The organism is Flavobacterium panacagri (genome assembly GCF_030378165.1).
Classification (GTDB): Bacteria; Bacteroidota; Bacteroidia; order Flavobacteriales; family Flavobacteriaceae; genus Flavobacterium; species Flavobacterium panacagri.
The window spans coordinates 288,358-519,043 of the sequence record NZ_CP119766.1; the positions used below are offsets into that span (position 1 = coordinate 288,358).

At 32.5% G+C, this 230,686-nt stretch carries 223 protein-coding genes, 3 tRNA genes and 1 pseudogene (2 of these 227 running past the window's edge); 65 read left to right on the forward strand and 162 right to left on the reverse strand.

Features of this window, described 5'->3' with window-relative positions:
• Positions 1 to 407 carry the 3' portion of a hypothetical protein gene (locus P2W65_RS01350; RefSeq protein WP_289662942.1) on the forward strand. Its footprint begins 421 nt before the window's first position, so 407 of the gene's 828 nt are visible here — the last part of the coding sequence; its start codon lies beyond the left edge, outside the window; the stop codon is at positions 405 to 407.
• A 135-nt stretch (positions 408 to 542) separates the two neighbouring features.
• Positions 543 to 1,277: a DUF4369 domain-containing protein gene (locus P2W65_RS01355; RefSeq protein ID WP_289662944.1), complete on the forward strand. Its 735-nt coding sequence runs from the start codon at positions 543 to 545 to the stop codon at positions 1,275 to 1,277.
• 79 nt (positions 1,278 to 1,356) lie between these two features.
• On the opposite strand, the gene P2W65_RS01360 is transcribed toward P2W65_RS01355, so the two are convergent.
• From P2W65_RS01360 to idi, 8 genes are all read right to left on the reverse strand, one after another.
• Positions 1,357 to 1,815, reverse strand: coding sequence for a DUF5362 family protein (locus tag P2W65_RS01360; protein WP_289662946.1), 459 nt, complete (start codon positions 1,813 to 1,815; stop codon positions 1,357 to 1,359).
• Positions 1,816 to 1,964: 149 nt separating this feature from the next.
• A tRNA-Thr gene (locus P2W65_RS01365) sits at positions 1,965 to 2,038 on the reverse strand.
• Positions 2,039 to 2,147: 109 nt separating this feature from the next.
• Positions 2,148 to 2,221, reverse strand: a tRNA-Thr gene (locus tag P2W65_RS01370).
• A gap of 76 nt (positions 2,222 to 2,297) precedes the next feature.
• The gene (locus P2W65_RS01375) at positions 2,298 to 2,564 is read right to left on the reverse strand and encodes a hypothetical protein (RefSeq protein WP_091496454.1); all 267 of its coding nucleotides are present in this window, start codon (positions 2,562 to 2,564) and stop codon (positions 2,298 to 2,300) included.
• 58 nt (positions 2,565 to 2,622) lie between these two features.
• Positions 2,623 to 3,591, reverse strand: a complete 969-nt coding sequence (locus tag P2W65_RS01380) for a type I phosphomannose isomerase catalytic subunit (RefSeq protein ID WP_289662949.1) — start codon at positions 3,589 to 3,591, stop codon at positions 2,623 to 2,625.
• A gap of 44 nt (positions 3,592 to 3,635) precedes the next feature.
• Positions 3,636 to 4,094 (reverse strand): peroxiredoxin, encoded by a 459-nt coding sequence (locus P2W65_RS01385; protein WP_179007856.1) that lies wholly within the window; start codon positions 4,092 to 4,094, stop codon positions 3,636 to 3,638.
• Between the two features lie 3 nt (positions 4,095 to 4,097).
• On the reverse strand, positions 4,098 to 4,508 hold the full coding sequence (locus tag P2W65_RS01390) for a 6-carboxytetrahydropterin synthase (protein WP_289662952.1): 411 nt from the start codon (positions 4,506 to 4,508) through the stop codon (positions 4,098 to 4,100).
• 22 nt (positions 4,509 to 4,530) lie between these two features.
• Positions 4,531 to 5,058, reverse strand: coding sequence for an isopentenyl-diphosphate Delta-isomerase (gene idi / locus P2W65_RS01395; RefSeq protein WP_091496463.1), 528 nt, complete (start codon positions 5,056 to 5,058; stop codon positions 4,531 to 4,533).
• 323 nt (positions 5,059 to 5,381) lie between these two features.
• Here idi and msrB point away from each other — a divergent pair, with 323 nt between their 5' ends.
• Positions 5,382 to 5,933, forward strand: coding sequence for a peptide-methionine (R)-S-oxide reductase MsrB (gene msrB, locus P2W65_RS01400; RefSeq protein ID WP_289662956.1), 552 nt, complete (start codon positions 5,382 to 5,384; stop codon positions 5,931 to 5,933).
• Positions 5,934 to 5,941: 8 nt separating this feature from the next.
• Positions 5,942 to 6,550, forward strand: coding sequence for a peptide-methionine (S)-S-oxide reductase MsrA (gene msrA, locus P2W65_RS01405; RefSeq protein WP_289662957.1), 609 nt, complete (start codon positions 5,942 to 5,944; stop codon positions 6,548 to 6,550).
• A 99-nt stretch (positions 6,551 to 6,649) separates the two neighbouring features.
• On the opposite strand, the gene P2W65_RS01410 is transcribed toward msrA, so the two are convergent.
• A complete protein-coding gene (locus tag P2W65_RS01410; protein ID WP_289662958.1) occupies positions 6,650 to 7,087 on the reverse strand; it encodes an META domain-containing protein in 438 nt (145 codons plus the stop codon).
• 357 nt (positions 7,088 to 7,444) lie between these two features.
• Between P2W65_RS01410 and P2W65_RS01415 the strand changes: the two genes are divergently transcribed.
• From P2W65_RS01415 to P2W65_RS01455, 9 genes are all read left to right on the forward strand, one after another.
• On the forward strand, positions 7,445 to 8,047 hold the full coding sequence (locus P2W65_RS01415) for a TetR/AcrR family transcriptional regulator (RefSeq protein WP_179007844.1): 603 nt from the start codon (positions 7,445 to 7,447) through the stop codon (positions 8,045 to 8,047).
• 113 nt (positions 8,048 to 8,160) lie between these two features.
• Entirely contained in the window at positions 8,161 to 9,420 is a 1,260-nt protein-coding gene (locus P2W65_RS01420; RefSeq protein ID WP_289662960.1) for a TolC family protein, read from the forward strand.
• A 6-nt stretch (positions 9,421 to 9,426) separates the two neighbouring features.
• Complete coding sequence (locus P2W65_RS01425) at positions 9,427 to 10,314, forward strand: HlyD family secretion protein (RefSeq protein ID WP_289662962.1); 888 nt, start codon at positions 9,427 to 9,429, stop codon at positions 10,312 to 10,314.
• A 3-nt stretch (positions 10,315 to 10,317) separates the two neighbouring features.
• The gene (locus P2W65_RS01430) at positions 10,318 to 11,226 is read left to right on the forward strand and encodes an ABC transporter ATP-binding protein (protein WP_289662963.1); all 909 of its coding nucleotides are present in this window, start codon (positions 10,318 to 10,320) and stop codon (positions 11,224 to 11,226) included.
• Positions 11,226 to 11,966 (forward strand): ABC transporter ATP-binding protein, encoded by a 741-nt coding sequence (locus P2W65_RS01435; RefSeq protein ID WP_289662965.1) that lies wholly within the window; start codon positions 11,226 to 11,228, stop codon positions 11,964 to 11,966. Before P2W65_RS01430 ends, P2W65_RS01435 begins: the two co-directional genes overlap by 1 nt.
• Before the next feature lie 9 nt (positions 11,967 to 11,975).
• Positions 11,976 to 13,082, forward strand: a complete 1,107-nt coding sequence (locus P2W65_RS01440; protein WP_289662966.1) for an ABC transporter permease — start codon at positions 11,976 to 11,978, stop codon at positions 13,080 to 13,082.
• On the forward strand, positions 13,079 to 14,197 hold the full coding sequence (locus P2W65_RS01445) for an ABC transporter permease (protein ID WP_289662967.1): 1,119 nt from the start codon (positions 13,079 to 13,081) through the stop codon (positions 14,195 to 14,197). Before P2W65_RS01440 ends, P2W65_RS01445 begins: the two co-directional genes overlap by 4 nt.
• A 77-nt stretch (positions 14,198 to 14,274) precedes the next feature.
• Positions 14,275 to 15,678: an aminopeptidase P N-terminal domain-containing protein gene (locus P2W65_RS01450; protein ID WP_289662969.1), complete on the forward strand. Its 1,404-nt coding sequence runs from the start codon at positions 14,275 to 14,277 to the stop codon at positions 15,676 to 15,678.
• Between the two features lie 136 nt (positions 15,679 to 15,814).
• Complete coding sequence (locus P2W65_RS01455) at positions 15,815 to 16,774, forward strand: quinone oxidoreductase family protein (protein WP_289662971.1); 960 nt, start codon at positions 15,815 to 15,817, stop codon at positions 16,772 to 16,774.
• Positions 16,775 to 16,888: 114 nt separating this feature from the next.
• On the opposite strand, the gene P2W65_RS01460 is transcribed toward P2W65_RS01455, so the two are convergent.
• The 3 genes from P2W65_RS01460 to P2W65_RS01470 form a co-directional block, all read right to left on the reverse strand.
• Complete coding sequence (locus tag P2W65_RS01460) at positions 16,889 to 17,977, reverse strand: DUF6630 family protein (RefSeq protein WP_289662973.1); 1,089 nt, start codon at positions 17,975 to 17,977, stop codon at positions 16,889 to 16,891.
• Positions 17,978 to 17,984: 7 nt separating this feature from the next.
• A complete protein-coding gene (locus P2W65_RS01465; RefSeq protein ID WP_289662975.1) occupies positions 17,985 to 18,686 on the reverse strand; it encodes an SMI1/KNR4 family protein in 702 nt (233 codons plus the stop codon).
• Positions 18,687 to 18,762: 76 nt separating this feature from the next.
• The gene (locus tag P2W65_RS01470; RefSeq protein ID WP_289662976.1) at positions 18,763 to 20,322 is read right to left on the reverse strand and encodes an NAD(P)/FAD-dependent oxidoreductase; all 1,560 of its coding nucleotides are present in this window, start codon (positions 20,320 to 20,322) and stop codon (positions 18,763 to 18,765) included.
• A 409-nt stretch (positions 20,323 to 20,731) separates the two neighbouring features.
• Between P2W65_RS01470 and P2W65_RS01475 the strand changes: the two genes are divergently transcribed.
• Entirely contained in the window at positions 20,732 to 20,974 is a 243-nt protein-coding gene (locus P2W65_RS01475; RefSeq protein ID WP_289662977.1) for a hypothetical protein, read from the forward strand.
• Positions 20,975 to 21,095: 121 nt separating this feature from the next.
• On the opposite strand, the gene recQ is transcribed toward P2W65_RS01475, so the two are convergent.
• Complete coding sequence (recQ, locus tag P2W65_RS01480) at positions 21,096 to 23,291, reverse strand: DNA helicase RecQ (protein ID WP_289662979.1); 2,196 nt, start codon at positions 23,289 to 23,291, stop codon at positions 21,096 to 21,098.
• Positions 23,292 to 23,377: 86 nt separating this feature from the next.
• Here recQ and P2W65_RS01485 point away from each other — a divergent pair, with 86 nt between their 5' ends.
• From P2W65_RS01485 to lptB, 4 genes are all read left to right on the forward strand, one after another.
• Positions 23,378 to 24,343, forward strand: a complete 966-nt coding sequence (locus P2W65_RS01485; protein WP_289662980.1) for a KpsF/GutQ family sugar-phosphate isomerase — start codon at positions 23,378 to 23,380, stop codon at positions 24,341 to 24,343.
• Positions 24,343 to 25,158: a twin-arginine translocase subunit TatC gene (gene tatC / locus P2W65_RS01490; protein ID WP_289662981.1), complete on the forward strand. Its 816-nt coding sequence runs from the start codon at positions 24,343 to 24,345 to the stop codon at positions 25,156 to 25,158. The genes P2W65_RS01485 and tatC overlap by 1 nt, the downstream gene beginning before the upstream one ends.
• Entirely contained in the window at positions 25,151 to 25,501 is a 351-nt protein-coding gene (locus P2W65_RS01495; RefSeq protein WP_144217757.1) for a carboxymuconolactone decarboxylase family protein, read from the forward strand. The genes tatC and P2W65_RS01495 overlap by 8 nt, the downstream gene beginning before the upstream one ends.
• 90 nt (positions 25,502 to 25,591) lie before the next feature.
• Positions 25,592 to 26,332 carry an LPS export ABC transporter ATP-binding protein gene (gene lptB / locus P2W65_RS01500; protein ID WP_177212107.1) on the forward strand — a complete coding sequence of 247 codons (741 nt, stop codon included), beginning with the start codon at positions 25,592 to 25,594 and terminating at the stop codon, positions 26,330 to 26,332.
• A gap of 161 nt (positions 26,333 to 26,493) precedes the next feature.
• Here lptB and P2W65_RS01505 read toward each other — a convergent pair whose 3' ends face one another.
• Positions 26,494 to 27,348, reverse strand: a complete 855-nt coding sequence (locus P2W65_RS01505; protein ID WP_289662983.1) for a glycoside hydrolase family 25 protein — start codon at positions 27,346 to 27,348, stop codon at positions 26,494 to 26,496.
• 10 nt (positions 27,349 to 27,358) lie between these two features.
• A complete protein-coding gene (locus tag P2W65_RS01510) occupies positions 27,359 to 28,075 on the reverse strand; it encodes a CDP-alcohol phosphatidyltransferase family protein (RefSeq protein WP_289662985.1) in 717 nt (238 codons plus the stop codon).
• 191 nt (positions 28,076 to 28,266) lie between these two features.
• On the opposite strand from P2W65_RS01510, the gene P2W65_RS01515 reads away from it, so the two are divergent.
• Positions 28,267 to 29,334: a putative type IX sorting system protein PorV2 gene (locus P2W65_RS01515; protein ID WP_289662986.1), complete on the forward strand. Its 1,068-nt coding sequence runs from the start codon at positions 28,267 to 28,269 to the stop codon at positions 29,332 to 29,334.
• Positions 29,335 to 29,369: 35 nt separating this feature from the next.
• Complete coding sequence (locus tag P2W65_RS01520; protein WP_289662987.1) at positions 29,370 to 30,506, forward strand: lipoprotein N-acyltransferase Lnb domain-containing protein; 1,137 nt, start codon at positions 29,370 to 29,372, stop codon at positions 30,504 to 30,506.
• Here P2W65_RS01520 and P2W65_RS01525 read toward each other — a convergent pair whose 3' ends face one another.
• From P2W65_RS01525 to P2W65_RS01920, 80 genes are all read right to left on the reverse strand, one after another.
• A complete protein-coding gene (locus tag P2W65_RS01525) occupies positions 30,507 to 31,901 on the reverse strand; it encodes a sugar transferase (protein WP_289662988.1) in 1,395 nt (464 codons plus the stop codon).
• A gap of 62 nt (positions 31,902 to 31,963) precedes the next feature.
• Positions 31,964 to 33,307, reverse strand: a complete 1,344-nt coding sequence (locus P2W65_RS01530) for an O-antigen ligase family protein (protein WP_289662989.1) — start codon at positions 33,305 to 33,307, stop codon at positions 31,964 to 31,966.
• A gap of 13 nt (positions 33,308 to 33,320) precedes the next feature.
• A complete protein-coding gene (locus P2W65_RS01535; RefSeq protein ID WP_289662990.1) occupies positions 33,321 to 34,409 on the reverse strand; it encodes a glycosyltransferase in 1,089 nt (362 codons plus the stop codon).
• Positions 34,406 to 35,527 carry a glycosyltransferase gene (locus tag P2W65_RS01540; protein WP_289662991.1) on the reverse strand — a complete coding sequence of 374 codons (1,122 nt, stop codon included), beginning with the start codon at positions 35,525 to 35,527 and terminating at the stop codon, positions 34,406 to 34,408. The genes P2W65_RS01535 and P2W65_RS01540 overlap by 4 nt, the downstream gene beginning before the upstream one ends.
• A 90-nt stretch (positions 35,528 to 35,617) precedes the next feature.
• Positions 35,618 to 36,547: a class I SAM-dependent methyltransferase gene (locus P2W65_RS01545; protein ID WP_289662992.1), complete on the reverse strand. Its 930-nt coding sequence runs from the start codon at positions 36,545 to 36,547 to the stop codon at positions 35,618 to 35,620.
• Positions 36,548 to 36,554: 7 nt separating this feature from the next.
• Positions 36,555 to 37,541 carry a glycosyltransferase family 2 protein gene (locus P2W65_RS01550; protein ID WP_289662993.1) on the reverse strand — a complete coding sequence of 329 codons (987 nt, stop codon included), beginning with the start codon at positions 37,539 to 37,541 and terminating at the stop codon, positions 36,555 to 36,557.
• Positions 37,538 to 38,461, reverse strand: a complete 924-nt coding sequence (locus P2W65_RS01555) for an exostosin domain-containing protein (protein ID WP_289662994.1) — start codon at positions 38,459 to 38,461, stop codon at positions 37,538 to 37,540. Before P2W65_RS01555 ends, P2W65_RS01550 begins: the two co-directional genes overlap by 4 nt.
• A gap of 129 nt (positions 38,462 to 38,590) precedes the next feature.
• Entirely contained in the window at positions 38,591 to 40,108 is a 1,518-nt protein-coding gene (locus tag P2W65_RS01560) for a glycosyltransferase family 2 protein (RefSeq protein ID WP_289662995.1), read from the reverse strand.
• Complete coding sequence (locus P2W65_RS01565; RefSeq protein WP_289662996.1) at positions 40,108 to 41,268, reverse strand: glycosyltransferase family 4 protein; 1,161 nt, start codon at positions 41,266 to 41,268, stop codon at positions 40,108 to 40,110. The genes P2W65_RS01560 and P2W65_RS01565 overlap by 1 nt, the downstream gene beginning before the upstream one ends.
• A gap of 4 nt (positions 41,269 to 41,272) precedes the next feature.
• Entirely contained in the window at positions 41,273 to 42,154 is an 882-nt protein-coding gene (locus P2W65_RS01570; protein ID WP_289662997.1) for a hypothetical protein, read from the reverse strand.
• Positions 42,154 to 43,587, reverse strand: a complete 1,434-nt coding sequence (locus tag P2W65_RS01575; protein WP_289662998.1) for an MBOAT family O-acyltransferase — start codon at positions 43,585 to 43,587, stop codon at positions 42,154 to 42,156. Before P2W65_RS01575 ends, P2W65_RS01570 begins: the two co-directional genes overlap by 1 nt.
• Positions 43,588 to 43,589: 2 nt before the next feature.
• Positions 43,590 to 44,987: a glycosyltransferase family protein gene (locus P2W65_RS01580; RefSeq protein WP_289662999.1), complete on the reverse strand. Its 1,398-nt coding sequence runs from the start codon at positions 44,985 to 44,987 to the stop codon at positions 43,590 to 43,592.
• 33 nt (positions 44,988 to 45,020) lie between these two features.
• Complete coding sequence (locus tag P2W65_RS01585; RefSeq protein ID WP_289663000.1) at positions 45,021 to 45,896, reverse strand: N-acetylneuraminate synthase family protein; 876 nt, start codon at positions 45,894 to 45,896, stop codon at positions 45,021 to 45,023.
• Positions 45,883 to 47,049 carry an acylneuraminate cytidylyltransferase gene (locus tag P2W65_RS01590; RefSeq protein WP_289663001.1) on the reverse strand — a complete coding sequence of 389 codons (1,167 nt, stop codon included), beginning with the start codon at positions 47,047 to 47,049 and terminating at the stop codon, positions 45,883 to 45,885. Before P2W65_RS01590 ends, P2W65_RS01585 begins: the two co-directional genes overlap by 14 nt.
• A gap of 10 nt (positions 47,050 to 47,059) precedes the next feature.
• Positions 47,060 to 47,968: a hypothetical protein gene (locus P2W65_RS01595; RefSeq protein WP_289663002.1), complete on the reverse strand. Its 909-nt coding sequence runs from the start codon at positions 47,966 to 47,968 to the stop codon at positions 47,060 to 47,062.
• Between the two features lies 1 nt (position 47,969).
• Positions 47,970 to 49,406: an MBOAT family O-acyltransferase gene (locus P2W65_RS01600; RefSeq protein WP_289663003.1), complete on the reverse strand. Its 1,437-nt coding sequence runs from the start codon at positions 49,404 to 49,406 to the stop codon at positions 47,970 to 47,972.
• 35 nt (positions 49,407 to 49,441) lie between these two features.
• Positions 49,442 to 50,323 (reverse strand): glycosyltransferase family 2 protein, encoded by an 882-nt coding sequence (locus P2W65_RS01605; protein ID WP_289663004.1) that lies wholly within the window; start codon positions 50,321 to 50,323, stop codon positions 49,442 to 49,444.
• Between the two features lie 3 nt (positions 50,324 to 50,326).
• Positions 50,327 to 51,475 (reverse strand): glycosyltransferase family 4 protein, encoded by a 1,149-nt coding sequence (locus tag P2W65_RS01610; protein ID WP_289663005.1) that lies wholly within the window; start codon positions 51,473 to 51,475, stop codon positions 50,327 to 50,329.
• Positions 51,476 to 51,550: 75 nt separating this feature from the next.
• The gene (locus tag P2W65_RS01615; RefSeq protein WP_289663006.1) at positions 51,551 to 52,468 is read right to left on the reverse strand and encodes a glycosyltransferase; all 918 of its coding nucleotides are present in this window, start codon (positions 52,466 to 52,468) and stop codon (positions 51,551 to 51,553) included.
• Between the two features lie 4 nt (positions 52,469 to 52,472).
• Positions 52,473 to 53,306 (reverse strand): glycosyltransferase family 2 protein, encoded by an 834-nt coding sequence (locus tag P2W65_RS01620; protein WP_289663007.1) that lies wholly within the window; start codon positions 53,304 to 53,306, stop codon positions 52,473 to 52,475.
• A gap of 9 nt (positions 53,307 to 53,315) precedes the next feature.
• Complete coding sequence (locus P2W65_RS01625) at positions 53,316 to 54,350, reverse strand: acyltransferase family protein (RefSeq protein WP_289663008.1); 1,035 nt, start codon at positions 54,348 to 54,350, stop codon at positions 53,316 to 53,318.
• Positions 54,351 to 54,381: 31 nt separating this feature from the next.
• Positions 54,382 to 55,161 (reverse strand): glycosyltransferase family 2 protein, encoded by a 780-nt coding sequence (locus P2W65_RS01630; protein ID WP_289663009.1) that lies wholly within the window; start codon positions 55,159 to 55,161, stop codon positions 54,382 to 54,384.
• A 7-nt stretch (positions 55,162 to 55,168) separates the two neighbouring features.
• The gene (locus P2W65_RS01635; RefSeq protein WP_289663010.1) at positions 55,169 to 56,020 is read right to left on the reverse strand and encodes a glycosyltransferase family 2 protein; all 852 of its coding nucleotides are present in this window, start codon (positions 56,018 to 56,020) and stop codon (positions 55,169 to 55,171) included.
• Positions 56,017 to 56,862, reverse strand: a complete 846-nt coding sequence (locus P2W65_RS01640; RefSeq protein ID WP_289663011.1) for a glycosyltransferase family A protein — start codon at positions 56,860 to 56,862, stop codon at positions 56,017 to 56,019. Before P2W65_RS01640 ends, P2W65_RS01635 begins: the two co-directional genes overlap by 4 nt.
• The gene (locus P2W65_RS01645; protein ID WP_289663012.1) at positions 56,852 to 57,829 is read right to left on the reverse strand and encodes a glycosyltransferase family 2 protein; all 978 of its coding nucleotides are present in this window, start codon (positions 57,827 to 57,829) and stop codon (positions 56,852 to 56,854) included. Before P2W65_RS01645 ends, P2W65_RS01640 begins: the two co-directional genes overlap by 11 nt.
• A 3-nt stretch (positions 57,830 to 57,832) precedes the next feature.
• Positions 57,833 to 58,735 (reverse strand): glycosyltransferase, encoded by a 903-nt coding sequence (locus tag P2W65_RS01650; RefSeq protein ID WP_434783353.1) that lies wholly within the window; start codon positions 58,733 to 58,735, stop codon positions 57,833 to 57,835.
• A 50-nt stretch (positions 58,736 to 58,785) separates the two neighbouring features.
• Positions 58,786 to 59,607 carry a glycosyltransferase family 2 protein gene (locus P2W65_RS01655; RefSeq protein WP_289663014.1) on the reverse strand — a complete coding sequence of 274 codons (822 nt, stop codon included), beginning with the start codon at positions 59,605 to 59,607 and terminating at the stop codon, positions 58,786 to 58,788.
• A 12-nt stretch (positions 59,608 to 59,619) separates the two neighbouring features.
• Positions 59,620 to 60,438 carry an FkbM family methyltransferase gene (locus P2W65_RS01660; protein WP_289663015.1) on the reverse strand — a complete coding sequence of 273 codons (819 nt, stop codon included), beginning with the start codon at positions 60,436 to 60,438 and terminating at the stop codon, positions 59,620 to 59,622.
• Positions 60,439 to 60,456: 18 nt separating this feature from the next.
• A complete protein-coding gene (locus P2W65_RS01665) occupies positions 60,457 to 61,176 on the reverse strand; it encodes a class I SAM-dependent methyltransferase (protein ID WP_289663016.1) in 720 nt (239 codons plus the stop codon).
• Positions 61,161 to 62,420 carry an ABC transporter ATP-binding protein gene (locus P2W65_RS01670; protein ID WP_289663017.1) on the reverse strand — a complete coding sequence of 420 codons (1,260 nt, stop codon included), beginning with the start codon at positions 62,418 to 62,420 and terminating at the stop codon, positions 61,161 to 61,163. Before P2W65_RS01670 ends, P2W65_RS01665 begins: the two co-directional genes overlap by 16 nt.
• Positions 62,421 to 63,287: an ABC transporter permease gene (locus P2W65_RS01675; RefSeq protein ID WP_289663018.1), complete on the reverse strand. Its 867-nt coding sequence runs from the start codon at positions 63,285 to 63,287 to the stop codon at positions 62,421 to 62,423. It abuts the gene before it with no gap.
• Between the two features lie 140 nt (positions 63,288 to 63,427).
• Positions 63,428 to 65,068, reverse strand: coding sequence for a polysaccharide biosynthesis protein (locus tag P2W65_RS01680; protein ID WP_434783354.1), 1,641 nt, complete (start codon positions 65,066 to 65,068; stop codon positions 63,428 to 63,430).
• A 408-nt stretch (positions 65,069 to 65,476) separates the two neighbouring features.
• Positions 65,477 to 66,361, reverse strand: a complete 885-nt coding sequence (gene rfbA / locus P2W65_RS01685; RefSeq protein ID WP_289663020.1) for a glucose-1-phosphate thymidylyltransferase RfbA — start codon at positions 66,359 to 66,361, stop codon at positions 65,477 to 65,479.
• A 50-nt stretch (positions 66,362 to 66,411) separates the two neighbouring features.
• Entirely contained in the window at positions 66,412 to 67,257 is an 846-nt protein-coding gene (gene rfbD, locus P2W65_RS01690) for a dTDP-4-dehydrorhamnose reductase (protein ID WP_289663021.1), read from the reverse strand.
• The gene (gene rfbC, locus P2W65_RS01695; RefSeq protein WP_289663022.1) at positions 67,257 to 67,805 is read right to left on the reverse strand and encodes a dTDP-4-dehydrorhamnose 3,5-epimerase; all 549 of its coding nucleotides are present in this window, start codon (positions 67,803 to 67,805) and stop codon (positions 67,257 to 67,259) included. Before rfbC ends, rfbD begins: the two co-directional genes overlap by 1 nt.
• 19 nt (positions 67,806 to 67,824) lie before the next feature.
• Positions 67,825 to 68,964 carry a DegT/DnrJ/EryC1/StrS family aminotransferase gene (locus P2W65_RS01700; RefSeq protein WP_289663023.1) on the reverse strand — a complete coding sequence of 380 codons (1,140 nt, stop codon included), beginning with the start codon at positions 68,962 to 68,964 and terminating at the stop codon, positions 67,825 to 67,827.
• 20 nt (positions 68,965 to 68,984) lie between these two features.
• Positions 68,985 to 69,911 carry an MraY family glycosyltransferase gene (locus P2W65_RS01705; protein ID WP_289663024.1) on the reverse strand — a complete coding sequence of 309 codons (927 nt, stop codon included), beginning with the start codon at positions 69,909 to 69,911 and terminating at the stop codon, positions 68,985 to 68,987.
• Positions 69,912 to 69,949: 38 nt separating this feature from the next.
• Positions 69,950 to 70,849: an NAD-dependent epimerase/dehydratase family protein gene (locus tag P2W65_RS01710; protein WP_289663025.1), complete on the reverse strand. Its 900-nt coding sequence runs from the start codon at positions 70,847 to 70,849 to the stop codon at positions 69,950 to 69,952.
• The gene (locus tag P2W65_RS01715; RefSeq protein WP_289663026.1) at positions 70,849 to 72,054 is read right to left on the reverse strand and encodes a glycosyltransferase family 4 protein; all 1,206 of its coding nucleotides are present in this window, start codon (positions 72,052 to 72,054) and stop codon (positions 70,849 to 70,851) included. Before P2W65_RS01715 ends, P2W65_RS01710 begins: the two co-directional genes overlap by 1 nt.
• 1 nt (position 72,055) lies before the next feature.
• On the reverse strand, positions 72,056 to 73,195 hold the full coding sequence (gene wecB, locus P2W65_RS01720) for a non-hydrolyzing UDP-N-acetylglucosamine 2-epimerase (RefSeq protein WP_289663027.1): 1,140 nt from the start codon (positions 73,193 to 73,195) through the stop codon (positions 72,056 to 72,058).
• Between the two features lie 24 nt (positions 73,196 to 73,219).
• Complete coding sequence (locus tag P2W65_RS01725) at positions 73,220 to 74,338, reverse strand: polysaccharide biosynthesis C-terminal domain-containing protein (RefSeq protein ID WP_289663028.1); 1,119 nt, start codon at positions 74,336 to 74,338, stop codon at positions 73,220 to 73,222.
• Between the two features lie 8 nt (positions 74,339 to 74,346).
• The gene (locus P2W65_RS01730; protein WP_289663029.1) at positions 74,347 to 74,763 is read right to left on the reverse strand and encodes a WxcM-like domain-containing protein; all 417 of its coding nucleotides are present in this window, start codon (positions 74,761 to 74,763) and stop codon (positions 74,347 to 74,349) included.
• Between the two features lie 7 nt (positions 74,764 to 74,770).
• Positions 74,771 to 75,805 carry a polysaccharide biosynthesis protein gene (locus P2W65_RS01735; RefSeq protein WP_289663030.1) on the reverse strand — a complete coding sequence of 345 codons (1,035 nt, stop codon included), beginning with the start codon at positions 75,803 to 75,805 and terminating at the stop codon, positions 74,771 to 74,773.
• A complete protein-coding gene (locus P2W65_RS01740) occupies positions 75,805 to 76,575 on the reverse strand; it encodes an AglZ/HisF2 family acetamidino modification protein (protein WP_289663031.1) in 771 nt (256 codons plus the stop codon). Before P2W65_RS01740 ends, P2W65_RS01735 begins: the two co-directional genes overlap by 1 nt.
• Positions 76,576 to 76,578: 3 nt before the next feature.
• The gene (gene hisH, locus P2W65_RS01745; protein WP_289663032.1) at positions 76,579 to 77,193 is read right to left on the reverse strand and encodes an imidazole glycerol phosphate synthase subunit HisH; all 615 of its coding nucleotides are present in this window, start codon (positions 77,191 to 77,193) and stop codon (positions 76,579 to 76,581) included.
• Entirely contained in the window at positions 77,190 to 78,323 is a 1,134-nt protein-coding gene (locus P2W65_RS01750; protein ID WP_289663034.1) for an N-acetyl sugar amidotransferase, read from the reverse strand. The genes hisH and P2W65_RS01750 overlap by 4 nt, the downstream gene beginning before the upstream one ends.
• 67 nt (positions 78,324 to 78,390) lie before the next feature.
• A complete protein-coding gene (locus tag P2W65_RS01755) occupies positions 78,391 to 79,638 on the reverse strand; it encodes an O-antigen polymerase (protein WP_289663035.1) in 1,248 nt (415 codons plus the stop codon).
• Positions 79,639 to 79,661: 23 nt separating this feature from the next.
• Complete coding sequence (locus P2W65_RS01760; protein WP_289663036.1) at positions 79,662 to 80,828, reverse strand: hypothetical protein; 1,167 nt, start codon at positions 80,826 to 80,828, stop codon at positions 79,662 to 79,664.
• Complete coding sequence (locus P2W65_RS01765; RefSeq protein WP_289663038.1) at positions 80,825 to 82,273, reverse strand: lipopolysaccharide biosynthesis protein; 1,449 nt, start codon at positions 82,271 to 82,273, stop codon at positions 80,825 to 80,827. Before P2W65_RS01765 ends, P2W65_RS01760 begins: the two co-directional genes overlap by 4 nt.
• Positions 82,263 to 83,213, reverse strand: a complete 951-nt coding sequence (locus P2W65_RS01770; protein WP_434783355.1) for a TIGR00180 family glycosyltransferase — start codon at positions 83,211 to 83,213, stop codon at positions 82,263 to 82,265. The genes P2W65_RS01765 and P2W65_RS01770 overlap by 11 nt, the downstream gene beginning before the upstream one ends.
• Positions 83,214 to 83,232: 19 nt before the next feature.
• Positions 83,233 to 84,537: a lipopolysaccharide biosynthesis protein RfbH gene (gene rfbH / locus P2W65_RS01775; RefSeq protein WP_289663041.1), complete on the reverse strand. Its 1,305-nt coding sequence runs from the start codon at positions 84,535 to 84,537 to the stop codon at positions 83,233 to 83,235.
• 38 nt (positions 84,538 to 84,575) lie between these two features.
• On the reverse strand, positions 84,576 to 85,937 hold the full coding sequence (locus tag P2W65_RS01780; RefSeq protein ID WP_289663043.1) for a protoporphyrinogen/coproporphyrinogen oxidase: 1,362 nt from the start codon (positions 85,935 to 85,937) through the stop codon (positions 84,576 to 84,578).
• A gap of 1 nt (position 85,938) precedes the next feature.
• Positions 85,939 to 86,811: an NAD-dependent epimerase/dehydratase family protein gene (locus tag P2W65_RS01785; RefSeq protein ID WP_289663044.1), complete on the reverse strand. Its 873-nt coding sequence runs from the start codon at positions 86,809 to 86,811 to the stop codon at positions 85,939 to 85,941.
• Complete coding sequence (locus tag P2W65_RS01790; protein WP_434783356.1) at positions 86,811 to 87,347, reverse strand: dTDP-4-dehydrorhamnose 3,5-epimerase family protein; 537 nt, start codon at positions 87,345 to 87,347, stop codon at positions 86,811 to 86,813. The genes P2W65_RS01785 and P2W65_RS01790 overlap by 1 nt, the downstream gene beginning before the upstream one ends.
• 5 nt (positions 87,348 to 87,352) lie before the next feature.
• On the reverse strand, positions 87,353 to 88,447 hold the full coding sequence (rfbG, locus tag P2W65_RS01795; protein ID WP_289663048.1) for a CDP-glucose 4,6-dehydratase: 1,095 nt from the start codon (positions 88,445 to 88,447) through the stop codon (positions 87,353 to 87,355).
• Positions 88,432 to 89,208, reverse strand: a complete 777-nt coding sequence (gene rfbF / locus P2W65_RS01800) for a glucose-1-phosphate cytidylyltransferase (protein WP_289663049.1) — start codon at positions 89,206 to 89,208, stop codon at positions 88,432 to 88,434. The genes rfbG and rfbF overlap by 16 nt, the downstream gene beginning before the upstream one ends.
• 24 nt (positions 89,209 to 89,232) lie before the next feature.
• Entirely contained in the window at positions 89,233 to 90,264 is a 1,032-nt protein-coding gene (locus tag P2W65_RS01805; RefSeq protein WP_289663051.1) for a flavin reductase family protein, read from the reverse strand.
• 40 nt (positions 90,265 to 90,304) lie between these two features.
• Positions 90,305 to 91,252, reverse strand: coding sequence for a Gfo/Idh/MocA family oxidoreductase (locus tag P2W65_RS01810; RefSeq protein ID WP_289663053.1), 948 nt, complete (start codon positions 91,250 to 91,252; stop codon positions 90,305 to 90,307).
• Positions 91,252 to 92,235, reverse strand: coding sequence for a Gfo/Idh/MocA family oxidoreductase (locus P2W65_RS01815; protein ID WP_289663055.1), 984 nt, complete (start codon positions 92,233 to 92,235; stop codon positions 91,252 to 91,254). Before P2W65_RS01815 ends, P2W65_RS01810 begins: the two co-directional genes overlap by 1 nt.
• Positions 92,220 to 92,963 (reverse strand): oxidoreductase, encoded by a 744-nt coding sequence (locus P2W65_RS01820; protein ID WP_289663057.1) that lies wholly within the window; start codon positions 92,961 to 92,963, stop codon positions 92,220 to 92,222. Before P2W65_RS01820 ends, P2W65_RS01815 begins: the two co-directional genes overlap by 16 nt.
• A complete protein-coding gene (locus tag P2W65_RS01825) occupies positions 92,953 to 93,882 on the reverse strand; it encodes a Gfo/Idh/MocA family protein (RefSeq protein ID WP_289663058.1) in 930 nt (309 codons plus the stop codon). The genes P2W65_RS01820 and P2W65_RS01825 overlap by 11 nt, the downstream gene beginning before the upstream one ends.
• Positions 93,879 to 94,601: an acylneuraminate cytidylyltransferase family protein gene (locus P2W65_RS01830; RefSeq protein WP_289663060.1), complete on the reverse strand. Its 723-nt coding sequence runs from the start codon at positions 94,599 to 94,601 to the stop codon at positions 93,879 to 93,881. The genes P2W65_RS01825 and P2W65_RS01830 overlap by 4 nt, the downstream gene beginning before the upstream one ends.
• A 1-nt stretch (position 94,602) precedes the next feature.
• A complete protein-coding gene (locus tag P2W65_RS01835; RefSeq protein ID WP_289663062.1) occupies positions 94,603 to 95,649 on the reverse strand; it encodes a nucleotidyltransferase family protein in 1,047 nt (348 codons plus the stop codon).
• Positions 95,646 to 96,749: a UDP-N-acetylglucosamine 2-epimerase gene (neuC, locus tag P2W65_RS01840; protein WP_289663064.1), complete on the reverse strand. Its 1,104-nt coding sequence runs from the start codon at positions 96,747 to 96,749 to the stop codon at positions 95,646 to 95,648. The genes P2W65_RS01835 and neuC overlap by 4 nt, the downstream gene beginning before the upstream one ends.
• Complete coding sequence (gene neuB / locus P2W65_RS01845) at positions 96,746 to 97,768, reverse strand: N-acetylneuraminate synthase (protein ID WP_289663065.1); 1,023 nt, start codon at positions 97,766 to 97,768, stop codon at positions 96,746 to 96,748. Before neuB ends, neuC begins: the two co-directional genes overlap by 4 nt.
• Before the next feature lie 2 nt (positions 97,769 to 97,770).
• Positions 97,771 to 98,394, reverse strand: a complete 624-nt coding sequence (locus P2W65_RS01850) for an acetyltransferase (RefSeq protein WP_289663067.1) — start codon at positions 98,392 to 98,394, stop codon at positions 97,771 to 97,773.
• Positions 98,384 to 99,529 (reverse strand): LegC family aminotransferase, encoded by a 1,146-nt coding sequence (locus tag P2W65_RS01855; RefSeq protein WP_289663069.1) that lies wholly within the window; start codon positions 99,527 to 99,529, stop codon positions 98,384 to 98,386. Before P2W65_RS01855 ends, P2W65_RS01850 begins: the two co-directional genes overlap by 11 nt.
• 2 nt (positions 99,530 to 99,531) lie before the next feature.
• On the reverse strand, positions 99,532 to 100,719 hold the full coding sequence (locus tag P2W65_RS01860) for a UDP-N-acetylglucosamine 4,6-dehydratase (protein ID WP_289663070.1): 1,188 nt from the start codon (positions 100,717 to 100,719) through the stop codon (positions 99,532 to 99,534).
• Positions 100,720 to 100,744: 25 nt separating this feature from the next.
• A complete protein-coding gene (locus P2W65_RS01865; RefSeq protein ID WP_289663071.1) occupies positions 100,745 to 101,821 on the reverse strand; it encodes a GumC domain-containing protein in 1,077 nt (358 codons plus the stop codon).
• A gap of 5 nt (positions 101,822 to 101,826) precedes the next feature.
• Positions 101,827 to 104,271, reverse strand: coding sequence for an SLBB domain-containing protein (locus tag P2W65_RS01870; protein ID WP_289663072.1), 2,445 nt, complete (start codon positions 104,269 to 104,271; stop codon positions 101,827 to 101,829).
• 43 nt (positions 104,272 to 104,314) lie between these two features.
• Positions 104,315 to 105,361, reverse strand: coding sequence for a dTDP-glucose 4,6-dehydratase (gene rfbB / locus P2W65_RS01875; RefSeq protein ID WP_289663073.1), 1,047 nt, complete (start codon positions 105,359 to 105,361; stop codon positions 104,315 to 104,317).
• A gap of 13 nt (positions 105,362 to 105,374) precedes the next feature.
• Positions 105,375 to 106,382: a mannose-1-phosphate guanylyltransferase gene (locus P2W65_RS01880; protein ID WP_289663074.1), complete on the reverse strand. Its 1,008-nt coding sequence runs from the start codon at positions 106,380 to 106,382 to the stop codon at positions 105,375 to 105,377.
• Positions 106,383 to 106,415: 33 nt separating this feature from the next.
• Positions 106,416 to 107,705 carry a nucleotide sugar dehydrogenase gene (locus tag P2W65_RS01885; protein WP_289663076.1) on the reverse strand — a complete coding sequence of 430 codons (1,290 nt, stop codon included), beginning with the start codon at positions 107,703 to 107,705 and terminating at the stop codon, positions 106,416 to 106,418.
• Positions 107,706 to 107,986: 281 nt separating this feature from the next.
• Complete coding sequence (locus P2W65_RS01890) at positions 107,987 to 108,451, reverse strand: UpxY family transcription antiterminator (protein ID WP_289663077.1); 465 nt, start codon at positions 108,449 to 108,451, stop codon at positions 107,987 to 107,989.
• A 79-nt stretch (positions 108,452 to 108,530) separates the two neighbouring features.
• Positions 108,531 to 109,922 carry a UDP-glucose 6-dehydrogenase gene (locus tag P2W65_RS01895; RefSeq protein ID WP_289663078.1) on the reverse strand — a complete coding sequence of 464 codons (1,392 nt, stop codon included), beginning with the start codon at positions 109,920 to 109,922 and terminating at the stop codon, positions 108,531 to 108,533.
• Between the two features lie 26 nt (positions 109,923 to 109,948).
• Positions 109,949 to 110,932, reverse strand: coding sequence for an SDR family oxidoreductase (locus P2W65_RS01900; RefSeq protein ID WP_289663079.1), 984 nt, complete (start codon positions 110,930 to 110,932; stop codon positions 109,949 to 109,951).
• Between the two features lie 10 nt (positions 110,933 to 110,942).
• On the reverse strand, positions 110,943 to 113,390 hold the full coding sequence (locus P2W65_RS01905; RefSeq protein WP_289663080.1) for a polysaccharide biosynthesis tyrosine autokinase: 2,448 nt from the start codon (positions 113,388 to 113,390) through the stop codon (positions 110,943 to 110,945).
• Positions 113,391 to 113,407: 17 nt separating this feature from the next.
• Positions 113,408 to 114,199: a polysaccharide biosynthesis/export family protein gene (locus P2W65_RS01910; protein WP_289663081.1), complete on the reverse strand. Its 792-nt coding sequence runs from the start codon at positions 114,197 to 114,199 to the stop codon at positions 113,408 to 113,410.
• Positions 114,200 to 114,270: 71 nt separating this feature from the next.
• Entirely contained in the window at positions 114,271 to 114,891 is a 621-nt protein-coding gene (recR, locus tag P2W65_RS01915) for a recombination mediator RecR (protein ID WP_179002266.1), read from the reverse strand.
• A gap of 139 nt (positions 114,892 to 115,030) precedes the next feature.
• Complete coding sequence (locus tag P2W65_RS01920) at positions 115,031 to 115,396, reverse strand: CoA-binding protein (protein ID WP_179002216.1); 366 nt, start codon at positions 115,394 to 115,396, stop codon at positions 115,031 to 115,033.
• A 157-nt stretch (positions 115,397 to 115,553) separates the two neighbouring features.
• Between P2W65_RS01920 and P2W65_RS01925 the strand changes: the two genes are divergently transcribed.
• Entirely contained in the window at positions 115,554 to 116,180 is a 627-nt protein-coding gene (locus tag P2W65_RS01925; RefSeq protein WP_179002214.1) for a MarC family NAAT transporter, read from the forward strand.
• Positions 116,181 to 116,257: 77 nt separating this feature from the next.
• Here the strand turns inward: P2W65_RS01925 and ctlX are convergent, their stop codons facing one another.
• The 37 genes from ctlX to rpsL all read right to left on the reverse strand — a co-directional run bounded on the left by ctlX (position 116,258) and on the right by rpsL (position 139,808).
• Positions 116,258 to 117,193 carry a citrulline utilization hydrolase CtlX gene (gene ctlX / locus P2W65_RS01930; protein ID WP_289663082.1) on the reverse strand — a complete coding sequence of 312 codons (936 nt, stop codon included), beginning with the start codon at positions 117,191 to 117,193 and terminating at the stop codon, positions 116,258 to 116,260.
• A 26-nt stretch (positions 117,194 to 117,219) separates the two neighbouring features.
• A complete protein-coding gene (locus tag P2W65_RS01935) occupies positions 117,220 to 118,134 on the reverse strand; it encodes a dimethylarginine dimethylaminohydrolase family protein (protein ID WP_179002210.1) in 915 nt (304 codons plus the stop codon).
• Between the two features lie 62 nt (positions 118,135 to 118,196).
• Positions 118,197 to 119,474, reverse strand: coding sequence for a citrate synthase (locus P2W65_RS01940; protein ID WP_179002208.1), 1,278 nt, complete (start codon positions 119,472 to 119,474; stop codon positions 118,197 to 118,199).
• Positions 119,475 to 119,627: 153 nt separating this feature from the next.
• Positions 119,628 to 120,920, reverse strand: a complete 1,293-nt coding sequence (gene eno / locus P2W65_RS01945; protein ID WP_179002206.1) for a phosphopyruvate hydratase — start codon at positions 120,918 to 120,920, stop codon at positions 119,628 to 119,630.
• Positions 120,921 to 121,031: 111 nt separating this feature from the next.
• Complete coding sequence (carA, locus tag P2W65_RS01950) at positions 121,032 to 122,141, reverse strand: glutamine-hydrolyzing carbamoyl-phosphate synthase small subunit (RefSeq protein WP_289663083.1); 1,110 nt, start codon at positions 122,139 to 122,141, stop codon at positions 121,032 to 121,034.
• 248 nt (positions 122,142 to 122,389) lie between these two features.
• Complete coding sequence (gene rplQ / locus P2W65_RS01955; RefSeq protein WP_289663085.1) at positions 122,390 to 122,881, reverse strand: 50S ribosomal protein L17; 492 nt, start codon at positions 122,879 to 122,881, stop codon at positions 122,390 to 122,392.
• Between the two features lie 62 nt (positions 122,882 to 122,943).
• On the reverse strand, positions 122,944 to 123,936 hold the full coding sequence (locus tag P2W65_RS01960; protein ID WP_008464329.1) for a DNA-directed RNA polymerase subunit alpha: 993 nt from the start codon (positions 123,934 to 123,936) through the stop codon (positions 122,944 to 122,946).
• Between the two features lie 21 nt (positions 123,937 to 123,957).
• The gene (gene rpsD, locus P2W65_RS01965) at positions 123,958 to 124,563 is read right to left on the reverse strand and encodes a 30S ribosomal protein S4 (RefSeq protein WP_008464326.1); all 606 of its coding nucleotides are present in this window, start codon (positions 124,561 to 124,563) and stop codon (positions 123,958 to 123,960) included.
• Positions 124,564 to 124,654: 91 nt separating this feature from the next.
• Positions 124,655 to 125,038 (reverse strand): 30S ribosomal protein S11, encoded by a 384-nt coding sequence (gene rpsK, locus P2W65_RS01970; RefSeq protein ID WP_026727866.1) that lies wholly within the window; start codon positions 125,036 to 125,038, stop codon positions 124,655 to 124,657.
• Between the two features lie 8 nt (positions 125,039 to 125,046).
• Complete coding sequence (gene rpsM / locus P2W65_RS01975; RefSeq protein ID WP_008464322.1) at positions 125,047 to 125,421, reverse strand: 30S ribosomal protein S13; 375 nt, start codon at positions 125,419 to 125,421, stop codon at positions 125,047 to 125,049.
• A 2-nt stretch (positions 125,422 to 125,423) separates the two neighbouring features.
• A complete protein-coding gene (gene ykgO / locus P2W65_RS01980) occupies positions 125,424 to 125,540 on the reverse strand; it encodes a type B 50S ribosomal protein L36 (protein ID WP_002987490.1) in 117 nt (38 codons plus the stop codon).
• A gap of 12 nt (positions 125,541 to 125,552) precedes the next feature.
• On the reverse strand, positions 125,553 to 125,768 hold the full coding sequence (infA, locus tag P2W65_RS01985; RefSeq protein ID WP_007136545.1) for a translation initiation factor IF-1: 216 nt from the start codon (positions 125,766 to 125,768) through the stop codon (positions 125,553 to 125,555).
• Positions 125,769 to 125,775: 7 nt separating this feature from the next.
• Positions 125,776 to 127,122 carry a preprotein translocase subunit SecY gene (gene secY / locus P2W65_RS01990; protein ID WP_007803669.1) on the reverse strand — a complete coding sequence of 449 codons (1,347 nt, stop codon included), beginning with the start codon at positions 127,120 to 127,122 and terminating at the stop codon, positions 125,776 to 125,778.
• 13 nt (positions 127,123 to 127,135) lie between these two features.
• Positions 127,136 to 127,588, reverse strand: a complete 453-nt coding sequence (gene rplO, locus P2W65_RS01995) for a 50S ribosomal protein L15 (RefSeq protein WP_179002200.1) — start codon at positions 127,586 to 127,588, stop codon at positions 127,136 to 127,138.
• A gap of 11 nt (positions 127,589 to 127,599) precedes the next feature.
• Positions 127,600 to 127,782 (reverse strand): 50S ribosomal protein L30, encoded by a 183-nt coding sequence (gene rpmD, locus P2W65_RS02000; protein ID WP_008464315.1) that lies wholly within the window; start codon positions 127,780 to 127,782, stop codon positions 127,600 to 127,602.
• A gap of 10 nt (positions 127,783 to 127,792) precedes the next feature.
• Positions 127,793 to 128,317, reverse strand: a complete 525-nt coding sequence (gene rpsE / locus P2W65_RS02005) for a 30S ribosomal protein S5 (protein WP_085949269.1) — start codon at positions 128,315 to 128,317, stop codon at positions 127,793 to 127,795.
• Between the two features lie 3 nt (positions 128,318 to 128,320).
• On the reverse strand, positions 128,321 to 128,671 hold the full coding sequence (gene rplR / locus P2W65_RS02010; RefSeq protein ID WP_035650451.1) for a 50S ribosomal protein L18: 351 nt from the start codon (positions 128,669 to 128,671) through the stop codon (positions 128,321 to 128,323).
• Positions 128,672 to 128,682: 11 nt separating this feature from the next.
• Entirely contained in the window at positions 128,683 to 129,225 is a 543-nt protein-coding gene (gene rplF / locus P2W65_RS02015) for a 50S ribosomal protein L6 (RefSeq protein ID WP_179002198.1), read from the reverse strand.
• Positions 129,226 to 129,243: 18 nt separating this feature from the next.
• A complete protein-coding gene (gene rpsH / locus P2W65_RS02020; protein WP_008464306.1) occupies positions 129,244 to 129,642 on the reverse strand; it encodes a 30S ribosomal protein S8 in 399 nt (132 codons plus the stop codon).
• 104 nt (positions 129,643 to 129,746) lie between these two features.
• The gene (rpsN, locus tag P2W65_RS02025) at positions 129,747 to 130,016 is read right to left on the reverse strand and encodes a 30S ribosomal protein S14 (protein ID WP_031456037.1); all 270 of its coding nucleotides are present in this window, start codon (positions 130,014 to 130,016) and stop codon (positions 129,747 to 129,749) included.
• Between the two features lie 3 nt (positions 130,017 to 130,019).
• Positions 130,020 to 130,571 carry a 50S ribosomal protein L5 gene (gene rplE / locus P2W65_RS02030; protein ID WP_289663184.1) on the reverse strand — a complete coding sequence of 184 codons (552 nt, stop codon included), beginning with the start codon at positions 130,569 to 130,571 and terminating at the stop codon, positions 130,020 to 130,022.
• Between the two features lie 2 nt (positions 130,572 to 130,573).
• Positions 130,574 to 130,888, reverse strand: coding sequence for a 50S ribosomal protein L24 (rplX, locus tag P2W65_RS02035; protein ID WP_026727873.1), 315 nt, complete (start codon positions 130,886 to 130,888; stop codon positions 130,574 to 130,576).
• Positions 130,889 to 130,899: 11 nt separating this feature from the next.
• On the reverse strand, positions 130,900 to 131,268 hold the full coding sequence (gene rplN / locus P2W65_RS02040) for a 50S ribosomal protein L14 (RefSeq protein ID WP_007803649.1): 369 nt from the start codon (positions 131,266 to 131,268) through the stop codon (positions 130,900 to 130,902).
• Between the two features lie 2 nt (positions 131,269 to 131,270).
• Positions 131,271 to 131,531 carry a 30S ribosomal protein S17 gene (gene rpsQ / locus P2W65_RS02045; RefSeq protein ID WP_012022485.1) on the reverse strand — a complete coding sequence of 87 codons (261 nt, stop codon included), beginning with the start codon at positions 131,529 to 131,531 and terminating at the stop codon, positions 131,271 to 131,273.
• Positions 131,532 to 131,548: 17 nt separating this feature from the next.
• Entirely contained in the window at positions 131,549 to 131,740 is a 192-nt protein-coding gene (gene rpmC / locus P2W65_RS02050) for a 50S ribosomal protein L29 (protein WP_008464297.1), read from the reverse strand.
• 12 nt (positions 131,741 to 131,752) lie between these two features.
• On the reverse strand, positions 131,753 to 132,178 hold the full coding sequence (gene rplP / locus P2W65_RS02055; RefSeq protein ID WP_008464295.1) for a 50S ribosomal protein L16: 426 nt from the start codon (positions 132,176 to 132,178) through the stop codon (positions 131,753 to 131,755).
• Positions 132,179 to 132,197: 19 nt separating this feature from the next.
• Positions 132,198 to 132,956, reverse strand: coding sequence for a 30S ribosomal protein S3 (gene rpsC, locus P2W65_RS02060; RefSeq protein WP_008464292.1), 759 nt, complete (start codon positions 132,954 to 132,956; stop codon positions 132,198 to 132,200).
• A gap of 5 nt (positions 132,957 to 132,961) precedes the next feature.
• Positions 132,962 to 133,375 carry a 50S ribosomal protein L22 gene (rplV, locus tag P2W65_RS02065; RefSeq protein WP_007803631.1) on the reverse strand — a complete coding sequence of 138 codons (414 nt, stop codon included), beginning with the start codon at positions 133,373 to 133,375 and terminating at the stop codon, positions 132,962 to 132,964.
• A gap of 6 nt (positions 133,376 to 133,381) precedes the next feature.
• Positions 133,382 to 133,660: a 30S ribosomal protein S19 gene (gene rpsS, locus P2W65_RS02070; protein WP_008464288.1), complete on the reverse strand. Its 279-nt coding sequence runs from the start codon at positions 133,658 to 133,660 to the stop codon at positions 133,382 to 133,384.
• Between the two features lie 6 nt (positions 133,661 to 133,666).
• Positions 133,667 to 134,491, reverse strand: coding sequence for a 50S ribosomal protein L2 (gene rplB / locus P2W65_RS02075; RefSeq protein WP_008464287.1), 825 nt, complete (start codon positions 134,489 to 134,491; stop codon positions 133,667 to 133,669).
• 9 nt (positions 134,492 to 134,500) lie between these two features.
• A complete protein-coding gene (rplW, locus tag P2W65_RS02080; protein ID WP_091496652.1) occupies positions 134,501 to 134,791 on the reverse strand; it encodes a 50S ribosomal protein L23 in 291 nt (96 codons plus the stop codon).
• A gap of 7 nt (positions 134,792 to 134,798) precedes the next feature.
• Positions 134,799 to 135,428, reverse strand: a complete 630-nt coding sequence (gene rplD, locus P2W65_RS02085) for a 50S ribosomal protein L4 (protein WP_132989111.1) — start codon at positions 135,426 to 135,428, stop codon at positions 134,799 to 134,801.
• Positions 135,428 to 136,045, reverse strand: coding sequence for a 50S ribosomal protein L3 (rplC, locus tag P2W65_RS02090; RefSeq protein ID WP_091496656.1), 618 nt, complete (start codon positions 136,043 to 136,045; stop codon positions 135,428 to 135,430). Before rplC ends, rplD begins: the two co-directional genes overlap by 1 nt.
• Positions 136,046 to 136,440: 395 nt before the next feature.
• Positions 136,441 to 136,746 carry a 30S ribosomal protein S10 gene (rpsJ, locus tag P2W65_RS02095; protein ID WP_007803605.1) on the reverse strand — a complete coding sequence of 102 codons (306 nt, stop codon included), beginning with the start codon at positions 136,744 to 136,746 and terminating at the stop codon, positions 136,441 to 136,443.
• Between the two features lie 10 nt (positions 136,747 to 136,756).
• Positions 136,757 to 138,913: an elongation factor G gene (gene fusA / locus P2W65_RS02100; protein ID WP_163407836.1), complete on the reverse strand. Its 2,157-nt coding sequence runs from the start codon at positions 138,911 to 138,913 to the stop codon at positions 136,757 to 136,759.
• 10 nt (positions 138,914 to 138,923) lie between these two features.
• A complete protein-coding gene (gene rpsG, locus P2W65_RS02105) occupies positions 138,924 to 139,400 on the reverse strand; it encodes a 30S ribosomal protein S7 (protein WP_026727879.1) in 477 nt (158 codons plus the stop codon).
• Positions 139,401 to 139,424: 24 nt separating this feature from the next.
• On the reverse strand, positions 139,425 to 139,808 hold the full coding sequence (rpsL, locus tag P2W65_RS02110; protein ID WP_007136570.1) for a 30S ribosomal protein S12: 384 nt from the start codon (positions 139,806 to 139,808) through the stop codon (positions 139,425 to 139,427).
• 182 nt (positions 139,809 to 139,990) lie between these two features.
• On the opposite strand from rpsL, the gene P2W65_RS02115 reads away from it, so the two are divergent.
• From P2W65_RS02115 to P2W65_RS02145, 7 genes are all read left to right on the forward strand, one after another.
• Positions 139,991 to 141,691, forward strand: coding sequence for a BamA/TamA family outer membrane protein (locus tag P2W65_RS02115; RefSeq protein WP_289663220.1), 1,701 nt, complete (start codon positions 139,991 to 139,993; stop codon positions 141,689 to 141,691).
• A gap of 85 nt (positions 141,692 to 141,776) precedes the next feature.
• Positions 141,777 to 144,989 (forward strand): SusC/RagA family TonB-linked outer membrane protein, encoded by a 3,213-nt coding sequence (locus P2W65_RS02120; protein ID WP_289663222.1) that lies wholly within the window; start codon positions 141,777 to 141,779, stop codon positions 144,987 to 144,989.
• 12 nt (positions 144,990 to 145,001) lie between these two features.
• Positions 145,002 to 146,510, forward strand: a complete 1,509-nt coding sequence (locus tag P2W65_RS02125) for a SusD/RagB family nutrient-binding outer membrane lipoprotein (protein WP_289663224.1) — start codon at positions 145,002 to 145,004, stop codon at positions 146,508 to 146,510.
• A 238-nt stretch (positions 146,511 to 146,748) separates the two neighbouring features.
• A complete protein-coding gene (locus P2W65_RS02130) occupies positions 146,749 to 149,937 on the forward strand; it encodes a SusC/RagA family TonB-linked outer membrane protein (RefSeq protein ID WP_289663225.1) in 3,189 nt (1,062 codons plus the stop codon).
• A gap of 4 nt (positions 149,938 to 149,941) precedes the next feature.
• A complete protein-coding gene (locus P2W65_RS02135; RefSeq protein ID WP_289663227.1) occupies positions 149,942 to 151,387 on the forward strand; it encodes a RagB/SusD family nutrient uptake outer membrane protein in 1,446 nt (481 codons plus the stop codon).
• Between the two features lie 92 nt (positions 151,388 to 151,479).
• The gene (gene rlmB / locus P2W65_RS02140) at positions 151,480 to 152,214 is read left to right on the forward strand and encodes a 23S rRNA (guanosine(2251)-2'-O)-methyltransferase RlmB (protein ID WP_184165609.1); all 735 of its coding nucleotides are present in this window, start codon (positions 151,480 to 151,482) and stop codon (positions 152,212 to 152,214) included.
• A gap of 48 nt (positions 152,215 to 152,262) precedes the next feature.
• On the forward strand, positions 152,263 to 153,066 hold the full coding sequence (locus P2W65_RS02145) for a DUF2490 domain-containing protein (RefSeq protein ID WP_289663231.1): 804 nt from the start codon (positions 152,263 to 152,265) through the stop codon (positions 153,064 to 153,066).
• Position 153,067: 1 nt separating this feature from the next.
• Here P2W65_RS02145 and P2W65_RS02150 read toward each other — a convergent pair whose 3' ends face one another.
• Complete coding sequence (locus P2W65_RS02150) at positions 153,068 to 153,574, reverse strand: hypothetical protein (RefSeq protein ID WP_289663234.1); 507 nt, start codon at positions 153,572 to 153,574, stop codon at positions 153,068 to 153,070.
• Between the two features lie 63 nt (positions 153,575 to 153,637).
• Complete coding sequence (locus P2W65_RS02155; RefSeq protein WP_289663236.1) at positions 153,638 to 154,399, reverse strand: rhomboid family intramembrane serine protease; 762 nt, start codon at positions 154,397 to 154,399, stop codon at positions 153,638 to 153,640.
• 176 nt (positions 154,400 to 154,575) lie between these two features.
• On the opposite strand from P2W65_RS02155, the gene P2W65_RS02160 reads away from it, so the two are divergent.
• Entirely contained in the window at positions 154,576 to 155,853 is a 1,278-nt protein-coding gene (locus P2W65_RS02160) for a replication-associated recombination protein A (RefSeq protein ID WP_289663238.1), read from the forward strand.
• 14 nt (positions 155,854 to 155,867) lie between these two features.
• On the opposite strand, the gene P2W65_RS02165 is transcribed toward P2W65_RS02160, so the two are convergent.
• The 5 genes from P2W65_RS02165 to P2W65_RS02185 form a co-directional block, all read right to left on the reverse strand.
• Positions 155,868 to 156,641, reverse strand: coding sequence for a hypothetical protein (locus P2W65_RS02165; RefSeq protein WP_289666149.1), 774 nt, complete (start codon positions 156,639 to 156,641; stop codon positions 155,868 to 155,870).
• Between the two features lie 2 nt (positions 156,642 to 156,643).
• Positions 156,644 to 157,330, reverse strand: a complete 687-nt coding sequence (locus P2W65_RS02170) for a YjjG family noncanonical pyrimidine nucleotidase (protein ID WP_289663240.1) — start codon at positions 157,328 to 157,330, stop codon at positions 156,644 to 156,646.
• A 3-nt stretch (positions 157,331 to 157,333) separates the two neighbouring features.
• Complete coding sequence (gene radC, locus P2W65_RS02175) at positions 157,334 to 158,023, reverse strand: RadC family protein (RefSeq protein ID WP_289663242.1); 690 nt, start codon at positions 158,021 to 158,023, stop codon at positions 157,334 to 157,336.
• 202 nt (positions 158,024 to 158,225) lie between these two features.
• Entirely contained in the window at positions 158,226 to 159,581 is a 1,356-nt protein-coding gene (locus P2W65_RS02180) for a UDP-N-acetylmuramate--L-alanine ligase (protein ID WP_289663244.1), read from the reverse strand.
• A 14-nt stretch (positions 159,582 to 159,595) separates the two neighbouring features.
• Entirely contained in the window at positions 159,596 to 160,282 is a 687-nt protein-coding gene (locus P2W65_RS02185) for a tetratricopeptide repeat protein (RefSeq protein WP_289663246.1), read from the reverse strand.
• Between the two features lie 141 nt (positions 160,283 to 160,423).
• On the opposite strand from P2W65_RS02185, the gene P2W65_RS02190 reads away from it, so the two are divergent.
• Both P2W65_RS02190 and P2W65_RS02195 read left to right on the forward strand, forming a co-directional pair.
• Positions 160,424 to 166,918: an alpha-2-macroglobulin family protein gene (locus P2W65_RS02190; RefSeq protein WP_289663248.1), complete on the forward strand. Its 6,495-nt coding sequence runs from the start codon at positions 160,424 to 160,426 to the stop codon at positions 166,916 to 166,918.
• Between the two features lie 261 nt (positions 166,919 to 167,179).
• Positions 167,180 to 173,524, forward strand: coding sequence for an alpha-2-macroglobulin family protein (locus P2W65_RS02195; protein ID WP_289663250.1), 6,345 nt, complete (start codon positions 167,180 to 167,182; stop codon positions 173,522 to 173,524).
• A 78-nt stretch (positions 173,525 to 173,602) separates the two neighbouring features.
• On the opposite strand, the gene P2W65_RS02200 is transcribed toward P2W65_RS02195, so the two are convergent.
• The 5 genes from P2W65_RS02200 to hpt form a co-directional block, all read right to left on the reverse strand.
• Positions 173,603 to 175,747 carry a S46 family peptidase gene (locus P2W65_RS02200; RefSeq protein ID WP_289663252.1) on the reverse strand — a complete coding sequence of 715 codons (2,145 nt, stop codon included), beginning with the start codon at positions 175,745 to 175,747 and terminating at the stop codon, positions 173,603 to 173,605.
• Between the two features lie 239 nt (positions 175,748 to 175,986).
• Complete coding sequence (obgE, locus tag P2W65_RS02205; protein ID WP_289663253.1) at positions 175,987 to 176,988, reverse strand: GTPase ObgE; 1,002 nt, start codon at positions 176,986 to 176,988, stop codon at positions 175,987 to 175,989.
• A 146-nt stretch (positions 176,989 to 177,134) separates the two neighbouring features.
• On the reverse strand, positions 177,135 to 178,409 hold the full coding sequence (locus P2W65_RS02210; RefSeq protein ID WP_179002157.1) for a hemolysin family protein: 1,275 nt from the start codon (positions 178,407 to 178,409) through the stop codon (positions 177,135 to 177,137).
• A 201-nt stretch (positions 178,410 to 178,610) separates the two neighbouring features.
• Complete coding sequence (locus P2W65_RS02215; RefSeq protein ID WP_109190676.1) at positions 178,611 to 179,183, reverse strand: adenylate kinase; 573 nt, start codon at positions 179,181 to 179,183, stop codon at positions 178,611 to 178,613.
• Positions 179,184 to 179,249: 66 nt separating this feature from the next.
• Complete coding sequence (hpt, locus tag P2W65_RS02220; protein ID WP_244165420.1) at positions 179,250 to 179,780, reverse strand: hypoxanthine phosphoribosyltransferase; 531 nt, start codon at positions 179,778 to 179,780, stop codon at positions 179,250 to 179,252.
• 186 nt (positions 179,781 to 179,966) lie between these two features.
• Here hpt and P2W65_RS02225 point away from each other — a divergent pair, with 186 nt between their 5' ends.
• The 9 genes and pseudogenes from P2W65_RS02225 to P2W65_RS02265 all read left to right on the forward strand — a co-directional run bounded on the left by P2W65_RS02225 (position 179,967) and on the right by P2W65_RS02265 (position 189,927).
• A complete protein-coding gene (locus P2W65_RS02225; RefSeq protein ID WP_289663258.1) occupies positions 179,967 to 181,247 on the forward strand; it encodes a PQQ-dependent sugar dehydrogenase in 1,281 nt (426 codons plus the stop codon).
• Between the two features lie 305 nt (positions 181,248 to 181,552).
• Positions 181,553 to 183,643 carry a TonB-dependent receptor gene (locus P2W65_RS02230; RefSeq protein WP_289663261.1) on the forward strand — a complete coding sequence of 697 codons (2,091 nt, stop codon included), beginning with the start codon at positions 181,553 to 181,555 and terminating at the stop codon, positions 183,641 to 183,643.
• A 24-nt stretch (positions 183,644 to 183,667) separates the two neighbouring features.
• Complete coding sequence (locus P2W65_RS02235) at positions 183,668 to 184,219, forward strand: HEAT-like fold family protein (RefSeq protein ID WP_289663263.1); 552 nt, start codon at positions 183,668 to 183,670, stop codon at positions 184,217 to 184,219.
• 151 nt (positions 184,220 to 184,370) lie between these two features.
• The gene (locus P2W65_RS02240; RefSeq protein ID WP_289663265.1) at positions 184,371 to 185,522 is read left to right on the forward strand and encodes a 5-(carboxyamino)imidazole ribonucleotide synthase; all 1,152 of its coding nucleotides are present in this window, start codon (positions 184,371 to 184,373) and stop codon (positions 185,520 to 185,522) included.
• A gap of 354 nt (positions 185,523 to 185,876) precedes the next feature.
• Complete coding sequence (gene purE, locus P2W65_RS02245) at positions 185,877 to 186,362, forward strand: 5-(carboxyamino)imidazole ribonucleotide mutase (RefSeq protein WP_289663267.1); 486 nt, start codon at positions 185,877 to 185,879, stop codon at positions 186,360 to 186,362.
• Positions 186,363 to 186,463: 101 nt separating this feature from the next.
• The gene (locus P2W65_RS02250; RefSeq protein ID WP_289663269.1) at positions 186,464 to 188,491 is read left to right on the forward strand and encodes a M3 family metallopeptidase; all 2,028 of its coding nucleotides are present in this window, start codon (positions 186,464 to 186,466) and stop codon (positions 188,489 to 188,491) included.
• A 30-nt stretch (positions 188,492 to 188,521) separates the two neighbouring features.
• Positions 188,522 to 189,107 (forward strand): annotated as a pseudogene (locus P2W65_RS02255) (ATPase).
• Complete coding sequence (locus P2W65_RS02260; RefSeq protein ID WP_289663271.1) at positions 189,094 to 189,255, forward strand: DUF8506 family protein; 162 nt, start codon at positions 189,094 to 189,096, stop codon at positions 189,253 to 189,255. Before P2W65_RS02255 ends, P2W65_RS02260 begins: the two are co-directional and overlap by 14 nt.
• Before the next feature lie 12 nt (positions 189,256 to 189,267).
• Complete coding sequence (locus P2W65_RS02265) at positions 189,268 to 189,927, forward strand: SanA/YdcF family protein (RefSeq protein WP_289663273.1); 660 nt, start codon at positions 189,268 to 189,270, stop codon at positions 189,925 to 189,927.
• A gap of 32 nt (positions 189,928 to 189,959) precedes the next feature.
• On the opposite strand, the gene P2W65_RS02270 is transcribed toward P2W65_RS02265, so the two are convergent.
• The 5 genes from P2W65_RS02270 to P2W65_RS02290 form a co-directional block, all read right to left on the reverse strand.
• The gene (locus P2W65_RS02270) at positions 189,960 to 190,310 is read right to left on the reverse strand and encodes a type II toxin-antitoxin system HicB family antitoxin (protein WP_289663275.1); all 351 of its coding nucleotides are present in this window, start codon (positions 190,308 to 190,310) and stop codon (positions 189,960 to 189,962) included.
• 1 nt (position 190,311) lies between these two features.
• On the reverse strand, positions 190,312 to 190,545 hold the full coding sequence (locus P2W65_RS02275) for a type II toxin-antitoxin system HicA family toxin (protein ID WP_289663277.1): 234 nt from the start codon (positions 190,543 to 190,545) through the stop codon (positions 190,312 to 190,314).
• A gap of 212 nt (positions 190,546 to 190,757) precedes the next feature.
• The gene (locus P2W65_RS02280; protein ID WP_289663279.1) at positions 190,758 to 192,020 is read right to left on the reverse strand and encodes a cation:proton antiporter; all 1,263 of its coding nucleotides are present in this window, start codon (positions 192,018 to 192,020) and stop codon (positions 190,758 to 190,760) included.
• 178 nt (positions 192,021 to 192,198) lie between these two features.
• Positions 192,199 to 193,674 carry a hypothetical protein gene (locus P2W65_RS02285; RefSeq protein WP_289663281.1) on the reverse strand — a complete coding sequence of 492 codons (1,476 nt, stop codon included), beginning with the start codon at positions 193,672 to 193,674 and terminating at the stop codon, positions 192,199 to 192,201.
• A 149-nt stretch (positions 193,675 to 193,823) separates the two neighbouring features.
• Complete coding sequence (locus tag P2W65_RS02290; protein WP_289663283.1) at positions 193,824 to 194,237, reverse strand: DUF1842 domain-containing protein; 414 nt, start codon at positions 194,235 to 194,237, stop codon at positions 193,824 to 193,826.
• Between the two features lie 336 nt (positions 194,238 to 194,573).
• Here P2W65_RS02290 and P2W65_RS02295 point away from each other — a divergent pair, with 336 nt between their 5' ends.
• From P2W65_RS02295 to P2W65_RS02330, 8 genes are all read left to right on the forward strand, one after another.
• The gene (locus P2W65_RS02295; protein WP_289663285.1) at positions 194,574 to 195,077 is read left to right on the forward strand and encodes a GbsR/MarR family transcriptional regulator; all 504 of its coding nucleotides are present in this window, start codon (positions 194,574 to 194,576) and stop codon (positions 195,075 to 195,077) included.
• A gap of 68 nt (positions 195,078 to 195,145) precedes the next feature.
• Complete coding sequence (locus P2W65_RS02300; protein WP_289663287.1) at positions 195,146 to 195,499, forward strand: hypothetical protein; 354 nt, start codon at positions 195,146 to 195,148, stop codon at positions 195,497 to 195,499.
• Positions 195,496 to 196,233 (forward strand): YqjF family protein, encoded by a 738-nt coding sequence (locus P2W65_RS02305; protein WP_289663289.1) that lies wholly within the window; start codon positions 195,496 to 195,498, stop codon positions 196,231 to 196,233. The genes P2W65_RS02300 and P2W65_RS02305 overlap by 4 nt, the downstream gene beginning before the upstream one ends.
• 386 nt (positions 196,234 to 196,619) lie before the next feature.
• The gene (locus tag P2W65_RS02310) at positions 196,620 to 197,006 is read left to right on the forward strand and encodes a hypothetical protein (protein ID WP_289663291.1); all 387 of its coding nucleotides are present in this window, start codon (positions 196,620 to 196,622) and stop codon (positions 197,004 to 197,006) included.
• Positions 197,007 to 197,017: 11 nt separating this feature from the next.
• Positions 197,018 to 197,836 (forward strand): thiol-disulfide oxidoreductase DCC family protein, encoded by an 819-nt coding sequence (locus tag P2W65_RS02315; RefSeq protein ID WP_289663293.1) that lies wholly within the window; start codon positions 197,018 to 197,020, stop codon positions 197,834 to 197,836.
• Between the two features lie 102 nt (positions 197,837 to 197,938).
• Positions 197,939 to 198,847, forward strand: coding sequence for a TIGR01777 family oxidoreductase (locus tag P2W65_RS02320; protein ID WP_289663295.1), 909 nt, complete (start codon positions 197,939 to 197,941; stop codon positions 198,845 to 198,847).
• A gap of 140 nt (positions 198,848 to 198,987) precedes the next feature.
• Positions 198,988 to 199,443, forward strand: a complete 456-nt coding sequence (locus tag P2W65_RS02325) for an SRPBCC family protein (RefSeq protein ID WP_289663297.1) — start codon at positions 198,988 to 198,990, stop codon at positions 199,441 to 199,443.
• A 67-nt stretch (positions 199,444 to 199,510) separates the two neighbouring features.
• Positions 199,511 to 199,906: a DUF1090 family protein gene (locus P2W65_RS02330; RefSeq protein ID WP_289663299.1), complete on the forward strand. Its 396-nt coding sequence runs from the start codon at positions 199,511 to 199,513 to the stop codon at positions 199,904 to 199,906.
• Positions 199,907 to 200,265: 359 nt separating this feature from the next.
• On the opposite strand, the gene P2W65_RS02335 is transcribed toward P2W65_RS02330, so the two are convergent.
• Positions 200,266 to 201,078, reverse strand: coding sequence for a UbiA prenyltransferase family protein (locus P2W65_RS02335; RefSeq protein WP_289663301.1), 813 nt, complete (start codon positions 201,076 to 201,078; stop codon positions 200,266 to 200,268).
• A 223-nt stretch (positions 201,079 to 201,301) separates the two neighbouring features.
• On the opposite strand from P2W65_RS02335, the gene gcvP reads away from it, so the two are divergent.
• The 6 genes from gcvP to P2W65_RS02365 all read left to right on the forward strand — a co-directional run bounded on the left by gcvP (position 201,302) and on the right by P2W65_RS02365 (position 209,114).
• Complete coding sequence (gcvP, locus tag P2W65_RS02340; protein ID WP_289663303.1) at positions 201,302 to 204,151, forward strand: aminomethyl-transferring glycine dehydrogenase; 2,850 nt, start codon at positions 201,302 to 201,304, stop codon at positions 204,149 to 204,151.
• Positions 204,152 to 204,702: 551 nt separating this feature from the next.
• Entirely contained in the window at positions 204,703 to 205,761 is a 1,059-nt protein-coding gene (locus P2W65_RS02345; protein ID WP_184165703.1) for a 3-oxoacyl-ACP synthase III family protein, read from the forward strand.
• A gap of 300 nt (positions 205,762 to 206,061) precedes the next feature.
• Complete coding sequence (locus P2W65_RS02350; RefSeq protein ID WP_289666150.1) at positions 206,062 to 206,586, forward strand: methyltransferase; 525 nt, start codon at positions 206,062 to 206,064, stop codon at positions 206,584 to 206,586.
• 89 nt (positions 206,587 to 206,675) lie between these two features.
• A complete protein-coding gene (locus P2W65_RS02355) occupies positions 206,676 to 207,524 on the forward strand; it encodes a glycosyltransferase family 2 protein (protein WP_289663306.1) in 849 nt (282 codons plus the stop codon).
• 79 nt (positions 207,525 to 207,603) lie between these two features.
• Positions 207,604 to 208,350 (forward strand): MlaE family ABC transporter permease, encoded by a 747-nt coding sequence (locus tag P2W65_RS02360; RefSeq protein WP_289663308.1) that lies wholly within the window; start codon positions 207,604 to 207,606, stop codon positions 208,348 to 208,350.
• Positions 208,350 to 209,114 (forward strand): ABC transporter ATP-binding protein, encoded by a 765-nt coding sequence (locus P2W65_RS02365; RefSeq protein WP_289663310.1) that lies wholly within the window; start codon positions 208,350 to 208,352, stop codon positions 209,112 to 209,114. The genes P2W65_RS02360 and P2W65_RS02365 overlap by 1 nt, the downstream gene beginning before the upstream one ends.
• A 75-nt stretch (positions 209,115 to 209,189) precedes the next feature.
• On the opposite strand, the gene P2W65_RS02370 is transcribed toward P2W65_RS02365, so the two are convergent.
• The 4 genes from P2W65_RS02370 to P2W65_RS02385 all read right to left on the reverse strand — a co-directional run bounded on the left by P2W65_RS02370 (position 209,190) and on the right by P2W65_RS02385 (position 212,810).
• On the reverse strand, positions 209,190 to 209,786 hold the full coding sequence (locus P2W65_RS02370) for a SprT-like domain-containing protein (RefSeq protein ID WP_289663312.1): 597 nt from the start codon (positions 209,784 to 209,786) through the stop codon (positions 209,190 to 209,192).
• A 60-nt stretch (positions 209,787 to 209,846) separates the two neighbouring features.
• A complete protein-coding gene (locus P2W65_RS02375; RefSeq protein ID WP_289663314.1) occupies positions 209,847 to 210,524 on the reverse strand; it encodes an SDR family NAD(P)-dependent oxidoreductase in 678 nt (225 codons plus the stop codon).
• Between the two features lie 35 nt (positions 210,525 to 210,559).
• Positions 210,560 to 211,531, reverse strand: a complete 972-nt coding sequence (locus P2W65_RS02380) for a M28 family peptidase (protein ID WP_289663316.1) — start codon at positions 211,529 to 211,531, stop codon at positions 210,560 to 210,562.
• Between the two features lie 136 nt (positions 211,532 to 211,667).
• Positions 211,668 to 212,810 (reverse strand): acyl-CoA dehydrogenase, encoded by a 1,143-nt coding sequence (locus P2W65_RS02385; RefSeq protein WP_289663318.1) that lies wholly within the window; start codon positions 212,808 to 212,810, stop codon positions 211,668 to 211,670.
• 492 nt (positions 212,811 to 213,302) lie between these two features.
• Here P2W65_RS02385 and P2W65_RS02390 point away from each other — a divergent pair, with 492 nt between their 5' ends.
• From P2W65_RS02390 to P2W65_RS25400, 4 genes are all read left to right on the forward strand, one after another.
• The gene (locus P2W65_RS02390) at positions 213,303 to 213,878 is read left to right on the forward strand and encodes a chalcone isomerase family protein (RefSeq protein WP_289663319.1); all 576 of its coding nucleotides are present in this window, start codon (positions 213,303 to 213,305) and stop codon (positions 213,876 to 213,878) included.
• 142 nt (positions 213,879 to 214,020) lie between these two features.
• The gene (locus P2W65_RS02395; protein WP_289663322.1) at positions 214,021 to 215,247 is read left to right on the forward strand and encodes a Glu/Leu/Phe/Val dehydrogenase dimerization domain-containing protein; all 1,227 of its coding nucleotides are present in this window, start codon (positions 214,021 to 214,023) and stop codon (positions 215,245 to 215,247) included.
• Between the two features lie 755 nt (positions 215,248 to 216,002).
• Positions 216,003 to 216,911, forward strand: coding sequence for an energy transducer TonB (locus P2W65_RS02400; RefSeq protein ID WP_289663324.1), 909 nt, complete (start codon positions 216,003 to 216,005; stop codon positions 216,909 to 216,911).
• A 30-nt stretch (positions 216,912 to 216,941) separates the two neighbouring features.
• On the forward strand, positions 216,942 to 217,385 hold the full coding sequence (locus P2W65_RS25400; RefSeq protein ID WP_353511551.1) for a hypothetical protein: 444 nt from the start codon (positions 216,942 to 216,944) through the stop codon (positions 217,383 to 217,385).
• A gap of 396 nt (positions 217,386 to 217,781) precedes the next feature.
• Here the strand turns inward: P2W65_RS25400 and P2W65_RS02410 are convergent, their stop codons facing one another.
• Together P2W65_RS02410 and P2W65_RS02415 are read right to left on the reverse strand one after the other, a co-directional pair.
• On the reverse strand, positions 217,782 to 218,177 hold the full coding sequence (locus P2W65_RS02410; protein WP_091496748.1) for an ExbD/TolR family protein: 396 nt from the start codon (positions 218,175 to 218,177) through the stop codon (positions 217,782 to 217,784).
• A gap of 3 nt (positions 218,178 to 218,180) precedes the next feature.
• Positions 218,181 to 218,873, reverse strand: a complete 693-nt coding sequence (locus P2W65_RS02415) for a MotA/TolQ/ExbB proton channel family protein (protein WP_289663327.1) — start codon at positions 218,871 to 218,873, stop codon at positions 218,181 to 218,183.
• Between the two features lie 131 nt (positions 218,874 to 219,004).
• Between P2W65_RS02415 and P2W65_RS02420 the strand changes: the two genes are divergently transcribed.
• The 3 genes from P2W65_RS02420 to P2W65_RS02430 all read left to right on the forward strand — a co-directional run bounded on the left by P2W65_RS02420 (position 219,005) and on the right by P2W65_RS02430 (position 220,984).
• Positions 219,005 to 220,231, forward strand: a complete 1,227-nt coding sequence (locus P2W65_RS02420) for a bifunctional folylpolyglutamate synthase/dihydrofolate synthase (RefSeq protein ID WP_289663329.1) — start codon at positions 219,005 to 219,007, stop codon at positions 220,229 to 220,231.
• Between the two features lie 178 nt (positions 220,232 to 220,409).
• A tRNA-Val gene (locus P2W65_RS02425) sits at positions 220,410 to 220,487 on the forward strand.
• Positions 220,488 to 220,561: 74 nt separating this feature from the next.
• Complete coding sequence (locus P2W65_RS02430; protein WP_289663331.1) at positions 220,562 to 220,984, forward strand: NUDIX domain-containing protein; 423 nt, start codon at positions 220,562 to 220,564, stop codon at positions 220,982 to 220,984.
• Between the two features lie 57 nt (positions 220,985 to 221,041).
• Here the strand turns inward: P2W65_RS02430 and P2W65_RS02435 are convergent, their stop codons facing one another.
• A complete protein-coding gene (locus tag P2W65_RS02435; RefSeq protein ID WP_289663333.1) occupies positions 221,042 to 221,806 on the reverse strand; it encodes a hypothetical protein in 765 nt (254 codons plus the stop codon).
• A 264-nt stretch (positions 221,807 to 222,070) separates the two neighbouring features.
• Here P2W65_RS02435 and P2W65_RS02440 point away from each other — a divergent pair, with 264 nt between their 5' ends.
• A complete protein-coding gene (locus P2W65_RS02440) occupies positions 222,071 to 222,466 on the forward strand; it encodes a helix-turn-helix domain-containing protein (RefSeq protein WP_289663335.1) in 396 nt (131 codons plus the stop codon).
• 49 nt (positions 222,467 to 222,515) lie between these two features.
• Here the strand turns inward: P2W65_RS02440 and P2W65_RS02445 are convergent, their stop codons facing one another.
• The 3 genes from P2W65_RS02445 to P2W65_RS02455 all read right to left on the reverse strand — a co-directional run bounded on the left by P2W65_RS02445 (position 222,516) and on the right by P2W65_RS02455 (position 226,745).
• Complete coding sequence (locus tag P2W65_RS02445) at positions 222,516 to 223,223, reverse strand: DUF6090 family protein (protein ID WP_289663337.1); 708 nt, start codon at positions 223,221 to 223,223, stop codon at positions 222,516 to 222,518.
• Positions 223,224 to 223,440: 217 nt separating this feature from the next.
• Positions 223,441 to 223,800 (reverse strand): MerR family transcriptional regulator, encoded by a 360-nt coding sequence (locus P2W65_RS02450; protein ID WP_289663339.1) that lies wholly within the window; start codon positions 223,798 to 223,800, stop codon positions 223,441 to 223,443.
• 182 nt (positions 223,801 to 223,982) lie between these two features.
• Positions 223,983 to 226,745 carry a DEAD/DEAH box helicase family protein gene (locus tag P2W65_RS02455; RefSeq protein WP_289663342.1) on the reverse strand — a complete coding sequence of 921 codons (2,763 nt, stop codon included), beginning with the start codon at positions 226,743 to 226,745 and terminating at the stop codon, positions 223,983 to 223,985.
• A 329-nt stretch (positions 226,746 to 227,074) separates the two neighbouring features.
• Here P2W65_RS02455 and P2W65_RS02460 point away from each other — a divergent pair, with 329 nt between their 5' ends.
• Positions 227,075 to 227,434: a VOC family protein gene (locus P2W65_RS02460; RefSeq protein WP_289663344.1), complete on the forward strand. Its 360-nt coding sequence runs from the start codon at positions 227,075 to 227,077 to the stop codon at positions 227,432 to 227,434.
• 102 nt (positions 227,435 to 227,536) lie between these two features.
• The gene (locus tag P2W65_RS02465; protein ID WP_289663346.1) at positions 227,537 to 227,998 is read left to right on the forward strand and encodes a MarR family winged helix-turn-helix transcriptional regulator; all 462 of its coding nucleotides are present in this window, start codon (positions 227,537 to 227,539) and stop codon (positions 227,996 to 227,998) included.
• Between the two features lie 136 nt (positions 227,999 to 228,134).
• Here the strand turns inward: P2W65_RS02465 and P2W65_RS02470 are convergent, their stop codons facing one another.
• Entirely contained in the window at positions 228,135 to 229,193 is a 1,059-nt protein-coding gene (locus tag P2W65_RS02470) for a hypothetical protein (protein ID WP_289663347.1), read from the reverse strand.
• Positions 229,194 to 229,502: 309 nt separating this feature from the next.
• On the opposite strand from P2W65_RS02470, the gene P2W65_RS02475 reads away from it, so the two are divergent.
• Entirely contained in the window at positions 229,503 to 230,627 is a 1,125-nt protein-coding gene (locus P2W65_RS02475; protein WP_289663349.1) for a DUF4932 domain-containing protein, read from the forward strand.
• A 58-nt stretch (positions 230,628 to 230,685) separates the two neighbouring features.
• On the opposite strand, the gene P2W65_RS02480 is transcribed toward P2W65_RS02475, so the two are convergent.
• Position 230,686, reverse strand: a protein-coding gene (locus P2W65_RS02480; protein WP_289658758.1) for an IS3 family transposase; it runs 1,267 nt beyond the window's last position. Within the gene, position 230,686 belongs to an annotated coding region that runs on past the window's edge; the region does not span the whole gene.

The following is a 230,686-nucleotide window of genomic DNA, read 5'->3' on the forward strand; positions in this document are numbered from 1 at the left end:
AAGGTACTATTGAACACACAAACACTACTACCGTAACAACAGTACCACAATGGACACGAAAAGTAACAAACGGAAAACTAACGGACTTACAAGGTGGCGTTTATACTAATTCTGGAACTTATACAACAAAACAAACTGCTGGAATTGATACTCCTTACGTATTGTCCGATGATATTTACGAAGTAACCGAAGGCACACACACGGTAACAACATCAAACGGCACAACCCTTACTCTGACAGTTAAAGAACCTCTGATAAAAAAATACTCTTGTACTTTTATCTCTAAAGGTCAGTTAAAAATTCAAGGAGGTATTTTAAACGGCGTAGTGGATTACGGAAACAATGACTGCGACGCCCTTTACACTTATACTCATGAAAACGGTGCTTCATTCAATTTATCAATGTAAAACCTTTTCACACTATATTTTAAAATCCCAATTTAGAAATAGATTGGGATTTATTTTTTTTATAAAAATAAAACTTGCAGCACTTTACATTTAAACTATTTTCTTTATTTTGCACCCAAATCTAATAAACCACCAATGAAAAAAACATTAATTGCTTTTGTTACGCTTGCCCTGCTGGCATCATGCAGCAAAAAAGAAACTACTGGTAATGTACATATTACTGGAAACGTTAAAGGATTAAAAAAAGGAACGTTATATATCCAGAAAATTGTCGACACTGCACTGGTTGCAATTGACAGTATTAAAATAGATGGAAATTCGGCCTTTGAAAGCAATATCACATTAGATTCTCCACAAGTATTATATTTATTCTTAGACCGTGGTGTTACGAATTCGTTAGACAATAACATCTTGTTTTTCGCAGAACCAGGAAATATCAACATCGATACTAATTTAGACCATTACATTTCTGATGCTAAAATTACTGGTTCAAAAAACCAAGAATTATATGAGCAATATGCAAAAATAAACAGCCGTTTTAATGATGAAAATCTTTCTTTGGTAGAACCACGTTTTAGAGCGTTAAAAAGACAAGATCAAAAGGCAGTAGACAGTATTACTAAATTGCAAGAATCTAACATCAAAAGAAGATACTTATATGCAACAAATTTTGCTCTAAACAACAAAGACCATGAAGTTGCTCCCTATATTGCGTTAGCAGAGATCTATGATATTAATTTAAAGTTTTTAGACACAATTCAGAAATCAATGACTCCGAAAGTAGCTCAGTCTTTCTATGGAAAGAAATTAACGAAATATGTTAATGACCTAAAAAAAGAAGAACAAACACAAACACCAAAAGCAGAATAATTCTTTTTTAAGAACTCTATAAAAAAATGCCCTGAAAATTTCAGGGCATTTTTTATTTATAATTATCGCTTTTAATCGACTATCTTGCCATTAAGCCTCCAAGAACTGCAAAGGCAAAGAAAAGCGCGTAAATCGCCAATAAAACCACCATAAGAATTCCAATAAACTTATAATGCGATTTTAAATAACCAAACGAAGATGTTAAAGCTTCTGAATCATTATCTCTAAAAGCTTTTTTCGCGTTTGAACTGAATTTAAACAAATAATAAACGGGAAAAAAGTAAAAAGCTGCCATTAAAAAATAAACAGCCCCCATTGCCGCCCCAAAAGAACCTCCATAAGCTCCCATTCCTGGCATCGTACTTCCCATTGCTGAAAAAATGGCACCTGCAAAAACTGCAATAATAAGTAAAAGTCCGATTCCGATAAAACCAAGAATAGACAAAAAATAAGCCCACTTAGCTGTTTCTTTAATAAAATCTTTTGCTGTGATATCCAGCTGTAATTCAAATTTCTCAAATACAGAAGTTTCTTCCATTAGTCATAGAGTTTATAGGTTATCTAACAAACATAGGAAAAATATTCTTAAATTAAAATCCAAATTAAAAAAATCCAAACTCCAACCCGAAACCTAAAACTTGAGTTTTGCGCAAAAAAAAACCACTCACTAAGTGAATGGTTTTTTTGAGCCGATAGAGGGACTCGAACCCACGACCTGCTGATTACAAATCAGCTGCTCTAGCCAGCTGAGCTACATCGGCCTATTTTGCGAGTGCAAAGATAAAAATGTTTTTTAATATTCCAAAAAAAATTTCACACTGCCCTCTATAATTAAAAAAACCATCACATTTCTGTGATGGTTTCCGTTTGAGCCGATAGAGGGACTCGAACCCACGACCTGCTGATTACAAATCAGCTGCTCTAGCCAGCTGAGCTACATCGGCCTCATTACGGGTGCAAATATAAAGCGGTTTTTCAATTTCCCAAAATAATTTTGCACTTTTTTACACTTTTTTTTGCTTATAGTGCGTTGATTTTTTCAACCAATTGATTAGCAGTTTGTTCTAATTCAATATTGATTTGCTTGAAATGTGCTTTTTTATTTTCAACGTTCTTTGCGTTCACTTTTGTAATCAAAGTATCGAATGCAGCAATAGCTTCATCGATCAAAGCATTCGTTTCTGGAGTTGGATTTCCTGTTGTTGACATCTCGAACAAGTAAACTGCCTCAATAATATCTCCTAATACGAAGTTGATGTCTTTCTTTAAATTTTTAACGTTTGCCATTTTTATTTATAATTTTAATTTGCGTTTGCAAAAGTACATATTATCTTTAAAATATGTGTTAAGAAATGTAAATTTCTAAAATTGAAGCATTTCCAGTCAAACTAAATGCATTAATCGCAGCTGGAACCAAAACGGTATCTCCTTTTTTATACGAATTTTTAAATCCGTTAGATTCAATTTCAAAATTACCTTCAATACACATATACACTGTAAAAGTTTCTCCAGTTTTAGAAACTTCCAATTTATTTTCTAATGGAAGGAAATTAGTTGTAAAATAAGGGCAATCTACGACTGTATTTGAAGTATTGACTTTAGATTCGTATTTCTTCTGTGTATCAACTTTATTATAGTTTATAGCATCAAGTGCTAAATCTACGTGTAACTCTCTTTTATTTCCCTGAGCATCTACACGGTCAAAATCGTATAATCTATACGTAATATCAGAAGTCTGCTGAATTTCGGCAACAACCAAACCAGCTCCAATTGCATGGACTGTTCCTGTTTCTAAAAAGAACACATCTCCAGATTTTGCTTTCACATCATCTAAGATCGAAACCAAAGTATTATCATTTAAGTGTTTTAAATATTCTTCTTTGCTTGAATCTTCTTTAAAACCAACAATAATTCTTGCATCTGCATCTGCCTGCATTACGTACCACATTTCAGTTTTACCAAATGAATTGTGACGTTCTTTTGCTAATTTATCGTTTGGGTGAACTTGAATCGAAAGATCTTCTCTAGCATCAAGATATTTGAAAAGTAATGGAAACTGTTTCCCAAAACGCTCATAAACTTTAGTTCCTAAAACGGCGTCTGGAGCTTCATCAATAAGATCCATTAAAGATTTTCCTTTTAGAACTCCGTTTGCTACCACACTTACATCTCCTTCTACAGTAGATAATTCCCAGCTTTCGCCAGTAATTTTAGAAACGATTGGTTTGTTCAGAATTGTTTTTAGTTTTTCTCCTCCCCAGATTCTTTCTTTCAAAATCGGTTCAAATTGCAAAGGGTATAAATTTTGACTCATGTTTTAGGCTAATATATTTGTTTAATTAATTATGTTGTGGTCTTTTATAATACTAATTCTTTGACAGTTTCTAAAGCTTTCGGTATATGTTTAGCAGCATTTACACTATCAAATATCGAAATCACCAAGCCGTTCTTATCAATAATATAAGTAACACGGCCAGGAAGAAGTCCAAATAAATTATTTCGGACACCGAAAAGCTTTCTTAATTTTTTATCTTGATCTGAAAGCAAAATAAAAGGCAATTGATGTTTAGCTGCAAATTTGTGATGTGACTTTACACTATCACTGCTAATCCCGATTACCTCAGCACCCAAATCTTTGAAATCTTCATATTGATCCCGAAAACTGCAGGCTTCTGTTGTACAGCCAGGCGTATTATCTTTTGGGTAAAAATAAATTACCAATGGTTTTCTTCCTAAAACACTTTGGCTTTCGAAAGTTTCTCCATTATTGTCTTTTGCAGTAAAATTCGGAACTATATCTCCTATTTTTAATGACATTTTTTATTCTCCTTTATAAGTTACAAAATTGCGGTCAGTTTCATTCAGCACCACTTCTAAATCAAAATCAGGCTGAATTCTTTTTCTAATTTTATTCCATATCACAACAGCAATATTTTCTGCGGTTGGATTCAAATCTAAAAACTCTGGGACATCCAGATTTAGATTTTTGTGATCAAACGGAATTTCAACTTCTTCTCGTATAATATCCGCTAATACTTTCACATCTAAAACAAAACCAGTTTCCGGATCAATCTTTCCTGTAACACTTACTGTTAAACCATAATTATGACCATGGAAATTAGGATTGTTGCATTTTCCAAAAACAGCATCATTTTTTTCAAATGACCAATCTTTTCTGTGTAGTCGATGTGCAGCATTAAAATGTGCTTTTCTTGATATGGTTACTCTCATTTAGGCTTTTGGTTCGTTTGGGTTAAAGTTTATGATCTTCTAAATAATGATAAAATTCATCAAAAATAATTTTAAACCAAACCGTATATATTTCGGGCTGTTTTTCTATATCTGCTTTTACATCTTCAATCTTCATCCATTTCCAATCTTCGACTTCTTCGGTATTGATATTTGGATCTTCGTTGTAATATCCAATCATTACATGATCTAGTTCATGTTCTGTCAACCCATTGTCAAAAGGTGCTTTATAAATAAAATGAAACAGCTCTTTTAAATCTGTTTTAAATCCCATTTCTTCAAACAACCTTCTGCTTCCTGCTTCGATGTTGGTTTCGCCTTCACGCTGATGACTGCAGCAAGTGTTTGTCCACAGCAAAGGAGAATGATATTTTTGATGTGCACGCTGCTGCAGCATGATTTCATTTTGCTCATTTAAAACAAAAACTGAAAATGCACGGTGCAAAAGCGCTTTTTCATGTGCTTCTAATTTTGGCATTAAGCCAATCTGCTCATCATTTTGATTAACTAATATTACGTTTTCTTCTGTCATAAGTCTTCTTAAGCAAACAAAAATACGAAAAAAGAAATGGCTTAAAAATCCTAATTATAATTGTAAAAAATCCAATTCTTGACTCATTTTCTATTTTTCTGATTTACAACATTATAAATCACATTAAAAATTAAAAGCTATTAAAATTAAGACATAAAAACTACATTCACTTTATTTACGTAACTAATAAAAAGTTAAAACACACTTAAAAAAATCTCAATTATTTTAAACTCAGTATTTCGAGGTAAATCTCAGCGTATCTTTGATTGGTAAATTCAAAATCCTAAAGAATACTGATTGAACACAAAATCCACTATTTGTTTATGAAATCTAAAACTCAATTTCTCAGTCTTTGTTTTTTAATACCGCTTTTCATTTTGCAGGCGTGCGGACAAAACAATAAAAAATACAGTAAACCGACTTCTATGAAAAATGTCATCGAAAAACCAGGAAATCCTTATTACTCCAATACAGATACTACAAAACTAAAGGTGACGGATGCCGAATGGAAAAAAGTACTACCAGAAGATGTTTATGCTGTAATGCGTGAAGCCGACACCGAAAGACCTTTTACAGGAAAATATTGGAATACAGATGAAAAAGGAACTTACTATTGTGCTTCGTGCGGCAACAAACTTTTTAGATCTACCGCAAAGTTCTCAAGCAGTTGTGGCTGGCCAAGTTTTTTTGAGCAGGACAACAAAAAAAGCATTGTTTTTAAAGAAGATAATTCAATTGGAATGGAGAGAATTGAAACACTTTGCGGTCGTTGTGGTGGACATTTAGGCCATATTTTTGACGACGGCCCTGAACCAACAGGAAAACGCTATTGCATGAATTCCATTGCCCTTGATTTTATTCCTGATTCTAAATAAACCTATTTATGAAAAATATACTTTTAATATGTTTCCTGGCGCTATCGCTAAAGGGAATTTCACAGAATAAAAAAGCTTCCAATCTAGAAACCATTACGCTTGGCGGAGGATGTTATTGGTGTGTTGAAGCAGTTTATGAAAATCTGGATGGTGTAAAATCGGTTGTTTCTGGATTTTCTGGAGGAAATGTTGCCAATCCTACTTACGAAGAAGTCTGTACAGGCGAGACGGGACACGCTGAAGTAGTTCAGATTACGTATGATAAAACAGTAACTGATATTAATGAAATTTTCAAAGTCTTTTTTACCGTTCATGATCCAACGACTTTAAACCGTCAGGGAGCAGATGTAGGAACACAGTACCGTTCTGTAATTTTCTACAGAAATGCTGAACAGAAAAAAGCAGCTGAAAGCATTATAGCCGATTTGAATAAAGCCAAAGTTTACAAAAGTCCCATTGTAACGAAAGTAGAACCTTTTAAAGTTTTCTACAAAGCCGAAGATTATCATCAGAACTATTATGCAAACAACAAAAATCAGCCATATTGTAAAATGGTGATCCAGCCAAAACTGGAAAAATTTGAAAAGGTTTTTAACAATAAACTTAAAAAGCATTAAATGTCAAAAAAGGGAAATGAAATCAAATTCATTTCCCTTTTTTTATCATTTTGAACTTTGTCAAAGTTTAAAACTTTGACAAAGTTGCATCAACCTAAATTATTGTTTTGCTACTTTTTTGAATCGCATTACTGGAATATCTCCATTAATCAAATTCAGTTTTCCATCTTTATCGATAGAATAACTGGTAACTTGTTTTATCTGTTTCAAAAACTCTTGCTCTCCTCCGCCTTCACAAAACATCATAGTTGTTGGCCCAGCTTCTCCAAAACTTAAAGATTTTCCTTTTAGAGTATATGGCGCACTGTAACCATTACATCCGTTATTACCATAAACCCTTGTTTCTTTTTGATCAAAAGTAAGCTGTGGTTTTTTATTTGGATACAATCCATCAAAAGCAATTCTAGGCCCAGAAATATATTCTAATTGCCAAGTTGTATCAAATAGATTTCCTGCATTTGAAGCTTCTTTTGATGCATTACATGAAGCAAAAAATAAAGTCAAAACCGAAACGACTGCGAGTGTGTATTTTTTCATTTTTTTTGTTTTTGAAGATTAATATTGCGTTCTCAATATTCGTGCCCGATTGATTTAACGGGTTCAATTTTCTTAATTCAAATATCTTAATGGTATATTTTTTTGCCAATCTAATTTACGGTTTTTATTTTAGATTATTATTAATCAAAACTTTACAAAAGAAATAAAAATTGTTCCTCTTGAAATAATTTTTTTGACAAGGATTTAGATTGCGGAGCTACTTGTGAGGATCCTTCGTTTCTCAGAATGACAAGATTGTGGCTACGGCATCGTTAGTTTCTATTTTTAATCAAATGATTAAAATATTTGTTTAACCTGAAAATAATTTTATAACTTTGTCACGGAATTTAATTCAAGATGGCTAAAAAGAAAATAGACGCTAGTACAGAGGAAAAAATAATTGAAGCGGCCCGTAAAGTTTTTACAGAAAAAGGGTACGCTGCAACCCGTACGCGCGATATTGCCGAAGAAGCTGGTTTAAATCTGGCTTTATTAAATTATTATTTCAGAAGTAAAGAAAAACTTTTCAGTCTGGTTATGGCTGAAAAAATCGGGCAATTGTTTGGCGTGATTGCTCCAATTGTCAATGATGACAAAACTTCTCTGCAGGAAAAAATAGAACTTATTGTTCCTGCCTATTTAAATGTTTTATTACAAAATCCGGGACTTCCACTTTTTGTTTTAAGCGAAATACGAAATAACCCAGAACATTTCAGTAATAGAGTTCAAGCCGGTAAAATATTAACGCAATCAATTTTGGTCAAACAACTTTTAGAGAAACAGCCTAATGTTAATCCGCTTCAATTTATATTAAACTTACTTGGAATGTGTATTTTCCCGTTTGTGACCAAACCTGTTTTTGAAGCTTCAGGATTGTTAAACAATGCTTCTTTTAACCAATTAATCGAAGAAAGAAAAACATTAATTGTAAAATGGGTCAACCTAATGCTCGATAATTAATTTTTTTTGGTGTAAATTTAATCAAATGATTAAAACAAAATAATAAACATAAAAATCTATATATGAACATTCTATATGAATAAATATCAAAAAACAAATAAAAAAAATTGAACATGAAAAGATTACTAATACTTTTTCTCATTTTATCAGCAGCAGGGTATTCGCAGCAAAGCGAAAAACTCTTAACGCTTGATAATTGTTATCAACTGGCAGAAGAAAATTATCCTTTATCCAAGAAAAGAGAGCTTATCGCCAAAAGCAATGAATTTACAATTGAAAATATTGCAAAAGGATATTATCCAAAGTTTGATATACTGGCGCAGGCAACTTATCAATCTGATGTTACCAAACTTCCCGTAAGCATTCCGGGAACTTCTATGCCGATATTAAATAATGACCAGTATAAAGCTTACGGCGAACTGAACCAGATTATTTATGATGGTGGCAATATCAAACAGCAAAAAGAAGTTGTCAATTCTCAAACTAAAGTACAGCAACAACAGCTTCAGGTAGATTTATATGCTGTTAAACAAAGAGTGACAGATATTTATTTCGGAATTTTAATTTACAACGAACAATTACGCCAAAATGAGCTGCTGAAAAACGATATTTTAATTGGAATAAAAACTGTTGAAGCACAGCTTAAAAACGGAACAGCTTACAGAAGCAGTCTGGATTTACTAAAAGCAGAATACTTAAAAGCCGATCAGCAAGCTATAAGTATTAGAAGTTATCGAAAAGGATATCTTGATATGCTCGGCCTTTTTATAAATCAGGAATTAAATACTGAAACAAAATTAGAAACGCCACAAACCAGTATCTCTCGATTAGATATTAATCGTCCGGAATTGGCTCTTTTCAATTTTAGAAATGAAAGTTTTGAACTCAACAAAGAAACTATCGATGCCGGAAACAGACCCAAACTTAACTTTTTTGTACAAGGCGGTATTGCCAATCCTGCACTCAATTTTTTAAAAGAAGGTTTTGAATGGTACTACATTGGCGGACTTCGTTTAAATTGGTCTTTGACGGGCTTATATACTTCTAAAAAACAGAAAGAAATCATTGACATTAACAAATTAGAAGTTGATGCCGATAAGGAAACTTTTCTTTTCAATACCAATCAATCTTTAAAACAACAAAATGCTGAAATCACTAAACTTCAGGAATATTTAATTTCTGACGGACAGATTGTTGATTTAAGAAGTAATGTTAAAAAAGCAGGTTTAGCTCAATTAGAAAACGGCGTTATCAATCCTGACGATTATCTCAAGTTTGTTAATGATGAAAACGAAGCCAAACAAAATAAAATCATTCACGAAACTGAATTGCTTCTGGCGCAATACAGACAAAAATTAATAACCGGAAACTAACACAAAATGAAAAAGATACTTTACATAGCAATTACCTCAATTCTAATTTCATGTTCCAGCAACAAAAATGATTTTGATGCCACAGGAACTTTTGAAGCCGTTGAAACCATTATTCCAGCTGAGGCTTCCGGAATTATTAAAGAATTAAACGTAGAAGAAGGAAATAATCTAAAAGAAGGACAAGTTGTAGGTTATATTGATACTATCCAACTGAAATTGAAAAAAGAACAGCTTCTGGCACAAATAAAAGCAACTCTAAGTCGAAAACCAGATGCTAAAACACAACTCGACGTTTATCGCGAAGAATTGAAACAAGCCAAAATAGATCAGCAGCGTATGCAAAATTTGGTTAAAGCAGATGCTGCAACGAGAAAACAATTGGATGATGCCAATTCTAAAGTTTCGGTTATTCAGAAACAAATCACCGCTTTACAAACTTCTTTAAATATCAGCACAACAGGAATTGACGATGAAACACAAACTTTAAAGGTGCAGATAAGCCAGATTGACGATCAATTGGCAAAATCTAAGATTGTTAATAAAGTGAATGGAACGGTTTTAACCAAATATGCTGAAACTGGCGAAATGGCAACGAATGGAAAACCGCTTTACAAAATTGCAGATTTGTCTTCTATCATCTTGCGTGTTTATGTAACAGGAGATCAGCTTCCGCAGATTAAAACCAATCAGAAAGTAAAAGTTTTTACTGATGCTGCTAAAGATACTTACAAAGAACATGAAGGCATCATAGAATGGATTAGTGATAAAGCTGAATTTACTCCAAAAACAATTCAGACAAAAGAAGAGCGTGCCAATTTGGTTTATGCAGTAAAGATCAGAGTCAAAAACGACGGTTACTTAAAAATCGGAATGTACGGCGAAATAAAATTCTAAGTCATGGAATCTGTAATTGTAAAAAATATCACGAAAGTTTACGGCAAAGAAAAAAAGACAGCGGTCGATAACGTTTCTTTTTCGGTAAACAAAGGTGAACTTTTTGGACTCATTGGGCCTGACGGCGCGGGCAAAACCAGTATTTTCAGAATCCTGACTACGGTTTTACTGCCCGATAACGGCGAAGCTTCTATTGACGGATTGGATGTAGTAAAAAATTATAAGGAAATCAGAAGTACCATTGGCTACATGCCGGGAAAATTTTCTTTGTATCAGGATCTAACTATCGAAGAAAACCTCAACTTTTTTGCCACTTTGTTTGGAACCACCATTCAGGAAAATTACGATTTGATTAAAGATATTTATATTCAGATTGAACCATTTAAAGACCGAAGAGCAGGAAAACTTTCGGGCGGAATGAAACAAAAACTGGCATTGTGCTGTGCTTTAATTCATAAACCGAATGTATTATTTCTGGACGAACCCACAACCGGAGTTGATCCGGTTTCCAGAAAAGAATTCTGGGAAATGCTGAAACGCCTTAAGAAACAAAATATTACGATTATAGTTTCGACACCTTACATGGACGAAGCTAATCTCTGCGATAGAATTGCACTTATTCAGGGCGGTAAAATATTACAAATGGATACGCCTCAAAATATTATAAAAAGTTATCCTGATTCTTTATTTGCTGTTAAAGCCAACAACATGCATAAACTATTGCCTTTTTTAACGGAATATCCCGAACGAAAAGGAAGTTATGCTTTTGGTGAATATGCTCATTTTTCATTCAACGGAAATCCAGATGTTGCTGCCTTAGAAAAATACTTAAAAGAAAAAGGATTGGAAAACATCGAAATTAAAAATGCAGACGTAACAATAGAAGACAGTTTTATAAAACTATTGAGTTGATGGAAAACAAAGTAATTATTTGCAAAGGATTAACAAAGCGTTTTGGAGATTTTATCGCCGTTGACAATATTACGTTTGATGTTCAAAAAGGAGAAATATTTGGATTTCTAGGAGCGAATGGTGCGGGAAAAACCACTGCCATGCGAATGCTTTGCGGTTTGTCTAAACCAACTTCGGGCGAGGCTAATATTGCAGGTTTTGATGTTTATAAAGAAACGGAGAAAATTAAAAAGAATATTGGTTATATGAGTCAGAAATTCTCCTTGTATGATGATTTAACCGTTTTGGAAAACATTAATTTTTTCGCTGGAATTTATGGTTTATCAGATGCTGAAATTAAATCGAACAGTCAATCCTTAATAGAAAGTCTAGGAATGCAGGATCTGGCGGATAAACGTGTGGGCTCACTTCCTTTGGGATGGAAACAAAAACTGGCATTTTCGACGGCCATTATTCATAAACCTGAAATTGTATTCTTAGACGAACCAACGGGCGGAGTTGATCCGCTTACACGAAGACAATTTTGGGATTTAATTTATGAAGCTTCCGGCAACGGAATTACCATTTTTGTGACCACACACTATATGGACGAAGCCGAATATTGCGACCGTGTTTCGATTATGGTCGATGGCAGAGTCGAAGCTTTAGAAAGTCCTTCAAACCTAAAAAAACAATTTAATGTCGGCAGTATGGATGAGGTGTTTTATCATCTTGCCCGAGAAGCAAAACGCGGCGAATAACAAACGAATATGAAACAGTTTTTTACCTTCATCAATAAAGAATTTCTGCATGTACTGCGGGACAGAAAGACACTACTTATACTTTTCGGAATGCCGGTGGTTCAAATTTTAATTTTTGGTTTTGCGCTTACCAATGAAGTAAAGAACTCCAAAATTGTAGTGGTTGATTACGCCAAAGATGTGGCTTCAAAAGAAATCATCAATAAAATTGAAGCCAGCAGATACTTTGAAATCGATCATGTTTTATCCGGAACAAACGAGCTTGAAAAAGCATTTGAAACCGGAAAAATAAAAATGGCTGTTATTTTTCCTGAAAACTTCAACAGCAATCTTTTACATCAAAACAAAGCTCAGATTCAAATAATTGCCGACGCTTCAGATCCAAATCAGGCGACAACCCTGACCAATTATGCGTCCTCTATTATTGCCGATTATCAATCCGAAATGAATCAGCTTAATTTGGCTCCTTATCGCATTCAGTCACAAATCAAGATGCTTTATAATCCGCAATTAAAAGGCGCTCCGAATTTTGTTCCTGGTGTTATGGCACTGATTTTAATGCTGATCTGCGTAATGATGACAGCGATCTCTATTGTAAAAGAAAAAGAAATGGGAACTATGGAAATTCTCTTGGTTTCTCCGTTTAAACCTATTTTGGTTATTCTTTCTAAAGCGGTTCCTTATCTTATCTTGTCTACCATAAATGTAGCTTCCATCTTATTATTAAGCTTCTTTGTTTTAGAACTTCCGATAAAAGGAAATCTGATTTTACTTTTTTCAGAAAGTATTTTATTTATCATAACTTGTTTAACACTTGGCATTTTCATTTCAGTCAAAACCGATTCCATGCAGACTGCGATGTTACTTTCTCTTATGGGAATGCTCCTTCCTACTTTATTGTTCAGCGGTTTTATGTTTCCCGTTGAAAATATGCCGATTCCGCTGCAGATTTTTTCCAACATTGTTCCTGCAAAATGGTATTACATTATTGTAAAAAGAATTATGATTGAAGGTCTTGGTTTTGCTGCGGTTTGGAAAGAAACTTTAATTCTTATCGGAACTACCATTTTTTTACTATTCATAAGCCTCAAAAGCTTTAAAATCCGAATGTCATGAGAATATTACGTTTTTTACTAATCAAAGAATTCAAACAGATCTTTCGTAATCGGGCTATTTTGGCCATCATTTTAGCTATGCCGGTTATCCAGCTTATTATTTTACCGTTGGCGGCTAATTATGAAGTTAAAAATATCAATCTGGCGGTTATAGACAACGATCATTCCGACTATTCTAGAGATTTAATTACTAAAGTTACTTCATCGGGATATTTCAGACTTACAGGATATTCGCAATCCTATCGTAAAGCACTGCATTCGGTTGAAGAAGATAAGGCTGATATTATACTGGAGATTCCTAAAAACTTTGAAAAAGAATTACTGACCGAAAACCAGCAGCAGCTTTTTATCACCATAAATGCTGTAAACGGTACAAAAGCAGGACTTGGAGGCGGTTACATTTCTTCGATAATTCAGGAATACAACAATCAAATTCGGATAAAAAATATTGTTCCGGATAAATTCAATCCAATGCCTGTTATTGAGATTACCTCATCAAACTGGTATAATCCCAATTTAAATTATCAGCTTTATATGGTACCAGGTGTTTTGGCAATGTTGGTAACACTTGTCGGCGGATTTCTTTCGGCATTAAATATCGTAAAAGAAAAAGAAGGCGGAACAATCGAACAGATTAATGTTTCTCCCATAAAAAAATATCATTTTATATTAGGGAAATTAATTCCGTTTTGGATTTTAGGAAATGTAGTTTTTGGTTTAGGCTTGATTGTTTCGTGGATTTTTTACGGTATTGTTCCTCTCGGAAGCATCTTGCTTTTATATGGATTTGTTGTACTATATCTTTTAGCCATTTTGGGCTTTGGTCTTTTGGTTTCCACTTTTTGTGAGACACAGCAACAAGCCATGCTGATTATGTTTTTCTTTATTATGATTTTTGTTTTAATGGGTGGCCTTTTTACTTCGATAGACAGCATGCCGGAATGGGCTAAAACGGTTTCCAGATTTAATCCTGTAAGTTATTTTATCGATGTCATACGAATGGTTATTATTAAAGGAAGTACTTTTCAGGATATAAAACCTCACATGCTTATTATTATCTGTTTTGCAATTGTTCTAAATTTTGCTGCAGTTCTAAATTATAGAAAAACATCTTAATCGTTTTGCTTCACTTTTTTTGTAATTTGCATAGATTTAAAAATCAAAAATCATCAACCAAAAATCAAAAAAAAAAAATGAAGCAATTTCTATTATTGTTTGTCTTTATTATTAGCTTTTCCGGAATTCATTCACAGGAAAATTTGCCAACAGATTTCCTTTCAAAAGAATTTCACAAAGGCCGCCGTGAAGCTTTTAGAAATTTAATGCCCGCCAATTCGGCTGCCGTAGTTTTTTCTTATCCCGAAAGAGTATTTTCAAAAGACATTAATTATACGTATCACGCAAATCCTGATCTATATTACTTAACTGGTTACAAAGAACCAGATGCCGTTTTATTGCTTTTTAAAGAACCGCAAGGGGATGAAAAATATACTGAAGTTCTTTTTGTGAGAGAAAGAAATGCTGCGCAGGAAACCTGGACAGGTAGACGTTTAGGTGTTGAAGGTGCAAAATCTAAATTAGGTTTTACCACTGTTTATAACGGAAAAGATTTTAATACTTTCGTCATTGACTTCAAAAAAATTGATAAAATTATCTACGATAAAATTCCAACAGACCTCGGGAAAAATAAAACAGGTTTTGATCTTTTTGGCTTAATTGAATCGTTCAAATCTAAAGCTTCCATTAAAACTGATGATGAAGCGCCTGTATTGCTTTTCAATACAATCACTAATTCTTTAAGAGAAATAAAGACTCCTGAAGAAATAGACTTAATGCGAAAATCGGTTAAACTTTCCTGCATTGCACATAATGAAGTAATGAAAGCGGTTGGGCCAGACATGAGCGAAAACGAAGCAGACGGAATCCACAGATACATTCACAGACATTATGGAGCCGAAGATGAAGGTTATCCACCGATTGTTGGCGCTGGAGCAAATGGTTGTATTTTACACTATGGAGAAAACAATGCAACCAAAATGGACAATCAATTACTATTGATGGATGTTGGTTCTGAATACCACGGTTATTCTGCCGATGTGACTCGAACAGTTCCTGCAAACGGAAAATTCACTGAAGAACAAAAAGCAATCTATCAATTGGTTTATGAAGCTCAGGAAGAGGTTTTTAAAATTTGCAAAGTCGGAACTCCTTTTCAGGATTTAAATAAAAAAGCAAGAGAAGTGATTACAACCGGATTAATCAAATTAGGAATTATTACAGATCCAAAAGACGTTAAAATTTATTATCCGCACAGCTGTTCGCACTTTCTTGGTTTAGATGTTCACGATAAAGGAAATTATATGAGCACCTTAAAAGAAAACATGATTTTTACTGTTGAACCAGGAATTTATATTCCAGCCAATAGCAAATGTGATAAGAAATGGTGGAACATCGGTGTTCGAATAGAAGATGATATTTTAATCACCAAAAATTCATACGAAAACCTTTCGGTAGAATCACCAAGAAAATGGCAGGATGTCGAAGCTTTGGCTAAACAGAAAAGTACTTTTAATGGAATGAAGTTTCCTAAAATCTAGTTTTTTATAGCCACGAATTCACGAATTATTTTTTCTCAATATTTATTATATGATAATTCGTGAATTCGTGGCTATAAAAACTTTTCAATCTGAAAATGAATTTTCCCGTACTTTGTATTCTTAAACAAATTAAAAAATGAAAGCACTAACCTTCTCTACTTTTGGAGATTCAGATGTTTTAGAATATATAGAAATTCCAAATCCGCAATTGAAAAACGACGAGATTCTGGTCGAAATGAAAGCCATTGGATTAAACTTTGCAGATGTTTACCGTCGAAAAGGAAATTATCACTTAAAAGGAAATCCACCTTTTATTGCCGGTTACGAAGGTGCCGGAATTGTGGTCGATGCGAACAATCATTCGGAATATAAAATTGGTGATCGTGTGGCTTTCGCCGATGTTCCTTTTGCTAATGCAGAATTGGTTGCCGTTAATGTAAATCATGTTTTGCCTTTACCCGAAAGTATTTCGTTTGAAACTGCTTCTTCGGTTTTATTACAAGGTTTGACCGCTCATTATTTAGCTACTGACAGTCACAAAACAGTAAACGGAGAAACTGTTTTAATTCATGCTATTGCCGGCGGAGTTGGACAGATTCTAACGCAAATCAGCAAGCTTTTAGGCGCAACTGTTATCGGTTTAACCTCATCTGCTGATAAAGCTAAAATCGGATTTGAACAAGGCGCGGATTATGTTTTTCTTTATAATGAGGATTGGAAAGCTGAGGTTTTCAAAATTACTCCAAAAGGCGTTGACGCTGTCTATGACAGTATTGGAAGTACGTTAATGGAAAGTTTCGAAGTAACCAAAGAATGCGGACAAGTCGTTTTCTTCGGAATGGCGGGCGGAGATCCTGCACCAGTCGATCCAAGAATGTTAATGGATGGTTCCAAAACTTTAACAGGAGGCGATTTATGGAGTTATTTAAATTCTAAAGAAGAAAGAATCAAAAGAGCGACTCAGTTATTCCATTGGATTACGGAAGGAAAAATCAAACTTTCAGAACCCACTTCTTTCAAATTATCCAAAGGAAAATTGGCACATGATTTTCTGGAAAGTAGAAAAAGCACAGGGAAAATAATTTTGATACCCTAAATTTTTCTGCCACTAATTCACGAATTTTATTTTTAAAATCTATGTGCAAAGTTTTTAAATAAATTCGTGAATTGCTTCGCCAGTTCGCTATCGCTCGGGTCGTGGCTATTTCTCTTAAAGCTGGTTAATTTCAATCTTTGTCAATTCAGACAATTCTAAAATTCTTTCCACTTCATCTTTATTGGCTATAAAAAACAGATAATTATCACCAAAAGTCTCATAAGTCAATAGTTCCCGATTGGATTTTGCTAACTCTGATTGAATGTATGGGAACAAATCGTGGCTGTAGGTTTCCTCGGGATAATCGAATTTGAAATCTTCGCCAAGCATTTCAGAAATAAAATATTCGGCATCTTCAGGATCAAACTTCCAGTCGCTGTTCCAGGCATCAATGCTTTCAAAAAAAGCAAAGTGTTGTTCTGTACTTTCGTAATCTTCTTTGGTATCATCATTGAAATTTTCAAAAAGATTTTCAGCATATTCATTAAGTGCCTCTTCTTCAATAGTACCTCTCGAAACTAGATTAACAAACTCTTTAAAATCTTCGATAGTTGCATTTTCATTAAATAACACACTTTCAGAAGAAGGAAGTTCTACCGTTTTGGAAATTTCAAGATTTAGATATTCACAGATTCCCTGTAAAACCAATTTAAAATCTTTGATGCCAATTTCCTGAGTTTCGTTTTTAGGCGCGTTAAAATCAAGAAATTCAGAGTCTAATAAACCTTTTGTATAATCTAAAAAATGACTGCTGGAATATAAAATCCTAATATCGTTTATTTCTAAACTATTGGTACAGCAAAAGAAAATCATGAAGTTATTGATAACACGCTTAAAGTGTTTCTTCATTTCCTGACTCGGCTGAGAATAAAACTGAATATGAATAAAATCATACTCTAATCCTTCCTGAATCATTTCCTCCGTTAAAGTTCCAATATTCAGTTTTTTATAAAGTTCATTTAAAACCTCATAAGCATTATTAAATCCCGCTTTTTTAACTTCTGCTCTTCCCTCTTCATGATCTAATGAATACGGAATAGAATATAAATTAACAAAAACGGAATCCGGAATTCTTTTCACCTTAAATTCTAAACTATTCGACTCATTATATAAATAATCATAAATCGGATTTATAACATCAAAAGAAATGATGGATTGCGGATCGTTATTTCTATTAAATAAATTGGAAAAGAAATTTTTCATGAAAGGTTTATTCGTTCGAATATTTAAAACTTTTATTCATTTTATCAAAAGGAATCACTTCATTAACGATGGATTCTAATTCATGATCCGTTAATAAACCTCTTGCCGTTTCCACTATTTTGGGAGAAACATTAATTTCATAATCGATAATTTCGCGTTTTAAAATAGATTCTAAAATCTCGTTCTGACGCTCTGTTAAATATTTTTTATGAGATTTAAAAACCGATTCTAAGTCACTTCTAAATTCTTCGTCACTCAGTTCATTATACAAATCCTGTTGTGACATATCGATCAATAAAACTTTAAAAATAAAATCCTGAAGGTTTTTAGCTAGATAATTGACTTCATTAGAATCGTGCCATACAAAAACAATTGGTACATCTCCATTTTCTTCTTCGTTAAGAAAAAAGCAGTAATGATCTCCGCCACCACTTTTTGCAAACGGAATAAATTTAAATTCAGGATTGATATTTCGATAATCTTCCGGAGCTCTCAGTTCCTCTATTTCCTCAGCAACCGATTTTAAATTGAGAGATTCAAAATCGTAAGAATGCAAAAGTAAAGGCGGATTATCTTTTAAAGTTGGATAAACTTCTGTAAACCAATTTGGGCCGTATTCTCCAACATCCAGCATACCATCGGCATCTAGTTGTTTGTATAGAAGCGGATATTCGAATCCGTATTTTGTTTCAATGTCTTTTATAGTCATCTTTGGGGGCAATTTCTATTAGAATCAAACCACTAAGATAACAATCTTTTTACTACATGAAAAATCCTGAGGTCAATTATTTCAAGGACTCCGCAATCATCAAGGCACATTTTTCGCCATCAATGGCCGCAGAAATGATTCCACCGGCATAACCAGCACCTTCTCCGCAAGGATATAATCCTTTGATTTGCAAATGCTCGTAAGTCATAGGATCACGCGGAATTCTGACTGGCGATGAGGTTCTGCTTTCCGGTGCATGTAAAATTGCTTCATTGGTTAAATACCCTTTCATTGATTTACCAAAATCCTGAAATCCCTGACGCATAATCTGAGTTAAGAACCCCGGGAAAACCTGTCCCAATTCTACTGAAGTAGTTCCCGGAACATAAGAGGTTTTTGGAATATCTGCCGAAACTTTGCTTTTTGTAAAATCGATCATTCGTTGTGCTGGAACTTTTTGAGTTTCCCCAGCCAAATGCCATGCTTTTTGTTCGATACTTTTTTGAAATTCCATTCCAGCCAAAGCGCCAAATTTTGCAAAAGGTTTAAAATCTTCCAATTTCAATTCGACTACAATTCCAGAATTTGCTGTAGATTGATCCCGTTTAGATGGCGACCAGCCGTTTGTAACAACCTCACCCGGACTTGTAGCACAAGGTGCAATTACACCACCCGGACACATACAGAACGAATACATACCACGTCCGTTTACCTGCTTTACAATTGAGTAAGGCGCAGGAGGTAAATGTTCTCCACGGAAATCACAGCTGTATTGAATACTGTCAATAAGTTCTTGCGCATGTTCTGCACGAACGCCTAAAGCAAAAGGTTTTGCTTCTATTAAAATTTTCTTTTTATCTAATAATTCAAAAATATCACGCGCCGAATGTCCTGTTGCTAAAATCAATTTATTAGCATGAATCTTATCTCCATTCTGCGTTACAATTCCTTCGACTTCATTATTTTTTATCAGAATATCATCAACACGGGTTTCAAACAAAACCTGTCCGCCAAATTCTCTAATTTTTTCACGGATATCTTCGATAATTTTAGGTAATTTATTTGTTCCAATATGCGGATGGGCTTCAACCAAAATATCTTCTGAAGCACCAAAAGCAACCAAAAGCTCTAAAATTCTGGTTACATCGCCTCGCTTTTTAGAACGAGTGTATAATTTACCGTCAGAATACGTTCCTGCTCCACCTTCTCCAAAACAATAATTCGAATCTTCATTAACGATATGTTCTCTATTTATTGCTTTTAAATCGCGTCGACGTCCGCGAACGTCTTTTCCTCTTTCGAGTACAATTGGCTTTAAGCCTAATTCAACCAATTGCAATGCTGCAAAAAGTCCGGCTGGACCAGCACCAACCACAATTACTTCCTGCGCATTTGAAACGTCTTTATATATTGGAAGCTCAATTTTCGTTTCCTGAAAAGGTTCACCCTTCAAATAAATAACCACTTTCAAGTTGATTTTAATCGCTTTCTGACGTGCATCAATTGAGCGTTTTAAAATAGAAACATGCTGAATTTCTTGAACAGAAACTTTAATCTGCTTAGACAAATGGTCTTTTAGCAATGATTCATTTGCAGCAATTTCGGGTGTAACTTGAAGTAAAAGTTCTTTAGGCATTGTTTTGTATTTATTCTATTAGCTTTTCTTTCTATGAAAAGAAGATGCAAAAGTACTATTTTGAACTGACTTTATGTAATTAACCGCAAAGTACGCTAAGATTTAATTTTCCTTTACGCATAGAAAATACAAAGTTCGCAAAGCTACATCGACACAAAGCTTTGCGGACTTTGTGTTTTTCGAAAACCGTACTAAAAAAAACTTAGCGCATTTTGTGGTTAATTATGCAGCAAATTTCTTCTTCCTAAAATCTTTACTTTTTATTTTCAGCCACAGATTATTTTTGGATTAAAAAGATTCTCTTATGATTAGTTAGACGCACTGCAGTGCGTCTCTACAGCAAAAATCTTAGAACCTTTAAGAAAGACTTTGTACCTTTGCTACTTTGAACCTTTGCACCTATAAAATAATGTCCAGAAAAATAAAACTAATTTGGGATTTTCGCGGACCCGCTTCAGCTAAAACTGCTGAACACCATGAAATTCATTTGAAAGAATATATTGTAATCGAAAAACTACCTTTAAATATCACAGGTTTTTCAATCGTAAACGATATGCATGCAACCGCTTTTATGGTGGTTACAGATGAAAACATGATTCAAGTAAGAGATGCTTTGAAACCACATCGAGGAGAGGTTTATAGTGATCAGTAATCAGTTTTTTAGTGTTCAGAAAGTACTAAAATCCTGATTACTGAATACTTTTATAAATTATTCCATCAATCAGTATTAGCATTTACTGAACACTAAAAAACTGACCACTGAATACTTTCTTTTAATTCGCTACTTCGCTAATAAACTTAATACGCATTAAACGTAATTCATCAATATCATAATCACCATCAAATTCTTTTAGTGCGTCTTCGATTTTATCCGATTCTGATTCCATGAAGTAATCGTGAATTTCTTCCTGCTGATCATCATCAAGCATATCATCAATCCAATATTTGATATTCAATTTGGTTCCAGAATATACGATTTGCTCCATTTCTTTAATTAAAGCATCCATAGTAAGACCTTTTGCAGAAGCAATGTCGTTCAATGGTAATTTTCGGTCGATATTCTGAATGATATATAATTTATTGGCAGAATTGACTCCTGTAGATTTTACAACTAAATCGTCTGGGCGAATAATATCATTATCCTCAACATAACGAGCAATTAAAGCCACGAATTCACTTCCGTATTTTTTAGCTTTTCCTTCACCAACACCGTGAATATTGTATAATTCCTGTATGGTTATTGGATATTTTAAAGCCATATCTTCAAGAGAAGGGTCCTGGAAAACTACAAATGGAGGAACTCCCAATTTTTTGGCGACTTTTTTACGAAGCTCGCGAAGCATTCCCGTAAGAACTTCATCGGCTGTACCGGAAGATTTACCTCCAGTCACAATAGTTTCATCGTCAGCTTCAGTATATTCATGATCTTCAGACATCATAAACGAAACCGGGTTTTTGATAAAATCTAAACCTTCCTGAGTAATTTTAATCACTCCATATGTTTCAATGTCTTTTGACAATAGTCCCGTTACCAAAACCTGTCTCAACAACGCCATCCAGTATTTTTCATCATGATCTGAACCTGAACCAAAATAAGGCTGTGTATCGGTTTTGTGTGCTTTAATAACCGCATTTATACGGCCAATTAAAGTAAATACAATTTCTTTTGATTTGTAAATGTGTTTGGTGTCGCGAACAATTTCGAGTAATTTAACCACTTGTTCTTTGGCTTCAACTTTACTTTTAGGATTGCGAACATTATCATCCATATCTGCTCCTTCTCCTGTTTCGCTGTCAAATTCTTCTCCGAAATAATGAAGAAGGAATTTTCTGCGTGACATTGAAGTTTCGGCGTAAGCCACCACTTCCTGCAAAAGAGCAAAACCAATTTCCTGCTCCGCAACTGGTTTTCCGGACATGAATTTCTCCAGCTTTTCTACATCTTTATAAGAGTAATAAGCTAAACAATGTCCTTCTCCTCCATCACGGCCGGCACGACCGGTTTCCTGATAGTAACTCTCTAACGATTTAGGAATATCATGATGAATTACAAAACGAACGTCCGGTTTATCAATTCCCATTCCGAAAGCGATTGTTGCTACAACGACATCTACATCTTCCATCAAAAACATATCCTGATGTTTGGCGCGGGTTTTAGCATCCAATCCTGCGTGATAAGGAACAGCGCTGATTCCGTTTACTTGTAAAACTTCGGCAATCGATTCTACTTTTTTACGGCTTAAGCAGTAAATAATTCCGGATTTACCTTTATGCTGTTTGATAAATCGAATAATATCCGATTCAATATTTTTAGTTTTTGTACGAACTTCATAATACAAGTTCGGTCTGTTGAATGATGCTTTAAAAGTGTTGGCATCAGACATGTCAAGGTTTTTCAGGATATCTTCCTGAACTTTTGGAGTCGCAGTTGCAGTTAAACCAATAATTGGCACTTTCCCCAATTGCTTAATAATATGTCTTAGATTTCTGTATTCCGGCCTAAAATCATGACCCCATTCTGAAATACAGTGGGCTTCATCGATTGCAACAAAAGAAATAGGCACACTTTGCAGGAAAGAGACATATTCTTCTTTAGTTAAAGATTCAGGGGCTACATACAAAAGCTTAGTTAATCCAGAAGTAATATCTTTTTTAACCTGAGCAATTTCTGTTTTGGTAAGAGATGAATTTAATACGTGTGCAATTCCATTTTCAGACGAAAGACTTCGAATGGCATCAACCTGGTTTTTCATCAAGGCAATCAGAGGAGAAACAACAATTGCCGTTCCGTCCTGAATTAAAGCGGGTAATTGATAACAAAGAGACTTTCCACCGCCGGTTGGCATAATTACGAAAGTATTCGTTTTACCTAAAATACTCGTAATGACTTGCTCCTGCAAGCCTTTAAATTGGCTAAAGCCGAAATACTTCTTTAATTCTTTATGTATTTCAATTTCGTTTGAATTCATTCTCTATATTAACTGTATTTTGTATAAATTTGCAACACATAAAGATACAACTTTCTTTTATACATACAAATTTTAAATATTCTGATTTGATCTCAAAAGAAAATATATTGGCGATAGCTAAAAAAACAATACTCTCTGAAAGTGAAGCAATTACAAAACTAATTGATTTTCTGGACGAAAATTTCTACGAAGCAGTTCAGCGTATCTATGAAACCAAAGGCCGTCTAATCGTTACCGGAATCGGAAAAAGTGCCATCATTGCTCAAAAAATGGTTGCTACTTTTAACTCTACAGGAACACCATCAATGTTTCTGCATGCCGCAGAGGCCATTCATGGTGATTTGGGAATGATTCAAAACGAAGACATTATTATATGTATTTCTAAAAGCGGCAACAGTCCTGAAATTAAGGTTTTAGTCCCGTTATTAAAACGATTTGGAAATACCCTGATCGCTATTACAGGAAATACCACTTCATTTCTGGCAAAAGGTTCTGATTTCGTTTTAAATACAACTGTTAATACCGAAGCCTGCCCTATCAATTTAGCTCCAACAAACAGCACAACAGCACAGCTTGTTATGGGTGATGCATTGGCAGTTTGCTTAATGGAAATGCGAGATTTTAAACCTGAAGATTTTGCGATTTATCATCCTGGAGGTGCTTTAGGAAAAAAACTTTTGCTTCGTGTAAAAGATATGATCGAGCATTCCTTAAAACCAGCTGTTACTCCGGATACTTCAATCAAAAAAGCAATTTTCGAAATTTCTGAAAAAAGATTGGGAGTTACCGCAGTTATAGAAGACAATAAAATTGTTGGAATTATTACTGATGGAGACATCCGAAGAATGCTAAACGACGTAGATACTATAGCAGATTTAACAGCAAAAGATATTATGTCTAAAAATCCCAAAATAGTTTCGTCTGAAACTATGGCTGTGGATGCTTTAAACATTTTAGAAGACTTTTCGATTACACAATTAATCGTTGCGGATAATGGAGAATACAAAGGCGTATTACATTTACATGACATTTTAAAAGAAGGAATAGTATAATGGCAAAGAAAAATCTTGGCGAAATGTCATTTTTGGATCATCTTGAAGAACTAAGATGGTTATTGGTTAGAAGCACAATTGCAACAATTATTATGGCAATTGTCACATATTTTATCAGTGATTATTTATTTGATCAAATTATTTTAGGCCCAATCAGACCAACGTTTTTTACTTACGTTTGGTTTTGTGATTTATCGCATTCATTGGGATTTGCAGACAGCATTTGTATTACGGAACTGAATTTTATTATTCAGAATACCGAAATGGAAGGTCAGGTTAATATCTTCGTATGGATGTGTATTCTAGCAGGTTTTATCCTAAGTTTTCCTTATATTTTATGGGAAATCTGGAAATTTATCAGTCCCGCTCTTTATGAGAAAGAAAGAAAAAATGCGAAATTATTCATTTTCGTTTCTTCTTTACTTTTCTTTTTAGGAGTATTGTTTGGCTATTTTGTCGTAATTCCAATGTCTGTAAACTTCGTAGCGACTTTCTCTGTGAGTGATGTTGTAAAAAACCAGTTTACACTTGAGTCTTACATGGGAATGGTAAAAACGAGCGTTCTTGGAAGTGCTATATTTTTTGAACTTCCAATCGCTATTTATTTCTTAACGAAATTAGGATTAGTAACTCCTGAATTCTTAAGAAAGTACTGGAAGTACGCTGTTGTACTTATTTTAATTATTGCTGCAATTGTTACTCCTCCAGACGTTGTGAGTCAAACTATTGTTGCAATTCCGATGCTAATCATATACGAATTAAGTATATGGATTTCGAAAGTTGTTTATAAAAATAAAATGAAAGAAAATGTCTGATATCATTCAAGAATTTAACGACTATCGTTCCAAAATGAACGAAAAACTGCTTGCTGACAACAATAAAATTGTAAAGAGAATTTTTAATCTTGACACTAATGCTTATGCAGAAGGCGCTCTTGATGTAAAAACAAAAGAACTTCTTGGGTTAGTTGCATCAACAGTTTTAAGATGCGACGACTGTGTAAAATACCATTTGGAAACGAGTTATAAAGAAGGCGTTTCTAAAGAAGAAATGATGGAAGCGATGGGAATTGCAACTCTTGTTGGAGGAACAATCGTAATTCCGCATTTAAGAAGAGCTTACGAATTTTGGGAAGCCCTTGAAGAAGCTGGAAAATAAATAATTGTTAATACGTTTAACTGTTGAATCGTTTATTTGTTAATTTGCAACGAATAAACGATTTATCGATTAAACGATTAAACTTTAAAAATGAAATTAAGAGCCGATAATTTAATCAAAACTTATAAAGGACGTAGTGTTGTAAAAGGAATTTCTGTTGAGGTAAATCAAGGAGAAATCGTGGGGCTTTTGGGACCAAATGGAGCTGGAAAAACAACGTCTTTCTACATGATTGTGGGATTGGTAAAACCAAATCAAGGGAATATTTTTCTTGATGATTTGAATATTACCGATTATCCTATGTACAAACGTGCACAGCAAGGAATTGGTTATTTAGCACAGGAAGCTTCTGTTTTTAGAAAATTAAGTATTGAAGATAATATCTTGAGCGTTTTACAATTGACAAAACTTTCTAAAGAAGCTCAAATCGCTAAAATGGAAAGTTTAATTGAAGAATTCAGTTTAGAACATATTCGTACCAACCGAGGCGATTTACTTTCGGGAGGTGAGCGTCGTCGTACCGAAATTGCCCGTGCATTGGCAACCGATCCAAAATTTATTTTATTGGATGAACCTTTCGCCGGAGTTGACCCGGTTGCGGTTGAAGATATTCAAAGAATTGTTGCGCAGTTAAAAAATAAAAATATCGGAATCTTAATTACCGATCACAACGTACAGGAGACTTTAGCCATTACTGATAAAACATATCTAATGTTTGAAGGAGGAATTCTAAAAGCAGGAATCCCAGAAGAATTAGTAGAAGACGAAATGGTTCGTAGAGTGTATCTGGGACAAAACTTCGAACTTCGTAAAAAGAAACTTGAGTTTTAGTATTCAGTGGTCAGTTTTTAAGTGATCAGTTATTTGAAAGTAATTTTTAGTGGTCAGTTTTTTAGTCATCAGTTTGAAGCTGAATACTAAAAAACTGATTTTTTTTGACATAAACTGATTACTTAAAATCTGAATACTGAACACTTTTTTAGGACTGAACACTATTCTACAGTAATAAAATGCAATTGTTCTAAGTCGCCGTTGTAAATATTCACATCAACACGATGTTTGATTCCAGGCAAAGAAGCTTTTTCTGTGAATTGCCAGAACAACCAGTCATCTTCAATTTTTTCCCTATAGAAATTATAGTTGGCTATCCAGAATAAATAATCTCCGAATTCTTCTTTTAAGAAATCAGCATAATATCTTTCTCCCGAATAAATAATTGGACGAACCTGATAATATTTTTCTACTTTATTCAGCCAACGTTTCAATCCTTTTTTCAAACTGTCTAAGGGTTGATTTTTTGGCAATTTTTCGATATCTAAAACAGGAGGAAGATCTCCTTTTTGTAATTTTACTGTTTTAATAAAAAGATCGGCCTGTTCGATAGAATTTTCATTTGGACGATAATAATGATAAGCGCCGCGCATAATTTTATTCTCTTTTGCACCTTCCCAATTTCTTTTGAATTGTCTATCAACACGATCATTCCCAGCAGTCGCACGAATGAATACAAATTGAACAGGATATTTTTCATCTAGAATTTCGACTTCTTCCCAATCTACTTTTCCTTGAAATTCAGAAACATCGATTCCGATTACTTTTCCTTTGTGATTTTCGAGAACACGAATGTTTCGCACATCCGAAAGATGTTTATCTACGGAATCTTCATCTAAAACTTTTTCAGATTTAAATCCGAGATAATACGCTAATCCTTTACGATAGTGGTAAACGATTCCAATAAATAGAAGTGAAAATAATATTAGTAAAAGCCCTCTGAAAAGCCTGCTAAGAAAAGATCTTCCTGCTGGTTTTCGGGGATATGTTTTACGATAAGACGTTTTTCTTGCCATTACAACAGAACTACTTTTTCAAAAACAAATTATTGATAATAGACAATAAAACGTAGAAAATAATAATCAACGGAATTGCAATATACTGAAGCAAAATAACCATCAATATAGAAATAATCAAAAACACGATTTGAAGAACATTATCCTTCAAAGTAAACTTTTTTATTTTTAAAGCAAATAACGGAATTTCGGCATTCATAACATAAGCGCTGCACAACGTAATAACAAGCAAAACCCAAAAATTGCTTAAAACTTCAAACATAATTAGAGAATTTGAAAATTCTATAACCAAAGGAAGACTTAAAACAAATAAAGCATTTGCAGGAGTTGGCAAACCAATAAACGAATCAGTTTGGCGGGTATCGATATTAAAGTTGGCTAATCTATAGCAAGCTCCCAAAGTAATAATAAATCCTAAAAACGGAATGTATACTGATCCAACTACATCATGAGGATTAGCGCTTTTTAAAAACAAACTATACATCACATATCCTGGAACTACTCCACTTGTAACCATATCAGCCAAAGAGTCCAACTGCAAACCAAGCGGACTAGAAACTTTGAATAATCTGGCAAAAAAACCATCAAAAAAATCAAAAAAGATTCCTAAACAAACCATATAAAAAGCCATTAAGAAATCGCCTTGAGAAACATAAACAATGGCTACGCAACCGCAGAAAAGATTAATTAAGGTAATTAGATTTGGAATGTGCTTTTTGATATTCATAGTTTGAAATTTTGATAATGGCAGAGAACAAATTTAGCATAATAACTCGATGCAAAACGAGTTTTTTTAATAGTTTTTTATTTCTGTTTGTTAGTTTCAGAATATTTGAAGAAACGAACTGAATAGCTGAGTAAAATATTATATTTTTGATAAAAATTTAAAACCTATACAGGTACATAAAAACAAGACTTTTGAAAAGACTTTTAGCATTTCTATTATTTTGGAGTTTTACTTCGCAATACGCTCAAACTGTTCGAAAATATTCGAATGAGTTTATGAATATTGGTGTAGATGCGGCCGCTCTCGGAATGTCGAGTGCCGTAACTTCTTTTACAAATGATGTAAATGCTGTTTACTGGAATCCTGCAGGTTTAACGCATCTTGAAGATCATCAGATTGCATTGATGCATGCCAGTTATTTTGCCAATATAGCACAGTATGATTATATTGGTTATGCAAGTCCAATTGATGACAGAAGCGCCTGGGGAATTTCGATGATTCGTTTTGGTGTCGATGACATTATGGATACAACACAATTAATCGATAGTCAGGGAAATATTGATTACAACCGAATCCGTTTATTTTCTACTGCCGATTATGGTTTTACTTTTTCTTATGCCAGAAAACTTCCAGTTGATGGATTTCAATATGGAGTAAACGCAAAAGTAATTCGAAGAGTGATTGGAAAATTTGCCAATTCATGGGGATTTGGATTTGATGTTGGACTTCAATTCGAAAGAAATGATTGGAAATTCGGATTGATGCTTCGCGATATTACAACAACTTATAATGTTTGGAATATCGACGAAGAAGAATATGCAAAAATAGCCAATGCTATTCCGGGCGAGAACAACGAATTACCAGAAAGCACTGAAATTACTTTACCAAAAGCGCAATTGGGAGTTTCAAAAAGATTTGATTTTCATAACGAATGCAGTCTTTTGACTTCTGCAAACCTCAACATGAGATTTGAACAAACCAATGATATTATTTCATCAAAAGTAGTAAGTATAGACCCAGCTCTAGGGTTTGAATTTGGCTATACCGATTTAGTTTTCGTGAGAGCTGGTGCAGGAAATTTCCAAAACGTAACGCAATTGGATAATACTGAAAAAATTAATTTCCAGCCCAATATTGGTCTTGGATTTAAATATAAAGGAATTCAGATTGATTATGCTTTGACCGACTTAGGGAATCAAAGTACAGCCTTATATTCTAATATTTTTTCGATCAAAGTAGATTTAGGAATCTTTAGATAATTACAAAACCATAAAATCTTTTAAAAATTTCAAACATGAAAACTGTTCTGTTCAAAAAAATACTTTTTATTTTATTCTTCTTAGCTAGTTTTATTGGTTTCAGCCAAAGTTTGCCTTTATCTAAAGATGCTAAAATTAGTGTCCTAACCTGCGGCCTTGGAAATGAAAGCTACTCTTTATTTGGACATACTGGTATTCGAGTTTCGGATCCTGGAAATAATTTTGACGTGGTTTATAATTATGGAACTTTCGATTTTAGAACACCGAATTTCGTAATGAAGTTTGCAAAAGGCGATTTACAGTATTTTGCCACAGTACATTCTTTTGCCGATTTTTTAAATGAATATACTTATGAGAAAAGAAGCATTTTCGAACAAGAATTATTAATTTCTCCAGAATTAAAACAAAAACTTTTTGATAAACTAAATGCAGTTTTAGCTTCTGACGAACGTTATTACACTTATAAGTTTATTGACAAAAACTGTACTTCAATGGTTGTTGATGTGATCAATAAATCTATTGGTCAAGAAATAATTACTAAAAAAGGAGATACAGACAAAACCTACCGCTCTATTCTTTTTCCTTACTTTGACGGACATTTTTACGATCAATTAGGAACCAGTATCATTTTCGGAACAAAAGTAGATCAAATGGGAACCCGAATTTTTCTTCCCTTTGAATTAAAGAATAGTTTAGAGAAAACTACATTTAATAATCAGCCTTTTGTTGGTAAGTCTAAAACCTTGTTAGAATTTACGAAGGAAACTCCAAAATCTTTTTGGAATAACATTTATACTTATCTTTTTATTCTCGGCTTTGTGGTGTTAGCAAGAAATAAAACAGTTGATAAAATCTATCTTTTGATTTTATCTCTCATTGGAATATTCTTTGTTGCAATGGGATTTTATTCTTTTCACCAAGAACTGGCGATGAATTATAATGTATTGCTTTTCAGTCCGTTTTTATTGCTTTTAGTTTTATTTTCAATATTCAAAAACAAACTATGGACGTATAGATTTTCGCTGATCAACTTTGTGCTTTTAGTAATTTACTTTCTATTTTTAATTAATAAAGCCCATTTCTTTATCACTTTACCGTTAATCATTACAAGCGGTGTTGTTTTGGTTAGAACCGGAATCCGTAATAAAAGACCAATCCCGATTATCATTTAATTACTGACCTCGATAAAATAAAACTGTAGTAATTGTTTTGAATGTAATACTTAAATCTAGAAAAACACTTCTGTGTTTGATGTAATATAAGTCATATTGCAGTTTGATCAAACTTTCATCAATCGATTCTCCGTAGGAATAATTCACTTGTGCCCAACCTGTAAGCCCAGGTTTAACAACATGTCGTGTTTCATAGAAAGGCATTATTGCCGCAATTTCTTCCACAAAGAAAGGTCTTTCTGGTCTTGGCCCAATTACCGCCATATCACCTTTTAAAACATTTATAAATTGAGGTAGTTCGTCAATTCTTGATTTTCTCATGAACTTACCAAAAGGAGTTACTCTTTTATCATCATGAGTTGCAAAAACGGCTCCGTTGGTTTCAGAATTTGCAGTCATGGTTCTAAACTTATAAATCTTAAAAACAACTCCGTTTTTCCCTACTCTTTCTTGAGTGTAAAAAAGACTTCCTTTGTTTGCAAAAAAGTTACAGACTGCAATTACTGGAATAAAGATGCCACAAAACAAAAGCCCGATAAAAGAAAAGAAAAACTCCATTATACGAATCAATAATAAGTACAATCTATTGTTGTTGCTTCGACTAAATGGGAAAAAACGATAAAAATCTCTTCCAATGTAATGTACTGGAATTCGCTGTGTTTTACTTTCGTATACTTGAGTGTATTCACGGATTACATTTCCATTTTCCAATAAATTAAGCAATTGCTGGTACAAATCGGCTGTGATACCATCTGTCTTTTGTGAAGCAATAATAATCTCTGAAACATTGTTTTTAGTTACAAATGCTTCTAGATTTTCCTTTTTTACTTCTTTTACGTAATGAAAGTCAAAATCTTCTACAGAATCTGTATCCGAATTCACAAACCCAATTATTTTATAATGCGGATCGACATTTTCAAGTCCCATAACTAATTCTTCTACTTCGCTTTGGTCACATATTAAAACGACATTTTGTGCAAAGCGATGAGAAGCCAAGAAATAAACATAAAATAATCGCCAGAGCAGTAATGAACTTAAAACAGCAAAATAGAAAATAACAATAACCAATCGCTGTTTAGGAAGTTCCGGCGATAAAAGCGGCGTAAATAAATAGACTGTGACGGAAGTGATTGAAGTTAGAATAACACTTCGTAAAATCTGAAAGTGATTACTGGCGGTCTGAAGATTATACATTTCGAAAATGGTTCCGAATATAAAAACATAACCTATCAATAAAAATGACTTTATGTATTTACCATCTTCTAAATCGTAGTAATGATAGTCAAAAATTATACTGAGCAAAAACAAGGCACTCAATATAAATGCGGCATCAAAAAGAGAAAGCAGAACTTTTCTTTCTGAAATTTCGAAATGCATTTTTCTTTTTAAAAACATTTTTTGAAGTTTGTTAGGGGCTTAAACTTGAGGCAAATGTATTATAAAAAAAATAAACTAATCTATAATTTTTCTGCTTGATCTGGGATTTTAACCTGTACAGAAAGTAATGCTAAGGCATAGACAAAAGCGGGAGCTGCTGTTCTCATTGCGGCATGATTAATTGTTAATAGCCAAAACATAAAAAAAGAGAAAAAATATAAATGTTGTTTATTCTTTATATAAAGAATAAATGGCACCGCACAAAGAACTAGAAATCCAAACAGACCAAATAATCCATGTTCTGCAAGCAATCTAGTGATTTCATTATGTGAGGCAACTTCTTCTCCTAATTCTTCCAATCTCTTCGACTTACTAAGTCCGGCTCCGACACCAAAAACAGTATTATCTTGGAAAAGCTTTATTTCTGCATCCATAATTTGTTCCCTTCCGCCTAAACGATCTTTTTTTTCACGTCCGATAGCATCTTTATTGGCATAACGTTTATCGATAAGACCTTTCGTTTGAAGCGAACTATAGGTCCAAATACCAAGACTTAAAAGCCCCGTCAAAACAAACACTATATTCAACTTTATTTTCCCTTTAGCATTAGAAAAATAATATAACAAAAGTAAAAGACATACAATCATAACAGCACCAGTGATTATACCACCTCTAGAAAACGTTACAATTCCTCTATAGCTTATAAAAGCAAGTAATCCCGCATTTAGTATTAACTCCAATTTAGATTTTGAATACAAAACAAGTTGAGTAAAAAAGATGAACATTCCAAAACCTAATATAGTAGAAACCTGATTAGGCCCAAAACCTCCAGATGTTGCATAATTTGACTGTGTACCTGTGATAACATCTTTGATGCTTGGCGTATATAAAAACAAGTATACCGTGGTAGAAATTATAGGAAGTCCTATTGTAATTAAAATATTCTGGAGTGTTTCAAATTCAATTTTTCTGTCAAACATATAGATCGCACAAATTGCTAAACAAAATGGGCCAGATAAATTAAAAAATAATACTTTTTTTACATCAATGTCAATTTCAGCTACACTTGCAGTAATCAAGATCCCGGGAACTAAAAGCATTAAAAAAAACAGATAAATTAAGGCACTTTTTGAGAAATTGCTATAGACCATACCACATAGCATGAAAAACATGACAGAAAACTTTACATACTCATTATTTAAATTTCCTCCCGTCATTCGCAAAAAAACTTCTATTCCAACTAAATAGGCACTTACAAATAATACCTCATTGTTTTTATTTTTAGTTCGGTAAACAATCGAAAAACCTACTGCTAAAACTAACAAGCCATAGATTTTGGATAAAAAGGGAATTATGTAGATAATTAATGCCAGCAATGCATGAAAAACGATCAATGCCACATAACTAAGTTTTTTGTTTTTCATTTATAAAGAATATTTAGTCGATAAAAGTACTCAAAGAATTTAACCATGCATTATATTCTCTAAGAATTGATTGTTTACCGAAATTCTGTTCAACAAAAAAATTCAATTTTCTGCCCATTGCTCTTCTTGTTTCTTCTTCTTCAATCAAAATCTGAATAGAATTTACAAACTGATTTAAATTATTCGAATCAATTACAAAACCTTCCTGTTCTGAAGTAATAATTTTTGAAATCTCTCCCACATTTGTTGCAACAACAGGAAGTCCGGCTAATCCATATTCTAGAACAGCTAAAGGAAGTCCTTCTGATAAAGAAGTCAAAACAGCAATTTCGGACTGTTTTAATAAATCTCTACTGTTGTTTACTGCTCCATAAAAAAATACGATTTCAGAAAGCTTTAGCTCTTTAACTCTTTCTAGAAGATTTGAACTATACCTATCATGAAAATCCTTACCAACTAAGTGAAAAGTCCAATCTGGAAATTTCTGATGTATTACTGCCGCTCCATTTATCAATAATTCGTGATTTTTTTGAGGCCTCAGATTTGCAACACAAATTATTCTTTTATTATCTTCCCCTTTAAGTATTATCTTATTTGAAGCAGCACCAGATGCAGTTATAAAATTTGGAAAGCAAACTACATTGGGGCAATTTAAATAGACAAAAGCCCAGCTTTTTAAATCTTCATTTACTGCAATAATTCCTAAAAACAAATAAGATGCAAGTTTTAATGCTATATTTTTCCTGGAAGCTAAATCCTGTGAAATTCCATAATGATCATGCCAGACAATTTTAATTCTTGGCATCGTAATCTTTGCTAAAACCGCAATAAAAAATGATGAACTATGCGCTTGAATTATTTGAACCCGATTCTTTTTTAGATAATTTCTTAATCTAAAAATAGCTTTTAGATCGATAACCGTCTTTTTTTTCAAGAATAAGTACGATACATTTTGATTGACTTGATCTAAAAGTAATCCTTCATTTCTAGTCGCTACTAATCCCGAAAATTGATTTTTTTCAGCAAGTGAATTAGCATAATTGACCGCCATTCGTTCTGCACCGCCAACTTCCAATGAATCTATAATTTGTACAACTCTCATTTAATAAGCAATTTGGTAATTTCCCTTTCAAAAACATCAGTTGTATAATTTTGTGACCATGTTAATGCCTGCTGGCTTTTATAAAAAAAAGTGTTTTTATTTACGATCATATCTTCGATCTGCTCTATATCTTTCTCTAAATTCATTTCGAGTAAAATTCCTCGTTTACCATAATCTAACATAAAGGGAACACATGAAACATTTGTAGAAATAGGAATACAGCCCCAAAACATTCCTTCCGCAACGGCTTTCGGCCATCCTTCGCTTTTTGAAGGTAAAATTACGAAATGACTTTCTTTATAAGCTCTTTTTAAAGTTTCTTTATCCCGATTTCCTTTTAAAGAAATATGATTTTCTATTTTATTTAGCTGTATATACTTTTCTAGAGCACTTCTTTCTGCTCCTTCTCCATACAAATCTAATGTCGCATTGTATTCATTTTTTAGTAATCTCTCAACTAATTTAATGGCATACATTGGATTTTTACCCGTCACTAAACTTCCAACAAAAACAAATTTAATTCCGTCTGCAAAATCATCTTTCTCTATATTTTCTTTTTCAGATTCAGAATAAGTAGCTGTAAAAAAAGGTCTTATATTTTTTGATTGATTTTCCCAATCTCCATACACTAAAACCTGCATGTTTTTGGTTAATAAAGTATTACTCAAAATCCATTTTTGCAATTTGTAAGTCCAAGGCTGCGAGCTCAAAGGATCCCAATTGCCAGCATATTTTGCTGTTTTAGTTTTTTTAGGAAAAAGAACCTGAACAAAGCACCCAATCAATCCTGCATTTCCTGGGCATCTCAAATGAATATGATCTGCACTTTTCATTGCCCAAAAAATTTTCCAAAAAACCAGGGGTAACTTAAACAGTGAAATTAAAGTATTGGATAAGTTTATAAAATTAAAACTCGGAATCCGTTTGAAACTAATATCCTGAACCTTATAATAATCATCAATCTCTGCTGCCTTTTTTTGGGAAGATAAAGGAGCAACAAGAGTTAGTTTATCAATATACTTAACCCAAATATTCATTTCTCTAACATAAGGCGCATATCCAAAATATTTTTCTTCATTTTTTATATGCTCTACGTGGGTTATTATTGTAAACTTCATTGATTCGAATCTTTTATAATCGCAACTAGTATTATTTCACAATGTTAATCAGCTAAAATTAGTCTGTATAATTGTAAAAGCAGTGCGATGCTATTTTTTTAAATTATAAAACTCCTGCAACATATCTTTTGAATTTCTTTTGGTATTATCTTTTCTAAAAGTAAAAGCGTACCCTTTTGGCATAGAAACATTTCTTCTGTTTGGCAAACCTTCTAATTTATCTAAATATTTAAGCCATCCAAACATAATCCTCGTTAAGAACAGCCAAGAACTTCTAATTAGTTTTTTTGAGCTTAAGTTTACAAAATAATTTGACATTGTAACAGCAAGATTAGCGGCATTGCCTTCTGTTATTTCTGCTTTTACTACAGCACATTCAGGAAACAAGCTTCTCATTCCTGTAAAAGTAAATCTAAAAAAATCATACGGCTCAGCATGATATGGAAAACTTTGAGGAGCCTCTATTTGAAGTACACCACCAACTTTAACAATTCTTTGAAGTTCGGCGCAAAACTTCCAAGGATTAATAGTATGCTCAATAACTTGTGCCGCTAAAACGGCATCAAAAGAGTTATCGGTAAAAGGAATAAAATGGCCGTCAAAAATAAAATCAGGATTAAACTGATTATGAACATCTGAAGTAATCACTTGGCAATCTGGAAAGATACTTTTATAATAATTTATTTTCTCGCCAGCACCCAATATTAGTATTCTACCGCCTGCTGGAATTAATTTCCTAAATACTTCATATCTCTTATCTAAATTAAAATCTTTGCAAAGGGACGGAAGTAATCTCCTTCTAACGTAGTTCTTAATGTTAGAAGTATCTAAATGAGATCTATCTTGTGTCGTAACCTTAGAATTAACAATATCATCTTGATTAAAGATTGATTCTGCACCAAATAATACAGGAGTTCCGTTGTGAATTGGGAGTTTAGAGCTATCCTCAAAAATATAAAAATCACTGGTGATCTCTTTTAGTTTGAAATGAGAATCTGGATGTACTATAATTTCTAACATTTGTATTTTATTTTTTTATTAAAACCTGAAACCATCCCATCATTCTTCCTATCGTTTCAGTAAAAGCCTGATTTCTTTTTGTTGTGGTAACTATATTGGTAGACCTTAGAAATATCAAAAGTAAGGTTATTGAATGCCATTTTAGTCGATCTTTCAACGTTGGTTTGGGATTTCTTACATGCCAGACATACCAGCCATTTAACACAACCATTTTCCCATATTTATATTGATTAGGTCTACCCGAAGGTTCATGAAAGTGCTTCAATTTTGCAGAAGTATTAATAAACAATGACCCCGACTTAGATACTCTTAATGTAAAATCTGCATCCTCATACAATCCATAACCTTCAAAATAATTTGAAAAAGCAAAATTTTCAAAGACTGACTTCCTAAAAGATGAAACGCCTCCCATTAATATTTCAGCTGGATATATTTTATCGCTGGGTGGTAAAAATGCAACACTTCTGGCGTGAGAGAATGAAGGAGAGTAACCTGGAGGACAATCACTGTCTAAATTAAGTTTTTTTCTAAGTACAAAACGACTTCCTTCATTTCGTTTCCAGCCATCATAATAAAACTCTTTACTATTTGCCTTATAATTTTCTGATACTTTTTCCCATTTAACCTCATTTGTGATATAACCGCCTACACCTAAAGCTTCTGGAAACAAAGAATAGGTATTTAAAAGGTTTTCAAAATATGCAGATTCCAAAACAGTATCATCGTCTAAAAAACATACAATCTCACTAGACGGATCAACTTTTGAAATTCCAAAATTTCGTTGTTTAGTAAGTCCACGATTTTCTTCTGAAATCAAAAAATAGTTCAAATTTTGAAAATTATTTTCTTCTAGAATAGTTTTAGTTTTAGTATCCAAAGATCCATCTACAATTATTATTTCACTCGGATACAAAATTTGATCCCGAACCGATATTAATAATTTCAACAATGGTTCAGGACGCATATAGGTACAAACAATTAAAGAGAATTTCATTTATTTCTTAAATATTCGTTACTTATCTGAATAAAATAATCAATCCTATTTAATTTTTCTAAAACCAATTTTCTATTCTTTTTTTGTATTTCTTTCAATTCTTCTTGGGTCTTTGATTCATGAAAATAGATTAAATCCTCAATTATAGAATTTTCTGAAACTATTAAGCAATGCTGTTTCCAGTCAATTATATTTTCCAAAGGTAACTTTACATCTGTATCAACTAAAACTGGAATTCTCCCCATTATTAAAGCTTCATAAAAACGAACAGAGAAATTCCCATTTCCTCTCAAGCAAAAAACATATAAATTGTTTTGAATATTATTAAAAAACTCTAATGTGGTATCTTCTTTAGAACCTGCATTTTTGCCTTGAGCTCTGTATTTTTTTCTAAAAATAAAATTACTTTCAATTTTACTCTCATTTACTATTTTTTGTAAAAGCTTAAATCTTTTCCAGCCTGAAGGATAAAACGGATGGTAGTCTTCAGGGCTTTTCTTCAGTATATTGATCAAATTCCTTTTAGCATATAAAACAAATTCCTTGCAAATTTTCAAGAAGGATCCGTTTGCATTTCCAACAAAACCAATATTGGGCTGTTCCTTTTTTGGCAATAAAAAAAAGTCGTTTTTTAGTACTTCTTTATAAGGATCATTAATAAATGAAGGTATAATATTCGTTGAAGTATTAAGTTTTGATTTAAAACCTCCGAGGCGAAATGTTGTAACATTAAATATTTCTGAACTAAATCCGAAATCACCTGCCGCGTATATCCAAATGGGAAGATCATATTTTGACACCATCGCAATCCAATCATTGAAAAAATTAATTTTATCATTTTTCAGGAAAGAAATAATATCAACTGGAAAAATTGCAACATCAGCCTCTGAAATTGCATCTGTAAAACAAAAATTTGCCATTGCTTTTTCATTCGGTAAATAAACCAAATCAAAAAGCAGGGGAAAAACTTTCCTCCTGTTCTCTGGAATTAAAAACTGATGTTGGGTATATATTTTCAGCATTATAAGAATTAGTTCTTATATATTTTTTTACTTTTCTAATGTCTTAGACCATTTTACACTTAACTTCCAGCTCGTATTAAATTTTGAAACATCAAAAATATTAAGTTTATTAAGTTTAAAAAATAAAACTGTTTTGTATCCCAATAACTGCTGTTTCGTTGAGTACTTTGATTTAACGTACATTATATTCGGAGAAGGTTTAGGAGATTCCCCTTTTTGTTCCCAAGGAAATACAAATTTATTTCTAAATCCTCCCATTGGCGCTTTGAGATGCAGAATACTTAAATCTGGAAAATAGATTATATCGACACCTAAATTTCGAAGTTGCAAACCAAAATCGGTGTCTTCGCCATAACCAAATTCTAGCGCTTTATTAAAAGAAACAACGTTTAAAAAATCTGATTTTAGAAAACTATTTCCAGAACCAAAAATTCCAGATTGATGAATTATACTGAATTTTAAGATTTCTTTTTTTTGAAGATAAGACGTTGTCACGCAATTCACTCCATATAATGATGCTTTTTCTAAAACTTTCTCAATCAAATCTGAATCAAATCGATTATCGTCGTCATTCAAAAATACCCACTCGCTTTCGACTTCTGCCAAAGCCAAATTCCTTGCATTACAGGCACCGGCTTGTCTTGTAAAAGTATGCTTTATAGTAAATGGCCAGCTCTCCATGTTTAAATAATCAAGTTCTGATTCACTGTCTTGACTTGGGTTTTGCTCTATAATTATAACATTTTTGGGCAAGTGGCTTTGCTGTGATAAATCTTTTAATACATCGTACAAAAATTGTTTTCTCCCAATCGTTGGAATGATAACATCTATAGTACTTTTATCAACGGTTTTGTTTATTGATTGAACTTGAATTGTATCGGATAAATTTTTATCCAGCTTTCGCCTAAAATAAAAAATACTCACAAAAAGAGATCCTATCGATATTCTCCTTTCGTATAAAAACAAATTCAGAAACAATAAAAATATCCAACGCATCTTATAATGCTGCTTAACAAAACGAAATAAAAGAAATGAATTCGAAGCATTAATTGGAATTATTTCTAAAAGATTATTTAACAGCTTAGGCTCAGAATAACAAAACACCCCATTCGGCATGGCCAATTTTGCGAAAGAAAGCAGAAAGTAATCAAAATTTCGATCTTTTTTAATCTCTTCTTTTAAGACGTTTAGAATAGAAGCGTGAATACCTCCTACAGCACTGCTCATCTGCCATGTTGGATAACTAACTTTTTTGTTAATTTTCAAAAATGGAGAATCCTCAACATAACCAATTGCATCTGATAAAAAAGATCTTTCTCCTGGATTATAAGATGCCATAATTTTGTTATGGTGGAAAACCTCATCAAAACGCTTACTATTTAAATTAGATTTTAGTTTTGTATGACACCAAACAATCAAACTATCTCGATGATCAGCTGCTATTTCAAATAACGTCTCAGCAATATTGTTTTGCGGGATAGATTTACTTTCTCCGTTATAATCAATCTCGACTACTTTATTATTTTCATGATAAACAATAATCATTATTGGCTTTTGTTTGGATTGATTATTTTCTTATAAAATTCAATATTCTCGTGCACCAAAGTATTAATATCAAATTTAGCTTCTACTCTAGTTCTAGCTTTTTTTCCTATTTCTTGGCAAAGTAAATCACTTTGTAATAACTGAATAATTCTATTAGAAAAATCATCATGATTTGAAGGATGAACCAAAAAACCACTTTCTTGATCTACAATTAGTTCCTGTGCCCAGCCTATATTACTATTCACTACTGCTTTTTGCATGGCCATAGATTCTATTGTTACCATTCCTAAAGTCTCTGCGAAAGTAGGAAACACACAAATATTTGCTTTTCTTATGTACTTTTGTACTTCTTCGTATGGAATTTTCCCCAAATAATCTACCTGTTTCAAGTCTTGTTGATTAAACAAATCTTTCATCAACTCCCATGTTGAATTTGAGTTTGTTTTAATATCAAAAGAATCTACTCCAATTAAAACTAATTTTGCATCAGGAACCTCAATACGAACTTTATTAAAAATTTCTGGCAGCGCTAAGACTCCTTTTTTTCTAATGATTGTACCAATGTATAAAATGAGATTTTTTTCAAATTCTTTAGGATTATCATTTTCAAAATTTGAGAGACTTAATCCATAATGAATCGTTGCAATCTCTTTATGTTCTATTTTAAATAGTTTTTTTGAAACTTCTCCTGCGAAACTTGTTGGGGCAATAAAAGCCTTTGCTCCTTTGGTCGCTAATTTTTCAAACCAAAAATTTTTAATTTTCTGTTTTCTATTTTCTAAGTGACAAAAATAAGTGTCACTTCCATGAAAACGAATCACAAGCGGAATTTTAAATTTCATAAAGGCTGTAATTCCTGTCCAATCTGGTGCTTCAATAAGATCAATTCCTTTTTTTTTGATAATCGAATTACAATATTGCTCTATGTGTTTTCGATGGAAAAACCAGCCAAAAAATTTATACTTTTTATTTTTAATTAAATGAATCTCAAGATTACTTTCTTTAATAATTTCGTGATTCTTCTGCCCATAAACAAATACCGTCACTTGGATATCTGCTTTAACAAGAGACTCCACTAAATTTTTTATGCTAGTACCTAAACCACCAGAATTTGTAGTCTTGGCATGAGGAAACTCTGGTGTCAAAAAAGCAATATGCATAAAATTATTTATTAAAGAAATCTTTTAAAATTTTAGCTGTAAACAGCTTTGCCCCTTCATCTGTCATGTGTCCGCAAGACGAAAAATATTTGTTTTCTACAACTGTATTTTCGTAATTATGAATTTCTGGATATGCTTTTTTTACTTTATCAAAATAATTCATCCCTACAACATTTTCGCACATTGGGGTCATAACAGCAATAAAATTAATGTTATTCTTCTTGCATATATCTTTAATCTCCTCATAATATTTATTATAAGCCAGCGGATTCAAATTGACAATATTATTTTTCATATTACCATTTTTATGTTTCTGCAGCGGATAATATCCTAAATTGTCTAGTGCATTTGTTTTTTCATTTGCAGTTATCTTATAGATTTCCCGAAAACCAATCTTAGAATCAAACTTTACGTATCTGTAAAAAGGTATATAATACAATTCGTTAAAATACTTTTCTGTCGAAAAATGCTCTTTGATAACTTTGGAACAATGAATAAAAGGTAAAAATTTTGCTGCAACGCCTTCCGATTCTTGATCATTCGAAAGATTCAAATCGGCTTCCAGAATAACATTTTTGATTTCGTATTTTCTTTCTATCATTAATTTCAGCATTAACGAAGCTTCAAATAAATGTCCGCCACTCATACCGTAATTAAAAGTTTTTAAACCTTTGTCTTCAAACATCTGCGCAACAAAATGATTATTTGCCCTAGAAGAACCTAAAATTACAACATCGTATTTTTCAGCTTTAGAATTTACAACATTTTCAATTTTTCCACGATTTCGAGACTGCATGAACACATAAGTGTAAAAGCCGTCTAACAGAACCGCAATCAAAATTATTACTAGAAAAATTTTAATTATATAGAGTAAAAACTTTTTCATTAAAATTGGAAATAAATAAATTCTTTATAATCCGAGTATGTTCCAAAAGCAATAATTGCCAGAATTGCTAAAGCCATTTTTAACAAACTTCTCTTCCCTGAAATTGGTTCAACTTTAGTTCGGTTATTCCATTCAACCCAAACAAATAGTCCAATCATTAACAGTAATTCATAATTATATCTTTCGTTGTCTAAGTATTGAGAAACAAATTCTCTGTTTGTAACTATTCTTTTTAAGTATAAAACAGCATCTGTAATTGTTCTTGCCCTAAAAAACACCCAGGCGACACAAGTCAATGAAAAAGTTACTAGAATACTAAATAGTACTTTTAGAGAATCTAAATTCCATTTTAAGACAATGGAGTCCATATTATTTCTATTGCTATTTGAAAGTAATAACGGAAGGAAATAAACTGCATTTATAAATCCCCAAACAATATAAGTCCAATTAGCTCCATGCCAAAAACCGCTTACAATAAAAATGATAAACGTATTTCTAATTTTCATCCAAAGTCCGCCTTTACTTCCACCCAACGGAATGTAAAGATAATCACGAAACCAAGAAGAAAGTGAAATATGCCAGCGGCGCCAAAACTCTGCAATATCTCTTGAGAAATACGGATAATTGAAATTTCTCAATAAATCCAAACCAAATAATTTTGAAACCCCAAGTGCAATATCTGAATATCCTGAAAAGTCTCCATAAATCTGAAAAGCAAAATAAACAGCTCCCAAAATCAATGAAAAGGAATTCATAGAAGGATAATGATCAAAAATTGCATTTCCATACACCGCACAAGTATCTGCAATGACCACTTTTTTAACTAATCCCCAAACTATTTGACAAACACCATCTTTTGCTTTTTCAAGATCAAATTCTCTTTTAACTTTTATTTCTGGCAATAGATGCGTTGCTCTTTCAATAGGACCAGCCACAAGAAGCGGAAAATAGCTCACAAACAAAGAATAATCGACAAAGTTATATTCTGCTTTTATTCTTTTGTAATAGATGTCTATAACATATGATAAACCGTGGAAAGTGTAGAATGAAATTCCGACCGGCAGAATTACATTTAATAAAATCGGGCTCGTTTTAAATCCAATAGAGGTAAACATTTCTGCAAATGAAGCTGCAAAGAAATTGTAATATTTAAAGATTCCCAAAAATCCTAAATTGACTATAATACTCAGCCAAAACCAGAATTTCCGGCTTTTGTCTGAATTGCTTTTCTCAATCTGAATTCCTGTGAAATAATCTAAGAATGTAGAGAATACCAATAAAAACAGAAATCTCCAATCCCAGCAGGAATAGAAATAATAACTCGCAACAATTAACAAAGCATTTTGCGTGCTTTTAGTTTTATTGAAAACGAACCAATACAGAAAAAAAACGATTGGCAGAAAAACTGCAAATGTTAAGGAATTAAAAAACATTTTTACTTAATTAAACATTTACCAATTGTATCCCAAATTGTTAAAGAAGCTTGTGTTGGATTTTTCCCAGCAACAATTTCATACCATTTTTTTCCATCTGGCACATTCGTTAGTTTTTGATCTAAGATTTGCTTTAACTGATTTTCTAAATCATTTTTATTTGTACAAAAAACGGCTGCTTGCTGGCTCGGCATACTTCTAAAATGAACATATTTATAGTTTTGTCCAATGTCTCTTATCCCTTTTTTTAATTGAGGCTGTTCGTAATTGAAATAAATACAAGGTTTGTCGTGAGCTACAAAATCAAAAACGGTCGATGAACAAACATTTGTTACTAATTCTGAGTGCGCACAAACGTTATGTAATAAACCTAAATCTTCCTTTGTTGGTAAAATTTCATTCCAGTTTTTACCAGCAGGTTTCCATAAAGGGTCAAGTACAGCAATAACATCTTTATAAGACTCCAAAACTGTGCTGTATCTTGTTGTCGTGTCTACTGGACATTTACGATAAATAATACCTAAATTCTCTCCTTTTGAATTTAAACTACGTACGGCTTTTGCTAAATCCTCCAAATAGTACTGATCGAGTGGTGACGTTGTTTCGTCATCGCCAGAAAAACAAATATATCTTTTAGAAACGTCTAGATTATTTTCATTAAAAAAAGCCTCTCTGCTCTTCGATAGGTTAATGTCATAATGAGGTTCAAATTGAGGAGTACCTGTCACAAAAACCTGAGACTCTTTTACGAAAGGATAATATTTTAATACTTCTTCTTTCATTAAATCGCTCCATACAAAGTAATAATCAGCTTCGACAACCTGCATTGCCTTAGGAACATTATCCCAAGAATATACAAAAGCTACTACTGGAATTTTAAGATCTTTGGCTGCCAGTAATGCGCTTATAGACTGCGTTGCCCTTTGAGTGGTACAAAAAACCAGATCCGGTTTATGTTCCTGCAATTGTTCTTTGCAATAGTGATACTTAGAAGTCGAACGCTCTAGGGCATTGATGCGTTTTCTAATCCTCAGAATTCCATTTTCTGAAGAATTTAAAACAATTAATGTTCTAATAAATAAAGTACGTAATATATTTTTCAAACCATTGTAACTAAAAGGAAATTTATAGGTTTCATAAACCTTGTCATCGAATTTCTTTTGAGAAACATTAAGTTCGATATGTTTTCTAATTCTAGAATAAAGAGGCGTTAAAGGATGTGTTTTATGGTTTTCGATTTTAACCTCATCAAATCCTAACTGCTCTTTTAGAGAAAAAACAGTATTATTCCAATACGTGATTTGATACCCTTTGTCTTCTCCTATTTCTTTAAATTTTGTAAAAGCAAAATTTCGAAGCCCAACGCCATCAGGAAAAAAGATAAATATTTTTTTTTTCATTTCAACAGAAAAACAATAATTTGAATTACTTCTTTATACTTTTTTATTTTTCAATTTATCTCTTTGAATTTGCTCAATTGGCAAAATATCAGTTGATTTAAATGTTAATGCTTGATAAACTGCATTTAAATCACGAGTCAGTTTTCGCAATCCCATAGGTTCTAAAGATGCTGCGTGATCTGTCCCTTTCCAGGTTCTATCTAAAGTATAATGTCTTTCAATAATATTTGCTCCTAAAGTATAAGCGGCAATATCTACAGCAATACCTAAATGATGTCCTGAAAAACCAATATGTTTTACTTTGGCTTCATATTTTTCTCTTAAAATATTAATATCTAAAAGACATACATCTTCAAAAGGAACTGGATATCCAGACGTACAGTTATATAAAACCAAATCTTTGTTTCTTCCTTTTTCAGTAAAAAATTCAACTAAAGTATCGGTCTCGTTTTTAGTGGTCATTCCGGTAGAAATATGGATTTCTCCTGGGTAATTATCACTTAACCAGCCCAGCATTTCAAAATTATTATTACAGGCTGACGGAATTTTAATAAAATCAGGATTTAAAGAAGCTATTTCTTTTGCTGATGTTGTATCCCAAACAGATGTTGAATAGGTTATTCCTATTTCATCACAATATGCTTTTAACTCTTTATGCTCTTCTACATCAAATTCTAAGAATTCTCTATGCGCTCCGTAGGTTTCGCCATAAGAATTAGAAAAATTGGGATGTGGTGCATTGTATTGTTCTTCTGTTAGAAGTTCTTTATTATTACGTTTTTGGAATTTAACAGCATCTGCGTTTCCAAAGATTTTAGCTATTTTAATTAACTCTTTGGCAATTTCCATTTCGCCTTTATGGTTGCATCCAATTTCTGCAATCACATAAGGTTTTTTAAATTCCTTCATAACGTTTGTTGTACTTTATTAAAATTTCACAAGTTTCTCTTATTGCGCCAGCTCCAGAGTTATGGGTCAATACATAATCTGCATTTGTTTTTACAATATCTGTTGCATCAGCTGGTGTAAATGACCATCCAACACTGCAAATATTAGCTAAATCATTGACGTCATCGCCCACATAGGAAACGGCGCCAAAACTACTATTTCTCTCTGAAAGAAAATGTGTTAAAAAGGAAAATTTATCTTTTATGCCTAAAAAAGTGTGTTTTATTTGTAACTTCTTCATTCTCTGCCCAACTAACTCAGAATTTTCTGAGGTCATTACCACAACTTCGACATTATTTTGTCTTAAGATTTCTAATCCCATTCCGTCACGCATATCAAATTTTTTCGCCATTTCGCCATTTGCGTCATAATAAACGCATCCATCTGTAAAAACACCATCGACATCTAAAACCAAATAATCAATTCTTTGATGCACTTTCTGTTTCTTCTGGCGATCGGCCAAAAGCTTTTCTATAATATCCCAATCAGATAAACTATCAATTTCCACTAGAGATTCTTCTTCCATTTTTACTAAACCAATAGAACCACTCACTCTATTTTTAGAATTTAAGAAAGCTTCTTTTGTAGTAACGTAAACGGCTCCGTTTTCAATTAATAATCCCTCAAAATCCTGACGCCTTGGTCTTTTAAAAACATCATAATTTTGCGGAGTTCCATCTGAATTCCATATAAAACGATGTGTGTTTACAACCGTTAAAGCAGCATCTTTTTTATTGATGAGAATTTCGTTTAATGCTGCATTAATATCTGCAGCCTTTGTCATTGGCGAAGTAGCCTGAAGCAAACACAATAAATCAAAGTTATTTTTCAATATGCCTGCGAATTCTAACATAGCACTTTCGGTTGATGCCGTATCAGAAGCATTTTCATCATTGCGCAAAAGAGTTTTTACTTTTGAAGTCCAAGAATATTCTTTTTTAATATAATCTATAATGTCCTGATCATCTGTAAAAACATAAACCTCATCTAATTCTGAGAAAACAGCTTCGGTTAAAACCCATGAAAAAAGAGGTCGGCCTAGCATTTTCTTTTTATTTTTCCCCAGAATTCCCTTAGAATTCTTACGAAGCGGGATTATAGCTGTTTTTATCATATTAGATTCTTTAATTTTTACCCAAATTTATAAATTTACTCAATTCGTTGCTAAATAGCTTTGCCCCTTCTATATTCAAATGAGACTCATCATGAAAATATTCTATTTTTTTGTACCTTAAATCGGTCGTATCATAGACATACAATAGATTTTCTGGCAATGAAATTGATTTAATCCGATTTGCCAAAACTGAATTATAAACTCTAAAATTGGGCGCAAAACAATACATCAGCTTTATGTTTTTTTCTTTACAAATCTTTTGAAACTCTAAAAAAGCTTCCCGTTTGTCTTTAAGTTCTTTTTCAATTGGATATCGTTCTTGTTTTTTCTCAAACTTAAAATTATTCTTGCCCGCTTCTACAGCAAAAGGCATTGATCCGCAAGGCAAAATAGGACTTTCTATTGGCATTTTCTTCTTTGTAAAAGTAAAACTGCTTCTATTTATTCTTCCTAAATATAAAAATCTTAAAAGTTCACTCTTATCATTTTGCCTAATAAGCTCATCATTTATATAATTATACTTTTCTAAAGGATATAAACGATCAAACCTATATTCTAATGATTTTACATCTAAAAATTCATAAGGATTATCTATAGAGAGTATAATAATTTTTGGCGCGTTATTATATCGCAATAATGTTTTGAGCAAAAATAATTGAAACTGAATATTGGAACCCGCATAAGAAATATTGTATGCTGTTTTTCCAGTTTCTTTTTCAATTTGTCCAGCTATAATATTATAAGCTCCCCTAGAAGATCCCATAATAATGACTTCTTTATTTATTTTTCCGTTTAACAAAAGTTCTAACCTATTGTCTGCCTCTAATTTAGGAGCGTTATACAACAAGACATAAAATAGTTTGTCTATGATGAAGAAGATTAAACAAAATAATGCAACTCTTAGTAAAAATCTTTTCATATTAAAACTGGAAATAAATAAACTCCTGCTCTTTGGCACCAAAAATAAAAATAGCTATTAATAAAACGATATACATCGTCCATCTAAAAGAGCTACTGTATTGAAAAGCTAATTTTTCAAGTGCGTATTTATTTCTTCTTCCTAACCATTCTATAATTATAAAAAATACAATCAGTATTATTAAATAAGTAGGACGCACACTTGGCAGCGAAAAAAGAGATTTAGAAAAGATCCCCGAAATAAATTGAAAGGCATGATGCAAATTATTTGCCCTGAAAAATATCCATGCAAAAACAGTTAATCCAAATGTTGTCAACATTAACACAAATTCCTTGAAAGAAGGCAAAATAGAGTTGGAAGCAACAATTTCAATATGATCCCTATTTCTATTAAAAAGCAATAACGGCAAAAAATAAATTGCATTTAGTAATCCCCAAACAAGAAAAGTCCAATTTGCTCCATGCCAAAATCCGCTGACTAGAAAAACTATAAATGTGTTTCGAACCTGAATCCATTTTTTACCCTTACTGCCACCTAGCGGAATATATAGATAGTCTTTAAACCAAGAAGATAAAGAAATGTGCCAGCGGCGCCAAAACTCGGCAATATCTCTTGAAAAATAGGGAAATGAAAAATTCTGAAGCAGTTCGATTCCAAATAATCTTGCAGTTCCTAATGCTATATCTGAATATCCGGAAAAATCACCATAAATCTGAAAGGCGAAAAAGACAGCCCCAATGAATAAAGTGCTTCCAGAATGTTCTGCCGAATTATTAAAAATTAAGTTTGCCTGAATAGCACAATTGTCTGCAATTACAATTTTTTTAAATAATCCCCAAAGTATTTGTCGTAAACCGTCAACAGCTTGTTGATAGTTGAAATTTCTCTTCTTTTTTATTTGAGGAAGTAAGTGTGTTGCCCTTTCTATTGGGCCAGCAACCAACAACGGAAAAAAGGAAACAAAAACGGCATAATCGACAAAGTTTTTTTCTGCTTTAACTCTGTTTTTATAAATATCAATTACATAAGACAAGCCATGAAAAGTATAAAAGGAAATTCCTATTGGCAATATTACTTTTAAAGACCATGTGTTAATTTGAAAACCAAAAATGGAAATTAAATCTTTGAATGATTCTGCAAAAAAATTAAAATATTTAAAAAGCGCCAAAAAACCTAGATTAGCCGTAATACTAAGCCAAAACCAAAACTTTTTGTGAAAATCATTACCGCTCTTTTCTATCTGAAGTCCAGAAAAATAATCTAATAAAGTTGAAAAAAGAAGTAAAAACAAAAAACGCCAATCCCAGCAAGAGTAAAAAAAATAGCTGGAAGCTAATAAGAGTATGTTTTGAAGCCTTAAACTTTTATTGGTAACAAACCAATACAATATAAAAACCAAAGGCAGAAATAAGGCAAAATTAAACGAATTAAAGAGCATTTATAAATTGTTGTTTTTTTTAAATCCTATAAAAATTAATACTTTAATCCTTTTAATTCTATTATCTTTTGTAATGTTTCATTTGAAACAGGTTTTCTAAATTTTAAAACACTTGAAGTGTTTTTCATAGCCTCAAAAATAGATTTAAAAAATAAAACAAAGCATTTTTTATCTGTCAATGCATATTTTTTAAAATTATGAAAAAGCAATTTCATGATCTTAAAAGTTGGTTTAGGATAATAAACCAAATAATAATAAATAGTGTTTTTCAGCTGTTTTTCGAATCTAAAGTAATTTCTGCCTTGAGCCAATCGTTGTTTTTTGTCTATTCTGTGGTTAACGATAATAGCACTATTATACAAAATATCATATCCCAAATCAAGAACCTCGATTGCTAAACAAGGTTCTTCGCCATAAATATCAATCCATGTAGGAAATCCTCTTGTTTCGTTATAAACCTCTTTTTTTACAGCAAAACCACAACCTATAAAATCTGTTGTTTTATATTTCAAAGATTTAGAATCTCTGTGTTGAAATGCTTCTTCGTCTGTTGTAAACAATCCTTTTATTTCTTGAAAAGCAATGATTCCAGAATTCGGGTTATTTGAGAATGTATTGGTTACTTGGTTTATAAAATCATCACTTATTGGATGTGCATCGTCATCAAGTCCAATAAAAATAGTCCCTTTTGCTTTCTTATAGAGAATAGTTCTTGCTGGTGAAGCTCCAATGCTTTTCTCTATAAAGGTCCATTGAACCCAATTGTATTTTGGTATTATTTTTTGAGTATCTGAACAGCCGTCAATTAAAATTAAAATTTCATGTTTCGATAAATCTAATATATTGAATATTTTATTTAATGCTAATTCGAGTTCTTTCACTCTATTCTTGGTAACAATTAGAATTGATATATCCATTATTTATTGTCTGTAAACGGTCTGATATAGTTGGACGATTTCCTTTTGTAAATGCATTCTATTGAAATTTCTATCTACATAAGCCGTATTATAATCCTGTGCAGAGGCTCTTAATTCGAAATTATCAATTGCCATTTTTATCCATTTAGAAATTTCGACACTATCAAATGGATTGTCAATTAGATACCCATTCTGACCATGAGTAATAACCTCTTCCGAAACCTTACCTGGATTGGACTGAATAGGAAAAGCTCCCATTGCCATTGCTTCTACTCCACTTGTAGGTAATCCATCAGAAATACTATTGGCAATATGCAAAATACTTTTGCCCATAATTTGCAGTAAATCTGAATTTGCAATAAACTGTCCTCTAATAAATATTTTTACGTTTAGAGAAGAAAAAAAGATCGAATTTTCTATATATTCTTTTAATTTTTGATCTGTACTATAAATAATGAATTCAAAGTTTTTAAGTTCATCAAATGATAAAAGTTCTATTGCTTCAATAACTTCAATAGCTTTCCCTACACCATCTTCGTATCCTTTGATAATTATAGTCTTTCTATCTTCAATTTTTTGAATGTCATTTTCTTTTATATCCAGCCCTCCATTACCAATGTAAACTCCAAGAAAATTATTCTTGAAACCATTTTGCTTTGCTATCTCATAATCCCTATGACAATCTGTAATTAAAAAATCGGCTCTCTGTAAAAAAGATTCAAACTGTTCTTGCAGTATTCCAATTTCTTTATAGAAATAGATATCACTTCCCCATGAAGAATACATAAATTTTTGGTTTGGATACTTATTCATAATTTCAAGAATAGGTAATCCGCCCAATTTCATTTCAAAACAATGTACAACATCTGGTTTTATATCAAGAAGTAATTTCTCGAAAACAGACTCTAGTTTTCTTTCGTTATATTTTGATATCCATTTACTTAATTCTGGAAATTTCTTTTTAAGAGTATGCCGAAACGGAAAATCATATCTTAACTTCCAGCCTTTAATTTGGTTTACCCAGCTAATTCTTGAAACTTTTTCTCCTCCATCTTTAATATCAAACCAATAAACATCATATCCGGAATCTTTCAATTGGTTGACCCACTGGAAAAAATGATGATTTGGTATTGCAACCATTAGTATTTTCATATGTAGAAATATTCTCTTATTTTAACTTTTGAATCTTAAAAACTTCAAATTGTTATAATGCTTTTGGATATCTAACTATTTCAAACTTTTATAAATGGAGTATAAATAAAGCTTTGTATCTGGATAATTTAAACCTGCATATTTTAAGTTGCTTAAAAATTGAGCAAAACCTTTACTATATTTATGTTCTCTATTATAATTTAAAGTCAAAGCTTTTTTTAGTGCAATTATGGCTTTAAATACAACTTCTCTTCTTGAAGCGAAACTTTCATCTGCATAAATATCATTCAAAATATTTAAATTAATCTGTACCAAATTACTATTAACTCTTCTCATTTCCGAAGAAATTCCTGCATCAATTCTATATACTGCTGTTGTATCATTTAAAAAATGAATTTTCCCACCATCTTTAATTGTCCATAAATAAGTTGGCCAATCTCCAAAAGGATATTTCAAAAGCCATTTGGGAATTTCATTATGATCGTTTTGATTATTTTTGAATAATACAGAAACAGATGAAATGTAATTCATAAAAATCAAATCATCAAAACTTGTATCTACTTTATCTGTTATAGAAATCCATTTCTTCATGGTGCCGTCATTGCGAAGCAGCTGAAGGGAAGTATAAACAATTGAAAAATCAGGATTATTTTCTAAAAAATCAACCTGTTTTTGAAGTTTGTATTCGTCAGTCCAATAATCGTCACCATCACAAATCGCTATATACTTTCCATCACATTCTTTGATCGTACGTATATAATTTTTTATTAGACCTATATTACTTTCTAATGCAGGTAGAAGTTTTATTTTATCACCATATTCTACAGCATAACTTTCGCAAATAGCTCGAGTAGAATCTTTACTACAATCTTCGCCTATTACCAATTGATATTTGAAATTGGTTTTCTGAGCTAAAATACTGTCCAGCGTTTGACTTATAAATTTTTCTTGGTTATAAGTCAGGATGAAGATGCTAACTTTACATTCACTCATTTTTTTATTTTCTTTTTTGGAAAAGCTTTGCTCTTATCGATTTCAACGTTTTATGAATCCTAAATACAGTTGAATTCTCAATATTTCTTATTTTTTTTTGAAGCATTATAGCACTTCTAGCGGCCAATATTGGATTTCCAAAATAATTATTATAGATCTCTCTGTTTAGATCAAATATCATATTTAGCACAAGATTATGTTTTTCCTTATCCTTGTATGCGTCACTTAATGAAACTTCTGTATGTTTACGATAATAAAAAAGGATTTCAGGAATTTTATGGACTTTGCCATTTGGGCTTAAAAGCCTGATCCATAAATCCCAATCTTCTAATCCAGATTTTAATGTTTCATTGTATTGTCCCGCTTCAATAAAATCTTGTTTCTTAAATAATGAACTAATAAATATCATATTATCAATTAAAATTTCTGGAAAAGAATAAGGAGAAAGGATCCACTCCCCTTGCTTTGCTCCAAAATATGATGCTCTACAATAAACTAATTTTATTGTTTCATCCAACTCGAAAACATTCAGTGCTTTTTCTAAATAGCTTACTTCTATAATGTCGTCTGAATCGAGGGGTAAAATATAAATACCAGAAGATTTTGAAATACCAAAATTTCTCGCGCTAGACGCCCCTCCATTTTCTTTCGAATAATATAAAAATCTACTATCTAAATCACACCATTTCTTTGCTATTTCCTCCGTTTCATCTTGACTTCCATCATTCACTATTATACATTCCCAATTCGTATAAGTTTGATCAATCACCGATTGCAAAGATTCGCTCAAATAATTAGCACGATTAAAGCAAGGAACTATGATTGAAATTAGAGCCATTTTTTAGTATTAATTTATTTTATTGAAACTTATTGTTTTATAATGTAATGCCTTTTTTTCAATAAAATGCCATGATAAAAAACCAAGAGCTATAGAAATAACAACTGATGTAATCATTAGCATACAAGTATCCATTTTGAAAAAATACATTAAAACTTGCTGTACTGGAAAGCTATATATATAAATTCCATAAGATGAATCTCCAGCTTTACCAAAATCACGCAAAAATGTGATGGGTACAAAACCAATTAACAATACAATAACCGGTAGTAAAATATGTTTAACTGAATCATAATAGCTAAAACGAAGGGCGATAAATATAAAAAGAAGTGCTATTACTAAAATTATTTTTTTGTTCTTGATTTTTTCAAAATTTAAAACAGCAAGTAAACTTCCTGCGATAAAAAAGGTTCCGAGATTTAGAACATGTATTCCTTGAAAACCTAAAACTGATGATCCTGCAAATCTCACTAAATAAAAATTATAAAGAACTAGAAATAAAATATAGGATATACAAAGTATAACAACTTTTGTCTTTTTATTTTTAATAAAAAATAAAAATGCCAGAACTATATACAGTGTAAACTCATACCTTATAGTCCATAAAGAACCATTTATGGCATGATAGGGATTTGTATCAAATATTCCTTTAATACCAGACTGAAATTTATACAAAATAAGATTATATGGAATATAAGTATATACTTCTCTATTTAACAAAAAGGGAATAGATCCATTATAAACAAACGGAGCCAATACTACTGAAAAAAGCAACACAAAAAATAATGCAGGAAAAAGTCGCAAAAATCTTTTTCTAAAGTACTCTTTTAGACTTTGACTTCTTTCTAAGCTCTGAAAAATAAAGAACCCACTGATGATAAAAAAACCATTCAAACCAATTTGAGCCATAACAAGCTGACCGTTAGAAACTTGAAAAATCCATTGTTTTGTTTCATGACTTCCCGATAATGGATAAGCGTGTGAGAGCACTACTAAAAGAGCAAATAAAAACCGTAAAAAATCAAAATTATTATTCTTAATCATATCGGATTTAAGTAAATTCTGGGGAGTTAACTTAGAACTTTTTAGGTTTGTTTGTAACAAATTTGATTAAATAAAAAAACTGACGAATTATGTAGTAAAAATCTATTGCGAAATTTTTTATCAAATTATAAATGCCACCCAGTAACCCTTTTAATGCTTTTCTAAATGTAATGTCTTGATGCCATAGTTGATAGTTACCAACAACATCATTCTTAAATCTGAAGAAAAGCTGTTCTTTTGTCCTTTTTATATCATAACAAAATATAGCAGGAACAAAATCAATTTCATAACCCTCTTTAAGAACTCTTACTGTCCATTCTTTGTCTTCAAAAGTAGCCACATCTTCTTTGAAAGGATGTTGCTCCCAAACTGACTTTCTAAAGGCTGATCCAGAGAATATGAGACCCGATTTATTTGGGTCAACTGAAGCTGGTATTTGATTTATGTAATTTTTATAATCATTGGGATTATGAAGGCATCGCAAGCCTGCTAAATTAGGGGTTTGCTCAAATTTTTTCTGAATGAGCTCAAAAAAGTCATGGCTTACAGGATAAGAGTGTGCACTAAAAATAACTATAATTGGGTATTGAGCTTCTCTCGCACATAAATTAGCACTACCTCCGAAACTAAAATCTTTAATAGTAACAAAACGAGCACCATATTTTATTGCAACTTCACAGCTATTATCTGAAGATTCATTATCAATCACAATAATTTCTCCAATATCATGAAGATATCTTTGCGTCAGATTCTTTAATGCAAAATCAAGAGCATCAGATTGGTTCTTTGTTCTAATAACAACTGAAATCATCTTAAATTTACTTTTTGCCCCATAATTTTTGAACTATCCTGTAAGGTTTGCAAATTATTTTTGCAATTTTATATTCTAATGAATTTTTGATTCGTTTTTGATTCTTTCTAATTGCATCTTGTTCGTAAAAAAGAACTGTCATACAATTTTCAAAATCGGCAATATAACATTCTTGATGTTTTTTAAAAATATATTCTTTAACTTTTATAGCATGATTTGATATTGTGTCTACAAGCATAGACTTTTTTGATTTCCGATAATAAAATAAGAACTCCTCAATAATTTTATATTTCAGACCTTTTTTTGTTATTGCAATCCAAAATTCCCAATCTTCAAAACCTTTCTTCATGCTTTCATCATATCCGCCAACTTCTTCCCAATATTCCTTTCGATATAAAGAAGTCGCTACTAATTGATTTACATACAACAAATCAACACAACTATTTCCTTTAGGTTTCAACTCATAAACTATATTTTGTTTTTCTTTAATGAAAAACCTGCTGTAAGAGGAAACAATCGCTATAGATTCATTTTGTTCTATTTCAAAAACAGTTTTCTTAAGGTAATCTTGATGCAGAATATCATCAGCGTCTAAGGGTAAAATATAACTGCCTTTTGAATTTTTGATACCAAAATTTCGGGCACTGCTTAGACCTCCATTTTGTTTTTCTAAGTATTTAAATCGTGAATCTTTATTGATCCATTGCTGAGCAATTTCAGACACATTATCGGGACTTCCATCATTTACTATAAGACATTCCCAAGCTGAATAGTTTTGATCTAAAACAGACTGTAACGAATCCTTCAAAAAATGAGCTTGTTTATAACAGGGAACAATTATAGAAACTAACGAACTCATTTTTTTCTCTTTTGTTTAAAAAATCTTATTGGAGACAAAATTAAATTTCCAATCCTAAAATCGATAGATCTTTTAATTTTATTTTCATTAGCTCTAAAAATTGAGTTTTTTCTCAACAATTCGAGAGCAAAAAAGTCAAAATGTTCTTGATATAACTCTTTATGTTTTAAAAAAATATATTTTCTTAAATCAAAATCATATCTTTTTAAGGCATGCTGATCTCTTGAATTACTTTTTACTCTATAAATAAATAATGGTTCCTCTAGAATTTTCATTTCAAAATTTTGTTTCAAAATTGCAATCCAAAATTCCCAATCTTCATAACCATTTGTCATTTCTTCATCATATCCTGAAACCATCTCCCAGCATTTTTTCCTGAACATCGAACTCGCGATTCCATTATTCATCAAAATAAAATTAGTTATAGTTCCTCCAGAAGGTTTTTTAATTTCTTTTTCTAGTGTTTTATTTTTTAATATTTTGACCCAACATCCAACAGCCGCAATTCTATCATTATTATTTAATACTTCAAGTGCTTTTTCAATAAAAGTAGGTTCAAAATAATCATCGGCATCCAGATTCAAAATATAATCTGTTTGAGCTAAGTTTATTGCATTATTTCGAGCTTTACAAACACCTTGATTTTCCTGATAAATAATGCTTACATTATCATGGCTTATTTTTTCTAGAACTTTTTTTGTTTCTTCGTCTGAACCATCATCTACAATTATAATTTTATCTGCTTTTATCGTTTGATTCAAAATAGAATGAAGAGCTTCCATAATATAGAGCCCATCATTATAACAAGGAATAACTACAGTTACATTGCTGTTAAGATTCATTTTCGAGAGTAATTTTTCGGCTTTTATACAAAAATGAGAAAAGTTCTTTTCTTCGTCGAACTAATGGAAAATATTTGATTGTTAAAATAGAAAAAAGAAATTTTGGATTTGAGAAAGTCATCTTTGCCCAATAAAAAGTGTCTTCTATTATTGAATTATTTTGCTTAAATTTTAATAACCAAATCCATTTGAATAAATCATCAACAATAGCAAATTCTACATTATTATGACTACACCAAATTGCTAGAGTTCGAAACATTTTAATGGTGTACTCGCTATATAGATCTTGCTGATCAAAAACATTACTATCATGTACACCTCTAATGGCTAATGGCTTATCAATAATTCCAGTTTCCAAACGACATTTTATGGCCATCTTCCAAAAAATATCTGTGTCTTCTGCCACTACCAAATCAGTATTAAATAAACCAGTAAGGTCAAAAACACTTTTTTTAACAGTTAGCCCATTAATATGGAAATGACCTGATTTACCATAAAGTAAAGTCTTAAAAAGAAATTCAGGTTTTACTTTTTCGGTAACAGTATAAATTTGGTGTTTTTCTAATTCGTAGGCAGTAGCTTCTCTATAAAAATGGAACCCTACAGCATTGTAAACTCCATCACAATTGCTATCAAGCCCAAACATTTTTTTATCATTTAGAAAACGATTTTCCAAATAGTAATCATCAGCATCTAAAAAAGCAATAAAGTTTCCTGTTGCTTTTTGGATTCCTAAATTTCTGCTTGCAGATCGTCCTTGATTTGACTGCCCCGTATGATGATATAATTTTACAATAGGATATTCTTTCTCTAGCTTTTGTAAAATTTGGAGTGATGCATCCGTACTTCCGTCATTTACAACTACAATTTCGCTAACCTCTTTCTGTAACAATATGGAGAGGATTGCTTTTTCTATAAATTGTTCACAATTGTATACAGGAATAATAACAGATAAAGAAAAATTCATTTTTTAATGATTTAATTTAGCTCGATAAACTCGACGAATAAATTTGGCGCAAGAATAAAACAAACCACTTCGCAATAATTTTGAAATTATTAAAATACAGGTACTAAAATTAAGCTGCTTTGTTTTTTTTGCAATTACACCAAACTCAAGCAAAAATATTCTTTTTTGATTTGAATTACATTTCAACAAATGATTCTTTACCAGTCTTTGATAAAATAGATATTCCGATTTTTCTTTTTCTTCTAAATTATCTTCTCTTCCAGAGATATTACTGGCAGACATTCTAAAATATACGATCGAGTTATTTATAGAATAAATAGGTTTATTATTTGAAAAGTCTAACCAAGCCATATCATCAGAATACCAAGCAAGAGGATAGTCCTTAAACCTAAACGTTTCGTAACTTTTCTTTGTAAAAATATATTCGGACAATGAACTTCTGCTTAGCCATTGATATTTTCTAAAAAATGAATCTGTAGGTTTTTCCCAAACAGGATTAATAAAAATCTCTGAGACTGTATTTAACTCTTGATTTATAATTTTTGAAGCATATCTAATAACCTCTGACTTTTCATTAAATAATTCATATTGTTCATAAAATGATGCAACAACATTTTCTCCCAATACATCATCATCGCCCAAAATCATAAGCCATTTTTCGCTATTTGAAAGTGCTATACATCGATCCCATTGTTTTACTAAAGACTTTTTTCCAAAATTTTCGTCAAAACGGTGGTATACTAAATTAAAATGATCTTGGTATTTCTCAATTAAATTTAGTGGACATTCAGAACTTGCGTCATTACCAATATAAGCTTTAAATCTTTTATCCGTCTGATTCTTCAAAGACTGCAGTGTTTCTTCGAAGAAAGTTAATTTATAATACGGAATAATTATGGCAAGCATTTATTACAATCTTTCTGATAAGTTTACTTTAATTCTTGTGCAAAAAAATCTTATTTATGTCTCTTTCGATTAAAAATTCTAAATCCAAAAAAAGTATCCATAAATATGTCAATAACAAACTTTTTACTAGTTAATCTTCTTAATTCTTTTGCTCTCGCCGAAACAATTTTAGCATAGTGATCATAATACAATTTACTATGTTTTTTTACTATATAATCGCGATTCAAAAAAAACATATCGCTAGTAAATGAATGAATCATTGATTTATTTGAAACAAAATATTTAAAAGTAACTGCATGCAAATTAAAAAAAACTGCCCCATAGTTACTTATAGAAATCCAAAATTCCCAATCTTCATGACCCTGATGAGGCATTTCTTCATCATAACCTCCGGCTTTTTCCCACAATACTTTTTTAAAAATAGCGCATGCATCAATATAATTATCAGCTAACATTTTTTGTATGTCAAAATCGTCTATTTTCCACAAACCTTGCTTTTCTCCAAAATATTCTGCGTAGCCATGAACAACATCTACAGTTTCATTATTTTTAAAAACCTCTAAAGCCTTTTTACAAAAATATTTATCTACCAAGTTGTCTGAATCTAATGGAAGTATAAAAGTCCCAGCGGCTCTTTCGATTCCGTAGTTTCTTGCTTTGCCTAAACCCTCATTTTTTTTGAAAAAATATTTAAATCGTTGATCTTTTTCTATCCATTTTTTCGCAATCTGCTCTGTTGAATCCGTTGATCCATCATTAACAATTATGGCCTCCCACTCATCAAAAATCTGATTCAAAACAGATTCTAAAGTAGCCTCTAAAGTGGCTTCAGAATTATAACAAGGGATAATTAAACTAATTTTTGGAACCATTTAAAGTTCTATTTATTTGATGTATTTTTTATTTATTCCAATCGTTGTTTCTCCAGATTCTATTAATAGAAAATTCTTTTCATACAATATTTTATAAATCTCCTCTCTTATATTAAATTCATCGTGGATCTCGATGGCAATAACTTTTGTAATATTTAAAAAGCTTAAATCTATAGAATCTTGAAATATAAATCTTTCAGCTCCTTCAATATCGATCTTCAGAAGTGTAACCTCATTCAAAGAATACTCCTTTATAATCTCATTAATAGTGATACCTGAGATAGTTCCTTTTGTATTTTCTTTTGTAGTGATAGCCCAATCTCTACCATCTCTAAAATTATTTTCAATAGAAAAACAAACATTTTCAGAACCCGAAAGTGCTTTTTCCAAAAGAACTAATTCTGTGTCTGAATTTAAAAAAGCTGTATTTTTTTCTAAAATTTTAAAATTATCTTTAGATGGTTCAATACAAAATATTTTATCAAATGATAATATTTCATTTAAATAAACCGTTGCAAACCCTACGTTTGCTCCAGCATCAATCAGAACGCTTTCTTTTGAATTGAGTTCAATATTTAGTTTTAAAATTGAAGAAACTGTTTTGTATTCTTCCGAAACAAAGATTTGATTAAAAACAGAATAATCGCTATGCATATGATCTCGACAAAAAAGCTCTCTTCCATTTTGTAAATGTAAAGCATAAAGCTGATTGACTTTCTCAAAATTGTTAATTACAATATTTGATCTCAGTACATTTGTAAAAAAATCGCTACCAGAAAGTCTTACAGGAAATACTTTCCTATATATTTTTTTTAATTTTCTAAGTTTCATAAATAATAATACAATATTTTATTTTCGAGCAATGACAACATAATTGATCGTATTAATATTATTATAGTCCGTATTATCTAAATAGCTGAAAAATCTATTTATTAGGTTTACTCCTTTAAAAAATTTAAAAACTTTAAAAAAGAATCTAACACTTCTTTTTCGTCCAGTGTGATCATTTGTAATATTCATAAGAAGATATTGTCCAGCAACTGACCACATTCCTCCATTCTCCTTTAAATCTATTAACTCAAAACCTGATTTCTCTAAAATTAATTTAAAACCATGTTTCGAAAATCTAAAGAAATCGTATGGTTCTTCATGAAGTTGCCAGTTAAAAGGTCCTGATAAAATAAAATAACCGCCAGGTTTTAATATTCTAAAAGCTTCGTCAACTAATCCTTGATAATTTCCAACATGTTCAATTGTCTGCGTAGAAATAATCGTATCAAATGAATTATCATCCAACGGTATAGCATCTGCCGAACATATAACATCAACTTTATTTAAGTTTGATTGAACAATATCACAGCCAACATATTTACTAACTACTTTCGAAATTTTTTTCTCGTATGGCTTATTTCCACATCCTATATCTAGAAGATTTCCTTTTGCATATTTTTCTATTGACTCAAATAAATCATAATGATAAGATTTGTAATGTAAATAATACAAATTATCTTTACTTACATCAATAGAACTTAATCTTTGGACATTTATTTCCCTTAAACTTGTATCCATTTTCCTTTATCGATAAATTGACAAACATTTTTTTGCCATCCCCATTCCGGTTCTTTAAAACCAATCATTTCAACTTCAAAAAAACAGCAGTCGAACTCTTGAAACTTATGTTTTGTCTGTGTTTCTGCTAGATGAACTCTAATGTTATAATTTCCTTTATAAAGAAGTAATTCATCATATTCGAATGAAAGGTAATTTTTACCCTTTTTTCTGCAAATTTCATTCTCTAAATCAAATATATATTCAAATAATACCGGAACTTGGAAATTGTTTAATATTTGAAAAGAAAGTGACATATTATTGGTATTTTCCTGAGGCATTGTCACTTCAAAATTAATTCCAAATTTTTTTCTATTTCCTTGTAATGTGCCTCCTTCAGACGTGATGATTTCTACTTTAGTGACTGATGGTAAATTTAATAATGGTTCTTGCAAAAAAATTTTCTTATTTCTTTCAATAGAAGTATATAAAGAAATTGCTTTATTCGTTTCTTCAATTGCAAATATTTTACCTTTATCTAACACAATTGTTCTTGATGCTAATGTACTGATTGCACTTAGATCATGACTCACAAACAAAACAGTTCTTCCTTCACCTTTAGAAATATCCTGCATTTTTCCAATTGCCTTTTTCTGAAATTCAGCATCACCAACTGCCAACACCTCATCAACAACCAAAATTTCTGGTTCTAAAAATGCGGCAACTGCAAAGGCTAAACGAACAGTCATCCCAGAACTATATCTTTTTACTGGAGTATCAATATAACGTTCGCAACCGGAAAACTCGATAATTTCATCCAGCTTTGAAGCAATTTCTTTTTTGGTCATTCCTAAAATGGCGCCGTTAAGGAAAATATTTTCTCTTCCAGTCATTTCGCCATTAAATCCTGTACCTACTTCTAATAATGAAGCAATACGCCCTCGGGATTTAATACTACCTGTAGTGGGAGCAGTAACCTTTGAGAGTATTTTTAAAAGTGTAGATTTTCCAGCTCCATTTTTACCAATGATACCCAAAACTTCTCCTCGTTCTACTTCAAAATTAATATCCTGCAAAGCCCATACATAATCTGAAGTTCCTTTTGTAGAACGATCGTTAGCTTCTCCAATTCTTAAATAAGGATCTTCTTTTCCTTGAATTTTATGCCACCATCTATTTAAATCATGGCTTAAAGTTCCTGTTCCTACCTGTCCTAAACGATATTGTTTCGAGATGTTTTCGGCTTTTAATATAATATCTTTCATCTATACAGTATCAATAAAGCTTTTTTCTGTTCTATTAAAGATCAGCAAACCTGTAAAAAAAACAACCAAGGTAATAACAATGGTATAAACCAAACCAAGTATTGAAATATTTCCAATATTTAAAAGCATGTAACGAGAAGTTTCTATAATGTAGGCCAACGGATTATATTCAACAATCCAGCCTAATTGTGGTAATTTTTGTTTTATTAATTCCATTGGATACATTACTGCTGATACATACATTAATAATTGTATTCCAAAACCAACCAAATTATTTAAATCACGATATTTTGTAACCATAGACGAAATTATCATTCCTAACCCTAGTCCTAAAATTCCCATAAATGATATTAATACCGGAAAAAACAACACAGACGTATTTAAACTTAAATCTGCTCCTCGTAGAAAATACAGTATATAAAAGAAAACAAAAATAAAGAATTGGATTCCAAACTTAATCAGGTTTGAAATTACTATAGATAAAGGAGTTATAATTCTTGGAAAATAAACCTTACCAAAAATAGACGCATTAGACTTAAAAGTATCTGAAGTTCCAGTCAAACAGGAAGTGAAATAGTTCCAAACCATAATACCTCCCAAATTAAATAAAAACGGCGGAATTGTTCCTGTCTTTATTCCCGCTACATTATTAAATATTATGGTAAAAGTTATTGATGTAAATAATGGCTGTATTAAATACCAAAGCGGCCCCAAAACAGTTTGTTTATAAACTGTAATAATATCCCTTTTCACAAAAAGCATCAATAAATCTCGATACTGCCAAATTTCCTTAAAATTAAGAGAAAAGAATTTATTTTTAGGTGTTATTTCAAACAACCAATCGTTTGTATTATTAGAATCCTCCATTATATAAAATTGGAAAAAAATGATTGCCTAAACTCTAAATTTAACAAGATTTTTAACATTTTAGGAATTGTTTAAAAATGCCAAAAGGTGTTTCTAAAACACCTTTTGATTATATTTTGAATATATTTATTAAATAGTAATTATTTATCTAAGACTTCAAAAGTCGAGTTCATACTCTTAAACTCTGGAACAATTTTTTTCATCTTAGCTACAATATCATCATTCTCATAAAAATCTGCAATTCCTATGAGTTCATCCACTTCAATATGCAGATTCTCATATTCATCCTGAATTTCCTGCGCAATCATGATTTTATTATGATAAGTTGGAAGCGTTTTAGAAGTATCATTTAATAACTCTTCATATAACTTTTCCCCAGGTCTTAATCCAACAATCTTAATTTTAATTTCTTTATCTGGAATAAAACCAGCCAGTTTAATCATCTTTTTAGCCAAATCAATAATTTTAACTGGTTTCCCCATATCAAAAATATAGATTTCGCCTCCATTACCCATTGCACCAGCTTCTAATACCAACTGACAAGCTTCTGGAATTGTCATAAAATAACGAATAATATCTTGGTGTGTTATTGTTACCGGTCCACCTTCTGCAATTTGCTTTGTAAACAATGGTACAACAGAACCATTTGAGCCGAGAACGTTTCCAAATCGAGTCGTGATAAATTTTGTACCTCCTTCAACATTTTCTCTTTGATTTTTTAAATATAAAGACTGTACATATTTCTCCGCAATACGTTTACTTGCTCCCATTACATTACTAGGGTTAACAGCCTTATCCGTAGAAACCATTACAAATTTCTTGACACGATATTTACAAGCTAAATCTGCTAAGTTTTTAGTTCCTTTAATATTAGTTTGAATTGCCTGAGCTGGATTCTCTTCCATCAATGGAACGTGTTTATATGCAGCGGCATGAAAAACAACATGAGGATTATAATTTTTGAAGACTTTCTCTAACGCTTTTTTACTCCTTACATCTGCAATTACAGCTACTATTTTAGTACTAAAATTCATTGCTTGAGTTTCTAAACACAAGTTATGCAATGGTGTCTCAGCATGATCTAAAACAATAACATTTTTAGGATTAAAGTTTAAAACCTGTCTAACAATTTCACTTCCAATAGATCCTGCAGCTCCAGTAATTAAGATCGTTTTATCTTTTAACTGCTTCGAAATGGATTTACTATCTAGAACTATAGGTTTTCTTTCTAATAAATCTTCAATCTGAATATTCTTAACTTTTTGAGAAATTTCTTTTTGATTTTCCCAATCTGAGATTAATGGAACTGTATAAACTCTGTAGTTGAACTCTAAGCATTGATCAACAATAATTAATTGTTCATCCTTACTTAAACTTTTATCGGCAATGATAACCCCTTCAGCAGCAACTGATCTCATTAGAGCTGGAAGCTTCTTTCTTAGAATTAAAATTGGAAGATCCAGCATACGTTTAGACGCATTCTGGTTGTTCTTATCTACAAATCCTACAATTTTAAATCGAGAAGGTGTTTCGAATTTTAAAGCATTTGCTACAGAAATTGCATTTGCATCTGTACCATAAATAACCGTTCTAACCAATTTTGTTGTGGCTTTTTCAGAGAAATACATTTCAAAAGTCTGTTTAACTATCACACGATATAAAAACAGTCCGCAAAATGATAAAACCAGATTAATGAAAAGTGCAGTGTTTAGAAACGCTTTATGTCCTGTGTACAATTCGAAGACCAAATTTATAAACAAGAAGAAAACTAAAACTGACATTTGGGAAAAAAGAAGTTTTATTGCATCTATATAGGATGAATGTCTAATAATTCCCGAATAAGTCCTAAAAAGCCAAAAGAAAAATATATTTACAAGAATCAGACTTCCAACAAAATAAAAATCGTGAGAAGTTATGATATATCCTATCGCAGTTCCGTCAAAGAGCAAGTATGTAAAGGAGAATGAAAAAAACAAAACCATTACATCAATTGCAATAATAATCCACCTTGGCAAATAGCTCAAGTTATTAATATTTGCCCTAAGATTTCTTAGCGAAAAAGTCCTGTATAACAATGAGGTTATACTATTTGGTTTGTCTGTACTCAATTGAGGTTTGGTTTAAGTCTGTAAAATAGTTTCTACAAAAATACAAAATAAAGGTTTTAAATAATTACTTAGCGCAGCAAATTAAATTTTAACACCTTTTTTCTTTTGTTTTAAAAACTCTAATAAATAGGTTCCGTAACCTGATTTCAATAAGGGTTGTGCAAGTTCTTCTAATTGTGCGTCATTAATAAAGCCTTGTCTCCAAGCAATTTCTTCAACGCAGCCCACTTTTAATCCTTGTCGTTCTTCTAAAACCTGAACAAACTGTCCAGCCTGCATCAAACTATTAAAAGTACCAGTATCTAACCAAGCGGTACCTCTACCTAAAATTCCTACTTTAAGTTTAGCATTTTCAAGATAAATCTTATTTATATCGGTAATTTCATATTCACCTCGAGCGCTTGGCTTTATACTTTTAGCGATTTCTACAACGGAATTATCATAAAAATACAATCCTGGAACCGCATAATTTGATTTAGGTTCTAATGGTTTTTCTTCAATCGAAATTGCTTTCTTTTCTCCATCGAACTCAACCACTCCGTATCTTTCTGGATCGGAAACATGGTAAGCAAAAACTACCCCTCCATCTGGATCTGCATTATCTTTTAAAAGTTGTTGCATATTTGTGCCGAAGAAAATATTATCGCCAAGGACTAGAGCTACTTTATCCTTACCAATAAATTGTTCTCCAATAACAAAAGCTTGAGCTAATCCGTTTGGATTTGGCTGCTCAGCATAACTAAACTTACACCCGATTGTACTTCCATCTCCCAAAAGCTTTTTAAAATGAGGCAAATCATGAGGAGTAGAAATAATTAAAATCTCGTTTATTCCAGCCATCATCAATGTTGATAATGGATAATAAATCATTGGCTTATCATAAACTGGCATTAACTGCTTACTCACCGCTAGTGTCAATGGATGCAATCTTGTACCTGAACCTCCTGCTAATATAATACCTTTCATAAATCTTAATTTTTGATCATGGATTATTCAAAAATTCTAATCATAGTTTTTTAAATAAACATCATTTTTAAACTTTTCTTATAATCGGGTACGTCTAAATTATAAGTTTTTTTAATTTTATTCTTATTCAATATTGAAAAACTAGGCCTTTTCGCTGGAGTTGGATATAAAGAAGATGGAATTCCTTCAACTTTACATTTGTAATTCCCAAAATCTTTGATATTTAGAGCGAATTCGTACCAACTAATTTCACCCTCATTCGAATAATTGTAAATCCCTGGCGTCCATTTTTGAGATTCAACTATATCAATCATTGCTTGAGCTAAATCTGTTGCATAAGTTGGTGATCCAATTTGATCATTTACAACATTAATTTCCTCTCTCTCCTGCATTAATCGCTGCATTGTTTTCACAAAGTTATTTCCAAATTTACTGTAAACCCACGAAGTTCTAATAATAATTGACTCAGGATTCTCTTTCAAACAAGAGATTTCCCCAGCTAGTTTACTTTCTCCATAAATATTTATAGGACAAGTTTCTGCATTTTCATCTAAAGCTATTGAAGAGGTGCCATCAAAAACGTAATCTGTAGAAACATGAATTAATTTGACACAATTTTTTTCAACATATTTTGCAATAGATTCTACTGCTAGATGGTTTATCGTAAATGCTAAATCTCTTTCCGATTCCGCTTTATCTACAGCAGTATACGCACCGCAATTAAGAATAATATCTGGTTTAATTGTATTTAACTGTGATTGAAGTAATTCTAAATTATCTAATGTAATTTTTGTTCGATCAGCAAAAATCCATTCGTAATTTGAATATAAAGGCGCTAAAACTGATAGTTCAGACCCTAATTGTCCTGTTGCTCCAGTTACAAGAATTTTTTTCATTAAAACAAACTATTACAATTTTCTATAAAAGGAAGTATTTGATCTTTTTCCGATACAATTGCATCGTCTAGATTCATTCCCCAATCTATATTTAATGAAGGATCATCATATTTGATTCCTCCTTCAGAAGCTTTATTGTAAAATTGATCACATTTGTACATTACTGAAGCTGTTTCGCTAATAACCGAAAAACCATGTGCAAATCCTTGTGGAACTAACAACTGCTTTTTATTCTCTGCAGACAACAAAACACTAAATGCTTTACCATAAGTAGGAGAATCTTTTCTTAAATCTACCGCGACATCAATAATCTCACCTTCTAAAACACGAACTAATTTTGTCTGTGCGAAAGGAGGATTTTGGTAATGTAAACCTCTTAAAGTGCCTTTTTTTGAAAATGATTGATTGTCTTGAACAAATTCGATATTAATTCCTAAACCTTCAAATTTAGTTTTGCTATATGATTCAAAAAAATAACCTCTTTCGTCACCAAAAACGCTTGGTTCTACAACAACTAGATCTTTTATATAAGTCTCTTCAATTTTCATATTATATAATAATCGTATTTCATGTTTTAAAAAAAACAGTAATAACTTCTTTAATTCTCTTCTTATCTTCTATTGATAAATTTGATCCTGATGGCAAACATAACCCCTTTTTAAATAAATTCTCAGCTACAGTACTTCCATAATAAGGATACTTTTCAAAAATTGGCTGTAAATGCATTGGTTTCCAAAGCGGACGACTTTCAATATTTTTTGTTTCCAGCGTTAACCTTAAACTCTCCTTATTTTTATGCGGATCCTCAGTGTTTATCAAAATAGTGTTCAACCAATAACTAGAAAAAGAATGTTTGTTTAAAACTTCAAAAAGCTCTACAACATTTATGTCTTTAAAAATCTCTTTATAAAAATTATGATTTTCTGTTCTTTTTATAACGTTTTCATCAAGAATTTTCATCTGGCCAAGACCAACTCCCGCACAAATATTGCTCATTCTATAGTTGTATCCTATAGCGCTATGTTGGTAATGTACTTCGTTATCTTTTGACTGGGTCGAATAAAAAATTGCTCTTTCTTTGTACTCTTTAGAATTAGAAATCAATGCTCCGCCACTAGAAGTTGTAATTATTTTGTTTCCGTTAAATGACAAAACTCCTAAGCTGCCAAAAGTACCACATTTTTTCCCTTTATAAGTACTGCCTAAAGCTTCGGCACTATCTTCTACAATTGGGATTTGATATCGATCTGCTATAGAATGAATTTCATCAACCTTGTAAGGATTCCCATATAGATGAACTGCTATAATTGCTTTTGGTTTCTTACCTTTTTTAAGTCTATCTTTTATAGCAATTTCAAGAGTATTTGGACAAATATTCCATGTTTCAGACTCGCTATCAACAAAAATTGGAGTTGCTCCCTGATATAGAATTGGATTTGCAGATGCAGAAAATGTCATTGTTTGACAGATAACCTCATCGCCCTTTTTAACACCTAATAAAATTAGTGCTAAATGAATTGCAGATGTTCCAGAATTTAATGCTGTGACAAATAAATTTTCTCCTAAATAGTTTTGGAGTTTACTTTCGAAATTATCAACATTTGGCCCTCCAGAAGTTATCCAATTATCTTCTAAAGCTTTTGAAATATATTCTTTTTCAAAACCACTTTGTACACCTAAAGACAAATAAATTCTAGAATTATCCATTTAATAACCAATAATCTGCATTATGCATTTGCTCTTAAATTCTTTTTGTTTAACAAATAAAATTTTGAAGAATAAATACAAAGCAAAGGCAGAATTACAATTAAGAATATAATTGCATCTTGAACTTGTTGATAAAGAATAATAACTAAAAAAGAAATAATTGCTTGTGCTAATGCATAAAAAAGAGCTACTAATCTATGTTGTATTTTATATTCATTACTTAGTACCTGATATAAATGCAATCGATGTGCTTCAAAAATATTCTGTCTCAAATAAAGTCTGTGTAAAATTGTACAAACTGCATCAACGCCATATACGGCCAAAAGCAATAGCCAAATTACAGATTCTGTTGCAAGAATCAATTTTAAAACTAAATAAATTATCCAAAAAGCTATGGCGATACTTCCAACATCACCAGCAAAACATTTTGCCTTTTTCCTATAATTAAAAAAAAGAAAAATTACACTTGCAAGCATTGCATATTTTATAAAAGTTCCATCAATAAAAAGTTGGATTTTTGTATTTATATATAACAATGATCCCATGACAACCAATGTATAAAGTCCTGTAATTCCATTGATACCATCCATGAAATTATAAGCATTTATTAATCCAATAGCAACGACATACACAATTACAATTCCCCAAATTGGCATTATATTGAATAAATTCATATCATAAAAAATCAAAGTTATAGAAAGAAAATGAATTGAGATTCGGATTTTATTTGACAAACTCTGAATATCATCCCAAAAGCTTACTAAGCTTACTAAAGTTATACCGGTAAAGAAAAAATAATTATTTTGGACATGCTGAACGAAATAAAGCAAAGCCGAAAACCAAAAAATGATTCCACCTCCTCTTAATGTTATTTCCGTATGTGAGCTCCTTAAATTTGGTTTATCAATAATATTAAACCGATCTGCCACTTTAAAATAAAGTAACATAATAATCATTAAAACAATTCCTAAGATTGTATATTCCATTATTTATTTATAAAACTTTTTATTGTTCGTTCCAATCCATATTGTGCAGTATGTGGGAGCTTTTCAATTTCTAAGGCGGTTTTTATTTTTTTATTTGAGACTTCGTAATTTTCAGTCAATTTTTGGATTGTTTCAGAATTTAGCGGAAATCTAATAATATCTCCAATTTTAGCAATAGTACTAATGATTGATTTAGGAACTGCAATCGAACGACTTTTTCTCTTTAAAGCTAGTGATATAATTTGTACTAATTCGTTTGTAGATAAAACTTCATCATCTGCACAATTATATACCCCTGAAACAACCATTTTATTTTCAATCAAATTCTTAATCAAAAAGCAAAGATTCTCAATACTTAAAAATGACCGTTTATTTTGAAATGCCGCCAATGGCCAAGGCAATCCTTTTGCAACTAACTGATATAATAAGTTAAGATTTCCTTTATTTTCTGGGCCATGAATCATACAGGGTCTTAAAATATAAACTCTTTTCCCTTCAGGCAATTTTCTCCCTAATACATATTCTTCCGCTTGCTGTTTAGCTATACCATAGTGCGTCTTAGGATTTGGAACAGTATCTTCCGTTAAAATTCCATCAACTTTATCTGCTACCGCCTTAACAGTGCTCATAAAAATAAATACAGTTGCCTTGGATTTTAAGAAACTATCAAATATTTGCTTAGTTAGCTCAAAATTGGCCTCATAATAATCGTTTGGTCTTGAAACTTTTTTCAAATCATGAGCTTTCCCTGCAAGATGTATAATGGCATCTGCATTGATCTCAATTTTTTGATTTGGTATGTAACGAACACTTAATGATTCAATTTCATACGAACTAAGATATTTTTTTAGATTCGTTCCTACAAATCCTGTCAATCCAGTTACTATAATTTTATGCATTAGCTCTTTAATATAAGTTCTAAATTATTGATACATTTTGTCATTGTAAAGTTCTCTTCAAAATATTTAAATCCATTTTGACCAAGTATACTTCGTTGTTCTTCACTCAACTCATACATCTTTACAATTTCTTTTGCCAATCCTTCATAATTTCCAGCATTTGTTGAAAATCCACAATTAGCTTCGTCAATTAATTCAGCCCCTTCGCCATTTAGAATACCTAAAATTGGTTTCTCGGTACATAAATAAGCCTGTAGTTTTGCCGGCACTGTTAGATTAAATATTAATTCATCCTTAAGAGAAACTAATAATACGTCTGATTTGGTAAAAAAAGTCTTCATTGCTTCTATGGGAAATCTTCCTAGAAAATGTACTGTTTTACTTAAATCATTTACAATAACAAAATCTTCAAGTTCCTGTTTACTTCTTCCATCACCAACAAAGACAAAATGAATATCTAATTTTTCTTTAAGAATTAAAGCCGCTTTTACAATAGAATTTACATCTTGCGCTACTCCAATATTTCCAGCAAAAAGAATCTTAAAGCCTTTAGGCAGTTCAGGAATTGGATAATTAGAATCTCCTTTTAAAATAGAATCTTCAGCCCAGTTTGGAAAATAAATAAGTTTTTCTTCATAATTTCCCTTTGTCAAAATCGATTCTTTAAACCCTTTAGAGCTAATTAAAATCTTATCTGAATTATTGTAGATGTACTTTACCATTCCTGTAAAAAAGGATAATATCGTTTTATTTTTGACTCCTCCTGCTGAAGTAAGGCTTTCTGGCCACAAATCCAAAACCCAAAAATACAATGGGATTTTTTGAATCTTTTTTATAACGATAGCTGGAAAACCTTGAGTTATTGGAGAAGGCTCGTGCACAAAAACTACATCAAATTTATCTCGAAAAGTTAGAAATAAAGCTCTAATTGAAGCAAAAAATGCCCAGCTGAAATAATTCAAAAAAAGTCTCACTCCTCCACCCTTTCCTCTAGGAATTAATAAAGCTCTAACAACTTTTACTCCATTAATAGTCTCGCTTCTCTTTTTAAAAAAGCCATAACCAGTATAAATTTTTCCTTCAGGATAATTTGGTAAGCCAGTTAAAACAGTAACATCATGGCCTCTTTTAACTAATTCAAAAGCAATATCATTACTTTTAAAATTTTCCGGAAAAAAATATTGAGTAACTAATAGTATTTTCATTCTATAATTCTCTCCAAACCACACGTTTTACATAATCTGTGTAACTCAAAATAATACGAACCATTTTTTCTGAAACATTTGGCATTGAATAATCAGCTACTGGCCTAAAGTTTCTTTCTTCTCCTATTTTTTGATATTGAAGTTGCACTAAGCCTTGCAAAATTCTTTCTGGACTTAAGCCTACCATCATAACTGAAGTTTCTTCCATTGCTTCAGGTCTTTCGTGAGCATCCCTAATATTAAGAGCTCTAAAGTTTAGTACCGAAGATTCTTCCGAAATTGTTCCCGAATCAGATAAAACAGCAAAAGATCTCATTTGCAAAGCATTGTAATCATTAAATCCTAGAGGTTTTAAGAATTGTACATTTTTATGCATCTGAATGTTTTTCTTTTCGATCATATTTCTTGTTCGAGGGTGTGTACTCACAATAATAGGATAATTATATTTTTCAGCTATAAGATTCAAACTCTCCATTAATCCACTGAAATTTGTTTCGCTATTGATATTTTCTTCTCGATGTGATGATACCACAAAAAACTTACCTTCTTCCAGTTCTAATCGATCTAAAACATCAGAAGATTTTATAGATGGCAAATAGTGATTTAAAACCTCGAACATAGGAGAGCCAGTTTTTATAATTCTATCAGCAGGCAGACCTTCTCTTAATAGATATTCTCTTGCAATATCACTGTAGGTCAAATTAATATCAGAAGTGTGGTCAACAATTTTTCTGTTTGTCTCTTCTGGAACGCGTTGATCAAAACAACGATTTCCTGCTTCCATATGAAAAATAGGAATATGTCGTTTTTTTGCTGGTATAGCACACAAACAACTATTAGTATCTCCTAAAACTAAGAAAGCATCAGGCTTTTCTGATCCTAATAAAGGGTCTATTTTAATCAATATCTGCCCTACTGTCTCTGTTGCTGTAGCACCTGCAGCATTTAGGAAAAAATCTGGTTTACGAATTCCTAAATCATCAAAAAATATTTGATTTAATTCATAATCGTAATTTTGTCCTGTGTGCACAATAACATGTTCTATTGCATCGGAATTATCTAAAGCTGCCATTACCCTGGAAAGACGTATAATTTCAGGTCTTGTACCAACAACAGTCATTACTTTTAATTGTGATTTCATTATATCTAAGAAATTATTATTTTTTTAAACGTTTTCAAAATAGGTGTCTGGATCATTTGGGTCATAAAATTCATTTATCCAAAAATTAGTGTATAGAACTTCCTCTCCAACATTTTTAATATTGTGTGTGTACCATATTGGCATATCCACATAAGCTGGTTCATTTCCATCAAGATAAAAATCTAAAACTTCATCTGTACCAATACGCCTCAACTGAATTAAGGCTTTTCCTTTAATTACAGCAAAACGTTCAATCTTTCTTGTATGATAATGATTCCCACGTGTGATTCCAGGAACAGTTGTTGAAAATGAAACTTGCCCACCAACTCCTAATCGAATAATTTCTACAAATGATCCCCTTGGATCTGTATGTTCGACGAATTTTACTGGATAATGTTTTTTTATATCCATATAGCACCGAAATGTATTGAATAAATTCAGTTCAAATGTAGTTTCAATACTTGGGATGATGCCTTTGTCCTGATATTCCAATTTAAATTTTTCTAGCAAAGCTAAAAGTTGAGAAACCTTAGATTCTGAAGTATATGGTATCAGAATTTCAGATTTTCCTTTTTTACTTCTAATTTCAGAAATAATGGCATTTACTAATTCTCCAACATATATCAATTTCAAATCACCATCAACGTCAATAACAGGTTTTTCATCATGCGATAACTTATGACAAAAAGTGGCTACGACCGAATTGTAATTTGGATGACCAAAAGGCCCGAAAACATTAGGAATAATCATCCCTGTAAATTTACCTTCAGAATTGCCAGCCCAATTAATCATTAATTCTCTTCCTTCTTTCTTGGACTTTCCGTATAGATTGTCTCTCTCTTCCTGCGTTGATGAGGAAAATAAAACATGTGCTTTACTGCTAGTCTTATTTAAGGAATTGACTAATCTTTTAACCAGGCCTAAATTAGTATCGTAAATTACTTGTGGGTCATTATGACGATTCATAGCTGCCAAATGTACAATCACGTCACATTGTGAAACGAAATCATCTAATTTGGTTTCATCTTCAAAATATTCTTTTTTGAAATCAACTCTTACAAACTCATTGGGAAAGAGCCCAATTGTATTATATAAATGTGTCCCAACAAAGCCTGCTTGGCCTGTAATACCTATTTTTAACATTCTTGTTTTTATATTTTAAAATAATCAATATCATATCGATATTCATCTTGAATTTCACCCAATAAGTAATCTGCCATTACAAGTAATTTAGAATTAAATTCTAAAGATTGAATACTGCTTACATATCCTTTAGGAACATGAAGTACATTTAATTTTTCAGAATCAATTAAATATGTAAAATTTTCTAAATCTAGAGATGGAGTTTCCCAGTTGTCAATTTTAATTAGCTGAATTTTAAATTTCCCACTAACAACAGAAAACCATCTTTGCTCTATCTGATGGCCTTGCCAACCTCTAATAAACTCTGGGCTTTCATTTTCTATAATATAAATCCTTTTGACCATAGAGGCATCAAATTCATTATTATATAATAATGTTCCTCTTTGATCAGAATGACTATTTCCGTTAATTAATTTTGGTTCCATTTTTTATTTATCCTGGCATTTGAGCAACATCTTCTCCGAAAACTTCTTTTCTGATTAATGGTAAAGTTGACAGCAGTTTCTTCATCCCATCAACTCCTTGTTGTTCAGTATTATGCGAATGGTAATCTTCAATTAAAGAAACATCTTCTTCCCCTTCAGAAAAATATTGTGCATAATTTAGATCACGATTATCCGCTGGAATACGATAAAAATCTCCCATATCTTCGGCTTTTACCATCTCTTCACGAGTACATAAAGTTTCATACAATTTTTCGCCGTGACGTGTTCCAATAATTTTTACCTCATTATCCGCATTACAGAGCTCCTTTAATGCTTGAGCTAGATCTCCAATGGTTCCTGCTGGTGCTTTATTTACGAATAAATCTCCTGGATTACCATTTTCAAAAGCAAATAAAACTAATTCTACAGCTTCATCTAACGACATTAAAAAACGTGTCATATTAGGATCTGTAATAGTTATTGGATTATTCTCTTTTATTTGTTTTAAAAATAGAGGAATTACTGATCCTCGTGAGGCCATAACATTTCCATATCTTGTTAAACAAACTGTAGTGTCAGTTAAGTTTCTAGACGCGGCAACTGCTACTTTTTCCATTAATGCTTTTGAAATTCCCATAGCGTTAATTGGATAGGCTGCTTTATCTGTACTTAGACAAATTACTTTTTTAACTTTATTGGTTCCAGCTGCATCAATAACATTTTGTGTGCCTAAAACATTAGTTTTAGTTGCTTCTAATGGAAAAAACTCACATGAAGGTACTTGTTTTAAAGCAGCAGCATGAAACACATAATCAACACCTCTCATTGCACGCTCAACGCTATTATAATCTCTTACATCTCCTATGTAAAACTTCAATTTATCATTTTTTAGTTGATTACGCATATCGTCTTGCTTTTTCTCATCACGAGAAAAAATTCTAATTTCTTTGAAATGATCAGTATGTAAAAAACGATTTAAAACCGCATGTCCAAAAGAACCGGTACCACCTGTAATCAGAAGTGTTCTATTTTGTATTTTCATTACTTATTTATTTTGAAAATCTTATTTTTTTCTATTTGAGTAGGGTAATTAATTAAAACAGCTTTGTATGGACCTTTAAATACAAATAAACTTCCAGCTGCGACACCAATCACACCATGTTTATCAATAACTTTTTCAATATCTTCCAATGAACCAGCTCCTCCTAAAACTGTCATTGGCACAGTAATTTTCTCTCTGATTTTTGAAATTAGCTCCATATCATATCCTTTCATGACACCATCTTTATCAATCGAATTGATAACAATTTCTCCCGCTCCTAACTTTTGGGCTTCTTCGGCAAATTTAAACGGATTAATTCCTGTTGCTTTTTTTCCGTTATGGGTGTACACTTCATAACCTCCAAGTAATTTTTTCTTAACATCTAAAACTACAATGACACTTTGGGCTCCTACACGATCTGAAATTTCAGTAATTAAATTTGGATTTTGCAAAACAGCTGAACTTAATGCGATTTTTTCGATACCCAGACTAAAAATTTTTTGAGCTTGCTCGACAGTTTTTACACCTCCTCCATAACACAAGGGCATCATAGACTGACTTGCTAATCTTTCTATGAGGCTGTAATTAGGTTCTTTTCCAAGTACTGTTGCATCAATATCAAATACAGCTAATTCATCAACTGCTTTTTCATTAAAGATTTTAACTGCATTAATAGGATCACCAACATATTTTGGATTCTTAAAGTTTACTGTTTTTACTAATCCATTTTCATGAACTAATAAACTAGGAATTATTCTTGGTCTCAGCATTGTTTAGAGTTTTGCAAAATTATGTAATAAGGTTTCACCATAATGATGACTTTTCTCTGGATGAAATTGAATTCCATAAATATTTTCGTGATTGGCAGCACATGCAAACTGGCCACCATAATCTGATGTCGCTAAAATATCAGCTGGATTATTACACTCAAAATAATAGGAATGTAAAAAATAAAATAAGGCATCTTTCTCTAAACCAGTAAATAAAGTGTTGAATATTGCAGGATTTACGTCATTCCATCCCATATGCGGCAATCTGGTTACTTGCTTGATCTTTGTTTCATCAAATTTTTTCACAGATGCATCAATCCACTTTAATCCTTCTGAGTTTCCTTCCTCGCTTGAATTAGCCATCATTTGCATTCCAACACAAATACCTATAACAGGTACTTTTTTAATCAATACCAATTCATCTAGTTTTTCACGCATGCCCGATTTTATAAGCTCCGACATAGCATGATCAAAATGTCCAACACCTGGAAGAATTATTTTTTTTGCATCTTCTAAATCAGCTGCAGATTTAGCAATTTTGGTTGGCACATTAACTCTTTTATAAACATTTACAAAAGCATTAATGTTACCCACACCATAATCAATAATTGTTATCATCTAAATAATCTTTTTTCAAGTCCTAATTTTTGCATCATTTTCGCACCAAAACCTATTATTTTAATTTTATTCTTATAATCATGAAAAGTCTTATTTTCTCCTTCAAAAATTTCTTTTAATTGTTGAACACTCAAATCCAATTTATCTGCAACATATTCAAATTCCTTTTCTAAAAAATCTTCACTTAATTCAGGCCTAGAAACTCTATCTATAGCTTCTTCTCTTGTCATTTGTCCAGTAAGAATTAAACTTGAAAAATGAGCTCGCCTTTTTTGATAACCAAATTTACGTGGCAACCAATAATCTTCATAGAAACGAGTAAATCTTGATTCATGATGTTTATGTTGAAAGGGTTCCCAACCAAATTTTTCAATCAATAGCTTTTCTGCATCGGCTTTAATATATGGAACCAAATTCAAAGGTTTAAAAACCTTCATACCGAGAATATAACGATAATATAGTTTATAGCTTAAAATATCAACTAAAGGAAAAGTTCTAAGTGGTCGTTTTCCAAATTTTGAATGAATATCTTTAACCAGCATAGTGTCAATTCCTGGAAACCCACCCCATTCTTCAGGTTCTCTACAACATTCTGTTGAGAAATTCCCTCCAGTCAAAACATATTTAATTTTATTCTTTTTAGCAAATTTATATAATCCTGAAAAAAAAGCATAGTCTTGTGGTAAATCCTGATCAGCTATTTGGGACTTAAGAAATGCTACTTGAAGATCTTTCATTTCTTCCCAATTAATCACTTCTGTATATAAATCTAATCCAAGACCATTACATAATTTTTCAATGTTACCAACCGCCTTATCAGTATTCCACCCAGCATCGACATGAAAAAGTAATGGTCGCAATCCCATAACTTCTTTTGCTACATAAGCCACATAAGAGCTGTCAAGCCCTCCGCTTAATCCAATTATGCAATCAAAATCTTTTCCTTTTCCTTCTTTTTTAATTTTATCTGCAATTTGCATTAATTCAGCATATCCTTTTTCGTCTGTATGCCAATTAGGCAAAATAGTTTCTATATAATTTGTATAATAGTCACTTTCTCCTTTTTCATTAAAAACAATATGAGGATCAGTGGTATCCATTATTGTTTGAGAACAAATTTTATAATTCATATACTTATCTTTTTTAATGATTGTAATTAATATTTTTTACTTTTTGATGATAAAAAACAGACTTTTGTTATCTAAATAAACTTTTAATTGAAAATGTAAATCTACACAATCCTAATAATATTAGAGGAAAAAGTAGAATTGCATAACCAGTATAAAAAATTGAAACAGTTGGAATAAATAACAACAGAATTAAAAAAAACATTGATTTTAATGGTATTACTGCTCTATTCTTTAGTTTTATTTTTGTTGCAAGAAAATAAGAAAAACTAATTAAAAATGTCAAAATATATCCAAAATTAAAAACAAGTGGAGCTGTATATCCATTAAAAGCACCACCATCATAATCATAGGCTTTATCTATTAGTTCTTGTGATTCTTTAACATCCCAATTAACTAACTTAAAAAAATTTAAAATTTGATAAATATCCCTAAAAAACTGTTCCCCTCCTAAACTTTTATCAGGTGTAAATCTTTCCAATTGATACAATCCATTTGAATAACTTTGGGAAGCATAATCAAACAAACTATAAACAATAGGATCTTTCACAATAGAATTTTCAGGAATACGATCCCCATAATAATCCATGGCTGAAAATCTAATATATGTTATAGATAAAAATAGAACAACTATGCAAACAGATGAATACCTTATAAATTTTAAAACTTTAAACTGAATAAAATTTGGAAGTGTTTTTTTTATTAAAAAAAAATAAATGATGAATATAAGTGTATAAGTAAATATTTGTGCTCTTGAATAAAATGCAAAACCAGACAAAAGTGACGAACTTGAAAATAAAAATGCATAAAAAGCTTCTTTTTTCTCTAAATTCCCTAGATGATAATAAAATATTGGAATAGCTAGATAACCTGCATTCTGTGTTGTATATGCATATCTAAAAACATTTGCAAAATAAGGTATTTGATCATACAAATTTAAATAAGCAGACTCCGCCTTAAATGCAGCGATATCAGGCAAATAAATCAAAACTAAGATTAAAATCAATAGATTAAGAAATAAATTAAGAAACAAAAACCTATAAAGAATTTTTTTAAAATAAGCAAAAAAATTAACATTTATATTTTCAACTATTAAAATGTTTGCATAACTCCAGGGTTTTATTATTAAACCAATATTTAGACAAATAAAACATGTATTAAAAATAGTTTTATATGATTTATACTCAAAAGTCCTGCCTACTAAAAATTGCATAAAAAAAGTAAAAAAAGTAAGCAAAACTAAAATTGTATATGTTGCATTGTCTTTTCTTACGAAAAGCAGTAAAAATAAAATAAGAAGAATAAAGAAAACAACCATATAAAATTAAAATTTCTAAGATCCTAAGATTTTTGTTTATTATTGAGTAAAATCATTGCTTTTTTAAACGATGGATCTTCAAAAATTGCTTCAACATTAGAAAAATCCGATAATTTAAACGTAAATGTTCCAGCTGATTTGTAATCAAACTCTAGAAAAGAACCATGACTTATAAATAAACTTGAATTAGGAAAATGAAAAGCATCAGTCCATTCTTCGTCAGCAAAACTAAGCAAAACTTTAAGTTTTTCCCGATTATAGACGTGTTTAGGATGCCTTTTCACTATTAATTTCGCATCAAACTTATTTTTAAAAATTTGAGCGAATTTAATTTCAGAATCAATGAATGGTGAAGAAGAAGCCAGAAAACAAGAGGCTCTTACATTTTTATCAGAAAATATTAAAGCTGTATTTCGCAAAAGTATACTATGACTGTTCACTTTATAATAAATCTCAAAAGATTTCAAAAATTGAATATCTCTTAGCAATAACTTGTCAATTTTGCCGAATCTTGATGGAAATTTTACTGAATCATCTATGTATCCGTGTTGAACAATTACAAAATTTAAACATCCTAAATTAGAGATGATAAAAGCAAAACGTTGATAATGATCTTCTGTTAAAACTACAACTTCAGGATTATCCGTTATATAAACAGAAAGCAAATATAATTTTAATAAATCCTTATAATTTAATAAAAAAACAAATAGATAATCAGAATTTATTATTGCATACCTAGTGAAACCTATTAAGAAAAAAAAATAATTAATTAAGCGATTTTTTTTTACTAAAAAAATTAAATTATAAATACTGGCATTAACAAAATCATTTTGAGACAAATTAAGTTGACTAATCGCATCACTCATTATATCTCTGTAAGATTTAGAGGTTATAATTAAGTTTTTTTTACTTTTAGGTAAGGTAAAAACTCTAATTAAGCAAAAACCAAAAAATAAAACACCAATTACAAATTGTAATAAAACTACAAAAAAACACAGAGCATATATAAATGCAAAGTAGAAAAAACCAGGCCTTAAAAAAATTGAAGAAAATTGGAGAACTTTAAAAGGAACAAACCCTTTGGGTTTAGAAAGTTTTTCAGCTATATGATTTTCTAATGCAATCTCATTTTTGAAACCATTATAAATTAACTTATATATTCCTAAATGATTTTTTTGATATTGACTCATTTTTTTTGATTTATATTGGCTTTAATTTTGGATAATAGTAATAGAATAGAGTTTCTTTCAGTCCAAAAAAGAATAATTGAAAGAAAAACAACTAATAGTCCTTTAATAATTAGTCCCAATAAAAAAGCATCGAAATGAAATATAAAATATAAGAATATATAAAAAGGAAGAACTGCTAATAAAGGCATTAACAAGGATTTCCATGATGTTGAATGAAGTTTCACAAAATAGGCATTAATAAACCATGCTAAAATAGTCATAATAATATATGACAATACAAAAGAGATTGCAGCACCAATTTCTCCAAATGATTTTATCAATAAAACATTCAGCAATACATTACTAATACCACTAACAAGAATTGTTATACTCATGTATTGAGTTTTTTTTGTATATCCAAAATTTCTTATATACGCAAATGATAATTGCGAGAAAATATACCCAACTGTAAATATTGGAACCAAATATAATGACTCTGAAAATTCTTTTTTTGCCAGTAATAATCCAATTTCTTTGCCAAAACATGCAACACCAAAAGCAACTAATATTGTCAATTTAAAAATTTTTATAAAATCTTTATCTAACTGGTTATAGTTTTTAGAATTCATGTACTCAAAATAATATGGATTCCAAGCCTGATGCGTCACGCCAATGATTATATTCACAATACTACCAATTGTTAATGCTAAACTGTAAAAACCAGCATGACTTATATTTTGAGAACTGCCTATTGCAATTTTCCCAAATTGTTCAATTATTACACCACTAAGTGCATAAGGAATTAAAGGTACAGAGTAGGTAAAAATATATTTTATGTAAGAAACATCAAAAGACCACTTAAAAAAAGGTTTTATAAGACGAATCCAAAAAAACACAATAAATAGTCCAGCAAGAATTTGACCTAAAATTTGACCATAGAATTTATCTTTTTTAAATAAATAAATTAATGCAATTGAAAATACAAATCCCAAAAATACCTTCACAACAGAAGATATAGCTACTTCTCTACTTTTTTTTAAAGGGCCATATATTTGTTCAAAAGTTAATCCAATGATATTTATACCTGAAATTGGTATAATTAAATAAACAACTTCTTTACGAAGCCCTACCAGATTTCCGAATTCTTCAGCAAATAAAAATAATATAAAAGCATTTATGAAAAAAAAAACTAACGATAATGTAGCCGAAGTACCTACGAATCTTTTAAAATCAAGTTCGTTTTTTTGATCAAAATAATATCTACTAACCGATCGATCTGCACTAAGAGCCATTAAACTTGCCATAATACTAACCAACCCTATGAAAATACTAACAATACCATAGTCTTCAGTATTAAGCAACCTAGTATAAATAGGAATTGAAATAAAAGCTAAAGCACCTGTAGCCAAACTAGAAATCAGATAATTCCCACCATGCTTTAAAAATCCTACAAAATTATTTGACATTGTTTAAATTACAATTGTTTAAAATATCAGTTATTGGGTTTAAATTTTTAACCTGAGATTGATTTAAATTTACCTGACGGCCTTTAGTATTTTTAAAAAAATTAAAAAGAATTTCCTTTATATTTTTAGGGATAATCTTAGAAATCCAAAATTTAAAAAATCCATTTAATTTAATATGAGAATGCAAATAATTTGCCATAACCTTTTCAGCATAACCATTAAATGTGATTTTGTCTAGTAAACTTTGAAACTTTTCGTAGTCTCCTTGAATTTGAGCAATTTTCATACTCTTAATTGGAACATGCTTATTACCCCAGTGCTCTTTACTACTTACCTCACGCACACCCCAAATTTCATCCATAAATTTTATACCACCACCATAACAAGCATACGCCCCAACAATTAATTCAATATAATTATCATTATAAAATTTAGCATCATTTATAATTTTAAATGCATTTAAAACTAACTCTTTGTCATACATTGCCCAAAGAATTTGATAATAATTAGAAAAAAACAAATCAACATTTTTTTCAGGGTTTCCATTTATACTATTAGGGAGTTCCTGATACAATGGGTAATAATTTCCGTCAAAATGATCTTCGAATGAAATATATTTGCCTACAATTGTTTTGTAATTTCGATCTCCTGTAAGAACAGATAAACCTTTATATAGTGAATCTATTACTATAAAATCATCATCTGCACAAAGTGCAGTAAAATCTGTTTTGATTCCAGATAAAGCAAATAATATTTTGCTAGCAAAATTTTTACCTGGTAAATGCAAATAATTGATATTTGGGTGTAGTTCTCCCTCATACTTCTCCAAAGATGAGTCGCAATAAACAACCTCAGCATCCAAATTTTTAAAATATTCCATGGAACGCTTTAAGTAATGATGCCTATTATGTGTTGGTATTATTAAAGTAAAATTATTCATTTAATATAAATCCAATTTATTATGAATTAATATAATCTCTAATAACCTGAGCTATATAATCATAATGACTTTCATTTAAGCCTGGCCATACACCTAACCAGAAGGACTGGTTCATAATAATGTCTGTATTACTCAAATCCCCAACAACTTTATGCTCAATATTCGCATATGCTGGCTGTCTCAACAAATTACCACCAAATAATAAACGTGTTCCAATTTTCTTTTCTTCAAGATGCTGAACCAGCATATGCCTATCCGCTGCATCTCCTTCTCTTAGTGTAAGTAAAAAGCCAAACCACGAAGGATCAGAATTTGGAGTAGGTTCAGGTAATATAAAGACCTCTTCGAATTCTTTCATTCTCTCATAAAGCGCTGCATAATTTTCTCTTCTGCGCTGAACAAACTGATCAATCATTTTAATCTGCGATACACCAAAAGCGGCCTGCATATCAGTCACTTTTAAATTAAAACCTATATGAGAATAAGTATATTTATGATCGTATCCAAAAGGTAAAGTCCCTAGTTGCTGGTCAAAACGACAGCCACATGTATTATCTTTTCCAGGTTCACAATAACAATCCCTGCCCCAGTCTCTGAAACTCTCTGCTAATTTTGACAATACCGGATTATTTATTAATACAGCACCACCTTCTCCCATGGTAATATGGTGCGCAGGATAAAATGAAAAAGTAGCAATATCTCCAAAAGTCCCCGTCTTTTTACCATTATAGGTAGCACCAAGTGAATCACAATCATCTTCAACTACCCATAAGTTATATTTTCGTGCCACACGCATGACCTCGTCTAAATCAAAAGGATTACCTAAAGAATGGGCAATCATTATTGCTTTAGTTTTTGGACTTACAGCAGCTTCTATCATATCTGTCTTCACATTATGTGTCGCAATATCAACATCTATAAATACAGGAATTGCTCCAAACTGTATAATTGGATTAACCGTAGTAGGGAAACCAGCTGCAACAGTAATTACCTCATCACCTGGTTTTATTGCACGAGCTCCTAATTTTGGAGATGTTAATGCGTAAAAAGCAACTAAATTCGCAGATGACCCTGAATTAACTAATAATGATCTATGTGCTCCAAAATATTTTGCAAAATCTTCTTCAAATTGATTAGCAAAACGACCAGCTGTTAACCATCCATCCATTGCAGCATCAACACCATTTAAAATATCTTCAGCACTTATAATTTTTCCAGTTACAGGAATATAGTCAACTCCAGGTTTTATCTCTTTTCCTATATTCTTTCCAATAAAAGGTAATAATTGTTTTTTAAGTGTATCATCAATATTTTTATATTCCATCTTTATACTTTTTAGTTATGTTCTTATTTTTTTATGTTTTAATTTATATTCTCAGCTATATACTTTCCTCTTAGAATGCAGTCATCTGTCCAATAATATTTCCATTGTCCAAATCTGCCTGCTAAAATTATTTCCCCTAATTTATTACTATCTTTTGTTACTTCTTTTTTAGCCCAATCAGTTGCAGGAGCCAAATCATCATTTTCTCTTACTAATCCAAAACCCGCTAGATAATCAAGAATTGTATTTAATGCTTTTTGTCTTTTATGATCAAACACAACATTAGCATATTTAATATAGTTAGTGTTAACTTCTTCTATACAGTTCTCATTTTTAATAAGCCTCATTTCTACAAGTTCTTCTCCTACTTTATTAATAATTTGTTCTATACTTTCTTCTTGTTCTTTATATTTTGAAAAATAAACTTCGACCTGAATTCCGCACTTGCCTTCAACTCCGTTATTAGGTGATAATAATTCTGTAAAATTGATTCTAGTCGAATATTTGTCATCATCATAAACATATAACCAATGTGAATCAATTGTTGCAGGATGATTAATTACAAAATTTAACAATAAAAGTTCAGAGCAAACCAAATCTTTAGCTGCATTTTGTATTTTATCGCTTGTATCAAGAAATTTTACAAATTCTGGCAGAGGCAGTGTATTAATAAGTTTTGCATACTTTTGCTCCGTACCATCCGTAAAATAAATGGTTTTTGACTCCAGATTTATTCTATTAACACATTTGTTAAATTGGACATTCATATCCCTTCTCAAAAGATTGGTATAACTATTATATCCACCTTTTTTTGGGTAACGAACACTCGTAATATAATGCGTTGATTTATCAAGGGGACCTTCAAATCCCTTTTTAACTGTTTCAACATCTGGAAAAAACACTCTTTCACCTACCCAATCTGTAGACAGATATTTTGGATCTAATGTCCAGTATTTTTTTGTATATGATTTTACAAATTTATTTGAAAACTCATCTCCAAATGCTAATTTAATCCATTCGTCATAATTAGCTGGCTGGTCATAGTTATTGTTTTTTTTTCTAGTTTCCAAAAAATCAGAAAGACAATTAGATCTTACGGGTTCTGGAACAGCGTATAAATTGGATTGTGCGGGGTGTGCAATCCAGTGCCCTTTATAATAATTAGTTGGAAAAACAGGATATTCTAAAAACTCACCTTCTACACTTAGAGCCAACAAGTCTTTTACATATTGATGTTTGGTAAAAGAAACATGAGGTCCTTCATCCCAAGTAAAACCATTTATTTGATGGGAATAAATATGTCCCCCTGCATAACTGTTTTTTTCAACCACAAGACAGTTGTGTTTCAAATGATAAGAAGAACTAATACCAGCTAAGCCAGCACCTAAAATCACTACCATACTACTTTTTCTCTTTATATTTTAATTGCAAGCCCTCTTCAATAGAAATTTTAGGCTGCCAACTGAGTTTTTCTTTTAATTTACCAATAGGTGCGCATGCATGAATAGTGTCTCTAGCTCTAGGAGGATAAGCTCCCCAATCTGCATTAATTTTTTTTCCAGTTATTTGCTCAATTTTCGACGCTACTTCTCTCAAATTATAAGGTTTTCCAGTGCCTAAATATAATTCTTCATTATCTGTGAGCATAAAATTATTGCTCAAATGAACAAAGAAATTAACAACATCATTAATATGAATAAAATCTAAATACTGAAATCCGTTAGACATTTTTACTGGTTCTTTAGCATCAATAGCATCAAATAAAATATCCATTATTTTTTTTTGACTATCAATTCCACCATAAATAGAAAACGGAGTTACATTAACTATTTTAAATTTATTGATTTCAGAATAATATTTAAGTATTGGTCTGAATGCAGATTTGGTAGCAGAATATAAATAAGTTGGGTTTAATACTCCATCATTAAAATGAAATTCCGAAAAGCTTCCAACATTTATAAAACATTTTAATTGCACACTTTTTAGCGAATTCAACAACTTTGTTCCAAAAGTAATGTTTGACGCTATTAGTTTTTCAATATCTTCAGTTTCGGCTCTAGAAGTAAGATAAGATGCTAAATGAATCACCACATCAGGCTTTGCAGAAACAATGTTATCTTCCAAACTAGAATCATCTTTTATAATAATAACTCCATTTGGAAAATCCGAAATACTTCTAGTAATTACAAATAAATTATGATTTGTTTGTTCTATAAGTGCAGAAATTAAATTTTTGCCAACATATCCAGTTCCTCCTGTTATAAGTATATTCATTAGAAATATTTTTTATTTAGGTTAAAATCTTCAAATGATTTATCACGTAAAGAAACTACAGGATCAGAAATAGGTAAATTAAACTCAAAAGAATTCCATTTTATCCCTCCTTCACTATCCTTATTTTGTACAGTTGTTGTATGATATTCAACAATTGTATCGTTTTCTAAAGACAAAAAACCATGTGCAAAACCCTTTCCTATATACAATCCTTTTCTATTTGTATCAGAAAGCTCAACCGTAAAATATTTACCGTAAGTATTAGAGGTAGATCTTATATCAAGAACTACATCCAATATTGCCCCTTTAGCAACGTAAACCAATTTTTCATGATCATTCGGACTAAACTGAAAGTGCATTCCTCTAAAAACATTTTTATGTGAAATAGAGTAAAAGCTTTCGGCGAAATTCCATTCTAAATTATTTTTTATAAAAGTATCTTTATGTATTGTTTTAACAAATTCGCCTCTTTCATCTTTAAATGAATTGTAATTCATTATATACAAATTATTAAAATTCGTAGCTTCAATATTCATAATATTTATTGTAAAAAAGATTTTATCTGTAATTCTGTAAACTCCTTAATTTTGTTTCCTTCGAAATACTCTCTATACCAATCCATGGTTAAACTAACTGCCTGCTTAGCATTCATTTTAGGATACCATTCTAATTCAACAATAGCCTTACTAATATCTAACTTCAACAGTCCTGCTTCATGAGGTTGCCCCTCTACTTGTTCTACTATATATTCACCTCTACCCCAACTACCAATTGTTAATTTTAACATTTCTTCAACCGCTAAAGCGTCTGATAATTGTGGTCCGAAATTATATGCTACACTAAATTTTGTCGGGTCGGAATACAAATTTTCTCCCAAGATCAAATATCCTATTACTGGTTCTAAAACATGCTGCCAAGGCCTAACTGATTGGGGGTTTCTAATTACTACAGGCTTTTCGGCAGCAAATGCCTTTGCGATGTCTGGAATTAAGCGATCCTTAGACCAATCTCCCCCACCAATAACATTTCCTGCCCTTGCTACAGCAATACCTTTTAAATGTTTATCATAATTTTTTATATTAAAAAATGAATTACGATAAGAATCAATCACCAGTTCTGCGCAAGCTTTACTAGCACTATAAGGATCATATCCTCCTAATCTGTCATTTTCTCGGTAAGGATAAATCCATTCATTATTATGATAGACTTTATCGGTAGTAATTAAAACCACGCTGCATGGTTTTTCAAGTAAATTAACTGCATCTAAAACGTTAGCTGTTCCTACAACATTAACTTCAAAAGTTTCTGCAGGAATTTCGTAAGATAACCGTACTAAAGGCTGAGCTGCTAAATGAAAAACAAAATCAGGCTGAAAAGAGACCAGTTCTTTCTCTAATCGTTTTTTATCCCTCAAATCTGCAATAATAGAGTCACAGATTGTTTCTCCATCAATTAAATAAAACAAATCGTCCTTTGTTTGTGGAACCAGCGCATACCCTTTTACTTCTGCACCTAAAAGCGTTAAGGTTTTTAACATCCAAGAACCTTTAAAACCTGTATGTCCAGTTAAAAAAACTTTTTTTCCCTGATATGTTTTTTTTAAACTATCAAATAACGATTCTACCATGTCTTCCATCTTGCATTATCAGAACTCCACATCGCTTCTAGTTCAATTCTATCTCTTAAAGCATCCATACATTTCCAAAAACCATTATGTTTATATGCAGCAAGTTGCTCATCTTTTGCAATTGCCCCTAGTGGTTCTTTTTCCCATTGTACATCTTCTACATCATCTTCTAGATATCTAAATATTCCAGGTTCTAACACAAAAAAACCACCATTTATCCACATTCCATCCCCTGCTGGTTTTTCTACAAAACTTTCAACTTCTCCTGCTGCGTTTATTTCTAAATTTCCAAATCTCCCTGGGACTTGTACACTAGTTAAAGTAGCTAATCTACCGTGGGACTTATGAAAATCTAAAAGTGCAGATAAATCAACATCAGAGACTCCATCTCCATAAGTCAACATAAAGGTTTCTCCTTTCACATATTTTTCAATACGTTTTAATCTTCCTGCTGTATTGGTATGTAATCCCGTATCAATTAAAGTAACTTTGAATGATTCCGTTTCAGAAAAATGCACATTAATATTATTATTTGCTAATTCAATAGTAACATCTGAATTATGCAAATAATAATTATAAAAATATTCTTTTATGTATGTCGCTTTATATCCTAAGCAAATAACAAATTCATTATGACCATGTTTCTCAAACATTTTTAATATATGCCATAAAATAGGCTTGCCACCTATTTCAACCATTGGTTTTGGTCTTGCTTCTGTTTCTTCCATAAGGCGAGTACCAAACCCTCCTGCAAAAATGACTACTTTCATGTTTTATAGTATTATTTTTTATATTTAAATCTCAACTGAAACATTATCTGTTAAAGGGTAACTACAACACAACAAATACTCCTCTTTTCTTAAATCATTTCTTTCTTTTGAAAGTCCAATCATTCTTAGTTCTCCCGTCATTAATGTGCACTTACAAGTATTACAACTCCCTGTTTGACATGAATATGGTAATTCCAATCCAAGATCCAGCGCTGCTTCTAAAATACTTTTTCCCTTTCCAACATTAACAAAAGTATTGACACCTTGATAGCAGACATCTACAGTGTGATCTTTTATATCTTCAAAATCTTTTGGGTTTTTAACCAATTCAAAATCTTCTGAAAAAATATTATCTTCAGGGCATTTCAAAACACTTAAAGTTTCTTTAATAGTATCTTTTAGGCCATTAGGGCCACAAATGTAATGCTTCGTTGTTTTTAAATCAATATTTTCAAGTAAATCATAAACAAATTCTCTACTAATCCTACCACTCTTCACTAAATGATGATTTTGATCCTCCTTATATTGAGAATGCAAATACCAGACCTGTAAATTTTTTGGATATTTATTAATCATTTCTTCTATTAACTCCGAGAATATTGTTGATTCAAAATTTTTATTTCCATAGATAAGATTCACTTTTAATTTTGATTCTGAAATCAAAATTTCCTTTATAATAGAAATTAATGGTGTTATTCCACTTCCAGTCCCCCAAAAGTAAATCTCATTACAATTTTCATCTTGTTCATAAACAAAATCTCCCATAGGCTCCATTACTTCTATAATATCATCAATTTGAATAAAATCATGGATGTAGTTAGAGAATACCCCTCCCGGAACGCGTTTAATAGTTATTTCCAAATTAGAATTACACGAAGGAGCTGAAGAAAAAGAATAGGGTCTTGAATATTTTCTGCCATTAATTCTAGCAGATAGTGTAAGGTATTGACCTGCTTGATATTTTATTTTCTTGAGCCCAGGCTGCTTGAAACAAAGAGTAATTGTATCACTTGTTTCTTTATTTATATTGCAAACCTTTAAACTATATTTTTTCATTTACTGATAATCTGATAGTGGGAAAAATTAATTCAAAAAACTATGAAATTATTTTTGAATATACTTCTTTAGAAATGGATATATGCTCTTTTATGTTTAATAATTTTGTTTCATCATTATCTAAAAAGGCTTTTAATTGATTTTTAAGGCCTGGCTTAAATTGTAAGTCCGCAGAATTATCAAATTCATGTTCAATAACAGTTACTGTACCTTTTTTTTGTACACTGAGGCCTTCCATAGGTTTCAAATAAATTCTACGTTTTTCTGTCAGTAATTCAATAGCCCATCTTCCAGCACTTTCCCAATTGGACAAATAACTGAACAAGACTCCTTTTTCTGTAATTCCTGCCCCTGTAAAATTAGTTTTTGCATGCCATTTTACAGTTCCAGCTTTAGAATAGGTCTGCCATTGTTGTGGCTTTCCTGCAAAATGAAAAGCAAGGTCTACTACATGTGTAGAGTTTGCAAAAAACCAGTTTTCTTTAACACCTGGTGCCTTTGTTAATGGTTCTATTACATGTGACCATTCAGTAAATTCAAAATGGATTGTTTGTAAACCACCATCTTCTTCAATCATTTTTTTAGCTTCAATAACCGAAGCATAAAATCTACGATTGTAGGCGACAAAAACTTTTTCAGAGTAGGGTAATAATTTTTCTTTATTTTCAATTAATTCTTCGATACTTATTGCCGCTGGTTTTTCTATCAAAACTCTTTCAGCTCCCGCTTCCAAAACTGAAATTAAAGAATTCATTAAAACTTCTGTCCCTGTGGCAATAATAATATAAGTATTATCAGTTAACGTATGGTTTTCTAAATACTTTTGTAAACCTCCGACAAAAGGCTGTATGTCTGTCTCTGTTTTAAATTTTTCTGCTGATTCCTGACCTCTACCAATCACTTGAAAAGAAAAATCCTGTGCGGTTAATACTTTTGCATAATCTAATGCCATTGGTCCAGTTCCTACTAGTAAAATGTTCTTTTTCATTATGTAATTGGTAAAACTTTAGTCTGTAATCCTGCAATTTTATTATACTTTTCTAACATTGCCTTAATAAATAACTCATGGGTATGTCTCGCTTCAGCAAAAGAAGGCAATGAACAAAATCCAACTTCAAATAATTCTCTCACTATGATAGAGGTTAATTCACTTTGATATTGTATTCTAAAATCACGGTTAAACAATTTAAATGAATTATTTAGTTCTAATGAATAAACTTGTGGTGTTCCTCCCTCTTGTATAAAGAATCGTTGTTCATTATTACAAATTGTTACTGTTATCGGACTAATATCAGCTTTGAATGATGTGATGCTAAAAGGTGATTTATCTTCTAAGTATCCTGTTAAAGTGCCCGTGAATTCTACAAATCCTTCTCTAGGACTTTTAATAATTTCATCCTCCACGGTACTAACACTAATCTCTCTAATTTTTTTTCCAGAAATATAAACTAAAAGGTCTAAAAAATGTAAAGCATTACAACCTAATCCCCAATTTCCTCCAACTATATTATATATATTTAATCCATTTGTTTGAATGCTTTCTTTTAATTCATTGTAAGACTGAAACATTCTACGAGGATGGTTTACATAGGTAATTGTATTATATTGATCCAATAATAAACTAATTCTCTGATAAGCATCTAAATCTTGAAAAAGAACTTTCTCTAATATTAAAAATTTGACTTTATGTTTTTCTAATAATTTATTGATAATTTGCTCTCGTACATTAGCACTTGTTGCAACAATTACCAAATCAAAATATTGAGGTAAATCTGACCACAATTTTGTATAAATCAATCTATGTATATGATTGATTTCTTTTTCTCTTTCTTGAGCTACTTTAAGTGAACTTTCAGAGGGATCTAATACATAAATTTCAAGTTGCTCTAAATATTTAACTAGTCCCTGTAAATGTCTGCTTCCTAATTGACCAGCACCAATTATTAAACATTTTTTTATATTGCTGTCCATCCTCCGTCTATTATTAAATTTTGTCCTGTAATATATTGTGAATCATCAGATAATAAAAACGCAATCGTTGGCGCAATATCTTCTGGTGTACCCAGTCTACGCATTGGAACTTTTTTACAATAATTATTTACAAAAATTTCATTCTGATTATCAAATATCCCTCCTGGAGATACAGTATTCACTCTTACTTGTTGTGGCCCAAAATAGGATGCTACATATCTTGTAAAATTAACAAGTGCTCCCTTTATTGCCGAATATGCAGCTGGCATTGTCATTGTTGTTCCTTCATAAACATTGAAATCTGCACCAACTACACCATAAATTGAAGCCATATTAATTATACTTCCATTTTTTTGACTAGCCATTTGTGAAGCAACTTTCTGGGTTAAATAGAAATAACTATTTAATTGCCAATCAACGTTTTGTTTCCAAGATTCCAAAACAATATCTTCAAATTTATTTCCCCAATCTTTTGTTCTTGGGTAGGCATTATTAACAAGTCCGTCAATTCTTGTATATTTTTTCAATACAATTTCTAAAGCACTATCAATTGAACTGCTATCAGTAATATCACAATAAACGTTAGACAAATCTTCATTTGTTTGATGGTTAATTTCAAAATTGATACAAAAAGCACCTTCAGAAATTAATCTGTTGATAATTGCTCTTCCCAAAAGCCCATTTCCACCTGTAATTATAATAATTTTATTTTCTAATCTATTCTTCATCTTTTAGAACAATTTTTAATATTTCTATGGATTCCTTAAGAGAGTTCATCGGTTTGCTCTTTTTTATCAAACAATTGATAAAATAATCCAATTGAAAACTATAGGTGTTTTTGACTTCAAAATTTGAAGCCTCAAAAACTATTTCATTATCGTCATTTATTATTTTATTATTTATTAGATCAACTTCTAAAATTTGATCATTAAATAAAACTTCAATGCTTCTTTTTGATTTTTTTCTATAATAATTTAATATTATATTGGCTGTAAACTTATTATACTCTAATGTATAATTTGCATAATCGATTGCATCAATATTTAAAGTCGAAACATTTCTTAAAGTTGAAATACTTTTAATCGGCGTTCCAAATAACCAATTTACATAATCAAGTTCATGAAATAAATCTAAATGAACACCGCCTCCCATTGATGCATTTGCACTGTATACTTTTCTAAAATCTACGTTAGGACGCCAATCTGGTAAATATGAGCCACAATATACATTCACTTCGTTAACTTGTAAATTCTCCTCACTTAATTTGTTTTTCAAATATTTTATACAAGGATGAAATCTTAAATTGCAAGCCACATAGGTCACAAGTTGTTTACTTTCAATTAATTCAATTAACTTATCAACACTTTTTAAAGTATGTACTGCTGGTTTCTCAATAAACAAAGGGATATTTAATCTTGCTAATTTTTCAATAAATTCAAAATGTAGGTTAGTGGGATTTGAAATAATAGCAAAATCAAAAGAAATTTCTAAATTTTCGAGATTATAAACATTTTCAATTCCTTCTTCAATCTCTGAATTTAAATTTGACCTTAATGCATAAATATTAAGATCTTTTATGTTCAAATTTTGTAAAGCACTAATATGTTTTCTAGCAATTGAACCTAAACCTATAATTAGTATTCTCATAATTCAAAATCAAGTTTCTTATTTTGAAGTAGATATTCCATAAATAAAAAATCAACGGGATGATCTAAGTCAAAACATACATGATTCATTTCGTAAATTAGCGATCTGTCTGTAATTGCACTTTTTATTCCTGTATCAAAAAAAGATCTTCTATACCAATAAAATGATGCATTTAGCTCGTAGACTTTGGGTGCAGATTGACGAGTCATAACAGTTCCATCCAGATTAGTTTTGACTAATGAATAAAATCCATCAACATTCTTTTCAACCATATTAAAATAAGGGCTTCTTGCTGCTGGGTTAACCGAAAATAGATTTAATGCTTTAGGATTTTCAAGCATGATATTTAACGCTTTTTCGATATCCTCTACAGTTCGCAAAGGTGAAGTCACATCAAGGTCTAAAATAAAATCATATTTATCATCTGCTATAGATTCTTCGTAAAGTAACAAATCTCTAATTGTATCTATTTTACCTGCAGTATCTGTTGCCAAATAATCTGGTCGTGAATAATTAGTCTTCAAATCAAATAGTTCTGCTTTTTCTTTTATAGCATCGTCATCTGTTGATAAAGCTACTTTTACGTCAAATTTCTCTTTTATTTTTTTTGTTAAATCAATTGAATATCCTATCAATGACTTACCGTTAATATCTTTTATATTTTTGCCTGGTATCCCTTTAGAACCACCTCTAGCACAAATAGTTATTAATATTTTCATTTTAAAATTTTATATTATGAATATCTATATGAGCCTTTTCGAAATCCTCATGTTTTCCAACATCTAACCAATAACCTGAAAAAGGAAATGAAATAACTTTTAGATTTTTACTAATTAACTCTTCCATCAAATCTGTTGCATTAAAAAATGTTTCTTTGGGAATGAAATCTAACATTTTCCTTTTAATTAAATATATTCCACCATTTGAATAGTAGGTATAAGTCGGTTTTTCTTTAAAGCTTTTCACCTCGCCTTTATTTGTTTCTAAAACTGCATATGGAACATTAACTTGATACGGAATGGTTAAAACAGCTAAATCGGCATCTCTTCTGATAAATTCAAGAAAAAATTGTTCATAATCTATATTGGTTAACAAGTCTGAATTTGTTACAAGAATATAATCATGCTCAAAGTTTTTAATTTGAGAGACCGCTCCAATAGTTCCTAAAGGTTCATTTTCCCAGACATATTCAATTTTTACATTTTTCTTCTCACCTTTTCCAAAATGTTGCTCAATTTGTTCACCTAAATATTTTACTGAAACCCAAAAATCATCGATTCCAAACAAAGCTAATCGATCCAGATTATGTTCCATTATAGGTTTATCACCAACTTTTAAAAGAGGTTTGGGAACGGTGTCTGTTAATGGTTGCAGTCTTTGTCCACGCCCTCCAGCCATAATAACGGCATCAATTGGCAAATATGATCTGATTTTTCTAAAATTAATGACATTGACAACTTTGCGATCTTCATCAACAACTGGTACGATTCTAAAATCACCTTCACGATATTCTATAACTTTTTCAAGATTATTTTCTCCCTTGACAATATATCTTGGATTATCCTGAATAATCTCATCAACGTTACATTCTATTGTAAATCCTTTAAGCAAACCTCGTCTAACATCTCCATCTGTTAGTGCTCCAATTAATTTGTCTTCATTATCAACTACAAAAAGTATTGCATCTTGTGACAATTCATTGAACTTTAGTAAAGCTTGTTTAATTTTGCTTCCTGAAAGAATTAAATGGTCTCTATAAATTCTCATAAGAATTGTTTAATGATTTTAATTATATTATCTGCTGCATCCAATTTAAAATAAATATTCTCGCCCTTATAAATATTAGAATTAATCGCTTTACTTACAGCAGAAACGATCTCTTTTTCTTCAAATTCACAATTTATAATATTTTTACTTTGTGCTCTTCCCTTTTGTCTATCGCCAACATTAACAACATATTTTTCAAATGATGCAGCTTCCAAAATTCCGCTGGAAGTATTTCCTAACAATATTGAAGCATAATGCATTGCTGAAAAGTAGTTTACTTTTCCAAAATTTTCAATTAGCAAAATTCTATCAGGAATCTCTAATTTTAATTTTTCAATAGCTTCTCTGTAAATCGATCCCTGAGTATCTGCATTTGGCATCGTAATAATGATAAATCTATATTCTGAAATCTTTTTCAAAGCATTTTTCATCTCATTAGCAAACTGAAAATTATCTTGTGAAGACATTGTTTCAGGATGAAAAGTTACTAGAATAAACTCTTCTTCTGGTATTCCAAATTTCTCAAAAAAAGTTTGTTTTTCTAATGGCGTAAAACTTTTAATATCGTTTAAACTCAAAGATCCTGTTGTGAAAATGTTTTTTGAAGAATCAATAAGATTTGAAACTTTTTCGGTAAAAATATCAGTAGCTGTAAAATGAAGAGTTGAAGCCAAAGTAATTTGATGACGATAAATATTATCAATTGCTCCTAATGTTGTTTCTCCTCCATGCAAGTGCGCAAATTTAACTCCAAAAGGAATTCCCGCTTGAACAGCAGCACTCATTTCAAAACGATCACCTAAGCAAAAAACTAAATCATATTTATGACTCTGCCAAAACTGTGCAAACTTCAAAACAGTTAAACCATAAGAGGAAGCAATAGATTCTTCACTGTCGTTTGAAATTAAGGATGATATTGTATGAATGCAATTATAATTGTCCTTTTCTATATCTTTTAATGTGTAACCATGACTTCTGGATAAATGTGTTCCGAAAGCAATAATTTCCAACTCAAAAAACTCATCTTTTTTAATTTTATCAAGTAGAGGAAGATATATTCCGTAATCAGCACGTGAACTTGTTAAAACACCTATTTTCATTTAATATCGGAAAATAAAAGTTTGTCAAATTCCGTTTTATCTGTAATCAGTTTTTTTCCAATAATTTTTTCCCATTCCATTGGAGAAATTCCATCCCCTGGTCGCAATGGGATAAGATCATCATCAGTTATGATATGTCCTTTTACTAAATTCTTATTTAAATGAATACTTTTTCTTGCAATAGCGATATTTTTTGTTTCACTTTCACTTGGTACTTTTTCACCATCTCCACTCGTAGCCAATTCAATATTACGAATTGCCTCCACCATTTGCTTTAATTCATGTGGTTCTAAAGAAGCAACATGGTCTGGTCCTGGTAAAGTTTTATCTAGGGTAAAGTGTTTTTCTATAATTTTCGCTCCTAGAGCAACTGCAGCCACAGGTACCTCGATCCCTAGAGTATGATCTGAATAACCTATTGGAGTTTGAAATTTTTCTTTAATAGAAAGCATCGCTTTAAGATTGACATCCTTCATTGGAGTTGGATATTCAGTATTACAGTGTAAAATTGAAATCATTTCTTTAGACAGTCCAAATTTAACAAGTACCTCCAAGGCCTTTTCGATATCTTCTTCAGAACACATTCCTGTAGACATAATAACTGGCTTTTTACATAAAGCTACAGCTTTTAGGTAAGGGTAATTGGTTATTTCTCCGCTTGGTATTTTAAAAAATGCAAGACCTAAATCATTTAAATATTTCACTCCCTCAACATCAAATGCTGTCGAAAAAAAGTTAATATTTCTTTCTGAGCAATAAGACATTAATTCTAAATGATTTTCGTGGCTTAATTCTAGATTTTTTAGCATTGCATACTGCGAGTCATCACCATCATTAATGTTTACACTTTGATAGGTCGCTTTTTTTGCAGATTTGCTTACCAAATTGTCCGCCTTAAAAGTCTGAAATTTTACATAATCAACTCCAGCTTCAACAGCAGCATCAATTAGTTTCTTTGCTATTTCGATATTACCATTGTGATTTACTCCAGCTTCAGCTATAATAATTACTTTACTCATTCTTAAATTATTCTTCCAGGATTACCAATAACTTTTTTTCCATCGGGAATATCTGTAATAATTACAGTTCCTGCGCCAATTATGACATCTTTTCCAATATATACACCTTGCTTTACAACAGAATTTGCACCAACAAAACTTCTTTCGCCAATTGTAACATTTCCAGCTAAAACTGCACCTGGAGCAATATGAACTGCATCGTGTATAGTACACTCATGTTCAATTATACATCCTGTATTTAGAATTACATTTTTACCAATTTTGGCAAGAGAGTTAACAACTACATTTTTATTAATAAAGGTACCTGACCCTATTGAAACGTTTCTAGAAATAATCGCAGTCTTATCGATAATTGTTTTAACTATTTTCCCTCTTTCTTCAATTAAACTTGATATACTTTGTCTCAACTTATTATCACCTATACCAAGTACAAAAGGAATTTCTCTCATCCATCCAATGAAATTCGTTTCTTTTTCGAATCCTAAATAAACTAAGTTATAAGGATTCAATTTTGCCTCTTCTTTATCTGAATATCCTGCAATGTTTAAACCGCTATCCAATATAATATCTGCAACAACATACCCATGTCCAGAATATCCAACTAGAATAATTTCGTTATCTGACACTACTCGGTATATTTACAATTCTTTCTTCTAAAAACTGCGCGTTAACTTGCTCATCTCTATAACAATTACTGTACATTGGCAAACGATACATTAACTGCCAAATAGGCCTTGTCATTACTTTATTGTCATTTGTTTCCTTCAAAAACAAATCACGCTCTGTCTTATTAGCTAGTTCCACACACATTAACCAATAGTTAGCTTTTGTATCTGGAGTTTCGGTTCTAAATTTCACACCATTACTTGAAAAAAAAGATTCATACTCTTTGGCCAATTTTCTCTTATTCATTAGGAAAACACTCAATTGTTCTAATTGTGCACATGCAAGAGCAGCATTTAGATTTGGCATTCTAAAGTTATATCCCATTTCATCATGAACATATTCATATGGATGTGGAATTTTTGCTGTAGTAGTCAAATATTTCCCTTTTTCTCCTAATTTCTGATCATTTGTAACAATTGCACCACCACCTCCACATGTCACTATTTTATTTCCATTGAATGAAAATGCACCAAGTTTTCCAAAACTACCTGTTGATTTTCCTTTATATTCTGAACCTAATGACTCTGCGGCGTCTTCAATAACTGGAATTTTCCATTTATCGCAAACTTCAATTAATTCATCAAGGTGCACAGGAAATCCAAAAGTATGCATTGGTAAACAAGCACTTATTCTCTTTCCCGTTTTTTTATTGTAACAACCATCTTCTCGTAAATCTCCAAATTCCTCTAAAAAAATTGCAACGGCCTTTGGAGACAATCCCATAGTATCTAAATCAACATCTAAAAAAACAGGAGTCGCATTTAGGTAACTTATTGCGTTAGCAGTAGCAACAAAAGTTAAAGCTTGTGTTAAAACTTCATCCCCAAGTTTTACACCAATTAAACGCAAAGCGACCTGAATAGCAGCTGTACCGTTTACAACAGCAACTGCTTTTTTAGTATTGGTAATGCTTTGCATCATTACTTCAAACTGGTCTACATAAGCTCCAACAGAAGAAACAAAAGTAGAATCTATCGTTTCTATTAAATACTTCTTTTCATTACCTCCAAAATGAGGAACATGGAGAGGTATAAAACTTTCTGTTTTATATTGCTCCTTTATAAAAGAAATGGCAGAGTTAATTACATTATTCATAATTACATTTTAGCATCTAAATACTTACCCGTTTCTTTATGCCCGAAATTTGGAATCATTGTGTGAAATAAATCAACAATTTGTTCTTTATTCCATGTTTTTTTGAATTTCATTTCAGTTATTTTGTTCGAAAAAATCTCTAATTTATTTTGCTCGAAATCAGCATTATTTTTTATAACACCTAAATTATCAAACCGTTGCATGTCAAGCGTTTCGTTTTCAGTAAAAAACTCTTCAAAATCTTTTTCGCCTGTAGTATCACTAGCAGTAAAAAGACATGGCCATTTTTTCTTCTTTATTAGCTCTTCAGCTTTATCCCTAGCTTCTTCTTCAGAATTACAAGGATAAGCTTCATAACCCAACTCAGCTAAATATTTAACTGCAATATCTGCAAATGTAATTAAATGCAAATTTTCACTTAATTTAGGAAAAAAAATATCTCGGTTTTCTCCAAAAATACAAGACATTAAGCAAAGCTCTCCGGATTCCTTTGGTGTAACAAAATATCTTTTTATATCATGTGGAGCTACAATAGGTTGCTTTTTAATGATTCTCTGATTAAAACCATGCAGTAAAGATCCATCTGAAAAAGCAACATTCGCAAATCGAGCTGTCGAAATTTTAATTTGCTCACTTTTACGCATTAAATACATTTCCATAATTCTTTTTGATGCTCCCATCATATTAACTGGATTAGCAGCTTTATCTGTAGACACACAAAAATATTTTTTTGTCCCATTTTCTATTGATTGCTGCAATGTTTTTTCTGTGTTAAAAACATTAACATCAATCATTCGCATTAAAGTAAAAGGATCTTTTTCACTTCTAACATGTTTTAGTGCAGATAAATTTAAAACATAGTCATATTTTCCATCAGATTTAATAAAAGCATCGTATTCAATTGATCCAATATCTAATGCAAATGTTTGAAAATCCCCATCAATATAACCATAAGAACTTCTTAAATCACGAACAAGCTCTACCATGTTATTTTCGCTGATATCGACAACATGCAATTTAGAAGGATTTCTTTTGAATATTTCTTTTGTTACTGCTTGGCCTATTGAACCAGCTCCTCCAATCACCAAAAAAGAAGATTCATTAACTATTTCTTTTAATTTTAATTCATAAGTCAAAATATCATTTTCAAATATTTCTTCTTTTCTTCCAATTAATTTTAAAATATTCATCTAAATTTATATTTTTTTAAACAATTTATCTAATCAAATCAGTAAATACTCTTCTAAAAACAAAGAATAAAATAACTATAAAACTTCCTAGAAATCCTCCCATTAACAATCCTTTCGTTTTTTCAAATTTTTCTTTTGGTAATGGTAAAATTGGTTTGTCTATTATTTGAATCAAAGGCGTATCTTTACGTAAAGTAACTTTTGCTAATTCACTTTGTTTCACTAATTCAGTAAGTATTGCTGTATTGGCCTGAACATCTACTTGTCGTCTAGCAGATGGAGTCCGTCTAACATTTAACGCAGGATTTAGATTAAATGTATTATCATTAGCAATTGCTACACCTGTAATTGCACCATTAAGTTCATTTCGAATAGAATCAACTTGTCTATCTAGAATAGACATATTAATTCTTGCTTTTTTACTCTTAGTTTCTATATAAAACTCACCAACTTCCTTCGCTAAAGTTTCGCAAAAATATTTTGCAAATAATTCATTTTTAGAAGAAACATTAATATAAATAATAGATACTTTTTTATCTCTCTGTCCAACTGAAAAACCTTCTTTTAATAAATCATTATAGAGCACTCCTAAAATACTATCCTGCAAACGAGTAAAACTTTTACGATTAGAATTTGGTAAAAATTGAATCTTAGATAATTTGAGATCTTTCTTCCAATTTTCCCTCCATCGATTAGTCTGAATATACATCTCAGCTAAAGAGATTTCTTTTCCATCTACATTTACATTAGACAGTAATGTTTTTTCAACCATAGATCTTGATTTAAAAAACTCAGTCAAATTTGATCCTGAAAAAACACCTCCTCCTCCGCTTCCTCCTAAATCCAATCCGAATGAACTTGCTAACCCCAATGCTCCACCAAGTCCACCGCCTGCTTTATCATCCTCTAAGGCAAAAGATAAACTAGCAGTATAAATTGGCTTTTTTAGAAACGAATAAAGTAATCCAATGGAGGAACCCATAATCCCTGCTAAAAGTATTATTTTCCATTGTAAACGTATATAAGAATACCAATCTTTTCCTTTTTGCAGTAATTCTTTAAACGTAATTTCTTCGTTTTCAACAATTGATTTATTATCCATTAATATTATTTAAATGCGGTTACAATTAATAAAGCTAAACTAGATATAACACTCCCAATACCAACCCATTCTCCTGCTGTCATTTTCTTTTTCTCTGGCTTTTCAGGCACAACAATTTGTGAATCAGGCTCTACTTTAGGATAAGATTTAAAAAACAAAAATGAAGTTGTTACATCAGCTTTCCCATTTGGATAAATTATATAAGCCTTTCTCTTCCATCCCTTATTATCAACACCACCGACTGCATTTATGTAATATTTAAAGCCTTTACCATTTCGATATGGTATTTCAGATGTTAATAAAACATTTCCTGTAACCTTAACTCCTTCATTATAAACTGCTACCTCGATTTCATCTCCAGGAAATAATGTAACATTTGAAAAGTGATTTTTATCTTTAACAATTTTTTCCCAATTTACTGGAATTGTCGCAAATTTTAAATCCTCCTTCAATTTTTTAGCTAACTTTCCTTTTAAAGTATCATTTTTTGAAATATTTAAATCAATTCTTTCTAATGTTTCAATTTGTTCCTCTTTAATAGGTCTTTTAATCTTCATCCCATCCAAATTAGCAATGGAAGTTAAGCCACCTGCTCTCATTACTACATTGTAAACCGTCTCTTTTTTGTTTGCTAGGACATATTTTCCTGGATATCCCACAGCACCACTTACAGTTACCATTTGTGGTTTTTCATAAACTGCCATTCGTCGAATATTTATTACATCAAAAGGTTTTAGTAAAAAGTTTTTAATTTGCTCATTGTTATCCACAGTAATTTCTAGTTCAATCAATTCAATTCTTTTTGGATCTGCATCATCTATAGCATCAGATTTAATCATTCTTGCGATTTCTACTCTTTTTGATGCTGAACCTGTTAAACCTCCTACCTGAACAACTAAATCATTTAATGTAAGATTTTCAAAATAATCATATTCTCCAGGATTTTTTACTTCTCCATCAATAGTTACTTTATATTCTTCTCTAAAATCTAGAATTGAATAAACTGTTACTATATCCTCTCTTTTTAATTCTATATCAGCATTTAAATCACCAGACAAGGCTGCACCTAAGTCTACATTAACAATTTCAGTAGTCAAATCAGTTTTCAACCTAATGATTCTTGCTCTTTTACTATAGGCATCCTCTTTTAAACCTTCTGCTCTAGTAATAAGATCAGAAATTCTCATTCCTTCTGTGAAAGAATAATAATCTGGTCTAAAAACTGCTCCCTCAATTTTAATACGATTTTCAAAACGGTTTAAAATTTTGGTAACCCTAAAGACATCTCCTGATTGTGGCTGATAAGAATTATATTCACTTTCGTTTATATCATGAACTTTGAATTCTTTTCCTGTTTTTTGTATAACATTTACAGAAGCTGTATAGGCAAATTCATTAAATCCAGAAGCAAAATTTAACAAATCAGAGAATTTTTCTCCCTTTTTCATTTCAAAAACACCTGGGCGTTTTACTTCACCTTCAACAGTAACTCTTTGAGTATAAGCCGGAATTCGAATCACGTCATTTTCTTTTAAACTAACATTATCAGATTGATCTCCTTTTACTAAAAAACGATAAATATCAATATTTCTATAAACTTTATTATTTCTTATTAACTCAATATTTCTGTAACTTCCATTTTTTCCTGGACCACCTGCTAAATGTAAAGCATTATAGACTGTAGCCAAAGAAGAGATGGAATAATTACCAGGCTGTTTACCTCCAACTATTGTAATTTTAATTGTTCTTATCTGGCTCAAACTTACGCTAACCTGAGACTGTCCAGAACGAACTGTGCTATAAACTCTTGCAATAGCTGCTTTTATTTTTTGAGATGCAGCCTCTATTGACATTCCTGATACAGCTATTTGGCCTACATAATCTATTGTAACTTTCCCTTCAACACTAACAGGTATACTTGCATTATATTCTTGAACTCCATATACACTCACTTGTAACTCATCTCCAGGTCCCAAAATATAATTCATTGGAGTCGCTATTTTCAAATCTGGCTCAAAGTTTAACGCTGGGTTATCAAATAATTCAGAGCCAAAAATTAAAGCATTTACAGAGTCTTTAATCTTTTCATTTTTAATCTTTTCCTGCTTTCTCCCAAATTCTGACTCAGCATCCGTCTTCTTTACTTTAGTTTCCTTTATGTCTTTTTCTTTACTTTCTTTAGAATTCTTCTTTTCATAATCAGCTAATTTTACCTTTAGCTTATTAAATTCATTTTGATTCATTCCCTTTGAAATAGCCATAGGTTCAACCTGATCAATAGTTGTGTTGTTACTTTTTAATTGCGCACTGATTTTAGCTAAATCATCATCAGACAAATAATCTACATTTATCGTACTTAAATCCTTGGACTTAAGAATGTCTTGCGCAGTTGAGTTAAAAGAAATTAATAAAGTTAAAAATAGCGTAAGAACGTATATTTTTTTTTTCATGTTAATTTAAATTTAATCTTAAGGAAAGTATAAATAAATACTTTTATGAATATTGTTTTTTATAATAATCTTTATAAGAGCCTGAAGTTACATTTTTCAGCCACTCTCCGTTATTAAGATACCAATTGATTGTTTTTTCTAAGCCTTCTTCAAAAGTCACTGAAGGTTTCCAACCTAGTTCCTTGTTAATTTTAGAAGCATCAATTGCATAGCGCAAATCATGACCAGGTCTATCTTTTACATAAGTAATCAAATTTTGAGAAGTCCCAGTTACTCTTCCTAATTTTTGATCCATAATTTGACATAGTAATTTTACTAAATCTATATTTTTCCACTCATTAAATCCTCCGATATTATACGTTTCGTGATTTTTTCCTTCATGAAAAACAAGATCTATTGCAATGGCATGATCTTCTACAAATAGCCAGTCACGAGTATAATTACCATCTCCATAAACTGGAAGTGGCTTATTATTTATGATATTATTTATAAAAAGTGGAATCAATTTTTCAGGAAAATGATAAGAACCATAATTATTTGAACAGTTTGTCAAAACATATGGTAATCCATAAGTTTCTCCATATGCTCTAACAAAGTGATCAGAACTTGCCTTTGAAGCTGAATAAGGAGAATTTGGAGCATAAGGTGTCGTTTCAGTAAATAATCCTTCTGCTCCTAAAGAACCATAAACTTCATCTGTACTAATATGATAAAATCTTTTTCCTTCAAAACTTCCTTTCCAATGATTTTTTGCAGCGTTTAACAAATTCATTGTACCAATAACATTTGTTTTTACAAATGCTAAAGGATCTTCAATTGAACGATCAACGTGTGATTCTGCAGCTAGATGTAGAACTCCATCAAAATTATGAAGCCTAAAAAGTTCGTTAATGAAACTTTCATCCACAATATTACCTTTTACAAAAGTATAATTAGATTTATCCTCAATATCTTTTATATTCTCCAAATTGCCTGCGTAAGTCAAAGCATCTAAATTAAAGATTTGATATTCTGGATATTTACTTACAAAACGTCTTACTACATGTGAACCAATAAAACCAGCACCACCAGTTATAAGAATTTTTTTCATTTTTTAAATTTCTTTAATTTAATAAATCAGAGTTTTGTCTTTCTAATTCGTTATATATATCTTTCACATCTTGTGAACTTTCTTTTTGCAATATCAGATTTGCATCATTAGTATGAACAAATATGGTATTTTTCAATCCTAAAAAGGTGGTATGATTTTCACACCCTATGACCATATTTCCGTTTGTATCTGTTGGGTGTCCTTTTGAAACAAGATATTCATATACTGATTCGAAAGAACCTAAATCTGACCATGAAAAAGAAGCTGGGACTACTTTAATTTTCTTACTTCTTTCCATAACAGCATAATCAATACTAATTGAAGGAATTTCTAAAGATGAATTTAAATCTAAAAATCCTTTTTGAGAAGATTCCCAAACGGATCTTGATTTTTCATAAACATCAGGTTGAAATTGTCTTAATTCTTCTAAAAGCACACCAGCTTTAAAACAAAACATACCACTATTCCATAAAAAATTACCTCTTGCTATAAATTCTTTTGCTGTAGTTTCATTAGGTTTTTCTCGAAAAGAAAGTACTTTGTCTCCTTTTGATTCAATATAACCGTAACCTGTTTCAGGCTTAGTAGGTATGATCCCAAAAGTAACTATATAACCTTCTTTTGCTTTTGAAATTGCCTCTTGAATTGCTTTATTGTAATCTTCTTCCTTGTCAATAATATGATCTGAAGGAGTTACTATTAAAATATCATCTGGATTAGATGCAAACGCTGCAAAGGCAATTGCTGCTGCGGTATTTCTGGGAGTCGCTTCTACAATATTCAAGTAAGAGGTTTTAGTCTTATCCATAACTTTTCCACTCAAATGATGATTATCAACATTTCCTACTACCATTACTTTATCAGCTAAATGACTATTTCTTTCTACTGTCATTTCGAATAAAGATTTCCCTTCAAATATTTCTAAATATTGTTTTGGCTGGCTTTTACGAGAAAGAGGCCATAATCTGCTGCCTACCCCACCTGTTAAAATAACATGTATAATTGAACTATTCTTTTCCATATTGTTTTTAAATTTAAAAAGAGTCTTAAGGTGCTACAGTCGATTATCAGCTACAGTTCCCAAAACCCCTTTTACATCATATAATAAACTATTTGATTTTTGCAAAGCAGCAAAATCTAACTCTAAAAATTCCGCATGGGAAACTCCTAAAACTATCGCATCAAATTTATTATTTGGAATAGAGTCTAATGTTATTAAATTATATTCTTTTATTACATCATGTGCATTTGCAAGTGGATCAAATATGGTAACTAAAATTCCATATTCTTTCAATGCTTTTACGACATCAACAATCTTTGTATTTCTAACATCAGGGCAGTTTTCTTTAAAAGTAATCCCTAACATTAACAACTCAGCACCATTTACAGAAATTCCTTTTTTTATCATTAGCTTCACGATCTGCGAAGCCACATATTCTCCCATGCTGTCATTTAAACGTCTTCCTGCTAAAATAATTTCAGGATGATATCCAAACTCTTGTGCTCGTTGTGCTAAATAATAAGGATCCACACCAATACAATGTCCGCCAACAAGACCTGGTTTAAATGGTAAAAAATTCCATTTTGTTGAAGCTGCTGCTAAGACTTCTTGCGTATCAATATTCATCAAATTGAATATTTTAGCCAATTCATTTACAAAAGCAATATTGATATCACGCTGAGAATTCTCAATAACTTTCGCCGCTTCAGCAACTTTAATGGTTGGTGCTAAATGCGTTCCTGCAGTAATGACTGATTTGTATAGCTCATCTACTTTTACTCCAATTTCTGGAGTAGAGCCAGAGGTAACTTTTAATATTTTTTCAACAGTATGTTCTTTGTCGCCTGGATTTATTCTTTCTGGAGAATATCCTGCAAAGAAATCTTCATTAAATTTTAAACCTGAAACTCGTTCTAGAACCGGTACACATTGTTCTTCTGTCACACCTGGATATACCGTTGATTCATAAACGACAATATCTCCTTTTTTTAAAACCTTTCCTACTGTCTCACTTGACTTATATAAAGGAGTTAAATCTGGTCTGTTGTTTCTGTCAACAGGAGTTGGAACAGTAACAATATAATAATTACATTCTTCAATATCTTGTAAAGATGTAGTACAGTATAAACCTTTCTCTTGATTAGGATTTTTTACTAAAACTTTTTGCAAAACATCGTCTTCAACTTCTAAAGTTGTATCTGTTCCAGATTTTAAAGAATTTACTCTTGATTCGTTGATATCAAAGCCAACAACTGAATATTTTGTTGCAAATAATCGCGCTAAAGGTAAACCAACATAGCCTAAGCCTATAACTGCAATTTTTACTTTACTTTTTAATTCCATTTTTCAAATTTATTTAGGTCATTAAAACTCACGGCTTCGCCGTTCCGAGTCCCATTATCTGGTCTCAGCTACCTAAATTAATCATTTTCGGCAAATATAGTATAATAACTCTAGTTATTCAATACGGTTTCCCGTAATCCTTAAAAACAAATTGTTAATAAAAAAGCACTCAATCACAATACCTTACTAATCAGGATGTACATAAATACTTTATAAAAAAAACAGAAGAAAAAAATCTAAAAAAGATCTTCTCTTCTGTTAACTTTTATTGGATAACGCGGTTATTTATATTTTATTTTTAAAATACAGCCTAAAGTTTCTAAAACTAATATATAATAATTATTAGAGACTTCTTGTACAATCGCACTTTGATTACTAAATGCTCCCGACTCTAATTTAATTTTATCTCCAACTTGAATGGCCGAAACAGATACATCACTTATATTGGGTGCTTTAAGACTCGTTTTTATAATTTCTATTTCTTCATCTTTTACAATAGCTGGTTTTCCCAACCAAAATAAATACCTGACAACTCCTGCAACTTGAAAAACCGAATTTCTTTCCGAATCTGCTAATTGAACAAAAACATACGAATTAAAAAGTGGCACTTCTATCTTTTTTTTTCGATCTGACCACTGTTTAATCTGGGTTATCAAAGGACAATAACACTCAATCCCCACTTGTTTGAGTTTATCTGCAACTTTTTTTTCCCATTTGGGTTTTGTATAAACTACATACCAGTTCATTTTTCTATTTATAACGAAGTAAAACTTACTACTACTTCAAGTTCATTTTCAAAACATTTCACTTCAACGCATAATTGGTTTAAGAACCTATACCGTTGTAGACAAATCCAATTTTTTCTAATTGTTTGGCATTTAAAATATTTCTTCCATCAAAAACAAAAGCCGGTTTGTGCATTGAGTCATAAATTTTCTGCCAATCATAAGTTGTAAACTCATCCCATTCTGTCAAAACTGCTACCGCATGAGCTCCTTTACATGCTTCATAAGCACTTTCGAACACATTTAAAGATTTATTATTTTCCTCATCGTTTCTTGTTTCGAGATAGTTCAAATCGGCAATCATTTTAACTCTTGAAACTTTTGGGTCATAAACTGAAATTTTGGCTTGCTCATTAATCAAATCATCAGCTACATAAATCGCTGCCGATTCTCTTGTATCATTTGTATCTTTTTTGAAAGCCCATCCTAAAAAAGCAATTTTCTTATCAGCTACAGTATTGTACAAAGTTTGAACGATTTTATTTGAAAATCGTCTCTTTTGATGATCGTTCATAATAATAACCTGTTCCCAATAATCCGCAACTTCATTTAATCCGTACGACTTTGCAATATATACCAAATTCAAAATATCCTTCTGAAAACATGATCCTCCAAATCCAACAGAAGCTTTCAGGAATTTTGAACCAATTCTGCTGTCCATACCAATTGCTCTTGCTACCTCATTTACATCCGCACCCGTTTTTTCGCATAATTCAGACATTGCATTTATTGATGAAATACGCTGCGCCAAAAATGCATTTGCAGTAAGTTTGGACAGTTCTGAAGACCAAACATTAGTTGTTAAAATTTTATCTTTATAGACCCAATTTGCATAAACCTCTACCAAAGCATTAATTGCTTCTTCGCCTTCTGAAGTTGTGTCACCACCAATTAAAATTCTATCTGGATTTAGCAAATCTGTAACCGCGGTTCCTTCGGCTAGAAATTCTGGATTTGACAAAATCTGAAACTGTACTCCATTTCCTGTATTATCTAATATACTTTTAATGGCTTCTGCAGTTCGAACTGGTAAAGTAGACTTTTCTACCACAATTTTATTCTGCTTTGCTACTCTTGCAATTTGTCTTGCACATAATTCTATATATTTTAAATCGGCTGCCATTCCTTTTCCTTTTCCATAAGTTTTGGTTGGCGTATTTACCGAAATAAAAATCATCTGCGCTTCATCTATTGCTTTATCAACATCGGTAGAAAAAAACAGATTCCTACCTCTTGCTTCTGCTACAATTCCAGAAAGTCCTGGCTCATAGATTGGAATATTCTCAACATTTGGATCGTTCCACCCTGCAATTCTCTGCTCATTTAAATCGACAACTGTAACTTGAATATCTGGACATTTTTGAGCAATAACTGCCATTGTTGGCCCTCCAACATATCCTGCACCTATGCAGCAAATTTTTGTAATTTTCATTGATCTATTATTATCTTGATCGTTATTTATTTTAAATTATTCCAATACCACCCAACAGCTTCTTTCAATCCATCTTGTAAAGAATATTTTGGATCGTAGCCTAATATTTTTTTTGCTTTTTCAATACTTGCTAATGAGTGCGGAATATCACCTGCTCTATTTTCGCCATATACAATAGGCACATTTTTTATTTCTGGATCTAACTCAGACAAATATTCCTTTAAATACTTTACTAAATCATTCAATGTATTTCGATCTCCAAACGCAGTATTATAAACCGAATTAACAGCTTGAGGATTTTGAGAAGTCATTGCTAACTCATTCATCTGAATTACATTATCTATATAAGTAAAATCACGCGAATAATTTCCATCTCCATTAATTACTGGGCTTTCATGATTCATGAATTGTTTTACGAATTTTGGTATCACTGCGGCATAAGCTCCATTTGGATCTTGTTTTCTTCCAAAAACATTAAAATAACGAAGTCCGATTGTTTCTAATCCATATGTTTTACTAAAAATTTCAGCATATAATTCATTTACATATTTAGTAATGGCATAAGGTGACAATGGTTTTCCTATAACATCTTCGACTTTTGGCAGACCTTGTGAATCTCCATAAGTTGATGAACTTGCCGCATAAACAAAACGTTTTACCTTTGCATCACGAGCTGCTGTAAGCATATTTAAAAAACCCGAAACATTTACGTCATTTGTAGCGATTGGATCTTTTATTGACCTAGGAACAGAACCTAAAGCGGCTTGATGTAAAACATAATCCACCCCATTAACTGCCAAAACACAATCATTTAGATTCCTGATATCTCCTTCAATCAATTTAAAATCAGGATTATTCAAAAAATCTTTCAAATTATGACGATGTCCAGTCGAAAAATTATCTAGACAAACTACTTTATATCCTGATCTTAAAAAATATTCTGTCAAATTTGAACCTATAAATCCAGCTCCTCCAGTAATTAAAATTGTTTTTTCTGTTGCGTTTCCCATTTGTCTAAGATTAGCTTTTTCTAAATCTATTTAAAAATGTTTTCCAAAAACCATATTTCACCTCTTCTTCATGATAACCATTTGAATAAGTTCCATAACCATAGCCATAACCGTACGTCCCGCCATATTTTGCTTTGTTTTCGTATCCGTTAAGAACAATACTCACATTCTTTAACTCCCCTCGTTTTAATCGGGTATTTAATAACGTTATCATTTCTTTTTTGGTATAATTCTGCCTAACGATATACAATACAACATCCGAAAACTGAACTAACTCTAATGAATCTGAAACCAAACCAACTGGAGGCGTGTCCAAAACAATATAATCATACTTCAACTTCAATTCATCTATCAATTCTCCCATAGCATCACTCAAAATAAGTTCTGATGGATTTGGAGGAATCGGCCCAGAAAGAATTACATCCAAATTTGGAATAGTCGTTGAATTTGTTATCTCCTCCAAACTATTCTGTTTTATTAAATAATTAACAACCCCTAACTGTGTTGTCAATTGAAATTCGTCAGCCAATCTCGGTTTTCTTAAATCTAATCCCACAATTACTGTCTTTTTTTCGCTTAAAGCAAAAACAGTTGCTATGTTTATAGAACAGAATGTTTTTCCTTCACCACTAATCGAAGAAGTAATCATTAATGTTTTTGAACCACTGACCTGCTGTTTTTTATACAAAAACTGAAGAGACGAACGTATTCCTCTAAATGCCTCTGAAAGAGCAGATTTGGGCTTATCAAACACTGCCAAATTGAGAGAATCTTTATTAATTCCAATTACTCCAAGCAACGGTATTTGTGTTAATTTGCTAATATCATCTGTATTCTGAATTGAATTATTAATAAAGAATATTCCAAAGACAAATAACAACGGAATTAAAACACCTAAAAACAGCGCCATTACATAATTAACAGATGTTTTTGGACCAATCAAACCTCCACCAATATCTTTGGCAGAATCGATAAAATGTATGTCTGACAAATTAGAAGCTTTTACGATCTCTGCCTCGTTCCTTTTCTGAAGAAATGAGGTGTATATATTATCATTTAAATCGTATTTCCTTTTAATTTTCAGCAATTCCTGTTGTTCCGCAGGAAGTTTGCGGACTGTGCTTTCTGCCTGACCAATTTTTGCATTTACAAGCGACAAATCATATAACAGAGCAGACTTTGCGGTTACAATATTCTCTTGAAGAACATTTTTCACAGCCTCCATTTGATTGTCAAAATCTCTAAATATTTTTTCACTTTTTACCGCATAAGCCATTTCTGACCTCTGAGTCGAAAGTGCAATTAGCTTTGCAACATTTGCCACAACATTAGGATCTTCAATTCCTGCTACTGATGGTGCCGGAAGTCTTGAATAATCACCACTGCTGTTTAAATATGATTTTAATGAATTGTAATAAGCAATTTTTCGAGTGACTTGATCTTTTTCAACATCAAAATCCATTATTTTTTCTGAAACTTTAGAACCACCGCCTTCTATCTCATAAATATTTTTATCTTTTTGAAAAGACTTTAATTCATTCCCTGTCTCTTTTAATTGAGATTCCATTGCCACAAGAGTGCTATCAATAAATCGAATAGTATTTGTTGCAAACTGATTTTTACCATCCAATTGTATTTTGATGAGCATATTTACAGTAGCATTTAAATAATCAACCATTCGGGCTTTATTTGTTCCCTGCATAGACAAATTTAATATCGAACCACTGCCTTTATCTCCATCTACACTTATCCCTCTATATCGAGAAACAGTCCCATCAAAATCATTAAATTTCACAAAATATTCCTTGCCCTTGTAAAACCCCGGATTATCATTTATTTGAAGTTTCCAGTTTAAAAAAGGAATATTAACATGTTCTCCAACCTTATACCTATGAATAAAGTCACCTATTTTTACAGAAGTAGTTGTATAGGCATTGTTAGTATAAGTTAGTAAATTAACCGAATTACTTTCAAAAGGAATTTCAATTTGATACACATTCTCACTTAAGAACTTAATTTTTATTAATGTATTAACTAATTGTCCTTTTGTTTTATCAATATCAACATAAAATGGCACAGCGCCATACGAGTCGACCAAATTGTATTTGCCTTGCTCTAAGTAATCGATATAAAACTGGAGTTTATTAACAACTAATTCGTTGTGAGATCTTGATTTTAGAATAGTCGAAATTCCATTCACTTGATCTGATACTCCTCCCCAATTAAAAACTAAACTTGTATTTGATGTAAAAAATGGATTGCTTTGTTCCTTAATAGAAATCATCGTCTGCATTCCGTAAATTTTCTCTTTACGAATGTTTACTTGATAAGCAATTGTAAATGCAATAATTAAGCTAATTAGAAACCACTTCCAGTAACTCGCTATTTTAAGCAGAAACCCTCTAAAATCAAAATTAGAATGATTCTCAAAAATGGAAAAATCTTTAATATCTAACATTTTCTAAATCTTTTTTTTTAATTTTTTATAATGAGGTAAACCGTTGTTGCCAATGATAATAATGTAATAATAGTTCCTATAGACTGTATCCCTGTCTGCCCAGTTCCCCAAGTTTTCTGTCTTAAAGGTTTCACATAAATATAATCATTGGGCTGTAAATAATAATAAGGCGACTTCATGACGTTTATATCTGTGAGATCAATATCATTCATCTGAACTCCAGTTGGAGTCTGGCGAATAACTGTCACTGCTTTTCTATTGCCTACAGTTGTAATATCTCCAGAGTTTGCAATAGCTTCTAAAATTGTAACATTATCTTTGAATAAAATTTTTGTTCCTGTACTTCCTACCTCTCCATTAATTGTATATCTAAAACCGGCTAGTTTTACAGTGACAAAAATATTAGCCTCACTTTTAAAGTATTCTTCTAATAATTTTTTTTCAATTTTTACTCTAACTTCTTCAAGTGTATAACCAATAACATTAATTTCTCCCAGAATCGGCATCCTAATGTTTCCATGATCGTCAATTGTAAACCCATCGAAATATAGTCCAGATTCAGATTTTGCAGTTTGGGCTCCATCAATAGTCGTATTAAAAATAGAAACCAATTTTGAATCGATTGCCTTTATGTTAACACTTATAATATCATTAACCTGTAATCGATAAGGTTTAGATTCTACAGCTGCAATAGAATTCTGTTCGCTAGAAGTACTTTTATCTTGCAGATAAACTAAATCTTTAATCGGAATACACGAAGTAAAAAACACCGAAATCAACAAGAATAGATAAAAGCTTTTTTGTGTCATTAGTTTAATTTTAGCGCAAATATAGCTTTTCCTCTGATGTCTAGAAAAACTAACTATTATTTGGGGTTTAGTTAATTATTTTTAAAAGTTTTTTCAAAGGGAACTCGATGCAGAATACTCCTACCCAATGTTATTTCATCTGCGTATTCCAATTCATCTCCAACAGATATTCCTCTTGCAATTGTTGAAACTACAATCTGTAAATCAGCAATTTGTTTATAAATGTAAAAATTGGTGGTATCGCCTTCCATAGTCGAGCTTAAAGCAAAAATAATTTCAGTTACTTTACCTGATTTAGCTTTTTCTACTAAACTCGAAATATTCAACTGATTTGGCCCAACTCCTTCAATTGGCGAAATTTTCCCACCAAGAACATGATAAATACCTTTAAATTGTCCCGTATTTTCGATTGCCATTACATCACGAATATCTTCGACTACGCATATAGTCTCATGATTTCTGAGAGCATTGGCACATATCTCACAGATTTTGGTATCCGAAATATTATGACAGCTTTCACAAAACTTAATATCTTCACGCATATTCAACAATGCCTGAGATAAAAAAGAAGTCTGTTCTTTCGGCTGTTTCAATAAATGAAGAACCAAACGAAGTGCCGTACGCTTTCCAATACCTGGTAACTGCGACATCTCGTTGACCGCTTTTTCAATTAGTTTTGATGAAAATTCCATGACACAAAAGTAATACTTTTAATGGTTTAGCTAGCATCTGAAATTAAATTCAACTTCAATAAATACAGCAGTACGCAAGATTAATTAATTCAATCCAAATCATTCCTGTTTATAATACTTACACTAGCTAAAAACCCTTTTAATATTGATTGGTAGCCAACAAAACAAGTGTACAAGCAACCTCGCTCTTTATATCATTTAATTCCAATAGTTGATACAGTTCAGGATTTTCGGTTCCAGGATTAAATACAACTCTCTTCGGTTTTGCTTCTATTATATAATTATAATAATCTCTTTGACGAACAGGATTCAAGTATAATGTAATCGTGTCTATATTTTTAACTGGAATGGCCTTGGTCTGAATTTTCACCCCAGCAACTTCACCTGTCTTTTGTCCTATAGCTAAAACAGGATGTCCTTTTCCAACTAACATATTTACCGCTTTATAAGAATAACGTTCTGGATTTGTTGATGCACCTATTACTAATGTTTTTTTACTTTTCATTGTTTTCATTTAGACTGCAAAAGTAATCAAAAAGAACGATTTAATCTTTATGCCTTTGATTCATAATCCCTAACATTAAAAAACATTATCCTAACATAATTTCACTCAAAGACATCAAAAAATAACTACTTTTACTTTATCAACCCCCAAAAACTATATGGAATTATTCATTTACTTATTTGCAGCTTTATTTTCGGTATTAAATCCAATTGGGACAGTACCTATTTTTGTTGGACTAACACAACATGATTCTCAAAAAGAAAGATCCAGAATTTCCCTTTGGACAGCCATAAACGTTTTTATAATACTATTGGTTTCTTACTTTATTGGACAATATGTATTAACCTTTTTCGGAATTAGTATAGATGCATTAAGAATAGCAGGTGGAATCGTGATTGTAAATTCTGGTTTCTCATTGCTTTCTGGAAAATTCAATAAAAAACGAGGTATCAATAAAAAAATTGAAAATGAAGCACAGCAAAGAAATGATATTGCGCTAACACCTTTAGCAATCCCCATGCTTGCCGGCCCAGGCTCAATGTCGCTTTTAATTGCTTTTTATCAAGAACATCACGAACTAAATGAAATCATAATTTCTTCATTAGCGATTCTTGCGATAGCAGTTGCTATTTTTGCAATTTTAAAAAGCGCACATTACTTAGCCAGAATATTAGGAGCTTCTGGAATAGTTGCTATTTCTAGAATTGTCGGTTTTATTGTTATCTCTATTGGTATTCAATATATTGTAAGCGCACTTGTAAATATTATTAAAGGAAATTTTTAAACCAAATCATACTCTAAAAAAGAAAGGGATAAAATCAATAAGATTTTATCCCTTTCTTTTTTACTATACATTTTATTTTAACTTCTTGGCAAAAAAACTTCAGCCATCATACATCTTGCACTTCCCCCACCGCAAGCTTCAATAGTATCAAGACTTGAACTCAAAATTTCAGCATGATTTTCTAACTGAGCAATTTGCTTTGGAGTCAAGCTTTGATGAGCTGATGCACTCATTACAATATATCTTTTATCATTTGTCCCGCGAACTTCAAGCATATTTCCAGCAAAATTATTCACTTGAGCTTCTGTTATTAAAATAACTTCTTTTCCGTCTTGCTTCAAATTATCCAAAACCATTTTGCGCTCTTTCTTGTCATCAATAGAATCTGCACAAATGACAGCAAAAGTTTCACCCAAACACATCATAACGTTAGTATGATAAATCAGCTTACGCTCTCCTTCAACTGTTTGAAATGCTTCGAAAATTACGGGAGCGTAATCAAAATCTTCACAGAATTCTATAAATAATTCTTCATCAGCTCTTGGCGATAAAGCACAATACGCTTTACCGTTTGCTCTATCCAACAACAAACTTCCTGTTCCTTCTAAGAAAATACCATCTTCTTCTGCAGATGTATAATCCATTATATTGGTAATTTCAAATCCCTTTTCTTCCAAAGTATCCAAAATATCTTCACGACGTTCCTGACGACGATTCTCTGCAAACATTGGATATAAAGCTACATCTCCATTTTCATGAAACGAAACCCAATTGTTTGGAAAAATACTGTCTGGTGTATCAGTTTCTAAATTATCATCAACAACAGTTACATCAACTCCAACCGCTCTTAATTTTTCAACAAAAGTATCAAACTCTTGCTGTGCTTTTGCATTTACCGTACTTGGCAATAAACCGTCTAATACCTTTTGGTAATAATTATTTACAGCAGTCTGCTCGTTCATTCTGAAAGCTACCGGCCGAATCATTACTATTGCGTTTGTTGTTTGTCTCATTTTTTATGTTTTTTCATTTCAATTATTTAGTCTCTAATTAAAGGCAATGTTGAACATCTTAACAAACCTTCTTGTTTTGCAATTTCGGCATATGGAATTTCTTCAACCGTAAAACCATTTGCACGAAGCCAGTTATTCAATCTCGTAAAGTTCTTCTCTGAAACCACAACATTTTCGTCAATTGAAAATACGTTTGAAAACATATTATACATTTCATTTCTTTCGATGTGAAATAAATTTTCTTTTCCAAAAAGATTTACCAAATACAAATAATCTGCTTCTTCTCTAAAACCTCTTTTATAGATAATTCCTTTATCTTTTCCAACAGGCTGGAAACAGCAATCTAAATGCAAAGCATTATCTCTAGCTTCTAATTTCGATTTAACTAAATCAAATTCTTTGACAATTTTGTTCGGAAATAATTCTTTTATATAATTAACGCCATGCATATTGGTTCTCGCTGTAATGTAATCTTTATAATCGCTTCCTTTATAAGTCCCAATAAAAATATGATCATTCCAAAGCATAACATCCCCGCCTTCAATATGAACTTCCTCAGGTGGACGAACTACTTTTAAAGGATCGATTTGATCAATTACATATTGAATTGCATCTAATTCACGCTCACGATCTGGAAGAATATTTGATTTTACAAAAACATCATCAATCACAAACCCTATATCTCTAGCGAAAATCTGATTGTAGTTTTCAATCATTTCAGGGCGATAAACAGTTACATCATATTTTTGGAAAACAGCATTAAAAGCATCCATTTCAGCAACCATATCTTTTTCTACAGGATAAGTTCCTGCTTTAATATGTTCCAATGATTTAGGATCATAAGCTTCCTCAATTGTTGGAGTTGGCCCATTATGAACAGCAGAACCCAAAACAACAGCACGAAGTCTAGATGTTTCGTTCTTAACATTTAATTGCAACATAACATTATAATATTTTGAGCAAATATAAAAAAAGCTTCACAGTTAAGTGAAGCTTTCGTTTTTTATTTATTAGACTTGAACTCTCTTAAAGGATGTCCTGTATAGATCTGTCTTGGTCTTCCAATTGGCTCCTTGTTTTCACGCATTTCTTTCCATTGTGCGATCCAGCCTGGTAATCTTCCAATAGCAAACATTACAGTAAACATATCTGTTGGAATTCCTAAAGCTCTGTAGATAATTCCTGAGTAGAAATCAACGTTTGGATATAAGTTTCTTGATTTGAAATATTCATCTTCAAGAGCCGCTTTTTCTAATTTTCTAGCAATATCCAAAATTGGATCTTCAACACCTAAAGTTTCTAACACTTCTGTTGCTGCTTTTTTAATGATTTTAGCTCTTGGGTCAAAATTTTTGTAAACTCTATGTCCGAATCCCATTAAACGGAAAGGATCATTCTTATCTTTCGCTTTCGCTAAGAATTTATCAGTATCTCCACCATCTTTATTAATTTCTTCTAACATTTCAAGTACCGCTTGATTTGCACCTCCGTGAAGAGGCCCCCATAAAGCAGAAACTCCTGCAGAAACTGAAGCAAATAAACCAGCATGAGAAGAACCTACCATTCTTACTGTAGAAGTAGAACAGTTTTGTTCGTGATCAGCATGAAGAATGAATAATTTATCTAGAGCATTAACAATAACTGGGTTTGCAGCATAAGGCCCTGTAGGCAGTTTAAACATTAATTGCATAAAGCTTTCTACATATCCTTTTGTATTGTCATAATAGTTTAAAGGATATCCCATAGACTTTCTATAAGTCCAAGTAGCAATCACAAGAAACTTAGCCATTGTTTTACAAATAGCTTCGTACATTTCTTTTTCATTATCAACATTTACTGCTTTTGGATTAAATGCTGTTAAAGCACTTGTTAAAGCAGACAACACTCCCATTGGGTGAGCAGTTTTTGGAAAACCGTCAATAATATTTTTCATCTCTTCGTTTACCAAAGAATGTTTTCTGATATTATTTTCAAAATCTTCTAATTGTGCAGCAGTAGGTAATTCTCCAAAAATCAAAAGATATGAAACCTCTAAGAAACTAGCTTTTTCTGCTAAGTCTTCGATTGAATATCCTCTGTAACGTAAAATTCCTTCTTCTCCATCTAGGAAAGTGATTTCACTTGTACAAGATCCTGAGTTTTTGTAACCTGGATCAATTGTAATAACACCTGTTAAATCACGTAATTTGTTGATATCGATAGCTGATTCGTTTTCGCTTCCTGTGATTACTGGAAGTTCAATCTTTTTACCATCTATTTCTAATGTAGCTATTTTTGACATAATATATTGGAAATAATTCTTTAAATAATAATTTACCAAATCTAATGAATTTAAGACTAATTAAAAAAAGAATACTGCTATGAATTTGTTAAAACTCCAAAAAAAAACCATTCGTTAGAAAACGAATGGTTTATCTTAATATAACTCTTATGATTATTTAATCTTAAAAGCATTTAAACCAGGAAAATAAGCTGTACTTCCTAATTCTTCTTCAATTCTTAATAATTGGTTGTATTTCGCCATACGATCTGAACGAGAAGCTGAACCAGTTTTAATTTGACCGCAGTTTAACGCTACAGCTAAATCTGCAATTGTATTATCTTCAGTTTCTCCAGAACGGTGAGACATTACAGATGTGTAACCAGCATTTTTAGCCATGTTTACAGCAGCAATTGTTTCTGTTAAAGTACCAATTTGGTTTACTTTTACTAAAATTGAATTAGCAATTCCTTTTTCGATACCAGTTGACAAACGAGCAACATTAGTAACAAACAAATCATCACCTACTAATTGTACTTTATCTCCAATTTTTTCAGTTAAAGCTTTCCATCCATCCCAGTCATCTTCATACATACCGTCTTCGATAGAAATAATTGGATATTTAGCAGCAAGCTCAGCTAAGTATTCCGCTTGCTCTTCAGAAGTTCTAATTTTTCCAGTTTCACCTTCAAATTTAGTATAGTCATATTTACCGTCTACATAAAACTCAGAAGCAGCACAGTCAAGAGCGATCATAATTTCGTCACCAAAAGTATAACCAGCTTTTTCAACTGCTAATTTGATTGTATCTAAAGCATCTTCAGTACCACCAGCTAAGTTTGGAGCAAAACCTCCTTCGTCACCAACAGCAGTACTTAAACCTCTATCGTGTAAAACTTTTTTCAAACTGTGGAAAATCTCAGTTCCCATTTGCATAGAATGCGTAAAAGAAGTCGCTTTTACTGGGAAAATCATAAACTCTTGAAATGCGATAGGTGCATCAGAGTGAGAACCACCATTGATAATGTTCATCATTGGAACTGGTAATGTATTAGCAGAAACACCACCTACGTATCTGTATAATGGCAACCCAAGTTCGTTAGCAGCAGCTTTTGCAGCAGCTAAAGAAACTCCTAAAATAGCATTAGCTCCTAATTTAGATTTGTTTGGAGTTCCATCTAAATCAATCATTAATTGGTCAATTGTGTTTTGTTCGAAAACAGAAGTTCCAACTAATTCTTCAGCAATAACAGTATTTACATTATTCACTGCATTCAAAACACCTTTACCTAGATAAGCTTTACCTCCATCACGTAATTCAACAGCTTCGTGCTCTCCAGTTGATGCTCCAGATGGAACAGCAGCTCTACCTAAAACTCCATTTTCAGTTACTACATCTACTTCAATCGTAGGATTACCTCTAGAATCAAGAATTTGTCTTGCGTGAACTTTAATTATAATACTCATTATTTTTGTTTTTTATTAATAAATTATATTTTTTTTTCGAAATTATAAAAATATTTAATACTATAAACGCATTCTAGATATTAAACACCTTTATTTATTAACTACATCGTTTTAGGCTTTCGCAGTTTTGATGTTCTCCACAAATTGATCAAATAAATAAGATGAATCGTGTGGTCCAGGACTTGCTTCCGGGTGATATTGAACTGAAAAACAATTCTTATTTTTCATTCTCATTCCTGCCACAGTACCATCATTCAAATGAACATGTGTTATTTCTAATTCTGGATGATTATCTAACTGCTCTTTTTTAACCGCAAATCCGTGGTTCTGAGAAGTGATTTCACCTTTGCCTGTTATGATATTTTTTACTGGATGATTAATTCCTCTATGTCCGTTAAACATTTTGTAAGTTTCAACGCCATTAGCTAAGCCAATAACCTGGTGTCCCAAACAAATTCCAAAAAGAGGTTTATTGTCTGCTAATATATCTTTTGCAACTTGAATAGCTCCAAACAAAGGATCTGGATCTCCAGGCCCATTTGACAAGAAATAACCATCTGGGTTAAATTCAGACATATCTTTGTAAGTAGAATTAAAAGGATATACTTTTATATAACAATCTCTTTTGGCAAGATTTCTTAAAATATTCTTTTTAATTCCAAGATCTAAAGCTGAGATTTTATAAGCAGCATTTTCATCACCAAAGAAATAGGGTTCAGTAGTAGATACTTTTGATGCTAATTCTAATCCTTCCATATTTGGAACATTAGCTAATTCCTTTTTTAAATCTTCAATTGAAGTACCATCTGTACAAATAACAGCATTCATTGCACCATTATCACGAATGTAACTCACAAGCGCACGCGTATCTACATCAGAAATGCATATTAGATTTTGCTTAGTAAAATAATCCTCCAAGCTTTCAGAAGCATTTGTTCTAGAATAATTAAAACTGAAGTTTTTACAAACCAAACCAGCAATTTTAATACTATCAGACTCTACCTCTTCCTCATTCACACCATAATTTCCGATATGTGTATTGGTAGCGACCATAATTTGACCAAAATAAGAAGGATCAGTAAAAATTTCCTGATATCCTGTCATTCCGGTATTAAAACAAACTTCCCCAAAAGTTTTACCGCTGATACCGATAGATTTTCCGTGAAAAATTGTTCCATCACTAAGTAATAAAATGGCGCTTTTTCGTGTTGTGTATTTCATTATTTAATTTGTATTGTTTTTTTATCAAGTTCTTAAAACCAAATTAAACGGTCTTAAATGTAATTAGATATTTTGCAAATTTACTTCTTTAAAGAAGCCCTTCCAAGATTTTTTAAAACTTTCCATCGCAAAAATAAAACCTATCATTTTAAATAAGTTAGATTTTTAAAGGTTTAAAAAAATCAAAAAAAAAGGATAAACTAAAAATTAGTTTATCCTTTAATATTATAGAATGATTACTCTCATAATTATTCAGAAGCTTCAGTAGTCGTTTCTGATTCAGCAGCAGGGGCTTCAGGAGCAGCAGTTTCAGCTTTTTTAGCTTTACCACCACGACGGCTTTTCGCTTTTTTAACTTCTTTTTTACCTCCGTTGTAAAGTTCATTGAAGTCAACAAGTTCGATCATCGCCATATCAGCGTTATCTCCCAAACGATTTCCAACTTTAATGATACGAGTGTATCCTCCTGGACGGTCTCCAACTTTAGCAGCTACATCTCTGAACAAATCAGTTACTGCATATTTACTACGTAAGTAAGCAAAAACAATACGACGATTGTGAGTCGTATCTTCTTTTGATTTTGTGATTAAAGGCTCAACGAATTGTTTAAGCGCTTTAGCTTTAGCAACAGTAGTATTAATACGTTTGTGCTCGATAAGAGAACAAGCCATATTAGCCAACATAGCTTTTCTATGTCCAGTCTGTCTGCTTAAGTGGTTGATTTTTTTTCCGTGTCTCATGACGTGTTTTTTTTATCTTCATCTTGCTACAATCCACTATGGAGAGCAAAATATGAAGTAAATTATTCTTTATCTAATTTGTATTTAGCTAAATCCATCCCGAAAGTTAAATTCTTCACTGCAACAAGTTCATCAAGTTCAGTTAAAGATTTTTTACCGAAATTACGGAATTTCATTAGGTCATTTTTATTGAACGATACTAAATCACCAAGTGTATCAACTTCAGCCGCTTTCAAGCAATTTAATGCTCTCACAGATAAATCCATATCAACAAGCTTAGTTTTAAGCAATTGTCTCATATGCAATGACTCTTCATCATACGATTCTGTTTGTGCAATTTCGTCAGCCTCAAGTGTAATTCTTTCATCAGAGAATAACATGAAATGGTGAATTAAAACTTTAGCAGCTTCAGTAAGAGCATCTTTTGGATTGATAGATCCATCAGTTTTGATTTCAAAAACCAATTTTTCGTAATCTGTTTTTTGCTCTACACGGAAATTTTCGATTGCATATTTTACATTTTTTACCGGAGTAAAAATAGAATCTGTAAAAATCGTTCCAATTGCAGCATTCTGTTTTTTGTTCTCTTCAGCAGGCACGTATCCTCTACCTTTTTCGATAGTTAAATCGAAATTCAATTTGATTTTAGAATCTAAATTACAGATAACTAGGTCTGGATTCAGAACTTGGAAACCTGAAATAAATTTTTGAAAATCACCTGCTGTTAATTGATCTTTACCAGAAACAGAAATAGTAACTGATTCATTATCGATATCTTCAATTTGACGTTTGAAACGTACTTGTTTTAGATTAAGGATAATTTCGGTAACATCTTCAACAACACCTGAAATAGTAGAAAACTCATGATCTACACCTTCGATACGAACAGATGTAATTGCATAACCTTCTAATGCTGAAAGCAAAACTCTTCTAAGTGCATTACCAACTGTCAATCCGTAACCAGGTTCTAAAGGTCTAAACTCAAATTTACCTTCAAAATCGGTTGAATCGATCATGATAACTTTATCGGGCTTTTGAAAATTAAATATTGCCATAAATTTCGACTAAGTCAATTATTATTTGTTGTACAACTCTACGATTAATTGTTCTTTAATGTTTTCTGGAATTTGAAGTCTCGCAGGTACAGAAACGAAAGTTCCTTCTTTAAGATCATTGTTCCAAGTAATCCATTCATAAACATGACTTGAATTTGATAAAGAACGTTCGATAGCTTCTAGAGATTTAGATTTTTCACGAACTGCAACTTTATCACCAGGCTTAAGGTGGTAAGAAGGAATATTAACAACCTCTCCATTTACAGTAATGTGTCTGTGAGAAACGATTTGACGCGCACCTCTTCTAGATGGAGCAATTCCCATTCTAAAAACAACATTATCTAATCTTGCTTCGCATAATTGTAATAGAACTTCACCAGTTACTCCTTTTGTAGCTGATGCTTTTTCGAATAAATTTCTGAATTGTTTTTCTAAAATTCCGTAAGAATATTTAGCTTTTTGCTTTTCCATTAACTGAACAGCGTACTCAGATTTTTTTCCTCTTTTTTTAGCCATCCCGTGTTGTCCAGGTGGGTAATTTCTTTTTTCGAAAGATTTATCATCTCCGAAGATTGCCTCGCCAAATTTACGAGCGATTTTGGTTTTAGGACCAGTATATCTTGCCATTTTAAAAAAAATTTAAGGTAGAAATTATGAATTCAGGTCTAATCCTTCGATAATCTATGTTCTACCTTGTTTATACTATAAAAATAAAAAATTAAACTCTACGTCTTTTTGGAGGACGACATCCGTTGTGCGGCATTGGAGTAACATCGATAATCTCAGTAACTTCAATTCCACCGTTATGAATAGAACGGATAGCAGACTCACGTCCGTTACCTGGTCCTTTTACATAAACCTTCACTTTTTTAAGTCCTGCCTCAAGTGCTACTTTAGCGCAATCTTCTGCTGCCATTTGAGCTGCATAAGGAGTATTCTTTTTAGAACCTCTGAAACCCATTTTACCAGCTGAAGACCAAGAGATAACTTCACCTTTCTTATTAGTCAAAGAAATAATAATGTTATTAAAAGTGGCAGAAATATGAGCCTCACCCGTTGATTCAACGATAACTTTACGTTTTTTTGCAGTTGCTTTAGCCATATTACTTATTATTTAGTTGCTTTTTTCTTGTTAGCAACAGTTTTTCTTTTACCTTTTCTTGTTCTTGAGTTGTTTTTAGTTCTTTGCCCTCTTAATGGAAGACCAGATCTATGACGAATACCTCTGTAACATCCAATATCCATTAAACGTTTAATGTTTAAAGAAATTTCAGAACGTAATTCTCCTTCAATTTTGTAAAATGAAACAGCTTCACGAATCGCTCCGATCTCGTCATCATTCCAATCTTGAACTTTTTTATCTTGGCTAACTTGAGCTTTTTCTAAAATCTCAATAGCTCTACTTTTTCCTAATCCAAAGATGTAGGTAAGTGCGATAACACCTCTTTTGTTTTTTGGGATATCTACCCCTGCTATTCTTGCCATAATTATCCTTGTCTTTGTTTAAATCTAGGATTCTTTTTGTTTATTACGTACAGTCTCCCTTTTCTACGCACGATAATGCACTCGGCACTTCTCTTTTTTACTGATGCTCTAACTTTCATAGTGAATATCCTTTAATATCGATAAGTAATTCTTGCTTTTGACAAATCGTAAGGACTCATTTCTAGTTTCACTTTATCACCAGGTAATAACTTGATGTAATGCATTCGCATTTTTCCAGAAATATGAGCAATTACAATATGTCCATTTTCTAACTCCACACGGAACATCGCATTTGATAATGCTTCAATGATTGATCCGTCTTGTTCTATTGCTGATTGTTTTGCCATAAATATATTAAGCTACCGCTTTTCTATTTTTACCAGTCTTCATTAAACCATCATAATGTTTGTTTAACAAGTATGAATTGATTTGTTGAATAGTATCTATTGCAACTCCAACCATAATTATTAATGAGGTACCTCCAAAAAACATTGCCCAAGATTGTTGTACATCCATAATACTTACAACAATAGCTGGGAACACAGCAATCAAAGCAAGGAATAAAGATCCTGGGAAAGTTATTAAAGACATCACTTTATCTAAGAAATCTGAAGTTTCAGCTCCTGGACGAACTCCTGGAATAAAACCACCGCTTCTCTTTAAATCATCAGCCATTTTGTTAGTAGGTACAGTGATTGCAGTATAAAAGAATGTAAATACAATAATTAAAGTTGCAAAAACAAAATTATACCAGAAACCAAACATATTACTAAATGCACCAACAATAGATTGTGATGTATCTGATTTAGACAATCCGGCTACAGCCGCAGGAATAAACATAATTGCCTGAGCAAAAATAATTGGCATAACTCCAGAAGCATTAAGCTTAAGAGGAATCCATTGTCTATTACCTCCTGCCAAATCTTGCTCGTAATCTCCAGTTGTTGTACGACGAGCGTACTGTACCGGGATTCTACGTACTGCCATTGTAAGCAATACACAAGAAATGATAACTAATAACCACACAATAATTTCAATAACTAATAACATTGGACCTCCATTGTTATTGGTAACACGAGTTGTAAACTCTTGGATAAAAGCTTGCGGTAAACGAGCTAAAATACCAACCATAATTAACAATGAAATACCATTTCCAATACCTTTATCTGTAATTTTCTCCCCAAGCCACATAGCAAAAATTGTACCTGTAACAAGAATGATAACAGACGAGAACAAAAATTCAGGAGAATTAAAGCCTAGCAAAAATGCATTACTAGGCAATGTTCTGTATAAATTATAGATATAAGTTGGACCTTGAACCAATGTGATAGCGATTGTCAACCAACGAGTGATTTGATTAATCTTTTTTCTACCACTTTCCCCATCATTTTGAAGTTTTTGTAAATATGGAATCGCAATCCCCATCAACTGAACAACAATAGACGCAGAAATATAAGGCATGATACCTAAGGCAAAAACTGAAGCCTTAGAGAAAGCACCCCCGGTGAACATGTCTAGAATAGATCCTAGACCATTTTTAGTTTGTCCCGCTAAACCAGTCAATTGCGTTGCGTCAATTCCAGGAAGCGTAACGTGTGCTCCAAAACGATATACTAAAAGCAATCCTAAAGTAATTAAGATTCTATTTTTTAGTTCTTCGATTTTCCAAACATTACTTATTGATTCAATAAATTTCTTCATCTTAATAGATAAGTTATATAGTTACAGCTTCTCCACCAGCAGCTTCAATAGCAGCTTTTGCAGTAGCAGTAAATTTGTGGGCAGTTACTTTTAATTTTGCTTTCAATTCTCCTCTACCTAAAATCTTAACGATTTCATTTTTAGTAGCTAGACGATTTGCCACGAACTCTGCCATAGAAACAGAATCTGTAATTGCACCGTTATCAACTAATAATTGAAGAGTATCTAAATTAACACCTTCGTATTCTTTACGATTGATGTTTTTGAAACCAAACTTAGGTACACGTCTTTGAAGTGGCATTTGCCCTCCTTCAAAACCAATCTTTTTAGAATAACCAGAACGAGATTTTGCTCCTTTGTGTCCACGTGCAGCGGTACCACCTTTTCCAGAACCTTCTCCTCTACCTAATCTCTTATTTTGATTGTGTGTAGATCCCTCAGCAGGTTGTAAGTTACTTAAATTCATAACAGTATTTGTTATTTAGCTTCTTCTACAGAAACTAAGTGTTTAACTTTGTTTATCATCCCAAGGATAGCAGGATTTGACTCATGCTCCACAACTTGTCCAATTTTACGTAGACCTAAAGCTTCCAATCCTCTTTTTTGAGAAAGAGGGCAGTTGATTTTGCTTCTTACTTGTTTTACTAATAATTTAGCCATAATTTCCTAATTAACCTTTAAAAACTTTCTCTAAAGAAACACCTCTTTGTTTTGCAACAGTGTGAGCGCTTCTCATTTGCAATAAAGCATCAAAAGTTGCTTTAACTACGTTATGTGGATTTGATGATCCTTGAGATTTAGACAATACATCGTGAATACCTACTGACTCAAGAACTGAACGAACAGCTCCACCAGCAATAACTCCAGTACCATGAGACGCTGGAATTAAGAATACACGCGCACCACCAAATTTACCTTTTTGTTCGTGAGGAACAGATTGTCCGTTCAAAGGAATTCTAACTAAGTTTTTCTTAGCATCTTCTACTGCTTTCGCAATTGCTTCAGAAACGTCTTTAGATTTTCCTAATCCATGACCAACTACTCCATTTTCATCACCTACAACTACAATAGCAGAAAAACCGAAAGCTCTACCACCTTTTGTAACTTTAGTAACACGATTAACACTTACTAGACGATCTTTAAGTTCAAGACCACTAGGTTTTACCAATTCTACATTTTTGTATTTAGACATAATATATTAGAATTTAAGTCCAGCAGCTCTTGCGCCTTCCGCTAATGATTTAATACGACCGTGATATAAATATCCACCTCTATCAAAAGTGATGGTATCGATCCCAGCTTTTAACGCTTTCTCTGCAACTAATTTTCCAACAGCAGCAGCTACTTCAACGTTAGTACCTTTTCCTATTTCTTTTTCTCTTGAAGATGCAGCTAATATAGTAACTCCATTTACATCATCAATAATTTGAGCGTAAATTTCTTTATTACTTCTAAATACAGAAAGTCTAGGTCTAGCAGCAGAACCACTAACCGATTTTCTAATTCTGAATTTAATTCTCTGTCTTCTTTCAGATTTTGTTAATGACATAATCTTATTTTTTAAGCTGATTTACCTGCTTTTCTTCTTAATACTTCACCCACAAATTTAACACCTTTTCCTTTGTATGGTTCAGGCTTACGGAAACCTCTGATTTTCGCAGCAACTTGACCTAAAAGTTGTTTATCAAATGATGTTAATTTTACGATTGGGTTCTTACCTTTTTCAGATACTGTTTCTAGAGATACTTCAGGAGCAATTTCTAAAACAATATTGTGAGAATATCCAAGAGCTAAATCTAATTTTTGACCTTGGTTTGAAGCTCTATAACCAACTCCAACTAATTCTAGTTCTTTTGTGAAACCTTCAGAAACACCAACAATCATATTACTGATCAAAGATCTGAATAATCCGTGTTTTGCTCTATGGTCTTTATGATCAGACGATCTTTCAACTAAAACTTGATCGCCTTCAACAGTTACAGTTACGTCCGAAAACTCCTGAACTAATTGACCTCTTTTTCCTTTTACTGTAATAACACCGTCTTTAACTTCAACAGTTACACCAGCAGGGATTACAATTGGGCTTTTACCTATTCTTGACATCTTATCTAGTGTTTAAAATTAGTATACGTAACAAATTACTTCACCACCTACATTTAATTGCTTAGCTTGCTTTCCAGTCATCAAACCTTTTGATGTAGAAACAATAGCAATTCCTAATCCATTAAGGATTCTAGGTAATTTGGCAGCACCTGCGTACTTACGTAAACCAGGTTTACTAATTCTTTGGATATCTTTGATTACAGGCTCTTTAGTATCTTTATCATACTTTAAAGCAATTTTGATAGAACCTTGTACAGTGTTCTGCTCAAATTTGTAACTTAAGATGTAACCTTGATCAAATAAGATCTTAGTTATCTCTTTTTTAAGATTAGATGCTGGAATTTCAACAACTTTGTGGTTTGCAGCCACAGCATTACGAACTCTAGTCAAATAATCTGCAATAGGATCTGTATACATATGTATTTGATTGCGATTATGGTTTTCGGGAGACACACGTCTCCCGAACCTTTAATCAATTAAAATTATTTTTTGGTTTGCAAAAGTAATAACTTATTGCGAGATTACCAAGATGCTTTTTTAACACCAGGAATTAATCCATTATTAGCCATTTCACGGAAAGTTACACGAGAAATACCAAATTGACGAATATAACCTCTTGGTCTACCTGTTAATTTACAACGGTTGTGTAAACGAACTGGTGAAGCATTTTTAGGTAATTTTTGTAAACCTTCATAGTCTCCAGCTTCTAATAAAGCTTTTCTCTTTTCAGCATACTTAGCTACCGTTTTCTCTCTTTTAACCTCACGGGCCTTCATTGATTCTTTAGCCATGTCTTAATTCTTTTTAAAAGGTAATCCTAATTCAGCCAATAATGACTTTGCTTCCTTGTCTGTTTTTGCAGTAGTAACAAATGTAATATCCATTCCTGAAATTTTATTTACTTTGTCAATATCAATTTCTGGGAAAATGATTTGCTCTAAAACTCCAAGATTGTAGTTACCTCTTCCGTCGAAACCAGTAGACTTAATACCACTAAAATCTCTAACGCGTGGTAAAGAAGAAGTAATAAGTCTATCTAAAAACTCATACATTCTTTCTCCACGTAAAGTTACTTTTGCTCCAATAGGCATCCCTTTTCTTAATTTGAAAGACGCAACGTCTTTCTTAGAAATTGTAGATACTGCTTTTTGTCCAGTGATCTTTGTTAACTCATCAACTGCATAGTCAATAAGTTTTTTATCAGATACAGCTGCACCAACTCCACGGCTCAAAACGATTTTTTCAAGTTTTGGAACTTGCATTACGTTTGTATATCCGAACTCTTCTTTAAGAGCAGAGATTACTCTACTCTTATATTCTTCTTTTAGTCTAGGTGTATATGCCATTACTATAGTACTTGATTAGATTTTTTTGAAAATCTTACTTTCTTATCTCCTTCTACTCTAATACCTACTCTAGTTGTTTCCTTTGTTTTAGGATCAATTAAAGCAATGTTAGAAATTTGAATAGAAGCTTCTTTCTTAACGATACCACCTTGAGGGTTTTTAGCACTTGGTTTTGTATGTTTTGAAACCATGTTTACACCTTCAACTATCGCTTTATTTTTCTCACGGTAAACACGTAAAACTTTACCTTCAGCACCTTTATGGTCTCCAGCAATAACTCTTACGATATCTCCTGATTTTATTTTTAGCTTTATCATCTTAAAACGAATTAAAGCACTTCTGGTGCTAATGATACAATTTTCATGAATTGTTTTTCACGAAGTTCTCTTGCTACCGGACCAAAAACACGTGTTCCCCTCATTTCTCCTGCAGCGTTCAAAAGAACACATGCATTGTCATCGAAACGGATATAAGAACCATCAGCTCTTCTCACTTCTTTTTTAGTACGTACAACAACTGCAGTTGAAACAGCTCCTTTTTTAACGTTTCCGTTTGGAGTTGCATCTTTGATAGAAACTACAATTTTGTCACCAACAGAGGCATATCTTCTTTTAGTACCTCCTAAAACACGAATAGTTAAAACTTCTTTAGCTCCCGTGTTATCTGCTACTTTTAGTCTTGATTCTTGTTGTACCATAATTATTTAGCTCTTTCTAAGATTTCAACTAATCTCCAACATTTTGTTTTACTTAAAGGACGCGTTTCGCTAATTCTTACAGTATCTCCAATGTTACAGTCGTTTGTTTCGTCGTGTGCAACATATTTCTTAGTTTTCAACACGAACTTACCGTATAATGGGTGTTTTACTTTTCTTACTTCTGAAATAACGATAGACTTATCCATCTTATTTGAAGTAACAACACCTATTCTTTCTTTTCTTAAATTTCTTTTTTCTTCCATCTTTCAGCAGAATACAATTATTGTAACTCTCTTTTAGTTAACTCTGTAGCTAATCTTGCAACTGTTCTTCTAACGCTTCTAATTTGAAGTGGGTTAGCAATTGGAGAGATTGCGTGAGCCATTTTTAGGTCAGCATATACTTTCTTAGTTTGACTAAGCTTTTCTTGCAACTCCGCTGCAGAAAGATCTTTTATTTCTGATTGTTTCATAATAAATATAAATTATGCTTCGAAATCTCTAGCAACGACGAACTTAGTTTTTACTGGAAGTTTTTGAGCTGCAAGACGTAAAGCCTCTTTTGCAACTGACAATGGAACTCCTCCAACTTCAAACATAATTCTTCCTGGTTTAACAACAGCAGCCCAATACTCAACTGCTCCTTTACCTTTACCCATACGTACTTCAAGAGGTTTCTTAGTAATAGGTTTGTCTGGGAAAATTTTAATCCATAATTGTCCCTCTCTTTTCATGTAACGAGTTGCAGCGATACGCGCAGCTTCGATTTGACGAGAAGTTAAGAACATTCCATCTTCATGTACAGATTTAATACCAAACATTCCATTTGAAAGTTCATGCCCTCTTTGAGAGTTACCTTTCATTCTACCTTTTTGTACCTTACGGTATTTTGTTCTTTTAGGCTGTAACATTTTTCTTTAGTTTAAAAATTTACTTTCTTTTACGAGCGTCTGGTTTTCCACCTTTGTTAAAGTTAGATTTGCCTCTAGGAGCATCTCCACCTTTTCCACCACCTGTACCAGATTGTTTTTTGTCCATTCCAGCAAGTGGAGAAAGTTCTCTCTTACCGTAAACCTCACCTTTCATGATCCATACTTTAATACCCATTCTACCATAAGTAGTATGAGCTTCAGCAAGAGCATAATCAATGTCAGCTCTGAAAGTTGATAGAGGAATTCTACCTTCTTTGAAACCTTCTGAACGTGCCATCTCAGCACCATTCAAACGACCAGAAATCAAAACTTTGATACCTTCAGCGTTCATACGCATAGAAGCAGCAATAGCCATTTTGATTGCACGTCTGTAAGAAATACGGCTTTCGATTTGACGAGCGATGCTTGTCGCCACAAGATAAGCATCTAACTCAGGTCTTTTAATTTCAAAGATGTTGATTTGAACCTCTTTGTCAGTAACTTTCTTAAGTTCTTCTTTTAACTTGTCTACCTCTTGCCCACCTTTTCCGATAATGATACCAGGTCTAGCAGTAGTGATAGTAACGGTTACAAGTTTCAAAGTTCTCTCGATGATTACTTTTGATACACTAGCTTTTGATAAACGAGCATGGATATACTTTCTGATTTTGTGATCTTCAGCTAATTTATCGCCGTAATCATTTCCACCATACCAGTTTGAGTCCCATCCTCTGATGATACCAAGTCTATTTCCAATTGGATTTGTCTTTTGTCCCATGCTGCTTAAGAATTGCTTTGTGTGTTATTGATAGCTCCAAGCACGATTGTTACGTGATTAGAACGTTTTCTTATTCTGTGTGCACGACCTTGTGGAGCTGGACGAAGTCTTTTTAACATCATTCCACCATCTACTCTGATCTCTTTAACAAATAATCCAGCTTCTTCTAAATTACCTTCACTATTTTTTTGCTCCCAGTTATTGATTGCAGATAATAATAGTTTTTCTAATTTTCTTGAAGCTTCTTTAGAACTGAATCTTAAAATGTTAAGTGCTCTTTCTACCTTCTGACCTCTTACCAAGTCCGCTACTAAGCGCATTTTTCTAGGTGAAGTAGGGCAGTTATTCAATTTTGCGAAAGCAATAGACTTATTAGCCTCTTTTCTCGCATCTGCTGTTTCTCTTTTACGAACTCCCATTGCTTCTTATTTTTTACCTTTATTTTTTGCTCCAGCATGACCTCTAAAAGATCTAGTTGGTGAAAACTCTCCTAATTTGTGACCTACCATGTTTTCTGTTACGTAAACTGGTACAAATTGACGACCGTTATGAACTGCGATAGTTTGTCCAACGAAATCCGGAGTAATCATTGAAGCTCTAGACCAAGTCTTTACAACTGCATTTTTACCACTTTCTACGTTTTCTTGAACTTTCTTGTCTAATTTATAATGAACGAAAGGTCCTTTTTTTAATGAACGTGCCATATCTTATTATTTCTTTCTACGTTCTACGATATACTTGTTACTCGGGTTTTTCTTAGAACGAGTTCTGTAACCTTTAGCTGGCAATCCGTTTCTTGAACGTGGATGCCCTCCAGAAGAACGTCCTTCACCACCTCCCATAGGGTGATCAACTGGGTTCATCGCTACTGGTCTAGTTCTAGGTCTTCTTCCTAACCATCTTGTTCTACCTGCTTTTCCAGATACAACTAATTGGTGGTCAGAGTTAGAAACAGCTCCAATTGTAGCCGAACATGTCAACAAGATTAATCTTGTCTCTCCAGATGGCATTTTAATTGTTGCGTATTTCCCGTCTCTTGCCATTAACTGAGCAAAAGTTCCAGCTGAACGAGCAATAACAGCTCCTTGTCCTGGACGTAACTCAATACAAGATATAACAGTTCCAAGAGGAATTCTGCTTAAAGGTAAAGTATTACCAATCTCTGGTTGAGATTCTGGTCCAGAAACTAATTTCTGACCAACTTTCAATCCATTTTGAGCGATAATATAAGTTTTCTCTCCATCAGCATAAGCTAATAAAGCAATAAACGCAGTACGATTCGGATCGTATTCGATTGATTTCACTGTAGCTGGAATTCCATCTTTAGTTCTTTTGAAATCGATAATACGATATCTCTGCTTGTGACCACCACCCGTATAACGCATGGTCATCTTTCCTTGACTATTTCTACCTCCAGAGTTTTTTATCGGCGCTATCAAAGAGCGTTCCGGCTTATCAGTTGTAATGGCGTCATAACCATTCACAACTCTAAATCGCTGACCTGGGGTAATAGGTTTTAATTTTCTTACTGACATTTTTCTATCTTAGATATTGTTGTAAAAATCAATTGTTTCTCCTTCTTGTACTTGAACGATTGCTTTTTTGTAAGCATTTGTCTTTCCACTGATTAAACCACTTTTAGTGTATTTAGTAGATCTATCTGGTCTCACATTCATTGTATTAACAGAAACGATAGTTACTCCATAAGCAGCTTCAACAGCTTTCTTAATTTCAACTTTGTTTGCTTTTTTGTCAACAACGAATCCGAAGCGGTTTAGAACTTCACTTTCTTTGGTTACTTTTTCCGTTACTATAGGTCTAATAATAATGCTCATATTCCTATTATTTACTTAAATTTTCTTCAATTAACTCTAAAGAACCTTCCAAAAGCACTAAATTATTAGCGTTTAAGATTGCGTAAGTGCTTAATTCTGAGCTAGTTACGACATTAGAAGCCTTTAAATTACGTGACGACAAATATACATTTTTATTTGACTCACCCAACACGAATAAAGATTTTTTATTCTCTAACCCTAAAGCTTTCAAAACGTTAATGAAATTTTTAGTGTTTGGTACTTCAAAATTAAAGTCTTCTAAAACTACTATATTTGACTCTTTTGCTTTGATTGAGAAAGCAGATTTTCTTGCTAATCTCTTCAAGTTTTTATTCAATTTAAATGAATAACTTCTTGGTCTTGGTCCGAAAACTGTTCCACCACCTTTAAACAAAGGATTTTTAACACTTCCTGCACGAGCAGTACCAGTTCCTTTTTGTTTTTTAATCTTACGAGTACTTCCAGTTACTTCAGCTCTTTCTTTAGCCTTATGAGTACCTTGTCTTTGATTAGCAAGATATTGCTTAACATCAAGATATACAGCGTGATTGTTTGGTTCAATTGCGAATACTGAATCAGAAAGTTGAACTTTTCTTCCAGTATCTTTTCCGTTGAAATCTAATACTTTTACTTCCATTACTTCTGAATGATTACATAAGAGTTTTTATGCCCAGGAACACATCCTTTAACAACAAGTAAGTTCTTCTCAGCAACTACTTTTAAAACTCTAAGGTTTTGAACTTTTACATTTTCTCCTCCCATTCTTCCAGCCATACGCATTCCTTTGAATACTCTAGATGGATAAGAAGAAGCTCCTACAGAACCTGGCGCTCTTAAACGGTTGTGCTGACCATGAGTAGCTTGTCCAACACCACCAAAACCGTGACGTTTAACAACACCTTGGAAACCTTTACCTTTAGACACACCTTGTACATCTACAAATTCTCCTTCTTCAAAAATAGAAACATCAATAAGATCTCCTAATTTTTGTTCAGTTGCAAAATCTTGGAATTCAACGACTTTTTTCTTAGCAACAGTTCCAGCTTTTTTAAAGTGACCTAAAGCCGCTTTAGTAGAATGTTTCTCGTTTTTGTCATCGAAACCAAGTTGCAACGCTTCATACCCGTCAACCTCGTTGGTTCTGACTTGGGTAACAACGCATGGACCAGCTTCGATTACTGTACAAGGAATGTTTTTCCCGTTTTCGTCAAAAATACTAGTCATGCCGATTTTCTTACCAATTAACCCAGACATAAATATTAATTATTAATTACTAAAATTCCCTTCAATTTGAAAATCACATAAATTTCCAAACAGGGAGTGCAAAAGTAGATATTAAAATCGAATAAACCAAACAGTTACAAAAATTAAATCGCTCATTATCAAAATCCAAGCCTAAAAAGAATACAAAATCAAACCTGATTTACCCCAAAAAAGAAATTTCACTTTTACACCAAAACCAATTTCTAACTTAACAATTACTTAAACAATTCACAACAAAAACCTCTCGCATCTCACTAAAATAAAGACTTTTACAAATTTTAACATAAACCGGAGCAACAAAAAAACTCAATCAAAAATTATCATACAGCAATAAAAAAAGCGAGACATTTCTGTCTCGCTTTTATCTATAAAAAAATATAAAAAAATTATACTTTTATCTCTACTTCCACTCCACTTGGCAATTCAAGTTTCATTAAAGCATCAATTGTTTTAGATGAAGATGAATAAATATCAATCAATCTCTTGTATGACATTACTTCAAATTGCTCTCTCGCTTTTTTGTTAACGTGCGGAGAACGTAATACAGTGAAAAGTTTTTTGTGAGTTGGCAACGGAATAGGACCTGTTACAACTGCTCCAGTAGTTTTTACTGTTTTTACGATCTTTTCAGCAGATTTATCTACCAACATGTGATCGTAAGATTTTAGTTTTATTCTGATTTTTTGACTCATTTTCTTAAAATTAAGCGTTACCTTTTGCTTTTTTGATTACCTCTTCTGAAATATTAGAAGGTGTTTCTGCATAGTGAGAAAACTCCATTGTTGAAGTTGCTCTACCAGAAGATAATGTTCTTAATGTAGTTACATAACCAAACATTTCTGATAAAGGCACATCAGCTTTAATAGTTTTAGCACCATTTCTATCACCCATATCATTTACCTGACCTCTACGACGGTTCAAGTCACCAACGATATCACCCATATTTTCTTCTGGAGTAATAACTTCGATTTTCATGATTGGCTCAAGAATAACAGCTCCAGCAGCACGTCCTGACTCTTTATAACCCATTCTAGCAGCTAATTCAAAAGAAAGAGCATCAGAATCCACAGGGTGGAAAGATCCATCTAATAAAGTTACTTTTAAACTATCAACAGCATACCCAGCTAACGGACCTGTTTTCATAGCCTCACGGAAACCTTTTTCAACAGCAGGAATATACTCTTTTGGTACGTTACCACCTTTTACCTCATTTACGAATTGCAATCCAACTGGAACTTTACCATCAACTTCATCAGCAGGCTCGATTCTAAATACGATATCACCGAATTTACCACGACCTCCAGATTGTTTTTTGTAAGTTTCTCTATGTTGAGCAGATTTAGTAAACGCCTCTTTGTACTCTACTTGTGGCTCACCTTGATTAACCTCTACCTTAAACTCACGTTTCATACGATCAACTAAGATATCTAAGTGAAGCTCACCCATACCAGAAATAATAGTTTGACCTGAAGCCTCATCAGTTCTTACAGTAAATGTTGGATCTTCTTCAGCTAATTTAGCCAAAGCCATACCCATCTTATCAACGTCAGCTTTAGTTTTAGGCTCGATAGCAATACCAATTACAGGCTCTGGGAATTTCATAGACTCCAAAATAATTGGATTCTTTTCATCGCAAAGTGTATCTCCAGTTTTGATATCTTTAAATCCTACAGCAGCCCCAATATCTCCAGCCTCAATATATTCGATTGGATTTTGCTTGTTAGCATGCATTTGGTAAATACGAGAAATTCTCTCTTTGTTACCAGAACGAGTATTTAAAACGTAAGAACCAGCATCTAAACGTCCAGAATAAGCACGGAAGAAAGCTAAACGACCTACGAATGGGTCAGTAGCAATTTTAAATGCCAAAGCAGCAAACGGCTCTTTTACATCTGGACGACGTAAGATTTTAGTTTGATCTTCTTCTAATAATTCAGCATCATCAGGGTGAATTCCTTCAATACCTTCTTTATCTAATGGAGATGGTAAATACTTACAAACAGCATCCAACATAAATTGAACTCCTTTATTTTTGAAAGAAGAACCAGCAAGCATAGGAATGATTGCCATATCAATTGTAGCCGCTCTTAATGCATTGTTGATTTCTTCCTCTGTAATAGAGTTTTCATCTTCCATGTATTTATCCAAAAGATTCTCATCATAAGTTGCAATCTCTTCGATAAGGATAGAACGGTAGTGTTTTACATCATCAACCATATCAGCCGGGATATCAACGATATCAAAAGTAGCCCCCTGAGTCTCATCATGCCATACGATAGCCTGATTTTTCACCAAGTCAACAATACCTTTAAAATCTGCTTCATCACCAATAGGCAAAGTAATTGCAACCGCATTCGATTTCAACATATCTTTAACCTGTCCGCATACAGCTAAAAAGTTAGCACCTTGACGGTCCATTTTGTTTACGAATCCCATACGAGGAACTCTATATTGATCAGCAAGTCTCCAGTTAGTTTCTGACTGAGGCTCAACACCATCAACAGCACTAAACAAGAAAACTAAACCATCAAGTACACGTAAAGAACGGTTTACCTCTACAGTAAAGTCAACGTGTCCAGGAGTATCAATAATATTAAAGTGGTAAGGCAATGATTCTGGAAGAACTTTACCTTGCTCAGTTGGAAAATTCCAAGTACAAGTTGTAGCAGCAGATGTAATTGTAATACCTCTTTCTTGCTCTTGCGCCATCCAGTCCATTGTTGCAGCACCATCGTGTACCTCACCAATTTTGTGTGATTTTCCAGTATAAAAAAGAATACGCTCAGTAGTTGTTGTTTTACCAGCATCAATGTGAGCAGCGATCCCGATATTTCTTGTATATTTTAAATCTCTAGCCATTTCTTACGAATTAAAATCTAAAGTGAGAGAATGCTTTATTAGCTTCTGCCATTTTGTGAGTATCCATTCTTTTCTTAACTGCAGCACCTTCTTCTTTAGCCGCAGCTAAACACTCAGAAGCTAAACGTTGTGCCATAGATTTTTCATTTCTTCTTCTTGAATAAAGTATTAACCACTTCATTGCCATAGAAATTTTTCTGTCTGGACGAATCTGCATTGGAATTTGGAATGTAGCTCCACCAACTCTACGGCTACGTACTTCTACGTGAGGCATAACGTTTGTTAAAGCATCTTTCCAGATCTCTAATGAAGTTTTCTCATCATTTTGCTTTTTAGTTTCAATGATATCAATAGCATCATAAAATACTTTAAAAGCTGTAGATTTCTTACCATCCCACATTAAGTTATTCACAAAACGTGTTACTAATTGGTCATTAAACCTTGGATCCGGTAAAAGTGGTCTTTTCTTTGCCGCTCTTTTTCTCATGTCTTTTTCTTAAAAGTTTTTAAATTACTTTTTTGCTTCTTTTGGGCGTTTAGCACCGTACTTAGATCTTCTTTGCGTTCTTCCTGCAACACCTGACGTATCAAGCGCTCCACGAACGATGTGATATCTAACACCTGGTAAATCTTTTACCCTTCCACCTCGCACTAATACTATCGAGTGCTCTTGTAGATTATGTCCTTCTCCTGGGATGTAAGCATTCACCTCATTACCATTTGTCAAACGTACACGCGCAACTTTACGCATTGCAGAGTTTGGTTTTTTTGGTGTAGTAGTGTAAACACGCGTACAAACCCCTCTTCTTTGAGGACAAGAATCTAAAGCAACCGATTTACTCTTCTTAGTGATCTGAGTTCTTCCTGTTCTTACTAATTGTTGAATTGTTGGCATAATTAATACTAAAAATTATTATGTTTATTAAATTCCCGCTTTTTACGGGGTTGCAAATGTATAAAATATTTCTCAGTATACAAACGTTAAACCATTAATTTTCAACAACATTATTTATAACTATGATTTCACAAAGAAACATTAGATATTTGCTTTACATTTAACTAACAAAACAATTGCTTTTGAAACAATTACTAAACATATACATCCTATTAATTAGCTCAAGCTGTTTTGCCCAATCTTTTTGCCTTAATATAAATGGAATCAACAAAGAACAGAGCCAAACAATTGATTCTATTTCATATAACAAAAAACACTCTAACCTAAAATCTCTTTACAACGAAATCACAATTATCACAAATCAACTAACAAAACAAGGGTTTATTGATTCCGAAATTATAGAAAACAAGAAAATAAACGACAGTACTTTCAACGCCATAATCGACCTAAAAAACAAGATAAAAGAAGTACATATATATATAGGTATAAATAATTCTTTTTATAATGAAAAAACAGCAACAAAAGACAGCATATTTATTCCATATTCTGAATTAGAAAATTTCCTCAATCAAGAAATTTCTAATAAAGAAAAAGCAGGTTTTGCATTTACTAAAATAAAACTGAAAAATATCACTAAAAAGAATTCGATAATTTATGCTGCTTTAAATTTAGATTCCGAAAAAAAAAGAGCTTTAAATTCAATTATTCTAAATTATGCTAACTCGGATTCAAAAGATTTTTTCCCAAAAGGAGCATTAAAACAACTCAATAGAAAATATCTAAACAGAACTTTTAATCAAGAAATTATTAAAAACATTTATACCGATATAAATAGTTTTGAATTTATATCCCAAACCAAATATCCCGAAATACTTTTCACAAAGGACTCAACTAAAATCTACACTTATATTGAAAAAAGAAAAGCGAATACATTTGATGGTTACATTGGCTTTTCAAATGACGAAAACAAAAAACTTGTCTTAAATGGATATCTAGATATTTCTTTAGTCAACACATTGCATGCTGGAGAAAAATTTTCGTTATACTGGAAAAGCGATGGCAATCAACAAAAAACGTTTAATACTAAAATTGAAATTCCATATATATTTCAATCTCCAATAGGAATAAAAGCGCAATTAAACATATTCAAACAAGACAGCACTTTCCAAAATACTAAAACCGATATCAACTTAGGATATTATTTGAACTACAATTCAAAACTTTACATTGGATATCAATCCACAGAATCCAGCGATATTCAAAACACAAACAATTCTTCAATCAGCGATTTCAACAATTCGTACCTGACAACTACTTTTGATTTACAAAAATTAGATTACCAAAATCCATTATTTTTCAATAAAGCGTTCATATACACCTCACTGGGATTTGGAAAACGAACTACGAACAACAGTCCTCAAACAGCCGGAACAAGCAATCAGTTTTTTGCAAACATTAACCTTAAGTACAATTTTGAACTTAATCCGAAAAATTTCATTAACATAAATTCACAAAATTTTTTCTTAAAAAGTCAAAACTACATTTCAAACGAATTATTCCGCTTTGGAGGAATGAATTCGATCAGAGGCTTTTTAGAAAATAGTCTTCAAGCTAACTTCACTTCGATGTTATTAACAGAATACAGGTATCTGATTTCACAAAATCTATACTTTAACTCTATTTTAGACTATGCCCTTTACCAAGACCAAACAGTTACTTTAAACCAAAAACAGATAAAAAAATTGATCGGCATCGGCATTGGCGCAACAATCCAAACAACAAGTGGTATTTTACGAATAAATCTCAGTAATGGCGCGGAAAGAGCATCGGATTTGCAATTATTTAACACTATCATCAACATATGTTATAATGTTAAATTTTGATGTATATTAAAAAAAGATTAAAAGAACATTAGGATAGTTAACAAATAATTAAGAGTTTTACCACACTAATTCAAAATATTTAAAAATGAAACTAAGGTTCAATGGATTTTTAGTACTTCTTTTAGTACTAATCGCGCAAGTAACTTTTGCGCAAGAAAGAGCTGTCTCGGGTACAGTTTCGGACAATGCAGGACTGCCTCTGCCAGGCGTAAGTGTATTGGTTAAAGGAACAAAGTCTGGGACACAAACGGATTTTGATGGAAAATTCTCTATCAAAGCAACATCAAGCCAAGTTCTGGTATTTAGCTACATCGGAATGAAAACTCAAGAAGTAGCTGCAAGCTCAACTGTAATCAATATAAAGTTAGCAGGTGACGCACAAGAACTAGAAGGAGTTGTAGTAACAACTGCAATGGGGATTAAAAGAGAGAAAAAATCTCTTGGTTATGCATCTCAACAAATTTCAGGTAAAGATGTTAATGGAGGAGCTGGAAACGCGAACGTCGCTAACCTTTTATCTGGTAAAGCAGCGGGTGTTGAAGTTCAAAGAAACAACAACTTTGGAGGATCAACAAATGTTGTCATAAGAGGAAACAAATCTCTTACTGGAAACAATCAGGCGCTTTGGGTAATTGACGGTGTGCCAATTGACAACTCAAACTCAAATGCAACTTCTCAACAAGTTGGTGGCGGAGGTTACGATTATGGTAACAACGCTTCTGATATTAACCAAGAAGACATCGAAAGCATTAACATTCTTAAAGGAGCAGCCGCAACAGCACTTTATGGATCACGTGCAGCAAATGGAGTTGTAATGGTAACAACAAAAAAAGGTAAATCAGACAACAAAATAGGCTTTACTTTTTCAAGTGGTTTTACAAGCGGTAGTATTGACAAATCAACATTCCCTACGTATCAAAACAAATACGGTTCAGGGTATGGTTTCGGATCATCATTTCTAGGAACAGGAACTCCTGACACAGTAGACACTTCAAATGACGCATCAGACGGAGATGCTTTCGACAACCAATTAGTTTACCAATGGGACGCTTTCACTCCATATTCCCCTAATTATGGAAAAGCTACTCCTTGGGCAGCTGCTAAAAATGGCCCCGTAACTTTCTTCAGAAACTCACAAACTTACGTTAACAGCATATCGCTTGAAAAATCAACAGAAAGATCAAGTCTATCTATGTCTTATGTTAACACAAATCAAACTGGTATCTTACCAAATAGTGAATTAAAAAAGAATCAATTAAGCGCTAGATTTAGTCAAAAAGTTACCGATAAATTAACTGCCAACGCTTACGCTGCTGTAACACTACAAAACACAGTGGGAAGAAACTCTACTGGTTACAACGACAACATCATGGGTAACTTCAGACAATGGTGGCAAACCAATACAGATGTTCAGGCTCAAAAAGATGTATACTTTGCTTCAGGAGGCCAAAACATAACATGGAACTGGACTGACCCAACATCTCCAGATGGTTTAGTGCCAGCATACTGGGACAACCCTTACTTTACTCGTTATCAAAACTACTCTTCAGATGACAGAACGCGTTTGTTTAGCTATGCTTCTCTTAACTATGAAGTAGCACCTTGGTTAAACATTCTTGGAAGAGTCTCTTTAGACACTTACAAACAACTTCAAGAAGAAAGAAGAGCAGTAGGATCTATTGCTTCAGGCTTTGGACTTTCTCCAGTTGATGAATCATCAGGATACCAAAGAAATGACATTAATTTCGAAGAAATCAACTACGATTTAATGTTAAACTTCAACAAAAAAATCGGAGACAACATCAGCTTAACTGGAGTACTTGGAACAAACATCAGAAGAAACGACAGAGAAAATGTACTTTCTTCTACTGTAGGAGGATTAGTGGTACCTGGAATTTATGCTTTATCTAACTCTCGTTTTGATCTTCCTTTCCCTAAAGAAGCTAAAATCAAATCCGGAGTAAACGGTATTTATGCTCAAGGTTCTATCGGATACCTAGACACTTATTTTGTAGACGCATCCATAAGAAGAGATGTTTCATCAACTTTACCAGATGACAATAACACATATGTTTACCCAGCAGTTTCGGGATCATTTTTATTCTCGAATGTTGTAAAAGCAGATTGGTTAAACTTAGGAAAATTCAGAGTTAACTATGCAGAAGTTGGAAATGATGCAGATGCATTACAACTTAACAACACTTACACTAGGGTTTCTAACTTCCAAGGACAACCTCTTTACACTAACTCATTATTACTTCCATTCAGAAGCATTAATAAAAATCCTGAACTAAAACCTGAAAGAACAAAATCTTTCGAAGTTGGTTTAGAAGCAAGTTTATTAAACAGACGTTTAGGATTTGACGTTACTTATTACAAAACAAATTCAGTTGACCAAATCGTTGCTGCAGCTGTTTCTTCAGGATCTGGATATACGCACGGACTGGTTAATGGTGGAAATATACAAAATAAAGGTTTTGAAGTTCAATTGAACGGAACTCCAATTAGAACAAAAGATTTCACATGGGAAATCATTGTTAACTGGTCAAACAATAGAAGTAAAGTTATTTCATTACCTAACGGACTAGACAACCTTCAACTAGGAGCTTTCCAAGGAGGTGTTACTGTAAATGCATCACCAGGAGAAGCTTATGGAGCATTAAAAGGAACTGATTTCGTTTACACTAACGGACAGCCAACAATAGATCAAGCTACAGGAAAGTACATGATCACAACATCGTCTAGCAATACAATTGGAAACATTACACCAGATTGGATTGGTGGTGTTAGAAACAAATTTAGCTACAAAAATTTAACTTTTGGATTCTTAATTGACACTCAAAAAGGTGGAGACATCTTCTCATTAGACATGTATTATGGACTTGCATCAGGACTTTACAAAGAAACTGCTGTAGGCGACATTAGAGAAAATGGAGTTTTAAATCCAGGAGTAGCTCCTGACGGATCTGTAAACACTGTAAAAACAAAAGGCGGAACAATTGCAAACAGCATGGGATACCAAGCAGCTCCGAACAAAGCATTTATTTATGACGCATCATTTGTAAAATTAAGAGAAGTTTCTATTACTTATAACTTCCCTAAAAAAATGTTTGAAAATACATTTTTCAACTCAGCATCCGCAAGTCTTGTAGGATCTAATTTATGGATAATCAGTAAAAATCTACCTTACGCAGATCCCGAAAGTGGACTATCTTCAGGAAATAGCTCAAGAGGTTATTCAGTAGGATCTCTTCCAACAACAAGAGATATTGGATTTAACTTAACATTCAAATTTTAATACAGAAAAGAAATGAAAAAATTAATATATGCTTTAGGAATTATGTTTCTCACAATATCATGTGATGACAGCAGCCTAACAGACTTAAATGTAGATGTAAAAAACCCTTCTGTAGTACCTGCAAGCACTTTATTTACAAATGCAGAAAAAGGACTTACAGAACAGCTTGTTAACACCAATGTAAATAAAAATATATTTAGATTAGTAAACCAGCAATGGACAGAAACTACTTATCTAGATGAATCTACATACAATTGGGTTACTCGTAAAATATCGGACAATCACTGGGACAGACTTTACTCTGGAGCTTTAGCTGATTTATCTCAGGCAAAAGGCTTTTTAGAAAAAGATGTAATTCCTGCTACAGATCCAGAATTTGCTCAAAAGAGCATCACTAAAAAAAATCAATTGATCCAAGTTGATATTTTAATGGTTTTCACTTACCAAATCTTAGTGGACACTTTTGGAGATGTACCTTATTCAGAATCTTTAAAAGGATCTGCTAATTATCTACCTAAATACGATAAAGCTATAGACATTTATAAAGATTTAATTGCTCGTCTTAACAAAGATATCGCTGATATAGACACATCTCATCCTGGATTTGGAGATGCAGATGTTATCTACAAAGACGACTTAAATGCATGGATTAAGTTTGCTAACAGTATTAAACTAAAATTAGGAGTAAACCTTAAAGCCTCAGGTTTAGAAGCTACCCTTGCAGACGCTACCATATTATCAGCTGCAGCAGGAACATTCACTTCAAATGCCGACAATGCTAAACTACCTTACATGGCAAACCTTCCAAATACAAATCCTCTTTATGTTGATATGGTGTTCTCTGGAAGAAACGACTTTGTAGTTGCAAAACCATTTGTAGATGCATTAGTTACTTTAAATGACCCAAGAAAAACTCAATATTTCAGACCAACCTACAGAGACACCGACCCTGTTACCGAAGAGTTAATAACTGTTACAGGTTACAGAGGAGGTATTGTTGGATCAAAAAACAGCCAATCTAGATTTACTCACGCAAGCGACAAGATTAAAGCACCAGATTTTAGCGGAACATTGCTAGATTATGCTGAAGTTGAATTCCTATTAGCTGAAGCTGCAGGAAGAGGAGTAGCTGTAAGTGGTACAATAGAATCACATTACACAGCTGCAATCAAAGCATCTATGGAAGATTGGGGAGTAAGCACTGCAGATGCAGACGCTTATTTAGCACAACCTCAAGTTGCTTATGCCACAGCAACGGGAACATGGCAACAAAAAGTGGGTGAGCAAGCATGGTACGCTCTATTTAACAGAGGATTTGAAGGATGGACATCAACTAGAAGATTAAACTTCCCAGTTCTTACTCCTCCAGCAAACGCAGATGCCGCTGCTGAAGGACAAATTCCATCAAGAATGGCATACCCTATTAGAGAACAAACTTTAAATGCTACTAATTATCAAGCAGCCTCTACTTCAATTGGAGGAGACAAGCTAAAAACTAAAATATTCTGGGATATTAACTAACATTAATAGCAAATATCTTAAAGCCGCCTCAAATCGAGGCGGCTTTTTTTTATTTTTTTAACATTCATTTGTGTTACCCGTAAAATAACCAATATTCAAATGAAAAATTGTGATTTATATATCAAAATATTCAGGAAATGTTAAATTAACATATAGAGAAGGTAAAAAAAATGATTTTATGTTAGGAATATTAACAACAAATTAAGATTTTTGCCATACTAATTCAAAATAATTAAAAATGAAACTAAAGTTCAATGGACTGTTAGTACTACTTTTAGTACTAGTAGCGCAATTATCTTTTGCGCAAGAAAGAATTGTTTCGGGAATTGTTTCGGACAATACAGGCATGCCAATACCAGGTGTAAGTGTATTAGTTAAAGGAACAAAAACAGGAACTCAAACAGATTTTGACGGAAAGTACTCTATTAAAGCTGCCCCAAGTCAAACTCTGGTTTTTACTTACATTGGGATGAAAGCACAGGAATTACCTGCTTCTTCAACTACTGTTAATGCAAAACTATCAGGAGATGCATTAGAGCTTGAAGGAGTTGTAGTCGTTGCCTTCGGAACACAAAAAAAATCTGAGATTACTGGAGCTGTTACAAAAATTGACGCAAAAGCTTTAGAAACTGCTCAGGCATCGAATGCCATTCAATCTTTAACTGGTAAAGTTGCCGGTGTTCAGATTAGTGCAAACTCAGGACAGCCTGGAGACGCTCCTCAAGTTCGTTTTAGAGGTATTGGATCATTATCATCTTCAAACGCACCATTATATGTTGTTGATGGTATTCCTTACAATGGAGATATTAATGCAATTGCTACTCAAGATATCGAATCTATCAGTTTCTTGAAAGATGCATCTTCTAATGCATTATATGGTAGCCGTGGAGCAAACGGGGTTATCATTGTTACTACTAAAAAAGGTAAAAAAGGACAATTAAGAGTTACTTACGAAACTAAAATTGGGGTTAACTCAAGAGCGGTACCAGAGTACGACATGATTAAAGATCCAGGAGAGTACTACGAAACTGTTTTTGGCAGAATTAAAAGTGGTTTAATGTTCCAAGGACAAACTGCTGCAAATGCTTCTACTATCGCGGCTAATAGATTAATTACTGGAGATTCTTATTCTTTAGGATACAATAATTATAACGTACCAAACAACCAGGTAATAGATCCAGCAACTGGAAAATTGAACCCAAATGCACAGTTATTATACCATGATGATTGGGCTGATGCATTATTTAGAGATGCTACAAGAACAGAGCACTTCTTGAGTTTATCAAGCAGTACTGACAACTTAAGTTCTTACTTATCTGTAGGATACTTAAAAGACAATGGTTATACTGTTAACTCAGACTTTAAACGTGCAACAGTTAGAGCAAATGTAGATTACAGTATAAATAGCAAAATTAAAGTTGGAGCTAACTTAAACTATGCTAATTCAGATCAAAATGCACCAATTTCTCAAGTAAGTTCTTCAACTTATAGTAACTTATTTAGCTGGGCAAGAAACATTGCACCTATCTATACTATTTACGAAAGAGATGCTGCTGGTAACTACGTAACAAATGCAGATGGAAGTAGAGTTTATGACTTTAACAAAAGCGGAAACCGTCCTTACGGAGCTAACTTAAACCCATACGCAACTACATTATTAAACACAAATTTAAATCAAGAAAATAAATTTGGAGCTAGAGGATATGTTTCTATTGATTTCTTAAAAGATTTCAATTTCAGATATAACCTTGGATACGATTTAATGTCTGGATACTACTTAAACAGTACAACTGGAGAAGGTGGTGATGACATGGGAGTTAATGGTAGAATTGGTACTGCATCTCAAGATGATTACACTATCACTAACCAACAATTATTATCTTGGAAAAAATCTATAGGTAATCATAATATTGACATTCTTGTAGGTCACGAATCTTCTGACTTTACATCAAAAATGTTAGCTGGACAAAAAAGTGGAGTAGTTATTCCAGGTTTACCAGTTTTAAGTAACGCAACTAAATACAACTATGTAGATGGTTACAATGACTTATACAAAGTTGAAGGATACTTCTCAAGAGCAAACTACAACTATAAAGATAAATACTTTATTAATGCTAGTTTCAGAAGAGATGGATCTTCTGTATTCCACCCAGACAACAGATGGGGTAATTTCTACGGTTTTGGAGCAGCGTGGTCTGTAGCAAAAGAATCTTTCTTCCCACAATCTAAGGTTGTTACAGACTTAAGAATTAAAGGAAGTTATGGAGAGCAAGGAAATGACAACATTTTCTACCCAGCAAGTACACAAATCAGCCACCGTAGCTATTTTGGATCTGCAAGAAACTACTATGCATACCAAAATCAATACGAAATTGTTCCAGATGCAGAAGGAAACGCAACTGTACTTCAAGTATTCACTGGAAACAAAGATATCAAATGGGAGGTTTCTAAAAACATGAACGTTGGATTCGAAATTGAATTATTCAACAGAGTGAACATTGAAGCTGAATACTTTGAAAGAAAAGTAAGTGATTTAATTTACAACAGACCTCTTTCTCCATCTACAGGAACTAACTTCGTTAGTGAAAACATTGGAGATATGGCTAATAAAGGAATTGAGGTTAACTTAGGTATTGATATCATCAAAACTCAAGATTTTGATTTCAACATTTGGGCAAATGGAACACATTACAAAAATGAAGTAACTTCATTACCAAGTCCATTTACATCTGGAATCTTCCGTTTCCAAGTAGGAGCTCCAGCTTATGCTTTCTACTTAAGAGAATTTGCAGGTGTTGATAAAACTAACGGAAACTCTTTATGGTACATGGATCAAAAAGATGCTTCTGGAGCAGTAACTGGTAGAACTACAACTGATGTTTACGGAAATGCTACTCAGTACTTAAGCGACAAAGATGCAAATCCAGATGTATACGGAGGTTTTGGAACTGTTGTTCGTTACAAAAACTTAACATTACAAGCGAGTCTTGCTTATCAATTTGGAGGATACATGTATGACCAAGTTTACCAAAGTGCAATGTATTCTGGAGGAGATAACATCGGACAAAACTACCACAAGGACAGTGAAAAAGCTTGGACTGTAGACAATCCAAATTCTGACATCCCTAGAATTGACCACGTTTCAACTCTACAAATGGCGGCTTCTGATTATTTCTTAACTAAATCAGACTACATCAGTATCCAAGATGTTTCTTTATCTTACGATTTCAAAAACAGTAAACTTACAGATCTTGGAATTACATCTACTAAATTTAGTGTAATGGGAACTAATTTGGCATTATGGTCAGAAAGAAAAGGTATGGATCCTAGATTAAACAATTTAGGTACAAGATCAAACAACGGTCAGTCTTTAAATGTATATGGAGTAATGAGAACGATCTCATTTGGTTTAACAGTAAATTTCTAAGAACATGAAAAAATTATTAATTATAACAATGTCCTTGTTGGTACTTACAAGCTGTGAAAAAGATTTTCTTGACACACAGCCTGAATCAACAATCAATGACGAACAACTTGGAACATCTGCAGAAGCTAACAAAGCGATTATAGCAGGTATCTATTCAGCCCTTAGATCTTATGGTCTATCTATTCCTGGAAGTCACGAAGATTATGGCCACAAGTCAATTCTTGTTGCTACTGACATGATGTCTAACGACATGTTAATGACTAAATCTAGCTGGTATGGATCTTTCTATAACTACTTAGGAAGAACACAAACTAACTCAAGATCAAAATTAGCTTGGAGTATTTATTACCCTCAGATTAAAACTGCTAACACAGTTATCAACGCTATTCCAGCTGATACTGATGATGCTAGTTTAAAATCGTTAAGAGGACAAGCTTTAGCATTAAGAGGTTACTTTTATTTTATGTTAGCTCGTATGTATGGACCAACATACGTAGGAAATGAATCAAAATTATGTGTGCCTTTATATACAGATGTATCTTTAGAAGGTAAAGCAAGAGCTACAGTTGCTGAAGTTTACACTGTAATTGAAAAAGATTTAATTGATGCTGTTGAAGCTCTTGAAGGTTTTACACGTGCAAACAAAGATGGATTAGACCAATCTGTAGCACAAGCATTTTTAGCTGATGTTTACTTAGAAGAAGGTAAATATGCACTAGCAGCTACTTTGGCACATGAAGCTAGACAAGGTTATACTTTACTTAATGAAACTGATTGGAGCAATGGTTTCTACGATATCACTACAGGTGGTGAAACAATGTGGGGAGCAAACATAACCTCTGCACAAAGTACGTTCGTAGCAAGTTTCTTTGGTCATTTCGATAATACAAACGATTCAGGATATGCTGGAGGTTTACAAATCTTTAAAAATATCGACGTACGTCTTTATAATAGTATTTCTGCAACTGATTACAGAAAAAAAGCGTTTGTACCAGTAACTGGAAACCCTCTTTATCCTGCATTACCTGCATATGCTAATACAAAGTTTAGAGACCCTACAGTAGATTCTGGAGATTACATCTACTTAAGATCTGCTTCTTTATACTACATTGAAGCTGAAGCTTTAGCAAGATCAGGAAATGAAGCAGGTGCTAAACAAGTTTTATATGATATCACTGTTACAAGAGATCCTGCTTATACATTATCTACTAATTCTGGTTCTGCTTTAATCAATGAAATCATTCTTCAAAAAAGAATTGAGTTATGGGGAGAAGGATATGCTTGGTTTGACATGAAACGTTTAGGAGTTGGTCTTGTTAGAGATTATCCTGGATCGAACCACGTTGCATTTGGAAAAAATAACTATGCAGCTGGCGCTAACGAATTCATCTTCCAAGTTCCACAAGCAGAAGTTGATGCTAATCCACTAATTGTACAAAGTCCACTATAATCTAAATTTAGATTAAGTCATACTTATAAGACTAAACCGCTCTGTTATTCAGAGCGGTTTTTTTATAGCAACATATTACCTATATTTGTCCCATGGAAAAAGAACATCAAATATTCGGCATTAGAGCCATTATAGAAGCAATTCAAGCAGGAAAAGAAGTAGACAAAGTCTTCATCCAAAAGGAAATTTCAAGTGAGTTAATGAAAGATTTAATGAAGGTCATGAAACGTGCTAACATTAATTTTTCTTATGTTCCTGTAGAAAAACTAAACCGTCTTACTCCTAATAATCATCAAGGTGCTGTCGCAACCATCTCCCCTATTGGTTTTATTGACTTAGAACATCTTGTTGAATCTACTATTGAATCTGGTAAAAAACCTTTGTTTTTAATATTAGACCAAATCTCTGATGCCAGAAATTTTGGTGCAATCATCAGAACAGCAGAATGTACAGGCGTAAACGGAATTATTATTCAAAAAGCGGGTTCGGCACCTGTAAACGGAGATACGGTTAAAACATCTGCGGGAGCTGTATTTAATGTGCCAATCTGTAAAGTTGAACATATTAAAGATGCTATTTTCTATTTGCAAGGTTCCGGAATTAAAACAGTTGCCGCAACCGAAAAGACAGATCAAAATATTTATGATGTTTCTTTAGCTGATCCCGTTGCAATAATTATGGGTTCAGAAGATCGAGGAATAAATCCTTCTGTCTTGAAAATAGTAGATGAAAAAGCAAAACTACCTATGTTTGGTAGTATAGGATCACTAAATGTTTCTGTTGCCTGCGGTGCATTTTTATACGAAACTGTCCGCCAGAGAAGTTAAATTGGGTTGAGAATAAAGATTAGAATGAATAATTAAAAACTTTAATTAATGCTTTCAAAATCTAATCCGATAAAAACAATTAATATAGTTCGATGTCTGTTTGTAATTTTAATAATTACAAACAGCTATGGACAAAGCTCTACCTATAATCAATTTTGGAATGAAATTCAGTTTACTAGAACCATAAGCGAAAAATGGGCCACTGAAATAGATTTAGGAGCAACATACAGCAGTACTGAATCTTCTTCTAATTTGTTCGCCAACACAATTCAAAGGTCAGTTAGAGGCTGGGGACATTATTACTTTTCTCCCAGATGGAAATTTTCTTCTTTCATTGCATACTTTAACAATAGAGACGTTCCCGAAATAGGACAATTTGAATCTCCCGAATGGCGATTTGCTCTTCAAGGAATTTACTATTTCCATAAAACTGGCTACACTTTAAGCACAAGAATGCGAATCGAATTTCGCCACATGAGAAATCAAGATGGAGACTATGAAAATGTTTTCCGTTATCGTCAACAGATTAAATATCTACAACCAATAAACAGTAAAGTTTTAAGAGAAGGTGTTATATATGCAGTAGCTTCAGATGAAATATACTTAAAATCTGGTGCAAAGGTTACAGGAGAAAGTTTCTTCGACCGCAATAGATTTAATGTAGGTGCAGGATATTTGTTTTCAGATGATATTCAGGTTGAACTTACTTACTGTAACGAATTTTTACCACGCAACAACGGAAATCAAACTACAAACGCCGCCTCTTTAACTATTAGTTTCAATAATCTACTCGAAAGCGTCAAGAAGAAAATGGCCAGCAAACATAATCATGAAATAAAAGATGAAGAATAATCTACTTTTCTTTCTCTTTTAAAAAACATAAAAGCTGCTCTCTTATAGCATTTTTATGAAGCTTAAAATTATAGCTTCGCACAAACTCTGTTCCTTTCATATTAATTTCAGCAGTAACTGCTTCGTAGTTTGAGAAAGCATTTAAATCTTTTTCATCAATTAAGTAAAGAACTTGCATAATAGAATCATTTCTTCGGTATAGCGTATCGTAATGTGCCAGCTTATAAGTATTATTATCCGCAAGATGAATAATTAAATCATCTTTTATCTTTTTACCAATTTTCTTATCCGGAAATGGAGTTGGCTGCAATGCTACAAAATAATGTTCTTTGTCTGTAACAATATTAATTTTCAAAGATTTTGACTTAGTCGTATAAAACACAGCTGGTTCAAAATAGTACAGCATGCTACCATCAGCCTGAACCCTGTTTTTAATTTCGCATTGTGCACTAGCTTTAGTGTTAAAAATAAAACACAAGAACAAAATACACATCTTTATTTTACTCATAACCCTAGAGATTAAATTGTTACAAAAACAAATTTACTGATTTAATCTCAAAGAAACATTAATCTAAATTTCTCCTTCGGATTCTATTTTTCTTGTTACAATATAATTTACCTGATGACTTGAGGAAAAATAATCCAATTGATCTTCCTCTTGTTCAGGCGTACTATTTACAAAATTTCCGTTTTCGTCAAAATGCTTCATAAAAGGATCTGTAGCTGGATCAAAATCTGGTCGCTGCCAATCATAAACAATAGGCTTTGCATATTCTGGCGCTTTATAAAACAATGTCAGGACAAAACCAGTAATAAGACCTGCCAAATGTCCTTCCCAAGAAATAGATTGATCTACATCTGGAAAAACATACCATATCATACCGCCATAAAGCAAAATCACTGTTAGCGATAAAGCCACTAATCTATAATAACGCGTCTGGATTCCTTTAAAAAAAATAAAACTTACCAAAACATAAATCAATCCGCTCGCTCCAATATGAAAATTTTCACGTCCTAGAATCCAGGTAATTAATCCCGAAAGCAAAATACCATAGCCAATTACTCCAAATGTCTGCTTGGGATAAAAAAACTGGATTGCTGTCAATAATATCAAAAGCGGAATACTATTATTATAAAGATGATCTAAATTTTCATGGATAAAAGGACTAAATAAAACACCTCTTAAGCCCACTATATCTCGAGGATAAATTCCGTATTGATAAAAATCAAAATCGAAACGAATCTGGAGCCAATATACTACCCATAATAAAAGGACAAAAAATAAGGGAAGCGCAATAACTGAATTGGAAAATTTAAAGCTGGTATCGTTCATATTTTTCTAAATAACCATTATAAGAACTCAAAAAACTATCCAAAAATATTTTACTGATATTTTGTCATAGTCGATCCATTCAAATTTTGTCTCAGATTGTAACAATCCACTCGAAACATCCATTGTTTTAACTTCTAATGGATAAAATCTAAAACTAAAAACTGTAATTTTGTAAAATGGAAGCACCGTTAGCAGAGCGCATTCGTCCGCAAAAATTAGAGGATTATATTAGTCAGCAGCATTTAGTTGGTCCAACAGGATCTTTAACACAGCAAATTTCAAGGGGAATAATTCCTTCTTTGATTTTTTGGGGACCTCCTGGCACAGGAAAAACAACACTTGCCCAAATTATTTCACAAGAATCAAAACGGCCGTTTTATATTTTAAGTGCCATTAATTCTGGTGTTAAAGATATTCGCGACGTTATAGAAAAAGCAAAACAAAGCGGCGGTCTTTTTACTGCCAAAAATCCAATACTTTTTATTGACGAGATTCACCGTTTCAGCAAATCACAGCAAGATTCACTTTTAGCTGCAGTCGAAAAAGGCTGGATAACTTTGGTTGGTGCCACAACAGAAAATCCCAGTTTTGAAGTGATTCCTGCACTATTGTCACGCTGTCAAGTTTATATCTTAAATGCTTTTACAAAAGACGATTTAGAGGCTCTATTAAAGCGAGCAATGAAAACCGACACTTATTTATTGACAAAAAATATAAATCTAAAGGAAACCGAAGCTTTATTACGTCTTTCTGGCGGTGATGGAAGAAAACTTCTCAATATTTTTGAACTTGTCATCAATGCTTCTGAAGGAGATGATATCACAATTACTAATGAACGTGTTTTAGAATTAGTACAGCAGAATACTGTACTTTATGACAAAACAGGCGAACAGCATTATGATATTATTTCTGCTTTTATAAAATCTATTCGAGGGAGCGATCCAAATGGGGCTGTTTATTGGCTTGCTAGAATGATCGAAGGCGGCGAGGATGTTAAATTTATTGCAAGAAGAATGTTAATCCTATCAAGTGAAGATATTGGAAATGCCAATCCAACTGCTTTTATAATGGCAAACAATACTTTTCAGGCGGTTACTACAATTGGATATCCAGAAAGCCGCATTATTTTAAGTCAGTGTGCGATCTATCTTGCAACATCTCCCAAAAGCAATGCCTCCTATATGGCAATTGGAAATGCGCAGCAATTGGTCAAACAAACGGGAGATTTACCAGTTCCAATTCATTTACGAAATGCTCCAACCAAATTAATGAAAGAACTTGGTTATGGCGATGAATACAAATACTCGCACGATTATGCGAATAATTTTGCAGAACAAGAGTTCTTACCAGATGCCATAAAGGAAACGGTTCTTTATAATCCTGGAAGCAATTCTAGAGAGAACAGCAACCGAGAATTTTTAAAGAACCGTTGGAAAGATAAATACGGATATTAGACCGCATTTTATATTTAGAATTTCACAGTAATTTTTTCTGAAACCAATTTGTCATTTTGGTAAGATTCAAAATACCATTGACCATCTGGTTTTAAGATTAAAGAACCTTGTACATTATCTTTTATAGCAATATAGACATTTGACTGGGAAGTCTTAAGAAGTTTCATTACTACTTTTGGAGTTTTATCAATTAACTGATAACCTGACTCTGTAGGCTGTGCATACAATAAGTTTGGATCTTTTAAATCTGGCGATGGACTAGACGCTGCAACTTGAGTTGCTGCAACTGGCGTCGCTGCCGCTAAAGTTTCAGCAGTAATCTTTGCTGGTGCTTGTGCTGTAGTTCTAGTAACTACTACAGGATTTCCGCTATATTTGTAATGCAATGCAATAACAGATTTAAAAGCATTATCAAGCGACTCTTTATAAGCTAAATCATAATCTTTCTCTTTGCTTCTTCCAACTTCAGAAGTAAAAACAACCTGATTGAAACAATCTTTAAGCTGCACAAAAAGTTTAGTTACTAAAAAAGCATTATCTTTTACTACATCAATATACAAAACCTGACAGCGATCAGTATATCCATCAGGAAGTTGTTCATTGCTGTAATAGGCTTCAAAACCAGCTTTAGTTAAATTTTGTTTAGTCAAAGTTGCTAAACGATATTGATTATCGGTTTTCATAAAATCATACTTCAAAGGTATAATTACGGCTTTGTAATCATTAACAGACTGCGCAAATCCAACAACTGAACATAAAAGTGCAGTAAGTAAAAATTTAATCTTCATCATTATAAATATTTTTTTAGTTCTAATAAATGGTTAATTTGTTTATAATTTCCAGAAACATCCAGCCTTCTTTCATTAAAATAAATAGCATCCAAACCTGCATTTAATGCTCCAGTTACATCGGCTTCAAAATCATCTCCGATCATTACACTATTTTCTTTTGAAGTTTTGGCTAATTTTAATGCGTAATCAAATATAATACTATTTGGCTTTTTAACACCTGCTAACTCCGAATTTGTTATAGTGCTAAAATAACTTCCTAATGAAGCATTATTAATTTTCTTTTCTTGTACGCCCGCAAATCCGTTGGTAATAATATGCAGTTTATATTTTGGTTTTAAATATTCTAGAACTTCAATAGCTCCATCAAAAAGATAATTATTATCGGTCAAAAATTCAATATAATCATTGGCGATTGCTAAAATATTTTCTTCCGAAATCACATAATTTAAAGCGTCAAAAGAAAACTTCAGTCGATTAAAACGTAACTCCTGATGTGTGATTTTATCATTCTGATACAATCTCCAGCACTCTTGATTTATTGGAATATATTCTTTTATAAAATCCTCAGTAATAATTTCTTGGTATTTACTTTTAAAAATTTTATCAAAAGCCATTTGTGAATTCTTATCAAAATCCCAAAGCGTATGGTCTAAGTCAAAAAAGACATCTGTAATTGTGGTATTCATGTGTTAAAAAATTCCTTCATCTACAAAACTATAATATTTTGATTCAGTAATAATCAAATGGTCTAAAACTTTAACATCTAAAATTTCCCCTGCCTCTTTAATTTTCTTCGTGATTTGTTTATCTGCATTACTTGGCTTTAAATCTCCTGAGGGATGATTATGACACAAAATCAAACCTGTAGCTCCGTTTTCTAATGCTAATTTAAAAATCAATCGCATATCTACAACTGTTCCCGCAATACCTCCTTTACTTAATTGTGATTTAGAAATTACCTTGTTTGAATTATTAAGAAAAAGCACCCAAAATTCTTCATGCGGAAGTTCGCCAATTATAGGCTGCATTATTTCAAATACCGCTTTACTTGAAGTTATTCTTTTTAATACTAAAACATCTTCTGCTCTCTGTCTTCTCCCCAACTCTAATGCAGAAACAATTGAAACTGCTTTTGCTTCACCTATCCCTTTAAACTTCATTAACTGTGAAATAGACATTTTACCTAAAGCATTTAGATTTTTTGCTGTAGCCAAAATTCTTTGACTTAATGCAACTGCCGATTCATTTCGGCTTCCAGAACCAATTAAAATCGCCAATAATTCGGCATCACTCAAAGCATCTCTGCCTTTTTTCATTAATTTTTCGCGAGGTTTGTCATCATCTGACCAATCTCTTATAGCGAAATGCCCTTCATCCATAATCACATCATATAAAAAGCGAATATATACAAAAAGAAGAAAAACCTTTCAAATAAATGCAATCGATTTTAATTTTTATTAACTTTAAAAATAAAAAGTACTAAAATGAAATTCCAAATCTGAAATTTCAAATTCCAATCAAAAAAAAGCCGATTGTCTGAAACAATCGGCCCATTATCTAATTTTCAAATTGATTAATTCTCTAATTAATCAATCCTTTCACATCATCAAAATTTAACCCGCCGTAATTTCCAGAACTCATTAATAAAAGTGCCGAATTATCTAAATTTAAGTTGAATAAATATTCTTTAAATTCAGTTGGATTTGTATAAATGATTAAATCTTTTCTGTTAAATGCTGTAGCAATCTGTTCATAAGTTACTTCTTCTAACTGTTTTATTTTCACAGCATCTGGAGAGTAGAAAACAACGGCAACATCTGCATATTCTAAAGCGCCTTCATATTCTTTTAAGAATTCGGCATTTAAACTGCTGTACGTATGCAATTCCAAACAAGCTACTAAAGTTCTATTTGGATATTGTTCTTTAACTGCTTTTGTTGTAGCTGCAACTTTACTTGGCGAATGCGCAAAATCTTTATAGGCTACTTTTCCTTTTCCTTCAGCAATTTTTTCTAAACGTTTTGAAGCTCCTTTAAAACTTGCGATTGCCTCGTAAAAATCAGCTTCGTCAACTCCCATATTTTGGCAGATCCATTTGGCTCCAGCTAAATTATTTAAGTTATGCGCACCAAAAACTTCAATTGGCATATCGCCTTCTGGAGTTTTTAATAAAGTTACACCATCACTTACAGAATATTCTGGAGTTGAATACGCAATTTTTCTAATTGGATTTGTTGCTGCTTCAGAAACACGTTTTACTTCTGGATCATTTTCATTATAAACTAAAATACCTCCGTTAGTAATTTTTGCAATGAAAATCTCAAACTGCTCTACATAATTCTCGTACGTTGGAAAAACGTTAATATGATCCCAAGCAATTCCAGAAATCAAGGCAATATTGGGCTGATACAAATGAAATTTAGGGCGTCTGTCAATTGGAGAAGACAAATATTCGTCACCTTCCAAAACCATAAAATCATTTTCTTCCGTTAAGTGAACCATTGTATCAAAGCCTTCCAATTGTGCACCAACCATGTAATCAACTGCAATATTATGGTAATGCATCACGTGCAAAATCATCGAAGTAATAGTCGTTTTTCCGTGAGAACCACCAATTACAACACGAGTTTTATTTTTTGACTGTTCATATAAAAATTCAGGATAGGAATAAATTTTTAATCCCAATTCCTGTGCTTTCAATAATTCCGGATTATCTGCTTTTGCGTGCATTCCAAGAATGATTGCATCAATATCAGCAGTAATTTTTTCTGGAAACCATCCTAATTCAGCTGGTAAAATTCCCTTTTTCTCTAATCTTGATTTTGATGGTTCAAAGATAGCGTCATCGCTTCCTGTAACCTGATATCCTTTGTTATGTAGTGCTAATGCTAAGTTGTGCATTGCGCTTCCGCCAATGGCAATGAAATGTGTTTTCATTTAGAATCTCTATTTTATGCTTCGAATTTTCGTTTTAAATCCTGCGCTTTTTTTGTGTCTTTTAGTTTGTTCAAATATAAATTATATAATTTTTGAAATGTGACTTTTGAATTGCCAATTTCATGCGCTTTCTTATAATTTTTTTCAGCAAGATCGTATCTTTTAAAATATTCTTCAATTCTTCCTCTTGACAAATATCCGTCAACTGGAGAAAACTGCGCTAATTCGTTAGAATATGCAATTGCTTTAGATTCGCTTCCGCCTAAAATTCCGGGCAATTGTAAATAAATTTCAATCAATGCCCAACGCGCCTGAACGTGTTTTGGATTAAGCTCGATTGCTTTTTCAAAAGCTTCTTTCATATCACCAACCATCGAGAAAGCTTTGATTTTATTCACTTCAACAGCATGCATCGCCAGACAACCTCCATATTTAAAAAAATAATCAGCAACTGTGGGTTTCAATTCTTTTAGTTTTTTAAAATATTCAGCCCCTTTTACCCATGATTTTTGATGTGCTTCTATTTCGCCAAGATATTCAAGTGACTTTATATCTGACGGATTTGTTTTAAGAACAAATTCAAATATAGGTTTAGCTTCATCGTACTTCTTAGCCCGAAATAACTTCTCTCCTTTTTCAAAATTAGATTGCGCCCAAGAATACATTGGAACAATTAAAAAGAAAATCAGCCACTTTTTCATATTTCAAAAATAAGGAAATATAAAATGCTATTTGCTTTTGAACATAAATTAGTAATTTGTACGAAATTTATTTTTAAATAATCTTTGTATGTTTTCCAACCTTTTTTGAATTTCAAACATCTTAAGATTAAAACTCTTCTTATGAAAAATATACTTTTTGTATTCTTATTGATTTCGACAGTACTTTTTAGTCAGCAAAATGACAAAAAATGGGACAATGTAATTGCTCTTGAAAACGAAGGCAAAGTAAAAGCTGCCAATGAGATTGTTTCCAAAATTTACAAAAAAGCTGTAAATCAAAAAGACGAAGTCCAAATGATAAAATGCTTTTTCTACCAATCTAAATATTTGCAGGTTGTTGATGAAAATGCACAGACGAAAATTTTAAATAATTTGCAAACAGATATTAACCGTGTCTCTATTCCATCAAAAGCAATTTTGAATTTGGTGTATGCAAAATGTTTGACCGATTATTACAGTAATAACAGATATCAAATTAACAGAAGAACAAATACTACGGTTTTAGACTCCGATTTTTTAACATGGACTGATAGTAATTTTATCTCTCAAATTAATCTCGTCTTAAAAAACTCATTAGAAAATGAGGCTATTTTAAAAAACACTTCTCTAATAAAATACGAAGCAGTCTTTGATTATCCTACACTGGAAAAATTCAAAACGTTAAATGTATTCAATTACATACTATCGGAAAATATTTCTATTCTAACACAGAAATTACGTACTTGGGAAATTAAGAAAAGTGAGTTTTTTGATTTTAAAAAAGAGCTTTTAGGAAATTCAAATGATTTTATAAAACTAAATTTCGATTCTGTTTCTAATGAAAATCTCAAAATGATTTTGAAACTTTATCAAAAACAAGAAATCAATAATCCTTCAGCAGAAAACATTTGGCAAAGAATTCAATTCAGCAAAAATTTCATTGTTGATGCTGATCAATATTACATTAAAGCCTTGACAGCGTTTCAAAAACAAACCAATGATGTAAATCTTATTCACAACATTCAACTCGAAAAAGCATATTACTTAGCTCAACATGCATCCAAACATACTTATCCAGATTACAATGTAAAAGCAGTTGTGACTCTCGATAGTATTCTAAAAACAGAAAATAAATCGAATGCTTATAAACTGGCGCTTCAAAAAAAAGAAGCTATTTTGCATAAATTTTTAAATGTAAAGCTTCAAAAGTACATTTATAATAATGAAAACACGAGAGGTTATATCCGATATCAAAATATTGAGAATCTTAAAATTTCATTCTTTAAAATCAGTCAGGCACAAATTAAGCAGACTAAAACGTATAAGAGAGACAGCATAATTGAGAATCTTGTCACAAAAACAAAACCTACAGCATCACAAATCTATCCGCTTGTCGATAAAAAAGATTATTATGAATATTCTACTGAAGTTTTGCTTCCTAAATTAGAAACAGGTTCTTACTTGGTCTATTTTGAAAGTGAATCTGATACTAAAGGCAAAAAAGCAACTGCTTTTGAAACCATAACGGTTTCTCCATTTATAGTTTTAGCATCGCAAAATGAAAAACAGGAAAATTATCAGGTTTTAGATCGAAAAACAGGAAAACCTTTAGAAAATGTAACCGTAAAAACTCCTTCTTTCTCTGTTATAACAAATAAAAACGGAAATGCTGTTTTGGATAAAGTAAAAGATGGCTACGATGAACTTATCTCTTTCTACACTGCAAATGACACGCTTTCTGTAAACAAAAACTACCTTTATTACAATACTGAATATGATGATCTGGATGATGAAAATCAAAAATTTAGCGCAACAGTCGAATTCTATCTAGACCGCGCAATTTATCGTCCCGGACAAACGGTTTATTACAAAGGAATTGCCATACAGAGATTAAAAGGCAAAGTTTCTGTAGTTCCTTACACTTCGTTTAAAATTACTGTTGAAGATGCCAATCAAAATGATTTTAAAGAATTTGACGTAACTACAAATGAATTTGGATCTTTTTCCGGAGAATTTATTCTGCCAAAAACCGGACTTACAGGAACTTTTAATATTAAAGCAGAAGAACCAGATGATTATGAAAAAGACAAAGCTTACGATAAAACAAAAAACGAACATCCATTTTGGGACAATGTCAACTTGTCTTATTCAGAGTTAGGCTTTAGAGTTGAAGAATACAAACGTCCGAAATTTGAAGTCAATTTTGAACCTAAAAAAGAGAGTTTCGAACTTAATAAACTAGCAAAAGTAAACGGAACTGCAAAAGCTTTTGCAGGAAGCAACATTTCTGATGCGAAAGTAACTTACACTGTTACCAGAAGTACAAATTATTTTAGAGATTATTATTCGCAAGAACCGAATGAAGTATTAAAAACAGGAGAAACTAAAACCGATGCTTCAGGAAAATTTACAATTGATTTTACAGCACTTCCTTCAGAGAATGCGATAAAAGAAAAACTTCCTGTTTTTTCTTATTTGATAAAAGCTTCTGTAACCGATATTAATGGCGAAACGCACGATGCTCAAACTACTATAAAAGTGGGCTATCATGATTTAGAGCTTAACACTACTGTCAAGTCCTTGATTTCAACCAAAAATAAAAATGACATCAAACTTACGAGCACTAATTTAAATGGTGAGTCAAAAGCGGTTAAAGCAGATGTGAAAATTTATTTTCTTAAGCCGATCTCTACAAAATTCAAAACCAGAGTTTTTCCTAATCCTGATATCGAAGCGATTTCTGATACAGAATTTGAAAAATTATTTCCTTATGAATCCAACATAAAATCAAAAGAAAAAACACCAGAAACTTTAGTGTTTTCTAAAAAAATCAACACGGAAACCGACAAAATTCTTCCTTTAGATTTTATTTCAAATTATAAATCTGGAAATTATAAAGTTGTCTTTTCGGCTCAAGATAGTTTTGGAAATTTAATTGAAAACAGCTCCATTTTTAAAATTAAACAAAGCAAAGATAAATTTGATGCAAGCAGATTGTTTACTGTAGAACAAATAAATTCTGATGCAAAAAAAGATGGTTTTGCTTTAATAAAATTAACTTCTGTTATACCAGATTTATATATCATAGGAACAGCTAACTTTGAAGGCAATATTTTTTCAGAAGAAACATACCATCTTGAAAATCATGAAACCATAATTAGAATTCCACTTAAAAAAGAATTCAAAGATATTGTCACAATTAATTTTGAAAGTGTTTTTGAAAATGAAAAATTTGATAATAGTATCTCTGTCGCTCTGAAATCAGAAAAACCAGAATTAAAATTTGATGTAGATACTTTTAGAAGTAAATTACAACCTGGAAGCTCCGAAAATTGGTCTTTTAAACTTACAGGAACAGCAACAAAAAAAGAAGCTGAAGTTTTGGCTTCTATGTACGACGCTTCTTTGGATCAATTTGCTACAAAAAACTGGGAAAGGTGGAATAGTTATTACAACAGCGGAAGTATTGTCCGCGGTACATCGAAATCAGTTTTAGGAAATGAAAAAACGAATACTATAATCTCTTATCCAAATAGCAACTCTAAGTCCATAGAACTTAAAAATGAAAGCACAAAATTAATCTGGTTTGGATTTGACTTTAACAGCTCCAATTACAATGCACTTTATCTTCAAAGAGAATATCAAAGACAATTAAGCAAAAAAGTAAAAAAGCCAGCAAATGCCAAAATGATATCGGGAATTGTAACCGATAACAACAAATTGGAAATACCTGGTGTATCTGTAACCGTAAAAGGCACGCAAAGAAGTACAACAACCGACTACGATGGATATTATGAAATAGAAGCTAATGAAAATGAAGAACTTGTATTTTCTTATATTGGCTTTAAAAGTGAAACGGCTGTTATTTCCCGAAACAAAATCCAAAATATTATTTTAAAAGATGAATCTTCTAATTTAGAAGAAGTTGTTTTGGTAGGTTATGGTGTTCAGAAAAAACAGTCTTTAACAGGAGCAGTTACCCAAATGGTCGTTCAAGAAGACAATACCGTTTATAATACAGCCGGAATTTCAGATACATTATCTGGAAAAGTTGCTGGTGTGAGTGTAAGCGACTATAAAGTTATGATTAGAGGAAACGGTTCAATCTCAAGTGCAAATTCTCCCATTTATGTAGTGGACGGAATAATAGTAGCCAATATAGACAGTATAGACCCAAAAGATATTTTAGCAATCGATGTTTTAAAAGACCAAAAAGCAACTGCCCTTTATGGAAGCAGAGCTGCAAATGGCGCTATTATCATTACGACAAAGAAAGCATTAGAAGAATTAACCCAAGTAAAAGCCAGAAAAAATCTTTCTGAAACTGCTTTCTTCTTCCCCAATTTAAGAACTGATTCTAAAGGAAAAGTAAGTTTCAACTTTACTTCTCCCGAAGCGCTTACAGCTTGGAAACTTCGTTTACTGGCTCATAACAAAGATGCCGTTTTAGGATATCTGGAAAGGAATGTTGTTACTCAAAAAGAATTAATGGTTGTGCCTAATTTTCCAAGATTCTTTAGAGAAAAAGACACCATTGTAATCAGTGCTAAAATTTCGAATGTTACCGCTGAAGCGAAAACGGGAATCGCAAACTTGCAGTTTTTTGATGCGACAACCATGCAGCCAATTGATGCTAAAATGCTCAATACAAAAAACATTAAAAATTTTACTATTTCAGCATACGGAAATACAACGGCAAATTGGATCATTACAATTCCTGAAGGCTTACAAGGTGTTCAATATCGAATCGTAGCAAAAGCAGGAAATTTTTCAGACGGAGAAGAAAATATTCTTCCTGTCTTGACGAATAATATGTTAGTTACAGAAAGTATTCCTATTTGGGTTCGCGAGAATTCTACTAAAGAATACACTTTTGAAAACCTAAAAAACAACAATTCTAATACTTTAAAAAATCATCAGTTTACTTTAGAATATACTTCAAACCCAACTTGGATTGCCATTCAATCACTTCCTTATTTAATGGAATACGAACACGAATGTGCCGAACAGACTTTTGCACGATATTATGCCAATGCATTGGCAACAGAAATCATTTCGAGTAATCCAAAAATTGCAACTGTTTTTGAAAATTGGAAAAAAAGCGGTAAACCAACTTCTAAGCTGGAAGAAAATGAAGAATTAAAATCGCTTATTCTGGCAGAAACTCCATGGCTGAATGATGCTCAATCTGAAGAGGAAAAGAAAAAGAATTTAGCCCTTTTGTTTGATTTAGAGAAAATGAAAAGTTCACAGGAAACTACTTTCGACAAATTAAAACAAAAACAAAAATCATCTGGTGGATTTTCTTGGTTTGACGGCGGTTATGAAAGCGAATATATTACAAGACATATTCTGGCTGGTTTGGGTCATTTAGAAAAACTGGGCAAAAACAATACAGCCAAAAGTGATGAAATTACTAAAACTGGAATTCCGTTTATAGATTCTAAATTTTTAGAATATTATAAAACCACAACCAAAAACCTGAAAAAGAACGAGAAATTAACTTGGTTTAATCCGTATTCTGATCTGCATTATTTGTATACGAGAAGTTTTTACTTAGAGAAATATCCGTTATCAGATACTTTGAAAAAAGCAACAAAACTATATTTAGAAACAGCTAAAAAAGATTGGCTGAATTATTCTCTGTACGAAAAAGGGTTAGCGGCTTTGACTTTGAATCGTTTTGGAGAAAAAGAAAGTGCTAAGAAAATCATCGAAAGTTTAAAAGAAACCGCATCTAACAACGAAAATTGGGGAATGTACTGGATTGCCAATAAATCTGGCTGGTATTGGTATCACGCGCCGATAGAAACTCAGGCTTTATTGATTGAGGCTTTCGCCGAAGTGACAAACGACACCAAATCGGTTGATGCAATGAAAGTCTGGTTATTAAAAAACAAACAAACCAAAAACTGGCCCACAACAAAATCAACCACCGAAGCCATTTATGCCTTATTAATGCAGGGAACCGACTGGCTTTCGGTAAAAGACAATACGGTCATCAAATTGGGAGATGAAAAAATAGTAGCCAGAAAACTGGCCGAAAACGAAAAAGAAGCCGAAACGGGTTACATCAAAATGACTTGGAAAGCCGAAGAAGTAAAGAAAGAAATGGCTTCGATCAAAATTCAAAACAAATCTAAAGTTCCCGGTTTTGGAGGTGTTTATTGGCAGTATTTTGAAGATTTGGATAAAATCAAAAATAACTCTGGAACGGCATTGTCTGTTTCAAAAGAATTGTATTTGAAGAAAAGCGCTTTAAAAGGCGATGAATTGGAAAAAATAACAGCTCAAAACACTTTAAAAACGGGCGATTTAATTACAGTTCGATTAATTATTACAGCCAAAGAAAATTCAGAATACATTCATTTAAAAGATATGCGAGCCTCTTGTTTTGAACCTGTAAATGTTCTTTCTGAATATCAATACAAAGATCGTTTAGGCTATTATATGAGTACAAAAGATGCAGCAACGCATTTCTTTTTTGACGAAATCAACAAAGGAACTTATGTTTTAGAATACGATATTCGAGTAAACAACAGCGGGGAATTCTCCAACGGAATTACCACAATCCAAAGTATGTATGCGCCAGAATTCGCAAGCCATACAAAAGGAATTCGAGTGAAAGTCCAATAAGTTTTTCCGCCACGACCCGAGCGATAGCGAACGGACGAAGTAATTCATGAATTATTTTTTGACAATCTTTGAAAATAAAATTCGTGAATTCGTGGCGGAAAAAAAATATAAAACCCTAACAACATCCTCGTATTTCAAAAATCAAGGAAATATAAAATGCTATTTGCTTTTGAACATAAATTAGTAATTTGTACGAAATTTATTTTTAATTAAAACCAACCTTTACGCCACAAAAATACCTCTGATATAAAAAGCTACTTTATGAAAAAGATTTTACTGTTATTTTTATTGGTTTCCACTACCGTTTTCGCACAGCAATTTGACAAAGAATGGAAAAAAGTCATGGCACTTGAAAACGTTGGAAGAATTAGATCTGCCAACAGAATTGTAGATCGCATTTACAAAAAAGCAGTTACTCAAAAAGATGAAGTACAAATGATAAAATGCTTTTTTCACACCTCAAAGTACCTTTATAATTTGGATGAAAATGCTAAAACCAAAACTTTAGCCAATCTAAAAAGGGATATAAACCGGGTTTCCGTCCCGTCAAAAGCACTTTTAAATCTGGTTTATGCGAAATTTTTGATTCATTACCGCGATTATGGCGATCCCGAAATAATGGTAGATAGTGCCGCTTCAGTAGTAGATTACGAAACTACTTCGGTAGACACGACTGCTTCTGCCCTAGATACGTCAGCGGAAGATTCAGATTCTTCTGAAACTGATTTTTATTCAGAAGAGGAGATTACGGAACTTTATAAAAAAACATTAGAAAATGCATCAATCTTAAAAAGTACGCCTTTAAGCAATTATGAAACCCTATTTTACTTTCATAAAAATTCAAAATTTAAAAAACAGAGTTTATTTGACTATTTATTAGAGGAGAATATTGCTTATTTTTCCTCTAAAATAGAACGCTGGGAAATTTCAGAAAATGAATTTGTCCCTTACACAGAATCGTTTTTTGGTAATTCTGAAGCTTTTATACAACTTAATCTCGATTTTATAACTGAAACAAACCTAAAAAATACTCTATTCTTATACCAACAGAAAGAAATTATCGATCCATCTTTAGAAAATCAGTTTGAACGAGTTAAATTCTGTCAGGAAACATTTTTAAACTTAGATGATCGTTTCGAAACTTACCTCGCTTTGATTGAAAAGAAAGCCGAAGAGAAACCACTTATCCAGAAAATTAAATTGGAACAGGTTTCAATCCTCGTGAAAAAGGCATCCAAAACAACTTATCCAGAAAACAATATTAAAGCACTCAATCTTATTGATGAGATTGTAAAAATCAATGAAAACTCATATCCTGCAAGCGATGCTTTGGAAAAAAAAGCACAGATTCTCTCCAAATCATTATCATTAGAACTTGAAGAATATATTTATCCGAATAAAAATACTAGAGCGTTAATATATTACCAAAATGTAGAGCGTTTTAAAATTTCCTTTTTTAAAATTAGTCTTTCGGAATTAAAAGAATTTAAAAAAGGTGAAAGACAAGACAGTTTATCTAAACTAATTACTGCTAAAAGGCCTCCAGTTGTTTCGCAAAATTATGATCTCCTAAATAAAAAAGATTATTTTGATTATACAACAGAAGTTTTACTGCCAAAACTAACTCTTGGAAATTATCTGATTTATGTAGAAAGCGATTCAGATTCAAAAGAAGAAAAAGCCTATGCAAGTGATATCATTTCAGTTTCCAATTTAATGGCACTTGCTTCTGAACAAAAAAATATCGAAAGCTATCAAGTTCTCGACAGAAAAACCGGTAAGCCTATTGAAAATGCAGTCGTAAAATTTAAAAATACTACAACAGAGACCAATGCAAAAGGCATTGCTACTTTTACAAAAATTTCAAATGATGACGATGATTTGTTTGTTGAGTTATCTAAAGATGGCGATTCTTTAATGGTGGAAAGAAATTATTATGTACAACATGTATCAGAATATAATCCTGATAACAGAACAGATGGTAAAATAGAGTTTTATTTAGACCGTGCTATTTATAGACCTGGTCAGACTGTTTTTTATAAAGGTATTGCTTTTCAAAAAAACAAAAACAAAAGCAGTATTGTGCCCAATGCAAGGTTTGAAGTCTCTGTTTATGATGTCAATAATCAAGTCATAAAAAAAATGGAAGTTACTGCTAACGAGTTTGGTTCGTTTTCGGGAGAATTTGCACTTCCTAAAAATGGACTGACTGGAAATTTCAGTATTTCGGCTCAAAAAGTTCACATTTCTTCAAACGAAGAGTCCAAACTCTTACCATGGTATAAAGTGGATTTTTATAACCAGAGAACTTCCTTTAGAGTAGAAGAATACAAACGTCCAAAATTTGAGGTTACTTTTGAACCTAAGAAAGAGTCTTTTAAACTCAATCAAGCTGTTAAAATTAAAGGAAACGCAAAAGCATTTGCTGGAAACTCCATTTCTGATGCTATCGTAAAATACAATGTAACCCGATATACCAGTTATTACCGAAATTATTATGGCCGTGAAGAGAAAGAAACTCTTGCTGTGGGAGAAACAAAAACGGATGCTTCAGGAAAATTTTCAATTGACTTTACAGCTCTTCCTTCAAAAAACAATAGAAAAGAGGAATTGCCCGTTTTCAATTATCAAATTGAGGCAACGGTTACAGACTTAAACGGAGAAACACATACTACGCAGACAATTGTAAAAGTTGGTTATCATGATTTGATTCTTAATGCATCTATTCCCTCAATTATAGAAACTAAAGACAAAAACGAAATAACATTATCAAGTACCAATCTGAACGGAGAATTTTTGACTGCCAAAGGCGAAGTAAAATTATATTTAGTAAGTACTTTTCCTAGTAAATTTAAACGCAGAATTTTTCAACAGCCAGATATAAAGGGTATTTCAGATGAAGATTTTGAAAAACTATTTCCTTATGAAATCAATAAAAATGAAGACGAAAATAAAATTGCAGAAGTTTTAGTATTCTCTAAAAAGGTAGACACGCAAAAAGACAAAAAAATTGTCTTAGATTTTATTTCCAACTATAAATCGGGAACTTATAAAATGGTCTTTTCAGCTAAAGATAGTTTCAATAATCCTATCGAAAATTCCTCTATATTTCAAATTAAACAAAGTGCCGAAAAATTTTATGCAGGCAGTTTACTAACAGTAAAAAAAGTCAATGATGACCCAAGAAAAGATGGCTTTGTACTAGTAAAAGTAACCTCTCCTATTCCTGATCTTTATATTATTGTGAGTGGCAATTACCAAAGCGGTGTTTTCTTTGAAGATATTTTTCATTTAGAAAACAATGAAACTGTAATTAAAATTCCGTTAAAGGATGAATTTGAAAACCAAATAAAATTAGGTTTTGAAAGTGTTTTCGAAAATTACAGTTATACACAAATGCTTGATGTCGCACTTAAAGAGCCAGAAGCAAAATTAGAATGGACTGTTGAAAGTTTTAGAAGTAAAATTGAACCCGGAAGTCCACAAAACTGGTCATTTAAATTAAATGGTGTTAATACAAAAATCGAAGCCGAAGTTTTAGCTTCGATGTATGACAGTTCTTTAGACCAATTCAGCATCAAAAATTGGCAGAACTTGAATATTTACCGTAACACTTACAACAGTATTAATTTTAAAACTGATTTAGGTTTAGCCAAAACCCACATGGAAGTAAATAATCTTAATGAATATGTTGGCGCTACTTATTTTGAGGATGAAGAAACACAATTAAACTGGTTTGGTTTTAATTTCAATTATAGCCATTTTGGTGATCTTGGGATGACTATAGTAGATATTAAAGATGGAAAAGTGGGAGCAGTAACTATTAAAGGAGATCCAGACGCTGTTTTAACTGTTGATGAACCTGTAGGAGCTGGGCCGGTAAATGCTATGGTGATTGAAGGAGGTGATGTTGTTCAAAGATCTCCTATCAAAGTTAGTCAAGTTAAATTCGTAAAGCCTGTTGTTGCTCACGCAAGTGAAACGACTGAAAATCCTGAATATTATTATCAAACAGATAAAATAAAATTTATTCCGGGTAAAAAAATCGTAAGCGGACTAACATCAATGGCCGTAAATACATCAACATTATATATCATTGATGGAGAAATCTTATCAGAAAGTGATTTCAACAAAATAAATCCTGAAGATGTTTTATCTATAGATTTTTTAACCGCTGATAAAGCTAAAGCTCTTTATGGAAGTAAAAGTGCAAACGGTGTTATTATTATCACCACAAAAAAAGCAATGGAATTGTTGACGCAGGTAAAAACTAGAAAAAATCTCTCCGAAACAGCATTCTTTTTTCCACATCTAAAAACAGATTCGACTGGAAATGTAAGTTTCAACTTCACATCACCTGAAGCTTTAACGGCTTGGAAACTTCGTTTAATGGCACATAACAAAGAGGCGGTTTCTGGTTATTTAGAAAAAAACATTGTTACTCAAAAGGAATTAATGGTTTCACCAAATTTCCCTAGATTCTTTAGAGAAAAAGATGCAATTACAATCAGTGCCAAAATCTCAAATCTTACCGCTGAAGCAAAAACCGGAATCGCAAGTTTACAGTTTTTTGATGCTGCGACTATGGAACCAATTGATGCCAAAATACTGAACTTAAAAAACATCAAAAACTTTACAATTCCGAGTTACGGAAACACAACGGCAAACTGGACAATTATAATTCCAGAAGGCTTACAAGGCATTCAATACAAAATCGTAGCAAAAGCAGGTAATTTCTCTGATGGAGAAGAAAATATTATTCCTGTTTTGACCAATAATATGCTGGTAACTGAAAGTATTCCGATTTGGGTTCGCGAGAATTCAACTAAAGAATATAAATTTGAGAATTTAAAAAACAATAATTCTACAACATTAAAAAATCATCAATTTACACTAGAATATACTTCTAACCCAACTTGGCTTGCGATTCAGTCAATTCCTTATTTAATGGAATACGAACATGAATGTGCCGAACAGACTTTTGCTCGTTATTATGCCAATGCTTTGGCTACAGAAATCATTTCAAGTAATCCGAAAATTGCGAATGTTTTTGAAACTTGGAGAAAAAAAGGAACTCCAAATTCAAAACTGGAAGAAAATGAAGAATTAAAATCACTTATTTTAGCAGAAACACCTTGGCTGAATGACGCGCAATCTGAAGATGAAAAGAAAAAGAATTTAGCACTTTTGTTTGACTTAGAGAAAATGAAAACGTCTCAGGAAGCTACTTTTCAAAAATTAAAACAAAAACAACTGCCTTCGGGTGCTTTTTCATGGTTTGGAGGAAATTACGAAAATGAATACATCACGAGACATATTTTAGCTGGTCTCGGACATTTGGAAAAACTTCAAAAAAACAACAATACATCTCAATTAGAGCAGATTACAGCTACTGCAATTCCGTTTATAGATTCTAAATTTTTAGAGTACTATAAAAGCACCACCAAAAACCTAAAAAAGAGCGATAAATTAATTTGGCTCAATCCCTATTCTGACCTGCATTATCTTTATACCAGAAGTTTTTATTTAGAGAAATATCCTTTATCTGATACTTTGAAAAAAGCAGCAAAACTATATTTGGAAACAGCTAAAAAAAGCTGGTTAAACTATTCTCTTTACGAGAAAGGACTTGCTGCCTTGACACTAAATCGTTTTGGAGAAAAAGCAACAGCCAAAACAATTTTGGAAAGTCTAAAAGAAACGGCATCAAACAACGAAGACTGGGGAATGTACTGGATTGCCAACAAATCAGGATGGTATTGGTATCAGGCTCCGATAGAAACTCAGGCTTTATTGATTGAGGCTTTCGCTGAAATAAATAACGACACCAAATCGGTTGATGCGATGAAAGTCTGGTTATTGAAAAACAAACAAACTAAAAACTGGCCCACAACAAAATCTACAACCGAAGCCATTTATGCTTTATTAATGCAAGGTACCGACTGGCTTTCTGTAAAAGACAATACGGTTATCAAATTGGGAGATGAAAAAATCATGACCAAAAAATTAGCCGAAAATGAAAAAGAAGCAGAAACAGGCTACATCAAACTAAACTGGAAAGCAGATGAAGTAAAGAAAGAAATGGCTTCCATCAAAATTCAAAACAAATCAAAAGTTCCTGGTTTTGGAGGTGTTTATTGGCAATACTTTGAAGATTTGGACAAAATTAAAAACAATTCCGGTGCAGTTTTATCTGTTTCGAAAGAATTATATCTAAAGAAAAGCACTCTCAAAGGAAATCAATTAGAAAAAATCATAACAAAAAACCCATTAAAAATTGGAGATTTGGTTACGGTTCGACTTATCATTACCTCAAAAGAAGATACCGAATATGTTCATTTAAAAGATATGCGTGCCTCTTGTTTTGAACCTGTCAACGTTCTTTCTGAATACCAATATAAAAATGGATTAGGTTATTACATGAGTACAAAAGATGCGGCTACACATTTATTCTTTGACCAAATTAAAAAAGGAACTTATGTTTTAGAATATGATATAAGAGTAAATAACAGTGGTGAATTCTCTAACGGAATTACCACAATCCAAAGTATGTATGCACCAGAATTTGCGAGCCATACAAAAGGGATTCGAGTGAAAGTTCAATAAAAAAAATCCGCCACGAATTCACGAATTTTATTTAATTAATTCGTGAATTCGTGGCGGAAAAAATTGTAGAAATTGAGATTATTTAGCAATCGTCAATTCGTCGATAATGTTTTTCGCTCCTGCGTATTTGTCAATAATCCAAAGAACGTAACGAATATCTACGTTGATAGTTCTTTGTAAATTAGAATCAAAAATAACGTCTCCAGCCATAGCTTCGATGTTTCCATCAAAAGCAATACCGATTAATTCTCCTTTTCCGTTCAAAACCGGTGATCCTGAATTTCCTCCAGTAATATCGTTATCAGTTAAGAAGTTTACTGGCATGTAACCTGCTTTATCAGCATATTGTCCGAAATCTTTTTTCTTATTCAATTCTAATAAACGAGCTGGCAAGTCAAATTCCTGATCTCCTGCTTTGTATTTTTTAACCATACTTTCCATTGTAGTATAGTTGTTGATTTTTGCATCATTACGAGGATCAGCAGGTAAAGCTCGAACTTTTCCGTAAGTCAATCTCAAAGTAGAGTTTGCATCTGGATATTTAATCGCGTTTAATTTAGATTCTCTTAAACCTTCAACCAATTTACGGAAAGCCGTTGCAAAACCATCATCGGCTTTTGCCTGATCGTCTGATTTAGAACGGTATTTAGTCAATAAATCATTAGAAATAATATACAATGGATCGTGTGTAAGGGCTACTGGTTTCGGATCTGCTAAAAATCCTAATATTTTTTCTTTAGATGTAAAATAACTTTGTTCCGTTGCTTTTGCTACATCAGCAGTGAAATCGCCATTGTTAGCCGTTTTCATTTTTGCAATTTCTGGAGCAAGTCCATATTCAGCAGCTTTAGCAGCGTATAAATTCAACTGTGCAGTTAAAATATCCTTTTCTAAAGGAGCATAAAATTCGCCATAAACACTTTCAATCAATGCATTGATTTTAGGAAGCATTTCTGCTTTTTTTGCATCATTTTCTTTGTAGTAAGCAATTAATGCATTTCCTAAATTAGCTGGCGCAGTTGCATAAGCAGAAGTACGTAAAAGCTGTGTCAAGTAATTATCGTGACGCGCTTTTAGGTTTGTTTCTCTGTAATAATCATTGATTGTTGGAATTACATTCTCGTACTTTTCTTTATTTGCAGGTTTGCTTGCCCACTCATAAAATTTATCTTCTTGTTCTGCTTTAGTATCAACCGTTCCAGCTTTTGTTAAAGCATCGATCATACCTTGACGGTTTTTCCAGTAGTTTGCTGTAGAAGCATATTTAGAAGCGTACTGTAAACGAACAGTTGCATCTTTATCCATATACTTTTTCATTACATCCATTCCGGTTTTAGCACCTTCAACCCATGCAGGGTAAGCATATTTAATGTTTTGCTCAATTCCACCAGCTGGCATCCAACGGTTTGTTCTTCCTGGATAACCTAAAATCATGGCAAAATCATTTTCTTTTACACCTTTAATACTTACTGGTAAATAATGTTTTGGTTTCAAAGGCACATTGTCTTTTGAGTAAGCGGCAGGATTTCCGTCTTTATCTGCATACACTCTAAACATAGAGAAATCTCCAGTTTGACGAGGCCATTCCCAGTTGTCAGTATCTCCACCAAATTTACCAACGCTTTCTGGTGGTGTTCCCACTAAACGAACGTCTGTGTAATCTTGGTAAACAAAATAGTAATATTCATTTCCTTGAAAGAATGGACGAACAGAAACAGTGTATTTTCCGTTTTCGCTGTTTTCTTTTTCGATCAAATTGATTTCCTGCTGAATCACTTTGTTTCTTTCCGTTTCCGTCATTTGATCGTTTACTTTAGATAAAATTCTTTTAGAAACATCATCCATACGAACGAAGAAACGAACAAACAAAGATTTTGGTTTCATTTCCTGACTACGGTCTTTAGCCCAGAAACCATCTTTTAAATAGTTTCTTTCTGCTGATGAAAGTTCAGCAATGGCACTATATCCGCAGTGGTGATTGGTAAGTACCAAACCAGTATTTGAAACAATCTCTGCAGTACATCCACCATTGAATTGTACAATCGCATCTTTCAAACTGTGATTGTTGATACTGTAAATTTCTTCGGCTGTCAATTGCAAGCCCATTTTTTCCATATCTCTATGGTTCAATCTTTCGATAAACATCAAAAACCACATTCCTTCATCGGCTCTCATAGGGAAAGTCATAAGGCACATGGTCAAGAATAAAATTACTTTTTTCATGTTATTTTGTTTAAGTGATGCGAATATAGCTCATATTTATAATTATTCCACTCAAAACAAATCCAAAATTGCACATGTTTTCGCTTTTTTAGTCTTTTATTAAGAATTTAACATTGTTTTTAAAAAAGAAAGGCGTTCTAAAAATAGAACGCCTTTCTTTTTTAAAAGTTACTAAGATGCTAAGTTTCTAAGAGTCTAAGTTTTTTTCTTTGAACTTAGTAGCTTAGAAACTTAGAACTTTACTCGTTAAGCATTTTCCAAAGCCTGTCTTTCAAATCGGTCAAACCTTGCTGTGCAACAGACGAAATAAACATATAAGGAACATCTTTGAAAGTAACATCTAATTCTGCTTTCAATTCTGCTTTTAGTTCATCATCCAGCATATCGCATTTTGAAATTACCAATAGACGTTCTTTGTCTAACATTTCAGGATTATATTTCGTTAATTCATTAACCAAAATATCGTATTCTGCTCTAATATCTGGCGTATCAACAGGAACTAAAAATAACAATGTCGAATTACGCTCAATATGACGTAAGAAATAATGTCCTAAACCTTTTCCTTCTGCGGCGCCTTCAATAATTCCAGGAATGTCAGCAATTACAAAAGATTGAAAATCTCTGTATGCTACAATTCCTAAATTTGGTTTTAAAGTGGTAAAAGGATAATCGGCAATTTTTGGTTTTGCCGAAGTTAGCACAGATAATAAAGTAGATTTTCCTGCATTTGGGAAACCAACTAAACCTACATCTGCTAGAACTTTCAATTCTAAAATCACATCCATTTCTACACCAAGTAAACCTGGCTGTGCATAACGAGGTGTTTGGTTTGTAGAACTTCTAAAATGCCAATTTCCTAAACCTCCTTTTCCTCCTCTCGCCAGAATTTGTTTTTCTCCATCTTCTGTAATTTCAAAAAGTGTTTCTCCAGTTTCTTTGTCTTTTACAACAGTTCCTAGTGGCACTTCAATGATTTTATCATCTCCATCTGCACCCGTACTACGATCGCCACCACCATCTCCACCGTGACCTGCTTTAATGTGACGTGCAAACTTTAAGTGAAATAATGTCCAGAGTCCTTTATTTCCAACTAAATATACATGTCCGCCTCGACCTCCGTCTCCTCCGTCTGGACCACCTTTTTCAATAAATTTCTCTCTATGTAAATGCGTAGATCCTTTCCCTCCTTTTCCGGAAGAAACGTATATCTTAACGTAATCTACAAAATTTCCTTCTGTCATTTTTCTGAATTTCAGATTTTAGATTTCAGATTTTAGATTGCTCTAGCTTCTATTTCTAAATTCTATTTTATTTATTTTTTCGTTTCAATCTATACATTAAGTGTAAACTGTGTCTGCATACTGAGACTGAAAACTTTTTATTCTCTCTATTCTTTCAATGCTTTAACAAGCACTTTATCAATTTTTACGCCGTCCATGTCGATCACTTCTAAGACGAATTTCTGCCAGACTAATTTTTCTCCTTCTTTTGGAATATGAGAAAGCTCCGTCATGATCATGCCGCTTACAGTGTTTACTTCGTAATCGTTGGTTAATTCGTCTAACTCGAAATAGGTTAAGAAATCGTGTAACGAATAATGTCCGTCAACCAGCCACGAACCATCTTCTCTTTCTATCAGCTGGAATTCGTCTTTGTAAAATTCAGAGGCATCTCCAACTAAAGCTTCTAGGATGTCATTCAAAGTAATCAAACCTTGAAAAACTCCATATTCATCTGAAACTAAAGCGTAATGAACTCCTGTTTTCTTGAAATTTTCTAACGCTTTGTAAGCCGTTGTCTGTTCCATTAAATAAGGCGCATCGGAAACTATTACCGACAAATCGAAATTATCTTTTTCTATACTGGCGAAGATATTTTTTAATGTAACCACTCCAACAATATCATCGTAATTATCATTATAAACTGGATAAACAGCATGCAGATCCTGAACTACCAATTCTTTAATCTTGTCTTTATCTGCTTTTAACGGCAACATGTCAACCGATTTTCGGTGTGTCATTAACGAACTTACTTTTCTATCTCCGATATGAAAAACGCGCTCCACAATATCTTGTTCAATTTCTTGAACTTCTCCAACTTCTGTTCCTTCTTTGATTATGGCCTTAATTTCTTCTTCAGTCACTTTTCCGTCTGCCGTTGGTTTGATTTGTAAAACATTCAACAAGAAATCTGTTGAAGAAGTTAACAACCAAATAAACGGCGCCGTAATGATCGAAATAACTTTCATTGGCATTGCCACCATTTTAGCAATTGCTTCTGGGTAATTTAATCCGATTCGTTTTGGAAGTAATTCTCCTAAAACTAATGAGAAGAAAGTTAAAACTACAACCACAATTCCAACTGCGATTGAATGTGCATAAGGTTTTAAAGCTGCAAAACCTGCCACAAATAATTCAACATCGGCAGTGATTTTATCTCCGGAATAAATACCTGTTAAAATACCGATTAAGGTAATTCCGATTTGTACTGTTGATAAAAATTTGTTTGGCGAATTGGCTAAATCGAGTGCTGTTTTAGCACTTTTATTGCCTTTTTTCGCTGCTGTTTCCAACCTGTTTTTACGGGCTGAAATCAAAGCGATTTCAGACATGGAGAAAACTCCGTTTAGTAGAATTAGAAAAAATATAATTAGTATTTCCAATTGATAGGGGATTCGTTATAAAATGGTCTAGTTAAATGCAATTTGTACTCAATTTATTATAGCCCAGATGGAAGTGAATAGCCCGGAGCTAAAAAAACTAATTTTTCCTGCCAGAAAACAGCGACCGGAGGAAGCTCGTTTTATGGTTTGGAAAAATAGTTTTTTTAGCGAGGACTAGTAACGTACAGCTGGAAAAAGCTTCTACAAATTATCTATAACTGACGTTAAGCGCTCTGTAATATCTTTAATTTCTCCAATACCGTTTACAGCGTGAAATTTATTCTGTGCTTTATAGTAATCGATTAACGGAGCTGTTTTTTCATTGTATTCCTGATATCTCACACGAATTTTTTCTTCGTCCTGGTCATCTGCTCTTCCGCTTGTTTTTCCTCTTTCTAATAGACGGGCTACTAAAATTTCGTCATCAGCTTCTAAAGCGATTGTTGCTGTTACGCTAGAACCAATTGTTGGCAAAAATTTGTCTAAAGCTTCTGCCTGATTGATTGTTCTTGGGTAACCGTCGAACAAAAATCCTGCTGTATCAGGGTGTTTTTTTACCTCATCAATTAACATTGCAGTTGTTACTTCGCAAGGAACTAATTCTCCGTTGTCCATAAAAACTCTTGCTTTTTTTCCTAGTTCAGTATCATTTTTTAAATTGAAACGAAAAATATCTCCTGTTGAAAGGTGTGTTAAATTGTATTTTTCTTTTAAAAATTCTGCCTGAGTTCCTTTTCCTGCACCAGGCTTTCCAAATAAAACGATGTTAATCATAATTGAAATGAGTGTTGTTACTTCTGTCTTTCAGAAGTTTTAAAATGAATATATAGTTGTGTTTTGTTATTCTGCTAATTTGTAAACTTCGGTTAAGTTTCTTCCTAATCCATCATAGTCCAAACCATAACCCACAATAAATTTGTTCGGAATACGAATTCCGATATAATCTATTTTGATGTCTTTTTTATATGCTTCCGGTTTAAAGAATAATGTTGCAATTTTAAAATGCTTTACATTTTGTGCTTTAAACAAATGCTTCAATTCTTCAATTGTATTTCCGGTATCGATAATATCTTCGATGATGATTACCGTTCTTCCCGAAAGATCCTGATTGATTCCGATTAATTCTTTAACCGAATTTGTTGTTTCGGTTCCTTCATACGATGCCATTTTGATAAACGAAACCTCGCACGGTTTTTTATATTTTTTTAGAAAATCTGATACGACCATAAAGGCACCATTCAAAACCCCAATAAAAATTGGCGTATCATCTCCAAAATCGTCTTCTACCTGAGCCACTATTTTGGTTAAAGCAAAATCAATTTCTTTAGCCGAAATAAACGGAACAAATTGTTTATCGTGAAGTTGTATCATTATTTTTCTTTTTAAAATAATGGACAAAGATACAGAATTAGAACTTAACAGCTTATATCAAAATGGACTGTATCCTGATATTTTTTAAGAATGTTAAATATCAGTTAATAATTACAAATTATTTTTTGATGCTGTTTCAAATTTCAGTAAATTGTTGTTAAATAATTATTTAACTCCAAAAAACCGATGAAAAGATCCTTATCACTATTCTCAATATCGTTATTAGCCTTAATGACTTCCTGTAATGGACAAGTTAAAAAAGAAGAAAAAGAAGCCTTAGCCAAACAGCCCGGAAACGTTGTAAAAACGGCTATCGGAGACATTACACTTCCTCCGCCCTACGCAACCGAATCAAAAACAAAGAACAGTAAAGTTATAGGCTGGCCCGAAGGCAAAACGCCAAAAGCACCGGAAGGTTTTACGGTAACCAAATTTGCTGACGGTTTCGAAAATCCGCGTTGGAGCTATATCGGACCAAACAATGATATTTTTGTTGTGGAGAGTGGAACCAGAACAAGTAAAAACCAAATTATAGTTTTGCGTGACAAGGATAAAGACGGAAAATATGAAACTCGAGAAGTTTTTATTTCTGGTTTAAACAGACCTTTGGGAATGCTCATTCTTAAAGACTTTTTTTATATTGCCAATACCGATGGACTTTACCGTTATCCTTATAAAAATGCCCCTTTAAAATTAGAAACTCAAGGAACTAAAATCGTTGAACTTCCTGCGGGTGGATACAACAATCACTGGACAAGAAGTTTGCTGGCTAATCCTGAAGGAACAAAAATTTATATTGGTGTTGGTTCAGGAAGCAATGTTGGAGAAAACGGAATGGATAAAGAAATTCGCCGTGCCGCAATTTTAGAAATTAATCCTGACGGAACCGGCGAAAAAATTTATGCTGAAGGTCTTAGAAATCCAATGGGAATGGATTGGAATCCTGCCAACAAAAAGGAACTATGGACAGCAGTAAATGAAAGAGATGAACTTGGCGATGATTTGGTTCCAGATTATATCACGAGTGTAAAAAGAGGCGGTTTTTATGGATGGCCTTATTCGTATTTTGGAAGTATTCCTGACCCAAGATGGAAAGGGAAAGGCGAAAGAAAAGATTTGATAGAAAGAGCTATTGTTCCCGATGTTCCGGTTGGTGCTCACACGGCTTCTTTGGGATTGGCTTTTTATACTAAAGATGCTTTTCCTGCTAAATATAAAAACGGAGCTTTTGTAGGTCAGCATGGTTCCTGGAACCGATCTGTAATTTCAGGTTATAAAGTTTTATTTGTTCCTTTTAAAGATGGAAAACCTTCAGGAAAACCAGAAGATTTTTTAACGGGTTTTATTTCTGACAATGATAAAGCGGAAGTTTACGGGCGTCCGGTTGCGGTTACAGTTATGAATGATGGATCGCTTTTGGTTAATGATGATAGCGGCAATACGATTTGGAAAGTTTCAGCCAAATAAATCGACAAGCTTGGTTTTAACCACAAATTACACAAATTTTCGCAAATTAATTTGTGTGAATTTGTGCAATTTGCGGTTTAAAAAATATATCGAATTTTTAATCCAATTGCTTTCGGCACAAACTATAAAGATTTTTAAACACATAGAGACATAGATTTTTTTGCATTAAAAAGTTGATTTTAAGAAAACTCGTTTTCACACATAGCTACTATGTGAATTTAAATAAGTGAAACGCCTTTTTTGCCTCAATCAATACTATGTTTCTATGTGTTAAAATAAAACCGCACTTTTAACTCTGCTCATTTATGTCTTTCCTCAAATGTTTTCTTTTTCTTTTGATTTTTTTTGTTTCTAAAAACATTTCAGCACAAGAAAATATTGATTCTGTCAAAACTCAAAAACTGAACGAAGTTTTAATAAGTCCGCTTCACATTAATCGGGATTTACAGAATAGTCCTGCTTCGATTGGTGTTTTATCTGAAAAAGAATTACTTCGAAATAATACCACAGACATAAGTAATGTCATTAACACGATTCCCGGTGTTTTTATGCAATCGTCGAATATTACCACAACCCGAATTTCGATTCGCGGAATTGGCGCCAGAACGCCATACGGAACCAATAAAATCAGGGCTTTTTATGGTAATATTCCACTGACATCTGGAAACAGCGAAACGGTAATTGATGATATTGATCTTCAAAACATCAATCAGGTTGAAGTAATCAAAGGGCCACTTTCGAGTATTTACGGAGCGGGTTTGGGTGGAGCGATTTTGATTTCGCCCGAAACATTTAATAAAGGAAATTATCAAGCGGAAGTCAGTTCTGTTTTTGGATCTTTTGGATTATTGAAAAACAGAGTCGGTTTTAATTGGAACGAAAAAAGCGCTTCTTTCAATCTGAGTTATCACAATTTAAAAACCGATGGCTGGCGCGAAAACAGCGCTTACAATCGGGAAGGAATTACGCTCGGCGGTGAATTGTTCCGAAAGAAAAACAGCAAGTTGACGTACTTTTCCAATTACACTTATTTAAAAGCATACATTCCGAGTTCAATCAATAAAACCACTTTCGAAAATAATCCACAGGCAGGCGCGCCGACTTGGGTTGCTTCAAAAGGATTCAAAGAATACAAATCGACTTTGGGCGGATTGGCTTATGATTTTAAAATAAACGATAATTTAAACAATTCAACTTCTGTTTTTATCAATTATAAAGACAGCAACGAACCGCGTCCTTTTGATATTTTGCGTCAATATACTTTTGCATCAGGTGCGAGAACTCAATTTTCGGGAGATTTTAATATCGGAAAAATCAAAAATCAGTTTATTGCAGGTCTGGAATATTTCAGAGATAATTATAGTGGAAATACTTTTCAAAACTTATATCAGCAAAATAATGGAAACGGAAGTTTGCAAGGCAATCAACTTACCGCAACCGATCAAAAAAGAGATTTTTACAACATTTTTTCTCAAATCAGGACTTTGCTTTCAGAACATTTTGAGATTCAGGCAGGTTTAAATTACAACAAAACTAAATTTGAATTGCAGAATGATTTTCCCGCTTCCGCGAATAATCTGAAGGAGAAATATAGTTATGACGGGATTTTTTCGCCACAGCTTTCTTTTCTTTATAAACCAAATGAAGTTCGAACCTTTTACTTTTCTGTAAGTCGAGGATTTTCTCTTCCCGCTACCGAAGAAACTTTAACTTCAACAGGAAACATCAATTCTGATATTAAACCCGAAACAGGTTATAATTTTGAATTGGGCGGAAAACTGCACTTTTTCAATAGAAAACTCTACACCGAAATTGCTATTTACCGAATGGAAATTAAAGATTTATTGGTTGCCAAAAGAATCGGCGACGATCAATATGAAGGTGTAAATGCCGGGAAAACTTTTCATGAAGGAATTGAGATTTCCTTAAATCACAATTGGCCGATTAATCGAATTTTTACTCTAAATTCTTATGTTGGCGCTTCAATCGGAAATTATGAATTCAAAGAATTTGTCGATAACGGAAATGATTATTCTGGAAACAAATTAACGGGAGTTCCAGCCAATACAGCAAGCGCAGGTTTTACTTTAAACACAAATTCTGGATTTTATTTTACTGCCGATTTCCAATTTACCGATAAAATCCCAATGAACGATTCAAATGCAGATTATTCCGATTCTTATTCACTTCTGAATTTAAAAACCGGTTACCAATTTGAAATTCTATCTGGTTTAAAAGCTCATTTCGACGCAGGCATAAATAATGTCATGAACGAAAAATACGCTTCCATGATTTTGACCAATGCAACTGCCGTTGGAAATGCACAACCAAGATTTTACTACCCAGGATTACCAATAAATTATTACGGAATTATCTCATTAAATTATGTATTTTAGCACAGTATTTAATTCCACAAAACAATGCTTTCCGAATTGCAGAAAAAACTGGATTACGTCAATGCTTACAGAGAAAATCGTCTCAAAACGGCACAGGACGTTTTAGAAAACCCTTCACTTTTTAGTGAGTTGGTTTCGATTTGCTTTTCGCCCCAAGACAAAAACAATCATAAAGCCTGCTGGATTTTAGAATTTGTCTCTTACGAAGAATTGCATTGGCTTCAACCTCATCTTGACTTTTTCTGTTCGAATCTGAAAGTTTTAAAAGATGAAAGTTCCATGCGTCCGATTGCCAAGGTGGTTCAGCTTTTGGTAAAATCGCATTACAAGAAAAACGAAAACGGGATTCAGCTTTCTGAAGAAAATCTACAAGATTGCATCGAAGCCTCTTTCGACTGGCTGATTAACGATACCAAAGTTGCCACAAAAGCGTATTCCATAAGAACCTTATATATTCTAGGAAATTATTACGACTGGATTCATCCCGAACTCAAAGTCATAATCGATAAAGATTTCGGAGACCATTCCCCTGCCTACAAAGCCGTTGCCAAAGAAGTTTTGAAAAAAATAAAATAGCTTTTTTTTGATAGCCACGAATTCACGAATTTTTTCTTTCACTTTTCGTTTAAAAATATAATTCGTGAATTCGTGGCGGAAAAAACTAGTACAAAACGAAATTTTGGTTGAAAAAAGATTAAAAAGTATCTTTGCAAAAACACAACTCAAAATGAATTATTTTTCTTCTGATTTTAAATTAGGAATATTAGGTGGCGGACAATTAGGTAAAATGCTTTTGTTTGACACCAGAAAATTTGACATACAAACTTACGTTCTGGATCCAAGCGACGAAGCACCGAGTAAAATTGCCTGCAACAAGTTTTTTCAAGGCGATTTAATGGATTATGAAACCGTTTACAATTTCGGGAAACAAGTCGATGTTTTGACTTTTGAAATCGAATTGGTAAATCTTGAAGCTTTAACGCAATTGGAAAACGAAGGTTTAAAAATATATCCTTCTCCAAAAACCTTAAAAGGAATTCAGAATAAAGGCGTTCAAAAAGAATTTTACGCTAAAAATAATATCCCAACCGCACCTTTCGAAAGATTTGAAAATTTAGAAAATCTAAAATCTAAAATCAACGATCTAAAATTACCATTTGTGTGGAAATGCACCGAATTTGGTTATGACGGAAACGGAGTAAAAATAGTTCGTCAGGTATCCGATTTAGATACTTTGCCAAATGTAGAATGTATTGCAGAAACTATGGTTCCGTTCAAAAACGAATTGGCGGTAATTGTAGTTAGAAATCCATCTGGAGAAATGAAAACATATCCGGTTGTCGAAATGGAATTTCACCCAGAAGCCAACCAAGTAGAATACGTAATCTGCCCAGCAAGAATTGATGATAAAGTAGCTGAAAAAGCCAGAGCAATTGCTTTGCAGGTTTCAGAAAACTTCAATCATGTTGGTCTTTTAGCCGTTGAAATGTTCCAGACTCAGGACGACGAAATTTTGGTTAACGAAGTTGCTCCTCGCCCACACAATTCTGGTCATTATTCTATCGAAGCAAGTTATACTTCACAATTCGAAAATCATTTACGTGCTATTTTAGATCTTCCATTAGGAAACACAGACAGTAAAGTAGCCGGAATTATGGTCAATTTAGTAGGTGCCGAAGGTCATTCTGGAAATGTAGTGTATGAAAACATCGAAACCATTTTAGGATGGAACGGAGTTACGCCACATATTTACGGCAAAAAACAAACACGCCCTTTCAGAAAAATGGGTCACGTGACAATCGTAAATGAAGATATGGCTGAAGCCAGAAGAATTGCACAGGAAGTGAAGAATACTATTAGAGTGATCAGTGGTCAGTAATTTTTAGTGGTCAATTTTCTCTCGCATTTGACAAACTTTGAGAAAAAAACGAATTTATCAGCCTTAATGGATTATTTTGTAGAAATATTAATGAATCTTTTGAATTTAGACGACAAATCTAATTTGTTTAAAACTCATTTTGAAAGATTTACAGATAAATACGAATATAAGGGTGAAAGAATAAAAAGTTTCATTCTATTTACAATTCTTTTCGTATGTTCCTTAGTATTAATAATTTTCGTTTTATTTCTGATTTATACAATTCTGCTTAAATTAAGATCATAAGCAAAAAACATAAAAACAGTTTTCAGTCACGACAAAACTTGAAACTTTAAACCTGAAACAAAAAAACAAATGAGTAAAGTAGCTATTATAATGGGAAGCATCTCAGACATGCCAGTTATGCAGGATGCAATCGACATATTAAAACAATTTAATGTAGAAGTTGAAGTAGATATTGTTTCGGCACACAGAACGCCGGAGAAATTATTCGATTTCAGCAAAAACGCGCACAATCGCGGTATTTCGGTAATTATTGCCGGTGCTGGCGGTGCTGCACATTTACCTGGAATGGTGGCTTCAATGTCGCCGCTTCCTGTAATTGGAGTTCCTGTAAAATCAAGCAATTCTATTGATGGCTGGGATTCGGTATTATCGATTCTACAAATGCCGGGCGGAGTTCCTGTTGCAACTGTAGCTTTAAACGGAGCAAAAAATGCTGGAATTTTAGCGGCACAAATCATCGGAAGCCACGACAAAAAAGTTTTAGATACTATTATTTCTTATAAAGAAGAATTGAAAGCAGCGGTTAATAAAGCCGCTGAAAGTCTTAATAAATAAATTTAGTGATCAGTGGTCAGTTTTTTTAGTGTTCAGTCGCTTTCTTTATGAGAACTGAATACTAAAAAACTGACCACTGACTACTTTTAAAAAACTCTACTATGAGCGTATTAACACAATATTTCAACACCAAACATAACACAGCGCCTTTTTCGCAAATAAAAATCGAAGATTACGTTCCGGCATTTCAGGACGGAATTGCTTTGGCGAAAGCCGAAATTGATGCGATTATAAATAATCCGGAAGTACCGACTTTTGAAAATACAATCGTCGCAATGGATTATTCGGGCGATATTTTGGATCGTCTTTCGAGTGTTTTCTTCAATTTGAATTCGGCTGAAACGAATGACGAAATGCAGAAAATTGCTCAGGAAGTTTCACCTTGGCTCTCCGAATTTGGAAATGATATTCGTTTGAATGCCGATTTATTTGCACGAGTAAAAGCGGTTTACGATCAGAAAGAAAGTTTAAACCTCAACCCAGAACAAACGACTTTATTGGATAAAAAATACAAAAGCTTTTCTAGAAACGGAGCTAATCTACCAGAAGACAAGAAAAATCAATTAAGAGAAATCGACAAGGAATTATCAAAATTGAGTTTACAGTTTGGCGAAAATGTTTTGGCTGAAACCAACAACTTCGAATTGCATTTAACTGATGAAAAAGATTTAGCTGGTTTACCGGAAGGCACAATCGAAGCGGCAAGATTATTAGCCAAAAATCAAGAAAAAGAAGGCTGGATTTTTACTTTAGACTATCCAAGTTATGTTCCGTTTTTGACTTATGCTGATAATCGTGAATTGCGTAAAAAAATGGCAATTGCTTTTGGTGCAAAAGGTTTTCAGAAAAACGAATTCAACAATGAAGAAAACGTTCTGAAAATTGCCAAACTTCGTCATGAAAGAGCTAATTTGTTAGGATACAAAACTCATGCTCACTTTGTTTTGGAAGAAAGAATGGCCGAAAGTCCTGAGAAAGTCTTCTCTTTCCTAAATGATTTATTAGCAAAAGCAAAACCTGCGGCTCAAAAAGAATTTGCAGAATTAACTGCTTTTGCAAAAGAATTGGACGGAATCGAAAAACTAGAAAAATGGGATGGCGCTTATTATTCTGAGAAATTAAAACAACAGCTTTTTAATTTAGACGATGAAAAACTGAAACCCTACTTTCAGTTAGAAAAAGTTTTAGACGGCGCTTTTACAGTTGCCAAAAAATTATACGGTTTAACTTTTACGGAAGTTTTTGATATCGATAAATACCACGAAGAAGTTACGACTTATGAAGTTAGAGATGCTGAAAACAATTTGGTTTCGATTTTCTATGCTGATTTCTTCCCTAGAAAAGGAAAAAGAAACGGCGCTTGGATGACTTCATTCAAATCACAATATGTAAAAGACGGTGTAAACGAAAGACCACATATTTCTAACGTTTGTAATTTTACAAAACCAACAGAAACAAAACCTTCGTTATTGACTTTTAATGAAGTAACAACTTTATTCCATGAATTTGGGCACGGGTTGCACGGAATGCTGGCAAACACAGTTTATCCAAGTTTATCAGGAACTTCTGTTTATTGGGATTTCGTAGAATTGCCAAGTCAGATTATGGAGAATTGGTGTTACGAGCCGGAAGCTTTGGCTTTGTTTGCAAATCATTATGAAACGGGAGAAATTATTCCGATTGAATATGTGCAGAAAATTAAAGAAAGTGCAAGTTTTCAGGAAGGTTTGGCGACTTTGCGTCAATTAAGTTTCGGACTTTTAGATATGGCTTGGCACGGACAAGATCCAACAAATATTACCGACTTAAAAGCTTTCGAAACAGAACAATTTGCCAATACGCAATTGTATCCTGACGTAAAAGAAAACGCGATGAGTACAGCATTCTCTCATATATTCCAAGGTGGATATTCTTCTGGATATTACAGCTACAAATGGGCGGAAGTTTTGGATGCCGATGCTTTTGAATATTTCCATGAAAATGGAATTTTTAATGAGGAAATTGCGAAGAAATTCAAAGACAATGTACTTTCAAAAGGAGGAACAGAACATCCGATGATTTTGTACAAACGCTTTAGAGGACAAGAACCAAAACCTGAAGCTTTGCTGAAGAGAGCGGGATTACTTTAATATTTATATATTTGTTTATTATTTAAACTATTGAAAGAGAAAAATCTATATATTATTGCAGGTTGTAATGGAGCTGGAAAAACAACAGCTTCATATACAATTCTGCCTGAAATATTAGATTGTAAAGAATTCGTAAATGCTGATGAAATCGCCAAGGCTTATCTCCTTTTCAGCCAGAAAAAGTAAGCTTTGAAGCTGGAAGAATAATGCTAAACCGAATTGATGAGCTACTTCAAAAAGAAGTAGATTTTGCTTTTGAAACCACTCTATCTGCAAAAAGTTATCTTTCAATTGTAAAAAAGCTCGAAATGAAGGTTATTTTGTAACACTAATTTTCTTTTGGTTAAACTCTGTTGAATTAGCAAAGCAAAGAGTAAAAGTCAGAGTAAGTGAAGGAGGTCATAATATCCCTGAAGATGTTATTGAGCGAAGATACATCCGAGGAATTCAAAATTTCTTTGATATCTATCTGAATAATTGTGACAATGTAATGTTATTTGATAATTCAAATAAATTACCAATACTTATCGTTGAAAAAGAAATTAACGAAAAGATTCAAATTATAGATGAAAGCTTATTCAATGAAATAAATAATTTAAGATATGACAAAAGATAAGGTCAAAGAATTACAGCATAAAATTGTTGAAGGTCTAAAAGTATCTTCAAAAAAAATGATTGAAAACAAAAAGAAAATCAATGGAAAGATTGTAGTTTATGCGGATGGAAAAATTCAAACTATAAACGCAGTTGATATTAAAGACTAATGTATATCAAAATTGAAAAAATACTTTAAAATAGCCTTGTATTTTGCCATTATTGGATTGATTTCGATTGTTGCCGTAAATTATTATGTAAAATCATCCACTAAAAGCAAGATTTATTATTCCATTAAAAAATTCCCTAAGAATGATGTTGGGATTATTTTTGGTGCAGGAATTAACGGAAATCAGCCAAGCAAATATTTAAAAGATCGCTTGGATGCCGGAATTATGCTTTGGAAAGCAAAACGCATCAATAAAATTTTACTTTCGGGAGATAACGGACGTGATGAATACGATGAATTAACTGTGATGAAAAATTACTGTTACAATCACGGAGTAGATACAACCAAAATATTTATTGATTATGCTGGTTTTGATACTTACTCGACAATGTATCGCGCAAAACATATTTTCAAAATTAGAAAAGCCACTTTAATTTCTCAGAAATATCATTTGAACCGAGCGATTTATATTGGGCAGAAATTAGGAATTAAATCATCTGGATATTCTGCAAATCAAGGAGAATATTTAGGATATAATTATGTTTGTTTCCGAGAATATATTTCTGTCTTTAAAGCTTTTTTTGATATTTTAAGAAACAGGGAACCTCGTTTTTTAGGAACTCAAATCGATATAAATGGAGAATCTAACTTTTCTAAAGAAGATAAACGCTAACGAAAAACCCGAAACAAAATGTTTCGGGTTTTTCAATTTAAGACTTCTTCATGTTTTACAACATAAGACAAAGCCTCTTTTACCACTTCATTTAAGTTTAGGCCTTTTTTTGTTGCTAACAGTGCTATTTTTTTATGTAACTCCTGCGAAACTCTCACATTAAAAGATCCTTTATAAGTTTTATCTGGAGCTTTATTCAATAATTTACAGGTTTCTAAATAATCCTCAACCGCTTCTTGAAAAGATTCTTCTAATTCCGTAACCGAAGAACCTTCAAAGGTTACTAAGTCATTTATTCCATGAATTTTCCCAAAGAATATTTTATCCTCTGCAGAAAATTCTAATGTGCCAATATAACCGTTATATTCTAAATAGTTTTTCATCTTACAATTCTAAATGTTCAATAATAATATCAAGCTGATATCCTTTCAAAACTTTCAGAGGCTGTGGTTCATGTAAACTTATAATTTGCTTATTTTTATTCACAAATTTTCTTCTTGAACCACCAGTTTTTTCTTGTGAGATTTGTTCGTAACCAAAACGTTTTAAAACTTTAAGCATTTCATCCCAAGAAAAATCTTTTGGTTTTGATTTTAATATTTTCGATAAGTTTATCAATCTTACTCATACAAATTTATCATTAATATTTAATTTGCAACTAAAATATAGTCACAAATTAAAAGCAAGATATAAAAACAGAAAAAATCATTTAATTTAATTAATATTTTTAATAATGTAATTAGAGACAAATAAAAAAGACCAGCAAGAATTCATGCCAATCTTTAAAAAAAATCTTTACTCTTTGTTCTATTCTCTTTGTTCTATTCTCTTTACTCTTTCTCCAAAACTCTGTTAGCCAATTTTCCAACCGTTAATCCTTGAACCACAATAGAAAATAAAACTACAATGTAAGTTACCTCCAATAGCAGGTTTTTGTATTCGCTTTCTGGCATAGAAAGTACTAATGCAATAGAAACTCCACCACGAATTCCGCCCCAAACCAAGACCATTAATGAACCTTTGTTATAAGCCGATCTAATTCCGAAAAACTTAAATATGTCGAAGAATTTCCATGGTAAAACTATTGATGTCAGTCTTGAAAAAAGGACGATAAAAATCGCTACAAAACCTGTCAGCAATTGTTTGTTCAAATCTGGAAGTAATAACAATTCGAAACCAATAAACAAGAATAAAACAGCATTTAAGATCTCATCGATAAGTTCCCAGAATTTACCTAAATAATCTTTGGTCACTTCACTCATGGCCACTTTTTTACCATAATTTCCAATAATCAATCCCGCAACAACCATCGCAAGCGGACTAGAAACATGCAACGCCTGAGCCACTAAAAATCCTCCTGTTACGATAGAAAGCGTGATTAAAACCGAAACCTTATAGTCATCAATCTTCTTCATCACTTTTGAAGCCGTAAATCCGAAAACCGCCCCTAATAAAAGTCCGCCAATTCCTTCTTCTATAAACAGCAAAGAGATTGAGCTAAAAGTCGCATCAAATGTTGGATCGGTTGCCATTTTTAGAACAACGGCAAACATTACTACTGCTACTCCATCATTAAAAAGTGACTCACCAACAATTTTGGTTTCAATTCTTTTTGGAACTTTCGCTTCTTTTAAAACTCCCAAAACAACGATTGGATCAGTTGGAGAAATTAGAGTTCCAAAAACTAAACAAAATATATAAGGTATTTTTATTCCTAAAAGTGGTGCGATATAAAAAAGAAGCATCGAGATTATCAAGGCTGATAAAACAACACTTACCGTCGAATAAATCATAATAGGCACTTTTTGTTCTTTCAGATCAGCCATATTTACGTGCAAAGCTCCAGCAAATAAAAGGAAATTCAACATTGCTCCCATTAGGATTTCGTTGAAATCAAATTGTTTGATTAAATCAAAAAAATGCTTGGTTGTTGCAGGAAAATAAGAATCTCCTAAAAGACGAATTCCAACTGAAACCAGCATGGCAATAATCATAATTCCGATCGTTCCCGGAAGTTTTAAAAATCTTAAATTTAAATAGGCGAAGAAAGAAGCCAATACGATAAGTATTGAAAAGGTGTAGTATAATTCCATAAAATGTGATTTTTACAAAAATAGCTGTATCATTATTTAATCGAAAATTTAAAGGTTTGAATTAACATAACTTTATAATTTGTTAAATAACCATTGAACTAATTGAAAAAGCCGAAGTAAATAACTCCGGCTTTTTACTTTAAAACATTATAATACGCCTTTAATACTCAAAATGTAATTATTTATTATCACGAACAAATTCATCAAACTGTTTCAGTTTAAGTACTTCCGTTTCTTCGATCAGTTTTGTTTTAAGATTTTCATTATTTACGTTTTTACCTGTTAGAACTTTAGGTTTTGTAGTATATAAATAAGACTCAAATATATGACTTAGATACAAAGGAGATTTCCCAATACCTCGTGACTTATCAAAGTTTTGAGATTGATGACACGTAAAACAGTTTACCAGATTACCTGCATTAATTTTATGAATACTATCTTTAAAAGTCTGCGTGTAGGTTTCCATTGTAATGTTAGCTAAATTCGAAGAACCTCTTGCCAATGAATCCGGAAGTACACTTGAAATCTGCTTTTTTACAATTATTTTAGCCTGATCTTCAGGAGACAACCCATCAGTGTCTAACCAAACTGACCCATTATAAAAATAATTTTTGAAAACATCCTTTAATTTTGAAGCTACACATTTATTTATAAAATCAATATTATTAAAATTGATAGGCTCTGATTGACTTGTTGCCATGTATGCATTTGTACCTAAAACTTTTGGCACTCCATATTCATAAAGAACAAAGGCCTTATTAGGTGTAAGTGGCCTTTTATTGGTTCTGTCCCAAGTAATACCAGATAAACCAGATGTTTTTCCGCTTTCATAAAACAGCTTTTCTTCTTTTGCTGTTACTGAGTTATTTTTCCAATCGTAAACTGGTGCCATATCTTTATGCTCAAAAGTTGCCCAGATAAATTCAGGATGATTCTTTACAACTCCAACAACATGCATACCCAGCAATGCTACAGACTTTTCTACATATTGTCCACTTTTATTTTGGACTGCTGCTTTAGTAATAAAATAATCTCCTTGTTTTTCTTTTGGAATTGCAGCTGTGCTAATCCAGGATACTTTTAGTTCAAGCGAACCAACCGGAAATGTTTCTAAATTAGAATATGGTATTTTTCCACTGTTAATTTCAGATGCTGCGATAAGCGCTTTATCCATCAATATTTTATTTACGTGAATAGAATAAAATACTGTATCACCTGCCGTTTTTCCAAGAACTACTTTTGGATTAGAAACCAAAACCCCTGCTGGCCCAGCCTGATTAATTGAACTTAAAACTAATTTCAGCCCTAATTGCGGACTAACATGTTCCATTTCAGGGGTAACAACATCTAACGAATCTAAAAACAACGGATTTCCGTTTGCTAATGGTTTTGTCAGCCATAAAAATTTCTGCCATGACCATTGATGAAAAATACAATTCGTTGTACTTTTAGTGTCAAAAGGACTCCCATCACCTTCTTCGGGAGCCGGGGTCTGTTCGTGTGGGAACCATTTTGCTTCACACTCACAAACCGTGGCTGCATTATCAGCATAAGAGCCTTCTTTTCCCAATATCTTTTCTTTATTTAGAAAAAATAGAGAACCGGCCGCTGCAGCAAGAACAACAGCTGTAGTTATAATCGTTTTTCTTTTCATTTTCTTGTGATTTATTTTTTTGGTAAAGGGTAACAAAAAAAGGCCGTCTAAACCAGACGACCCTTTAATCCAAAACTGTGATTAAATTAGGAATATATTTAATCCTAATCTTTCATTCTTTTGAGTTGTTTAAACTTTGGGGTCTTTATTTATACCAACTCTGTTTGTAAATTCTTTGCAGCCTTAACAGGTACATTTTCGATATTATGTTGGTAATATGAAAAACCACCCGTCCCGTTCCATGCATTATCAATAGCTAAATTGGCATCGAAATCTGCTAAAAAAGAACCAATTCCAGGAGGAGGAACAGAATGAACATATTGCCCCTTTAAGCTTACTACCTGTGTGTAGTTTCCTAATCCTGTAGAGTATATTTTTCCTGTTACAGGTATAACAATATGACTATCTGGCCCTTGTATTGCCTGAGTAATCACTACTGTACCAGAAACGGAATGTTGTGATGGTACAACTACTAAACTAAATGTTGCAAGTGGAGCTCCTGGTGTTCCAACATTTCCAATTGTGCCTTTTGCTAAATAAGCACCCGCTAATAAATCTGACATAATTTTTTCGATTTAGGTTTTCCTACTCGTAAGGCTTTTCGGTACCGCCTCGTTTTTTCTAGTGGGATCTGCTCCACCTTTTTTTGTCAATTAAAAACACCTCAGCAATCATTCATAAATAATAGCTTTTGGCTCCTATTCTAAGTCAAAAAATATATTCTATAAGTAGGCGTAAAATAAAATGAAATGAGATGTTCTTTTTTTGACTTGAACAAAGTAAAGAAGTCTGTAAGAAAAACAAACGAGTATAAATACCTGATTTTAAGAAAATTCCATCATTAAAAATAACTTTCAATTATTTTTGAAAGTTTAAAAACTTTTACTTACATTTGACTCATGGAATTCAAAGAAGCAAAAAATAAGTTTGTACAGACTTGGGGAGCATTAGGTTCTCAATGGGGAATTAATAAAACGATGGCACAGATTCACGCTTTATTAATGGTCTCGAACGAACCTGTTTCTATGGAAGACATTATGGAAGAATTGCAGATTTCCCGCGGAAATGCGAGCATGAACTTAAGAGGTTTAATGGACTGGGGAATTGTTTACAAAGAATTTAAAGCTGGAGAAAGAAAAGAATTTTTCACGGCTGAAAAAGATTTGGATGAACTAGCAGTTAAAATTTCCAGAGAGAGAAGCAAAAGAGAAATCAAACCAACGCTGAAAATCTTAAAAGAAGTTTCGACTATTGAAGCTAAAGATTCAGCAGAAGAAAAACACTTTGTAGACCAAACTTCCAAATTGTATGATTTCGTTTTGAAAGCAGATAATATGCTGGACAAAATGACTGAATTTAATGATAACTGGCTTGGAAAACTGTTCATGAAAATGATGAAGTAAATCTTCAAATCAAAAAAATTTAAATCAAACTTTCATTTTTTTCTGAAAGTTTAAAACAATCAGTAACTATGAAAGCAATAAATTATCTCAATTATTTTTTTGTTGGAATACCAGCTTGGTTATTCTTCATTGGATTCTTAGATACTAATACTGCATTTTCTGGCTACACAGCATCTGGGATGCTTTTCAGTATTTTGACAGGAGTATTTCAAATGACAATTGGAGGAAATATGCTAAAGGATGAACCAAATGATAAAAATCTACAAATGTACACTTACGGAGTAGTGTTTTATATTCTAATCCTCCTTTTCATTAATCCATTTTTACCAGATTATTTCTTCAAAAAATACTTCATATTCGGAATGCCAACTTTTCTCGCACTATATCTTTCAGTAATAATCTATAAAAAAGCACACCAATGAACTTCTTAAAAGCAGAATGGAAAAACTTAGCCCTTTTCAATTATGAAGTTGAGGCTAAACTATTAGAAAAATATCTTCCTGTTGGAACTGAGATTGATATCTGGAACAACAAATGTTATGTCAGTCTGGTTGGTTTTATGTTTAAAAACACCAAAGTTTTGGGATTGAAAGTTCCGTTTCATGTTGATTTTGAAGAAGTGAATCTGCGATTTTATGTAAAACGTTTTGAAAACGGAGAATGGAAACGCGGAGTGGTTTTCGTTAAAGAAATTGTTCCCAAAAAAGCCATCACTTTTATTGCGAATACTTTGTATCAGGAACATTATGAAACTCAGAAAATGAGACATAAAATTCATGAAAATGAAGAGACCAACACTTTCATTTATCAATGGAAAGATGATAAAGAGTGGAATACCATCGAACTAGAAACTAAAAAAATTCCAACAGAAATTGAAATTGATTCTGAAGCTGAGTTTATTACAGAACATTATTTCGGATATACCAAAATTGATGAAGAAACCTCTTTTGAATATGAAGTGACACATCCAAGATGGGAACAATTGGAAGTTTTAAATCATCGAATTGATATTGATTTCGAAAAAAATTATGGAAGCGATTTTGGATTTCTTCAAAACCAAAAACCAACTTCTGTTTTTCTGGCTAAAGGATCAAAAATTACAGTGAAGAATAAAAGAAAACTTCAATTGAAAACAGTTTTGGAAGAAATGTATTAGAACTTATAAACTGGAAAATTATGAATCTTAATATCATTGGGTATTTTATTTACCTCAGCATAACAATTTTCATTATTCTAAAAGTTGGAAAAATCTGCTATAAGAACGGAAATATTTACGTTGCAGAATTGATCCCGAACCATGCAGACATCTGTCAAAAAATCAATCAGATTTTGCTTTTGGCATATTATCTCTTAAATATTGGTTATTGTGCTATGACATTGATCTCCTGGCAAAAAATCCTTTCCTCATCGCAACTAATTGAAATAATCTGCATAAAAACAGCTGTCATCATTTTTATTATTTCAATTCTGCATTATCTCAACATTTTAATTATAACTAAATACATTCAAAAATTAATCAAATAACAACTAAATTTAAATATCATGGAAACTACAAAAATCTTAATCGGTTACGGAATCTATTTACCAGTTGCTTTATTTCTAACCTATTACGTTTCTAAAACACTCTTTAAAAATGGAAAAATCTTTATGCTTGATATTTTCAAAGGTCGAGAAGAAATCGCCGAAGCAACCAACAAACTTTTTGAAACTGGATTTTATCTCTTGAATGTTGGTTTTGCCCTAATGATTTTACAACTTAATTTATACGAGAACAGTTATCAGGAATTAATTGAAAAATTGAGTTATAAAATTGGTGGATTTTCTATTTATCTGGGCATCATGCTGTTCTTTAATTTATATTTCTTTTTTAGAGGAAAAAGAAAAGCCAAAGAAGCTCAAATAGAAGAACGTATTGTTTTTAAAGCTTAAACTAAAAAATCATGAAAACTTTAGAAAACCAAACCTTACTTTATGATGAAGATTGTCCGCTTTGCAGTTTGTACACGACTGGATTTGTAAAAAGCGGTATGCTGGATGAAAACGGAAGAAAATCGTATTGCCAATTATCTGCAGAAGAACAAAATTTTGTGGATTTGAAACGTGCTCCAAACGAAATTGCATTGGTCGATAATAAAACCAAAACCGTTATTTACGGAATTGACAGTTTGATAAAAGTTATTGGATTTTCTTTTCCTTTGATTGAAAAAATTGCAACGCTAAAACCCATTTATTTTATCCTGAAAAAAATGTACTCTTTTGTTTCTTATAACCGAAAAGTAATTATTCCAGGAAATGTGAAAGAGGAAAATAAATTACAATGTATTCCAGATTTCAATTACAAATACCGATTTCTGTTTATCGGATTTGCATTAACCATAACTACTTTTATTCTTTTTGGATATTCTAATTTAATTCCGAATTTGCCGAAAAGTAGTATTACAAGAGAAATCATTTTAGCTATTGGGCAAATTGTTTTTCAAAGTTTATTTCTTTTAAAACTGGACAAACAAACGATTCTGAATTACGCAGGAAATTTAATGACCGTTTCTTTGATGGGGAGTTTAATTTTAAGTCCGATTTTGATTTTAAACAGATTTGTTCCGCTTCCAAATATGATTGTTTTAGGTTGGTTTGGAGTAACAGTTTTTATTATGTTTCTGGAACATTTTAGAAGAGTAAAAATTTTGAAACTTCCTTTTTACTTATCTTTCACTTGGATTCTTTATCGAATTCTTGCTTTGATTTTAATTTTAAATTAAAGTTGCCACGAATTGCACTAATTCCCACTAATTTTTCTAGTGTTTTGCTAAATATTAATTCGTGAAAATTTGTGCAATTCGTGGCTATAAACACACACACCAATGAGCAAACTTATAATAGCATCTGGAACTGGATTTTTAGGACAAGTTTTAGTTAATCATTTCAAAAATAAATTTGAAGAGATTGTAATTCTGACCCGTGGGAAATCTCAAATAATTGACGGAATAAAATATGTAAACTGGAATGCCAGAACTTTTACTGGTTGGGAAAAGGAATTAGAAAACGCAACAGTTTTAATTAATCTCGCAGGAAAATCTGTGGATTGTCGTTATACGAAAGAAAATAAAAAAGAAATTCTTTGGTCTAGAATTGACAGTACAAAAATACTGAACAAAGCGGTTTTGAATTGCAAAAATCCGCCGAAACATTGGTTGAATTCTTCAACCGCAACAATCTATAGATTTTCTCTTGACAAACAAATGGATGAAGTTGATGGCGAAATCGGAAATGATTTTTCTATAAATGTGGCACTTTCTTGGGAAAAAGCATTCTTTAAAACCGAAACTTCAAAGACAATGAAAACGGCTTTACGGACTTCTATTGTTTTAGGAAAAAACGGAGGCGCTTTTATGCCGTTAAAGACTTTGGCTAAAATGGGTTTTGGAGGAAAACAAGGAAAAGGCAATCAGTTTGTGAGCTGGATTCATGAAGAAGATTTTGCGAATGCAGTTGATTTTATTATTGAAAAAGAAATGACTGGTGTTATCAATATTGTTTCTCCTAATCCAATTCGAAATGCTGATTTTATGGAAAAACTTCGAAAAGCTGTTAGTTTTCCTTTTGGAATTCCGTTGAGCAAATTCTTTCTTGAAATTGGTTCTTTTTTTATTCGAACAGAAACGGAATTGGTTTTGAAAAGTCGAAACGTAGTTCCGAAACGACTTTTGGAAAATGGGTTTCGATTTAAATTTGGGAAAATTGATGAGGCTTTTAAAGATTTATTGCACTGAAACTGCACGCATTTTTGTCATCCCGAGGAACGAGGGATCACACTAGAGAATCGACAAAGATTGACGATTTTGATTGTGGAGTTTCTAGTGTGATTTCTCCTTCGTCGAACTGACAAAACAACGCACAAAACAAGAAAATCATGACAACCATAAACCTCACAACCAAAATAAAAGCACCAAAACAAATTGTTTTTGACGCTTCAAGAAATATCGATATTCATCAGCAATCGGCAAGTCCTTCAAAAGAAAAGGCAATTGCGGGCGTAACCTCTGGTTTAATCAATTTAAATGAAACGGTAACTTGGCGTGGTAAACATTTCGGTTTCTATATCACACACAAAAGCCGAATTCCCGTAATGAATCTCTACGATTATTTTGTGGATGAAATGGAAAAAGGCAAATTCAAAACCTTTAAACATGAACATTTTTTTGAAGAAGAAAATGGCTTTACCATTATGAAAGACAAGTTGCAATATGAAACTCCGTTTGGAATATTTGGAGAACTTTTTGATATTTTATTTTTAGAAAAGCATCTTACTAATTTTCTTTTGGAAAGAAATAAGGTTTTGAAAACCGTTTCGGAAAAACTCATTTAAGATAAATTGCTTAATTTTATAAGTATCATTCTTAAAACGAATTGATTACAAATAAAAAAATATACTTATGAAATTAAAAACGATCTTAACTGTAGTTTTATTTTCCCTTTCTTTTATTGGTTTTTCTCAAAGCAATTGTGCTACTCTAAAAGGATGTGAAAGAAAGCTTTGTGAATTGAATGCGAAATTAGCTACTGCAAAAAAAGCTGGAAATCAAAATCAGATAAAGGGTGTTGAAGAGGCTATTGCACAAACCAAGAAAAACTGCACTACTAAAACAGTCAATAAAGATCTTGACAAAAAGGTAAAAGAGAAACAACAAAAAGTCAACGAAAGAACTGCTGATTTGAATGAAGCGATTAAAGACAAGGAAAGCAAAGAAAAAATCGACAAGAAAAGGAAAAAACTAAATGAAGCGAAAGCTGATTTGAATAAAGCTTTGGCTGAACAGAAAGCGAAATGATTTTTTCTCTCGCAGATTCAATAGATTGAGCAGATAAAAAAACAAAATCAACTTGCCTCCAGTTTTAACTGGAGGTGAATTAAGGATTAAATATTATTGGCTTTAGCCGAACTTTGTCATTTGGCTAAAGCCCTTATTAAAGACTTCTTTTACCTCCAGCTAAAGCTGGAGGCAATTCAAAATTTAATAATTAATAAAATTCTCTTTTGAAAATGAATTTCCTCGTTTTACGTTTTGCGTGAGGGATAGGAGCTGGCTACCGAAGTAGCGCGGATAGCCCGACCCCGATTTGATAAGTGGGCGAATAACCGTAAAGCATTTTGCCCACTTATCAAATCGGGGGCACGCCCAGAATATTTTTAAAGAAAAACGATCATCAGCCACCAAAATATTGGTACACTTTCGACCCAAAAGGAAGTGTAATATTTGGAGCGATTGGGACTTGCAAAAAAGATAAATAACATCAGCATGACGACCATGATAAGATTTATAATCGCATCATGATAATTGAATGTTGAAATAAAAACTTCTAAAAACCAAAACGGAATCAACAGTAGAAATCCTAAAAGTTTGGTTTTCTTAACGCCAATTGTCTGCGGAACGGTTTGCAGATGCGGATCGTCATTGGCTAAATCGATGATTTCGAAAACTAAAATCAGCACAAAAACTAAAACGAAACGCTGAATGCATTTGATAAAGAAATCTGTTGTAAACGGAATTTCGGCATTTATTAAAGGTAAAACCAAAGTGGCACCAACCCAGCAAAGTGCCACAATATAGATTTTTACGCCAGCCCAATTTCGGGCATTTCTTCGGTTTGGAAAAAATGGTAAAGTATAAAGTGCAGTAATCAGAAAAATTACGACAGAGACAATTTGGGTAATCCGCTTTAAATGGAAAAAATAATAGCCAACCAAAATTACCGAAATGAAACTCAAAACAGCTATAATTTTTAATTGTGTACCGATTGGATTTTTCTTTACACGAACCAATGCATCATATTTTACGAAATTATATCCTACAATTGTTCCAAAAAAAACAAATAGTGTCATTGGCTCATCGTACTGAATATGAAACACATGAAACGTTATTCGGACTAAAGCATAACACGATAAAGCCACGTGAATACTGCTGTTTAAATAAAAATTGAATATTTGTTTTAGAAGTTTCATATCCCTAAATCTAATCAATTGGTAACAAATCAACTCTTTAGTTAGAAAATTGACAAAAATTGAAGTTAAAAATACCCATTAAATTATTAATAATACTTAATTTTGCGCCACAAAAAAACAACACATTTACTTTAAAATGTAATAAACCTTGTGTAGCATGAGATTACGTCAAATAAAACACCCGGCAAATTACTTTTGATCTTTAAAAAATAGACTGCTACAAATGAAAACAGATGCTTTTGCTTTAAGACACATTGGTCCAAGAGAAACAGATCTTCAACACATGTTACAAACCATTGGTGTTGAATCGATTGAACAACTTGTTTATGAAACCCTTCCGGACGATATTCGTTTAAAAGCGCCTTTGAATTTGGATCCTGCAATGACAGAATTCGAATTTGCAAATCATATTCGCGACTTAGGAAAGAAAAACAAAACATTTAAATCATACATTGGTTTGGGTTATCACCCAACTATCGTTCCGGCTCCAATTCAGAGAAATATCTTCGAAAACCCGGGATGGTACACAGCTTACACGCCTTATCAAGCAGAAATTGCTCAAGGTCGTTTGGAAGCAATCTTGAATTTCCAAACTACTGTTATCGAATTAACAGGAATGGAAATTGCCAATGCATCTTTACTAGACGAAGGTACTGCTGCTGCAGAAGCTATGGCTTTATTATTTGATGTTCGTACGAGAGATCAAAAGAAAAACAATACACACAAATTCTTCGTTTCTGAAGAAATTTTACCTCAGACTTTATCGGTTTTACAAACGCGTTCAACTCCAATCGGAATTGAATTGGTTGTTGGAAACCATGAAACATTTGATTTTTCAAATGAATTCTTCGGAGCGATTTTACAATATCCAGGAAAATACGGTCAAGTAAACGATTACAGTGCTTTTGTTGCTAAAGCAAAAGAAAACGAAATCAAAGTTGCCTTTGCCGCTGATATTTTATCATTAGCGACTTTAACTTCTCCAGGAGAAATGGGAGCTGCTGTAGTAGTTGGAACAACACAGCGTTTTGGTGTGCCAATCGGTTACGGTGGTCCTCACGCTGCCTATTTTGCAACTAAAGACGAATACAAACGATCTATGCCAGGTCGTATCATCGGAGTTTCGATTGATGTTAACGGAAACCGTGCTTTACGTATGGCTTTAGGAACTCGTGAGCAACACATTAAACGTGAAAAAGCGACTTCAAATATTTGTACTGCCCAGGTTTTATTGGCAGTTATGGCTGGAATGTACGCCGTTTACCATGGACCAAAAGGATTAAAATACATTGCAAACAAAGTTCACGCCTCTGCAGTTACTACTGCTGAAGCTTTAAATAAATTAGGAGTTTACCAAACCAACACGGCTTACTTTGATACTATTTTAGTAAAAGCTGATGCTCAAAAAGTAAAAGCAGCTGCGGAGAAAAACAAAGTAAACTTCTTCTACCCTGATGCTGATTCGGTTTCGATTTCATTAAACGAAACAACTTCTGTTGCAGACATCAACCAAATCGTTGCGATTTTTGCTGAAGCTTTAGGAAAAGAAACTGTTACGGTTTCTGAATTAACTTCTGCAAGCCAATTACCAGCTTCATTAGAAAGAACATCTTCTTTCTTAACGCATGATGTTTTCAACAACCATCATTCAGAAAGTCAGTTGATGCGTTACATCAAAAAATTAGAGCGTAAAGATTTATCATTGAATCACTCAATGATTTCATTAGGTTCTTGTACAATGAAATTAAACGCAGCTTCTGAAATGTTGCCTCTTTCTATGCCAAACTGGAATAGCATTCACCCATTTGCACCAGTGGAACAAGCGGAAGGTTATATTACAATGCTAAAAAAATTAGAGCAACAATTAAATGTAATTACTGGATTTGCTGGAACAACATTACAGCCAAACTCTGGAGCGCAAGGAGAATATGCAGGTTTAATGGCGATTCGTGCTTACCACATGTCAAGAAACGAAGGTCACCGTAATGTGTGTTTAATTCCTTCATCGGCTCACGGAACAAATCCTGCTTCTGCAGCGATGGCCGGAATGAAAATCATTGTTACTAAAACAACTCCGGAAGGAAATATTGACGTAGAAGATTTAAGAGAAAAAGCAATTGAACATAAAGATGATTTATCTTGTTTAATGGTTACTTATCCTTCTACTCACGGAGTTTTCGAATCTTCAATTATTGAAATCACAAAATTAATTCACGAAAACGGCGGATTAGTATATATGGACGGTGCAAACATGAACGCGCAAGTTGGATTAACAAATCCGGCTACAATTGGTGCTGACGTTTGTCACTTAAACTTACACAAAACATTTGCTATTCCTCACGGTGGTGGTGGACCTGGAGTTGGACCAATTTGTGTGAACGAAAAATTAGTTCCGTTCTTGCCAACAAACCCAATCTTAAACGTTGGTGGTGAGCAAGCAATTACAGCTATTTCATCTGCACCTTACGGATCTGCTTTAGTATGTTTAATTTCTTACGGTTACATCACTATGATGGGGGCTGAAGGACTAAAAAGCGCTACAGAACATGCTATTTTGAATGCGAACTACATGAAAGCACGTTTCGAAGGACACTACCCAATTCTTTATACTGGAGAATGTGGAAGAGCGGCTCACGAAATGATTTTAGATTGCCGTTCATTCAAAGAAAACGGAATCGAAGTTGGTGATATCGCAAAACGTTTAATGGATTATGGTTTCCACGCTCCTACAGTTTCTTTTCCAGTAGCTGGAACTTTAATGATTGAGCCAACAGAATCTGAAGATTTAGCTGAATTAGACCGTTTCTGTGATGCTCTTATCTCAATCAGAAAAGAAATTGAAGCTGCAACTGCTGATGATAAAAACAACGTATTGAAAAATGCACCTCACACATTAGCAATGTTAACTTCTGATTCTTGGGATTTTCCTTATTCAAGAGAAACAGCAGCTTACCCATTAGATTACATCGCTGACAATAAATTCTGGCCATCTGTTCGTCGTGTAGATGATGCTTATGGTGACAGAAACTTAGTTTGCAGCTGTGCTCCAATCGAAGCTTACATGGAAAGCTAAAATTTAGTTTTCTTATACATATTCAACCCCGACAGTTTTTAAAAACTTGTCGGGGTTATTTGTTGGTTTCAAGTTTCAAGTTTCAGGTTTTACGTTATGCAGGAACTTGAAACCTGAAACTTGAAACAATTAAGACAAAAATAATCTGGGCGTGCCACCATCCCGATAAAAGGGCAAACGTACTTTGCGCTTATACGCCCTTTTATCAGGATGCTGTCAGGCTATCCATGCTACTTCGGTAGCTTATTCCTATCCCTCACGCAGTCAAGTTATAAAAGAACGAATTATCTTTAAAGAAACTTAACTTTCCGGCAATGTTTTGTGAAATTATTTTGGAAAATTAAAAAACATCTTGAAAAAAAATTACTCATCATCTTAGCTTCAATCGTTTGAAATCTAGGAAAAATTAAAATATCATTAGAAAATAAACAATATATTCACTGAAAAATCGTTATTCCATAATTATATGCATGCATAATATTTTTTATGATAGTTATCATTTTTTTATTTATACATTAGCATGAAATTTATCGGATAATTTAAGGGAAATAATGAAAATAAAAATTATTGGTATTGGGAGCTATATTCCTAATCTAGAAGTAAAAAACACAGATTTTGATAAACATGTTTTTTTAAATGAGGATGGAACTCCTTTTGGTTATCCGAACGAAGTCGTTATTAAAAAGTTTAAAGGCATTACAGGAATCGAGAACCGTCGTTATGCCGAAAAAGATCAAACTGCATCTGACTTAGCATTTTTTGCAGCACAAAAAGCAATTGCCAATGCAAATATCGATGCTGAAACTTTAGATTATATTATCATCGCACATAACTTTGGCGATGTAAAAACCGGAACCACTCAATCCGATATTTTACCGAGTTTAGCAACACGTGTTAAAAATAAATTAGGAATTAAAAATCCTAAGTGTGTGGCTTACGATATTATTTTTGGATGCCCAGGATGGATTGAAGGTGTTTTACAAGCCAATGCTTTCATTAAATCCGGAATGGCAAAAAGAGTAATGGTCATTGGAGCCGAAACTTTATCAAGAGTTGTTGATGATCACGATCGCGATTCGATGATTTACTCCGATGGTGCCGGTGCTTCAATCTTGGAAGCTTCAACAGACGAAAGCGGATTATTGGCTTATGAAAGTGCTACTTTCGCAACGGATGAAGCTGGTTTCCTTTTCTTCGGAAAATCATACAACAAAGATTTAGATCCGGATACGAAATACATTAAAATGTACGGACGTAAAATTTACGAATTTGCGTTAAGCAATGTTCCGTGCGCTATGAAAAGCTGTTTGGACAATAGCGGCATTGCAATCGATGAAGTTAAAAAAATCCTTATTCATCAAGCAAACGAAAAAATGGATGAAGCCATTATCGAACGTTTCTACAAATTATACGGACAAACTCCTCCTAAAGACATTATGCCAATGAGCATACACGATTTAGGAAACAGCAGTGTTGCAACTGTTCCTACTTTGTATGATTTAATTCTGCAAGGAAAAGTGGAAGGCCACGAAATCAACAAAGGCGATGTTCTTATTTTTGCTTCAGTTGGAGCAGGAATGAATATTAATGCTTTTGTTTACCGATATTAAATAAAGCTTTATAAGTTTAAGCGAAATAATCTCGCAAAGATGCGAAGTCGCAAAGTTTTTTAAACCATATAAGTAATATAAGAATATTAAGTCTTCTCTTAATTGAACTTATATTACTTATATGGTTTATTTTTTTATCAAAACTTTGCGACTTCGCTCCTGATAGCTATCGGGATTGCGAGAAATTCATTTAAAACTTAGCACCGTAACTGAATACTAAAAACTGAACACTGAATACTTTTTTAGTATATTTGCGACCTAATTAACAATTCATGAACGAGAGATTCGTTCGCAATGACTATGTACGAAAAAACGTTTCCGAATAAGAGATTCAGACTTACCCTAGAGTTTTTAAAAAAACACGTTAGCACCTCTGAAACCATTTTTGATTTTGGTGTTCCAAATCCGTTTTCTAAAATAATGGAAGAAAACGGTTATACTGTAAAAAACACTAAAGGCGAAGATTTAGACAACGATCAGACGGCACTACAAACAGAAGATTATACTGTTTTTACAGCATTTGAAATTTTCGAACATTTACTAAACCCGTACACGATTTTACAAAACGTAAAATGTGACAAATTGTTAATTTCAATTCCGTTACGTTTATGGTTTTCTCCAGCATATCGTTCTAAAACAGATATGTGGGACAGACATTACCATGAGTTTGAAGACTGGCAATTAGACTGGCTTTTAGAAAAAACCGGATGGAAAATAACGGATCGTCTTCAATTTACACATCCAGTAAAAAAAATTGGACTTAGACCTTTATTAAGATATTTTACTCCAAGATATTATATTGTTGTAGCGGAAAAGATTAAATAAATTCCAATACTAAAATTCCAAATTCCAATTGAACTCGCTTTAATTGGAATTTGGAATTTTAAAAAGTTGGGATTTTAAATTGAAAATTTATGAAATACTATATCGTCATTCCGGCACACAACGAGCAAGACTTAATTGGCTTAACCTTACAATCTCTGGTTTCGCAAACCGTTTTGCCTTCAAAAGTTGTGGTTGTCAATGATAATTCAACTGATAAAACAGAAGAAGTTGTTTTAGGATTCGCAAAAGAAAATCCATACATCTCTGTTGTCAACAAAACTTCAGATGCGATTCATTTACCGGGAAGCAAAGTGATTCAGGCTTTTCAGAAAGGTTTTGAAACTTTAGATTCGGATTATGATATTATTGTAAAGATTGATGGTGATTTAATTTTTCCTCCAAACTATTTCGAAACCATAATCAAACATTTTGAATCTGATTTAAAAATCGGAATGGTTGGCGGATTCTGCTATATCGATAAAAACGGCGAATGGGTTTTAGAAAACCTAACCGATAAAGATCATATTCGCGGCGCTTTAAAGGCGTACAGAAAAGAAACTTTCCAACAAATTGGCGGTTTAAAACCTGCAATGGGTTGGGATACGGTAGATGAATTATTATGTAAATATTACGGCTGGAAAATAGTTACAGACCAATCTTTACATGTAAAACATCTAAAACCAACAGGTGCCAATTACAACAAAACAGCCCGCTACAAACAAGGTGAAGCTTTTTATACTTTAGGATATGGATTTTGGATTACTGCCATTGCTTCTGCAAAACTGGCCATGATGAAGAAAAAACCATTTCTATTTTTAGATTACATTAAAGGATTTATGAAAGCAAAAAGAGCCAAAACGCCTTTATTAGTAACCCCAGAACAAGCTAAGTTTATTAGGAATTATCGTTTGCAGAAAATGAAACAAAAGTTAATTTGATTGCCAAAACAGTCGAAAAAAGGGAACTCATACCCCATAACTCATAACTTCTTTTTACCTTAGCCAATATTTAAAACTTATGATGCTAATTCGTTATTTATCCCAAATAGGGAAATATTTTTTAATGCTGAAAGAAATTTTCAATAAACAGACTAAATGGCCTGTTATGAAAAGTCTAATTCTAAAAGAAATCGACGACCTTATTATTGATTCACTTGGAATTGTTTGCTTCATTTCTTTTTTCATTGGAGGAGTTGTTGCTATTCAAACGGCCTTAAACTTAACTAATCCATTAATCCCAAAATATTTAATTGGTTTTGCTACACGTCAATCTGTAATTTTAGAGTTTGCCCCTACTTTTATCTCGGTAATTATGGCCGGAAAAATGGGTTCTTATATTACTTCAAGTATTGGAACTATGCGAGTTACAGAACAAATTGATGCTTTAGAGGTTATGGGTGTTAATTCCTTAAACTATCTTGTTTTTCCTAAAATTGTAGCTTTACTAATGTATCCTTTTGTAATTGGAATTAGTATGTTTTTAGGAATTTTTGGCGGATGGATGGCTTGCGCTTACGGAGGATTTTCAACTGGAGCAGATTTTATTATGGGAGCTCAGAAAGACTTCATACCCTTTCATATTACATATGCCTTTATCAAAACTTTAATCTTTGCTATGTTATTGGCAACAATTCCATCTTTTCATGGCTACTACATGAAAGGCGGTGCATTAGAGGTTGGTAAAGCAAGTACAATATCGTTCGTATGGACATCTGTTACTATTATCCTTCTAAATTATATATTAACTCAATTATTATTAGGATAATGATAGAAGTAAAAAACATAGAAAAATCATTTGGCGACAGCAAAGTTTTAAAAGGCGTTTCGACGGTATTTGAAACTGGAAAAACCAACTTGATTATTGGACAAAGTGGATCTGGAAAAACAGTTTTATTAAAAACATTGTTAGGAATCCACACACCAGACTCAGGAACAATCGAATTTGACGGAAGAGTTTATTCTGACTTAGATAAAGATGAGAAACGCGAATTAAGAACTGAAATCGGAATGGTATTTCAAGGTTCTGCATTATTTGATTCGATGACGGTTGAAGAGAATGTTGCTTTCCCTTTAAAAATGTTTACTAATAATAATAAAGCACAAATTAAAGAACGTGTTGATTTTGTTTTAGAAAGAGTAAACTTAGTTGAAGCACATAAAAAATTACCTTCAGAGATTTCGGGAGGTATGCAAAAACGTGTGGCGATTGCACGTGCAATTGTAAACAATCCAAAGTATTTATTTTGTGATGAACCAAACTCTGGTCTTGACCCAAACACTTCAACTTTGATTGATAATTTGATACAGGAAATTACTCGAGAGTATAACATTACAACGGTAATCAATACTCACGATATGAACTCTGTTATGGAAATTGGTGAAAATATTGTTTTCCTAAAAAAAGGACTAAAAGCGTGGCAGGGAACTAAAGAAGAAATCTTTAAAACAGATAACGAAGCAATCGTAAAATTCGTTTACTCTTCTAACCTATTTAAGAAAGTACGTGAAGCTTATTTAAAAGGACTATAACAACTTTTAATTCAAATACAAAAAATCCCAAATTCCAATCTAAACGACTTGGAATTTGGGATTTTTTATTGGAATTTAATGTAGTATTTCTACTTCCGCATTTGGATTAAAAAGGTAGGTTTTCCCAGAGCTTATTTCGATGCATTCAAAACGTTTTGTACGCACTGCAAGCTTCTTAAACACTTTACCGTTTTTGATTCTAAAAACACTTCCAAACGGAATTTCAAAGACGTAACTTTTATCGTTGTCTGTATCAAATTGTTTTAATGCTAAAGACAAAGTTGTATCAGTATCACTGCTTGCTGAGGGATTCTTAAAATGTCTCGCCAGCAAAGGCAAAATCTGACTTGGAAATATTTCCGGTCTAATAAACGGAACCATCAAACGCTGAAAAGTAAACTTCCATTCATTTCCATGTGGCTTTATGTTTCGTCCAAACTTTTCAAAAGCTACTAAATGGGCGATTTCATGAATCAAAGTAATTAAAAATCGGTATTTATTCAAACTGGCATTAACCGTAATTTCGTGTTTTCCGCTTGGCCCGCGTCTATAATCGCCGTGACGCGTTTGTCGTTCGTTTACAATTTTCAAATGCACCTGATTGGCCACTATCAAATCAAAAACGGGTTTTACCGCATGTTCAGGAATATATTTAGCTAAAGTTTCGCTCAATTTGGGTTAAATGTTATTTATAAATGTGACAAAATTTGGAATTTAAATATTAGAACTTAATTACGGATTCGTTGACGAAACCTCTAATACTTTTCCATTAAAATATTTATTTCCATTTAAAGTAAAATCATAAATATAAGTTGCCATTCCTTCAGCAGAAATTGGCGCTTGATAACCAGGGAAAGCTTCATTCAGCATTTCGGTCTGAACTGAACCTAAAGCTAGAACATTAAATGAAATGCCTTGTTCTTTATATTCTTCTGCTAATAATTCAGTCAAAGTAATAACAGCTCCTTTACTCGAACTATAAGCTGCTAAACCAGCAAATTTCAGACTTCCTCTTACTCCTCCAATGGAACTGATTGTTACAACATGACTTCCTTTTTGTAAATACGGAAGACAGATTCTTGTCAGATTTGCAACAGCAAAAACATTGACTTTGTAAATACTTTCAAAATCTGCCTGAGTAGTTTCTGCAAAAGGTTTCAAAAGTAAAGCTCCAGCATTATGAACCACTGCATCTACTTTTTTCCATGTTGAAGAAAGAAAACTTTCTACTTCTATCAAAGCAGATTCATCTGCCAAATCAATAGACAGGCAAGTCACATTTTGATGCTCTAAAAGCGTTTTAGGTATTTTTCTCGAAATGGCTAAAACCTGATTTCCTGCATTGGCAAACTGCAATGCTAATTCATAACCAATTCCTCTACTCGTTCCGGTAACAATAATATTTTTCATGGAGCAAAAATAATCAAATGCTGTAAAACAGCCTCTTATTTATTCATGGTTATTTCTTGTGTCGAAGAAGTTGCAATTTTAGTAACCGCTGGCAATAATTCCTGCGTAAAAGCAGTAATATGCGGAATATCCATCAGCTTAAATTCATCTGAAACATGATGGTAGAAATCAAAGTTTTCAAAATCGAAAGTACTTATTGACTGGCATGGCTTTTTGAATACATCATAAAAGGAATAATTATCAGATCTGTAGAATAATTGATATTCTGCTTCTTTTGGTAAAAACCCTATCGTATTTTTTCCTGTGTATTCATTTATTTTTGATGCCATATTCGATTTATCAAAACCTGTAATATAAGCCAGATAATCTCTTTTCATTGGAACACCAATCATTTCAATATTCAATTGAGTGTATAGATTAAAGTTTTGATCTTTCAATTTCTGAACTAAACTTTTTGAACCTAACAATCCTTTTTCTTCTCCAGCGAAAAAGACAATTAAAATACTGCGTTTATTTGATTTGGTTTCGCTGAAATATTTCCCCATCGCAGCAACAGAAGTTACGCCCGAAGCATCATCATTAGCTCCATTATTGATTTTATCCGCTTGGTCTTTTTTCTCAATCCCAATATGATCGTAATGCGCACTAAGCACTACAAATTCTTTTTTCAATTCCGGATCTGTTCCTTCAATTACTCCAACTATATTAAAAGCGGGACTTTTAAAATTTGTCAGCGTATCGCGATACGTTTTAAAGTAAGGTTTTATGTTATTCTTTTTTAGAAAATCTTCCAAAAACACTGCCGCTTTTTCAATTCCTTTAGTTCCGGTTTCACGCCCTTCCATTTCATCTGAAGAAAGGTATTTTAAGAAATCTGAAATCTCCGTTTCATTGACTTTATAAGTTACTTCAATTGGTTTTGAATTCCCTTCTTTTTCAGGAATTGTTGAAGTGCTCGATTTGCAGGCAAAGAAGATAAAAGGAAGTAAAAAGTATAGCTTTTTCATAATTGTTGGTTTTGAATTAGAAGGAAAATTTTCTTTAAAGTATAAACTTATGAAAAGTAAAAGAATATTCATAAAAAAACCCTTCCAAACTAAAAGCCGAAAGGGTTTTCAAATTCAAATCTATTGCAACCTAATTTTATCCAGCGATAACAGCTCTTGAAATTACGATTTTCTGAATTTCAGAAGTTCCTTCGTAAATCTGAGTGATTTTTGCGTCACGCATTAAACGCTCTACATGGTATTCTTTTACATAACCATTTCCACCATGAATCTGAACTGCTTCAACTGAAGTGTCCATTGCAATCTGCGAAGCAAATAATTTTGCCATTGCACCGCTCACATCGTAGTTTTTATGCTGGTCTTTATCCCAAGCCGCTTTCATGCATAAATGACGCGCTGCTTCAATATTAACAGCCATATCAGCCAATTTAAAAGCAATTGCCTGATGATTGCATATTTCTGTTCCAAAAGCTTTGCGTTCTTTAGAATATTTCAAAGCTAATTCGTAAGCTCCAGATGCAATTCCCAATGCTTGAGAAGCAATTCCGATTCTTCCTCCAGCTAAAGTTTTCATGGCAAATTTAAATCCGAAACCATCTTCTCCAATTCTATTTTCTTTGGGAACTTTTACATCAGTAAACATTAAAGAATGTGTATCAGAACCACGGATTCCCATTTTTTGTTCTTTTGGCCCAACAGCAAAACCTGGCATATCTTTAGTCATAATCAACGCGTTGATTCCTTTGTGCTTCAATTCTGGATGAGTTTGTGCAATTACTAAATATACTGATGCAGTATTTCCGTTTGTAATCCAGTTTTTAGTTCCATTTACTAAATAGTGATCTCCCATATCAACCGCCGTTGTTTTTTGAGAAGTTGCGTCACTTCCAGCTTCCGGCTCACTTAAACAGAAAGCACCGTGGATTTCTCCTGAAGCTAACCCTGGTAAATATTTTTGTTTTTGCTCTTCAGTTCCATATTCTTGTAATCCCCAGCATACTAATGAATTGTTTACAGACATTACTACCGAAGCCGAAGCATCAACTTTAGAAATCTCTTCCATTGCAATCACATAAGAAATCGCATCAAGACCACTTCCACCGTATTTAGGATCCACCATCATTCCCATAAATCCGAGCTCTCCCATTTTTTTGACTTGCTCTGTTGGAAAAATTTGTTTTTCGTCACGTTCAATAACTCCCGGCAATAATTCATTCTGAGCAAAATCTCTTGCTGCCTGCTGAATCATCAAATGTTCTTCGGTAAGATTAAAATCCATAGTAGTATTCTTTAAAGTTTTTTCAACCAAATTTCAAACAGAATTTTAGTTGATGGTTTTTTATGTTTTTGTTTTTTTTTCAGTTCCTAAACTTTTCAGTTCAAAGACTTTCAAAGATACTTTTTAAATGTGTAATTTACAATGCATGCATACAAAATTAATAGATCAGCAAAGATAACGATAACGTTTTCGTAATTATTTATCTTTTTATTCAAATGAACATTAATCTTGCAACAAATCTTGTAAAACTCTAGATAGATTTTCTCTCAATAAAATATTCAAAAAACTAAGAATATTGATGAATTTTTTAAGCCTAAAAGTTGAACAATTCTTAAAACGCGTAAAACTACGTAAAACAAGTCTTACTAATTTGATTACTAATGTAATACAAAAATTAAATGTAAATTTTACAGAAAAAAAACATTCTAAAAATGAACCAAATATTAATAAATTAACATTATTTTTGACCAAAAAATAAATAATTGACAGAACATGAAAAAGATTTTACTACTCCTTACACTCCTTTTAATCCTCCCTTTTTATACCGTTTCAGCACAAACTCAAATTGAAGTTAATGGTGTAACTGTTCCTAGAAAAATAGATTTTCAAGGTAAAACTTTACAGCTAAATGGCGCTGGCGGAAGATCCAAAATGTGGTTGGAAGTTTATGTCCAAGCATTGTATTTATCGCAATTAACTCAGGATCCACAATTCATTATTGACAGTGATACAGAAATGGCAGTTAGAATCGAAATTACTTCTTCGATGGTTTCTTCTAACAAATTGACAAAAGCGATGAATACTGGTTTTGAAAAATCGGCTGGAGCAAATCTGGAACAATTACGTCCAAGAATTGAAGAGTTAAAAAATTTTCTAAGTGATCCGATTAAAGAAAAAGATGTGTTCATTTTAGCCTACAATCCGCTGGATCAAAATGTTTATATTTCTAAAAATGAAGTACTGAAAGGAAAAGTTGCTGGATTTGATTTCAAAAAAGCCTTATTCGGAATCTGGCTTTCAGATAAACCAGTTGACGAAACTTTGAAAAAACACTTATTAGGACAATAATTCTTAATTTTTTAAATATACCAAAAGCCGAAAACCAAATAGTTTTCGGCTTTTTCTTTTTGTTTACTAAATTTGATGCGAAATACATTATTCGCATTATTCTATTTTATACATTTACGCAAAATAAACATATCACAACAAAATGAAAGATTTATTACAACAATTTGAAAACAAGGCACCTGAAATTGTTTTCAATTGGAAAGATTCAGAAACAGAAGCCGAAGGGTGGACAGTAATTAATTCACTTCGCGGAGGAGCTGCAGGTGGAGGAACAAGAATGAGAAAAGGTCTAGACATGAACGAAGTTTTGTCTCTAGCAAAAACTATGGAAGTTAAATTCTCTGTTTCAGGCCCAGCGATTGGCGGGGCTAAATCTGGAATAAATTTTGATCCGAATGATCCTCGCAAAAAAGGTGTTTTACAGCGTTGGTACAAAGCGGTTTCTCCCTTATTGAAAAGTTACTATGGAACCGGAGGAGATTTAAATGTTGATGAAATCCATGAAGTAATCCCGATGACAGAAGAATGCGGTGTTTGGCATCCACAGGAAGGTGTTTTCAACGGACATTTTAAACCAACCGAAGCTGATAAAATCAATAGAATTGGACAATTGCGTCAAGGTGTAATTAAGGTAATCGAAAATCCGAAATTCTCTCCAGACGTTACCAGAAAATATACTGTGGCAGATATGATTACTGGTTTTGGTGTTGCTGAAGCAGTTCGTCATTTCTACGCAACTTACGGAGGAGAAATTAAAGGTAAAAAAGCAATTGTGCAAGGTTTTGGAAATGTTGGTTCTGCTGCTGCTTTTTACTTAGCCGAAATGGGCGCAAAAGTAATCGGAATTATTGATCGTGACGGAGGTTTAATTAAAGAAGAAGGTTTTTCGTTTGAGGAGATCAGAACGTTGTTTTTAAATAAAGACGGAAATAAATTAGTAGCCGATAATATGATTCCGTTTGAAGAAATCAATTCTAAAATCTGGACTATTGGTGCTGAAATTTTCACGCCTTGCGCTGCATCAAGATTAGTTACTCAAAACCAAATCGACAGCTTAATCGCAAATGGCTTAGAAGTAATTTCATGTGGGGCGAATGTTCCTTTTGCTGATAAAGAAATTTTCTTTGGTTCTATTATGGAAGAAGTAGACCGCAAAGTAAGTTTGATTCCAGACTTTATCTCAAACTGTGGAATGGCGAGAGTTTTCGCTTACTTCATGGAGAAAAAAGTGCAGATGACAGACGAGGCAATCTTTAACGATACTTCTGAAACTATTAAAAATGCAATTGTAAAAGCTCACGCTTTAAGTGCATCCAAAACAAATATCAGCGCAACTGCTTTTGAAATTGCATTGAAACAATTAGTGTAATTTTTATTATACTTTACTATAAGCGAGCTGAATTATATTTGGCTCGCTTTTTTTGTGTCGTAGATTTTTTTAACGCAAAGCGCGCTAAGACATTTTAATTTGGAGCGTAAGCAATATCTAAATATTAAGTTCGCAAAGCTTTGTGCAGGCAATTCTTTGTGAACTTTTAATCTCAAAGATTTATTCAAAGTTTAAGGCAAATGAAACTTTGCGTTTCTTTGCGTAAATCTTAGCGAACTTTGTGGTAAACAACAAGCTGTTTTTTTTAACGCAAAGTACGCTAAGGCATTTTATTTGGAGTATAAGCAATATCTAAATATTAAGTTCGCAAAGCTTTGTGCAGGCAATTCTTTGTGAACTTTTAATCTCAAAGATTTATTCAAAGTTTAAGGCACATGAAACTTTGCGTTTCTTTGCGTAAATCTTAGCGAACTTTGTGGTAAACAACAAGCTGTTTTTTTTAACGCAAAGTACGCTAAGACATTTTATTTGGAGTGTAAGCAATATCTAAATATTAAGTTCGCAAAGCTTTGTGCAGGCAATTCTTTGTGAACTTTTAATCTCAAAGATTTATTCAAAGTTTAAGGCAAATGAAACTTTGCGTTTCTTTGCGTAAATCTTAGCGAACTTTGCGTTACAATTAAATTTAAAAAACTCTTAGCGTGCTTTGCGGTTAAATTCTCTCTTTCATTGTAAACAATTTTTACTACTTTTAAACGTTTTTAAAATAATACATTTCAAAATTTACAATCATAATGAGTTTCACTATTTCTTCAGATAAAAAGAAATCACTCTTACTCACAACTGCTATATATGCAGCCATAATTGCATTGCTTTTTTTCATACGTTTTTGGCCTCCATATAATCCAGAAAACAATGTAGCTCTTGCCGAAGGTGGCGGAGGTGGCGGTGGCGTAACGGTTAATTTTGGCGACAGCGATTTAGGTTCCGGAGCCAATTATAAAAGTGAAGTGCTAGATGTAAAAAACAATATGAAACAAGTTGCTGCAAAAGCGGCTCCTGAAGAAGCTACTATTACTCAGGAAAATTCAACAGCTGATGAAACAGATGTTGTCATTCCGACAAAAGAAAAACCAAAGAAACCTGTTCCTGTTACAAAACCGGAAACAAAACCTGTTCCTGAAAAACCAAAAGTTTCAAACTCTACCAACGATGCTTTATCTAGCATTTTAAAAGGTTCTAACAAAGGTGGTGACGGAGATGACAAAGTTTCAGGAAATAAAGGAAAATCTAACGGAAATTTAAACTCTAATGGTTATTACGGATCCGGTGGCTCTGGCGGAGGAACTGGAGGAGGTAACGGAACCGGAAATGGCATTGGAACCGGAAGCGGTTACGGAGCTGGAACTGGTGGCGGTTCTGGCGGAGGATCGGGATATTCTCTAAATGGACGAAAAGCATTATCGAAACCTAAACCAAATAGTGACTGTAGCAATGAAACAGGGACTGTAGTAGTTCAAGTAACAGTTGATAAAAATGGCAATACTATAAGCGCTGTTCCAGGATTCAAAGGAACTACAATTGCTGCTAAATGTTTAAGAGAACAGGCTAAAATGGCGGCAATGAATACCAAGTGGGATGCCGACAGCAATGCTCCAGCAAAACAAACCGGAACGATTACTTATAATTTCAGTTTGAATTAAAACACCAAGACCCAACAAAAATTTGTTAAAATGAAAAAAGAGAAAAAGAGAAATATCATAGTCTTATCTATGATTGTTTTATCTTCTTGTGTTTCAGCTCAATCAACTGGCAAACCTTCGAAAAGTTATATTGATACAATAAAAACAATAGACAGCAAAAAGGAGACGGGTTATGGAACGAATGTAGCACCTATTTCCTATAGAACTGGATATTCTTTAGGAAACAGAAAAGTAATTTCAAAGCAAATACCTAAACATATCTGTAAGGAAGAAGGAACGGTTGTAGTCGATGTTACTGTTGACCAAAACGGAAAAACAATCAGTGCAGCGCCAGGAATTAAAGGAACAACCAATACCGCAAAATGCTTATTAGACCAGGCAAGAATTGCAGCAATGAATACCAAATGGGAATCTGATAGTGATGCTCCTGCAAAACAAGTGGGGAAAATTATTTATAATTTCAGTTTGGATTAAAACACGAATTACACAGATTTACACTAAACGTTATTATAGAAAAAGGCTTTCAGAAAATCTGAAAGCCTTTTTGTTTATTTGTCATTTCGACTGAAAGGAGACTCGAGCGATAGCGAACAGGCGAAGCAAATCACACACGGGATTAGACAAAGATTGGAGATAAACTTTGTGGAGTTTCTAGTGCGATTTCTCCTTTCAGTCGAAAATATTGTAATCATTAATTAGACCTGACAGGTTTTTAAAACCTTTCTGGCCTAAATTACCGCTAGTTTGCGTGAGGGATAGGAACTGGCTACCGAAGTAGCGTGGATAGCCCGACCGGAATAAAAAAATGGGCGAATCAACGTTATGCTGATTGGCCCATTTTTTTATTGCGGTCACGCCCTAATATTAAATCTACTTCGGACTTGTGGCTATTACAAACTTCAAATTATTTCGTACTCCTATCTGTAAAACATCTACTAAATCCTGAACTTGTAAATTGAACGGAATTCGCACGACAACAGTCTGCGTTTTATCAGTTCCTAATTTACTCATCAAAGTGGTTTCCAGTTCTTCAAAAGGAACTTGTTGTTTGTCGATATAAAATTGTTTGTCTTCTGTAACCGACAAACTAATTAATTGCTTGTTCGTTTTTTCGTTCGATTTCGCTTTTGGAAGCGTCATCTTAATCACATTCGGATTTGCTAGTGTTGAGATAATTAAGAAAAACAACAACAGGAAAAACATAATGTCGCTCAAAGATGAAGTCGCTACTTCGGCGTGAAATCTTCTTTTTCTTTTAATAGACATACCTTATGCTCTTTGAATTATGTTGACAAATTCTAAAATCTGTTTCTGAATTTTTAAAGCGAAATCATCGATTTTTCCATTCAATAAGTGGTAAGCCGAATAGGCAATAATTCCCACGATTAACCCAGAACCTGAACTGATCATTTTTTCGTATAAACCTCCCGAAATGTTTCCGATACTGATATTTTCTGTAACCGAAATACTGTAGAAAATTTTAATAACCCCGGAAATTGTTCCAATGAAACCCAGAGTTGGTGCAATACCTGCGATAAGTCCCAAGTGACCTAAACGTCTTTCCATTTCACCAATTTCGATATCGGCGGCACGATCCATGTTCGATTCGATTTCAGCGATTGGTCTTCCAATTACTAAAACTCCTTCTTTTAGAATATTAGCTGCTGCTGTATCACTTCTTTCTACAATTGTTCTTGCTAATTCAATATTTCCAGAATTTAATTTATCTCCAACATCCTGCATCAAACGATTGTCAATTTTTGAAGCACGGCTGATGTACATATAACGCTCAAAGATTACATAAATGGTATAAAACAATAAAATCGCGATTGGAATTAAGAAAACTCCCCCTTTCATTATGAATCCAAACATTGAAATTTCCTGTTCTGGAGCGATCTTCTCGATCACTACATTTGAAGCATTTGCGATTGTATCTGTTTGTAATTGAATAAAACTAAACATATATTAATTCTGGTTTTTAATAATTAATTCTAAAAAATATTTGAAATTTGCAATAAAGATAATTTTCGCTGTTATATTAAACTACAAAAATCGAAATTTATTTCAATCGACAACCATTTTATCCAAAATAAATGAACTATCAAGAGACTACCAATTGGATGTTTAATCAGCTTCCAATGTACCAATTACAGGGGGCTTCAGCTTATAAAGAAGATTTAACCAACATTAAATTATTAGCAGAGCATCTTGGCAATCCTCAAAAGCAATTGAGATGCATTCATGTGGCTGGTACCAACGGAAAAGGCTCTACTTCTCATATGTTATCTTCTGTTTTACAGGAAGCAGGTTACAAAGTCGGATTGTATACTTCTCCGCACTTGAAAGATTTTAGAGAACGAATTAAAATAAACGGTCAGGAAATTTCAGAAGAGTTTGTTATTGAATTTGTAGCCAAACACAAAGATTTTTTTGAAGCGAATGATATGAGTTTCTTCGAAATGTCGGTTGGTTTAGCTTTTGATTATTTTGCTTCTGAGAAAACCGACATTGCGATTATTGAAGTTGGTTTGGGCGGAAGATTGGATGCTACCAATATTATTACGCCTTTGGTTTCGGTAATTACTAATATTGGATTAGATCATACGCAGTTTTTAGGAAATACTCTGGAAGCGATTGCAGGCGAAAAAGCCGGAATTATTAAACCAAATGTCCCTGTAGTAATTGGAGAATATACGGCTGAAACAAAACCGGTGTTTTTGGCTAAAGCCGAAGAAAATAACGCTCCGATTTATTTGGCTTCAGATTTAATTGATCAGATTTATTTATCGGATTTAATTGGAGATTATCAGTTTCATAATAAAAAAACGGTTCAGCAGACGATTTCGATTTTGAATAACGAAACCGATTTTAAAATTTCTGAAGAACAATTAAAAGAAGGTTTATTGCATGTTGTAAAAAACACCGGTTTACAAGGCAGATGGCAACAATTGGGAGAAAACCCGAAAATAATCTGCGACACGGCACACAACAAACACGGATTATCGGTTGTGATGAATCAGCTGAAAAATGAAAAATACGAGAAACTGCATATTGTTTTGGGTGTTGTGAATGATAAAGATCTGGATTCGATTTTACCACTTTTCCCGAAAGAAGCGCAATATTATTTCTGCCATCCTGATTCTTCACGAGCTTTGCCTGCCGAAACGTTACAAAAGGCGTCTCAAAACTTTGGTCTAACTGGAGAAAAATACGATTCTGTTGCAATCGCTTTCGCGGAAGCCAAGAAAAACGCCTCGGAAAATGATTTTATTTACGTTGGCGGAAGCACTTTTGTGGTTGCCGAATTGCCTTTAAACTAAAATATACTTTTGATATAGAAAAAACTTCAAAAAAACCGATTTAATAACAAATTCATAAACAAGGAGATATAAACTATTTTTAAAAAAGTTTTATTTTTTATTCGAATTTCTTTGCAGAACTCAAAAACTAGCGTATATTTGCACTCGCAATCACAAACGATAGCAACCTAGTAAAATAGGGCGATTAGCTCAGCTGGTTCAGAGCACCTCGTTTACACCGAGGGGGTCGGGGGTTCGAACCCCTCATCGCCCACCAAGAAACTCCTTAAGAAATTAAGGAGTTTTTTTTATGTCTTTATTAAATTTCTTCCAAATCAAAAAATCAAAATTATGAGTGAGCTAATAGGATTTAATGTTAGAGTTTATGCCTTTTGTATAAATGACAATAAAATTTTGGCACTGCATGAAAAATATGCAGGAACACCAATATGCAAATTGCCAGGAGGTGGTCTTGAATTTGGAGAAGGGACAATTGAATGTCTTCATCGAGAATTTGAAGAAGAATTAAACTTAAAAATTGAAATCCTGGATCATCATTATACTCAGGAAAACTTTATAGAATCCCGAATTAAGGACAACAAACAAATTCTTAACATTTATTATACTGTCAAAATACTTAATCTTGAAGATTTACATATTCAAATTCCTGGATTGGAAAAATTAGAATGGATTGATCTTGATTCTAAAGAAAATCCTTTTGTTTTACAGGCAGATATAATTGCATTTGAGAAATTGAAAAAGAAATTTGTCTAGATATTTAATAAATAGATTTAGATGCATTAAAGAATTAAGAGTTTTTTACCTTTTGCGTTATTTAAATGATTCAAAACCGCAAGAAATAGAAAGATGTCTACTCTCTTTAACAATTTCCAGCTTATTAGAATTTGCATTAACAAAATACATATTTGTTTTTATTTCTTGGAATCTCCCCAATTCTGAATTAGGTTGCTTTTCTTCTTCAACCAGCCAGCAGAAAGTATTTTTTCCATCTAAGTAGGCTAGTTCAATATAGTCGACTTTTTTATTTTTAAATCTAAAATCTTTTTTTATCAGACCTAAAGCATCACAAAAATTAGTAAGTTTTTCGAATTTAACATTTTTAGAGTATTCAGGGAATTTGTTCTCTGAAATCATTTCTCCTTTTTTATTAAATTCAAGTCCAAATCCATATTCAATATTCTTGTTTTTATATCTATAAAGTATCCAATATGAAACATTGTAATTGCTAAGATTATAAATATCCGGGTTATTATAATTAATTTCAACAGAATCTTCGTAATTAACTTCAAATCCATGAATATTTAAATTTTGATAAAAATCACTCCCACCTCGCTTAACAATATAGGTTTTTGCTTTTGAAAGAATAAAATTTGAATATTCTTCAATTAGTGCAATTTCTTGTGGATAAGCTATATCCTCAAAATAAATAGAATCTTTATATTTTTTCTCAAATCGAATATTATTTTTTGTTCTTGACGAGTAAGACCCTCCAAAATCTAATTTTTCAGCATCTTCACACTGAGAAAAACCAGAGTAAAAAACTAATGCAAACAATACGACAAAATGCTGTTTCATATTTTAATTTCTATTCTTTTTACAGAATATTTATTAGTAATACAAAGTAATTATTACCCAACGAATATATAAATTTTATTCAACTCTAGTTATTAAATCTCACGTACATAATCTGTGAAGTTCCAAATACAAAATCCAAAATCCTCAAAATCATACCCTAAAAATCGTATTTTTGTTTACCGCTCCCCAAGAAAATCTGTAACATACATTTAAAATCTGTTTTTTACAGTTCTGGTTTATTCACTTAATTATTATCTTTGAATTATGAGCACACTATCAAGACCAAAACATATCGGAAGAAATATTAGCCGTATTCGTGAACTTCGCGATATGAAACAGGAAGCTTTGGCGCAAGCTTTAGGAACAAATCAACAAGCTATTTCTGCTATGGAAAATAGTGAAACTATTGATGAAGAAAAGCTTACAGCAGTCGCAAAAGCACTTGGCGTTACAGCTGAAGGCATTAAAAATTACAGCGACGAAAACATACTAAGCATCATTAACAATACATTTAATAGCCACGACAGCTCAACATTAAATGCCGTTAATTTTCAACCTACTTTTAATCCACTTGATAAAATTGTAGAACTTTATGAGCGTTTGGTTCAAGCTGAAAAAGACAAAGTTGAATATCTCGAAAAAATAGTAAAAGGCAAATAACCTTTTTAAGCATAAAAAAACTCCATTATTTCTAATGGAGTTTTTCTTTTTATTTATTCAGCTCTTTTTCAATTTCTTTAATAAGTTCTATTGCGAGCGGTTTTGTATTTTCTTTATAAACTCTTATGTTATTCTTACCTAGTTTAACAAGATATGCAAGTGTCTTTTTGTATTTTGGATCTGAATATAATTCTTTTTCCGGCTTATCTGCATTTTCTATTTCTTTATCAAAACATTTAAACAAAAACTCAGTGTACATTTTATCCACTTCGTTAGCAGCTGGTACATATATTTGGTAATAGTTCAAGATTTTCTGTTTTAATTTTTCGTCTTCAATATAGCCTAGTTTTCCACTTGATTTAAAACCTTCATAATTACCAATAGTCAATGTTTGCCCGTGTGAATAAATTGGGAAATTAACTTTGCTTTTTGAATTATAAATACTGTCCAATTGAGAAGGTGTTAATGCCAAAATTTTTTCATAGTCTACGTTTGTCTTTTGATAGGCTTTCACTTCCCTGTCGATACTTTCTACATCATTCTTTAAATCATTCTTTAAATTAGCAAGAAACACAGCTACTTCTTTTTGTTGGTGTCTATGCTCACTCCAACCATGCAACCATATTGAAAGCGTTACAGCAAAAACGATTATGAATATTTCTATGATAATTTCTTTTACTTTCTCTCCTAATGTGTGTTCTGAATTTTTCACAGTTTTATAAATTTTTTTTGAATGTTTGCTTATTTCTTCTTGCATAATTTATACTTGCAATTTCTGGTTATTATTTGTTTTTATTTTAGCACGTTATTAAATTCAATGAGTTCCTTTTTTTTCTTCAGCACCCAACTTTTATTCAAAAGCGAATATAAGACTATTTGTAAAATCTCCTTATTATTTTCTAAAGAACTCAGCAAAAGACACAAAAAAACTCCTTAATTCCTTAGGGAGTTTTAAACATTTTAAGCTTTAACAATCAATCATTATTTTGTATTTTCTCACATACTTTTTCAAGAAGTCTCTTAGTCTGCTTAAAATACTTCATTTTATCATCAATCTCTTTTATTTTAGCCTGAAAAAGTTCCAGTGTTTCTGGTTTTGAATCGGTGGTTTCGAACCAGCTGGTCAATATTTTTTTTATTTCTGCTAAACTAAAGCCAACTTCTCTGGCTTCTATAATAATTTCTAAACGCTCAATCGTATTACTATTGTAATGCTTGTAATTATTAGATTTTACCTTTTCATCGGTCAATCCCTTGATCATTCCTAAATTCTCATAATATCTGATCGTATGAATTGATAATCCTGTTTTTTTTGACAATTCGTTTATAAGCATAGCACTATTTTTTTTATACAAAAACAATAAAGCATAGAGCGAAGTCTATACTTTTATGTTTCAAATATACAATTATTTTGCTTTTGAAGTTTTTAAAAATAATAAATACAACATAAAGTAATTTCAGGAAGAACTAACAAAAACAAAATACAAGTAAAAAACATCATTTCCAATAAGCTTTTTTACTTCCATTTGTTTATTCGCTGTGTTTTTTTATCAAACTGTGCCGCTAGAGATTTTATTCTAGACTGCAAAAGCAACTTTCGACCTTCAATTGTTCTGGTAAAAATTAAATCACAATTACCAACAAGTTCTTTCCATTGCTCTTTGAAATGTTCTGCCAGTTTTTTATTTCTGCCAATAATTTCAGGAACTGAATGATAATCTTTTTGTTCTCTAAAAAATAGAAATGTATTTTTTCTGATTATTATATAACGAGGATTTTCGACAGTATCTGTAATTTCCTGTAAAGAGTTTATAAATGTTGATTTCTCAAAAGTAGTCCCTCCCTCCAAATGACAATATACTCTTCCCCAATCATCTACAGAGGTTATTACCTCTAAAGAAGCATAATCGGTTTTAATAATTCTGGCTTTGATTAGTGAATCCAAAAGTGCTTTACCAATTTGTTTTATGTCTTTGGAAATGTCGCGATATTTAAAATACAATCTCAATGCTTTTAATGTCTGCCTTCCAAAAAACAACATTCCAATTATTCCAAAAAAAGTAAGAAAAAAATAAAGATCTCTCATACTCCTGATTCTTCTGGCTGCTTTTAAAAATTCTTGTATTGTTTCTAAACCAAAACTAGCCAAACCAGAACCTAAAGTAGCAAAAAGATTAGCAAGTGTTTTATTCAAATACATTGATTTAACTGCTTTATACTCTTTTTCCTCAGTAAACGGAATTTTAATTTCTTCTACAAGATTCACTCCTGTTTCAAGTGCTTTTTTCCATATTTCTTTTAAACTTTCTCGATTACCAGCATACTTGAACATTTCAATGTTCATTTTCTCAGCCTCTCCTTTTTCGAAACTATTTTCTCCTAAATTCAATCGGCCAATTCCATTTTCAATTCCAGGCTGCTCATGAAATGACACGCCTACAAAACTTTTAAAACGCCTTTTAAGCAAATCAAAATCATTGCCACCTGTTGGAGATGTGTCATCGATAGTAACCAGATGCCAAATGTTTCCCGTTTTATTTGAGTTCCCGTGTTGAGTTCTAATAGCTCTGCCCCGCATTTGATTAGACAAAACAAAAGAACCTACAAAACTTGCCAATATTAAAGAGTTAATTGCCGGAGCATCCCATCCTTCTCCAAGTAATGATTTTGTTCCTATTAAAACTTCTATTCCGCCATTTTGAAAAATTTGGGTTACAATATGAACTATATAATGGGTAAGCTGTTCTGTCTGATTTATTAAAATATAATTTGAATCAAAAGGAACAATGTTTGAATTTATTTTGGAAATGCCACATTTTGCAGCTCTTGTTTCAAAATCATTATAAACACTACTTGGAATAATAATCATTGACCCCGTTAAAACACCAATTTTCTTATTCTCTATATTTTCTCTTCTTAGTTTTTCGAAAATAGGAATAACACCCAATCTGTTTAATTCCAGATTATTTTCGGATGAATTAACATAGTATTCTTTTCGGATGAAATCAGAAAGAATTACCATACGCAAATCTTTTCCCAACTGCTTGTATTCAAAATCAACAATTTCCTTAATACCGTTTAGCTTACTTATGCTTGACGTTAAGAAACCTGTAACTTTTTTGCTGTATAAAAAATCTATCTGCCGTCTCTCTATCGCTCCATGTCTTCTTAACCTGTTCTCAAGAGTTTTTCGATGTTCTTCAAATTCTTTAAAATGTTCATCTTCCTTATAAAGATAAAACTCTAAAAGCTTTTCTGTCCATTCATAATCAAGGATTGGGATTATTATTTTTTTATCTCCAATGACTTCTAGATGAATTTCAGGAATTTCTCTATTGTTTGCTTTTAAAAATATCAAACTAGCAGAATAATAAGAAAGGTTATTATAAATCCAATCTAATTCTCCTTCAGGATTTTTCCAAATAGGATGCGTTTCAATTGCCTGAATAATGGTTTCATTATTTTTTATTTCCTGAAAAAGCATTTCTATATTATCCCTGAAATTAGTGATATCCTGATGTTCTTCTTCTGTTGGCGTTGTAAAATACACATAATCTTGGTGCGGACATAGATCGCCTTCGATTACCAATTCTGGAACCGAAATTTCCATATCCACAATTCCGTTAAGCTCAATGTATCGTTGCCATTCGATAGCAGAAACATCATAAGGCGGTGTTGCGGTTAAACCCACAATTACAGGATTGATTTTTTCTTTTACTCTAGTCAGTGTCTGCCACCACTCATTTTTTAAATGGTGTGCTTCATCAACTACAATTGTCTTGATCTTTTGTGCCTTTAAACCATTTACAATTTTATCGAGATTTGCATTTGCCTGTTTACTTTGTACATTTTCTTCACTTTCTTCTTCCTCTTCGCAATCTTGCTCCTCAATTTTTAAATTATTACAAGCCGCATGAAGTCCTTGGTAAGTTACCACAGTCATAAATTTTGGATTGCGAATGTCTCTCGAAATCCAGTCTGGAGTCTGATCCGTTTGAAGAAATAACTCGCAAAATCGTTGAATCCATTGGTTGCGAATTGCAATTGTTGGAGCAAGAATTAAAGTCGGTTTATTTAACCGAATAGCAACTTCAAGTCCTAAAACAGTCTTACCAGAACCCGGAGGAGCTATAATATGTAAATGTCCATCTTTTAAATGGTCATCTAAATTATCCAGTACTTTTTGCTGGTATTTTCTCCAGTTATATTTAAACTTTATTTCTTTTGGATATTCAGACAATGTATCGTTTACTTTATACTTGTCCTTATTAACTAACATTTTGGCATAAATTAATCACTAAATTTCTAGTTTTATCGATTTGCTAACATAAGTAAAAAACCTTACAAATCATTAAAAAACTCTTGCTTACTGAAATTCTCAAAAAAACACTTTCTTTAAACATCCAAATTATTGGAGTAAATTAAATATATTCGTAAAATTCCCTTACAATTAAAGCCCTTTCCTATTTAGCAAAATTTCCAAAATGAAGATCATCAAAAAATCAAATAGCTCTTTTTAAAATTTAAAAAAAAAAGAAAATTCAAAATGCATTTGGATATTGTTGTCACGAATACTATATTTGCGACAACAATTTAATTTAAAAAAAAATGAGAGAATTAACATTTGCATCGTTACAAGTAAAAAATCTGGAAGCATCAAAAGACTTTTATGAAAAAAAATTAGGTTTTGAAATTGGAAATACCAATCCGCAAGCTTGTATTTTTAAATACAATGAAGGACAAGCAAGTTTTGCGATCCGTACTCCTTTGGAACCACTTGAAGATAAGGAATTAGGTATTGGTGTTGCGCTTTGGTTTGCTGTAAAAGAAAATGTAGACGAACTGAAAGAAAATTTTATCGCAAACGGAGTAACATCTGCAGGGCCAATTATAGAAACTCCTTTTGGACGAGCTTTCCATGTAAAAGATCTTGACGGCTACAAACTTACTTTCTTAGAAACAAAATAATTGAGGAAGAAAATATTTTTTATCAAATAATCAACTAAAGTTTTTGATGGTTATCTTTGATACTTTCAAACCGCTTTTTCGATTAATACCGATACCAATTCTATGTCTAAAGAAATTAATTTTCATTTTAAAAGTCCAAAAGACAGTCCTGGCTATCTCCTTGGACAATTAACTATGCTTTGGCAGCGTAAATTAAAACGAGTTTTAGATCCTTTGGATTTGACTCAAACACAATTTGTATTATTAGCCGCTTTAGGATGGCTTTCGAAAAAAAGCAATTCTGTAACGCAAGTTGATATTGCCAACCAGAGTAATGCTGACAGAATGATGGTATCAAAAGTATTGCGCACACTGGAAGAAAAAGGTTTTATAACGAGACACGAACATGAAACCGATACAAGAGCAAAAATCATTCGGTTAACAAATGCAGGAGAAACTGTTTTACAGAAAGCAATCATCGAAGTAGAAAATGCCGATCTCGATTTTTTTTCTGGTTTAGATGAAAATCTTTCCTTGTTTAATTCCAATATGGCAGATCTTATTGAGAAAAATAAAGCTGAATAATAAACTACGCTGAAATATTCATCGTAAAAAACAAATCCACTTTTTAAAATTCAATAAAAAACTCCTTAATCGCTTAAGGAGTTTTTTATTATTCATTATTTTGACAAGATATCTAAGCCTTTTTATCTAAGAAAGACTATTTCAATTTCGTCAAAGCTTTAGAATTTCTCAGCAAAAACACATACTGAAAATAATCCGTTACAGAGGCATCTTTCAAAGGAACTATGTTTTCTCCAAATGCTATAGACTTTACAGTAATCAAATTTTGCGAATTGAGATAAGGCGAGTTTTTTGAATTCAGTTTGAAAAGAGTTACAGTATCTGGTTTACTTACTTCTTTTAAATCATTGATTCCTTTTACAAGCATTAATGGCCCGTCAGCATTTAACCAATCTACTTTTTCGTCTTCCGGAGTTGGAAACTGAGGATTTTTAGGAAGATACATTTCACTGTCAATTGTATAACTTACAAAGCTGGTTACTTTAAATCCCGAATCTTTTAATCCTGCCGCAAAAGTTACTCTACCTGATTCAGTTTTCTTTTGCAGTGTATGAAAATATCCAAAAAGTCCGTAGAATTTTTCATTTTCAAGATGTTTTTTCTGAATCGTGTTTTTAAGATTAATTACCATCGCTTTATCTCTTGGACCTTTAGATTCATCATCGAAATTTTTATCAATTCCGATTACGGTAATTTTTAAAGAATCAGCCAAATTCTGGTTGTAATCATAAACAGCACTCCATTTATCAAATAATTCCTGACTTGATTGCTGCGGAATTCTTTTCTTAATTGATTCAACCACTTCTCTCAAAACCGCTTTATTTTTTTCTTTCCCAGCAAACAAAAAACCATTTAACTTTTTAGCTGTCAAGCTATCCATTTCAGCAATATAATACTTGATTCCTAATTTTTTATTGAAGAAAAAAAGCATTTCCTGATCTATCTTCTGATTGTCGGCATAACCATGAATTTCTCCTAATAAGAAAACTTGCGATTTGTAAAAATCTGCATCAAATAATTTTTCATCAATGGAAGAGGATAGCTGAACATTATTTTTCGATAGATAACTAATGTTTTCTTCTTTCTTAGATTCCAGAAACAATTTACTGCTGATATACAGATACGCAATAAAAATTAAAATAATACTCAAAAGGGTAATGCATGTAATTTTAAGAATTTTTAAAAATTTCTTCATGGTTATGGTTCATTTGATTTTGATGTAAAAATATTTTTATTCCTAGCAAATCCAAAGTTTTATTGACCGAATTGTCACTTTTATATGATGAATTGTTTTTACTTTTCAAATTATTGAATTTATATTTTTCGGAATTTTTTGAAAATTATTTGAAATCAATAACTTACAAGTAAAGCTTCAAAAAATATTAAAAATATACTGGATTGCAATTATTTTTAAGACATTTACAGCCCTAAATATTCGTTTTATACAATCATATCCATGAAGTTTAAAGTGTAAAATGAAGCAACCAAAAACAAATACCATTTTATGAAAACAAAAATCTTATCAGCCTTCCTTTTCATTTTATCGATTACAGCATTCGCTCAGGAAAAAGTAAATTTTACAGAAAAATTCAAAAAAGAAAATCAAGGAAAAGCTACTGTTGAAATTAACGAAGTAAAAGAACTCTTAACTATCATGTTGGCCATTACCGATTTTGGTTTAGAAAATGATGATATGTTCGAACAAAAAGGAGATTATTACCAACGTGTTCTTAAACATTTCAAACCTTATAAAGAAGAATCGATCATTAAAACAATGAACTCTCTTTTATCAGAAAATCCACTTGAATATATTTTCTTTACCGGAAATGCTCAGACTTACTTTTTAAAAAATGAGGTTTTGGTACCCAATGAAGCGTATATTTTACCTGCCAACAAAGTAGCGAATGTCAAAATTGAAGTAAATCCAGTTACAACTTATAAAAAAGAAATTGAAGATTTTGCCAAAAAATCTCATTTTGCTGACTTTTATAAATCTGAAAAACCTTTTTACGACAAGATCATTTCTGATTACGAGAAATACTCCAATCTTCGCAAACAATGGAATTGGCTGGAAAAGAATTTCGATACCAAAATAAACAGTTACATTGTTTATACTTCGGCATTAATTAATGGCCTTAATTACACTGGAGGCTATGAGAACAATAATTTCCATCTTATAGAAATGGTTTTACCAACCATACAAAAAGTCGAAGGCCGATCAGAAAAAAACAGTGAAGCTTTTAATACCAGAAGTATGTTTACTGAAATTGATCATAATTATGTTGAAAAACCAAGTGTTAAATATAAAGAAGAACTAAACTCTGCGCTAAAAGAAAGAGAAAAATGGGTTAACACCAAAGCTTACGGAATGGAATATTATCCGGATGGCTTTAAAGTTTTTAATGAATACATGACTTATGCTGTTTTCATCTTATATGCTGAAGAAATTTACAAAGGCGACACACAACTCCTTTTTGAAATAAACAACGAAGTAAACGCTGTAATGATTGACAGGGGTTTTATTAAAATGAAAGAATTCAACGAAGAGCTGAAAAATCTTAGAAAGAAAAACAAGAAGAAAATTGATGAACTATATCCAGAATTAATTAAATGGTGCAGTTTACAGTAAATCTTTTAAACTGAGTTGTCCTGAAAAAGGTTGACTAGATTATATACTATAAAATTAAT

What these genes read in the sequence shown, in the direction of transcription:
- wecB (WP_289663027.1), bottom strand. Translation starts at nt 73,195, where the DNA reads ATGAAATCACAATTAAAAGTAATGACTGTTGTTGGTACAAGACCTGAA.
- P2W65_RS01375 (WP_091496454.1), bottom strand. Translation starts at nt 2,564, where the DNA reads ATGGCAAACGTTAAAAATTTAAAGAAAGACATCAACTTCGTATTAGGA.
- rpsK (WP_026727866.1), bottom strand. Translation starts at nt 125,038, where the DNA reads ATGGCTAAAGCAACTGCAAAAAAACGTAAAGTTATCGTTGAATCAACG.
- P2W65_RS01700 (WP_289663023.1), bottom strand. Translation starts at nt 68,964, where the DNA reads ATGGATAATTCTAGAATTTATTTGTCTTTAGGTGTACAAAGTGGTTTT.
- P2W65_RS02330 (WP_289663299.1), top strand. Translation starts at nt 199,511, where the DNA reads ATGAAATTAAAAACGATCTTAACTGTAGTTTTATTTTCCCTTTCTTTT.
- P2W65_RS01635 (WP_289663010.1), bottom strand. Translation starts at nt 56,020, where the DNA reads ATGAGTTCGTTAGTTTCTATAATTGTTCCCTGTTATAAACAAGCTCAT.
- rplC (WP_091496656.1), bottom strand. Translation starts at nt 136,045, where the DNA reads ATGTCTGGGTTAATTGGTAAGAAAATCGGCATGACTAGTATTTTTGAC.
- P2W65_RS02465 (WP_289663346.1), top strand. Translation starts at nt 227,537, where the DNA reads ATGTCTAAAGAAATTAATTTTCATTTTAAAAGTCCAAAAGACAGTCCT.
- rpsN (WP_031456037.1), bottom strand. Translation starts at nt 130,016, where the DNA reads ATGGCTAAAGAATCAATGAAGGCCCGTGAGGTTAAAAGAGAGAAAACG.
- rplW (WP_091496652.1), bottom strand. Translation starts at nt 134,791, where the DNA reads ATGAGCATTATTATTAGACCTATAGTAACGGAAAAAGTAACCAAAGAA.
- P2W65_RS02435 (WP_289663333.1), bottom strand. Translation starts at nt 221,806, where the DNA reads ATGAAACAGCATTTTGTCGTATTGTTTGCATTAGTTTTTTACTCTGGT.
- P2W65_RS02155 (WP_289663236.1), bottom strand. Translation starts at nt 154,399, where the DNA reads ATGAACGATACCAGCTTTAAATTTTCCAATTCAGTTATTGCGCTTCCC.
- rplO (WP_179002200.1), bottom strand. Translation starts at nt 127,588, where the DNA reads ATGAATTTAAGTAACTTACAACCTGCTGAGGGATCTACACACAATCAA.
- P2W65_RS02375 (WP_289663314.1), bottom strand. Translation starts at nt 210,524, where the DNA reads ATGAAAAATATTATTGTTACCGGAACGAGTAGAGGAATTGGTTATGAA.
- P2W65_RS01625 (WP_289663008.1), bottom strand. Translation starts at nt 54,350, where the DNA reads ATGATTAAGAATAATAATTTTGATTTTTTACGGTTTTTATTTGCTCTT.
- P2W65_RS01735 (WP_289663030.1), bottom strand. Translation starts at nt 75,805, where the DNA reads ATGAAAATACAAAATAGAACACTTCTGATTACAGGTGGTACCGGTTCT.
- rplX (WP_026727873.1), bottom strand. Translation starts at nt 130,888, where the DNA reads ATGATAAAGCTAAAAATAAAATCAGGAGATATCGTAAGAGTTATTGCT.
- P2W65_RS01750 (WP_289663034.1), bottom strand. Translation starts at nt 78,323, where the DNA reads ATGAATTATAAAATTTGTTCTCAAACAATAATGGATACCACTGATCCT.
- P2W65_RS02350 (WP_289666150.1), top strand. Translation starts at nt 206,062, where the DNA reads ATGTACGAAAAAACGTTTCCGAATAAGAGATTCAGACTTACCCTAGAG.
- rpsG (WP_026727879.1), bottom strand. Translation starts at nt 139,400, where the DNA reads ATGAGAAAAAGAGCGGCAAAGAAAAGACCACTTTTACCGGATCCAAGG.
- P2W65_RS01355 (WP_289662944.1), top strand. Translation starts at nt 543, where the DNA reads ATGAAAAAAACATTAATTGCTTTTGTTACGCTTGCCCTGCTGGCATCA.
- P2W65_RS02325 (WP_289663297.1), top strand. Translation starts at nt 198,988, where the DNA reads ATGACAACCATAAACCTCACAACCAAAATAAAAGCACCAAAACAAATT.
- rpsS (WP_008464288.1), bottom strand. Translation starts at nt 133,660, where the DNA reads ATGGCACGTTCATTAAAAAAAGGACCTTTCGTTCATTATAAATTAGAC.
- P2W65_RS01605 (WP_289663004.1), bottom strand. Translation starts at nt 50,323, where the DNA reads ATGGATATATCAATTCTAATTGTTACCAAGAATAGAGTGAAAGAACTC.
- P2W65_RS02365 (WP_289663310.1), top strand. Translation starts at nt 208,350, where the DNA reads ATGATAGAAGTAAAAAACATAGAAAAATCATTTGGCGACAGCAAAGTT.
- P2W65_RS01740 (WP_289663031.1), bottom strand. Translation starts at nt 76,575, where the DNA reads ATGCTGAGACCAAGAATAATTCCTAGTTTATTAGTTCATGAAAATGGA.
- P2W65_RS01435 (WP_289662965.1), top strand. Translation starts at nt 11,226, where the DNA reads ATGGAAAACAAAGTAATTATTTGCAAAGGATTAACAAAGCGTTTTGGA.
- P2W65_RS01390 (WP_289662952.1), bottom strand. Translation starts at nt 4,508, where the DNA reads ATGAGAGTAACCATATCAAGAAAAGCACATTTTAATGCTGCACATCGA.
- P2W65_RS02335 (WP_289663301.1), bottom strand. Translation starts at nt 201,078, where the DNA reads ATGAAACTTCTAAAACAAATATTCAATTTTTATTTAAACAGCAGTATT.
- P2W65_RS01835 (WP_289663062.1), bottom strand. Translation starts at nt 95,649, where the DNA reads ATGAGAATTTATAGAGACCATTTAATTCTTTCAGGAAGCAAAATTAAA.
- P2W65_RS01410 (WP_289662958.1), bottom strand. Translation starts at nt 7,087, where the DNA reads ATGAAAAAATACACACTCGCAGTCGTTTCGGTTTTGACTTTATTTTTT.
- P2W65_RS02225 (WP_289663258.1), top strand. Translation starts at nt 179,967, where the DNA reads ATGAAAAGATCCTTATCACTATTCTCAATATCGTTATTAGCCTTAATG.
- hpt (WP_244165420.1), bottom strand. Translation starts at nt 179,780, where the DNA reads ATGATACAACTTCACGATAAACAATTTGTTCCGTTTATTTCGGCTAAA.
- P2W65_RS01825 (WP_289663058.1), bottom strand. Translation starts at nt 93,882, where the DNA reads ATGAGAATACTAATTATAGGTTTAGGTTCAATTGCTAGAAAACATATT.
- P2W65_RS02145 (WP_289663231.1), top strand. Translation starts at nt 152,263, where the DNA reads ATGCTTTCAAAATCTAATCCGATAAAAACAATTAATATAGTTCGATGT.
- rfbH (WP_289663041.1), bottom strand. Translation starts at nt 84,537, where the DNA reads ATGGAATATAAAAATATTGATGATACACTTAAAAAACAATTATTACCT.
- P2W65_RS01535 (WP_289662990.1), bottom strand. Translation starts at nt 34,409, where the DNA reads ATGAGAGTTGTACAAATTATAGATTCATTGGAAGTTGGCGGTGCAGAA.
- P2W65_RS01505 (WP_289662983.1), bottom strand. Translation starts at nt 27,348, where the DNA reads ATGGCAAGAAAAACGTCTTATCGTAAAACATATCCCCGAAAACCAGCA.
- P2W65_RS01770 (WP_434783355.1), bottom strand. Translation starts at nt 83,213, where the DNA reads ATGAATAATTTTACTTTAATAATACCAACACATAATAGGCATCATTAC.
- P2W65_RS02160 (WP_289663238.1), top strand. Translation starts at nt 154,576, where the DNA reads ATGGAAGCACCGTTAGCAGAGCGCATTCGTCCGCAAAAATTAGAGGAT.
- rlmB (WP_184165609.1), top strand. Translation starts at nt 151,480, where the DNA reads ATGGAAAAAGAACATCAAATATTCGGCATTAGAGCCATTATAGAAGCA.
- P2W65_RS02195 (WP_289663250.1), top strand. Translation starts at nt 167,180, where the DNA reads ATGAAAAAGATTTTACTGTTATTTTTATTGGTTTCCACTACCGTTTTC.
- P2W65_RS01640 (WP_289663011.1), bottom strand. Translation starts at nt 56,862, where the DNA reads ATGAATCTTAACAGCAATGTAACTGTAGTTATTCCTTGTTATAATGAT.
- P2W65_RS01815 (WP_289663055.1), bottom strand. Translation starts at nt 92,235, where the DNA reads ATGGACAGCAATATAAAAAAATGTTTAATAATTGGTGCTGGTCAATTA.
- rpsC (WP_008464292.1), bottom strand. Translation starts at nt 132,956, where the DNA reads ATGGGACAAAAGACAAATCCAATTGGAAATAGACTTGGTATCATCAGA.
- P2W65_RS01460 (WP_289662973.1), bottom strand. Translation starts at nt 17,977, where the DNA reads ATGAAAAATTTCTTTTCCAATTTATTTAATAGAAATAACGATCCGCAA.
- P2W65_RS01425 (WP_289662962.1), top strand. Translation starts at nt 9,427, where the DNA reads ATGAAAAAGATACTTTACATAGCAATTACCTCAATTCTAATTTCATGT.
- P2W65_RS01615 (WP_289663006.1), bottom strand. Translation starts at nt 52,468, where the DNA reads ATGAGTGAATGTAAAGTTAGCATCTTCATCCTGACTTATAACCAAGAA.
- P2W65_RS01760 (WP_289663036.1), bottom strand. Translation starts at nt 80,828, where the DNA reads ATGAGTCAATATCAAAAAAATCATTTAGGAATATATAAGTTAATTTAT.
- rpsD (WP_008464326.1), bottom strand. Translation starts at nt 124,563, where the DNA reads ATGGCAAGATATACTGGTCCTAAAACCAAAATCGCTCGTAAATTTGGC.
- P2W65_RS02415 (WP_289663327.1), bottom strand. Translation starts at nt 218,873, where the DNA reads ATGTTTAGTTTTATTCAATTACAAACAGATACAATCGCAAATGCTTCA.
- P2W65_RS01715 (WP_289663026.1), bottom strand. Translation starts at nt 72,054, where the DNA reads ATGAAAATACTATTAGTTACTCAATATTTTTTTCCGGAAAATTTTAAA.
- P2W65_RS02400 (WP_289663324.1), top strand. Translation starts at nt 216,003, where the DNA reads ATGAGTTTCACTATTTCTTCAGATAAAAAGAAATCACTCTTACTCACA.
- P2W65_RS01510 (WP_289662985.1), bottom strand. Translation starts at nt 28,075, where the DNA reads ATGAATATCAAAAAGCACATTCCAAATCTAATTACCTTAATTAATCTT.
- P2W65_RS02380 (WP_289663316.1), bottom strand. Translation starts at nt 211,531, where the DNA reads ATGAAAAAGCTATACTTTTTACTTCCTTTTATCTTCTTTGCCTGCAAA.
- P2W65_RS01865 (WP_289663071.1), bottom strand. Translation starts at nt 101,821, where the DNA reads ATGGATAATAAATCAATTGTTGAAAACGAAGAAATTACGTTTAAAGAA.
- obgE (WP_289663253.1), bottom strand. Translation starts at nt 176,988, where the DNA reads ATGACAGAAGGAAATTTTGTAGATTACGTTAAGATATACGTTTCTTCC.
- P2W65_RS01885 (WP_289663076.1), bottom strand. Translation starts at nt 107,705, where the DNA reads ATGGAATTAAAAAGTAAAGTAAAAATTGCAGTTATAGGCTTAGGCTAT.
- P2W65_RS02395 (WP_289663322.1), top strand. Translation starts at nt 214,021, where the DNA reads ATGAAAGATTTATTACAACAATTTGAAAACAAGGCACCTGAAATTGTT.
- P2W65_RS01670 (WP_289663017.1), bottom strand. Translation starts at nt 62,420, where the DNA reads ATGAAAGATATTATATTAAAAGCCGAAAACATCTCGAAACAATATCGT.
- P2W65_RS01675 (WP_289663018.1), bottom strand. Translation starts at nt 63,287, where the DNA reads ATGGAGGATTCTAATAATACAAACGATTGGTTGTTTGAAATAACACCT.
- P2W65_RS01780 (WP_289663043.1), bottom strand. Translation starts at nt 85,937, where the DNA reads ATGGTAGTGATTTTAGGTGCTGGCTTAGCTGGTATTAGTTCTTCTTAT.
- P2W65_RS01925 (WP_179002214.1), top strand. Translation starts at nt 115,554, where the DNA reads ATGGAATTATTCATTTACTTATTTGCAGCTTTATTTTCGGTATTAAAT.
- P2W65_RS02260 (WP_289663271.1), top strand. Translation starts at nt 189,094, where the DNA reads ATGACAAAAGATAAGGTCAAAGAATTACAGCATAAAATTGTTGAAGGT.
- P2W65_RS01910 (WP_289663081.1), bottom strand. Translation starts at nt 114,199, where the DNA reads ATGACACAAAAAAGCTTTTATCTATTCTTGTTGATTTCGGTGTTTTTT.
- rpsJ (WP_007803605.1), bottom strand. Translation starts at nt 136,746, where the DNA reads ATGAGTCAAAAAATCAGAATAAAACTAAAATCTTACGATCACATGTTG.
- P2W65_RS01465 (WP_289662975.1), bottom strand. Translation starts at nt 18,686, where the DNA reads ATGACTATAAAAGACATTGAAACAAAATACGGATTCGAATATCCGCTT.
- P2W65_RS02135 (WP_289663227.1), top strand. Translation starts at nt 149,942, where the DNA reads ATGAAAAAATTATTAATTATAACAATGTCCTTGTTGGTACTTACAAGC.
- P2W65_RS01895 (WP_289663078.1), bottom strand. Translation starts at nt 109,922, where the DNA reads ATGAAAATTACAAAAATTTGCTGCATAGGTGCAGGATATGTTGGAGGG.
- P2W65_RS01550 (WP_289662993.1), bottom strand. Translation starts at nt 37,541, where the DNA reads ATGAAATTCTCTTTAATTGTTTGTACCTATATGCGTCCTGAACCATTG.
- carA (WP_289663083.1), bottom strand. Translation starts at nt 122,141, where the DNA reads ATGAAATACACAACACGAAAAAGCGCCATTTTATTACTTAGTGATGGA.
- P2W65_RS02315 (WP_289663293.1), top strand. Translation starts at nt 197,018, where the DNA reads ATGAAAACTTTAGAAAACCAAACCTTACTTTATGATGAAGATTGTCCG.
- rpsL (WP_007136570.1), bottom strand. Translation starts at nt 139,808, where the DNA reads ATGCCAACAATTCAACAATTAGTAAGAACAGGAAGAACTCAGATCACT.
- P2W65_RS02420 (WP_289663329.1), top strand. Translation starts at nt 219,005, where the DNA reads ATGAACTATCAAGAGACTACCAATTGGATGTTTAATCAGCTTCCAATG.
- rpmC (WP_008464297.1), bottom strand. Translation starts at nt 131,740, where the DNA reads ATGAAACAATCAGAAATAAAAGATCTTTCTGCAGCGGAGTTGCAAGAA.
- P2W65_RS01680 (WP_434783354.1), bottom strand. Translation starts at nt 65,068, where the DNA reads ATGTCAGTTTTAGTTTTCTTCTTGTTTATAAATTTGGTCTTCGAATTG.
- P2W65_RS02180 (WP_289663244.1), bottom strand. Translation starts at nt 159,581, where the DNA reads ATGAAAACACATTTCATTGCCATTGGCGGAAGCGCAATGCACAACTTA.
- purE (WP_289663267.1), top strand. Translation starts at nt 185,877, where the DNA reads ATGAGTAAAGTAGCTATTATAATGGGAAGCATCTCAGACATGCCAGTT.
- P2W65_RS02445 (WP_289663337.1), bottom strand. Translation starts at nt 223,223, where the DNA reads ATGCAAGAAGAAATAAGCAAACATTCAAAAAAAATTTATAAAACTGTG.
- neuB (WP_289663065.1), bottom strand. Translation starts at nt 97,768, where the DNA reads ATGAGTAAAGTAATTATTATAGCTGAAGCTGGAGTAAATCACAATGGT.
- P2W65_RS01905 (WP_289663080.1), bottom strand. Translation starts at nt 113,390, where the DNA reads ATGTTAGATATTAAAGATTTTTCCATTTTTGAGAATCATTCTAATTTT.
- idi (WP_091496463.1), bottom strand. Translation starts at nt 5,058, where the DNA reads ATGACAGAAGAAAACGTAATATTAGTTAATCAAAATGATGAGCAGATT.
- P2W65_RS01585 (WP_289663000.1), bottom strand. Translation starts at nt 45,896, where the DNA reads ATGAAGGAATTTAAAAAACCTTATGTGATTGCAGAAATTGGATGCAAC.
- P2W65_RS02305 (WP_289663289.1), top strand. Translation starts at nt 195,496, where the DNA reads ATGAACTTCTTAAAAGCAGAATGGAAAAACTTAGCCCTTTTCAATTAT.
- P2W65_RS02170 (WP_289663240.1), bottom strand. Translation starts at nt 157,330, where the DNA reads ATGAATACCACAATTACAGATGTCTTTTTTGACTTAGACCATACGCTT.
- P2W65_RS01805 (WP_289663051.1), bottom strand. Translation starts at nt 90,264, where the DNA reads ATGAAAAAATATAGTTTAAAGGTTTGCAATATAAATAAAGAAACAAGT.
- P2W65_RS01430 (WP_289662963.1), top strand. Translation starts at nt 10,318, where the DNA reads ATGGAATCTGTAATTGTAAAAAATATCACGAAAGTTTACGGCAAAGAA.
- P2W65_RS01455 (WP_289662971.1), top strand. Translation starts at nt 15,815, where the DNA reads ATGAAAGCACTAACCTTCTCTACTTTTGGAGATTCAGATGTTTTAGAA.
- P2W65_RS01830 (WP_289663060.1), bottom strand. Translation starts at nt 94,601, where the DNA reads ATGAAAATATTAATAACTATTTGTGCTAGAGGTGGTTCTAAAGGGATA.
- rplN (WP_007803649.1), bottom strand. Translation starts at nt 131,268, where the DNA reads ATGGTACAACAAGAATCAAGACTAAAAGTAGCAGATAACACGGGAGCT.
- P2W65_RS02250 (WP_289663269.1), top strand. Translation starts at nt 186,464, where the DNA reads ATGAGCGTATTAACACAATATTTCAACACCAAACATAACACAGCGCCT.
- rplV (WP_007803631.1), bottom strand. Translation starts at nt 133,375, where the DNA reads ATGGGAGTTCGTAAAAGAGAAACAGCAGATGCGAGAAAAGAGGCTAAT.
- P2W65_RS01765 (WP_289663038.1), bottom strand. Translation starts at nt 82,273, where the DNA reads ATGTCAAATAATTTTGTAGGATTTTTAAAGCATGGTGGGAATTATCTG.
- P2W65_RS02470 (WP_289663347.1), bottom strand. Translation starts at nt 229,193, where the DNA reads ATGAAGAAATTTTTAAAAATTCTTAAAATTACATGCATTACCCTTTTG.
- P2W65_RS01380 (WP_289662949.1), bottom strand. Translation starts at nt 3,591, where the DNA reads ATGAGTCAAAATTTATACCCTTTGCAATTTGAACCGATTTTGAAAGAA.
- P2W65_RS02295 (WP_289663285.1), top strand. Translation starts at nt 194,574, where the DNA reads ATGGAATTCAAAGAAGCAAAAAATAAGTTTGTACAGACTTGGGGAGCA.
- P2W65_RS01560 (WP_289662995.1), bottom strand. Translation starts at nt 40,108, where the DNA reads ATGATTATTGTTTATCATGAAAATAATAAAGTAGTCGAGATTGATTAT.
- rplD (WP_132989111.1), bottom strand. Translation starts at nt 135,428, where the DNA reads ATGGAAGTAAAAGTATTAGATTTCAACGGAAAAGATACTGGAAGAAAA.
- P2W65_RS02455 (WP_289663342.1), bottom strand. Translation starts at nt 226,745, where the DNA reads ATGTTAGTTAATAAGGACAAGTATAAAGTAAACGATACATTGTCTGAA.
- P2W65_RS01590 (WP_289663001.1), bottom strand. Translation starts at nt 47,049, where the DNA reads ATGATAAAAACAGCTATAATCCCGCTTCGTAAGAATTCTAAGGGAATT.
- P2W65_RS01570 (WP_289662997.1), bottom strand. Translation starts at nt 42,154, where the DNA reads ATGAAAAAGTTTTTACTCTATATAATTAAAATTTTTCTAGTAATAATT.
- rfbF (WP_289663049.1), bottom strand. Translation starts at nt 89,208, where the DNA reads ATGAAAGTAGTCATTTTTGCAGGAGGGTTTGGTACTCGCCTTATGGAA.
- P2W65_RS01710 (WP_289663025.1), bottom strand. Translation starts at nt 70,849, where the DNA reads ATGCATAAAATTATAGTAACTGGATTGACAGGATTTGTAGGAACGAAT.
- P2W65_RS02125 (WP_289663224.1), top strand. Translation starts at nt 145,002, where the DNA reads ATGAAAAAATTAATATATGCTTTAGGAATTATGTTTCTCACAATATCA.
- P2W65_RS02190 (WP_289663248.1), top strand. Translation starts at nt 160,424, where the DNA reads ATGAAAAATATACTTTTTGTATTCTTATTGATTTCGACAGTACTTTTT.
- P2W65_RS01575 (WP_289662998.1), bottom strand. Translation starts at nt 43,587, where the DNA reads ATGTTTTTTAATTCCTTAACATTTGCAGTTTTTCTGCCAATCGTTTTT.
- P2W65_RS01855 (WP_289663069.1), bottom strand. Translation starts at nt 99,529, where the DNA reads ATGAATAATGTAATTAACTCTGCCATTTCTTTTATAAAGGAGCAATAT.
- P2W65_RS02300 (WP_289663287.1), top strand. Translation starts at nt 195,146, where the DNA reads ATGAAAGCAATAAATTATCTCAATTATTTTTTTGTTGGAATACCAGCT.
- P2W65_RS01785 (WP_289663044.1), bottom strand. Translation starts at nt 86,811, where the DNA reads ATGAATATACTTATAACAGGAGGAACTGGATATGTTGGCAAAAATTTA.
- P2W65_RS01520 (WP_289662987.1), top strand. Translation starts at nt 29,370, where the DNA reads ATGAAAACTGTTCTGTTCAAAAAAATACTTTTTATTTTATTCTTCTTA.
- P2W65_RS01820 (WP_289663057.1), bottom strand. Translation starts at nt 92,963, where the DNA reads ATGAAGAATAGATTAGAAAATAAAATTATTATAATTACAGGTGGAAAT.
- P2W65_RS02280 (WP_289663279.1), bottom strand. Translation starts at nt 192,020, where the DNA reads ATGGAATTATACTACACCTTTTCAATACTTATCGTATTGGCTTCTTTC.
- rpsM (WP_008464322.1), bottom strand. Translation starts at nt 125,421, where the DNA reads ATGGCAAGAATAGCAGGGGTAGATATCCCAAAAAACAAAAGAGGTGTT.
- P2W65_RS01545 (WP_289662992.1), bottom strand. Translation starts at nt 36,547, where the DNA reads ATGTTAGAAATTATAGTACATCCAGATTCTCATTTCAAACTAAAAGAG.
- P2W65_RS01420 (WP_289662960.1), top strand. Translation starts at nt 8,161, where the DNA reads ATGAAAAGATTACTAATACTTTTTCTCATTTTATCAGCAGCAGGGTAT.
- rfbB (WP_289663073.1), bottom strand. Translation starts at nt 105,361, where the DNA reads ATGAAAAAAATTCTTATAACTGGTGGTGCTGGTTTTATTGGTTCACAT.
- P2W65_RS02150 (WP_289663234.1), bottom strand. Translation starts at nt 153,574, where the DNA reads ATGAGTAAAATAAAGATGTGTATTTTGTTCTTGTGTTTTATTTTTAAC.
- rfbC (WP_289663022.1), bottom strand. Translation starts at nt 67,805, where the DNA reads ATGAAAATTGAAGAGACTTATATAAAAGATCTAGTTGTTGTAGAACCA.
- rfbD (WP_289663021.1), bottom strand. Translation starts at nt 67,257, where the DNA reads ATGAAAAAAATTCTTGTAACTGGAGCAACAGGACAATTAGGGTCTGAA.
- recR (WP_179002266.1), bottom strand. Translation starts at nt 114,891, where the DNA reads ATGGAATTTTCATCAAAACTAATTGAAAAAGCGGTCAACGAGATGTCG.
- P2W65_RS02285 (WP_289663281.1), bottom strand. Translation starts at nt 193,674, where the DNA reads ATGAAAAGAAAAACGATTATAACTACAGCTGTTGTTCTTGCTGCAGCG.
- P2W65_RS02360 (WP_289663308.1), top strand. Translation starts at nt 207,604, where the DNA reads ATGATGCTAATTCGTTATTTATCCCAAATAGGGAAATATTTTTTAATG.
- P2W65_RS01935 (WP_179002210.1), bottom strand. Translation starts at nt 118,134, where the DNA reads ATGTTGCAATTAAATGTTAAGAACGAAACATCTAGACTTCGTGCTGTT.
- P2W65_RS01900 (WP_289663079.1), bottom strand. Translation starts at nt 110,932, where the DNA reads ATGGGAAACGCAACAGAAAAAACAATTTTAATTACTGGAGGAGCTGGA.
- P2W65_RS02120 (WP_289663222.1), top strand. Translation starts at nt 141,777, where the DNA reads ATGAAACTAAGGTTCAATGGATTTTTAGTACTTCTTTTAGTACTAATC.
- hisH (WP_289663032.1), bottom strand. Translation starts at nt 77,193, where the DNA reads ATGATAACAATTATTGATTATGGTGTGGGTAACATTAATGCTTTTGTA.
- P2W65_RS02165 (WP_289666149.1), bottom strand. Translation starts at nt 156,641, where the DNA reads ATGAAGATTAAATTTTTACTTACTGCACTTTTATGTTCAGTTGTTGGA.
- P2W65_RS02235 (WP_289663263.1), top strand. Translation starts at nt 183,668, where the DNA reads ATGCTTTCCGAATTGCAGAAAAAACTGGATTACGTCAATGCTTACAGA.
- P2W65_RS01475 (WP_289662977.1), top strand. Translation starts at nt 20,732, where the DNA reads ATGTCCAGAAAAATAAAACTAATTTGGGATTTTCGCGGACCCGCTTCA.
- P2W65_RS01580 (WP_289662999.1), bottom strand. Translation starts at nt 44,987, where the DNA reads ATGAAAAAAAAAATATTTATCTTTTTTCCTGATGGCGTTGGGCTTCGA.
- rplE (WP_289663184.1), bottom strand. Translation starts at nt 130,571, where the DNA reads ATGGCATATACACCTAGACTAAAAGAAGAATATAAGAGTAGAGTAATC.
- P2W65_RS01595 (WP_289663002.1), bottom strand. Translation starts at nt 47,968, where the DNA reads ATGAAAAGATTTTTACTAAGAGTTGCATTATTTTGTTTAATCTTCTTC.
- P2W65_RS01650 (WP_434783353.1), bottom strand. Translation starts at nt 58,735, where the DNA reads ATGCTTGCCATAATTATTCCGTATTATAAATTAACTTTCTTCGAAGAA.
- secY (WP_007803669.1), bottom strand. Translation starts at nt 127,122, where the DNA reads ATGAAGAAATTTATTGAATCAATAAGTAATGTTTGGAAAATCGAAGAA.
- P2W65_RS02385 (WP_289663318.1), bottom strand. Translation starts at nt 212,810, where the DNA reads ATGGATTTTAATCTTACCGAAGAACATTTGATGATTCAGCAGGCAGCA.
- P2W65_RS01565 (WP_289662996.1), bottom strand. Translation starts at nt 41,268, where the DNA reads ATGCATATTGCTTTTTTGACACCAGAGTTTCCTCATGCCAAGACTACA.
- radC (WP_289663242.1), bottom strand. Translation starts at nt 158,023, where the DNA reads ATGGATGAAGGGCATTTCGCTATAAGAGATTGGTCAGATGATGACAAA.
- infA (WP_007136545.1), bottom strand. Translation starts at nt 125,768, where the DNA reads ATGGCAAAACAATCAGCAATAGAACAAGACGGATCAATCATTGAAGCA.
- rplP (WP_008464295.1), bottom strand. Translation starts at nt 132,178, where the DNA reads ATGTTACAGCCTAAAAGAACAAAATACCGTAAGGTACAAAAAGGTAGA.
- rplF (WP_179002198.1), bottom strand. Translation starts at nt 129,225, where the DNA reads ATGTCAAGAATAGGTAAAAGCCCAATTGTAATCCCTGCTGGTGTAACT.
- P2W65_RS02310 (WP_289663291.1), top strand. Translation starts at nt 196,620, where the DNA reads ATGGAAACTACAAAAATCTTAATCGGTTACGGAATCTATTTACCAGTT.
- P2W65_RS01360 (WP_289662946.1), bottom strand. Translation starts at nt 1,815, where the DNA reads ATGGAAGAAACTTCTGTATTTGAGAAATTTGAATTACAGCTGGATATC.
- P2W65_RS01705 (WP_289663024.1), bottom strand. Translation starts at nt 69,911, where the DNA reads ATGTTACTTTATTTTAAAGTGGCAGATCGGTTTAATATTATTGATAAA.
- P2W65_RS02430 (WP_289663331.1), top strand. Translation starts at nt 220,562, where the DNA reads ATGAGTGAGCTAATAGGATTTAATGTTAGAGTTTATGCCTTTTGTATA.
- P2W65_RS02440 (WP_289663335.1), top strand. Translation starts at nt 222,071, where the DNA reads ATGAGCACACTATCAAGACCAAAACATATCGGAAGAAATATTAGCCGT.
- P2W65_RS01385 (WP_179007856.1), bottom strand. Translation starts at nt 4,094, where the DNA reads ATGTCATTAAAAATAGGAGATATAGTTCCGAATTTTACTGCAAAAGAC.
- ykgO (WP_002987490.1), bottom strand. Translation starts at nt 125,540, where the DNA reads ATGAAAGTTAGAGCATCAGTAAAAAAGAGAAGTGCCGAGTGCATTATC.
- P2W65_RS02270 (WP_289663275.1), bottom strand. Translation starts at nt 190,310, where the DNA reads ATGAAAAACTATTTAGAATATAACGGTTATATTGGCACATTAGAATTT.
- ctlX (WP_289663082.1), bottom strand. Translation starts at nt 117,193, where the DNA reads ATGAGACAAACAACAAACGCAATAGTAATGATTCGGCCGGTAGCTTTC.
- P2W65_RS01645 (WP_289663012.1), bottom strand. Translation starts at nt 57,829, where the DNA reads ATGAATTTTTCTTTATCTGTTATTATTCCTGTATACAATTGTGAACAA.
- P2W65_RS02200 (WP_289663252.1), bottom strand. Translation starts at nt 175,747, where the DNA reads ATGAAAAAAGTAATTTTATTCTTGACCATGTGCCTTATGACTTTCCCT.
- P2W65_RS01620 (WP_289663007.1), bottom strand. Translation starts at nt 53,306, where the DNA reads ATGGCTCTAATTTCAATCATAGTTCCTTGCTTTAATCGTGCTAATTAT.
- rfbA (WP_289663020.1), bottom strand. Translation starts at nt 66,361, where the DNA reads ATGAAAGGTATTATATTAGCAGGAGGTTCAGGTACAAGATTGCATCCA.
- P2W65_RS01630 (WP_289663009.1), bottom strand. Translation starts at nt 55,161, where the DNA reads ATGATTTCAGTTGTTATTAGAACAAAGAACCAATCTGATGCTCTTGAT.
- P2W65_RS01920 (WP_179002216.1), bottom strand. Translation starts at nt 115,396, where the DNA reads ATGAAAAGTAAAAAAACATTAGTAATAGGTGCATCAACAAATCCAGAA.
- rpsQ (WP_012022485.1), bottom strand. Translation starts at nt 131,531, where the DNA reads ATGGAAGAAAAAAGAAATTTAAGAAAAGAAAGAATAGGTGTTGTTACT.
- rplB (WP_008464287.1), bottom strand. Translation starts at nt 134,491, where the DNA reads ATGTCAGTAAGAAAATTAAAACCTATTACCCCAGGTCAGCGATTTAGA.
- P2W65_RS01655 (WP_289663014.1), bottom strand. Translation starts at nt 59,607, where the DNA reads ATGGTTCCAAAAATTAGTTTAATTATCCCTTGTTATAATTCTGAAGCC.
- P2W65_RS01470 (WP_289662976.1), bottom strand. Translation starts at nt 20,322, where the DNA reads ATGCCTAAAGAACTTTTACTTCAAGTTACACCCGAAATTGCTGCAAAT.
- lptB (WP_177212107.1), top strand. Translation starts at nt 25,592, where the DNA reads ATGAAATTAAGAGCCGATAATTTAATCAAAACTTATAAAGGACGTAGT.
- P2W65_RS01445 (WP_289662967.1), top strand. Translation starts at nt 13,079, where the DNA reads ATGAGAATATTACGTTTTTTACTAATCAAAGAATTCAAACAGATCTTT.
- P2W65_RS01495 (WP_144217757.1), top strand. Translation starts at nt 25,151, where the DNA reads ATGTCTGATATCATTCAAGAATTTAACGACTATCGTTCCAAAATGAAC.
- P2W65_RS01450 (WP_289662969.1), top strand. Translation starts at nt 14,275, where the DNA reads ATGAAGCAATTTCTATTATTGTTTGTCTTTATTATTAGCTTTTCCGGA.
- P2W65_RS25400 (WP_353511551.1), top strand. Translation starts at nt 216,942, where the DNA reads ATGAAAAAAGAGAAAAAGAGAAATATCATAGTCTTATCTATGATTGTT.
- P2W65_RS01860 (WP_289663070.1), bottom strand. Translation starts at nt 100,719, where the DNA reads ATGAATATTTTAAAATTAATTGGAAGAAAAGAAGAAATATTTGAAAAT.
- P2W65_RS01600 (WP_289663003.1), bottom strand. Translation starts at nt 49,406, where the DNA reads ATGCTCTTTAATTCGTTTAATTTTGCCTTATTTCTGCCTTTGGTTTTT.
- P2W65_RS02240 (WP_289663265.1), top strand. Translation starts at nt 184,371, where the DNA reads ATGAATTATTTTTCTTCTGATTTTAAATTAGGAATATTAGGTGGCGGA.
- P2W65_RS01610 (WP_289663005.1), bottom strand. Translation starts at nt 51,475, where the DNA reads ATGAAAATACTAATGGTTGCAATACCAAATCATCATTTTTTCCAGTGG.
- P2W65_RS01810 (WP_289663053.1), bottom strand. Translation starts at nt 91,252, where the DNA reads ATGAAAAAGAACATTTTACTAGTAGGAACTGGACCAATGGCATTAGAT.
- fusA (WP_163407836.1), bottom strand. Translation starts at nt 138,913, where the DNA reads ATGGCTAGAGATTTAAAATATACAAGAAATATCGGGATCGCTGCTCAC.
- P2W65_RS01540 (WP_289662991.1), bottom strand. Translation starts at nt 35,527, where the DNA reads ATGAAGTTTACAATAATAACCCACGTAGAGCATATAAAAAATGAAGAA.
- P2W65_RS01755 (WP_289663035.1), bottom strand. Translation starts at nt 79,638, where the DNA reads ATGGTTGTTTTCTTTATTCTTCTTATTTTATTTTTACTGCTTTTCGTA.
- rplR (WP_035650451.1), bottom strand. Translation starts at nt 128,671, where the DNA reads ATGTCATTAACAAAATCTGAAAGAAGACAGAGAATTAAATTCAGAATT.
- P2W65_RS02355 (WP_289663306.1), top strand. Translation starts at nt 206,676, where the DNA reads ATGAAATACTATATCGTCATTCCGGCACACAACGAGCAAGACTTAATT.
- P2W65_RS02230 (WP_289663261.1), top strand. Translation starts at nt 181,553, where the DNA reads ATGTCTTTCCTCAAATGTTTTCTTTTTCTTTTGATTTTTTTTGTTTCT.
- P2W65_RS02215 (WP_109190676.1), bottom strand. Translation starts at nt 179,183, where the DNA reads ATGATTAACATCGTTTTATTTGGAAAGCCTGGTGCAGGAAAAGGAACT.
- P2W65_RS01440 (WP_289662966.1), top strand. Translation starts at nt 11,976, where the DNA reads ATGAAACAGTTTTTTACCTTCATCAATAAAGAATTTCTGCATGTACTG.
- P2W65_RS01665 (WP_289663016.1), bottom strand. Translation starts at nt 61,176, where the DNA reads ATGGATACAAGTTTAAGGGAAATAAATGTCCAAAGATTAAGTTCTATT.
- rpmD (WP_008464315.1), bottom strand. Translation starts at nt 127,782, where the DNA reads ATGGCTAAATTATTAGTAAAACAAGTAAGAAGCAAAATCAACTGCCCT.
- rplQ (WP_289663085.1), bottom strand. Translation starts at nt 122,881, where the DNA reads ATGAGACACGGAAAAAAAATCAACCACTTAAGCAGACAGACTGGACAT.
- P2W65_RS01890 (WP_289663077.1), bottom strand. Translation starts at nt 108,451, where the DNA reads ATGAACTGGTATGTAGTTTATACAAAACCCAAATGGGAAAAAAAAGTT.
- P2W65_RS01790 (WP_434783356.1), bottom strand. Translation starts at nt 87,347, where the DNA reads ATGAATATTGAAGCTACGAATTTTAATAATTTGTATATAATGAATTAC.
- P2W65_RS01960 (WP_008464329.1), bottom strand. Translation starts at nt 123,936, where the DNA reads ATGGCAATATTTAATTTTCAAAAGCCCGATAAAGTTATCATGATCGAT.
- P2W65_RS02130 (WP_289663225.1), top strand. Translation starts at nt 146,749, where the DNA reads ATGAAACTAAAGTTCAATGGACTGTTAGTACTACTTTTAGTACTAGTA.
- P2W65_RS01525 (WP_289662988.1), bottom strand. Translation starts at nt 31,901, where the DNA reads ATGTTTTTAAAAAGAAAAATGCATTTCGAAATTTCAGAAAGAAAAGTT.
- P2W65_RS01730 (WP_289663029.1), bottom strand. Translation starts at nt 74,763, where the DNA reads ATGGAACCAAAATTAATTAACGGAAATAGTCATTCTGATCAAAGAGGA.
- P2W65_RS01725 (WP_289663028.1), bottom strand. Translation starts at nt 74,338, where the DNA reads ATGTTAAAAATAGGTATTACAGGCCAAGCAGGCTTTGTTGGGACACAT.
- P2W65_RS02460 (WP_289663344.1), top strand. Translation starts at nt 227,075, where the DNA reads ATGAGAGAATTAACATTTGCATCGTTACAAGTAAAAAATCTGGAAGCA.
- P2W65_RS01530 (WP_289662989.1), bottom strand. Translation starts at nt 33,307, where the DNA reads ATGAAAAACAAAAAACTTAGTTATGTGGCATTGATCGTTTTTCATGCA.
- msrB (WP_289662956.1), top strand. Translation starts at nt 5,382, where the DNA reads ATGAAATCTAAAACTCAATTTCTCAGTCTTTGTTTTTTAATACCGCTT.
- P2W65_RS01880 (WP_289663074.1), bottom strand. Translation starts at nt 106,382, where the DNA reads ATGGAAAAGAATAGTTCAATTATACATGTTATTTTAACAGGTGGGGTA.
- msrA (WP_289662957.1), top strand. Translation starts at nt 5,942, where the DNA reads ATGAAAAATATACTTTTAATATGTTTCCTGGCGCTATCGCTAAAGGGA.
- P2W65_RS02290 (WP_289663283.1), bottom strand. Translation starts at nt 194,237, where the DNA reads ATGTCAGATTTATTAGCGGGTGCTTATTTAGCAAAAGGCACAATTGGA.
- rfbG (WP_289663048.1), bottom strand. Translation starts at nt 88,447, where the DNA reads ATGGAAGACATGGTAGAATCGTTATTTGATAGTTTAAAAAAAACATAT.
- P2W65_RS01415 (WP_179007844.1), top strand. Translation starts at nt 7,445, where the DNA reads ATGGCTAAAAAGAAAATAGACGCTAGTACAGAGGAAAAAATAATTGAA.
- P2W65_RS02320 (WP_289663295.1), top strand. Translation starts at nt 197,939, where the DNA reads ATGAGCAAACTTATAATAGCATCTGGAACTGGATTTTTAGGACAAGTT.
- neuC (WP_289663064.1), bottom strand. Translation starts at nt 96,749, where the DNA reads ATGAAAATAGGTGTTTTAACAAGTTCACGTGCTGATTACGGAATATAT.
- P2W65_RS02475 (WP_289663349.1), top strand. Translation starts at nt 229,503, where the DNA reads ATGAAAACAAAAATCTTATCAGCCTTCCTTTTCATTTTATCGATTACA.
- P2W65_RS02185 (WP_289663246.1), bottom strand. Translation starts at nt 160,282, where the DNA reads ATGAAAAAGTGGCTGATTTTCTTTTTAATTGTTCCAATGTATTCTTGG.
- rpsH (WP_008464306.1), bottom strand. Translation starts at nt 129,642, where the DNA reads ATGTATACAGATCCTATTGCAGATTATTTGACTAGAGTTCGTAATGCT.
- P2W65_RS01660 (WP_289663015.1), bottom strand. Translation starts at nt 60,438, where the DNA reads ATGAAACTTAGAAAATTAAAAAAAATATATAGGAAAGTATTTCCTGTA.
- P2W65_RS01555 (WP_289662994.1), bottom strand. Translation starts at nt 38,461, where the DNA reads ATGGCAAATTTTTGTTTTACAGATGCAATTTCAGAGGCTGATGTTGCA.
- P2W65_RS02410 (WP_091496748.1), bottom strand. Translation starts at nt 218,177, where the DNA reads ATGTCTATTAAAAGAAAAAGAAGATTTCACGCCGAAGTAGCGACTTCA.
- eno (WP_179002206.1), bottom strand. Translation starts at nt 120,920, where the DNA reads ATGAGTATTATAATTAAAGTTCACGCAAGACAAATTCTTGATTCTAGA.
- gcvP (WP_289663303.1), top strand. Translation starts at nt 201,302, where the DNA reads ATGAAAACAGATGCTTTTGCTTTAAGACACATTGGTCCAAGAGAAACA.
- P2W65_RS02450 (WP_289663339.1), bottom strand. Translation starts at nt 223,800, where the DNA reads ATGCTTATAAACGAATTGTCAAAAAAAACAGGATTATCAATTCATACG.
- P2W65_RS02390 (WP_289663319.1), top strand. Translation starts at nt 213,303, where the DNA reads ATGAAAAAGATTTTACTACTCCTTACACTCCTTTTAATCCTCCCTTTT.
- recQ (WP_289662979.1), bottom strand. Translation starts at nt 23,291, where the DNA reads ATGAATTCAAACGAAATTGAAATACATAAAGAATTAAAGAAGTATTTC.
- P2W65_RS02345 (WP_184165703.1), top strand. Translation starts at nt 204,703, where the DNA reads ATGAAAATAAAAATTATTGGTATTGGGAGCTATATTCCTAATCTAGAA.
- P2W65_RS01940 (WP_179002208.1), bottom strand. Translation starts at nt 119,474, where the DNA reads ATGTCAAAAATAGCTACATTAGAAATAGATGGTAAAAAGATTGAACTT.
- tatC (WP_289662981.1), top strand. Translation starts at nt 24,343, where the DNA reads ATGGCAAAGAAAAATCTTGGCGAAATGTCATTTTTGGATCATCTTGAA.
- P2W65_RS01870 (WP_289663072.1), bottom strand. Translation starts at nt 104,271, where the DNA reads ATGAAAAAAAAAATATACGTTCTTACGCTATTTTTAACTTTATTAATT.